This window comes from Desulfosarcina alkanivorans (genome assembly GCF_009688945.1).
Lineage (GTDB): Bacteria > Desulfobacterota > Desulfobacteria > Desulfobacterales > Desulfosarcinaceae > Desulfosarcina > Desulfosarcina alkanivorans.
On sequence record NZ_AP021874.1, the window covers coordinates 6,272,137 to 6,502,822 of the forward strand.

At 57.6% G+C, this 230,686-nt stretch carries 198 protein-coding genes, 1 tRNA gene, 1 other RNA gene and 1 pseudogene (1 of these 201 cut by a window edge); 109 read left to right on the forward strand and 92 right to left on the reverse strand.

The features are described 5' to 3' along the window. Nucleotides 1-385: 385 nt before the first annotated feature. Together DSCA_RS27220 and DSCA_RS27225 are read left to right on the forward strand one after the other, a co-directional pair. Complete coding sequence (locus tag DSCA_RS27220) at nt 386-772, forward strand: NifB/NifX family molybdenum-iron cluster-binding protein (protein ID WP_155319437.1); 387 nt, start codon at nt 386-388, stop codon at nt 770-772. Between the two features lie 41 nt (nt 773-813). Next, nucleotides 814-1,062, forward strand: a complete 249-nt coding sequence (locus DSCA_RS27225) for an FmdB family zinc ribbon protein (RefSeq protein ID WP_155319438.1) — start codon at nt 814-816, stop codon at nt 1,060-1,062. A gap of 44 nt (nt 1,063-1,106) precedes the next feature. On the opposite strand, the gene DSCA_RS27230 is transcribed toward DSCA_RS27225, so the two are convergent. From DSCA_RS27230 to DSCA_RS27245, 4 genes are all read right to left on the reverse strand, one after another. After that, on the reverse strand, nt 1,107-2,840 hold the full coding sequence (locus tag DSCA_RS27230) for a B12-binding domain-containing radical SAM protein (RefSeq protein ID WP_155319439.1): 1,734 nt from the start codon (nt 2,838-2,840) through the stop codon (nt 1,107-1,109). 28 nt (nt 2,841-2,868) lie between these two features. Further along, nucleotides 2,869-3,315 (reverse strand): universal stress protein, encoded by a 447-nt coding sequence (locus DSCA_RS27235; RefSeq protein WP_155319440.1) that lies wholly within the window; start codon nt 3,313-3,315, stop codon nt 2,869-2,871. 18 nt (nt 3,316-3,333) lie between these two features. Then, nucleotides 3,334-3,789 (reverse strand): CBS domain-containing protein, encoded by a 456-nt coding sequence (locus DSCA_RS27240; protein WP_155319441.1) that lies wholly within the window; start codon nt 3,787-3,789, stop codon nt 3,334-3,336. A gap of 338 nt (nt 3,790-4,127) precedes the next feature. Further along, the gene (locus DSCA_RS27245; RefSeq protein ID WP_155319442.1) at nt 4,128-5,411 is read right to left on the reverse strand and encodes a citrate synthase; all 1,284 of its coding nucleotides are present in this window, start codon (nt 5,409-5,411) and stop codon (nt 4,128-4,130) included. 419 nt (nt 5,412-5,830) lie between these two features. Here DSCA_RS27245 and DSCA_RS27250 point away from each other — a divergent pair, with 419 nt between their 5' ends. Then, the gene (locus DSCA_RS27250; RefSeq protein WP_155319443.1) at nt 5,831-6,619 is read left to right on the forward strand and encodes a hypothetical protein; all 789 of its coding nucleotides are present in this window, start codon (nt 5,831-5,833) and stop codon (nt 6,617-6,619) included. A gap of 149 nt (nt 6,620-6,768) precedes the next feature. On the opposite strand, the gene DSCA_RS27255 is transcribed toward DSCA_RS27250, so the two are convergent. From DSCA_RS27255 to DSCA_RS27280, 6 genes are read right to left on the reverse strand one after another with little or no spacing between them, the layout of a single operon-like run. Then, nucleotides 6,769-7,197 carry a response regulator gene (locus DSCA_RS27255; protein WP_155319444.1) on the reverse strand — a complete coding sequence of 143 codons (429 nt, stop codon included), beginning with the start codon at nt 7,195-7,197 and terminating at the stop codon, nt 6,769-6,771. A gap of 31 nt (nt 7,198-7,228) precedes the next feature. Beyond that, nucleotides 7,229-7,912 carry a sensor histidine kinase gene (locus DSCA_RS27260; protein WP_155319445.1) on the reverse strand — a complete coding sequence of 228 codons (684 nt, stop codon included), beginning with the start codon at nt 7,910-7,912 and terminating at the stop codon, nt 7,229-7,231. Then, nucleotides 7,909-9,711, reverse strand: a complete 1,803-nt coding sequence (locus tag DSCA_RS27265) for a sensor histidine kinase (protein WP_155319446.1) — start codon at nt 9,709-9,711, stop codon at nt 7,909-7,911. The genes DSCA_RS27260 and DSCA_RS27265 overlap by 4 nt, the downstream gene beginning before the upstream one ends. A gap of 30 nt (nt 9,712-9,741) precedes the next feature. Beyond that, nucleotides 9,742-10,959: a response regulator gene (locus DSCA_RS27270; protein ID WP_155319447.1), complete on the reverse strand. Its 1,218-nt coding sequence runs from the start codon at nt 10,957-10,959 to the stop codon at nt 9,742-9,744. 2 nt (nt 10,960-10,961) lie between these two features. Beyond that, nucleotides 10,962-13,148 (reverse strand): SulP family inorganic anion transporter, encoded by a 2,187-nt coding sequence (locus DSCA_RS27275; protein ID WP_155319448.1) that lies wholly within the window; start codon nt 13,146-13,148, stop codon nt 10,962-10,964. 6 nt (nt 13,149-13,154) lie between these two features. Beyond that, nucleotides 13,155-13,739, reverse strand: coding sequence for a TetR/AcrR family transcriptional regulator (locus DSCA_RS27280; RefSeq protein ID WP_155319449.1), 585 nt, complete (start codon nt 13,737-13,739; stop codon nt 13,155-13,157). A 146-nt stretch (nt 13,740-13,885) separates the two neighbouring features. On the opposite strand from DSCA_RS27280, the gene DSCA_RS27285 reads away from it, so the two are divergent. Beyond that, on the forward strand, nt 13,886-15,124 hold the full coding sequence (locus DSCA_RS27285; RefSeq protein WP_155319450.1) for a hypothetical protein: 1,239 nt from the start codon (nt 13,886-13,888) through the stop codon (nt 15,122-15,124). Between the two features lie 41 nt (nt 15,125-15,165). On the opposite strand, the gene DSCA_RS27290 is transcribed toward DSCA_RS27285, so the two are convergent. Both DSCA_RS27290 and DSCA_RS27295 read right to left on the reverse strand, forming a co-directional pair. Beyond that, entirely contained in the window at nt 15,166-16,029 is an 864-nt protein-coding gene (locus DSCA_RS27290) for a PAC2 family protein (protein ID WP_155319451.1), read from the reverse strand. A 201-nt stretch (nt 16,030-16,230) separates the two neighbouring features. Next, the gene (locus DSCA_RS27295) at nt 16,231-16,845 is read right to left on the reverse strand and encodes a response regulator (RefSeq protein WP_155319452.1); all 615 of its coding nucleotides are present in this window, start codon (nt 16,843-16,845) and stop codon (nt 16,231-16,233) included. 556 nt (nt 16,846-17,401) lie between these two features. Here DSCA_RS27295 and DSCA_RS27300 point away from each other — a divergent pair. The 7 genes from DSCA_RS27300 (at nt 17,402) to nfo (ending at nt 23,496) form a co-directional block, all read left to right on the forward strand. After that, entirely contained in the window at nt 17,402-18,910 is a 1,509-nt protein-coding gene (locus DSCA_RS27300) for an anthranilate synthase component I family protein (protein WP_155319453.1), read from the forward strand. Beyond that, nucleotides 18,907-19,479 carry an anthranilate synthase component II gene (locus tag DSCA_RS27305; protein WP_155319454.1) on the forward strand — a complete coding sequence of 191 codons (573 nt, stop codon included), beginning with the start codon at nt 18,907-18,909 and terminating at the stop codon, nt 19,477-19,479. The genes DSCA_RS27300 and DSCA_RS27305 overlap by 4 nt, the downstream gene beginning before the upstream one ends. 180 nt (nt 19,480-19,659) lie before the next feature. Beyond that, nucleotides 19,660-20,676 (forward strand): anthranilate phosphoribosyltransferase, encoded by a 1,017-nt coding sequence (gene trpD / locus DSCA_RS27310; protein ID WP_155319455.1) that lies wholly within the window; start codon nt 19,660-19,662, stop codon nt 20,674-20,676. Between the two features lie 10 nt (nt 20,677-20,686). Continuing rightward, nucleotides 20,687-21,493: an indole-3-glycerol phosphate synthase TrpC gene (gene trpC, locus DSCA_RS27315; protein WP_155319456.1), complete on the forward strand. Its 807-nt coding sequence runs from the start codon at nt 20,687-20,689 to the stop codon at nt 21,491-21,493. Nucleotides 21,494-21,571: 78 nt separating this feature from the next. Further along, the gene (locus DSCA_RS27320; protein WP_231716298.1) at nt 21,572-22,312 is read left to right on the forward strand and encodes a phosphoribosylanthranilate isomerase; all 741 of its coding nucleotides are present in this window, start codon (nt 21,572-21,574) and stop codon (nt 22,310-22,312) included. Next, a complete protein-coding gene (locus DSCA_RS27325; RefSeq protein ID WP_197904678.1) occupies nt 22,305-22,553 on the forward strand; it encodes a YheU family protein in 249 nt (82 codons plus the stop codon). The genes DSCA_RS27320 and DSCA_RS27325 overlap by 8 nt, the downstream gene beginning before the upstream one ends. A gap of 97 nt (nt 22,554-22,650) precedes the next feature. After that, on the forward strand, nt 22,651-23,496 hold the full coding sequence (gene nfo / locus DSCA_RS27330; RefSeq protein WP_155319457.1) for a deoxyribonuclease IV: 846 nt from the start codon (nt 22,651-22,653) through the stop codon (nt 23,494-23,496). A 92-nt stretch (nt 23,497-23,588) separates the two neighbouring features. On the opposite strand, the gene DSCA_RS27335 is transcribed toward nfo, so the two are convergent. Genes DSCA_RS27335 through DSCA_RS27345 form a run of 3 tightly spaced genes read right to left on the reverse strand, consistent with a single transcriptional unit; the run spans nt 23,589 to nt 25,474 of the window. Beyond that, a complete protein-coding gene (locus DSCA_RS27335) occupies nt 23,589-24,065 on the reverse strand; it encodes a neutral zinc metallopeptidase (protein ID WP_155319458.1) in 477 nt (158 codons plus the stop codon). 26 nt (nt 24,066-24,091) lie between these two features. Beyond that, entirely contained in the window at nt 24,092-24,745 is a 654-nt protein-coding gene (locus DSCA_RS27340; RefSeq protein ID WP_155319459.1) for a LysM peptidoglycan-binding domain-containing protein, read from the reverse strand. Nucleotides 24,746-24,778: 33 nt separating this feature from the next. Beyond that, complete coding sequence (locus DSCA_RS27345; protein WP_155319460.1) at nt 24,779-25,474, reverse strand: hypothetical protein; 696 nt, start codon at nt 25,472-25,474, stop codon at nt 24,779-24,781. A 513-nt stretch (nt 25,475-25,987) separates the two neighbouring features. On the opposite strand from DSCA_RS27345, the gene DSCA_RS27350 reads away from it, so the two are divergent. Genes DSCA_RS27350 through DSCA_RS27360 form a run of 3 tightly spaced genes read left to right on the forward strand, consistent with a single transcriptional unit; the run spans nt 25,988 to nt 29,865 of the window. Then, nucleotides 25,988-26,911, forward strand: a complete 924-nt coding sequence (locus tag DSCA_RS27350; protein WP_197904679.1) for an AAA family ATPase — start codon at nt 25,988-25,990, stop codon at nt 26,909-26,911. Then, on the forward strand, nt 26,908-27,852 hold the full coding sequence (locus tag DSCA_RS27355) for a DUF58 domain-containing protein (protein WP_155319461.1): 945 nt from the start codon (nt 26,908-26,910) through the stop codon (nt 27,850-27,852). The genes DSCA_RS27350 and DSCA_RS27355 overlap by 4 nt, the downstream gene beginning before the upstream one ends. A 3-nt stretch (nt 27,853-27,855) precedes the next feature. Next, entirely contained in the window at nt 27,856-29,865 is a 2,010-nt protein-coding gene (locus DSCA_RS27360) for a transglutaminase TgpA family protein (RefSeq protein ID WP_155319462.1), read from the forward strand. A 152-nt stretch (nt 29,866-30,017) separates the two neighbouring features. On the opposite strand, the gene DSCA_RS27365 is transcribed toward DSCA_RS27360, so the two are convergent. The 16 genes from DSCA_RS27365 to dinB form a co-directional block, all read right to left on the reverse strand. Further along, nucleotides 30,018-30,815 carry a methyltetrahydrofolate cobalamin methyltransferase gene (locus tag DSCA_RS27365; protein ID WP_155319463.1) on the reverse strand — a complete coding sequence of 266 codons (798 nt, stop codon included), beginning with the start codon at nt 30,813-30,815 and terminating at the stop codon, nt 30,018-30,020. Nucleotides 30,816-30,884: 69 nt separating this feature from the next. Continuing rightward, complete coding sequence (locus tag DSCA_RS27370) at nt 30,885-31,511, reverse strand: corrinoid protein (RefSeq protein WP_155319464.1); 627 nt, start codon at nt 31,509-31,511, stop codon at nt 30,885-30,887. Between the two features lie 121 nt (nt 31,512-31,632). Then, nucleotides 31,633-32,343: an ABC transporter ATP-binding protein gene (locus DSCA_RS27375; RefSeq protein WP_155319465.1), complete on the reverse strand. Its 711-nt coding sequence runs from the start codon at nt 32,341-32,343 to the stop codon at nt 31,633-31,635. A gap of 45 nt (nt 32,344-32,388) precedes the next feature. Continuing rightward, nucleotides 32,389-33,114: an ABC transporter ATP-binding protein gene (locus DSCA_RS27380; protein ID WP_155319466.1), complete on the reverse strand. Its 726-nt coding sequence runs from the start codon at nt 33,112-33,114 to the stop codon at nt 32,389-32,391. Nucleotides 33,115-33,221: 107 nt separating this feature from the next. Continuing rightward, nucleotides 33,222-34,517, reverse strand: a complete 1,296-nt coding sequence (locus DSCA_RS27385) for an ABC transporter substrate-binding protein (protein ID WP_155319467.1) — start codon at nt 34,515-34,517, stop codon at nt 33,222-33,224. A 160-nt stretch (nt 34,518-34,677) separates the two neighbouring features. Then, on the reverse strand, nt 34,678-35,712 hold the full coding sequence (locus DSCA_RS27390) for a branched-chain amino acid ABC transporter permease (protein WP_155319468.1): 1,035 nt from the start codon (nt 35,710-35,712) through the stop codon (nt 34,678-34,680). A 21-nt stretch (nt 35,713-35,733) separates the two neighbouring features. Then, nucleotides 35,734-36,636, reverse strand: coding sequence for a branched-chain amino acid ABC transporter permease (locus DSCA_RS27395; RefSeq protein ID WP_155319469.1), 903 nt, complete (start codon nt 36,634-36,636; stop codon nt 35,734-35,736). Between the two features lie 64 nt (nt 36,637-36,700). Continuing rightward, nucleotides 36,701-37,486: an aspartate/glutamate racemase family protein gene (locus DSCA_RS27400; RefSeq protein ID WP_155319470.1), complete on the reverse strand. Its 786-nt coding sequence runs from the start codon at nt 37,484-37,486 to the stop codon at nt 36,701-36,703. Between the two features lie 48 nt (nt 37,487-37,534). Then, nucleotides 37,535-38,959 (reverse strand): trimethylamine methyltransferase family protein, encoded by a 1,425-nt coding sequence (locus DSCA_RS27405; RefSeq protein WP_155319471.1) that lies wholly within the window; start codon nt 38,957-38,959, stop codon nt 37,535-37,537. Nucleotides 38,960-39,020: 61 nt separating this feature from the next. Continuing rightward, a complete protein-coding gene (locus tag DSCA_RS27410; protein WP_167527976.1) occupies nt 39,021-40,457 on the reverse strand; it encodes a trimethylamine methyltransferase family protein in 1,437 nt (478 codons plus the stop codon). Nucleotides 40,458-40,478: 21 nt separating this feature from the next. Continuing rightward, nucleotides 40,479-41,906, reverse strand: a complete 1,428-nt coding sequence (locus DSCA_RS27415) for a trimethylamine methyltransferase family protein (RefSeq protein ID WP_155319473.1) — start codon at nt 41,904-41,906, stop codon at nt 40,479-40,481. A gap of 64 nt (nt 41,907-41,970) precedes the next feature. Next, nucleotides 41,971-43,197, reverse strand: coding sequence for an NAD/NADP octopine/nopaline dehydrogenase family protein (locus tag DSCA_RS27420; RefSeq protein ID WP_155319474.1), 1,227 nt, complete (start codon nt 43,195-43,197; stop codon nt 41,971-41,973). A 27-nt stretch (nt 43,198-43,224) separates the two neighbouring features. After that, a complete protein-coding gene (gene panB, locus DSCA_RS27425; RefSeq protein ID WP_155319475.1) occupies nt 43,225-44,070 on the reverse strand; it encodes a 3-methyl-2-oxobutanoate hydroxymethyltransferase in 846 nt (281 codons plus the stop codon). Continuing rightward, nucleotides 44,067-44,498 (reverse strand): response regulator, encoded by a 432-nt coding sequence (locus DSCA_RS27430; RefSeq protein WP_155319476.1) that lies wholly within the window; start codon nt 44,496-44,498, stop codon nt 44,067-44,069. Before DSCA_RS27430 ends, panB begins: the two co-directional genes overlap by 4 nt. Before the next feature lie 269 nt (nt 44,499-44,767). After that, the gene (locus DSCA_RS27435) at nt 44,768-46,669 is read right to left on the reverse strand and encodes a sigma 54-interacting transcriptional regulator (protein ID WP_155319477.1); all 1,902 of its coding nucleotides are present in this window, start codon (nt 46,667-46,669) and stop codon (nt 44,768-44,770) included. A 216-nt stretch (nt 46,670-46,885) separates the two neighbouring features. After that, complete coding sequence (gene dinB, locus DSCA_RS27440; RefSeq protein WP_197904680.1) at nt 46,886-48,070, reverse strand: DNA polymerase IV; 1,185 nt, start codon at nt 48,068-48,070, stop codon at nt 46,886-46,888. 201 nt (nt 48,071-48,271) lie between these two features. Here dinB and nifA point away from each other — a divergent pair, with 201 nt between their 5' ends. After that, the gene (gene nifA / locus DSCA_RS27445; protein ID WP_155319478.1) at nt 48,272-49,795 is read left to right on the forward strand and encodes a nif-specific transcriptional activator NifA; all 1,524 of its coding nucleotides are present in this window, start codon (nt 48,272-48,274) and stop codon (nt 49,793-49,795) included. A 30-nt stretch (nt 49,796-49,825) separates the two neighbouring features. Here nifA and DSCA_RS27450 read toward each other — a convergent pair whose 3' ends face one another. Further along, nucleotides 49,826-50,410: a hypothetical protein gene (locus tag DSCA_RS27450; protein WP_155319479.1), complete on the reverse strand. Its 585-nt coding sequence runs from the start codon at nt 50,408-50,410 to the stop codon at nt 49,826-49,828. Nucleotides 50,411-50,661: 251 nt separating this feature from the next. Here DSCA_RS27450 and thiD point away from each other — a divergent pair, with 251 nt between their 5' ends. Next, nucleotides 50,662-51,474, forward strand: a complete 813-nt coding sequence (gene thiD / locus DSCA_RS27455) for a bifunctional hydroxymethylpyrimidine kinase/phosphomethylpyrimidine kinase (protein ID WP_155319480.1) — start codon at nt 50,662-50,664, stop codon at nt 51,472-51,474. A 63-nt stretch (nt 51,475-51,537) separates the two neighbouring features. Here thiD and DSCA_RS27460 read toward each other — a convergent pair whose 3' ends face one another. The 4 genes from DSCA_RS27460 to DSCA_RS27475 all read right to left on the reverse strand — a co-directional run bounded on the left by DSCA_RS27460 (nt 51,538) and on the right by DSCA_RS27475 (nt 57,229). Next, on the reverse strand, nt 51,538-51,732 hold the full coding sequence (locus tag DSCA_RS27460) for a hypothetical protein (protein WP_155319481.1): 195 nt from the start codon (nt 51,730-51,732) through the stop codon (nt 51,538-51,540). Nucleotides 51,733-51,767: 35 nt separating this feature from the next. Further along, complete coding sequence (locus DSCA_RS27465) at nt 51,768-53,864, reverse strand: fibronectin type III domain-containing protein (RefSeq protein ID WP_155319482.1); 2,097 nt, start codon at nt 53,862-53,864, stop codon at nt 51,768-51,770. A 439-nt stretch (nt 53,865-54,303) separates the two neighbouring features. Next, nucleotides 54,304-54,999: an anaerobic ribonucleoside-triphosphate reductase activating protein gene (locus DSCA_RS27470; protein ID WP_167527977.1), complete on the reverse strand. Its 696-nt coding sequence runs from the start codon at nt 54,997-54,999 to the stop codon at nt 54,304-54,306. A gap of 7 nt (nt 55,000-55,006) precedes the next feature. After that, nucleotides 55,007-57,229 carry a ribonucleoside triphosphate reductase gene (locus DSCA_RS27475; RefSeq protein ID WP_155319484.1) on the reverse strand — a complete coding sequence of 741 codons (2,223 nt, stop codon included), beginning with the start codon at nt 57,227-57,229 and terminating at the stop codon, nt 55,007-55,009. A gap of 662 nt (nt 57,230-57,891) precedes the next feature. Here DSCA_RS27475 and DSCA_RS27480 point away from each other — a divergent pair. Further along, on the forward strand, nt 57,892-60,375 hold the full coding sequence (locus DSCA_RS27480; protein ID WP_155319485.1) for a vitamin B12-dependent ribonucleotide reductase: 2,484 nt from the start codon (nt 57,892-57,894) through the stop codon (nt 60,373-60,375). An 83-nt stretch (nt 60,376-60,458) separates the two neighbouring features. Here DSCA_RS27480 and DSCA_RS27485 read toward each other — a convergent pair whose 3' ends face one another. Next, the gene (locus DSCA_RS27485) at nt 60,459-61,430 is read right to left on the reverse strand and encodes a ChaN family lipoprotein (protein ID WP_167527978.1); all 972 of its coding nucleotides are present in this window, start codon (nt 61,428-61,430) and stop codon (nt 60,459-60,461) included. 25 nt (nt 61,431-61,455) lie between these two features. Between DSCA_RS27485 and DSCA_RS32055 the strand changes: the two genes are divergently transcribed. Continuing rightward, nucleotides 61,456-61,716, forward strand: coding sequence for a hypothetical protein (locus DSCA_RS32055; RefSeq protein WP_167527979.1), 261 nt, complete (start codon nt 61,456-61,458; stop codon nt 61,714-61,716). A gap of 183 nt (nt 61,717-61,899) precedes the next feature. Here the strand turns inward: DSCA_RS32055 and DSCA_RS27490 are convergent, their stop codons facing one another. From DSCA_RS27490 to proC, 4 genes are all read right to left on the reverse strand, one after another. Then, nucleotides 61,900-62,376, reverse strand: coding sequence for a thioredoxin family protein (locus DSCA_RS27490; protein WP_155319487.1), 477 nt, complete (start codon nt 62,374-62,376; stop codon nt 61,900-61,902). 13 nt (nt 62,377-62,389) lie between these two features. Then, nucleotides 62,390-63,088, reverse strand: coding sequence for a cytochrome c biogenesis CcdA family protein (locus tag DSCA_RS27495; RefSeq protein ID WP_155319488.1), 699 nt, complete (start codon nt 63,086-63,088; stop codon nt 62,390-62,392). Between the two features lie 101 nt (nt 63,089-63,189). Continuing rightward, on the reverse strand, nt 63,190-63,642 hold the full coding sequence (locus DSCA_RS27500; RefSeq protein ID WP_167527980.1) for a MauE/DoxX family redox-associated membrane protein: 453 nt from the start codon (nt 63,640-63,642) through the stop codon (nt 63,190-63,192). A 99-nt stretch (nt 63,643-63,741) separates the two neighbouring features. Continuing rightward, nucleotides 63,742-64,626 carry a pyrroline-5-carboxylate reductase gene (proC, locus tag DSCA_RS27505; protein ID WP_231716299.1) on the reverse strand — a complete coding sequence of 295 codons (885 nt, stop codon included), beginning with the start codon at nt 64,624-64,626 and terminating at the stop codon, nt 63,742-63,744. 292 nt (nt 64,627-64,918) lie between these two features. Between proC and DSCA_RS27510 the strand changes: the two genes are divergently transcribed. From DSCA_RS27510 to DSCA_RS27565, 12 genes are all read left to right on the forward strand, one after another. After that, nucleotides 64,919-65,632: a FadR/GntR family transcriptional regulator gene (locus DSCA_RS27510; RefSeq protein ID WP_155319490.1), complete on the forward strand. Its 714-nt coding sequence runs from the start codon at nt 64,919-64,921 to the stop codon at nt 65,630-65,632. Between the two features lie 5 nt (nt 65,633-65,637). Further along, nucleotides 65,638-67,728: an FAD-dependent oxidoreductase gene (locus tag DSCA_RS27515; RefSeq protein ID WP_155319491.1), complete on the forward strand. Its 2,091-nt coding sequence runs from the start codon at nt 65,638-65,640 to the stop codon at nt 67,726-67,728. Further along, the gene (locus DSCA_RS27520) at nt 67,721-68,875 is read left to right on the forward strand and encodes an NAD(P)/FAD-dependent oxidoreductase (protein ID WP_155319492.1); all 1,155 of its coding nucleotides are present in this window, start codon (nt 67,721-67,723) and stop codon (nt 68,873-68,875) included. The genes DSCA_RS27515 and DSCA_RS27520 overlap by 8 nt, the downstream gene beginning before the upstream one ends. 36 nt (nt 68,876-68,911) lie before the next feature. After that, entirely contained in the window at nt 68,912-71,050 is a 2,139-nt protein-coding gene (locus DSCA_RS27525; RefSeq protein WP_155319493.1) for an aldehyde ferredoxin oxidoreductase family protein, read from the forward strand. Continuing rightward, a complete protein-coding gene (locus DSCA_RS27530) occupies nt 71,047-71,244 on the forward strand; it encodes a MoaD/ThiS family protein (protein WP_155319494.1) in 198 nt (65 codons plus the stop codon). The genes DSCA_RS27525 and DSCA_RS27530 overlap by 4 nt, the downstream gene beginning before the upstream one ends. 237 nt (nt 71,245-71,481) lie before the next feature. Next, a complete protein-coding gene (locus DSCA_RS27535) occupies nt 71,482-71,781 on the forward strand; it encodes a YggT family protein (protein ID WP_155319495.1) in 300 nt (99 codons plus the stop codon). A 25-nt stretch (nt 71,782-71,806) separates the two neighbouring features. Further along, complete coding sequence (locus DSCA_RS27540; RefSeq protein ID WP_155319496.1) at nt 71,807-72,304, forward strand: DivIVA domain-containing protein; 498 nt, start codon at nt 71,807-71,809, stop codon at nt 72,302-72,304. A 101-nt stretch (nt 72,305-72,405) separates the two neighbouring features. Continuing rightward, nucleotides 72,406-73,488, forward strand: a complete 1,083-nt coding sequence (locus tag DSCA_RS27545) for a type IV pilus twitching motility protein PilT (RefSeq protein WP_155319497.1) — start codon at nt 72,406-72,408, stop codon at nt 73,486-73,488. Between the two features lie 46 nt (nt 73,489-73,534). Continuing rightward, entirely contained in the window at nt 73,535-74,698 is a 1,164-nt protein-coding gene (locus DSCA_RS27550) for a type IV pilus twitching motility protein PilT (protein ID WP_155319498.1), read from the forward strand. Between the two features lie 49 nt (nt 74,699-74,747). Next, nucleotides 74,748-75,404 carry a zinc-ribbon domain-containing protein gene (locus DSCA_RS27555; RefSeq protein ID WP_155319499.1) on the forward strand — a complete coding sequence of 219 codons (657 nt, stop codon included), beginning with the start codon at nt 74,748-74,750 and terminating at the stop codon, nt 75,402-75,404. 44 nt (nt 75,405-75,448) lie between these two features. Beyond that, complete coding sequence (locus DSCA_RS27560) at nt 75,449-75,607, forward strand: hypothetical protein (protein WP_155319500.1); 159 nt, start codon at nt 75,449-75,451, stop codon at nt 75,605-75,607. A 2-nt stretch (nt 75,608-75,609) separates the two neighbouring features. Then, nucleotides 75,610-76,551, forward strand: a complete 942-nt coding sequence (locus DSCA_RS27565; protein ID WP_155319501.1) for an MBL fold metallo-hydrolase — start codon at nt 75,610-75,612, stop codon at nt 76,549-76,551. A gap of 64 nt (nt 76,552-76,615) precedes the next feature. On the opposite strand, the gene DSCA_RS27570 is transcribed toward DSCA_RS27565, so the two are convergent. The 6 genes from DSCA_RS27570 to DSCA_RS27595 form a co-directional block, all read right to left on the reverse strand. After that, nucleotides 76,616-77,383: a type III pantothenate kinase gene (locus tag DSCA_RS27570; RefSeq protein ID WP_155319502.1), complete on the reverse strand. Its 768-nt coding sequence runs from the start codon at nt 77,381-77,383 to the stop codon at nt 76,616-76,618. A gap of 13 nt (nt 77,384-77,396) precedes the next feature. Beyond that, nucleotides 77,397-78,326 (reverse strand): CdaR family protein, encoded by a 930-nt coding sequence (locus DSCA_RS27575; protein WP_155319503.1) that lies wholly within the window; start codon nt 78,324-78,326, stop codon nt 77,397-77,399. Between the two features lie 5 nt (nt 78,327-78,331). After that, nucleotides 78,332-79,198, reverse strand: coding sequence for a dihydropteroate synthase (gene folP / locus DSCA_RS27580; protein WP_155319504.1), 867 nt, complete (start codon nt 79,196-79,198; stop codon nt 78,332-78,334). 104 nt (nt 79,199-79,302) lie between these two features. Further along, nucleotides 79,303-81,240 carry an ATP-dependent zinc metalloprotease FtsH gene (gene ftsH, locus DSCA_RS27585; RefSeq protein WP_155319505.1) on the reverse strand — a complete coding sequence of 646 codons (1,938 nt, stop codon included), beginning with the start codon at nt 81,238-81,240 and terminating at the stop codon, nt 79,303-79,305. A 73-nt stretch (nt 81,241-81,313) separates the two neighbouring features. Then, nucleotides 81,314-82,786: a tRNA lysidine(34) synthetase TilS gene (tilS, locus tag DSCA_RS27590; protein ID WP_155319506.1), complete on the reverse strand. Its 1,473-nt coding sequence runs from the start codon at nt 82,784-82,786 to the stop codon at nt 81,314-81,316. Continuing rightward, nucleotides 82,761-83,150, reverse strand: coding sequence for a DUF3568 family protein (locus tag DSCA_RS27595; protein WP_155319507.1), 390 nt, complete (start codon nt 83,148-83,150; stop codon nt 82,761-82,763). The genes tilS and DSCA_RS27595 overlap by 26 nt, the downstream gene beginning before the upstream one ends. A gap of 324 nt (nt 83,151-83,474) precedes the next feature. On the opposite strand from DSCA_RS27595, the gene ffs reads away from it, so the two are divergent. The 3 genes from ffs to dnaK all read left to right on the forward strand — a co-directional run bounded on the left by ffs (nt 83,475) and on the right by dnaK (nt 86,558). Beyond that, nucleotides 83,475-83,719, forward strand: an RNA gene (ffs, locus tag DSCA_RS27600) — signal recognition particle sRNA large type. A 235-nt stretch (nt 83,720-83,954) separates the two neighbouring features. Further along, nucleotides 83,955-84,587 carry a nucleotide exchange factor GrpE gene (gene grpE / locus DSCA_RS27605; RefSeq protein ID WP_155319508.1) on the forward strand — a complete coding sequence of 211 codons (633 nt, stop codon included), beginning with the start codon at nt 83,955-83,957 and terminating at the stop codon, nt 84,585-84,587. An 18-nt stretch (nt 84,588-84,605) separates the two neighbouring features. Further along, a complete protein-coding gene (dnaK, locus tag DSCA_RS27610; protein ID WP_269434692.1) occupies nt 84,606-86,558 on the forward strand; it encodes a molecular chaperone DnaK in 1,953 nt (650 codons plus the stop codon). Between the two features lie 163 nt (nt 86,559-86,721). Here dnaK and DSCA_RS27615 read toward each other — a convergent pair whose 3' ends face one another. Beyond that, entirely contained in the window at nt 86,722-88,296 is a 1,575-nt protein-coding gene (locus DSCA_RS27615) for a class I adenylate-forming enzyme family protein (RefSeq protein WP_155319510.1), read from the reverse strand. Nucleotides 88,297-88,604: 308 nt separating this feature from the next. Between DSCA_RS27615 and DSCA_RS27620 the strand changes: the two genes are divergently transcribed. The 11 genes from DSCA_RS27620 (at nt 88,605) to DSCA_RS27670 (ending at nt 98,415) form a co-directional block, all read left to right on the forward strand. Next, on the forward strand, nt 88,605-88,970 hold the full coding sequence (locus DSCA_RS27620; protein WP_155319511.1) for a hypothetical protein: 366 nt from the start codon (nt 88,605-88,607) through the stop codon (nt 88,968-88,970). 310 nt (nt 88,971-89,280) lie between these two features. Further along, complete coding sequence (serA, locus tag DSCA_RS27625; RefSeq protein ID WP_155320571.1) at nt 89,281-90,861, forward strand: phosphoglycerate dehydrogenase; 1,581 nt, start codon at nt 89,281-89,283, stop codon at nt 90,859-90,861. Between the two features lie 67 nt (nt 90,862-90,928). Next, the gene (locus tag DSCA_RS27630) at nt 90,929-91,249 is read left to right on the forward strand and encodes a DUF1844 domain-containing protein (RefSeq protein ID WP_155319512.1); all 321 of its coding nucleotides are present in this window, start codon (nt 90,929-90,931) and stop codon (nt 91,247-91,249) included. A 24-nt stretch (nt 91,250-91,273) separates the two neighbouring features. Next, nucleotides 91,274-92,164, forward strand: a complete 891-nt coding sequence (ispE, locus tag DSCA_RS27635; RefSeq protein WP_155319513.1) for a 4-(cytidine 5'-diphospho)-2-C-methyl-D-erythritol kinase — start codon at nt 91,274-91,276, stop codon at nt 92,162-92,164. A 31-nt stretch (nt 92,165-92,195) separates the two neighbouring features. Further along, a tRNA-Gln gene (locus tag DSCA_RS27640) sits at nt 92,196-92,270 on the forward strand. Nucleotides 92,271-92,300: 30 nt separating this feature from the next. Beyond that, a complete protein-coding gene (locus tag DSCA_RS27645) occupies nt 92,301-93,254 on the forward strand; it encodes a ribose-phosphate diphosphokinase (protein ID WP_155319514.1) in 954 nt (317 codons plus the stop codon). A gap of 23 nt (nt 93,255-93,277) precedes the next feature. Beyond that, entirely contained in the window at nt 93,278-93,925 is a 648-nt protein-coding gene (locus tag DSCA_RS27650; RefSeq protein ID WP_167527982.1) for a 50S ribosomal protein L25/general stress protein Ctc, read from the forward strand. A 51-nt stretch (nt 93,926-93,976) separates the two neighbouring features. Beyond that, entirely contained in the window at nt 93,977-94,558 is a 582-nt protein-coding gene (gene pth, locus DSCA_RS27655) for an aminoacyl-tRNA hydrolase (RefSeq protein WP_155319516.1), read from the forward strand. 29 nt (nt 94,559-94,587) lie between these two features. Beyond that, the gene (locus DSCA_RS27660) at nt 94,588-96,594 is read left to right on the forward strand and encodes a sodium-translocating pyrophosphatase (protein WP_155319517.1); all 2,007 of its coding nucleotides are present in this window, start codon (nt 94,588-94,590) and stop codon (nt 96,592-96,594) included. A gap of 270 nt (nt 96,595-96,864) precedes the next feature. Beyond that, entirely contained in the window at nt 96,865-97,410 is a 546-nt protein-coding gene (locus DSCA_RS27665) for a CarD family transcriptional regulator (RefSeq protein ID WP_155319518.1), read from the forward strand. A 12-nt stretch (nt 97,411-97,422) separates the two neighbouring features. Continuing rightward, nucleotides 97,423-98,415 (forward strand): RluA family pseudouridine synthase, encoded by a 993-nt coding sequence (locus tag DSCA_RS27670; protein ID WP_155319519.1) that lies wholly within the window; start codon nt 97,423-97,425, stop codon nt 98,413-98,415. A gap of 77 nt (nt 98,416-98,492) precedes the next feature. Here the strand turns inward: DSCA_RS27670 and DSCA_RS27675 are convergent, their stop codons facing one another. From DSCA_RS27675 to DSCA_RS27740, 14 genes are all read right to left on the reverse strand, one after another. Next, the gene (locus DSCA_RS27675) at nt 98,493-100,577 is read right to left on the reverse strand and encodes an FAD-dependent oxidoreductase (protein ID WP_174784001.1); all 2,085 of its coding nucleotides are present in this window, start codon (nt 100,575-100,577) and stop codon (nt 98,493-98,495) included. A 209-nt stretch (nt 100,578-100,786) separates the two neighbouring features. Continuing rightward, complete coding sequence (locus DSCA_RS27680; RefSeq protein ID WP_155319520.1) at nt 100,787-101,359, reverse strand: electron transport complex protein RnfA; 573 nt, start codon at nt 101,357-101,359, stop codon at nt 100,787-100,789. Between the two features lie 19 nt (nt 101,360-101,378). Next, nucleotides 101,379-102,002, reverse strand: coding sequence for an electron transport complex subunit RsxE (rsxE, locus tag DSCA_RS27685; protein ID WP_155319521.1), 624 nt, complete (start codon nt 102,000-102,002; stop codon nt 101,379-101,381). A 13-nt stretch (nt 102,003-102,015) separates the two neighbouring features. Then, nucleotides 102,016-102,609 carry an RnfABCDGE type electron transport complex subunit G gene (gene rnfG, locus DSCA_RS27690; protein ID WP_155319522.1) on the reverse strand — a complete coding sequence of 198 codons (594 nt, stop codon included), beginning with the start codon at nt 102,607-102,609 and terminating at the stop codon, nt 102,016-102,018. 1 nt (nt 102,610) lies between these two features. Then, nucleotides 102,611-103,573 (reverse strand): RnfABCDGE type electron transport complex subunit D, encoded by a 963-nt coding sequence (locus DSCA_RS27695; protein ID WP_155319523.1) that lies wholly within the window; start codon nt 103,571-103,573, stop codon nt 102,611-102,613. Further along, nucleotides 103,563-104,846, reverse strand: coding sequence for a 4Fe-4S dicluster domain-containing protein (locus DSCA_RS27700; RefSeq protein ID WP_155319524.1), 1,284 nt, complete (start codon nt 104,844-104,846; stop codon nt 103,563-103,565). The genes DSCA_RS27695 and DSCA_RS27700 overlap by 11 nt, the downstream gene beginning before the upstream one ends. Nucleotides 104,847-104,920: 74 nt before the next feature. Beyond that, nucleotides 104,921-105,370 (reverse strand): cytochrome c3 family protein, encoded by a 450-nt coding sequence (locus DSCA_RS27705; RefSeq protein ID WP_155319525.1) that lies wholly within the window; start codon nt 105,368-105,370, stop codon nt 104,921-104,923. A 311-nt stretch (nt 105,371-105,681) separates the two neighbouring features. After that, nucleotides 105,682-107,253, reverse strand: coding sequence for an ASKHA domain-containing protein (locus DSCA_RS27710; RefSeq protein WP_155319526.1), 1,572 nt, complete (start codon nt 107,251-107,253; stop codon nt 105,682-105,684). A gap of 41 nt (nt 107,254-107,294) precedes the next feature. Continuing rightward, nucleotides 107,295-108,059: an NAD-dependent deacylase gene (locus DSCA_RS27715; RefSeq protein ID WP_155319527.1), complete on the reverse strand. Its 765-nt coding sequence runs from the start codon at nt 108,057-108,059 to the stop codon at nt 107,295-107,297. A gap of 159 nt (nt 108,060-108,218) precedes the next feature. Beyond that, entirely contained in the window at nt 108,219-109,058 is an 840-nt protein-coding gene (locus tag DSCA_RS27720; RefSeq protein ID WP_155319528.1) for an MBL fold metallo-hydrolase, read from the reverse strand. 21 nt (nt 109,059-109,079) lie between these two features. Next, complete coding sequence (locus DSCA_RS27725) at nt 109,080-109,913, reverse strand: 50S ribosomal protein L11 methyltransferase (protein WP_231716562.1); 834 nt, start codon at nt 109,911-109,913, stop codon at nt 109,080-109,082. Between the two features lie 13 nt (nt 109,914-109,926). After that, the gene (locus DSCA_RS27730) at nt 109,927-110,604 is read right to left on the reverse strand and encodes a CBS domain-containing protein (protein WP_155319530.1); all 678 of its coding nucleotides are present in this window, start codon (nt 110,602-110,604) and stop codon (nt 109,927-109,929) included. A gap of 62 nt (nt 110,605-110,666) precedes the next feature. Then, nucleotides 110,667-111,617, reverse strand: a complete 951-nt coding sequence (locus DSCA_RS27735; RefSeq protein WP_155319531.1) for a histone deacetylase family protein — start codon at nt 111,615-111,617, stop codon at nt 110,667-110,669. Between the two features lie 89 nt (nt 111,618-111,706). After that, nucleotides 111,707-112,456 carry an ATP-binding protein gene (locus DSCA_RS27740; protein WP_155319532.1) on the reverse strand — a complete coding sequence of 250 codons (750 nt, stop codon included), beginning with the start codon at nt 112,454-112,456 and terminating at the stop codon, nt 111,707-111,709. Between the two features lie 565 nt (nt 112,457-113,021). Between DSCA_RS27740 and DSCA_RS27745 the strand changes: the two genes are divergently transcribed. The 7 genes from DSCA_RS27745 to DSCA_RS27775 all read left to right on the forward strand — a co-directional run bounded on the left by DSCA_RS27745 (nt 113,022) and on the right by DSCA_RS27775 (nt 127,856). Continuing rightward, nucleotides 113,022-113,339: a phasin family protein gene (locus tag DSCA_RS27745; protein WP_155319533.1), complete on the forward strand. Its 318-nt coding sequence runs from the start codon at nt 113,022-113,024 to the stop codon at nt 113,337-113,339. Nucleotides 113,340-113,349: 10 nt separating this feature from the next. Continuing rightward, on the forward strand, nt 113,350-115,047 hold the full coding sequence (locus DSCA_RS27750) for an ABC1 kinase family protein (RefSeq protein ID WP_155319534.1): 1,698 nt from the start codon (nt 113,350-113,352) through the stop codon (nt 115,045-115,047). 671 nt (nt 115,048-115,718) lie between these two features. Further along, nucleotides 115,719-123,167 carry an Ig-like domain-containing protein gene (locus DSCA_RS27755; RefSeq protein WP_167527983.1) on the forward strand — a complete coding sequence of 2,483 codons (7,449 nt, stop codon included), beginning with the start codon at nt 115,719-115,721 and terminating at the stop codon, nt 123,165-123,167. Between the two features lie 23 nt (nt 123,168-123,190). Further along, entirely contained in the window at nt 123,191-123,778 is a 588-nt protein-coding gene (locus tag DSCA_RS27760) for a carboxypeptidase-like regulatory domain-containing protein (RefSeq protein WP_155319536.1), read from the forward strand. Between the two features lie 121 nt (nt 123,779-123,899). After that, entirely contained in the window at nt 123,900-125,099 is a 1,200-nt protein-coding gene (locus DSCA_RS27765) for an IS4 family transposase (protein ID WP_155319537.1), read from the forward strand. 82 nt (nt 125,100-125,181) lie between these two features. Next, complete coding sequence (locus DSCA_RS27770; protein WP_155315350.1) at nt 125,182-126,585, forward strand: IS1380 family transposase; 1,404 nt, start codon at nt 125,182-125,184, stop codon at nt 126,583-126,585. A 680-nt stretch (nt 126,586-127,265) separates the two neighbouring features. Beyond that, nucleotides 127,266-127,856, forward strand: a complete 591-nt coding sequence (locus DSCA_RS27775; protein ID WP_155319538.1) for a peptidase associated/transthyretin-like domain-containing protein — start codon at nt 127,266-127,268, stop codon at nt 127,854-127,856. A gap of 40 nt (nt 127,857-127,896) precedes the next feature. On the opposite strand, the gene tnpC (DSCA_RS27780) is transcribed toward DSCA_RS27775, so the two are convergent. Further along, nucleotides 127,897-129,288: an IS66 family transposase gene (gene tnpC / locus DSCA_RS27780; RefSeq protein ID WP_155314961.1), complete on the reverse strand. Its 1,392-nt coding sequence runs from the start codon at nt 129,286-129,288 to the stop codon at nt 127,897-127,899. A 130-nt stretch (nt 129,289-129,418) separates the two neighbouring features. On the opposite strand from tnpC (DSCA_RS27780), the gene DSCA_RS27785 reads away from it, so the two are divergent. The 4 genes from DSCA_RS27785 (at nt 129,419) to DSCA_RS27800 (ending at nt 134,849) form a co-directional block, all read left to right on the forward strand. Continuing rightward, on the forward strand, nt 129,419-131,593 hold the full coding sequence (locus DSCA_RS27785) for a hypothetical protein (RefSeq protein ID WP_155319539.1): 2,175 nt from the start codon (nt 129,419-129,421) through the stop codon (nt 131,591-131,593). 231 nt (nt 131,594-131,824) lie between these two features. Further along, nucleotides 131,825-132,730, forward strand: coding sequence for a hypothetical protein (locus DSCA_RS27790; RefSeq protein WP_155319540.1), 906 nt, complete (start codon nt 131,825-131,827; stop codon nt 132,728-132,730). Nucleotides 132,731-132,753: 23 nt separating this feature from the next. Continuing rightward, entirely contained in the window at nt 132,754-133,344 is a 591-nt protein-coding gene (locus tag DSCA_RS27795) for a carboxypeptidase-like regulatory domain-containing protein (RefSeq protein ID WP_155319541.1), read from the forward strand. Beyond that, nucleotides 133,341-134,849, forward strand: coding sequence for a hypothetical protein (locus DSCA_RS27800; protein WP_155319542.1), 1,509 nt, complete (start codon nt 133,341-133,343; stop codon nt 134,847-134,849). The genes DSCA_RS27795 and DSCA_RS27800 overlap by 4 nt, the downstream gene beginning before the upstream one ends. On the opposite strand, the gene tnpC (DSCA_RS27805) is transcribed toward DSCA_RS27800, so the two are convergent. After that, entirely contained in the window at nt 134,763-136,154 is a 1,392-nt protein-coding gene (gene tnpC, locus DSCA_RS27805; protein WP_155316279.1) for an IS66 family transposase, read from the reverse strand. The two genes, DSCA_RS27800 and tnpC (DSCA_RS27805), sit on opposite strands and share 87 nt — an antisense overlap. 84 nt (nt 136,155-136,238) lie before the next feature. Between tnpC (DSCA_RS27805) and DSCA_RS27810 the strand changes: the two genes are divergently transcribed. The 3 genes from DSCA_RS27810 (at nt 136,239) to DSCA_RS27820 (ending at nt 138,895) form a co-directional block, all read left to right on the forward strand. Further along, nucleotides 136,239-137,087, forward strand: a complete 849-nt coding sequence (locus DSCA_RS27810; protein ID WP_155319543.1) for a hypothetical protein — start codon at nt 136,239-136,241, stop codon at nt 137,085-137,087. Nucleotides 137,088-137,318: 231 nt separating this feature from the next. Then, a complete protein-coding gene (locus DSCA_RS27815; protein ID WP_155319544.1) occupies nt 137,319-138,236 on the forward strand; it encodes a hypothetical protein in 918 nt (305 codons plus the stop codon). A 32-nt stretch (nt 138,237-138,268) separates the two neighbouring features. After that, nucleotides 138,269-138,895, forward strand: a complete 627-nt coding sequence (locus DSCA_RS27820) for a carboxypeptidase-like regulatory domain-containing protein (RefSeq protein ID WP_155319545.1) — start codon at nt 138,269-138,271, stop codon at nt 138,893-138,895. A gap of 159 nt (nt 138,896-139,054) precedes the next feature. On the opposite strand, the gene DSCA_RS27825 is transcribed toward DSCA_RS27820, so the two are convergent. Beyond that, complete coding sequence (locus DSCA_RS27825) at nt 139,055-140,344, reverse strand: IS701 family transposase (RefSeq protein ID WP_155319546.1); 1,290 nt, start codon at nt 140,342-140,344, stop codon at nt 139,055-139,057. Between the two features lie 271 nt (nt 140,345-140,615). Here DSCA_RS27825 and DSCA_RS27830 point away from each other — a divergent pair, with 271 nt between their 5' ends. Continuing rightward, nucleotides 140,616-141,737: a PQQ-dependent sugar dehydrogenase gene (locus tag DSCA_RS27830; RefSeq protein WP_155319547.1), complete on the forward strand. Its 1,122-nt coding sequence runs from the start codon at nt 140,616-140,618 to the stop codon at nt 141,735-141,737. 120 nt (nt 141,738-141,857) lie between these two features. Here the strand turns inward: DSCA_RS27830 and DSCA_RS27835 are convergent, their stop codons facing one another. The 3 genes from DSCA_RS27835 to DSCA_RS27845 all read right to left on the reverse strand — a co-directional run bounded on the left by DSCA_RS27835 (nt 141,858) and on the right by DSCA_RS27845 (nt 146,433). After that, nucleotides 141,858-143,375, reverse strand: coding sequence for an AAA family ATPase (locus tag DSCA_RS27835; RefSeq protein WP_167527984.1), 1,518 nt, complete (start codon nt 143,373-143,375; stop codon nt 141,858-141,860). Nucleotides 143,376-143,612: 237 nt separating this feature from the next. Then, a complete protein-coding gene (locus DSCA_RS27840) occupies nt 143,613-144,599 on the reverse strand; it encodes a TAXI family TRAP transporter solute-binding subunit (RefSeq protein WP_155319549.1) in 987 nt (328 codons plus the stop codon). A 1,435-nt stretch (nt 144,600-146,034) separates the two neighbouring features. Next, the gene (locus tag DSCA_RS27845; protein WP_167527985.1) at nt 146,035-146,433 is read right to left on the reverse strand and encodes a thermonuclease family protein; all 399 of its coding nucleotides are present in this window, start codon (nt 146,431-146,433) and stop codon (nt 146,035-146,037) included. A 413-nt stretch (nt 146,434-146,846) separates the two neighbouring features. Between DSCA_RS27845 and DSCA_RS27850 the strand changes: the two genes are divergently transcribed. The 5 genes from DSCA_RS27850 to fliB all read left to right on the forward strand — a co-directional run bounded on the left by DSCA_RS27850 (nt 146,847) and on the right by fliB (nt 151,333). Beyond that, complete coding sequence (locus DSCA_RS27850; protein WP_155319551.1) at nt 146,847-147,080, forward strand: hypothetical protein; 234 nt, start codon at nt 146,847-146,849, stop codon at nt 147,078-147,080. 151 nt (nt 147,081-147,231) lie between these two features. Continuing rightward, on the forward strand, nt 147,232-149,352 hold the full coding sequence (locus tag DSCA_RS27855) for an HDOD domain-containing protein (protein ID WP_155319552.1): 2,121 nt from the start codon (nt 147,232-147,234) through the stop codon (nt 149,350-149,352). Between the two features lie 142 nt (nt 149,353-149,494). Continuing rightward, on the forward strand, nt 149,495-149,845 hold the full coding sequence (locus tag DSCA_RS27860; RefSeq protein WP_155319553.1) for a hypothetical protein: 351 nt from the start codon (nt 149,495-149,497) through the stop codon (nt 149,843-149,845). A 9-nt stretch (nt 149,846-149,854) separates the two neighbouring features. Continuing rightward, nucleotides 149,855-150,094 (forward strand): 4Fe-4S binding protein, encoded by a 240-nt coding sequence (locus DSCA_RS33390; RefSeq protein WP_155319554.1) that lies wholly within the window; start codon nt 149,855-149,857, stop codon nt 150,092-150,094. Nucleotides 150,095-150,103: 9 nt separating this feature from the next. Continuing rightward, nucleotides 150,104-151,333 (forward strand): flagellin lysine-N-methylase, encoded by a 1,230-nt coding sequence (gene fliB, locus DSCA_RS27870; RefSeq protein ID WP_155319555.1) that lies wholly within the window; start codon nt 150,104-150,106, stop codon nt 151,331-151,333. 85 nt (nt 151,334-151,418) lie between these two features. On the opposite strand, the gene DSCA_RS27875 is transcribed toward fliB, so the two are convergent. Genes DSCA_RS27875 through DSCA_RS27915 form a run of 9 tightly spaced genes read right to left on the reverse strand, consistent with a single transcriptional unit; the run spans nt 151,419 to nt 160,478 of the window. Continuing rightward, nucleotides 151,419-151,841 carry an iron-sulfur cluster assembly scaffold protein gene (locus DSCA_RS27875; protein ID WP_155319556.1) on the reverse strand — a complete coding sequence of 141 codons (423 nt, stop codon included), beginning with the start codon at nt 151,839-151,841 and terminating at the stop codon, nt 151,419-151,421. Nucleotides 151,842-151,895: 54 nt separating this feature from the next. After that, nucleotides 151,896-152,786: an RnfABCDGE type electron transport complex subunit B gene (rnfB, locus tag DSCA_RS27880; protein ID WP_407924219.1), complete on the reverse strand. Its 891-nt coding sequence runs from the start codon at nt 152,784-152,786 to the stop codon at nt 151,896-151,898. Between the two features lie 12 nt (nt 152,787-152,798). Beyond that, the gene (locus DSCA_RS27885; RefSeq protein ID WP_155319557.1) at nt 152,799-153,752 is read right to left on the reverse strand and encodes an Rnf-Nqr domain containing protein; all 954 of its coding nucleotides are present in this window, start codon (nt 153,750-153,752) and stop codon (nt 152,799-152,801) included. A 10-nt stretch (nt 153,753-153,762) separates the two neighbouring features. Continuing rightward, complete coding sequence (rsxE, locus tag DSCA_RS27890; RefSeq protein ID WP_231716300.1) at nt 153,763-154,377, reverse strand: electron transport complex subunit RsxE; 615 nt, start codon at nt 154,375-154,377, stop codon at nt 153,763-153,765. Between the two features lie 20 nt (nt 154,378-154,397). Next, on the reverse strand, nt 154,398-155,312 hold the full coding sequence (locus DSCA_RS27895) for an FMN-binding protein (protein WP_155319558.1): 915 nt from the start codon (nt 155,310-155,312) through the stop codon (nt 154,398-154,400). After that, on the reverse strand, nt 155,309-156,367 hold the full coding sequence (locus DSCA_RS27900) for an RnfABCDGE type electron transport complex subunit D (RefSeq protein WP_155319559.1): 1,059 nt from the start codon (nt 156,365-156,367) through the stop codon (nt 155,309-155,311). The genes DSCA_RS27895 and DSCA_RS27900 overlap by 4 nt, the downstream gene beginning before the upstream one ends. Further along, nucleotides 156,367-157,830, reverse strand: a complete 1,464-nt coding sequence (gene rsxC / locus DSCA_RS27905; RefSeq protein WP_167527986.1) for an electron transport complex subunit RsxC — start codon at nt 157,828-157,830, stop codon at nt 156,367-156,369. The genes DSCA_RS27900 and rsxC overlap by 1 nt, the downstream gene beginning before the upstream one ends. Nucleotides 157,831-157,832: 2 nt before the next feature. Continuing rightward, nucleotides 157,833-158,357, reverse strand: coding sequence for a 4Fe-4S dicluster domain-containing protein (locus DSCA_RS27910; RefSeq protein WP_155319560.1), 525 nt, complete (start codon nt 158,355-158,357; stop codon nt 157,833-157,835). Nucleotides 158,358-158,390: 33 nt separating this feature from the next. Beyond that, nucleotides 158,391-160,478, reverse strand: coding sequence for a molybdopterin-dependent oxidoreductase (locus DSCA_RS27915; protein ID WP_155319561.1), 2,088 nt, complete (start codon nt 160,476-160,478; stop codon nt 158,391-158,393). A 667-nt stretch (nt 160,479-161,145) separates the two neighbouring features. Here DSCA_RS27915 and DSCA_RS27920 point away from each other — a divergent pair. The 12 genes and pseudogenes from DSCA_RS27920 (at nt 161,146) to DSCA_RS27975 (ending at nt 174,990) form a co-directional block, all read left to right on the forward strand. After that, a complete protein-coding gene (locus tag DSCA_RS27920; protein ID WP_231716301.1) occupies nt 161,146-161,943 on the forward strand; it encodes a cytidylate kinase-like family protein in 798 nt (265 codons plus the stop codon). Beyond that, nucleotides 161,906-162,412: a hypothetical protein gene (locus DSCA_RS27925; protein WP_155319562.1), complete on the forward strand. Its 507-nt coding sequence runs from the start codon at nt 161,906-161,908 to the stop codon at nt 162,410-162,412. Before DSCA_RS27920 ends, DSCA_RS27925 begins: the two co-directional genes overlap by 38 nt. Nucleotides 162,413-162,783: 371 nt before the next feature. Further along, complete coding sequence (locus DSCA_RS27930; protein ID WP_155319563.1) at nt 162,784-164,211, forward strand: sigma-54-dependent transcriptional regulator; 1,428 nt, start codon at nt 162,784-162,786, stop codon at nt 164,209-164,211. A 330-nt stretch (nt 164,212-164,541) separates the two neighbouring features. After that, the gene (locus DSCA_RS27935; protein ID WP_231716302.1) at nt 164,542-165,234 is read left to right on the forward strand and encodes a response regulator; all 693 of its coding nucleotides are present in this window, start codon (nt 164,542-164,544) and stop codon (nt 165,232-165,234) included. 117 nt (nt 165,235-165,351) lie between these two features. Next, entirely contained in the window at nt 165,352-166,590 is a 1,239-nt protein-coding gene (locus DSCA_RS27940) for a sensor histidine kinase (protein ID WP_155319564.1), read from the forward strand. Next, complete coding sequence (locus tag DSCA_RS27945) at nt 166,587-166,955, forward strand: response regulator (RefSeq protein WP_155319565.1); 369 nt, start codon at nt 166,587-166,589, stop codon at nt 166,953-166,955. Before DSCA_RS27940 ends, DSCA_RS27945 begins: the two co-directional genes overlap by 4 nt. A gap of 124 nt (nt 166,956-167,079) precedes the next feature. Then, a complete protein-coding gene (locus DSCA_RS27950) occupies nt 167,080-170,142 on the forward strand; it encodes an FAD-dependent oxidoreductase (protein ID WP_155319566.1) in 3,063 nt (1,020 codons plus the stop codon). A 23-nt stretch (nt 170,143-170,165) separates the two neighbouring features. Further along, nucleotides 170,166-170,570 (forward strand): annotated as a pseudogene (locus DSCA_RS27955) (hydrogenase iron-sulfur subunit); the annotation flags it as partial. A 124-nt stretch (nt 170,571-170,694) separates the two neighbouring features. Further along, nucleotides 170,695-171,513: a 4Fe-4S binding protein gene (locus DSCA_RS27960; RefSeq protein ID WP_155319567.1), complete on the forward strand. Its 819-nt coding sequence runs from the start codon at nt 170,695-170,697 to the stop codon at nt 171,511-171,513. Between the two features lie 81 nt (nt 171,514-171,594). Continuing rightward, nucleotides 171,595-173,640: a formate dehydrogenase subunit alpha gene (gene fdhF, locus DSCA_RS27965; RefSeq protein WP_155319568.1), complete on the forward strand. Its 2,046-nt coding sequence runs from the start codon at nt 171,595-171,597 to the stop codon at nt 173,638-173,640. 303 nt (nt 173,641-173,943) lie between these two features. Next, nucleotides 173,944-174,402 (forward strand): universal stress protein, encoded by a 459-nt coding sequence (locus DSCA_RS27970; RefSeq protein WP_155319569.1) that lies wholly within the window; start codon nt 173,944-173,946, stop codon nt 174,400-174,402. A gap of 12 nt (nt 174,403-174,414) precedes the next feature. Continuing rightward, entirely contained in the window at nt 174,415-174,990 is a 576-nt protein-coding gene (locus tag DSCA_RS27975; protein ID WP_155319570.1) for a GAF domain-containing protein, read from the forward strand. A 154-nt stretch (nt 174,991-175,144) separates the two neighbouring features. Here the strand turns inward: DSCA_RS27975 and DSCA_RS27980 are convergent, their stop codons facing one another. The 3 genes from DSCA_RS27980 to DSCA_RS27990 are packed head-to-tail and all read right to left on the reverse strand — an operon-like array spanning nt 175,145 to nt 178,827. Further along, nucleotides 175,145-177,415 carry a xanthine dehydrogenase family protein molybdopterin-binding subunit gene (locus DSCA_RS27980; RefSeq protein WP_155319571.1) on the reverse strand — a complete coding sequence of 757 codons (2,271 nt, stop codon included), beginning with the start codon at nt 177,413-177,415 and terminating at the stop codon, nt 175,145-175,147. Between the two features lie 36 nt (nt 177,416-177,451). Beyond that, entirely contained in the window at nt 177,452-178,330 is an 879-nt protein-coding gene (locus DSCA_RS27985; RefSeq protein WP_155319572.1) for an FAD binding domain-containing protein, read from the reverse strand. Nucleotides 178,331-178,335: 5 nt separating this feature from the next. Then, complete coding sequence (locus DSCA_RS27990) at nt 178,336-178,827, reverse strand: (2Fe-2S)-binding protein (protein ID WP_155319573.1); 492 nt, start codon at nt 178,825-178,827, stop codon at nt 178,336-178,338. Between the two features lie 321 nt (nt 178,828-179,148). Between DSCA_RS27990 and DSCA_RS27995 the strand changes: the two genes are divergently transcribed. Continuing rightward, nucleotides 179,149-180,141 (forward strand): DUF814 domain-containing protein, encoded by a 993-nt coding sequence (locus tag DSCA_RS27995; protein ID WP_155319574.1) that lies wholly within the window; start codon nt 179,149-179,151, stop codon nt 180,139-180,141. Between the two features lie 109 nt (nt 180,142-180,250). Here DSCA_RS27995 and rlmN read toward each other — a convergent pair whose 3' ends face one another. Beyond that, nucleotides 180,251-181,330 (reverse strand): 23S rRNA (adenine(2503)-C(2))-methyltransferase RlmN, encoded by a 1,080-nt coding sequence (gene rlmN, locus DSCA_RS28000; protein WP_155319575.1) that lies wholly within the window; start codon nt 181,328-181,330, stop codon nt 180,251-180,253. Between the two features lie 197 nt (nt 181,331-181,527). On the opposite strand from rlmN, the gene ffh reads away from it, so the two are divergent. From ffh to DSCA_RS28055, 11 genes are all read left to right on the forward strand, one after another. Then, complete coding sequence (ffh, locus tag DSCA_RS28005) at nt 181,528-182,859, forward strand: signal recognition particle protein (RefSeq protein WP_155319576.1); 1,332 nt, start codon at nt 181,528-181,530, stop codon at nt 182,857-182,859. Between the two features lie 12 nt (nt 182,860-182,871). After that, a complete protein-coding gene (rpsP, locus tag DSCA_RS28010; RefSeq protein WP_155319577.1) occupies nt 182,872-183,126 on the forward strand; it encodes a 30S ribosomal protein S16 in 255 nt (84 codons plus the stop codon). A 48-nt stretch (nt 183,127-183,174) separates the two neighbouring features. Next, nucleotides 183,175-183,405 (forward strand): KH domain-containing protein, encoded by a 231-nt coding sequence (locus DSCA_RS28015; protein ID WP_155319578.1) that lies wholly within the window; start codon nt 183,175-183,177, stop codon nt 183,403-183,405. 4 nt (nt 183,406-183,409) lie between these two features. Further along, nucleotides 183,410-183,943, forward strand: coding sequence for a ribosome maturation factor RimM (rimM, locus tag DSCA_RS28020; RefSeq protein ID WP_155319579.1), 534 nt, complete (start codon nt 183,410-183,412; stop codon nt 183,941-183,943). Nucleotides 183,944-183,950: 7 nt separating this feature from the next. Further along, nucleotides 183,951-184,697: a tRNA (guanosine(37)-N1)-methyltransferase TrmD gene (trmD, locus tag DSCA_RS28025; RefSeq protein ID WP_155319580.1), complete on the forward strand. Its 747-nt coding sequence runs from the start codon at nt 183,951-183,953 to the stop codon at nt 184,695-184,697. Continuing rightward, nucleotides 184,678-185,253, forward strand: a complete 576-nt coding sequence (locus DSCA_RS28030) for an RNA methyltransferase (protein WP_155319581.1) — start codon at nt 184,678-184,680, stop codon at nt 185,251-185,253. Before trmD ends, DSCA_RS28030 begins: the two co-directional genes overlap by 20 nt. A gap of 184 nt (nt 185,254-185,437) precedes the next feature. Beyond that, nucleotides 185,438-185,785 (forward strand): 50S ribosomal protein L19, encoded by a 348-nt coding sequence (rplS, locus tag DSCA_RS28035; RefSeq protein WP_155319582.1) that lies wholly within the window; start codon nt 185,438-185,440, stop codon nt 185,783-185,785. Between the two features lie 75 nt (nt 185,786-185,860). After that, nucleotides 185,861-186,469: a ribonuclease HII gene (locus tag DSCA_RS28040; protein WP_197904683.1), complete on the forward strand. Its 609-nt coding sequence runs from the start codon at nt 185,861-185,863 to the stop codon at nt 186,467-186,469. Between the two features lie 8 nt (nt 186,470-186,477). Further along, entirely contained in the window at nt 186,478-186,849 is a 372-nt protein-coding gene (locus DSCA_RS28045; protein WP_155319584.1) for a YraN family protein, read from the forward strand. Then, a complete protein-coding gene (rsmI, locus tag DSCA_RS28050) occupies nt 186,824-187,717 on the forward strand; it encodes a 16S rRNA (cytidine(1402)-2'-O)-methyltransferase (RefSeq protein WP_155319585.1) in 894 nt (297 codons plus the stop codon). The genes DSCA_RS28045 and rsmI overlap by 26 nt, the downstream gene beginning before the upstream one ends. Next, nucleotides 187,714-188,328 (forward strand): 4'-phosphopantetheinyl transferase family protein, encoded by a 615-nt coding sequence (locus DSCA_RS28055; protein ID WP_155319586.1) that lies wholly within the window; start codon nt 187,714-187,716, stop codon nt 188,326-188,328. Before rsmI ends, DSCA_RS28055 begins: the two co-directional genes overlap by 4 nt. Here the strand turns inward: DSCA_RS28055 and DSCA_RS28060 are convergent. The 11 genes from DSCA_RS28060 to DSCA_RS28110 form a co-directional block, all read right to left on the reverse strand. Further along, entirely contained in the window at nt 188,318-190,051 is a 1,734-nt protein-coding gene (locus tag DSCA_RS28060) for an acyl-CoA carboxylase subunit beta (protein WP_155319587.1), read from the reverse strand. The two genes, DSCA_RS28055 and DSCA_RS28060, sit on opposite strands and share 11 nt — an antisense overlap. A gap of 389 nt (nt 190,052-190,440) precedes the next feature. Beyond that, nucleotides 190,441-190,806, reverse strand: coding sequence for a hypothetical protein (locus DSCA_RS28065; protein ID WP_155319588.1), 366 nt, complete (start codon nt 190,804-190,806; stop codon nt 190,441-190,443). A gap of 86 nt (nt 190,807-190,892) precedes the next feature. Then, entirely contained in the window at nt 190,893-191,651 is a 759-nt protein-coding gene (locus DSCA_RS28070) for a 3'-5' exonuclease (RefSeq protein WP_155319589.1), read from the reverse strand. A 16-nt stretch (nt 191,652-191,667) separates the two neighbouring features. Beyond that, complete coding sequence (locus DSCA_RS28075; protein ID WP_155319590.1) at nt 191,668-193,563, reverse strand: putative nucleotidyltransferase substrate binding domain-containing protein; 1,896 nt, start codon at nt 193,561-193,563, stop codon at nt 191,668-191,670. 24 nt (nt 193,564-193,587) lie between these two features. After that, a complete protein-coding gene (locus DSCA_RS28080; RefSeq protein WP_155319591.1) occupies nt 193,588-194,544 on the reverse strand; it encodes an electron transfer flavoprotein subunit alpha/FixB family protein in 957 nt (318 codons plus the stop codon). 2 nt (nt 194,545-194,546) lie between these two features. Beyond that, nucleotides 194,547-195,314, reverse strand: coding sequence for an electron transfer flavoprotein subunit beta/FixA family protein (locus DSCA_RS28085; RefSeq protein ID WP_155319592.1), 768 nt, complete (start codon nt 195,312-195,314; stop codon nt 194,547-194,549). A gap of 298 nt (nt 195,315-195,612) precedes the next feature. Beyond that, nucleotides 195,613-196,950: an NAD(P)/FAD-dependent oxidoreductase gene (locus DSCA_RS28090; protein WP_155319593.1), complete on the reverse strand. Its 1,338-nt coding sequence runs from the start codon at nt 196,948-196,950 to the stop codon at nt 195,613-195,615. Nucleotides 196,951-197,341: 391 nt separating this feature from the next. Further along, nucleotides 197,342-197,983 carry an aminomethyltransferase family protein gene (locus tag DSCA_RS28095; RefSeq protein WP_155319594.1) on the reverse strand — a complete coding sequence of 214 codons (642 nt, stop codon included), beginning with the start codon at nt 197,981-197,983 and terminating at the stop codon, nt 197,342-197,344. 181 nt (nt 197,984-198,164) lie between these two features. Beyond that, complete coding sequence (locus tag DSCA_RS28100) at nt 198,165-201,080, reverse strand: 2Fe-2S iron-sulfur cluster-binding protein (RefSeq protein WP_155319595.1); 2,916 nt, start codon at nt 201,078-201,080, stop codon at nt 198,165-198,167. Then, nucleotides 201,077-201,337: a sarcosine oxidase subunit delta gene (locus DSCA_RS28105; RefSeq protein ID WP_155319596.1), complete on the reverse strand. Its 261-nt coding sequence runs from the start codon at nt 201,335-201,337 to the stop codon at nt 201,077-201,079. The genes DSCA_RS28100 and DSCA_RS28105 overlap by 4 nt, the downstream gene beginning before the upstream one ends. Nucleotides 201,338-201,350: 13 nt before the next feature. Next, nucleotides 201,351-202,574 (reverse strand): FAD-dependent oxidoreductase, encoded by a 1,224-nt coding sequence (locus tag DSCA_RS28110; RefSeq protein ID WP_155319597.1) that lies wholly within the window; start codon nt 202,572-202,574, stop codon nt 201,351-201,353. A 249-nt stretch (nt 202,575-202,823) separates the two neighbouring features. Here DSCA_RS28110 and DSCA_RS28115 point away from each other — a divergent pair, with 249 nt between their 5' ends. From DSCA_RS28115 to DSCA_RS28215, 21 genes are all read left to right on the forward strand, one after another. Next, nucleotides 202,824-203,705 (forward strand): MurR/RpiR family transcriptional regulator, encoded by an 882-nt coding sequence (locus DSCA_RS28115; RefSeq protein WP_231716303.1) that lies wholly within the window; start codon nt 202,824-202,826, stop codon nt 203,703-203,705. 206 nt (nt 203,706-203,911) lie between these two features. Beyond that, nucleotides 203,912-205,441, forward strand: a complete 1,530-nt coding sequence (locus DSCA_RS28120; RefSeq protein WP_167527989.1) for a sigma-54 interaction domain-containing protein — start codon at nt 203,912-203,914, stop codon at nt 205,439-205,441. Continuing rightward, nucleotides 205,438-207,180, forward strand: a complete 1,743-nt coding sequence (locus DSCA_RS28125) for a sigma 54-interacting transcriptional regulator (protein ID WP_155319599.1) — start codon at nt 205,438-205,440, stop codon at nt 207,178-207,180. The genes DSCA_RS28120 and DSCA_RS28125 overlap by 4 nt, the downstream gene beginning before the upstream one ends. A 423-nt stretch (nt 207,181-207,603) precedes the next feature. Beyond that, the gene (locus tag DSCA_RS28130; protein ID WP_155319600.1) at nt 207,604-209,217 is read left to right on the forward strand and encodes a BCCT family transporter; all 1,614 of its coding nucleotides are present in this window, start codon (nt 207,604-207,606) and stop codon (nt 209,215-209,217) included. 268 nt (nt 209,218-209,485) lie between these two features. Further along, on the forward strand, nt 209,486-210,193 hold the full coding sequence (locus DSCA_RS28135; RefSeq protein ID WP_155319601.1) for a GntR family transcriptional regulator: 708 nt from the start codon (nt 209,486-209,488) through the stop codon (nt 210,191-210,193). Nucleotides 210,194-210,253: 60 nt separating this feature from the next. Further along, entirely contained in the window at nt 210,254-210,658 is a 405-nt protein-coding gene (locus DSCA_RS28140; protein ID WP_155319602.1) for a 4Fe-4S dicluster domain-containing protein, read from the forward strand. A 2-nt stretch (nt 210,659-210,660) separates the two neighbouring features. Further along, nucleotides 210,661-212,574 (forward strand): aldehyde ferredoxin oxidoreductase family protein, encoded by a 1,914-nt coding sequence (locus DSCA_RS28145; protein ID WP_155319603.1) that lies wholly within the window; start codon nt 210,661-210,663, stop codon nt 212,572-212,574. Between the two features lie 112 nt (nt 212,575-212,686). Then, complete coding sequence (locus DSCA_RS28150) at nt 212,687-213,898, forward strand: NAD(P)/FAD-dependent oxidoreductase (protein ID WP_155319604.1); 1,212 nt, start codon at nt 212,687-212,689, stop codon at nt 213,896-213,898. A gap of 457 nt (nt 213,899-214,355) precedes the next feature. Beyond that, entirely contained in the window at nt 214,356-215,777 is a 1,422-nt protein-coding gene (locus tag DSCA_RS28155; protein WP_155319605.1) for a trimethylamine methyltransferase family protein, read from the forward strand. Nucleotides 215,778-215,801: 24 nt separating this feature from the next. Continuing rightward, nucleotides 215,802-216,425 carry a cobalamin B12-binding domain-containing protein gene (locus tag DSCA_RS28160; protein WP_155319606.1) on the forward strand — a complete coding sequence of 208 codons (624 nt, stop codon included), beginning with the start codon at nt 215,802-215,804 and terminating at the stop codon, nt 216,423-216,425. Nucleotides 216,426-216,826: 401 nt separating this feature from the next. After that, nucleotides 216,827-218,083 carry an ABC transporter substrate-binding protein gene (locus tag DSCA_RS28165; protein ID WP_155319607.1) on the forward strand — a complete coding sequence of 419 codons (1,257 nt, stop codon included), beginning with the start codon at nt 216,827-216,829 and terminating at the stop codon, nt 218,081-218,083. An 85-nt stretch (nt 218,084-218,168) separates the two neighbouring features. Then, the gene (locus DSCA_RS28170) at nt 218,169-218,924 is read left to right on the forward strand and encodes an ABC transporter ATP-binding protein (protein WP_155319608.1); all 756 of its coding nucleotides are present in this window, start codon (nt 218,169-218,171) and stop codon (nt 218,922-218,924) included. A gap of 14 nt (nt 218,925-218,938) precedes the next feature. Beyond that, nucleotides 218,939-219,646: an ABC transporter ATP-binding protein gene (locus DSCA_RS28175; protein ID WP_155319609.1), complete on the forward strand. Its 708-nt coding sequence runs from the start codon at nt 218,939-218,941 to the stop codon at nt 219,644-219,646. Between the two features lie 18 nt (nt 219,647-219,664). Further along, on the forward strand, nt 219,665-220,705 hold the full coding sequence (locus tag DSCA_RS28180) for a branched-chain amino acid ABC transporter permease (protein WP_155319610.1): 1,041 nt from the start codon (nt 219,665-219,667) through the stop codon (nt 220,703-220,705). A gap of 10 nt (nt 220,706-220,715) precedes the next feature. Next, nucleotides 220,716-221,747, forward strand: coding sequence for a branched-chain amino acid ABC transporter permease (locus DSCA_RS28185; protein WP_155319611.1), 1,032 nt, complete (start codon nt 220,716-220,718; stop codon nt 221,745-221,747). Between the two features lie 96 nt (nt 221,748-221,843). Beyond that, a complete protein-coding gene (locus DSCA_RS28190) occupies nt 221,844-224,261 on the forward strand; it encodes a GcvT family protein (RefSeq protein ID WP_155319612.1) in 2,418 nt (805 codons plus the stop codon). A 239-nt stretch (nt 224,262-224,500) separates the two neighbouring features. Next, nucleotides 224,501-225,271, forward strand: coding sequence for an electron transfer flavoprotein subunit beta/FixA family protein (locus DSCA_RS28195; protein WP_155319613.1), 771 nt, complete (start codon nt 224,501-224,503; stop codon nt 225,269-225,271). Nucleotides 225,272-225,452: 181 nt separating this feature from the next. Then, on the forward strand, nt 225,453-226,409 hold the full coding sequence (locus DSCA_RS28200; RefSeq protein ID WP_155319614.1) for an electron transfer flavoprotein subunit alpha/FixB family protein: 957 nt from the start codon (nt 225,453-225,455) through the stop codon (nt 226,407-226,409). A 490-nt stretch (nt 226,410-226,899) separates the two neighbouring features. Further along, complete coding sequence (locus DSCA_RS28205) at nt 226,900-228,903, forward strand: (Fe-S)-binding protein (RefSeq protein WP_155319615.1); 2,004 nt, start codon at nt 226,900-226,902, stop codon at nt 228,901-228,903. 288 nt (nt 228,904-229,191) lie between these two features. Then, nucleotides 229,192-229,644 carry an aminoacyl-tRNA deacylase gene (locus tag DSCA_RS28210; RefSeq protein WP_155319616.1) on the forward strand — a complete coding sequence of 151 codons (453 nt, stop codon included), beginning with the start codon at nt 229,192-229,194 and terminating at the stop codon, nt 229,642-229,644. A 219-nt stretch (nt 229,645-229,863) separates the two neighbouring features. Further along, nucleotides 229,864-230,686, forward strand: the 5' portion of a protein-coding gene (locus tag DSCA_RS28215) for a hypothetical protein (protein ID WP_155319617.1). It continues 347 nt past the right edge of the window; 823 of the gene's 1,170 nt are visible here — the first part of the coding sequence; the start codon lies at nt 229,864-229,866; its stop codon lies beyond the right edge, outside the window.

The following is a 230,686-nucleotide window of genomic DNA, read 5'->3' on the forward strand; positions in this document are numbered from 1 at the left end:
AGGCGCCAGGCAGTGTTGCGGGGATGGCGCCGCAGGTAAGGGGCGTAAGGTGGATAGGGCGGTCCGAAGCATTCGACCTTGTTCAGGTTTAAGATCCATTATCATTGATTGCCTCAATATATAGCATACAGGGGGTGCAGAGGCAACAACATCTTCCATTTTATGCCCACGGGGCCCGTTGCCTGAAACCACCGCCGGTCCTGCCATCTAAGCCTTGAAGCGGCCTTGATTTTGAGCTATATAACTAAATCCGTCGACAAAGTAGTGGCGGTCGGGGGGGCGGTTGACCGGTGATCGGTTCCGCCCGGAAGCCCGGTCTCTTATCCAACTGAAGTCAACCAAGTGCCATGCAATGGTTAACCTTTTATGAGGGAGATGCACCAAAATGAAAATCGCTTTTCCGGTAGCAGAAAACAAAGGCCTCGACAGTGACGTTCACGGCCATTTCGGGTCCGCGCCCTTTTTTGTATTTGTCGATCTGGATACGGACTCTATAGAAGCTTTCGAAAATCCGGATCAGGATCACGATCACGGCGCCTGCAATCCCCTGTCCGCCCTGGGGGGGCGTCAGGTGGATGGCGTTGTGGTGGGCGGTATCGGCGGCGGTGCCTTGAAAAAGCTCAACAATGACGGTATTACCGTCTATCGGGCCGCTGAAGGAACCGTTGAGGAAAATGCCCGCCTGATCAAAGCCGGCAATCTGCCGGTATTCGACCCGGGAAAGGTCTGCGGCCACCACCACGGGGTTCAGATCGGGGGGTGTGCACACTGATGCGTGGCCCTGCCATGCGTTGATGGAACAGGAGGGGAAACATGCCACTTTTTGATTTTTTGTGTGCCGATTGCGGCCATGTTGCCGAGATGCTGGTTTTTTCCGACGAGACAACCGTCCATTGCGAGCGGTGCGGCAGCGGCAACGTCAAAAAGTTGATGGCCGCCCATTCATCCCTGTCCGGAACGCCGTCCAGCGCCATGCCCGGGCCCGGGGATACCGCCTGCTGCGGTTCCTCTCCGGGTCACGCCGGCTGTGCCGGGCCGGGAAGCTGTTGCGGGAAAGCCTGACGGCTGAGGGCTGAAGACCGGATTCCGGTTTCAGGCCGGACGGGTCAGCGCTGCTGGAGACGTTTCAGTCGGGACCGCCACGTCTGTTCCCCTTCCCGGTCACCCATAAACCGGCAGCAGCGGACCAGCAGTTCGACCGCCTGGGGATGATCCGGAAAGCGATCAAGGCATAGGCGTGCCTCCGGGTGGCGGTTCAGCCGCATCAGGCTGTTGGCCAGGGCCAGGTGCAGGTCCACACTGTCCTTGTGATGGCCGATGCCCTGCTGCAGGATCGCCACAGAGTCCTCAAACCGGCGAAGGTGCTGGTAAACCAGACCCAGCCCCCAGAAGGCGCGGTGGTCCGGATGGTAGGCCAGCGATCGTTCAAACAGCATGACGGCGGTTGCCAGGCAGTCTTTGACCAGCGGATTCATGGCAAAATCGCCGTGGCTGAATGTCAGGGCCAGCCGGGATAGAAAATCGGCATGCAGCGGGTACAGGTCCGGCTGGTCCACCAACTCGATCCGGGCGGCAAAATCAGGAAGCGAGGCAAAATAACCTTCTCTGAGCCGTTTCCCGAACGCAAGCACCGCTTCGCGGCTCATTGCGTCATCCGTTTCAAAGTAAAGCATGTCCTCGACCCGTTCCAGCCAGATGTCATCGGTGGCGCCGGAGCGCTGCTTGAAATCGTCGTACAGTGCCGTGCCGGGGAACAGATCCAGGATGTAGAAAATGGCCGACAGGGGGCGGATGCGACGAACCAGGGCCAGGCTTTCATCGATGGTCTGATCGGTTTCGCCGGGTGCGCCGTAAATAAAATAGGCCCTGGCCATGATGCCGAAGCGAACCGTCATGTCAAAGGCGCGGCAGATGGCTGCGTCACTGATGCGTTTGCGGTAAAGATCCCTGATTTTCCGGCTGCCGCTTTCCACCCCGTAGCTGATCTGGGTGCATCCGGCCCGGCGCATCCAGCCGAGCATTTCCTCGTCCACACAGTCCACCCGTGAGATGGCCACCCAGACGATATCGAGATGGGCCGCGATGATCCGGCGGCAGATGGCGATCACCAGTTCCCGTTTGAGGGTGAACGTATCGTCGGATACGAAGAAAAAGGTGATCCCTTTTTTCCGGAGCCTCGCCATCTGGGTCACGAAGTAGTCGGCGCTGTGGAATCGCACCCGTCGTTTCCAGAAAGCAGGAGAACCGCAGAAGGTGCACCCCGCCGGACACCCGCGTGTGAGCGACAGGTGCTGAAAAGAGAAATGGTCGGCAGGCATGGGCAAACTGTCCAGGTCCGCCACCGGTTCCCGGTCCCTTGTTTTGAAAGGCGTTCCCGCTTTTCGAAAGGCAATGCCGTCGATGTGTGTGGGGGGGGCGGTTTTTTTTTGTTCCAGGTGGCGGATCAGCTCCAGAAAACTGACCTCGCCTTCGCCTCGAACCACATAGTCGACCTGCGGGAAATGGGTCAGAAAATGTTTCCAGAGGAAAGTGGCCCCCACGCCGCCGAATACCACGCAGGCCTTCGGGTTGACCTTTTTGACCATGCGGGCGATGTCGATGCCGCCCCACCGGTTGGCGTGCAGGATGGAAAACCCGACCACATCCGGCCGCTTGTCTCCCAACACCTGGTAGATGCGGTGGGGCGCGCGGCCCAGGTTGTAGCCGTTGAGAAGGTCTACCCCATAGCCGTTGGCCCGAAGCATGGCGCCTATGTAGTACAGGCCCATGGGGACGGCACTGACGTCCTCTTCGTTGATGCGGTTGTCTAAAAAATAAGGGTAGACCAGCAGTATTTTCATGGTACGGATGCTGTCGCCATCAGCAGGGTCAGGCTTTTTTATGGCGGACGATCATGACCGAGCAGGGCGCCTTGTGGGAAATGCGCTTGGCCACGCTGCCGAACAACACCAGTCCCATACCGCTGAGGCCGAAAGCGCCCACCACGGCCAGGTCCGCATCGGTTTCCTCGATAAAGCGGATGATCTCCGTGGAAACGTGTCCGTGCCGGACCACCAGTTCGACGTCCACCGTATCGGGGATGCGGTTGCCATAAACATCCTGCATCCGCTCGTTGAGGCTGACCACCAGGTTTTCGTCGGGATGCTCGGGCAGTATCAATTCCGTGTCGGTGAGCATGGGGTTGACCACCGGCGGCAATACATGGATCACGAAAAGCTTGGCATGATATCGCTGCGCCAGGTCGAGGGCCGTTTCAAAAGCGATCTCAGCGTGATCGGAAAAATCCGTACAGCATACAATCTGACTGACTGCCATGAGGGCCTCCTTTCATCATCAATGAACCACGGGCATCAGGGTCCGCAGGATATCCTCCTTGCCGACCACACCCATCAGCACGCCTTTTTCCACCACCGGGACGGTATGGAAATTATGATCGACCATGAGTGCTGCCACGGTTTCGATGCTCGAATCCGGACCCACGGTGACCGGGTTGGGTGTCATGGCATCCGAGACGGCAGTGGCGGCGATTTTGCGGACCTCCTTCTCCAGCCCCTTCATTGAATTGAGGCTGATATAACCGTCCAGAAATGAGAACAGCGATGGCAGCGGAAGCTTTTTCTGCTGGGCGATGATGTCGCTCTGGCAAAGGATTCCCACCAGTTTTCCGGTGTCGTCCACCACCGGAACGCCGTTGATACGGTTGTCCAGGAGGATTTTGGCGGCCTTAAAGATCTCCATGTCCGGAGTGACAGTAATCGGTTTTTCGGTCATGATCTCTTTTGCCAGCATGGCGATACCTCCGGTTAACGGGTGGCTGTCCATCAAAGCAATGTTGGTGGTCGAAAAAATCGCGGCGACTCAAGCCGGCCTGACGCCAGGCGCCCTATTTCAGTCTAAGTGATGGCCGGCCGGCCTGTCAAAACAATTCGGCGGCAAAGCAGGACGCCTTCATGGTGACCCCCGGGCGCACCATGATCGACCCGAGGGTCATGCTGTCCGCGGGGCGGCCCGCCAGGCGATGGATTCCTTCTTTGCGGCCATATCATTGCCCGTACCGGCGAACCAAGAAGGGCCGCAGGCGGCATTGGCCCGACACGGCGATGGCCAGCGGCCCCGAAGCGTCGTGCCTACACCCTTGCATGGATGGGCACAAAATTGTATTCCGTGGCCCCCGTGTAGATCTGACGGGGCCGGCAGATTTTCCACTTGGGATCGTCCACACTTTCCTTCCACTGGGCGATCCAACCGGGAAGCCGGCCGATGGCGAACATCACGGTAAACATGTTGGTGGGGATGCCGATGGCACGCAGGACGATTCCGCTGTAAAAATCGATGTTGGGGTAGAGGTGGTGGTCGATGAAGTAAGGATCCTTTACCGCCGCTTCCTCGAGTTCCGTGGCAATATCCAGGAGCGGGTCACTGATGTTCAGGGATTCCAGAAGCTCATCGCATACTTTTTTCATGATTTTGGCACGGGGATCATAGGTCTTGTACACCCGGTGCCCGAAACCCATCAGGCGGAACGGGTCGTTCCTGTCCTTGGCCCGTTCAATGGCTTTGAGGTAGTTCCCGCTGTCGGCCTGGATCGCGGTGAGCATTTCGATGACCGCCTGGTTGGCGCCGCCATGGAGGGGGCCCCACAGCGCGGCAATCCCCGAGGAGATGGCGGCGTAGAGGTTGACCCGGGCGCTTCCCACCACGCGCACGGCCGATGTGGAGCAGTTCTGCTCGTGATCGGCGTGGAGGATCCAGAACACCCGCAGGGCATTGACCGCTGCCCGGTTGAGCTCGTAGGGCTTCACCGGCGTGTCGAACATCATGTTGAGAAAGTTTTCGCAATAGGTCAGATCCGGACGGGGGTAGACCACGCGATGGCCTCGGGAAATTTTGTAGGACATGGCGGCCATGGTGCGTACCTTGGCCAGCAGCCGGGTCATGGTAATCGTGATCTCTTCCTCCAGGGTGCCCAGTTCGGGATAAAAGCTCCTCAGGGCGTTGACCATGGAGGAGAGGATGCCCATGGGGTGGGAGGCCCGGGGATAATTCTGGTAAAACGCCTTGAGATCTTCATGAACCAGGCTGTTGTCGTTGAGCATCACCGAAAAGCGGGTCAGTTGTTCCCGGTTGGGCAACTTGCCGTTGATCAGCAGGTAGGCGGTCTCCTTGAAGGTGGATTTCTCGGCCAGCTGCTCCACGGGAATCCCGCGATAGCGCAGAATGCCTTTTTCGCCGTCCATATAAGTAATGGCGCTCAGGCAGCTTCCCGTATTGGCATAGCCGGGATCCAGGGTGATGAAGCCGGTGTCCGCGCGCAGCCTGGAAATGTCGACGGCCTTTTCCCCTTCGGTGCCGATGACCACCGGGAGTTCTATCTCCCGGCCGTTGTAGGTGAGGGTTACGAATTCTTCCATGGTGGCTCCTTTCTCTCAGGAAATCCCCGCTGCTGTCTCGTTTGAGAATGATCGCCGATTCAACGCGGATGTTCCGTTGTCGTCCATGTGCATCAACAATTGTCTTGCTTGACGGCCTGTTTTCGACGTAATAAAAAAGCAAGCCGGTCCCGATGCCGAAAAGTGGCCGGCGGCCCCGTCCTTATTTTCCCGATAGTCCGAAAACGGCCTGTTTCACATCTCAGGCATGGCAGCGCATGGCCGGCTTTCACAGCGTCGGCGTGGCAGCTTTCCAAATGGATATTCATAACGAAAAAGGGGGCAGGGCCTAAAGCGTAACAGCCGATATACATATGAATATTCCGGCCGGATGTCAAATGCCAAATCAGGATTGCCCCAGTCGGGCCGCAACCCTCAGGCCGCTGAAAAGGAGGAATCCGATGTCATACAAGGACAATCTGCTGAAGAAAATTGAGATCGACCGGCTGGTCCGGACCATCACCGGCGCCATCGGACCGGTGGAGAGCGGCAAGCGCATCGATAAAGCGCTGTTGGGGCAGCTGGTGGCTTTTTTCCCCTGGACCCGCAGGCAGGAACGGGATCTGCAGCTATTCCTGGAATCCGATGGCCCGGGAAAAACGCGCATCCTGGTGCTGGACAACGACCTGACCATTTACCATACCACCGTGGACGACGTGGCCCTGAGAAAGAGTCCCACCGTGAAAGAGATGGTGAACATCCGCAATGCCATTAAAATCCTCAACGACAAGGATGTGGTGGTCAGCAAAAAGGAAGCGTCCCTGAAGACCATTCAGGACATCTGCATCGCTGACCTGGACCTTGACTTCACCGCCGCCGATATCGAGGGCATCGCCGGGGAGGGGGCCGCGTCCCTGGAAAACGGATACGCCCAGGGGGTTCAGGAAAGCCTGATGCTGCTGGCCGAACTGCTGGGGCTGAGCCCGGCGCCCAAGGCCTTTTCACTGAACCACCACGACATGTATGGCCAGGTGGGCCGGAAGCCCGGCGGGGAGACCACCTTCGGTCCCCTGGTGATGTTCAGCCGGGTCCACAACACCCTGACCTGCCTGGAACTGTCGTTGAGCAGCAGGGACAAGGGGCGGTTCGATACCCTCAAGGCCGCTGCCGCGGGCCAGACCGAGACGGCTGCCTCGGGGCCGGCGGTCTTCGAGCTGATGAAATCCAAGGTGCTGGCAGCCGGTTCGTAATCGTTCACGGTCATCGGTTCACAGTGGACGGTTTTTCCAGACCTCTACATCCGCAAAAGCAGACCCCCAAAATTATCCACGGCCTTCTGTTTATTTAACCGTGAACCGATAACTGTAAACCGTGAACGTTTACGCCGGTCCTCAACCCCTTACATGCCGAACTTGCGCAGCATCTCGATGACCTTGTCCTGACTCTGTTTCTGGACGATCACCGCTTTCTTGTGGTGGGCCTTTTTGATCTTTTCCGACAGGGCATCCAGGTCCGCCGGCTTTTCCACAAAATCCATGGCGCCGGCCTTCATGGCCTCTACACCCTTTTCAACCGTTGCATGGCCCGTGAGCAGGATGATCTGCATCTCCGGCCTTTTCTCCTTGATGGCCTTCAGGGCCTCGATGCCGTCCATTTCCGGCATCATGAAATCCATGATGACCGCGTCATAGGACTCGGCGGCGATCATGGACAGCGCCTCGGTGGCCGATGTGGATGTGGTCACGTCCATGTCCCGGGCGCGCATGCGTTCGGCCATGATTTCCAGAAATTCAACTTCGTCGTCAACCAGCAATACTTTTTCCTTCATGGTGTACTCCTTTCTCTTTACCCTTGAAATGTCACCGGTCCATGGACCGGGTTTTTTTTGGGGCAGGTGTTATAACAAGACTTATTTCTCCCTTTTTCCCGTCCGCGGTCAGCCGGGCACCGAGGAGACGGGCCACCACGGATTCCCGGGGCGAGGGCTCGGCCGCTTTCCCGGCAAGCGCCTTTTCTGAAAGGCCGCAAAAGCGGACCCGGGCGCCGGGGCCGATTTTTTCCGCCACCACGGATAGGGGTTGGTCCGGGGCGCCGGCGTCCATGGCCCGGCACAGGCAGGTCCACACGAGGTTTTCCAGGAAAAACCGGTTGGTGTCGACGGTCACCGGCGAATCCGGCATCCCGAACTGCACGGTCTTTCCCTTCATGGCGATGATCCGGCCGGCCAGGTCCGACATAAAATGAACCACCGCACCCACATCAACGGTCTCCATGGGCACATCGGCACTGTGGGCAAACCGGTTCATGCCCTTGACGATCCGGTCGCCCCTGGCCACCTGTCCGGCGATGGCCTGGGCCAGTTTCGACAGGCGTTCCGGGGGCAGGGGGATCCCCTTTTCATTCATCATGATCATGTCCTGGAGCAGTCCGGCATTTTCGTTGATGATGGCCAATACGTTCTTGATCTCGTGGGTAACGGATGCGGAGATCTCTCCGAAGAAGCGGATACCCTCAATGGCCAGGGCCCGGGAATTGTCGGTCATGTCGTCTCCCTTTGAATCGACCGGCCGTCGGCGCCGGCGTGGCCGGCCGGGTGGATGGCACATGCGGCTGCAGGCGTCTCCCGCGGCGGGTTGAGGGGCAGGGTGACCGTAAAGCAGGTGCCCTGATTCACTCGGCTGATGACCGTGATATGGCCGCCCATTTCGGACACCATGCCATAGGTGACGGAGAGCCCCAGCCCCGCCCCCCCGTGGTCGTGCCGGGTGGAGAAAAACGGCTCGAAGATGTGCTTCAGATCACCTTCCGGAATGCCCCTTCCGGTGTCGGCCACGGTCACACGGACGTGCGCCGTCCCATGGCGGCCGATGGTGATGTCCAGCCGCCCCCCGTCTCCCATGAAGGCAAAGGCGTTGTTGACCAGGTTCAGGAAGATCTGCTGGAGGTTTCCCCGGTCGCTTTTCATGCCCGGGATGGTATCTGTTACCGATACGGATACGGCGATGCACCGCCGTTCGGCCTCCTTTTCCATAAACGCCAGTACCTGGCGGACGATGGCTTCGATGTCGACCGCTTCGATGGATGATTCCATGTGCCGGGAAAAGTCCAGCAGGCGCCGGGTAATGGTCCCGCAGCGGCGGACCGAATCAAGGACGTCGTCCACCAGTCCCAGAAGTTTTTCGTTGCCGGCATAGTCCCGGTTGATGGTGAACAGGTCCTTGATGAGTCCGGTTTTCTGGTTGATGATGGCCAGCGGGTTGTTGACCTCGTGGGCCACCCCCGAGGCCAGGCGGCCGATGGATGCCAGTTTGTTGGCATACGCGGCCTGGTGCAGGGCCTGCACCCGGCGCTGGTCGGCCACGTGGATGCGGTTGACCAGGTAGGTGGCCACACCGAGGATGGATGCCAGGATCAGGGCGATGCTGAAGAGCAGAAAGCCGATCAGGCGCAGGCGGGGCTTGAACCACAGGTCCATGATACCCGATTCCGGCCGGACCATCATGAGCGAAAAAGGGCTGTCGGGTATGAGGGCAACGCCCAAGAGCACGGATCGCCCGTCCCGGTCCCGGGTTTTCAGTACCCGGGTGCCGGCGAGGGGTTCCGGGACCTCCAGGGAAATCTTTTCGAAGCGGTTGCCGTAATGGCGGCTGGATGTCTGCAAAATCCCATCGGCGTTGACGATAAAGGCGTCAATCTCGGGGGGCAGGTCCAGCCGGGCGATGGGCTCGTCCAGCAGGCCGGCGTCCAGGGTTGCCCGCAGGACAAAGAAGCTGCCGGGCGCCTGGTCGTGCCGGATTGCCACCACCAGCTGGTGCTGCTGTCCACGGGGCAACGTCACCTCGCTGATGAAAAAACCATTGGCCACGGCGCCATCGTAGCAGACGGCGGTTTTTTCGGGAAATTTTTCAAGGGCATGGGGTCCGGCATGCGCTCTCAGGGTGCATTGGGCATCCATGACATCGAGATCCACGAATCCACCCAGGCCGCCCTGAAGGTTTTCAAGGACGGCCGCCAGCCTTCCCGGTGCCAGCAGGTCCGACAGGCGGTTGTCCCGGGCCACGAATTGCAGGGCCGCCCGGCGTTGGGACAGCAGAAAGGATGTGCTGCGCCAGGTGTTGGAAACCATGCTGGAGATGCCCATCGTCGCTTCGGATTCAAAGGCCTGCCGGGTGAGCCGGTAGTCCACCAGCGTCATGACCAGCAACGGCGCCAGCGTCACCATCGTGGTGAAGGCGACGATCATCAGCCATTTGCGCCGGAAGCTGAAATGGGCGCTTCCCGGTCCGGCCGCCGCGTCCTGATAATCCCAGAAACGCGGTTTCAGTCTGGACAGGTTCAGCATGACCGGTCCCCGCGGGTCCGTCGACCTGATTCAGGCATGGAATGTGCGGATTTTTTCATGGGCTTTTTTCAGGATGTCGCTTAATTCATCGATGTCCACGGGCTTTTGCATATAGGCGAAGGCCCCCAGTTGCATGCACTGCTTCCGATCGGCTTCGGAGCCATGGCCGGTGAGCACGATCACCTCGATTTGCGGCCGGGTGGCTTTGACCTGCTTGAGGATCTCCATGCCGTCGATGCCCGGCATTTTCAGGTCGATGATCATGACCTCCGGTTCGTCTTCGGCCACCAGGGCCAGTGCCGATTCGCCATCATAGGCCACGGCCGATCCCATATCCCGCAGCTGAAGCCGTTCCGACAGGGTCTGGACAAATTCTCTCTCGTCATCCACCAGCAGCACCCGGGATGGCATTTCGAAGCTGTGCTTGCGGTAGATATGCGCCTGGTGAAAATCCTTGCCCACCTGGGTTTCTACCGAGTGGACACCGGGGATGGCTCCGGCGATGGATTTGAGCTCTTCTTCCAGGCGGGTGAGCATCAGCACCTGCTTGTTGATGGTCAGCGCCACCTCACCGCCGCGGGCCGCCACGGAGACATCGTGTCCTTCCCGGGACAAGGCCATCTCCACGGTGGCGGCCAGCAGGAAATCCTTCTGGGCCAGCATGGAGGCGTTGGTGCGGCGGACGGCGTCCTTGATGAGGTTTTCCTCGATCAGGGCGCCGGCCTTGGCCACATTCACCCGGTTCATGGGGAGCACCATGTCGTACAGGGCTTTATCCCATGGATCTTTGGCCGAAAAGAGGGTTTCGGCCCAGCTGCTGCTGTCTGCATCCCGGGCGTGGATCTGTTTCAATGCCTCCTTTTCCGCCAGCCCCTGAACGACGCCGGCCTGTTCGAGGCGATAGGGTATGGCCGCGATGATGCAGACGCGGAGCACATGGCTGATGGCCGCGGGGATCAGCAGCCCGGAAAAGCCATGGACCACGGCAGGGCCCTTTTCCAGCTCGGTTGCCAGGGCCAGGCGCAGGCAGGCAACGGAGCACTCTTTTTCATGGGTGAACGGGTTGAAGACCGAGGTCTTGGCGGAAAAGGCGCGCCGGACCTTGCTCTCCGGCATGCCTGACGTCTTTCCCGCCATGCGGACGAGCTGTTCGTCGGTGACCAGCCGGTACCCGGTGCTGTCCATCACGTCCCGGACGACCGCGTCCGCACTGCAGAAAATGCCGCTGAAGATGGAAATGACAGACATCGTTAAACTCCTTTGGATTGGCTGTTGATCCCTGAGCTTCGAACCGAGGTCAACGGACAGTTTTTTTCACTGCCGCCCGAATGGGTCTGTTTGTGGATGGCGCGAATCGCCTGCTTCAGGGTCGGATAAATATGATCTTCGCCGATTTTGTAGAGCAGGTGCGTGCGTCGCAGTACCTGCATCACCGGATCGTGGACACTGCTCAGGGAGATGTCGATGCCTGCGCTTCTGACGCGATCCACGGTCAGGGAGAGGGATTCCTGGCCCGACGCGTCCATGTCGTGGATGGACTCGGCGGCGATGATAATGTGTTTGAGCTCTTTTTTGATTTTGCGCCGGTGGCGGATCTGGTCCTCCAGATAACTGGCGTTGGCATAGAAAAGGGGGCCGTCGAACCGCACCACGTCGATGTAGCGGCACTCCTTCAGCCCGTGGGTCACGGCGTCGTGGAGCGCCTTGTCCAGCCCCAGGGAAAGGTCCACCACGTGGGGCCGCATGCTCCGGTAGAGAAATACGCACAGCGAAAGCCCCGCCCCCACCATGATGCCCCGGTCCAGGTGGGGGGCAAAGACCAGGGTGCACACGAAGGTGGCCACGGAAATGGCCCCGTCGTACCATTGGGCGCGCCAGGCGTGGAAAAATCCCCGGGTGTTGATCAGTCCGGCCACCGCCACCATGATGATGGCCGCCAGTACGCTCTGGGGCAGGTGATAGAGCAGGGGGGTGAAGAAAAACAGGGTCGCCACGACCGCCAGGCAGGTGATCACGCTGGACAGGCCGGATACGGCCCCGGCTTGGAGATTGACCGCCGAACGGGAAAAGGACCCGGCCACGGGGTAACTCTGGGCCATCGAGCCGATGATATTGGCCAGCCCCTGTCCCATGAGTTCCTGGTTCGGGTCGATGCGCTGGCCGGTTTTGGCGGCCATGGCCTTGGCAATGGAGATGGCCTCCATAAATCCCAGCAGGGCGATGATGACGGCCGTTGGCAGCAGTGTCATGGCGATGTGGCCATCGATTTGGGGAACAGAGAAGTCGGGAAGCCCCCTGGGGACGGCACCGACCACCTCGCCACCACCGCTGAAGACCAGTGACGACGCATCCAGGGGGGTGTTGGCGACCTTCAGCCGCCACGTGCCGCCGATTTTTTCCATGTCGGCCGGGCGGTGGCCCCTGGCATAAAACCGGAGGGCTCCCTCCCTGCCCCGGCCGGCTTCAAAGAGCAGGCGGCGGATCTGGTGCCGATAGTCGGCGGCCTGCCTGGCCTTGAGGTCCATCCGGTAGTTCAGGACCTCCAGATCCCGGCGGGCGTCGATGCCGATCATCCGGTGGCCCTCAATTCTGGCCTGCTTGAGGATGGCGTTGATGCGGGCCCGTTCGGCGCCCATTCCGCCGAGTTGGGTGGTGGCTGCGTTGAAATGGACGATCAATGCCCGGGTGTCAGGATCGACCACCGATTCCAGCGGCATGGTGGCCCGCTGTTCGAACCCGGTGGCCCAGCTGACCAGGGTGGTGGCCGCCACCGCCACGAGCACATTGGGAATCCGCAGGCTGATCTTTTTCAGGGCCAGCATCACTGCGAAGGCAAAACCACCCATCATGAGCGTGGGCCAGTGGGAGTAGTGCAGGGCCGCCTGGATCACCCGGATGATCGTGTGGTAGTGATAATCGCTGCTGTCCACCGCCACGCCGAACAGTTTGGAGATCTGGCCGGTGGCGATGATGATGGCGGCCGCATTGGTGAAGCCATTGACTACCGGGTGCGAGAGGAAATTGACCACCAGGCCCAGTCGAAACAGGCCGATGCCCAGCTGAAACAGCCCCACCATCAGCGCCAGCAATACCGCATACCCGACATACGCCTGGCTGCCGGCCGCGGCCAGCGGTTGCAGGGCCACGGCGGCCATCAGGGAAACCACGGCAACGGGACCGGTGGCCAGCTGGCGGCTGGACCCGAACAGGGCGGCCACCGCCGGCGGCAGGAAGGCCGCGTAGAGTCCGAAATAGGCAGGCAGGCCGGCCAGCTGGGCATAGGCCATGGATTGGGGCACCAGCACCAGCGCAACGGTCAGGCCGGCAAACAGATCGGCTTTCAGATGGGGTGCGCGGTAGCCGGGCAGCCATTCCAGAAAAGGCAGCAGCCGGTCCGGCCTGACGTTTAGAAATGTGGATGACAATCTGCTGGCCATGGCGGTTTAGCGGCCTCCTGTCAGCAGCCGGCGGCAGGCAACGGTCAAACTCTCGAAAAGCGCGCCCGCATCGTAGACCCGATACGTGTTGAGCCGGACGATGCCGTCGACCATGGCAAAAAGAACCATGGCCGTCTTTCGCGGGGCGGCGACCGCCACCGACCCGTCCTGAATGCCTTTCTGGATCCCCTCTTCGAAGATGTCCAGCAGGCAGGTGTAAATGGATTCCAGGTGGCTGCGGCACACGAGACTGGTTTCCGCCATCTGGTAGGGATAGTGGCGGTGAAGAATCAGGAACTGGTCTTCCATGGTGCCGGCCAGGTGCAGGTAAAAAGCGACCACCCCCTCGACCGTTTCGATGCCGTTCAGGTCCCCGCGATTCTGCTGATGCCGGTTGAACTGGTCCAGGATGCTCTCCTTGACGTCTTTCAATACGTGCAGGAACAGATCCTCCTTGTTCCTGAAGTGGTGAAAGATGGTGCCGGTCGCCGCGCCGGTGAGGGTGGACAGCTCTGACATAGAGGTCCCCTTGAATCCGTTTCGGGAAAAGAGCCGGGTGGCGGCGGCAAGGATTGCATTCCGTTTGGACATGTGTTACCTGTTTCAAAAATAACCAACCGAATGATCGGTCGGTTTTTAATTAAAGACTTTTCGCCAGAATGTCAATATCAAAAGATGGCATTCGCTGACCTGCACCCTTGTCTTCTGTCGACGGACGGGCACGAAGGAGGAGTACCATGTCCCACCCTGTTCCTGAAAAAGCGGAATTGCTGGAAAAACTCAAGCAGGGCGGTTTTGATGTCCCCGATTTTATCTATGTCCCCGCGCAGCATTTCGAGACGGAAGATTTTACCGCCCTCGAATCGTTTCTGGAGCGGCACCGCAAGAGTTTCAAGGTGATCGCCCGCAGCGCCCACCTTGCGGAGCGTTTTTTCAAAGGGGGGACGTTTGACTCACTGGAGACCTATGCCGACGTGGCGGGCATCCGGTATGCCCGCAACAAGATGATCAAGCTGGCCAGAACCAGCAGGCACCTGACCATTGCCCGCCAGCAGCGGTTCAATCATGCGCCGGAACTGGATGTGGACCAGATGGGCGTCATCGTGATGCCCTTTGTTGACGGTTCCAGCGTCATGGCCAAGAGGATCCACGGCCACTGGGAATTCGGATATTGCCGGGACCGTATCCGCAAGGTCCAGCACGGGCCCTATATCACGCGGACGCCCCATGACCGGCGGCTGGTCCAGTTGTCCAAGGACATTCAGGCCCATCTGGGATTCCGGTGCGAAATCGAGTATATCATTTCCGCCGACGGCGGCATCCACGTGGTGCAGGCCAAGGATATCTCCCGCATCGATATTCTCGAAGAAAAGGAGAGCCGGCGGTCCATCACCCTGGACGGCATCCGGCGGATCCGAAAGCGTCGAAACTATCGGGAGCGGCCGCTGTATGTCATGGACAACAAGGCTTTTTACATCAATATCATCTCCCGGTGCGAGGAAATGGTCACGGACGGCGACCCGGCCGGGGAGGCGACGATCGACGGGATCATCGATTTCATCAAGGCCTATGAAGCGGATCTGGAGGCCTTTGCCCTGCGCCACCAGCGATATGCCGTGCTGGGACTGGCCATTCAGGATCCGGTTGACCTTTACCAGATCGCCAACCATTACCTGGACGACACGCCCGAACTGCAGGCGAAGCTGTCCAAGGCCCTGCACAACAATCTCTACGAGATCGATATTTTCCTGTCCGAAGCCGACACCCTGATCGCCAGGGACAAGTTCCGCATGAATCTTTGCAGCCACGATGCCTATGGTATCGACACGGTGCGGAATCCCCTGTGGACCGTATACTGGTCCATGGAGCGCCATGACGATGTGGTCCCGGACTTCAAGCGGGTCGGCTTCAAAACCGGAGATACGGTCGGTATCGATATCGACGTGGACGACAGACCCACGATCTATCGCCTGTGACGGTCCATGTTCAGGCCGGGGGCGTTTTCAGGGACCTTCCTTCAGGGATCGCGAAAATCTTTCAGGTTGATCACATTGCCATGCTCGCTGCCGACTGATCCCGGATCCTGCCAGGCGCCGTCGCGTTTTTTACGGCGGATCTGATCCATGACGGCCTCGATTTTGGGATTTTCGGCGATCAACGCCTGAATCTGGATTTCCAGGGCCTCCCAACGGGCTTCCAGCGCGTCCGTGGTCAAGGAGAACGCGGCCATTTCGCACAGCAATCGGGCCAGCGAGCGCATGATGCCGTGGTGGGTGATGCCCTGCAGGTAAGCCGGGCAGTGGCACCAGAGGCTGGCACCGGTCAGCGCCCGCTTCCGGCAGGCGTCCAGAATGAGGGTGTGGATGGCGCTGGGTCCGTGGTAGGTAATGGGCGTCACCCGGTGCCGGTTGAACACGTCTGTAAAATCACCCCCGGTGCTCACCGCCGAAATCATGCGGTCCGTGTGCAGCACATGGTCGAACATGCTGCCCAGTGTCATCACCGCCGGTGCCCCCAGCCGCTGCGCCCAGTCCGCCAGCTCACGGGAAAACCGGTACCAGTTCAGGCTGGGTTCGTCGGCGACGACCACCAGCAGGTCGTTCTCCCCGGTGGGGGTTTCGATCGCGTAAATGCGCCCCTCGGGGGGCTGGATCGATATCAGCCGGCCGGCATCGATTTTCACCAGGGGCCGGTTCTCGTCGTATCGATAGCAGCGGTCGGGATCCACATGGCCGACGGGCACACCCTTCAGGGTCTCTACCAGGTAGGCGGCCATGCCGGCTGACACCTCCAGGGCATTGCCCCACCCCCGAAAACCGATGATCAGCATCGGCGATGTCAGCGCGGGCATTGCCTCCAGGTGTAAGGTTTCGTATGCCATGTGACTGCCTGCCCTTTCTGATCATTGTATTGAACCAATACAATCATTTTCAGCTGGAATGCGCCGACTGTCAACAGGCAAGCCACCGGCCCGAACCAACGGGTCCCGGACGATCGTGCGATCAGGCTGCGACAGCCGCGGACCGTTGCGGATGCGGGAAAAAGAGATGGGCCCGGGATTCCGGATGGGCCGGCGGGCCGCCTACTCCCTGTTCCGATAGATCTCCGGGTAGAGGCGACGGGCGCACTCGGGGCAGATGCCGTGGGTAAAATCAACGTCGGTGTGGCCGGCGAGGTAGTCCTCGATCTGCTGCCAGGTGTTTTCGTCATCGTTGCGGATTTTTTTACAGGCGGCGCAGATCGGCAGCAGGCCGTCCAGGGTTTTGACCTCCTCGAGCGCCTTGCGCAGCTGGCTGATCCGTCGTTCCCGCTCCCGTGCCGCGGCATGCTTTACCATGGCGATCCTGATGGCCGACCGCAGTGCATTGATGTCGTATGGCTTGATGATATAGCCATAGGGATTGGTCCGGATGGCGCGCTCGAATATCTTCTGGTCGGAAAGGCAGGTCATGTAGATGACGGGAACATCCGAACCCTCAGAGATTTTCTCGGTCGCTTCGATCCCCGTCATCTCCCCCTTGAGCAGGATATCCATGGTGACCAGGTCGGGGTGGTAGCGGTATACGCCGCTGACGGCTTCCAATCCCGTTTCGGCCGTTGCGCAGATCCGGTACCCCAGGCTTTCCAGGCGCGCGGAGAGCACGGTGGAGACGTTGGGATCGTCCTCCACCACCAGGATGTTGATCGGTGGCTGCATGATGACCTCCCTTTTGGCTGTGGATGCCCGGTCAGGCAATTCTTGCTCACGGGGTTACCTTTTGTGCACTGTCGGGACCGGTCCGGGGCCGGATGATGAGGCGCCGGGAAACGATGCCGCCCCCTTCGACCGGGTGTTTCCGGCCCGGCAGATGAATTCATGGCCGCGATAATTCTGACACGGCGATCCATACCCTCGTGAATTAGCAATATCTTTGCCATTGCGTCATTCTGGCCAGGTCTTCGGGGATGAAATGTTTCTATCGATAAGAACAGAAAATCCTTGACACCCATTTTAAAAGCCCCTAAAGGTATGGGAAAGATCACAACGGGAGAAACAATCATGGATCGTCGGCCGGTTTTCACGATGTCTTGCTCAGCGCTGTCCGCGTCACGGTGGTGGTGGCCGTGGCGCTGTTCCGGAGCCTGCCGGGTCTGATCTGTGTAAACCAAGCTGAACGAAACGGACCGCGGGCGGACCCACCGATGCCCGTGATCGCGCATCCAGGGTCGTGAAGACAATCGCGGCCTTTTTTATTGGAAAAAAAGGAAAACCGATGAAATTAAGGGAGTTCCCCAGCCGGGATGAATTTGATCACCTGGCCCGGACCTGCAATGTAATTCCCGTTTGCCGGGAAATCCTGGCCGACATGGAGACGCCGGTGTCCCTGCTGAAAAAAAGCTATGATGATGGCGGGCAGGGGCCCCATACACCGATCTTCCTGCTGGAGAGTGTGGAGGGGGGTGAGAAATGGGGGCGCTACAGCTTTCTGGGCACTTCGGCGCGGACCCACGTCAGGGTTTTTGCCGACGGGGTAACCATTTCCGGGGGCGATGGCGAAACGACCATCCCGCACGGCGGCGATCCCCTGGCCACCCTGCGGTCTTTCATGGACCGCTTCCAGCCGGCTGAAATGCCCGAACTGCCGCGGTTCTGGGGAGGCCTGGTCGGGTATCTCACCTATGAAATGGTCTCCTTTTTCGAGCGCATTCCCAGCCGGCTGCCGGCCGATACGCCCCTGGCCCACTTCATCGTCTGCGACGAACTGCTGATTTTTGATAATGTCCGCAATACCATGATTTGCGTGGCCATTGCCTTTACCGACGGCAGTCCGTCTGCGGGCTCGGCCTACGACGATGCCGTGATGCGCCTGAACGCCATGGAGCAGCGCATGGCCGGGCCGGTCGGCACGGACACGGTGGCCGATGACGACGACGGGTTGACCATGGCCCCGCTGCTCGATGCGGAAACGTTCAGGGCACGGGTGGCCGCGGTAAAAGACCACATCCGGCAGGGGGATGTGATCCAGGCCGTTATCTCGCAGCCCTTTCAATGCCGTGCCCCCCGCGACATCGTCTCGGTCTATCGCGCCCAGCGGTATGTGAACCCGTCTCCGTACCTCTACTTTTTTCATTTTGACGAGATGGCCCTGGTGGGATCTTCGCCGGAAACCATGGTGCGCCTGGAAAACCGGGTGGCGACCCTGCGGCCCATTGCCGGAACCCGGCCCCGGGGAGCCAGCGAGCAGGCCGACCGGGAGCTGGCGTCGGAACTGCTGGCCGACGAGAAGGAGCGGGCCGAGCATCTGATGCTGGTGGACCTGGGGCGCAACGATCTGGGCCGGGTCGCCCGGACCGGCACGGTGCAGGTGACGGACCTGATGGTGGTGGAGCGTTATTCCCACGTCATGCACCTGGTTTCCAACATCAACTGCGACCTGCGGGACCGCTACGACGCCTGGGACCTCCTGCGGGCGTCGTTTCCCGCCGGCACCCTTTCCGGTGCCCCCAAGGTCAGGGCCATGGAAATTATCGACGAATTGGAGCAGGGCCCGCGCGGTCCGTACGGCGGGGCTGTCGGCTACGTCTCTTTCAGCGGCAACATGGACCTGGCCATTACCATCCGGACCGCCTGCGTCGAAGGCCGGATGCTGACGGTCAGGGCCGGAGCGGGTATCGTGGCCGATTCGGATCCGGAAAACGAGCGGAGGGAAACCGTCAACAAGGCCATGGCCATTCAACGGGCCCTTGAACTGACCCGGCGGGGAGGGAAGGCGACACCATGATACTGATGATCGACAATTACGACTCCTTTACCTACAATCTGGTCCAGTACTTCAAGCAGATCGGCCAGGATGTCGCGGTGAAAAGAAATGATGACATCACCGTCGATGACATCGCTGCCATGGGGCCGCAAGCCATCGTGATTTCTCCGGGACCGGGCCGGCCCTCGTCCGCCGGCGTTTCCCTGGATGCGATCCGGCGGTTTTCCGGAACGATCCCCCTTCTCGGCGTCTGCCTGGGCCATCAGTCCATCGCCCGTGCCTTCGGCGGCAAGGTGGTTGCCGCCAGGCGGTTGATGCACGGCAAAACCTCGGCGATCACCGGTGACGGCAAAGGGGTTTTTTCCGGCATCAAACAGCATTTCCAGGCCATGCGCTACCACAGCCTGGCAGTGGAAAAAGAAAGCCTGCCCGACTGCCTGTCGGTGACCGCCACGGCGGAAGATGGCGAGATCATGGGGCTGAGGCACCGGTCGCACGCCACCGAAGGGATCCAGTTTCATCCCGAATCCATCATGACGCCGGTGGGGAAGCGGCTGCTGCGCAATTTTATTAAATTGGCGGTTCCGTAGGAAGTCCGATATCTGCGTTACGCTTCATCCCCCGTCACTGCGGCGTATCAGAAATACGCATCGTTTCCCGGGACTCGCAAGCCTTGACCCCGGACTTCCCATGAAACCGCCTGCGACGGGGCCTTGTTGATGCGTCAGTGATTGAAATTGTAAAGACTAAATTAAAGGAGGCCCGCAATCATGTTCAAAGATCACCTGGCGACCATTATCAGCCGAACCGATTTGAGCGAATCCCAGATGACGGAGATGATGTCCGAAATATTCGACGGAAGGACCAGCGATGCCCAGGTGGGAGCCATGATGGCGGCCCTGGCCACCAAGGGGGAAACCGTCGAGGAACTGGCCGGGGCGGCCCGTGCCATGCGCACGAAGGCCCACCGTATCCAGGTGGCCGCCACGCCGGTGGTGGACACCTGCGGTACCGGCGGCGACGGTCTCAAGACCTTCAACATCTCCACCACGACGGCCTTTGTCGTGGCCGGCTGCGGGGTGACCGTGGCCAAGCACGGCAATCGCAGCGTCTCGTCCAAATGCGGCAGCGCCGATGTCCTGGAAACCCTGGGCATCAGGCTGGACACGGATCCGGAAATCGTCGAAGAGGCCGTCCGCGAAATCGGCATCGGTTTTCTCTTCGCGCCGCTCTACCACAGTGCCATGCGCCACGCAGCCAAAGCACGCACGGAGGTGGGCCTGAGAAGCATCTTCAACATGCTGGGGCCATTGACCAATCCGGCCGGCGCCAACTGCCAGCTGCTGGGCGTGTTTGCCCCCCAGCTGACCGAAATGTTTGCCGAAGCCCTTCGCCTGCTGGGCGCCAAAAGTGCCTTCGTCGTTCACGGCCATGACGGACTGGACGAAATTTCCGTGTGCGCCCCCACGCGTGTTTCCCAACTGGAGGACGGCATGGTTCGAACCTATGACATTTACCCGGAGCAGTATTTCGGCCGGTTGGCGCCACCGGAAGCGATGACCGGTGGCGACCCCGGAGAGAATGCGGCCATTACCCGGCGGATCCTGGAGGGAGAGAAGGGCCCCAGGCGGGACGTGGTACTGCTCAATACCGCTGCCGCACTGGTGGCCTGCCGGAAGGCGGCAGACCTGAAGGCGGGCATCGCCCAGGCGGAACAGGCGATCGACAGCGGGGCCGCCATGGGTAAACTGGAGGAACTGGTTGCATACACCCGCGACAACGGATAAGTAGGAAATTATGTCAACCGATTTTCTTTCCCGGATTGTCCAGCAGAAGGGGCGCGAGATTTCCAAGGGCCGAAAGGTGATCTCCGAAAGCCGGCTGGCGGAGGCGGCCCGGCAGCGATCGGATTTCCGACCTTTTTTTGACCCCCTTGCCCGGCCGGGTGCCGCCGGGGTGAACATCATCGCCGAGGTCAAGCGGGCCTCCCCTTCCAAAGGAGATATCCGTGCCGACCTGGATGCTGCGAAAACGGCCGCCCAATATGAACGGGGGGGGGCGGCGGCCGTGTCGGTGCTCACCGACGCCACCTATTTCAAGGGCCATCTCGATGACCTGAAGGCGGCAAGATCCGCCTGCCGCCTGCCCGTATTGAGAAAAGAATTCATCATCAGCCGCTACCAGGTATACGAAGCGGCGGCGGCGGGCGCCGATGCGATTCTGCTCATCGCCCGAATTCTGAGCCCGGAAAAGCTGGCCCAGCTGTACAACCTGTGCCGTACGCTGGGCATGGACGCCCTGGTGGAAATCCATACGCCGGAGGACGCCCGCATGGTCGCCGCCTGCGGCGCCCGCCTCGTGGGCATCAACAATCGCAACCTGAGCACTTTTGAAACCGACATTGCCGTTGCCATGGACCTGGTGTCCCGGCTGGGCCCCGGCCAGGTGCCCGTGGCCGCATCGGGCATCGCCGGGCCGGAGGACATCCGCCGCAATCTGTCAGCCGGTATTTTCAATTTTCTGGTGGGGGAAAGCATCGTCCGCTCCGATGCCCCCTCCCGTTTTATCCGCCTACTGACCGGTGCGTCATCCGTCGATCCGTGACGGCCTGCGGCATCGCCGCCCCGGCACGGGATGGGTTTCGGCACAGAACCCGACGACTGTCCGGTTATGCAGGAAGGATTGGAACCATCCAAAAAAACGTTGTCCATGTCTGAACCCGCCATGACCTGCCCATATCCCCAAGTGAAGATCTGCGGGTTGACCCGTCCCCATGAGGCTGCCCGATGTGCCGGCCTGGGTGCCGATGCGATCGGTCTGGTTTTCTTCCCCCAAAGCCCCCGCAACGTCACCCCGGAACAGGCCGGCGCCGTGGTGGCTGCCCTGCCGGAATCGGTGGCTGCCGTGGGCGTGTTCGTGGAGGCCGGTTTTTCCTTTATCATGTCCCGGGTCGAGCGTTGCGGGCTTTCCATGGTCCAGCTCCACGGCCGGGAATCACCACGTCTGGCGGCGCGGTTGACCGCCGAAGGGGTGGGTGTGATTAAAGCGCTGTTCGTTGGCGGCCGGCCGGGGCTGACGGCGGTGCAGGTGTTCGATGCCGATGCCTACCTGGTGGAGTGTGCCCGGGGCCCGCTTCCCGGCGGAAATGCCATGGCCTGGGACTGGGGAGCGGCACGTGATTTCGGCGCCCACCACCCCCTGGTGCTCGCCGGCGGCCTGTCTCCGGACAATGTGGGCGATGCCATCCGCGCCGGTTTGCCGGCGGCGGTGGACGTCAGTTCCGGCGTTGAGGCCTCGCCGGGCCGCAAGGATACGGACAAGGTGGCCCGGCTGATCGCCGCCGTTCACGGCAGCGCCCGACACTATGCCGCCAGGACGCTTCAGCCGGTTTTTCGGCCCAAAGGGGGGGCCCTCCATGCCTGATCGACAGGAGATGCTCGTTATTCCACACGACCAATTGAGCCCCGAGGCGCTTTCCGGCCTTATCGGTGAGTTCGTGACCCGCGATGGCACCGATTCGGGATACACCCGTGGTTCGCTGGCGGAAAACATGGCCAGGGTGCGTCGCCAGCTCGATGCGGGGCAGGCCGTGGTCGTCTTCGACAATCGTACCCGGACCTGCAACATCATCCCCGCGGAAACGCTGCGGCAGGCCGCCGACTGATCAAAATGCCAATCTCGCCAATCCTCAAAATGGAAGATGGTGGCTCCGGTCAGGGCCGCAGGATGCCATTTTGGGGAATGATCCGGAGAATGAAAACATGAAGTATATCGGTGCCCACGTCAGTGCGGCCGGCGGCGTTCAGAACGCGCCCCTGAACGCCCAAAAAATTGGTGCCACGGCCTTTGCCCTGTTCACCAGGAATCAACGGCAGTGGGCGTCCAGACCGCTGACCGATGAATCGATCCGGCAATTCAAAAAGAACTGCGCGGATACCGGCTACACCCCGGACCAGATCCTGCCCCACGACAGCTACCTGATCAACCTGGGCCACCCCGAACCGGCTGCTCTTGAAAAATCCCGAAGGGCGTTCATCGACGAAATGCACCGCTGCCAGCAGCTGGGGTTGAAATATCTGAATTTTCATCCGGGCAGCCACCTCAGGAAAATATCCGAAGCGGAGTGCCTGGCGCGGATTGCCGAATCCATCAACCTGGCCCTGGATCGCACGACGGGCGTGACCGCCGTCATCGAAAATACGGCCGGCCAGGGCACCAACATGGGCCACCGCTTCGAACACCTGGCCGCTATTGTTGCCGCCGTGGGGGACAGGACCCGGGTGGGGGTCTGCCTGGACACCTGCCACACCTTCTCGGCGGGCTACGACCTGACCACCCCGGACGGCTACGAGAAGACGATGGCCCTGTTCAATGAGGTGGTCGGTGTGACGTATCTCAGGGGGCTTCACCTGAATGACGGCAAGAAAACCATGGGCAGTCGCGTCGACCGTCATGCCAGCCTGGGGCAGGGAACTTTAGGGCTCGAGACCTTCCGCAGGATCGTGAACGACCCCCGTTTCGACGGCATTCCCATGATCCTGGAAACCCCCGATGACGGCCTCTGGGCCGAAGAAATCCGCATGCTGAAAGCGATGATGGCGGATTGAGGCATCGGGCGGTTCAGGACGCCTGTGTTTCCTGACGGGCCACCTGCGCCTGTCCGGCCGCCGCTCCCAACGCGGACGGTCCTCGCGGCCTCCTATAGATTGTTGAAGGTGTCACAACTGTCCATGTCGCCGCTGGCCAGACCGGTTTTAAACCATTTCACCCGTTGCGCCGAACTGCCATGGGTAAATGCGTCCGGGCGCACATATCCTTGGGACTGCTTCTGCAGCGTGTCATCACCAATGGCGCTGGCTGCCGTCAGCCCCTCCTCTATATCCCCCGCTTCGAGCAGCTGGCGGGCGCTGTCGGCATGATGGGCCCAGACGCCAGCAAGGCAATCCGCCTGCAGTTCCTGTCGAACGGACAGTTTGTTGCCTTCCGCCCGGCCCAGTTTTCGGCGGGTCGCATGTACCTGGCTGGAGATGCCCGACAGGGTCTGGATATGGTGGCCAACCTCGTGGGCAATGACATACGCCTGGGCAAAGTCTCCCGTCTTATTCCGGCGCCGGGCATCGCCACCCGTTTTCTGGTGTTCTGGTACCGTCCCTGACGGCACCCTTTTGCTGTCCATTTCCTGAGCACCCGCTGCGCCGCGGTTCAGCCCCGGGGGGGCAGCCGCAACTCCTGGCCGGGATAAATCAGGTCCGGATTCGCCACCTGCGGATTCCGATCGATGAGATGTTGTATTCCAACGCCGGTGCGTTCGGAGATGACACTCAAACTCTCACAGGCGGCCACGACATACCGGGTCCCCAGATCCCGTCCTCTGGGAGGAACGCCGATACACAGGCCGGCGGCCTTTTCAGCCGTCGACGCACCGGCATCAAGGGGTGTGGCCGGGTGAACGGGAAGCGGGTCGGGGCGGGCCGCACCGGCCTCGGCGGGCTCGACTGCATTCAGGCTTGGCAACGGCCGGTGGGCCCGGTCGGTGCCGGTATCGCGGGCCGGCCCGGCCAGTCGGTCCGCTTTTTCAGTCAGCCGGGATGAGCGGGCCGATCCCCTGTCGCGGCCGTAGACCGTCGTATCGCCACGATTGCCTTCGATCGGGCCTGCCGCGGCCGTCAGGATCTCACCCGCTTGCCGGTACGCGGTAACCGCTGATGACGCCGCTTCGTCCGCTTCGGCGTGCCGGCCGTCGGATGGACGCTGGCCCTTTGAATAACTGGCGAATCCCACAGCACCGGCAGTCAGGAGGATGAGAAAGATCAATTTGAATATTCTATACTTTTTCAGGGCCTGGTTTTTTTCCATGGACTTTCTCCTTTCGGGATAACAGCACCCATTTTACTTTCCCCTGATGGAGCATGATCCGGGCAGTGGGGCCTTTTTATTGACCATGCCGACCAGTTCCCGCAGGGCGCAGTACCCCCTGTTCAGCAGGCGTCCGGGCCAGGAAAGGTGACGTCCCCGGCCAAATTGCATTTTAACGGATGACACGCCACCGCTGAATTGCTCGGCGGCCCGGGCGATTGGAGAGGCGGCGGTTGCGGCTAACGACCGCGTATAGGCCACCGGCCGCCGACTGGAACGGCGAATGCGGTCTTGCCACGATGCGGTATCCCAGACCCGCCGCCGCATGGATGTTTCAACCCATTGATTCACCGTTTCGAGGGTATCACCCAGATGATCGCGTTCGGCCCTCAGTTCGGTGATCTGCCGGTTGAGCCGGCCGATGCGCTGCCGGGATGCCTTCAGCTCGGATGAAAGCTTTTCGGAGATCCTTTCCAGATGGTTCTGCTTGTCAATCTGATCTATCAGGTCATATTGGCATTTTCGGCATTCGTCCTCTTTTTCAAGGTGTTGAGCCACCATGGCCTGGGCCTCAACCGCTTTTTTCTGGGACGCCCGGACATTCAAACGGCAGGTGTCCAGCTGGGCCGCAAGGCTTCTGTTGCGGCGCCCCCAGAACCACCAATCGAACAAAAATTCCAACACCCAGCCTGAAGCCAATCCGATGAAAAACACGGCGATCACATTCATGACGGTCCTCCTTTCGACAACCCCGACACACGGATCGATTCGTCGTTTATACGTTTACCGATCACTGTCTGAGCAATATCAGGGCCATGTTCGGTATGATGACCGTTGAAATGAATAACGTTCATTATTTATTATAAAATTTTATGGGTATGGCCGCTTCCTCATTTCGGCCAGGCCCGTTTGGCGTGCCAAATTGCTCATGATTGCGCCATATGGCGCACGCCGGGGGACTCGGCCGCGGCCGCATGATGGCGGCGGCGGTGATCGATGGGCCTTCTTCCGGCATGCTGAAATAGGTTTGCAACGACATGAAAATAAGAGCGATAATTTTTTTCCAGCCGGGACGCCATCCCAATTTTCTGCCCGTCGGCTTCAGGTTGACCGAAAAAGACCGTTATAAGGGTTGGATTTTATGCGCAGGGCACTTATCTTGACCCCAACGCGTCAACCCCTTTACCGGGGAACGGCGGGCCATGCCGGCCGTTGGTCCCCACTCTTTGAGGTGATGCCATCATGGATATGCAGCCGCAGTTTGGACGGATCGCACGACAGATCGGACAAGTGGTGCTGGGCAAAGAACACCAGGTCAAAATGGCCCTGACCTGCCTGTTTGCCGGAGGGCATCTGCTCATCGAGGATATTCCCGGTATCGGCAAAACCACCCTGGCCAAAGTTCTCTCACGATGCATGGGGCTGAAATTCAGGCGGGTGCAGTTCACCAGTGATATGCTGCCCGGAGATATTCTGGGCAGTTCCATCTTCGACCAGAACACCGGTGCGTTTGCCTTTCATCCCGGTCCGGTTTTCACCCAGGTGCTGCTGGCCGATGAGATCAACCGGGCCACGCCCAAAACCCAGAGTGCCCTGCTGGAGGCCATGGAGGAGGGGCAGGTCACCAGCGACGGCAAGACCCGCCGGCTGGGCGCCCCTTTCTTCGTCATCGCCACACAAAATCCCCTGGAATTGTCCGGCACCTTCCCGCTGCCCGAGTCCCAGCTGGATCGATTTCTCATGCGCATCGAACTGGGCTACCCGGATCGTGAGGCGGAGCGTCGTCTGCTGGGCGGTGACCGGACCCAGCGGCAGGCCCTGGACCGCATGAAACGGAGCCTGTCCCCAGAAGATGTGCTGGCCCTGCAAAAACAGGTGGATCGGGTGCACGTATCCGATGCTTTCCTGAACTACCTGCAGGACCTGCTGGGGTTTACCCGTACCGCTCCGCATTTCCACATGGGACTGTCACCGCGGGCGGGCCTGGCGCTGATGCATGCCGCCCGGTCCTGGGCCTTCATCAGCGGGCGTGATTATGCCCTGCCCGAAGACATCCAGGCCGTATTGATCAGCGTGGTGGGGCACCGCCTCAGGTCCCGCGACGACCTGTCCGAGATCCCGGCGCCGCGGATGAGCACCCTGTTTCAGGAGGTGCCCGTCCCGTGACCGCCGCCATTGCCCGAACCTTTTACCGCTTTGTGGGCGGCAACACGACCGTCCCTGTCACCCTGGGCCTTCGCAACATCTATATCCTTCCCACCGGATATGGCCTGCTGTACCTGACGGTGGTGGCGGCCATGCTCGTCGGGTCCATCAATTACAACAACAACCTGGGGTTCCTGCTCACGTTTCTGCTGGGCAGCCTGGGGCTGACGGCCATGATGTACACCTACGCCATGCTATACGGCCTTCGCCTCACAGCGGCTGCGGCCATGCCGGTGTTTGCCGGAGCGCCCGTGGAAATCGATATCACGGTTGCCGGCATCGAGCGGCCGAGAACCCGCCTTCGCTGGTTTTTCAGCGCCGCCGATCAGGTGGTGGCAAATATAGGGCACGGGGAAGGGGCGCGAATCCTGGTCAGGGCCGCCACCGACCAACGGGGCCTTTTGGACCCCGGATGGCTGCGCATCACCTGCGAGTATCCCCTGGGATTGTTTAAGGCCTGGGCGCGGATCGACACCGGTTTGAAGTGCCTGGTCTATCCACGGCCCGTTGCCGGACCGGCACCCGTGGCAGCGGCATCGAGGGATTCCGGGGGCGGCGACAATGCCCGGGAGTCCGGTGTCGACGACTTCAAGGGACTGAGCGCCTACCAGCCCGGTGATCCGCCGGCGCGCATTCACTGGCAGGCCTTTTCCCGGGGGCGGGGGCTGCACACCAAGACCTTTGCCGGCCAGGCCGATGCCGGCCTGTTGCTGGACATCGCGGATATCAGGGAGGGCGACACGGAAAGAAAGCTCTCCGTTCTCTGTTTTCATGTGCTTCAGGCCCACCACCGCCGGGGAAGCTATGCGCTTCGGCTGGGCGGGCCGGCTATTCCGGCCGGCAACGGCCGGGGCCATCGGGACCGATGCCTTCGGGCGCTGGCCCTTTATGGAAAGTCCTGAATCATGAAGTCCCAGCCGGTGCGTCCCCTGATTTTTGCCCTCATTGTGGCCATGGCACCGCTGGTGTTCCAGCTGCCCTGGTGGGCCGTGGGCTGGTGCGCGGCATGCTGGGGGTACGGGGGCGTTCGGGACTGGCGCAGATGGCCTTTGCCGTCCCGGGGATTCCTTCTGGCCGGTTTTGTCGTCGGCATGGCGGCAGTGCTGCTGTCCGCCGGTCTGCGTTTTGACGGCGGGGATTTTATCACTCTGCTGGCTGTCATGGCCGGTGTCAAACCGCTGGAGATCACGAGCCGGCGCGACAGTATGGTGACGGTTTTTCTGGCCTATTTCCTGACCATCACCAGCCTGTTCGTTTTTGAAAACCTGTCCATGACCCTATACCTGTTCGTGTCGGTCTGGACCGCCACCGGCGTCTTGATCCATGTCAACGACCCCGACGGTGCGATCCGCCGGCAGATGCGGCTGGCGGCCGGCCTGGTAATGGGGGCGGTTCCGCTCATGGTGCTCCTTTTTCTTTTTTTCCCCCGGCTTTCCGGCAGTTTCTGGGGCTCCCCGTGGGCCGGGCACAGCCGTTCGGGTTTTTCCGATACCATGCGGATCGGCGATGTGTCCCGGCTGGTGCTGGTGGACGAACCCGCTTTTTCGGTTTCCTTCGATTCGCCCCTGCCGGATGCCGACCAGCGCTACTGGCGGGGCATCGTTTTCCAGCGCTTCGACGGTGTCACCTGGCACCCCGACCGACAGCCGCTCCCCCGGCGGGAGGCTGTGGGCGGCGACGCGCTGTCCCGGTATACGGTGATGCTCGAACCCCATGGCCACCGGCACCTGTTTGCGTTGGACCTGCCGGCCACGGCCAACCCCGTCGCCACCATTCTGGACGACCACACCCTTGTGGTCCGCCGCCCCGTCCGGCAGCGCTTCCGATACGGCGCCGCCTCATTTCTGGACTACACCCAGAATTCTTCAGATCCACCCGGTGGCGCCGCCCTGCAACTGCCCGCGAACCGCAATCCGCGGGCCATTGCCCTGGGGGGGCGGTTGGCGCGGGACCATGGGGCACCCGAAGCCGTGGTGGCGGCGGCCCTGGATTTTTTCAGGAAGAACGGTTTCGCCTACACCCTTCAGCCCGGCCGGCTGGGCATCGACGCGGTGGATGCGTTTCTCTTTGCCGGCCGGAAAGGCTTTTGCGAGCATTTTGCGTCCGCTTTTACCGTGCTCATGCGGGCTGCCGGCGTGCCGACACGGATGGTGGGCGGGTACCAGGGCGGCACATGGAATGCGTTGGGTAATTTTTTGACCATTCGCCATTCCGATGCCCACGTCTGGTGCGAAGTGTGGCTGGCGGGCCGGGGGTGGGTCCGTGTGGATCCGACCGTCGCGGTGGCGCCGGAGCGAATTGACGCCGGCATCGGCGGTGCCCTGGGCGCAGAGGGCCTTCTCGGTTTCCTGAACCGCAACCGGGGCAACCGGCTGACCCGCTGGACCGAGGTGCTGCGCCAGACCTGGGAAGCCGTCAACATCCGATGGAACATGTGGTTCATGGGGTTTTCAGCCGAAGACCAGATCGCCCTGCTGAAGGCTCTGGGCCTTTCCATGGGGCGCCGGGGCGGGTGGCTGCCCGTTATGGTCCTGCCGTCGTCGTTTCTTGCCCTGGTGATCCTGGTGGTCCGTATGCGGCGGCAATCGTCCCGGAGGGAGCCGGCGGACGAGGCATGGCGGCTTTACGGCCGGTTTCTGGAAAAAATGGCACGCATCGGCATGCCCAAGGCACCCCACCAGGGGCCGGCGGACTATGTTCGGCTGGTTGCGGCCAGATGCCCGGCCCTGAAGCGGGAGGTGGCTGACATTACCGGCTGCTACATCGGTCTGCGCTACGGGCGCGGAAACCAGGGCCATTCGCTGAAGGTGTTTCGGCAGCATGTCCGGCGGTTCAGGCCGGAGAAGCGCATAGGCCGGGGCCAGAGGGCCGGGTGCCGGGGTGGGTCGCCGGGAGAGAAAAAAGGGAAGGATTGAGAACGTCGGGTTGGTTGCAGACGAATTCGTGACCGTGGCAGGGATATGGCAAGAGCTATCTGCGGCTTAATGCCGGCAGATAGCTCTATGGTTTCAGGCCGATCCTGAAGCGAAACCGTCAGAAGGGGTTGCTTTCCTAAAAACAGACCCATTTACGCTATCGCCCCGGCTCTGAATGCCTTGAGGTAGCTCATGCAGAAATTGTCCCGGCCGGACAGGGCCTCGGCGATGGTGATGGCCGCGATCATGCCCTTGTCCAGGGGATTGACGATGGCGCCGTCGAGGCCCTTGGCGATGGCCATGGTCATGAAGGCCCGGTTGATTTGCTTGCGTCCCGGCAGCCCGTAGCTGATGTTGGACAGACCGCAGGCGCTGTGGATGCCGGGCCAATTGTTGTGGATGGCCTCTATCGAGTCGATGAACTGCACGCCGAAATCCTTGTTCACCGACAGGGGCTGCACCAGGGGGTCAACGTAAATGTTCTCGACGCTGACACCGTTTTCGGTCAGCCCGCCGACGAGTTTTTCGGCAATCTTCATGCGGTCATCGACCGTTTCGGGCATACCTGCATCGCTCATGCACAGGGCGATCACCTTCATGTCGGTGTTGGCCACGATGGGCATCAGGTTGTCGTAGCGCTCGGCTTCCAGGCTGATGCTGTTGATCATGGGGGGGGCGCCCTTGTGGGCTTCCAGCGCGGCCTGGATGGCCTTGGGGTCCGGGCTGTCGATGGCGCAGGGCTTGTCGGTGACCTGCTGTACGGTCTCGACCAGCCAGCGGAGGTATTCGGGCTCCTTGCCCACGAAGATGCCGGCGTTGACGTCGATATAGTCGGCCCCGGCGTCGGCCTGGTCCGTGGCCACCTGCTGGATGGCCGCGGCATCCTGGGTTTCGATGGCCGCCTTGATCGCCTTGCGGCTGGCGTTGATCAGTTCTCCGATGATGATCATGGTATTCATTCCTGGTAAATGGGTTTTGAGTTTCCGGTTTCCGGTTCACCGTTCACGGCTCACCGGCGGTTAGGCCACCAGCAGCTCTTTCACCAGCTTGACCGCTCCGGGGGCGTCGGCGCTGTATCCGTCGGCGCCGATCTGGTCGGCGAAGGCCTGGGTCACCGGGGCGCCCCCGATGATGGTCCGGGTCGCCATGCCGGCCTCTTTCACCGCCTTGACCGTGCTCTCCATGGACGGCATGGTGGTGGTCAGCAGGGCCGACAGGGCGATCACGTCGGCCTTCTTTTCCGCCGCCGTCCTGACGAAGGCCTCGCTGTCCACGTCCACCCCCAGGTCCACCACCTCGAACCCGGCGCCTTCCATCATCATGGCCACCAGGTTCTTGCCGATGTCGTGCAGGTCGCCCTTGACCGTACCGATGACCACGACCCCCTTGCTCTGGCCCTGGCCCTCGGCCAGGTGGGGCTTGAGCAGCTCCAGGCCGGCCTTCATGGCCTGGGCCGCCATGAGCATTTCGGGCACGAACAGTTCGCCGGCGGAAAAGCGCTCGCCCACCTCGTCCATGGCGCTGATCAGCCCGTCGTTGAGAATGCTGTCGATGGCCGTGCCGGCGTCGATTTCCGCCTGGGTTTTGGCCGTTACCGTGGCCTCGTCAAAGGCCAGTACTGCACTGAAAATATCCTGGGTACTCATACGTTTTCTCCTTTGATGCGAAGGGGGGGTCAGATCCCGATATAAAAGACAATCTCAGTCACCGGCGAAACTGCTTTTTCACCTTTTCCTTCCGGGATATTCCCGGTCGGAAGCCGTGCAATCAGTCGCCGATGCCAAGGTACATTTTGCGGACGTGATCGTTTGACAGAATGTTTTCACTCGTATCTTCCATTGCCACCCGTCCCTGTTCCATCACATAGGCACGATTCGCGAATTTCAGCGTGGTGTCCACGTTCTGTTCGACAATGACAACGGTCACTTTCTCTTCCCGGAGTTTTTCAATGGTTTCGAATACGGCAACCACATTTTCCGGTGACAGGCCCATGGAGGGCTCATCCAAAATGATCAGTTTGGGGTTGGACATCAGGCCCCTGGCGATGGCCAGCATCTGCCGCTCCCCGCCACTCATGGTGCCTGCCAGTTGAACGTCGCGTTCTTCCAGGCGCGGGAAGAGGTCATAGACATAGCGGAGGTTTTTTTTGATCTGTGCCTTGTCCTTGATGGTAAACGCACCCATGAGGAGGTTGTCTTCCACCGACATGGCCGAAAAGAGGTTCCGTTCTTCGGGGATGAAAGCGAGTCCCAGATGGGGCAGCTGATGGGTCGGCGTACCGGTGATATCCTGTCCCAGGAATTGGACGGAACCGTCCATGGGGGCCAGCAGGCCGGTGATGCTTTTCAGCGTGGTTGTCTTTCCGGCGCCGTTGGGACCCAAAATGGCCACCATTTCGCCTTCACCGACTTCAAGCGAAACATTCCAAACCACCTGAAGGTAACCGTAGCTGACGTTTAGGTTGTTGACTTTCAGCAATGTGAGTTCTCCTTGTTTCCTGCGTCCTTTATGGCCTGCAGCGGTTCAGTGCAGCAGGGCATCCGCCCCTAAATAGGCCTTGGCCACACCTTCATCCCGGGTAATCTCGGCCGGGGTTCCGTCGGCAATTTTTTCACCGAAGTTCAGGACGGCGATCTGATCGCAGACGCTCATAATCAGTTTCATCAGGTGCTCGACGATCAGGATGGTGACGCCGCTGTCGCGAATACGCAGGATCAGTGCGGTGATGTCGTCGAGTTCGGCGGGCGTCAAACCGGCGGCAACCTCATCCAGAAGAAGGAATTCGCAATTGCTGGCCAGTGCCCGGGCCAGTTCCAGCCGTTTCAGCTGCATGGTATTGAGGTTCTGCGCCTGAAGGTCGTGGGCCATGGGGAATTCGACGTAGTCCAGCATCTCCGAGGCCTTGCCCTCCGGAGTTTCGCCTTTGCGGTGGTTGCCGAAAACGGCCCCGACCATCACGTTTTCCAGAACCGACATCTGTGGAAACGATCGTACAATCTGATAGGTGCGCGCCATGCCCTGGTGGCAGCAGCGATGCGCCTTGTAGCCGGTGATGTCGCGGCCTTTGAATCGAACGGAGCCCTGGGTCGGGGGAAAGGTGCCGGCAATGCAGTTCTGAAACGTGGTTTTGCCGGCCCCGTTGGGGCCGATCAGACCGAAAATCTGGCCTTCACGGATGGTCAGGGAAACGTCGTTGACCGCCTTCAGGCCGCCGAAAAACTTACTCACGCCTTGGGTTTCTAAAATCACGGTTCTCACCACCTTTAAAAGCTATGAAGAAGGGCGACACCGTTTCGGCGTCGCATGCGGACGGTGCCGCCTGCCACGGCAGCCGGCACCGTCCCACAGCGGTTTGGTTATTTCATGTTTTCCGGGATGGTCATGTCCGACATTTTCCACTCTTCGGGCCAGATGATCTTGCCCTTGCCGTCGATGTACTGAATGACCGGAAAGATGTAGTATCCCTTGCCGACGACCGGGTCCGGGAAGGTTTCCGTCGTGTATTTGTACTCTTCCATAAAAAGACCTTCGGTGTAGGTCAGCTTGCCCGGAATGACCTGCTCGACGGCGCACTTGACGAAGTTTTCGCGGTTGAGCGCGCCATAATCCTTCAACGTCGTCTGAAGCACCTTGATGAAGAACCCGGCGGTGTCATGGCACAGTCCGGCCGAGGACGCACCGGGCTCGAACCCGTAGCGGGCGGTGAAGTCATCGCGGAATTTGCGGGCTTCGGGGGTGGTCCACTGGGGAATCTGGTCGAGCACATAGTTGGAGGCGTCGCCGGTGAGCTTGTACCACTCGCCGACCCAGCCGAGACCATCGGACAGGATCATGCTTTTGAGGCCCACCTCGCGGGCTTGTTTGATAAAGGCCGATACCGATGGCGGATCCGACATGGAGCCGACAGCGACCGACACCTTTTTGCGTTTGATCTTGGACAGCAGCGGATAAAACTCGGTCTCGCCGAGCTGGACATACTCTTCGGTGACGACTTCCCAACCGGCATCCTGAAACTGTTTTTTGACCGCCGAGCCGAAGGCCCGGCCCCAGTCGTTGTCCACTCCGTAAACGGCGACTTTCCGGCTTCGGGGTTTCCAGAGTCCCTTGTTGATGGCTTCCTGCAGGGTTTCGATATAGCCGATGCTGAGTTTTTCAGGCAGCGGCCAGGTCTTGCCGACCCAGTACTTGTATTTTTCCGGATTGGAATTGTACTTGTCGATCATGATCTTGCCGGCACCGAAACTGAAAAAGTGCGGGATCTTGTACTTGGCGGCAACCTCCATGCACGAGGCGGAAACCCAGCTGTGCCAGGTGTTGAAGCCCACGTCGATCTTATCGCGGACGATGGCGCGCTCGTAGGCCTTGGCCGCTTTCTCGGCATCGGATTCCGAATCGATCCACACGAATTCGATTTTGTAGTCGCCGATTTTCCAGTCTATTTCATCGAACGCCATTTCGATGGAATTCTTGAATTCCTGGCCCACACGGGCGGCGGGTCCGGTAAACGGGCCGATCGAGCCGACCTTGATGACTTTTTCCGCGGCAGCACTGGCGGCATCCGGGGCGCCGATGCCGGTCATTACCAGGCAAACGGCTGCAAGCAGGGTGACCGTCAGTTTCCCGAAGCCACCTGCCGTGAATCGATTTTTCATCTGTGTTCTCCTTTCAAAACGTTGTTAAGGGTGTAAGCCTCTTCCTCAGAGGCGGGTAATCGGTTGCCTTGAACCATTCGGCAGGCATTTGTATGCATCCAGTTCCAAGTTCCCGTCGGGCGGCATGTCGCCGTCCCGGGCAGCACGTAACCCGGTTTTCTCAGGACGGGGATACGGGTGCGGCGTGGCCCGACAGATTTCGTTTGTCCTTGCGGAGCTTGCCAATGTAGCCGACGATATTTTCCCAGATGCCGACCATTCCTCTGGGATAGTAGGTCATGACGAAAACCATCAGTGCTCCGTAAAGAATCAGCCGGTACTCCATCAGGTCTTTCATGAATTCCATGACCGGCACCATGATCATGGCCGAAACCAGAGGGCCCCAGATGGTTCCCCGGCCGCCGATATAGGCCATGGCCAGGACTTCGACGGTGTGGCTGGTGTGCATGACGGTGGGGGTCAGAATGCCGATGAAATGGGCATAAAAGCCGCCGATCAGGCCTGCCAGAAGACAGGAAATGGTAAAGTTCATGACTTTGTATCGAACGGCGTCGATGCCCGAGGATGCCGCTGCTTCGGTGTCCTGTCCGATGGCCCTGAAAGCCATTCCCACGTTGGATTTGATGATGACCGTGACCAGGATGTAGACGGCGAGCATAATGGCGAGGATCAGGTAAAAATAGGGCCAGTTCTGAACGGTTTCGAACAGCAGCGGCACGGTCATCCCGGCGTGGCCCTGGGTCAGGTCCACCATGTTGCCGGCGGCGGAGAGCATGGCCAGCGCCACGAACCAGGTCATGCACGATGCGAAGATGCCTCCCAGTCGAATCGTGAGAAGCCCCAGGATAACGCCCAACACGCCGGAAGCCAGCGCGCCGGCCGGTATGGCCATCCAGGGAGACCATCCCAGTTTGACCACCAGGAGCCCGGATGTATAGGCCCCCATTCCCCAGAACGCGGCAAACCCGAAGTTGACGATATTGATGAAGCCGGCCGTAAAATCGAAGGCGACGGCCAGGGCGCCGAACATCATGGCGGAGATCAGCAGGCGCAGGAGAAATTCATCCTTGACGAAAAGCGGGACCAGGGCGAGTCCGATCAACAGCGCCGCTCCGATCGGGTTGAGACCGATGCCGGTCAGGCGCGACCGCCAGCCGCCAAGTTTGTTTTCAATAGTATCATTCGCGATTTTCATTTGTACCTCGCTCCCCTTGTTTTATTCCAGTGCGGTTTTGACACCTTTGACTCCGAACAGACCGTTGGGTTTGAACAACAGAATCATGATGATCACCGACAGGCTGATGACGTCCTGCCATCCGCCGCCGATGTATGAATAGGTCACGGTTTCCAGCAGGCCGACGATGAGGCCGCCGGCGATGCTGGCGCCGATGTTGCCCATGCCCACCAGAATGGCAACGAACCAGGATTTGTAGAGCGGGTTGAGGCCCATGGTGGGGTATGCCGGGTTGATGGACAGCAGGCAGGCGCCGGCAATGCCGGCCAGCATGGCGCTGAGGGCGAATGTGAGCGTCTGGATGCGGTCCAGGTTGATTCCCACGATCTGGGAACCGGTCTCATCCTGGGAAACGGCCCGGATGGCCCTGCCGGTTTGGGTCTTGTTTAAAAAAAAGACGAAGGCGGTGATGACCATGACGGCAATCAGGAACCCGACGACCCGGTCCATGGCGATGGACATGCTGGAGATCCAGGTAATCCGTCCGGCCCAGAACTGGGTAATTCCATGGTATGTGGATCCAAAACTCAGCTTGGCGCTGTTCTGGAGAATAATGGAGATTCCCAGGGTGACCAGAAACGAGTTCATGACCCACTGTTTCTGGGTTCGCATCCGCAACGGGTAAAAAAAGACTTTTTCGAGAACGATGCCTGCCAAGAAGGTGATTGCCCCCGCCGCCAGTATGCTCGAAACCGGTCCCAGGTGAAAAACGGTGAAGGCGAAGTAGGCGGCGTAGGCGCCGATCATGTAGAGTTCGCCGTGGGCGAAATTGGCTACGTTCATGACCCCGAAGACAAGAGAAAGACCCACGGCCATCAGGGCGTAAAGTCCTCCGCGTAAGGTCCCGGCGACCAGTATATCCCACCATTCCATTAAAAGTTCCATAAACGATCTCCTATCCGTTACTCATATATCCGTTGCAACCGAAGCATTCGGCTGCATTCATGAACTATACATGGCCGTAGTAATCCCGATGGGCGACCACCGAGAAGGCGTAGTCCAGCAGGGTGCCCCAGCTGAAAACCGGCAGGTCCACCGCCCGCTGGATGGCACGGGCGTATGGCTGCATGCCCGTGCATTCGAGCATGATGGCGCCGATGGCGGGGAATTTCTGGCGGAATTCGGTGCAGATGCGCACCATGTCCGCTTCGGAGCGGTCATAATAGCTCTCCGGCACCTCCGGCCGCTTTTCATGATCCCAGAGCGTGTCGAACTGCGGGCAGCCGTATTCGTCCTGGGCACCGGCGATTTCAAACCGGCTGGACAGATCGATGCCCACATTGGTCAGGTGGGCGTCGCTCAGGAAACGCTTCTGGGCGCAGACGATGCCCACCGCGCGGTCGGGGCCGATCACCTGCTGGATGAAGGGGACCTGGAGCAGGCTGGACATGAAAACCGGCACGTCAACGGCGCCGGCCACATCTTTCTGGAAGTAGGCGAAATACCCGCATTCGGCCGCAATGGCACGGCAGCCCATGCGTTCGAGCTTTTTGGCCGCCCGCAGGATGGGCGCTCTGCAGGGGGTCTTGTCCGGCTCCCAGACCAGGGTGTAGTTGTCCACCCCTTCGGCAATTTCATACTGGATGGGATAGGGAAAGGCACTGGCGTTGCGCACGTCGCCGGGAAAACCGGGATAGGCGTCGTCCAGAACCATGATGCCGATTCCCATGCCGTAGCAGGTATGGTTCTTCCTGGTTTTGATATAGTTGATGCCGAAGTCTCTGTTGCCGGTCATGCTGTTCTCTCCTTGGGGCTATGGGTAGTGGCGGCTGCGTTGCCGCCGTTAGGGATGTCCGTCTCCGCCCAGCCGGCTCGGGTCGATGCCGAGGCGTTCCAGGCTGCGGTCCAGGCGTTGCTGACAATCCGGTGGCAGGGCCGGTTTCCGGTATGCATCCAGCATTCGATTCATTTCGCGGGCGATATTGTCCTGGAAACGGTCGTTGGCGCGGGTCCCGGGTTGATGCTGGGCGACGCCGATGGTTCCCGCCCATGGGGTCGTGCGGCAGTGGGCCATGGTATGCCGCTGGGTCAGATATTCACCTCCGGCGCCCACGGCGCGGATGGTATCGAGCGCCAGGGTGTCGTCATCAATGACCACTCCCTTGAGGTAGTGGTCGACCATGTCGATGATTTCCAGGTCCATTATGAATTGTTCATAGGACATGGCGGCGTAACTGTTCAGGATGCCGGCGGCATGAAGCACCAGGTTGGCCCCGTTCTGGCGTGTGGCCATCATGGCCAGCATGCTTTCGTAGGCGCTTTGGGCACCGATTGCCGGCGCATCGGTGCTGGACCCGCCACTGCGGCAGGGAAGGCCGTAGGCCTTCGCCAGGCGGGTGGCATACACGGTCTGGAGGGCAAAGCCCGGTGACCCGATGCTGGCCGATCCGGTTCGCATGTCGGTGACCGTTGCCTGGAGGCCATAGACCACCGGTGTTCCCTGCCGGAGCATCTGGCAGATGGCGATGGCGGCCAGCGCTTCGGCATTGCCCAGGGCGATATTGCCGGCCGGGGTGATCGGCCCGGTGGCCCCCGCCATGGGACCCGGGGAAATGATCACCGGCTGGCCGTGCCGGACACAGACCGTCATCGTCTCCAGGGCGTTGGCATCGATCTGCATCGGGCTGAGGGTGTTGACCAGGGTCAGGATGCGCGGCCTGGCGCAAAGCGCCTCCCCACCGCCGAAAACGATGCTGACCAGGTCCATGATCTGTTCGACTTCGGCCGCCGTGCCGGGAATGCCCAGAAGGGCTTTGTCGGAGTGGCACAGCGCCGCATAGATCATGGCCGCGTGGGAGTGGGCCGACGGCAGATCCTCCGGCTGGACGAGGATGCCGCCGTTGATGCGGAAACGGGGGTGTTGCTGCACCAGTTTGAGAAAACGGCAGTAATCCGAGAAACGCGCGTTGCGGAACGCTCCGTCGGGGGTTACGATCTGGGGGCAGCCGTAGCCTGCGGCATATTGGACCGCATCGCCGCCGATGACGGCGTCGTGGGCCGGATTGCGCGCAAAAACAGTGAACTGCCGCGGTGCCCGGGAGACCCAGGCCATCACCTCGTCGCCGTTGAAATAGGCCCGGTCGCCCACGACTCTGGCACCATGCCGGTCCACCAGTGCGAGAATATCCGGATGAAAGAGGCGGATCCCCACCTCTTCGAGAATCGTCATGGATGCATCATGGATGCGTTTTAGTTGATCGTCCACCATATGGCTCCGTCAGTTCAACCGGTATCCGGAAAAATTACAGCGTTGTTAAAAGGTTTCCTTTTCAGGCCGCGATGCCGGTTTTGACCGCCGACAGGGTCTCCGGGGCGACCCCGGCCTGACCGGTCAGAAACCGGTCGATTTCCCGTAAGGCGTCATCGGGCAGCGGCGGCTGCTGATACGTCTCGAGGGTGTCATTCATCCGACGGCGGATTTCTCCCAGGACCTGATCTCCGGGAGGTTTTTTCTCTCCGGACGGGTTGCCGGAGAAGGCGGGCACCCAGGAGTGGGTACGGCATTTTTTCATCGTGTCCATCTGGGTCAGGAACTGCCCTCCCGGCCCGACCTTCCCGATCAGGTCGACGGCCAGATCGGCGTCGGATTCGATGACGATGCCCCGGCGGTAAAACCGCACCATGCGGATGAGTTCCAGGTCCACCATGAACTGTTCGTAGGACATCCCGGCGAATCGATCCAGGATGCCGGCACTGTGGACCATCAGGTTGATGCGGTTTTCAAACGCAGTCGAAATGGCCAGCATGCTTTCATAACCACTTTGGACGTTCACAGACCGCGCATCGGTGGTTGCCCCTCCGGCGCGGCTGGGAAGCCCGTAATGCCTTGCCAGACGGGCGCAACAGCCTGCCTGCAGGGCGTACGCCGGAGAACCGATGGAAATGTCGCCGGTGCGCAGATCGGCACCATAGGACTGCAGCCCGAAGACCACCGGAACCCCCTCCCGGACCATCTGGGCCACAGTGATGCAGGCCAGCGCCTCGGCGGTGGCCAGGGCGACGTTGCCGGCCAGGTCGATGGGACCGGTGGTGCCGGCCGCCGGGGCCGGGGAGATAATCATCGGCTGGTTGTGGCGGGCACAGGCCAGGACCGAGTCCAGGGCCATTTCATCGATCAGCAGCGGGCTGATCGTGCTGATCATGGTCAGGACGCGGGGTCTGGCGGTGAACGCATCCATGCCGCCGTAAAGCAGGGCCAGCATCTCCATGGTGGCGTTGATCTGCGCCGCGTGGCCCGGGACGCCCATCAGGCATTTGTCCGAGGCCAGGACGGCCGCGTAAAGCATGACCAGGTGGCTGGTGGCGGGGTCGACGTCATTGGGCTGCACCAGGATGCCGCCGTTGATCTTAAATTCCGGCGACTGGTGAACCAGCTTGGCAAAGGTGAGATAATCCTTTACCAGCGCCTCACGGCGCGACCCGTCCGCCCCGATGATGGTGGGACAGCCGTAACCGGACGCACACTCCGCATGATCCCCGCCGATGACCATGTCGTGGCGGGGATTGCGGGCGTAGAGGGTGAATTCGGCGGGAGCCTTTTGGACCCAGTCCATGATCTGCGTTTCTTCGAAAAAGACCCGGTCGCCGGATATGCGCATTCCCTGCTGCCGGAGGATCTCAAGGACCTCCGGGTGGGGCAGGCGAATGCCGACCTCCTTCAGGATCCGGACGGCGGCGGCATGGATTTTTCGTATGGAATGATTCATAGAGGGCTCCCCTTCCGTCATTTAGCGGGACTCCAGTTTGGCGGTCCAGGCGTCCAGTTCCGCGAGAACCGCATCGTTCAGGGGCGGAACGCGATGGTTTGCCATAATATCCTCGATACGGGCCTGAATCGCGCCGTCCACTTCGGACGCGTCCGGGTTGTTCATCTTGCGGCTGAACAGCGTCGGGTAGAACACGCTGCGGAAGTTTTTCATGGTATGGGGGGCGCTGAGATAGGCGCCCGCCGGGCCGACTTTTTCGATCATGTCCAGGCAGAGGCTGTCGTCGTCCACGTCGACCCCCTGGGTGTAGTGCTTGAGCATCTCGATAATTTCATCGCACAGGACCACCAGCTTCGGATTGACGCTGTTGCAGTGGTCCGAGACGCCCACGTCGTGAATCAGGTTGGCCTGACTCAACAGGGTGGAGAAAATCTCCATGGTCGATTCGGCGACGGCCTGGTGGTCCAGGGTCTTGGCATCGGTGCAGCCGGCCGTGCCGTAAAACGGCAGGCCGTAGTGCGCCACCAGCTGGGACGCCGCTGCCACCAGAAGGTGAAATTCCACGGCGCCGTAGCTGCCGATGGTGGTTTTCATGTCCATGACCGAGGGCATGGCCCCATAGATAAACGGAGCGCCCTCGCTGGCCAGCTGGTGCAGAACCAGGCCGGACAGCGCCTCGGCGTTGCATTGGGCCAGGGTTGCGGCAAAACTCATGGGGGCGGTGCCGCCCATCATGCAGTAGGGCATGTAGACCACGGGAATGCGGTTTTCGGCGCTGATGATCAGTTTTTCCGTGCTCTCCTCAGGGTGGGTCAGCGGTGGAATCGGTTCGCAGTAGTTGAAGATGAACGGTTTTTCCTGAAGCTGTTTGTGGCCGCCGGCGACGACGGCGGCGATATCGATCACTTCCTGAAGCGATTCGATGTCGTTGGTAGAAAAGTTGACGGTTTTGCTGAAGTGTTTCAGGGTTTCGATGAAAGAGATCTGGGTCTGTATCTCCGGGCGCACATCCTTGGACATGCCCACCGAGAGGACGAAGTGGATGTTCGGCAGGGCATCCGCCAGCTTGCACATGGTCGCCGTGTCGGATTTGAGAAAATCGCGAACCTTCCCGGTGGTCGGGTCCACGAACTCCAGCTGGTCGGCATGGGTCCCGAAATAGACCGGGTTGTCCGCCGTGATGGTCATGGCCGGTTCGCCGGAACGGTTGTAAAGGGTCAGCGCTTTCGGGGCGGTCTTTAGCGCCCAATCCAGCAGCGAACGGGGAATCTTGACCAGATTCTCGCTGGTGACCTCGCAGCCGGCCTTCTTAAACAACTCCAGGCCCCGCGTACCGCCCACGCGCAGGCCCACCTTCTCCATCAAGTATACACTGGCGTCGTGAATGCGTTCGATTTTAGCCGGATTCAGAATTCCGAAATCGATATTCCGTTTTGCAGCAATCCCCATTGAAAGCCCTCCACCGGTCCGGCCCGGCCACGGGGAGTGTGGCCGGGCAACCGGTCTGTCGATGTTATTTTTTTTCGGTGTAGACGCCTTCTTGCAGGTACCGAAGCATCTCTTCCTTGGTCATGTGGTCGATCCCCAGGTATTCCAGGGTATAGCCCTTTTCGTAGAAGTCCTGCTCGGCCATGACGCTGGCCAGATTGATCAGGGAGTCCACGATCGGGGTTTTGACACCGAATTTCTTGCCCAGTTCGTGGTACACGTGGCAGCCCACCGGGATATCTTCGGTGATGTAACGGTTGTGGATGGTGAAGGGGCCCGTGCCGTACTGGATGTAATCGTGCTCTTCGAAGGGGATCTCATAATCCGGGCCCATGTACTCCGCGCCCAGGATGTTTTCCCGTGAGAAAAACTGTTTTTTGTCGAATTCCTGGATTCCCACGCCCATGGCTTCCGCCAGATTACACTGCTCCTGGTAGAGGCCGTACTGAACCCGGGAAATGGAGGGGCAGTATGCATGGGAGTAAATGGAGAAGTCGTTGCGTTCTTCACCGTAAATGACGCCCCAGTTTTCCATCACGCCCACGCCCAGGATGACGCCGGGGCAGTGGAGCACCGGGTTGACATTGGAAAAGCCGGTGTCCATGACGGTCTGGCCGGCGATCACCCCATCGCCCTGATTGATGCAGTCGAAGGCGCCGATATAGCGGGTGGAGGCGAGAAAATCCTCGTTGTCCGTCATGGGCAGCGATGCACCGCGCAGGTTGATGGCGCGGTAGTAGGCACGGATGCGGGGCAAAACAACGCCGCCCTTGATGTCCACCCGGCTGCCGTAGGGGGAACTGGACCAGCCGCCGATGATGACCTTTTTGTCGCATCCGGCCTCGCGCATCATTTTTCTCAGGACCATGGAGCCGTAATTGTCCGGGATGATGTGGATGACCATGCCGTCTTCCAGGGCCGGGATCAGCTTTTCGAAAAAGACGTTGTGCCCGATGGACGGGGTGGTGAGGATGACGATGCCCGCACCCTTGACGGCCTCGGCAACATCCGTGGTCACCTTGTCGAAGATGGCCTGGCCGGAGCGTTCGAAACCGTAAAGATTGAGTTGGTCGCCGTAGAAGGTCAGACCGCGCTCCTCCATGCCGAAAAGGGTCTGGTCCGAAAAAGGCGGCAGGTCGCAGATGCGCACGGTGTTGCCGGCCAGGGCGCAATCCCCGGCCACGGCCTTGCCCACGGCCCCGGCACCCAGCACTGCAACGGGTTTGTCCTTCAGGTAATCGATGTTGCCCATTTTTCATTCTCCTCTGGTGTTTTGAATTTATCGGTTCAACTGCTCTTCAAGTTTGGAAAGTTCGCCATCGACCATCTTGTAGGTATGCTCGTCAGCGGGGAAACGGCGGCTGCGCACGTCAGCCGCATATTCCCTGAACACCTTTTCGATTTCGCTGCCCAGTTCGGCGTAACGTTTGACGAATTTGGGCGTGAACGCCTGGAAAATACCCAGGACGTCGCTGCAGATCATGAGCTGGCCGTCGGCATCCACACCTGCGCCGATGCTGTAGACCGGTATGCTCAGTTCATCCCGGATGATTTTGCAGACTTCCGGCGGCACCGCCTCCACCAACAGGGCGAAGGCTCCGGCGGCTTCGATGGCCTTGGCGTCGCTGATCAGTTCCATGGCGGTGCCGGCGGTTCTGCCCTGGGCTTTGAAGCCCCCCAACTGGCCGGAGCTCTGGGGGGTCAACCCGATATGTCCCATGACCAGCATGCCGCCGTCGGCAATGGCCTTGATCTGCGGACAGACCCGGACCCCGCCTTCCAGCTTGATGGCGTCCACCCCGGCCTCCTTGTGGAAGCGCCCGGCATTGCGCACGGCCTCTTCGATGCTGACCTGGTAGGACAAAAAGGGCATGTCGCCGATAATGAATGTATGCGGGGCGGCCCGGCGGACAGCCTCGCAGTGACAGATGCACTGATCCATGGTCACCGGCACCGTACCGTCGTACCCGTAGACGCACATCCCCAGTGAGTCCCCCACCAGGATCATGTCCATACCTGCTTTTTCAGCAAACTGTGCGGTTGAAAAATCATACGCCGTGATCCAGACAACGCTTTCACCGGCAGTCTTTTTGTTCTGAAGATCGAATCTCGTCAGTTTTTTCACCTTAACCTCCGTGTTGAATGAGTGGCATTTTCGCCGCCTTGATTTCGGCCCGCAGCCCCGACCCTTCTATCGATCTGCCTGGCCATATGTTTCAGCAGACTTTTCAATGTTTCGGATCTAAAAGGCTTGGACATGTAATAGGTCACGCCGAGTGCCCGGCTGTTGGTTTCGATCTCTCTGGTGTTGTAGGTGGTGGTGCTGATGATTCTGACGTCCGGATTTTTCTTTCTGAAATCGGGTATCAGTTCATAACCCATGCAATCCGGCAGAAACATGTCCAGCAGGATCAGGTCGAAATCAGCTTCGCCGAACAGTTTGAGGGCCGCTTTACCGGTCCGCGCAATCGAGACCCGGAATCCGCAGCTCTCGATCATCTTCACGGTCGCTTTTTCAGGTTTTTCTGAATCGACAACGATGATTTTCAGCACCTGTATATTCCCCGGAAAAATAGGTTCCAATCGTTCGTCCAGATCGCTTCACCGGCTGGCCTGCTGCTAAAGACGTGCCACGTCGGAGAGATTGGTTCAATTATTCATATTCAATAGGAAACTTAACGGTTAGAGCCGGTAGGGGGGTGCGGGGCGGATAGAAAAAACACGTCAATAATGACGCACTGTCTGTGGGAATGTGGGACTTTTACCAAAAAATCTGCGAATTTGCCGAGTACGCCAAAAATAGCGCACCCGCCATCAGTGACCTATCCGCCGATGTGGTATTCATTGATCTTTCGCTGCAGGGTCCGGATGCCAATACCCAGCATTTTTGCCGTATGCGTCCGGTTGCCGTTATTTTCGGCCAGCATGGTCGTGATGTATTTTTTTTCGAAATTCCGGACTGCGGCCTTCATGGAGGTGTCTCGATGGTTTTTCAACCCGCTGGGCAAGGAAAGGCCGCTGCGCGATTGGGCGTCGTCCAGTCCGGGAAGGACTTGGGAATCCAGAACATCTTCTTTCTGGCCGGAGAGGTATCGCTGGACCATGTTCTGAAGTTCCCGGACATTACCGGGCCAGTCGTGGGACCGCATGGTTTGAATCATATCCTCCGGCATGGTGGCAATATTGTTTTCATCGCTGAACATCTGGAGAAAATGATAGATCAGCAGGGGGATGTCGCTGGGCCGTTCCCGCAGCGGAGGAATCCATATGGGAAGGATGTGGATGCGGTAAAAAAAATCCTGGCGCATGGCCCCCTGGCGGACCAGCTCCTTCAGGTCCCGGTTGGTCGCTGCAATGATCCGGACGTCGGGCTGCTTGATTCGGCGGTCACCGATGGGCATGTAGCCGCCCCCTTCGATGGCCCGGAGAAGCTTGACCTGCATGTTCGGGTTGATCTCTCCGATTTCGTCCAGAAACAGTGTGCCGCCGTCTGCGATATCCAGGTGGCCCAGCTTGTCGATGTTGGCGCCGGTAAAGGCGCCTTTTTTGTAGCCGAAAAACTCGCTTTCCAGCAGGTTGTCCGGGATCGCGCCGCAGTTGACGGCCACAAATTCCTTGCGGTTCCTCTCGCTCATTTCATGGATGGCATGGGCCACCAGTTCCTTGCCGGTGCCCGACTCGCCGTAAATGATCACATTGGCCGAAGACGATGCGGCCTGCAGGATCAACTCGTACACTTTCTGCATGGCCGCACTTTTTCCGATAATCTTGCCGAACCGCTGACTCCCGGTTTTCATCATGTTCATCAGGCGGATATTTTCTTTTTGGAGCGAATGCTCCACCTTTTTGTAGGCGGTCACATCTGCTGTGAAACCTTCGATGGCCAGCAATTGCCCCTCTTGGTCGAAAACGCCGGTGCCCTTTTCCCAGACCCACCGGTCTGTGCCGGCGGCCGTTTTGATCCGGTAGAACATTTCATAGGGCTGCTTTTCAGCGATGGCGCTTTCCACCTGGCGCCAGACATCGATTCTGTCCTGCGGATGGATGAGGTTTGCGTACAGGTCCCGGCTCCCGGTCAATTCCTCGGGAGAAAAGCCGGTGAGTTCAATGCAGCCCTGGCTGGCAAATTCCATCTTCCATCGATCCGAATGGATGCAGCGATAGGCCATGCCGGGCAGGCTGTCCATCAGGGTTGAAAGCCTGCGCTCGCTTTCCTGTAGGATGGTTTCCCAGTTTTTTCTGTCTGAAATATTGATGACCATGCCCACCATCCGGGTCGGTATGCCGTGCCGATCCTTTTCGACGGCGCTTCCGCGGCAGAGCATCTGGAAGTAGTCACCGGATTTCCTTCTGACCCGGAATTCGAACTCAACCTGCTTTTCACCGTGATCGACAGCCTCTGAAAATTTACGTCGGATCTCATCATCATCTTCAGGGTGGATGTAATCGATCCATTCATCGGAATTTTTCGGCCTTTCAAACGGAGCGTATCCCAAAATGGTATAGTAACTGGCACTGAAAAATATCCTGTCACCACCCACCTTCCAGTCCCAAAGCCCGGCATCCGAAGATGCCAGGGAAGCTGTCAGGAGTTCTTCGTTCTGACGAAGCACCTTGCTGAAATGCTGGTGCTCCATACTCCAGTAGAAGAGGTATTGCGACAGTGTCCGTTCAAGGTCGGAAATTTTCCGGGCGGCTGGGTATGCGGTGGAAGATGGATACATGGTGCTTGCTCGGCCAATGGTGTTGATGAAATCTGATCAATGCAACCACTGACCAGGTATGACGGTTCCAATGAAGCCTGCCCATAACACAATTCGGAACCGGTGCTCAACATCCTACTTAACCTGATCGGACAACCGCCTTTGAAACCCCGGATGGACATTCATTTTCGCAGGCCCGTTGCCGGCTGATGCAAGCCGGGCCTCCGGCCCAGACCCTCAATCGTCTCTTTTTCCTTTTCCTTCGTTCCCCAGCGCCAGTGTGCCCCGGCAAACCGCCGAGCGGCCGAAGCGTTCGGCGATGCGGTCCACGGCCCGGTCCACCTTCTCCCACCCGCTGCCCGCCGGGTCCATGTCGGGAAACAGGCAGGCCTGCCGGGGCGTGGTGTCGGCAATCAATGCGGATGCTCCCACGCCGATCAGCCGGACCGCCTTGTCCAGGGGCTGGCTGGCCAGCAGGAGGGCGGCCGTTCGGTAAACCGTTTCCGAACTCTGGCTGGGGTGGTCCAGCGTGAGGCTGCGGGTTGTCTGCCTGAAATTCGCGTCCTTGAGCTTCAAGGTAATCGTGCGGGCAAGGAATCCCTGGCGGCGCAGCTGGCGGCCCACCTCCTGGCTCTGCGCCAGCAGATGCTGGTTCAATTGGTCGTGGTCGCGGGTATCGGCGGGAAGGGTGCGTTCCGTGGATATGGATTTGGTGGGGGAATGGGGGGTGACAGCGGACGGGTCCCGTCCGTGGGCCAGATCGACCAGCCGGTGGCCGAATCTGCCCAGGCGGTGCGCCAGAACCGACCGGTTGATCGTCCGGACGTCTCCCAGTGTGGCGATGCCCATTTGCCTGAGCCGCTCGCGGGCATGTGCGCCGACACCGGGGACTTTTTCCACGGGCAATCGGGCGATGAACCCGGGAACGCGTTCAGGGTCCACGATGGTCAGGCCGTCCGGCTTTTGCATGTCCGAGGCAATTTTGGCCAGGAACTTCAAGGGGGCCACGCCGATGGAACAGGTCAGGGCAACCGAGGCGCGGATATCGGCCTTGATGGTTTTTGCCATCGCTTCGGGAGGACCATACAGCCGGCCGCATCCGGCCGCATCCAGGTAGGCTTCGTCGATGGAGACCTGCTCCACGACCGGAGAATAGCGGCGCAGGGTGGCCATGACCGATCGGGAGACCTCGCCGTAGCGGCCCTTGCGTGAGGAGACGATGACCAGACCGGGGCATCGCTGTTTGGCCATGAACATGGGCATGGCGCTGTGGATGCCGTATCGGCGGGCCTCGTAGCTGGCGGCCGCCACGACCCCGCGGCCCGAATCGCCGCCCACGACCAGGGGCTTGCCCTTTAATTCCGGGCGATCCCGTTGCTCCACCGAAGCAAAAAAGGCGTCCATGTCGATGTGCATTATCATGGGGCCACTTTAGCGGTTGCCGGTCTTCCTTTCAAGATGTGCTGTCGTATGGCGGGGTCTTCAGACCCGTGAAAACCGTTCGACAGAAATAAAATGGGCGTCATGGCTTTCGGGACTTGCCAGAGGTTACAAAAATGTTGTAATGAATGTCCGATTTTACAAATTTAGATTTTTTTTCGAGGAATTCCAAAGGAAAATGCGATGAAAGCCATTGAACAGGTTACCCTTTTTTACGAGATATCCAATGCCCTCAACGAGCATCTGGACCTTAAAAAATCCATGTACAAGGTGCTGGACATTCTTTCCAATTCCATGCAGATGGAGCGCGGCACCATCTCCATTCTCAATCCCCTGAGAAACGAAATCAACATCGAGGTGGCCCACAGCCTCTCCAAAAGCGCCATGGAGCGGGTGAAATACAAGCTGGGAGAGGGGATCATCGGGCGGGTGATCGAAACCGGTGAGGCGGTGGCCATTCCCAAGATCAGCGAAGAGCCCCTCTTTCTCAACCGGACCGCATCGCGCCGGATCAAGGGCATGGGTGAGGTATCCTTTATCTGCGTCCCGGTGCAGAAAGGCAAGCGGGTGGTGGGGGCCTTGAGCGTGGACAGGGCCTTTGACCCGGACTACCCGCTGGAGGAAGGTACCAAACTGCTTTCCGTGGTGGCGACCATGCTGGCCCGCCATGCCATCAACCTGGAGACCATCCATCTGGAAAAAGAGGCCCTGCGGGCGGAAAACAACCGTCTGCGGGACGAACTGGAAAACAAGTACCGCATCAACAACATTATCGGCAACAGCAACAAGATGCGCGAGGTGTTCCAGATGATCAGCCAGGTATCGCGCAGCAACGCCACCGTGCTGATCCGCGGAGAGAGCGGGACCGGCAAGGAACTGGTGGCCAACTCCATTCATTACAACTCCACCCGGTCCAAGGGCCCCTTCGTCAAGGTCAACTGTGCGGCCATCCCCAACAACCTGATCGAGAGCGAGCTGTTCGGCCACGAGAAGGGGGCCTTCACCGGGGCGGTCAAACAGAAGCCGGGGCGTTTCGAACTGGCCCACAAGGGGACCATTTTTCTCGACGAAATCGGCAGTATCGAACCCGATGTTCAAGTTCGACTGCTGCGCGTTTTACAGGAGCGGGAGTTCGAGCGGGTGGGGGGGCACAAGACCCTCAAGGTGGATGTGCGCATCATCGCGGCCACCAACAAAAATCTGGAAATGGCCGTCGAAGAGGATTCATTCCGGGGGGACCTCTACTATCGCCTCAATGTGTTTCCCATTTACATGCCCCCCCTGCGGGAGCGCAAAACGGATATCCTGCTGCTGGCGGACTTTTTTCTGGAAAGATACGCCGAAGAAAATGGACGTGAGGTCAAACGGCTCTCCACGCCGGCCATCGACATGCTCATGGCTTACCACTGGCCCGGCAATGTCCGTGAACTGGAAAACTGCATCGAGCGGGCCGTGCTGCTGTGCGAAGAAGGTGCCATCCACAGTTACCACCTGCCGCCGACCCTTCAAACGGGCAAGGAGAGCGGCACCCTGCCGGATCTCTCCCTGGAGGATGCCGTGGCGGCACTGGAAAAGGAGATGATCATCGATGCGCTCAAGAATACACGGGGAAACATCACCCTGGCATCGGAGATCCTCAAGACCACGGTGCGCAAGTTTGCCTACAAGGCCAAGAAGTTCGGGGTGGATTATCGCAATTACCGATAATGCTCTGGGGGCTGCGTCTGAGATGCCGTTTCAAGACGCCGCGTCGGGATTGGTGCGGATGCGGCTGACGATCGCGGACTCGCCGCGAATGGCATCGGCCAGCTGGCGGGTCAGGGTTCCTTTCCGGGACCGGATCTGCCCCGTCCCTTCGGACCGGTCGACCAGCCAGGTGACGTAGATTTTTTCAACCTTTGCCGTCACCCCGGCCATCACCTCCGACAGCCGGTCACGGGCCAGGGTGAGTTCTTCGGTCTGAGTGGCAACGATCTTTTTCTGATTGGGGAATTTTTTTCCGATTCGCTGCAGCCGCTTCAGTTCCCTGTCCATCATCGCCACGATGTCGTCCAGCACCAGCAGGTTGTGGTAGAGTGCGGTCGAAACGTGGTCATGGGTAAAGCGGATCAACTCCTCTTTTACCTTCAGGGTCGCCAGCTTTGTCTTGAGCGGCGTTTTTTTCAAATATTTGTTGTAGGCCAGGTAGCCGCCCCCGCCGGCCAGGGACAGCACCAGCACCAGGGCAATGGCAAGGCCGACGGCCCCGCCCCGGGCATTGGCGAACGGATGGGTTAACCGGTGCGGTTCGGGTTTCCTGCTTCGTTTCGACGATACCTGCATGGTTCCTCATTCCGGGGGCATCCGGAGCGCCTGATGGCCGATTTTCAACTTCGGTCGCGTTTCCGGATCGGTTTTCACTACCATTATCGGTCGCTGACTGAAAACCTGTATGTTTTTCGGAAAAAATTTTCCGGCGTCCGGCCGGCCCTGTTTTAAGTTGACGGCATTACTTTATTTTTATAAATTCCAGTCGTTTTTCCCATTGATAGTGTTCCCTCGGCTATCAAAACCGTTTCTCCAAGGAGCAGGATATGCGTGTGGCATTGACGATCGCCGGTTCCGATTCATCCGGCGGCGCAGGTATTCAGGCGGATTTAAAGACCTTTCAGGCGCTGGGCGTTTTCGGCATGAGTGCCGTGACGGCGGTGACGGTGCAAAATACACGAAAGGTATACGATATCCAGGAGATGCGGCCCCGGATAATCCATGATCAGATTACCTGCCTGTTTGACGACATCCCTATCCACGCCGTCAAAATCGGCATGGTGGCAAGCATTCCGCTGATCGAGGCCATCGCCGGCGCCCTGGGCACCATTGACCGGCTCCCTCCGGTGATCCTGGACCCGGTCATGGTTTCCAAAAGCGGCTACGCCCTGCTGCAGCCCGATGCGCAGGCCGCGCTGGTTCGGCATCTGTTCCCGCTGGCCCGGGTGGTGACCCCCAACCTGCCCGAGGCCGAGACCCTGCTGGGCAGGAAAATTGCCGATCTCGAAGACATGAAAGCCGCCGCCCGGGAAATTTCAGCGCTGGGGGCGAAAATGGTGGTGGTCAAGGGGGGGCACCTGAAGCAGGGCAGCGCAACGGATGTGCTTTTTGACGGAGAGGTATTCAGGATGCTGGAGAGCCGTCGCATCGACACGGAAAACACCCATGGCACCGGGTGCACGTTTTCATCGGCCATTGCGGCTCACATGGCCCGGGGCGAGACGTTTTTCGACGCGGTCGGCCACGCCAAGGACTATATTACCGGAGCGATTGAAAACGCCTTGTCGCTGGGACGGGGATGCGGTCCCACCCATCACTTTTTTGATCTGTACCGCCGGGCGGGAATGGGTGTCGGCTGAAGGGGAGGGCGGGGGGCGCCCTCCCCTCCGGCACTGCGCCAAGAGCGCACCCAATGATCCGGCTCAGGCATATTGCCTCATGTCGGTCCATGCGCCATGGCTGCTGCCTGCGCATGGTTGTTGTTTCTGCCGCCGGTCCGCGGTGGTCCGGCGTTCGGGAATGTACCAGTCGTAGGTCAGCACCCGTCGGTCAAAGCCGCTGCGCCGTTCATCCTCGATCGGCTCGTTTATCGGCAGGGTTATCTTCGCTGTGATCATCGCCGCCATCCTTTCTGACTGGTCCGGCTGTTCATTTATGGACGGGCGATTGCCCCCGCCAGGCGGTTAATGCCGCCCTTGATCCACTGCCAGGGACCATTGCCGGCAAGGGACCCCTTTTTGGGGGTGCGGATCGTCGATATAAAGCAACCGCCGCCCCCGCCGCCGCCTCCGTCTCCGCTGGTGGTGGTCGGTGGCGCACTGACCGCCGCGGTGGAAAGTCCGGCCGGGTCTACGATGATGCCGTTGGCGATGCCGTCGGCATCGCCATGGCCGCCATCCTTGACCTCAACGGTCACCGACTGACAGTCGGCGGAAAATACCGCGTGTTCGGAATAATCCTGCCATCCATCCACCGCATCGTACTTGAACCACGTGGACCCGTCGGGTGCCGCGTCGGAGAGGTGGATGGTCACCAGGGCGCGCTGACCGGGCTGATCGAGCACCAGCTTGTAGGCCAGCATGGCGGCGGGCAGACGGTCCGGCGTCGTCTCGTCAATTTCAAATTCTGCCGGATCCAGCAGGACCACCTGTTCGATTTCCGATATGGTGTCTTCGGATGCCACGGCGATTCCCGTGGGCTCACAGTTTCCGGCTGGCGATGAAACGGACCGGGTTACATCGGCCTGAACGTCTCCCCCCTCCTGATCGTCGGGGATACCGTTGCCGTCAAGATCATCATCGGCAGCATCGGTGACCAGATAGCTGGCGGCCGACCATTGGGATGCCCGTCCGCCACTGTCGAAAAACCGTACGCGCCAGTGATAGGTCCGGTCGCCATTGAGCAGCAGAAAGGGGATCCGCAGCTGGTCGAGCCGGCGATCGCTCACCACGTCCAGCAGGCAATCCTCCGAACTGGTCTCGTATACCTGCCACTGGGTGGCGATATGGGCATCGCCGTCAGCGTCCGAATAGGCTTCAAGCTTCAGCACCGGGTTGCGCGCCACTTGCGCATGGGAAGCCGGTGAGGCCACTGTCGGCTGCCGTGGCGCCGTTCCTGCACCCGGGTCGTCGGGCTCCAGCCCGGCGCGATATTCATCACGGTTGTTGATACCGTCCCCGTCCGGGTCGTCGCCGGCATCGTCGCCGGTGGGATTCAGCCCGAACAGGACCTCCCAGTGGTCGGGCATGCCGTCGTCGTCATCGTCATCATCCTCGACGTCCGGGGTGCCGTCGTTATCGCTGTCCGGATCGGTCGGCGGCGGCGTGGTGTCTTCGGTGTCTCCGGTGACGGTCACCCGGCAGGTATCGCTGCCGCTCGCCCCGTCGCTGTCTCGGACGGTCAGCCGGAATTCCAGGGTGGCCGTGTCCGTATCGATCCCGGGGGCCGTAACGGCCGGCCGGATGCTGTTGGCCGAAGAGAGAGCGGCCGGCGGTCCGTCGATCTGCTCCCAGAGGAATGAAAGGGTGCTGTCGTCCGGATCGGTCGAGCCGGATCCGTCCAGGGTAACGGCCAGGTTTTCCCCAACGGACTGATCGTCGCCGGCGTGGGCGGTCGGGGCGTCATTTACCGGGGTGATGCTGACTGCCGCCTGGGCTGAAGCCGTGTTGCCCCGGCCATCGGAGAGCGTATAGGTGAACGTGTCGGAGACGGTCTCTGCGGAATCGTGGACGTAGGTAAAGCTGCCGTCCGCGTTCAGGGTGAGCGTGCCGCTGGCAGGGCCGCTGGCCAGTGAAACCGCGAGCGCGTCACCATCGGGGTCGCTGTCGTTGACCAGCACACCGCCGGCGGCGGCAACGCTCAGGGTGCCGCCTTCGCTGACCGTGTAGCTGTCATCGATGGCGACCGGGGGCTGGCTGGTGGGATCGGCCGGCGTATAATGGACCTCTTGCGAGTCCGCACTTTCCAGGCTGCCGTCGTAGGCCCGGACCACGAAAAAATAGTCTGTCTGATCGTCGAGATTGCCGATGGTGCAGCCGGTCGCGTTGCCTTCCCAGTCCGGCTGGCTGTAATCATACAGCTGGTCACTTCTGCGGGCGAAGACGCGATACCCCTCGGGTGCGGGATCATTGGGGTCCCACTGAAGGCTTACGCTGGCCGCCAGGGCTGAAACGGCGGTTGTGAGAATTAAAAAAGAAAGGATGACGCTACTGATTCGGGCAGGGGTCAGGTGCCGTTGAATGTTGTGCATGCGAATACAATTCTCCTGGAATATTTTCGGTGTGTGCGCACGGACTGCACACGTCCATCGGGGGCATTTCCCAATCCACAGCAATAGGTCTGCCAGGTATTCTTCCGATGTGTTGGACTGTGGCTATGCAACCGATTTTATAAGTATAATATTTTTCAGGAGAGAGCTGCTGGACGGGTGCCCGGAATCGGGCCAACGGTGTCCGGGAACAGGTGGTAACATCGCTGCGCAAAATACGTAATCGACCGAGTTCATTTTAAAAGGCACTCTTTGACCAATAAGGGCGGCGATCCGGGGCAATCACCCCTGGCGCAGGTATGCGCCAGGCATCGGGGCGGGAAGGTGACCGGTACCCGGACCGGCAATTTGGGGGCGTCACTGAAATGACGGCCTGCCTCAGCCGGTCGAGTCCGACCGGATAAAGGGAGGGGGCACGGCTTCAGCGGATCATGCAGTGCCCGACAAAGGGGGCGGCCAGCTGCTTTAATCGCTGCATTTCGTCGGGGAAAATGGTCGGATCCTGGTGTCGGTTGAACGCAGGATCGAGGCACTCGGCCCGTCGATTGAACGGCTGGAGCACATAGCGGGCGGCCCCCTCGATCGTTTTGGCGATGCGTTCCACACATACCTGGTCCACAAAGGGTTTGGCGCAGGTGGTTCGAAACTCGTAGTCGGGGGCGGATTCCATGATGAGGCGGATGGTCGCGGTCAGCCGCTCCCGGATTTTCGGGTCAGGGCAAAAGGGGCCGTAGCTGTCCAGCGGCGCCTTGATGTCCATGGCCACGAAATCCACCAATTGCTGATCGAGCAATTTTCGGAGTACCCCGGGACGGCTGCCGTTGGTGTCCAGTTTGACCGGGTATCCCAGGGATTTGACGGCCCGGCAAAGATCGACAATGCCATCGGCCAGCGTGGGTTCGCCACCGGTAATGGCCACGCCGTCGAGCATGCCCCGGCGGGATTTCAGAAACGCGATCACTTCCGTCGACTGGAACCGTGCCGGGTACTCGCCCCGTGCCAGGTCGGCGTTGTGGCAATAGGGACAGACAAAATTGCAGCCGGTGGTGAACAGGACGCAGCTGATTTTGCCGGGAAAATCGATGAACGAGTTTTTCTGGAGGCCTGCGATGATCATACGTGGGTCACACCGTTCCCATCTGTCGCAGGGCATCGTCGGTGCAAACCGGATCCATCACGTCGTCGGTGCTGTCGGCCGTCCGCTCGCAGGGCCCATCCTCCTTCATGGCCACAGCCGCAGCGACCCCGGGTTCTTCGAGGTTGACCTTGAAGGTTTTACGCCGGCAGTACTCCGCCTGCTTGCCGTCGTTCCATTGCTTCACGGGTCTCAGGTATCCCACCACCCGGGAGTAGACCTCCGTCTCACGGTCGCAGTGGGAACAGCGGGGCTGTTCGCCATTGAGATAACCATGGGACGGGCAGACGGAAAAGGTGGGGGTCAGGGTGAAATAGGGCAGATGGTAATTGTCCGACACTTTGCGGATCAGCGATTTCACCGTCTCGATATCACTCACCTGCTCCCCCAGAAACAGGTGCAGCACCGTGCCGCCGGTGTATTTGGTCTGCAGGTTGTCCTGAAGCATCAGCGTTTCGAAGATATCGTCGGTGTGGTTCACCGGCAGCTGGGTGGAGTTGGTATAGTAGGGCACGGCGCCCTTGCTGACATCTTCCTCGTTGGCGCAAAGGATATCGGGATAGCGCCGCTTGTCGATCATGGCCAGGCGATAGGAGGTGCCCTCGGCCGGAGTGGCTTCCAGATTGAAGATGTCCCCCGTGCGATCCTGGATCTCGGAGATCATGGCCCGCAGCGTGTCCATTACCTTGACGGCAAATGCCTGCCCTTTGGCGGTGGTGATATCCGATCCCAGAAAATTCAGACAGGCTTCGTTCATGCCTACGATGCCGACGGTGGAAAAGTGGTTTTTCCAGTAAACGTCGGAGCGGTTCTTGATGGCCCGAAGGTAGAATTTGGAATAGGGGTAAAGGTTTTTGTCGGTAAACTGTTCCAGCACCTTGCGCTTGATCGCCAGGCTTTCGATGGCCAGATCCACTTTGGTTTTCAGGCTCTCGAAAAATTCCTTCTCGTCCTTGGCCACATGGCCGATGCGCGGCAGGTTGATCGTCACCACCCCGATGGAGCCGGTCAGCGGATTGGCGCCGAAGAGACCGCCGCCGCGCTTGAGCAGTTCCCGATTGTCCAGCCTCAGGCGGCAGCACATGGAGCGGGCGTCTTCCGGCGACATGTCCGAGTTGACGAAGTTGGAGAAGTAGGGGATGCCGTATTTGCCGGTCATCTGCCAGACCGTCTCCAGATTGGGGTTGTCCCAGTCGAAATCCTTGGTGATGTTGTAGGTGGGAATGGGAAAGGTGAAAACACGGCCCTTGGCGTCGCCTTCGATCATCACTTCGGCAAACGCCCGGTTGAAGGTGTCCATTTCCGTCTGGAACTCGCCGTAAGTGGCGTTTCGGTCCTTGCCGCCGACGACCACCGGCTGGTCCTTCAATGTGCCCGGCACGTAAAGATCCATGGTGATGTTGGTAAAGGGCGTCTGGAACCCCACCCGGGTGGGGATGTTGATGTTGAAGACGAATTCCTGAAGGGCCTGCTTGACCCTGTCGTAGCTCAGCTTATCGTATCGGATAAAGGGTGCCAGCAGGGTGTCGAAGTTTGACAGGGCCTGGGCGCCGGCCGCCTCTCCCTGAAGGGTGTAGAAGAAATTGACGATCTGGCCCAGGGCCGATCGCAGGTGCTTGGGCGGCCCGCTTTCGACCTTGCCTTCGACCCCCTTGAATCCGTTGCGCAACAGGTCCGTGAGATCCCATCCCACGCAATAGACCGACAAAAGGCTCAGGTCGTGAATGTGCAGATCCCCTTCGGCATGGGCCCGGCGGATTTCCGGCGGATAGATTTTGTTGAGCCAGTATTCCGAAGTGACATCCGAAGAGATGTAATTGTTGAGCCCCTGGAGCGAATAGCACATGTTGCTGTTCTCTTTGATCTTCCAGTCCAGCTTGCGGATGTAGTGCTCCACCAGGTCCACCTGGGCCTCGGTGGCGATGCGTCGGATCTGGGCGTGCTGTTCGCGGTAAATGATGTAGGCCTTGGCCGTTTTATAGAAAGGAGAGTCCAGCAGCACCCGTTCGACGATATCCTGGATTTCCTCCACTTCCGGGGTGGGCCCCAGGCGAAGCTCATGGGCCAGGGTGAGGACCCGCAGGGTCATTTTCTTGGCTTCCCGTTTCCCGAATTCTCCCGAGGCATTACCGGCCTTGGCGATGGCTGCAGTGATCTTGGATGGGTCAAACTCAACAATTCGGCTGTCACGCTTTTTGATCTGTTCAATCACGGGGGGTCTCCTCGGGTGCAATTTTCTGGTTGTGGTGGTTTGAAACGACGAAAAAATGCCTCGACCGGCATTTTTTCTATGGCGTGCAACATATCGGACAACTTCAGATATGGTGTAATTCCGGCCCCATGGATGTCGAGGCCATGAAAGGGCGTATATAACAAGATGTTGTTGTCTGTCAAGGAGCTTTTTCCATATGTAGTGGCCTTGGCGGACCGGGCGTGAGCTTCTCAACTCCTTGTGTTTGCTTAAAATACGGTGCGGTGGCGGCCGCGTCTCCATCCTTGTGCAGCAAAATTTCCATCGCTGGCGGCATATTTTTTTACCTGCAGATGTTGTGTTGAAAAGCCGCTTGACATACAATATGTTGTATGAGAAGGGTGGGTGTACACGCCGGAGCGGCAGGGGCGCGGCATTGACAGGCTCCTCCATGTTGACCCTGTATGGCAGGTCCCCCTTCCCCGCGCGCCGTTTCGGCATCGCCCGATTCAATGATACTTTCACAACAGAGAAATACCGGGGCGGCAGTCCCCGGTTTTCCCGCTGGTTGCGGATCCGGATGGTATCCGCCGCACGCTGGCAGCCTTTTTGGGGAACCCTCCGGCCGGCCCCCGGCCGGAGCTTGACCCGCCACTCATAAATCAACGGAGTTGCAATACCCGATGACACAAAAAGAGAAAATTCTCATCATGGACGACGGGAACGTGGATCTGGCCACCCATGTCTGGGACGACCAGGTATTCTGCAAACGTCTCATCGGCGCCAATGCCGTCAATAAACGTCAGGCCGAAGAGATCGCCCGGTTTATTCGATCGACCATTGACCGGATGGACCTTCGGACCATCACCCCGTCCATGGTGGACGAGATGGTCAAGGCCAAACTGTCCGAATACGGTCTGGATACCGCGGCGCCGATGCGGTTGACGCGGGATATGTTCGTGAGAAACGGCCTCGACCTTTGCGCCAATGCCAAAACCGTCCTGGAGCGGCGCTATCTGAAAAAAGATTCGGACGGCAAGCTCCGGGAAACGCCGGCCCAGATGTTCCATCGGGTGGCCCGGCACATCGCCCGGGCAGAGACGGCTTACGATGAGAACGCCGACGTTCGCAAGGTTGCCGAACAATTTTACACCCTCTTGGCGGACTTCAGGTTTTTGCCCAACTCGCCCACCCTGATGAATGCCGGCAGGCGCCTGGGACAGCTGGCTGCCTGTTTTGTCCTGCCCATCGAAGACAGCATGGAAGGGATATTCGACTCGCTGAAAAATGCGGCCATTATTCATAAATCGGGCGGCGGAACAGGTTTTTCCTTTTCCCGCCTGCGGCCGAAAAACTCCATGGTGGGCACCACCGGCGGCATCGCCTCCGGCCCCATTTCTTTCATGAAGATCTTCAACACGGCCACCGAGCAGGTCAAGCAGGGGGGCACCCGGCGGGGTGCCAATATGGCGATACTGCGGGTGGACCACCCGGATATCATGGAGTTTATCCACTGCAAAGCCGCCAATGCCGAGTTGAACAACTTCAACATCAGCGTGGGCATTACCGAGGCGTTCATGGAGGCCGTCAGGGATGACCGCACCTATGACCTGACCGACCCCCGCGACCGGCGGCCCGTGGGAACCCTCAATGCCCGTGAGGTATATGCGGCACTGGTGGAGCAGGCCTGGAAAAACGGCGATCCGGGCATCGTTTTTTTAGACCGCATCAACCGCGACAACCCCACGCCCGGGCTGGGCGAGATGGAAAGCACCAACCCGTGCGGCGAACAGCCCCTGCTGCCCATGGAGGCCTGCAACCTGGGGTCCATCAACCTCGCCAAGTTCGTGGCAGCCGATCCGGGTTCGCCAGGGATCGATTTCGACGCCCTGAAGGAGACCGTGTGGACGGCGGTGCGATTTCTGGACAACACCATCGACATGTCCCGCTACCCGCTCGAGGCCATCGACCGGATGGTCAAGGGCAATCGAAAGATCGGCCTGGGGATCATGGGCTTCGCCGATCTGCTGTTCCAGCTGAATGTTCCCTACAACAGCGACAAGGCCCTTTCGGTGGCCGAGGAGATCATGGGATTTGTCCAGGACGAGTCCCACAAGGCCTCCCTGGCACTGGCCGAGCAGCGGGGGGTGTTTCCCAACTACGAGAAGAGCCGGTTTGCCGGTGACAGCCGGCGGGCCTATCGCAACGCCACCACCACCACCATCGCTCCCACAGGAACCCTGAGTATCATCAGCAACTGCTCGTCGGGCATCGAACCGCTTTTTGCGTTAAGCTTTGTGCGCACGGTCATGGACAACGACAAGCTTGCGGAAGTCAATCCCCATTTCGAGGCGGTGGCCAAACGGGAGGGGTTTTACTCCGAAGCGCTCATGGAGGCCATCGCCGGGGCCGGAACCATCGCCCACATGGACGATATCCCGGAGGCCGTGAAACAGGTGTTTGTTACCGCCCACGACATTTCACCCGAATGGCACCTGCGCATGCAGGCCGCTTTCCAAAAACATACGGATAACGCCGTTTCCAAAACGGTAAACCTGGCCCGGGATGCCACCGTGGAAGATGTGCGCAAAATTTACGACCTGGCCTGGGAGTTGGGCTGCAAGGGGGTTACCATTTATCGGGACGGCAGCAAGGAAAACCAGGTGCTCTCCTTTTCAACGGCCAAAAAGGAAGAGGACGCCTTCATGATCGCCGTCCGCAAGCGTCCCGATACGCTGGATGGCTTTACCACCCGGGTAAAGACCGGGCTGGGTCAGCTTTATGTGACGGTGACCGACTATCACGGCAAGCCCTTCGAGGTGTTCGCCACCATCGGCAAGTCGGGCCGGTCCACCACCGCAAAAACAGAGGCCATCGGCAGGCTGGTCTCCCTGGCCTTCCGTTCCGGGGTTACCGTGGACAAGGTGGTGGAGCAACTCAAGGGGATCGGCGGCGAGCACCCCATTTTCCAAAATGGCGGGCTGGTGCTCTCCATCCCCGATGCCATCGCCCGGGTATTGGAAAACCGGTATCTGAAAGATGGGAAAATGAAAAGGAAGGGCGGCAGTCGCCTGATGGGTGAAGTCTGCCCCGAATGCGGCCAGACCATCAGTTTCGAAGAGGGCTGTATGACGTGTCACTTCTGCGGGTTCACCAAATGCGGCTAACTACTGCCCGTATCTACCATTTCTGAACGGGCAATAGACAATACATGCACACAATAAGGGATCAAAAGAAGAGCCCGGTGTGTTTATTTCTTTTTCTTTACCCCGCCCATCATCCGGCCGTGGGGCATGCGCTGGTCCGGGGTGACCCACAGGTAGTCGGCCCAGGACAACTCGGCTTCATCGCCCACTGATGCCAGGTAGACCGTTTTAAAGGGGGCATTTACCCGGGCAAATGCCCGGTTGGGGATGCCGAATTTGCGGATGATGTGGCCGTTGCCCGCCAGGACCACCATCGTCCCCGGTCCCGGGTGGTCGGCCACCGCTTCGGCCATGGCATCCTCCCAGGTGCACTGGGCTTCGTAGAAAAAATCGAAGGTATCCCTGCCGCGGAAGGCGTGCAGATTGAAAATTTCCTGCAGATAGGCCCGGTGGCCGGCATCGGTGGTGTTGATCACCGCCGGCAGGTGCCGGCGGTCCGCTTCCGAGAGGCTGGCGATGCCGCCCACCCTGATACGGGGTGGAATGTGAAAGGGGACGTTCAGGGCAATGATCCGGATCCCTTTTTCCTTTGCATATTCCAGAATATCGCGGTACAGCCCAAAATTGAAGCGCCAGTTGGCGTACCAGTGGGTCTGCTGCAAAAACGCGGTTTCGTCCAGCTCTCCGGCGACCCATCGGTCCAGTACCGCCTGGTAGGTGTGATCGAACATTTCCATGCCGATGACCAGATTCGATGTGTTCTGCGCGAGCGCCCGGATGACTTCCAGCTGAATCGCGTGATGAGACGGGTTGGTGTGGCTTTCGCCCACATAGACAACACGGTGCCGGGCCAGGTCGGCGATCATCTGCTGCCGGGTTACCACCGAGGCGGTATCGGTCTTCAGGATGGTATTTTCCATCAGTCGTGTCGGCTGGCCCTTGATGGAGAGGGTTTTCGGGGCCACAGCGCATCCGGCGGCAGCTGCCATCACGAGCGCGATGAACGCCCAGAGTTTATGCCGGAAGGATTTCCGGCCCTTGAGCGGCGGCGCCTGTGTATCGCAAGGTGGTGTCATCGGCCAATCGGTCCCGGAGGTGTGGGTGAGAATAAAATTTAAAAACGAACTGCTTTTCCGCAAGGCATTTATCCCGTGGTACGACTCGGAACCCGCCATGTTTCTGACCCTGGCCTTTGCCCTGGCGGTGCTTCTGTTCAGCATCGTCGGTGTGGCCGCCGCCCTGGACACGCCGCGATACCACGCCATCCTCTGGGTGCCCTGTCTGCTGGGGCTTCTTTCCCTGTCCATCACCATCTCGACGCTCATTCGCCTGATCAGAAGAGATTCCAACGGCCCGGTCTGATGGTTCCCGGCTGGTTGCCAGGCGGTTGTTCGTTTACCTGGTGCCCATCCATAAATGGCAAATTGGTCCGATATCTGCGTTGCGCTCAAAATTTTATCCACGGAATATCAGCCATATGCCTGCGGTAAAATTTTCGCGCGCCTCGATCTCGACCCAATTTGCCTATTTCCGGATAAACACTACCTATTTCCCTTTTTTCATGAAGGCACTGAAACTCATGCTCTGATAGCTGTCCGATCCGATGAATTTCAATATTTTCAGCATTTCATCGGGCGCAATGTAGCCGGGACGGTTCGCAATCGGATCGCCTGCCTCGGAGATGAAAAAGGTGTTCGGCAGCCCCCGTACGCTGTATTTGGCAGCAATCTCCTGCTGGCGGTCCGAATTGACGCTGATGGGCACAAAGTTGCGGTTGACGTAGGCAATGACCGTTGGATCCTGAAATGTCTCCTTTTCCATTTGAAGACAATAGCGGCACCAGTCGGCATTGAAAACGAGAAACACCTTTTTGTTTTCGGTCTCCCCCCGCTGCCGGCCTTCTTCGTAGGAAACCCACTGGATGCCGCCGCCGGCACCCTGGTCTGCAACCGCGGGAACCGACCCGATATAAAGGGAAAACACCAGTGCCACGGCCGTTATGAGGGTCCATCGTTTTTTCATCACGTCTCGTTTCCTATACGCTGATCAGGTTCATTTTGTTCGTGACCAGCAGCAGGCCGAGGATCAGCAGCAGCACGCCCGCAGTCACGTTGATATACCTTATCGACCAGGATGCCTTTTTGATAAAGGTCAGCAGTGAGTCGACAAATACGGAAAGCACCAAAAAGGGAACGGCCAGTCCCGCCGCATAGACGGTGAGCAGCGCCATGCCATTGGCCACGGTCTCCTGGCTGCCCGCCACGATAAGTATGGAGCCTAACAGCGGGCCGATGCAAGGGCTCCATCCTGCCCCGAAGGCCATTCCCACCAGAAAAGTTCCCAGGAAATGGAGCGGCTTTTTCCGGACCTGAAGCCGTCTTTCGAATTCCAGGGTTTTGAACCGGATCAGGCCGGTCATGTGAATGCCAAAAAGGATGATCAGAACCCCGCCGACAATCCGTATCCAGTCCCGGTATTTGAAAATGGCGCCCCCGATGAGGGACGCCGATGCGCCCATCAGGATGAAAACCAGGGAAAAGCCGAGCACGTAACTCAAGGTGGCCCGAACGACCCGGCCCCGGATTCGGCGGGTCGGGGCACCGGTCAGTTCATCCAGGGACAAACCGGTGATAAAGGTGAAATAAGCCGGTATGAGCGGCAGGATACACGGAGAGAAAAAAGAAAGCAGGCCTGCGAGCAGTGCAGCGGGATACGAGATCGATTCTGTGAACATGGGTCTGATCCATCCTTCGGCGTTGATGTCGTCACGAAATGGTGGCGGCCTCTACTGGTGAGCCCACGAAGCGGCAACGGGTTACAAGAAATGATCACCGTTCAACGGGCAGATCTTACCGGTCGCCGACCCGAAAAGAAAAACACCCAGGTCCCGCCCGCCAGGATGAAAAGGTTGCGAAGGGTGTTCAGGGCAATGTTCGACGGCGCTTTGGCCGTCAATGAAAAACAACCGCAGGCAATGTTCAGGCCCCGATACCCGTTATAAAAGATGATGGCGATAAAAACGACCATCATCAGGCTTATCAGCAGGGCCGCCCCTTTTTCGAACCGGCCGAAAACCAGCGCCACGCCGCATGCTGCCTCGACCCAGGGAAAAACCACGGCCGTCGCCGTTACCAGCAGGGGCGGCAGCAGCTGATAATTGGTCACAATGGCCGCAAAGGCGGTCGGATCGGCGATTTTTCCGGCGCTGGAAAACAGAAACACCGCCCCCAGCCCGATTCTGACAATGATCGTGACGGCATCGACAACGGCTGGCTGAATCGATTTCACAAATATGCTCCGGTCTCCCATCGAAATTGACGAACCCATACTATAATCATGAGCCATGAGTCCGACAAGGCCTGTCCCCCGTCAGGGCATTGGCCTGCATCAGGGCTGGGTCTGGCCGTTGGCGAAGTTCTTGATCATGGCATCACCCAGTTCCCTGGAACGGTTGGTGGCGGCTTCCACGGCGTTGATCAGCGTGGTGCGAAGCCCGCCTTTTTCAAGGGTGTGCAGGCCGGCGATGGCCGTACCGCCCGGAGAGGTGACCGAATCCTTGAGCTGGCCGGGATGGTCGCCGGTTTCCAGAAGCAGTTTGGCGGCACCCAGGATGGTCTGGGAGGCGAGGACCAGGGCATCGTTACGGGAAAGGCCCACTTTTACCCCTGCGTCGGCCAGGGCATCCACGATCATGAAAATATACGCCGGCCCACTGCCGCTGAGTCCCGTGATGGCGTCCATCAGGTAGTTTTCCTTGATAAAAATGGACTTGCCCACCGAATCGAAAATCGCCATGGTCAGTTTGACGTCATCCTGGTCCGCATGGCCCCCGGCAGCGATTGCCGTGGCGCCTTCCCGCACGGCCACGGCCACGTTGGGCATGACCCGTATCAGGCGAAGGTCTTTCTCGAGCAGGGATTCGATGGCGGCCAGAGGGACGCCGGCGGCAATGGAAATGATCAGCTTGCTCATGTCCAGATAATCGGCGGTTTCCTTGAGCACGCTTGCCATAATCTGGGGTTTGATGGCGTAAATGATTATGTCTGCCGCCTTGACCACCTCGATGTTGTTCGTGGTGGTCGCCACCTGGTATTTTTCCTTTATCGGCTCCAGCTGGCGTTCGCTGGCATCGGAACAGATGATGTTTTCAGGCTGGGCCGCGCCGGACCGGATCAATCCGTCAATGAGGGCGTTGCCCATGTTTCCGGTTCCGATCATACCGATTTTCTTGTTGTTCAGCATGGATTGATTCTCCCTTTGGGTTGGCGTCATGGAACAGATAGTCACCTACGTTTTAGGCCTTTGCCGTGTCAAGTGAAATCCTTCGGCCGGGGTCGCTTTTGTGGCGTGCGGCAGAAACGATCCGGTTCCCGCCCTGAATCCGGCCAGCCTGGCCGGGTTATCCTTGACATCGGGCATTGACCATTGTAATGGTTTAACCATTACAGTATATGGTTTAACCATTACAAGTTTCGCTATCCTGAGCTTTCCCACCGACGCCGGCACGGGATGCATGCCGGTGGCAGTCACCGATAGCCAAGGGCGGCGCACGGGAATTGATGCCATGTTTAAAGCAGCCAAACAGAATCGTATTTTCCAGGATGTGGTGGAGCAGATTCAGGAGACCATCCTGTCGGGCAAGCTCAAGCCCGGCGAAATGCTTCCATCGGAGCGGGAACTCAAGGCGATGCTCGAGGTCAGCCGGGGGACACTGAGGGAAGCCCTTCGGGTGCTGGAGCAAAAGGGGCTTATCGAAATCAAGCTGGGGGTGGGCGGGGGTGCCGTCGTTCAGGACATGAGCTACGACCAGATGAACGAAAGCCTGGCCCTGCTCATCCGTTACCAGAAGGTATCCTTACAGCACCTCTCGGAATTTCGGGTGGGCGTGGAGGGGCGCGTGACGGCATTGGCCGCCGCCCGGGCCACGCCGGCGGACGTGATACGGCTCAAATCCATGCTGGAACAGGCCCGTCAGTTTGTTGAAAAGGGCAGTGATTTCCAAAAGGAGTTTGTGGAGGTGGACAAGCAAATTCATCTGGCCCTGGCGGAAATCACCGGCAACCCCGTCTACATCTCCCTGCATCACACGGTCCATGACAACATCGATCAGTACTATGAAGCCTTTTTATCCATGGAGCAGAGGGAACTGGAAGAAAATTTCAGCGATCTGGGCAGCATCATCGATGCCGTTGAGAAAAAGGACGTGGACCAGGCCCGGCAGCTGGCCGAGGCGCACGTGCTGCGATTCAACCACTATATGGAAAACCGGGAGGCCTAGCGGCGATGGCGAACAAACGGATTCAATCCCATCCCATTCTTGAGGTGCCGCCGGAGGATGCGGTCGCCTTTACCTGGAATGGCACGGCTATGACCGGCAGAAACGGGGAGATGATCTCGTCCGCCCTGTTTGCCAATGACGTCCATGTGTTTGGCCACCACCACAAGGACGGCAGCCCCCAGGGGCTGTTCTGTGCAAACGGCCAGTGCGCCCAGTGCATGGTGGTGGCTGACGGCAGCCCCGTCAAATCGTGCATGACCCCGCTCAGAGAGGGGATGACGCTGCAGTCCCTGGAGGGGCTTCCCAGGCTTCCGGAAACCGGTGGCAAGCCGGTTTGCGTACCGGCGGCGGAAACGGCGGTGGCGGTGCTGATCATCGGCGGCGGACCCGCGGGACTCAGCGCGGCCATTGAACTGGGCAAACTGGGCATCGAAACCCTGATCATCGACGACAAGGATCGCCTGGGGGGCAAACTGGTCCTGCAGACCCACAAATTTTTCGGTTCCGTGGAAGACTCCCATGCCGGCACCCGCGGTTTTGAGATCGGGGCGATTCTGGAGAGGCAGCTGCACGACCTGCCATCGGTAACCGTCTGGCTGGCGGCCACCGCCGTGGGGGTTTTTTCAGACGGCGTCGTCGGGGTGGTAAAAGAGAAGGTGTACCGCAGGATCCGTCCCCAAAAACTGCTGGTGGCCACCGGCGCCCGGGAGAAAATGCTTTCTTTTCCGGGCAATACCCTGCCCGGCGTATACGGTGCCGGCGCCTTCCAGACCCTGGTGAACCGGGACCTGGTCAAGTCTTCGGAACGTGTCCTGATCGTGGGCGGCGGCAATGTGGGCCTGATTGCCGGGTACCATGCCATCCAGGCGGGCATCGAGGTGGCGGCCCTCATCGAGGCCCTGCCCCGGGTGGGCGGCTACAAGGTCCATGCCGACAAATTGCGGCGGCTGGGCGTCCCCGTTCTTACCGGGCACACGGTGGTGGCCGCCCACGGGAACGGGCATGTGGAAGGGGTTACCATTGCCGAACTGGACGACCGTTGGCACACCGTTGCGGGGACCCTAAAAACCTATGCCGTGGACACGGTGCTGGTCGCCGTGGGGCTGGCCGAAGTGGACGAATTTTATCTGAAAGCCCGGCAGTGGGGGATGGATGTATACGCCGCCGGGGATGCCCAGGAAATTGCCGAGGCGTCCGCGGCCATGTTCACCGGCAAAATCGAAGGGCTGAAAGTCGCCAAAGCACTGGGCCGCTATCCGGGTGAAATCCCTTCCGAATGGGACGAGAAGGCCGTCATTCTGAAATCGCGGCCGGGTGAACCGGTTCACCGGGAGCCGCCGGCCGGGGAAAAAGGGGTGATGCCCGTTTTTCACTGCCAGCAGGAAGTGCCCTGCAACCCCTGCACCTCGGTTTGCCCGGAAGGGGCCATCCGCACCGAGAACGACCGGATCACCGGGCTTCCCTATCTGGTGGAAGGCGCAACGTGTAAAGGCTGCATGGCCTGCGTGGCCATCTGCCCGGGGCTGGCGATCACCCTGGTGGATTACCGCAAGGACCCATCACATCCCACCGTCACCCTGCCATACGAAATCTGGCGGGAGCGTGTGGAAAAGGGGCAGCGGGTCCCGGTCACCGATCAGGAGGGTGCCATCCTCGGCCATTACCCGGTGCAGCGGGTGGTGGCCAACCGCAGGAAGTATCCGGGGACGCTGCTGGTCCAGGTGAAAATGGCGCGTCGGCTGGCCAAACGGGCCGCCGGCATCCGGGTCCAGGAGGCCCGGGTGGATCCGTCAGCCGTATACGAAAAGGCCCCCCTGCCCGACGAGGCGGTCGTCTGCCGCTGCGAGCGCATCACCGCCGGGGAGATCCGGTCCGCCGTTCGAAGCGGGGTGCGGGACATGAACCAGATGAAGGCGCTGAACCGGGCGGGGATGGGCGCATGCGGGTCCAAGACCTGCCGGCCCATGATCTGGCGGATTTTTCAGGAGGAAGGCGTGGATCTGAAGGCGGTGACCGACCGGGTGGATCGGCCGCTTTTCGTGGAAGTGGCCCTGGGGACCCTGGCCGGGGAAAGGAGCGGTGAACAAGATGCCTGATGTGGATGTCATTATTGCCGGGGCCGGTTCGGTGGGTGTCCCCACGGCCATGGCGCTGGGCGCCATGGGGGTGAAGACGCTGGTTCTGGACGCCAAACCGTCACCGGGCCAGGGGGACAACAAACGGGCCATCGGCGGGGTCCGGGCCACCCACTCGGACCCGGGGAAGATCCTGGTCAGCCTCCGGTCCCTGGAGATTTTTTCCACATGGAAAGAACGGTACGGGGATGATATCGAGTGGCTCAAGGGCGGCTATCTCTTCCCGGTATACCGGGAACAGGAAGAGCAGTCGCTTAAAAAGTTGCTGCCCCTGCAGCGGCAATTCGGCCTGAATATCGACTTCATCGACCCGGGGGCGCTGCAGGCAATCGTACCGGGCATCGATCCCGATGGGCTCGTCGGCGGCACCTTCTCTCCTGACGATGGTTCGGCCTCACCGCTTCTGGCTTGCAACGCCTTTGCACGAAAAGCCCTTGAAAATGGCGCCCGGTTCCAATTTAATGAACCGATCAGGACCCTGCTGGTGGAAAACGGCAGGATCGTGGGGGTTCAAACTGAAAAGGGCCGATACCGGGCGCCGGTTGTGGTCGATGCGGCGGGCGCCTGTTCCGGGCCGCTGTGCCGGACGGCCGGGGTGGTGCTTCCCGTGACGCCTGATTCCCACGAAGGCGCCATCACCGAGCCGGTGGCCCGCATGTTCGCCTGCATGGTGGTGGATCTGCGGCCGGGGCCGGGGTCGAAGAACTACTACTTTTACCAGAATGTCCATGGCCAGGTGGTGTTCTGTATCACCCCGGACCCGCCTGTTGTCGGCACCGACACCCGGGAGACATCCGTGTTCCTGCCCCAGGTGGCCGCACGCATGGTGGCCCTGATTCCCCGTTTGAAAACCTTGCGGGTGCGTCGGGTGTGGCGGGGCCGCTACCCGATGAGCCCCGACGGGTCCCCCATCGTCGGTTGGAGCCCGGCGGTCGAGGGCCTGTTTCACGCGACCGGTATGTGCGGTCAGGGTTTCATGCTGGGGCCGGGAACGGGCGAACTGGTCGCCCGGATGATCACCGGCAGCACGTCCCGTCAGGACGAGGACGCCATCACCATATTTTCACCGCGCCGGCAATTTTCCGACGACCACGAGGCATTGAAATAACCTAATTTTTAACCATACCAATAGAGGAGCATGAACATGACACCATTGAAAGCCACCACGTTGAAGGCCTTATCTTACCAGCGGTGCGATGTCGACAAAGGGTATACCAATCATTACCTGGATGTGGATCTGTCCGCGGGCTCGATCTCTATCGGTATGTTCGAGGATCGGATCAAGAAAACGTTCATCGGCGGAAAGGGGTTTGACCTGTGGCTGCTGTGGCACGCCGTCAGCGGCCAGCACAAGTGGAACGACCCGCAAAATGCCATCTGCATCTCCTCGGGCCCCATGGGGGGGACGCCCGGTTATCCCGGTTCAGGGAAAAGTATCGTCACATCGATCTCTCCGACCACCGGATCGGTGATGGACTCCAATGTGGGTGGCTATTTCGGCCCCTACCTGAAGTTCTCCGGTTTCGATGCGCTGCGGATCACCGGACGATCAGAGGGCGATGCGGTCTTGTTCATCGACGGCATCGAAGAGAAAGTTGAAATCCTCCGGATCCCCGATCTGCCGGGGGATGCCTATGCCATGTCCGACGTGCTGACCGACCATTTCTCCAAGGGCAAGAAGGTTGGCATCTCGGTGGTCTCCGCCGGGCCGGGCGCTGCCAACACCCTCATCGGGTGCCTCAATTTTTCCTGGTACGACAACGCCCGCAAACTGGTGCGCTACAAGCAGGCGGGCCGCGGCGGGATCGGGACGGTATTCGCCGACAAGGGCATCAGGGCGGTGGTGGCCCGCTGGGAAAAGGTGTCTCAGAAAACCAACAACCCCGCCGACCCGGAGGCTGTCAAGACCGTGGCCAGATGCCACTCCAAAGAAATTGTGGAACTGGACCCCAAACAAAATGAGATGGCCCGCATCGGCACCACCCACCTGGTGCCGATCATGAACGATTTTGACCTGCTGCCCACCAACAACTTCCAGTACGGATCCGATCCGAGGGCGTCGCTGATCGGCCGGGACGCCTTTGAAAAGCTGTTCGATCCGGGGTTCGACGGCTGCTGGAAGGGCTGCACCGTGGCCTGCGCCCACGGGGTCAGGGATTTTGTGCCCTGCACCGGTGCATACAAGGGCGAAAAGGTGTTCGTGGACGGCCCCGAATACGAAACCATCGCCGGGTGCGGTTCCAACCTGGGCATTTTCGACCCCTTCACCATCCTGGAAATCAACTTTTACTGTGACGCCTACGGACTGGACACCATCAGCGTGGGAACGGGCATTGCCTTTGTCATGGAGTGCTTCGAGCGCGGATTGATCAGCCTGGAGCACACCGGCGGCATGGACCTGTCTTTCGGCAACCGGCTCAATGCCCTGGAACTGGTCCATCAGATGGCTGCCGGCAAGGGCTTTGGCGCCATTGCGGGCCAGGGGATCCGCAGGATGAAAAAAGTTTTTGCCGACCAGTTCGGTGCCGATCCGGTCATGCTCCGGGATATCGGCATGGAGTCCAAGGGCCTGGAATTTTCCGAATACATGACCAAGGAATCCCTGGCCCAGCAGGGGGGGTACGGATTGGCGCTCAAGGGGCCCCAGCATGACGAAGCCTGGCTGATTTTTCTGGACATGGTCCACAACTTCATGCCCACCTTCGAGCAGAAGGCCGAGGCCCTGCACTGGTTTCCCATGTTCAGAACCTGGTTCGGTCTGTGCGGTCTGTGCAAGCTGCCCTGGAACGACATCGTCCCCGAGGACAACAAGGATACACTCGAACCGGCCAAGGTGATGAAGCATGTGAACTGGTATGCCGACTATTACACGGCGGTCACCGGCAATACCGCCACCCCAGAGGACCTCATCACCATGAGCGAAGCGGTCTATAATTTTCAGCGCATTTTCAATCTGAAGATGGGGTACGGCACCCGTGATCATGATTCGCTGCCCTATCGCGCCATGGGGCCGGTCACCGTGGAGGAGTACGATTCACGTCAGGAGCGCTATGACACCGAGCTCGGTGAAAAGCACCATGTAGACATAACGGGGAAAGATACGCCCTGGAAGTTGGCTGAACTCAGAAAACGGCGGGAAGCCCAGTACGAAACCCTGAAGGACGCCGTCTACCAGCGCCGTGGGTGGACCGCCGACGGAATACCCACCGTTGAAACCGTCAAGCGGCTGGGGATCGATTTCCCGGAAGTATTGGACGTGTTGGCGGCTAACGGGGTCAAATGATTTATCTCGACGACAGGGAAATCCCCTGGCAGGAAGGGCTGACCGTGGCCGCCATGCTCGCCGGGCTGGCGGACGGCCACCTTTACGCCGTGGTGAAGCTGGATGGCCGGCTGGTGTCCCGGCCCCATTTCAGCACCACGCCGATCCCGGACGGTGCCCGGGTAAGGCTTATCCCCATGATCGCCGGTGGTTAGCCCGAAACGGGGTGTCCCATGCCGATGCGGTGTGCAGAACCTGCCGCCAGCGGTCCCGTCGACTGCTGGCGGTTTAGGTTTACCCCTCCCCGAATTCATCCCCGATCTTTCCCGCATTTCTTCCAACCCCTGAAAAACATTGACTTATCCGAGGAAAAGGTCGTATTTTTCCTGTGTCATGCGCCCTGTGCGTGTTTTCTTGCGGGGCCAACTTTTAACGATGAGGATACCTTTTCAATGTATATTGTGGGCTACTTTCTGATGGCAGCGGCCAAAGTCATGGATGTGGTGCTGCTTTTTTTCATGTGGGTGGTGATCGCCCGGGCCGTATTGTCCTGGGTCAATCCGGATCCTTACAATGCCATTGTGCGCTTTATCAACAATGTCACCGAGCCGGTGCTCTACCCGATTCGCTCGAAACTGCCGATTCACTATGGAGGGATCGATTTCTCTCCCATCATCGTTTTCCTCATCGTCATTTTTTTGCGAACCTTCGTGGTGAACAGCCTGGTCCGAATGGCTGCTTCACTGATTTAACCCCATCCAATACAGGAACGCTGTCATGAAACTAACCCCGCTGGACATTCAGCAGCAGCAATTCAAGGTCCGCTTCCGGGGCTTCGACGTGCGTGAGGTCGACCGGTTTCTGGAACAGACCGCCGACGCCTTTTCTGCCATCCAGGAGACTACGAAACGGCAGGAGGAGGAGATTCGCCGCCTGAAGCTCGAAAAACAGGGCTATAAAGAAAGGGAAGAGACCTTCAAGCGGGCCATGCTCAACTCCCAGAAAGTGCTTGAGCAGATGAAGGACAATGCCCGCAAATCAGCGGAAATCATTATTGCCGATGCCGAAGTCAAGGCGGAAAAGATTCTCAACCGGGCTCACAGCCGCCTTTCCCAGCTCCACGAGGACATCGCCGAACTCAAGCGCCAGCGCGTCCAGATCGAGGTACAGATCCGTGCCATCATCGACGCCCACACCAAACTGCTGGAGATCGGCAAGGAAGGCATGGATGTGCTCGATGCGGAAGACACCAAAATCAAGGTGCTCAACCAGTAGTCCGGGAATACAGAGGACGCCGGCATCTGCCCGATGTGTCAGTGCTTAAACTGCCGGGTGAGCTTCGGGTCCTGACCTTAACCAACAACCGGGAGAAGTGAATGGCCAAGATTGATGCTTTTTTCAAGCTCATGCACGAACAAAATGCCTCCGACCTCCACCTGCTGTCCGGTCAGCCGCCCGCGCTGCGCATCCATGGCGACATCGAGCGGGTGAAATACAAGGTGCTGGACAACGATGATCTTCGCAAGATGCTCTACGAGATCACTCCGGAAGACAAGGTCAAGAGCTTCGAGGAGACCGGCGATGTGGACTTCGGCTACGAGATCCCCGGCCTGGCCCGCTACCGGGCCAACTACTTCATGCAGAAGAACGGTATCGGGGCGGTATTCCGGGAAATTCCCAGCAGCATCATGACCGCCGAACAGCTCGGCCTGCCTCCGGTGATCTCCAAGCTGGCCTCGCTGCCCCGGGGACTGGTTATCGTCACCGGCCCCACCGGTTCGGGTAAATCCACCACCCTGGCGGCCATTATCGATGTGGCCAACCGCACCCGCAGCGATCACATCATCACCGTAGAAGACCCGATCGAATTTGTGCATAAAAGCCGGAGTTGCCTGGTGAACCACCGGGAGGTGGGCCTGCATACCAAATCCTTCAGTGCGGCCCTGCGCGGCGCCCTTCGCGAGGATCCGGACATCATCCTGGTCGGTGAAATGCGGGACCTGGAAACCATCTCCCTGGCCATCGAGGCCAGTGCCACGGGGCACCTGGTATTCGGCACCCTGCACACCACCAGTGCACCCAAAACGGTGGACCGTATCGTTGAGGTCTTCCCCGCCCAGGAGCAGGCCCAGATCCGCTCCACCCTGTCCGACGGTATCCGGGCCATCATTTCCCAGACACTGTTCAAGCGCATCGACAAGAAGGGTCGTGTGCCGGCCATGGAAATTCTCATCGCCACACCGGCCGTGCGCAACCTGATTCGTGAATCCAAATCCCACCAGCTGCCCTCCATGATGCAGACGGGCAAAAAATACGGCATGCAGCTTCTTGACGACGCCATCATGGACCTTTACAACAAGGGGCGGATCAGTGCCGACGATGCCTACACCAAAGCCAACGACAAGGGGCGCTTCCGGCCGCTGCTTAAATCGCCGCCAACCGATTTTACCGAAGCGTGATGCCATTGCCTTTTCGACACCCATGGCTGCAAGATAGAGGGAAACAATGAAAAAACAGGAAGTCGACCATATCCTGACGCGGATGCTGGATTCCCACAGCAATGTGTCCGACCTGAACATCACCGTGGGAAAACCGCTTCAGGTGGAAAGCGCCGGGGAACTGGTGCCGGTGGAGATCAAGCCGGAGATCAAGGAACTGACTCCCTTTCAGACGGAGACGTTTGCCCTGAACCTGATCAACCGGGACCGGCGTCTCACCGAGACCCTGATCAACACCGGGTCCTGCGATCTCTCCTACTCGCTGCCCGGCAAGGCCCGGTTCCGCGTGAACATTTTCGCGCAAACGGGCAACTACTCTATCGTTCTGCGGAAGCTGGAATCCAAAATCCCCACGATCCGGGACCTGAACCTTCCGGACACCTTTTACAAGATCGCCAAAGACCTCAACGGCATTGTCTTCGTCACCGGCGCCACCGGGTCGGGTAAAACGACCTCCCTGGCGGCGATTCTGGAAGAGATCAACGAGGCCCGATCCGTTCACGTGGTGACCCTGGAGGATCCCATCGAATACCAGCACCCGCACAAGAAGGCCACCTTCAACCAGCGGGAACTGGGTACCGATTATGACAGCTTTGCCAATGGCCTCAGGGCGGCCTTGCGACAGGCGCCCAAGGTCATCCTGGTGGGCGAAATGCGTGACCGTGAGACGGTGGAAATCGGCCTGAATGCCGCCGAAACCGGCCACCTGGTGCTGACCACCCTGCACACCGTGGATGCCGGGCAGACCATCAACCGTATTCTGGGCATGTTCCCCAACGAAGAGGAGAAGCAGATTCGCATTCGGCTGGCCGACACGGTGCGCTGGATCGTCGGCCAGCGGCTGCTGCCCAAAATCGGCGGAGGCCGGGTGGCCGCCTTCGAGATCCTGGGCACCAACCTGCGGGTCAAGGACGCCATTCTCAACGGGGAATCCGAAGGAAAGACGTTTTATGAAATCATGGAGGCGGGGCGGCCCTTCGGCATGACCACCTTCGACGACCATATCGTCGGGCTGTACGAGCAGGGGCTGATCACCCAGGAAACCGCCATGGCATATGCGTCTCACAAGGGGGTGGCCGGTCGCGGTATTGACAAGGTGAAGAGCGCCCGGGGCGAATCCACCACGGATATCGATAATCTCGAGATAGACCGCCATTATGATAAGGCCTGAAAGCCCCCCGTCTATGGCCTGAGAAGCGGAAAGGATCGGTTGGGAACCCATGGAAATTGTCTGTGAAAGCTGCCAGAGCAAGTTCAGAATTGCCGATGAAAAGCTACCCAAGGATAAGACGGCATTTCTGAAGTGCCCCAAATGCCAGAATCGTATCAGTGTCCCGCCGCCGGCCAAGGACCCGGATGAATCCGACCCGCCGGGGTTCGAAGAGGACTTTTTTTCATTCGACGAGGATGAAAGCGACGGCTACGACTCCTCGGACAAGCCCTTTGACTTTGTGGAGGAAGAAGGAAAAACCGCATTGTTATGCGAATCTGATCCGATGATTAAAAAGACGATCAAACCGGTTCTGGACGTTCTCGAGTATCACATCACGGAGGTCAAAAACAGCCGTGAAGCCTTAAAAACAATGCGTTACCACAGTTATGACCTCATCGTTGTCAATGAGTACTTTGATGCCAAGAACCCCGATGCCAACGGGGTGCTGATTTACCTGGAACGCCTCAATATGAGCGTCCGCCGGAACATTTTTGTGGCCATGATCACCCGCCGGTTCAGAACCATGGACAACATGGTGGCGTTCCAGAAGAGTGTGAACATGGTTGTGAATGTGGACAATGTCGCCGATTTCGATAAGATTCTGAGACGGGGCATGGCCGATTCGGGCCTTTTTTATCAGGCGTACAAGGACTGTCTGGATTGACAGGAGACGCAACCGGTTGGCCGCCTCACCAGGAAGACGATCGCATGAAACCCGTCGGGAACTATACTTGTACTGAATATCGCCAGGAGATGATGCTGCTGGGTTTGAAGCGTCAACTGGAAGATCCGAAGCTGCCGGAACCGGATCGGATGCGTATTGCCGAACGCGTCCGTGAATTGGAGCAGCAGATGGGGATGGACTGACCATGGCCGCCGCCAGGGTTCGGCAGCTTGCCCCCCACCTTTACCTGATCGTCCTGGCTCCGCCCATCAACGGGTTCCAGGATTTTGTCGGCGCCTGGCTGGTCGACGGACCGGATGCCGTCTATCTGGTCGACGTGGGACCGGCGGCGACGGCGGACCAACTCGTCGATGCGCTTGCCGCACTGAACGTGGGTCGCCTGGATTTCATCTGCCTGACCCACATCCATCTCGACCATGCCGGCGCCATTGGCCACCTGGTGAAACAGTACCCCACGGCACCGGTGGTTTGCCATCCCAAGGGCGTTCCCCACATTGTCGACCCCGAACGCCTGTGGCAGGGTACGGTCAAGACACTGGGCGCCACCGGCCGGGCATACGGGCGGATGCTGCCGGTGGACCCCGCTCGTATCGCCACCGAACGGCAGCTGGCCTCGGCACCCTTTCAACTGCTGGACACCCCCGGCCATTCACCGCACCATTTCGCCATTGCCGCTGCCCGCTGTTTGTTTGCCGGAGAAGCCGGCGGGGTATGCCTGCCCCTGCCTTCGGGAGATCTTTACCTGCGCCCGGCCACCCCGCCCCGTTTTTTTCTGGAAACGTCGCTGTCCAGCATCGACCGGCTCCTGGCAGCCAGTCCCGATGCCCTGTGCTATGGGCATTTCGGCATGCAGCCGGACGGTGCAAGCATGCTGGCCAAACATCGCGAACAGCTGCTTTTCTGGAAAGCGACCCTGGCCGCAGAAGCCGACGGAGGGGGAATGAATTCACCCGATTTTGCAGCGCGGTGGATGGACCTTCTGCTGGCGGCAGATCCCCTGCTTTACGGGTTTTCACAACTGGCGCCAGAGATACAGGCGCGGGAGCGGGGCTTTCTGCTGAACAGCGTCAAGGGTTTTGCCGGCTATCTGGCCAGGCGGGACAGGTCCGATAGCGAGACAACTTAATAATTCTTAAATTATTGGATTTTGGATCAAAGCCGTCAACGATGAATCCGGAAGGAACCGACGGCTACTCGAAGCTGTCGCTGATGATCCTGAGTCCCTCCAGGGTTAGGGAAGACTCCACTTTTTCGATGCTTCGGGCCACATTGGCCATCAGGGGTGCCAGACCGCCCGTGGCCAGCACCATGGGCACGGTGTCCATCTGCTCCTTCATCCGGCCCACAATTCCGTCCACCAGGCCGGCATAGCCGAAAATGATACCGGATTTGATACCACCGATGGTATCTTTGCCCACTACGTTTTCCGGCCGCTCGAAGATCTCCACCCGCGGGAGCTTGGACGCTTCACGGAACAGGGCTTCGGAGGCAATCATGATTCCCGGGCTGATGGCCCCACCCAGATACTCTCCTTTTTCCGATATCACGTCGAAAGTGGTGGCGGTACCGAAATCAATAATGATGAGACTTTTGCCGTATTTGTGGTAGGCTGCCACCGCATTGACGATGCGGTCCGCCCCCACCTCCGATGGGTTGTGCATGAGAATCGGCATACGGGTATAGGAGCGCGCATCCACCCACTGGGGGATGTGACCCAAATATTTACGACAGAAAGAATCCAAAATGGTGACCATGGGCGGAACAACACATGAAATAACAGTTTTCCGGATGGCGCCGGAATCGATGCCGCCGATGGCGAACAGGCTGGTGACAATGACATTGTACTCGTCTTCGGTCGTTTTTCGTTCGGTTCGGATCCGCCAGTCCTTGACCAGCGATTCCCCCCGATAGATCCCCATGACCGTATTGGTATTGCCCACATCGATGACAAGCAGCATGATCGACTCCAGCCTATTTGCTGATGGTTACGGAAAAGCGTTCCGGACTGACACTGAGCAAAGCGGTTCGCACCGGCAGATTGATTGCGGCCTTGAGTAAATGACTGCCCGGAGACAATCCGCTGAGATCAACGGCGACGGCGAAGGCCGGGTCGGTCTCAATGGTATTGACAATCGCCTCGGGGCCGCTGACGGTTAGGGTGATGGCCGGGGGGGTGATCCGAAAGTCACCGGATGCCTCCTTGGCCGAGACAGGGATGTTTTCCAGAACCCGCGTGATGATGCGTTCTTTGACTTCGACATGGGCCACCACGATCCGAAGTGGCGGGTCCACGGCAATGATATCCGGAAGGTTCAGGGCCACTTCTTTTTTAAATGATTCCGAGGCGGCTTCCAGGTTGATGGGCCGTGTTTTTACCGTGTCGATCCCGGCCAGCATGGCCGCTGTCCCTTTCAGCACAATGTGGTCCGGTTTCAGGGTAACGGCCGCCACGGCGAATCCCGTCGCCGGATTTCCCTCGAGCACTGCGACAACTCCCACCGTTTTGAGGGACACCGTTTCCAGGCGCACCGTCAACGACGGGGTCAACAGCTTCTGGAGGGCCACACCTTTGGGAAGCTCCACATCTGCCTGATGTACTCTGATCGTGTGTGTGCCCTCGCGCATGCCGGACAGATCCAGCCGGCAGGCAATCGCCTGGGGATCGATCGTTTCGAGAACGGACGGAATGCCGGCTACCAGAAGCCGGACCGCCGGCAGCGGGTTGTCCATCAGCAGGAGGTCGTCGGAAAGGTGGCTGACCGTCGCGTTGATGGCGATTTCGACCTCTTTTTTCTCGGTCCTGGCAATCAGCATCACGGTTGCCGCACCCAACAGCAGGGGGAGGACCAGCCACCGGATCCATTTTCCGTAGGCCTGTTTATTCGCAGGGGATGCCGTCATGGAGATCACACCGATGCGATGGCGTTGATAACGGATAAGGTGTCCCGTGTAAGGGCCACATCGTGAACCCGAACCACGTGAGCACCTTGCATGGCGATTGCCGCCACGGCCGCCTGGGTGCCTCGCGCCACTTCCGGGCAGAGGGGATCCATGTCCTTTTCAGACGGGTCTTTGAGCAACTGGCGAATAAACATTTTTCGCGACGGGCCGACCAGCAGCGGGGCGCCCAGTTCATGGAAACGATTCAGGTCGCGGATGATCTGAAGGTTGTGGCGGATGGTCTTGCCAAAGCCGATTCCCGGATCGAGGATAACGGCCCCGCGATCGACGCCGGCGGCCACGGCCCGGTCCCTGGCTTCGGAAAGAAATGCCATGATGTCGGGTATCAGGTCACTGTAGACCGGCGCCACCTGCATGTCCTTGGGGGATCCTTTCATGTGCATGAGAATGAGGGGGACCCCGCAGCGCGCCGCTGTGGACGCCATTTCCGGATCCATCCGAAGCGCACTGATATCATTGATCATGGTTGCACCGGCGGCCACGGCCTGCCGGGCCACGGAGGCTTTGGTCGTGTCGATGGAAATGGGAACCGATACACGGTTGGCCAGGCCCTCAATCACGGGCAGGACGCGATCGAGTTCTTCCGATTCGCCCACCGGGTCCGAAAAGGGGCGCGTGGATTCTCCGCCAACGTCAAGGATGTCCGCGCCTTCTTCCATCAGCTGCAGGGCCTGGGCCATGGCCCGGTCGGGGGAAAAGAACCGGCCGCCGTCTGAAAAAGAATCCGGCGTGATGTTGACGATACCCATGATCAGGGTACGGGATCCCAACTCCAACGTCCGTGATCCGCAGGTAACGGTGTAGGTCTGCATTGACGCACTCATAGGGGTTGCTGGGTGGCGGTTGTCTGGTTCCGGATCTACAGTGATCGGAGATTCCCCGCGGCAAGCGCCGCGGGGAGGCGTCATGACCAAATTTATTCCCCGGCGTCCGTTTCCTGGGGCGGGTCGCCATGGGGGGGGGGGTCCGGTCCATCCGCGGCTGCATCCGCAGGCGGTGCCGACGATGCCGCATCCTTAGCGGCCGCCGCTTCCCTCTCTCCGGGTTTTTCCGGAAGCTGAATGCCCGGCCGGACCTGACGGATGAGGTCATCCATTTCAGCGCCCAAAACCGTTTCTTTTTCCAGAAGCTGTTCGGCCAGTTTATGCAGCACATCGATGTGCTCGGTCAATACGGATTGGGCCCGTTCGTATGCGCTCATGACCAGCCTGTTGACCTCAGAATCGATTTTTCTGGCTGTCTCTTCCGAGTAGTCGCGGTGCTGGGCGATCTCCCTGCCCAAAAAGACCTGTTCTTCATTCTTGGCAAACGACAGCGGTCCCAGCGTCTCGCTCATGCCCCAGCTTCGGATCATCTGCTGGGCCAGTTCCGTGGCCTGTTTGATGTCATTGGAGGCGCCGGTGCTGATGCGCTTGAAAATGAGTTCCTCGGCCACCCGGCCGCCAAAAGCGATGGCCAGCTCGGCTTCCAGCTGGTCCTTGTAGCGGAAATCCCGTTCTTCGGGCAGGAACCAGGTCACGCCGGCGGCCCGCCCCCGCGGGATGATGGTGATCTTGTTGACCACATCGGTGCCGGGGATGAAGCGGGCCACCAGGGCATGCCCGCCCTCGTGGTAAGCCGTGGTCAGTCGGTCCTCTTCCTTGATGACCTTGGATTTTCTTTCGAGCCCCATGTAAACTTTGTCCTTGGAGTCTTCGAAATCGACCATGTCCAGCCGTTCCTTGTCTCGTTTGGCAGCCAGCAGAGCGGCCTCGTTGACCAGGTTTTCCAGGTCGGCGCCTGAAAATCCGGGGGTGCCTTTGGCCAGCACCACCGGATCCACATCAGAAGCGATGGGGGTGCGCTTCATGTGCACCCGCAGGATTTTTTCGCGCCCCTTGATGTCCGGCAGCGATACCATTACCTGGCGGTCGAAACGCCCGGGGCGCAGCAGCGCCGGGTCGAGCACATCGGGCCGGTTCGTGGCCGAGATGAGAATGACGCCTTCATTGGACTCGAAGCCGTCCATCTCCACGAGCAGCTGGTTCAGGGTCTGTTCCCGCTCGTCGTGACCGCCGCCCAGTCCGGCCCCGCGGTGGCGGCCCACGGCATCGATTTCATCGATGAAAATAATGCAGGGTGCGTTTTTTTTCCCCTGCACGAAAAGATCCCGCACCCGGGAGGCGCCGACGCCGACAAACATTTCCACGAAATCGGATCCGCTGATACTGAAAAAAGGCACGCCGGCCTCACCGGCGATGGCGCGGGCCAGAAGGGTCTTGCCGGTCCCCGGAGGGCCCATGAGCAGAACCCCCTTCGGGATTCGCCCGCCCAGACGGGTAAATTTTTTCGGATCTCTCAGGAAATCGACGATTTCTCCGAGCTCCTCCTTGGCTTCGTCGATGCCGGCAACATCTTCGAAGGTCACTTTTTCCTGCTGGTCGGAGAGCAGACGGGCCCTGCTTTTGCCGAAGGACATGGCCTTGCCGCCGCCGCTCTGCATCTGGCGCATGAAAAAAATCCACACACCGATGAGTACGATCATGGGGAACCAGGATACCAGCACAGACATGTACCAGGGAGATTCGGCCGGGGGCTTGGCAATGATGGTGACGCCTTTGTCTTTCAGCCGCTGAATCAAAGCGGGGTCCTGGGGTGCATAAATCTTGAAGTGGCTGCGGTTGAGGTCTGTCACCCGGATTTCCTGACCCTGGATGGTGACCTCAGAGACCCGGTCCGCTTCGACCATGGCCAGAAATTCTGAGTAGCTGATGTCGTTTTGTGCAAGCTGCTGCTGGTTGAACAGATTGTAGAGCATGACCATCATCAACGTGATGACCAGCCACAGGGCCAGGTTCTTGTAGAATGGATTCAAGAGCGGTTTCCTCCTCGAGATTTTTCAGGCCAGGGAAGCGATTTCCTGATTTTGTTTAGGATCATATTAACCATCATCGGGTGTCAAGCAAGAAAAATTCAACCACCAGGACCTTGGACGTCGATGCCGTCACTTTGACGTGATCGTCCATTCGTTGCCCCACCAGCCAGATGATGCGCTGCTGGTCTGCCAGCACCGGGGTCCCGGACCGTTCCTGTCGGGGGATGCGGTGGTCGATGAAGAATTTTTTTAGTTTCTGGGAGCCGCCGGCGCCGAGGGGCGTGAACCGGTCACCGGGGACCGCGGGGCGTACCGTCAAGGGAAGGGATAACCGGGCCAGGTCAAAATGGGCCCGGTTCCGGTCGACATCCCCCCACGGGGGCAGCTGATCCGGCAGGCATGAGAAAAACCGAAACCCGATACCCATGGCCTGAATCTCAACCCTTTCGGGAAGGGGGGCGGGGATTCGTGTTGCCGGGACCCTTTCTTCTTCAACCCTCCGTTCGGCGGCCCCCCGTCGACCTTCAGCTGCAACCTGCAGCACGATATGGTCACCGGTCCGGCGGGTGCGGATGCCGCCGGGCAGATGACATTCTTTCCCGTCGCAGCCGTCCGCCAGCAGACGCAGCGCGGCTTGGACATGGGCGAAGGTGATCCGCCGCAAGGTGCCGGTGAGATCCTGAAGGGCATCGCGCACCAGGCGGCGGGCCAGGGCTGGATGCATCGTCTTCAGGGCGCCTGCCGATATCGTGATCACGCCTGCACTGCGGGCAACCATGGCCCGTTGGTATTCGGCGGCCACCAGTCCGTCCGTCCATGCCGCTTCCTCGCGCATCACCTCTGCCATCCGGTTCAGGTGGTCTGCGATACGCGGGTTGTATTCGGCTGCCAGCAGTGGCAGAAGGCGGTGCCGGATGCGGTTGCGAACAAACCGGAGATCCTCGTTGGAGGCGTCCCGGACGCAGGCAATGCCCGCTTTTCGAACGAAGTCTTCGATTTGCGAGCGGCGGACATGGATCATCGGTCGAATGATGCGATCGCGGCGCACCGGGGCAATTCCCGAGAGCCCCCGTGGTCCCGTGCCGCGCAGAATGGCCATGAGTATCTGTTCCGCATTGTCGTCCGAATGATGGCCGAGTGCCAGTTTGTTATACCCGGCGTCGGCCATGGTCTTGCTGAAAAACGCATATCGGACCCGGCGTCCGGCCTCTTCCAGGGAGAGCCTCAGCTTCCGTTTTACCTTTATTACCTGGGCACGTCCCGTGTGGCAGGCAATGTTCAGTGTCGCCGCAGCCTGTCTGACGAAGCGGGCATCCCTGTCTGCGGATGCCCCCCTCAGGCAGTGGTTCAGGTGGGCGATGCCCAGCCCGATGTCAAGCCCGGGAGCCAGCCGGAGCAGCAGATGCAGTAGCGCCATGGAATCCGGCCCGCCGGAAACACCAACCAGCACGCGGTCTCCGGGGGCCAGCATGCGATGGGCGGCCAGTGTCTGTCGAACCGTGGCCAGGAGGCCATCCGGGTCAGATGGCGTTGAGGATGGTGGCATGGATCAGTTCGGCGGTTTTACGATCCCAGTAGCCGACATATCCGCATCGAACGGCCACTTCGGTCATGCCATCGCCGAGGGTCCTGATTTTCACCGTCACCGGAGACCCGTTGCTCTGGTGAGCCTTGAGGGCGGTTTCGTGGCCGGTCCGGTTTTTCTCATCGATGGTTATTTTCAGGTAATTCAGACTCTGGATGGCTGTTTTTTCGGTATGGTCAAAACTTTCCGTGTAAGTTCGGATCAGTTCTCCCTTTACCCACGTGTAAACGCCGGCGCCGGCGCCGGCGCCGACAACGATGGCCGCACAGCCGGCCGTGAGCAGGAATGCCGATAACAAGGTGATGATCGTCGTGGTTCGCGCCATGGTCGGTTTCTCCAACGCATTGGTGGGCTGTTGAAAGCAGGCTACCGCTTTTTGCTTTATTGCATGCCCGGAGGGAAGTCAATACCGCAGACCCGGCGGTCCCCCGGTCGGGATGCGGTTCCCGGCCCCGGACCGGCCGATTGGATTGAACGGCTCCGGTCGGCAACCGAATGCCGGTTGCCGGATGCGTTGCGGGCATGGGTTGACTTTTTCCATGGGATGCTGCCGTTTCCGGCTCACAGGCGGGTGCCGGTTTGGCCGTCATCCAAAGTTGTTCACTTATCTCTTGAAAAACCGGCATTGACTATACTATATGATCCCCGGTTGTGCTAGGCGGGGAGCCAGCGGTGCCCTTTACCCGAAATCCGCTTTATGCGGGGCTGAATTCCCCCCTTAGGGTTGATCCCGAGAAAATCGGGTCATTTTGACCGGCCGCCGCGCAACAGACGGTCTCGAACCTCGTCAGGTCCGGAAGGAAGCAGCGATAAGGGATGCGGTCTGTGTCGTGGATCGATCCCGGTCAGACGGTGGCTCCGGTTTTTCGGATCAGTTCGACGGGGGGTGCACAACCATCTCACCGATTGGCCTTCCGTTTTGCCGTCAACCCACCAGATTTTCAATTAATTATTAATGGTTGCGTAAGGCCGGACTTGTCCTTGACAAGCCATCATCTGGTCTTATTTTCTATCAACTTTGCGGACCCGCCCGCAGCCAACGGCTTAAATTTCAAGCGGTTCGGTCCGGTCGGGAGCCCGCCGGCCGCGAAGATGAGAACATAAAGACAATCAGGAGATTCAGCAGCTGATGGCACACAAGAAGAAAATTGTGATTGAGGATGAGAACGATCAACCGAAGCAGGACACCCCGCCTACACCGTCGGATTCAGACGTCGCCGCCGATGAACCGGCGGATTCGCCCGACCCCATGAAGGAGATTGAGGAACAGCTGGCTGCGGCCAAGGCGGAGGCCGATGATCATCGTAACCGCATGCTCCGTATGGCCGCCGAGTTGGAAAACTTCAAAAAACGGTCTGCCCGCGAACAGGACGATCTCAAAAAATACGCCACCGAGAACCTGATCCGTCAGTTGCTGACTGTCGTGGACAATCTGGAGCGGGCCATCGCATCAGCCGCTCCGGACCATGCAAATGGCCAGAGCGTGGTTGATGGCGTCGCCCTGACCCTGGCCGAGGTCAATAAAATTCTGGAAAAACATTACGTCCGTCCCATTGAGGCGCTGGGCGAACCGTTTGATCCGACCTTCCACCAGGCCATGTGCCAGGAGGAAAGCGCCGATCAGCCGCCCAACACGGTTGTCCAGGAGTTTCAAAAAGGTTATCTGATTCATGACCGGTTGCTTCGCCCAGCCATGGTGGTGGTTTCAAAGGCCCCACAGAACGGGCAGTCCGAAGAAAAAACGGTTGATACCAACGCATAAGTTAACAATATTCAAAGGATCGTCGAAGGTAAGGAGGAACATCAGATGGGCAAGATTATCGGAATTGATCTCGGGACCACCAACTCCTGTGTGGCCATTATGGAAGGCGGCGACGCCAAAGTGATTACGAACCCGGAAGGCGGCCGGACCACGCCCTCCATCGTTGCGGTGAGCGAAAGCGGTGAACGCATGGTGGGGCAGATCGCCAAGCGGCAGGCCATCACCAACCCGGAAAATACGGTTTTTGCCGTGAAGCGGCTGATCGGTAGAAAATTTTCGTCTTCCGAGGTTCAAAAAGACGCCAAAATTCTTCCTTATCACATCAAAGAGGCGGAGAACGGCGATGTCCGCATTGACCTGAGGGGAAAACTCCACAGCCCGGCGGAAATTTCATCATTTATCCTGGCGCACATCAAAAAATACGCCGAGGATTACCTGGGAGAAACGGTCACCGACGCGGTTATCACCGTGCCGGCGTATTTCAACGACAGCCAGCGACAGGCCACCAAGGATGCCGGGAAAATTGCCGGTCTCAACGTGCTGCGGATCATCAACGAGCCGACGGCCGCCTCACTGGCCTATGGCCTCGATAAGCGCAGCGAAGAGAAGATCGCCGTCTTCGATCTGGGCGGCGGCACCTTCGACATTTCCATTCTGGAAATCGGTGAAGGGGTTTTTGAAGTCAAGGCCACCAACGGTGACACCCACCTGGGCGGCGAGGATTTCGATCTGAGGCTCATTGATTTTCTGGCCGATGAATTCAAAAAAGACCAGGGCATTGACCTGAGAAGCGACAAGATGGCGCTTCAGCGGCTCAAAGAGGCGGCGGAAAAGGCCAAGATGGAACTGTCCTCCTCCATGGAAACCGATGTGAATCTGCCGTTCATTACCGCTGACGCAAGTGGTCCCAAGCATTTGAACGTCAAGATTACCCGGGCCAAACTGGAAGGCCTGGTTGCCGACCTGCTGGACAAGCTGGAACTGCCCTGCCGGACCGCTCTGAAAGATGCGGCCCTGTCTACCGGGGAGATCAATGAAGTTATCCTGGTCGGTGGCATGACCCGGATGCCGGCCGTTCAGGAACGCGTGAAAAAGATTTTCGGAAAAGAGCCCCACAAGGGGGTGAATCCCGATGAGGTGGTGGCGCTGGGCGCAGGCATTCAGGGAGGCGTGCTCAAGGGCGACGTGAAGGATGTTCTCCTGCTGGATGTCACGCCGCTCTCACTGGGGATTGAAACCCTGGGCGGCATCATGACCCGGCTCATCGAAAAAAATACCACCATCCCCACCCGCAAGAGCCAGGTGTTCTCAACGGCGGCCGACAATCAGCCGGCGGTTTCCATCCACGTGCTTCAGGGGGAGCGGGAGATGGCCAACAGCAACAAGACCCTGGGACGGTTTGAACTGGTTGGTATTCCGCCCGCCCCCCGTGGAATTCCCCAGATCGAAGTGACCTTTGACATCGATGCCAACGGCATCGTCAATGTCTCCGCCAAGGATACGGCTACCGGCAAAGAGCAGTCCATTCAGATTACGGCATCCAGCGGTCTTTCCAAAGAGGAGATCGACAATCTGGTCAAGGATGCAGAAATGCATGCGGACGAGGACAAGAAGAAAAAGGAGTTGGTTGAGGCGCGAAACCACGCCGATACGCTTATCTATACGACTGAAAAGTCATTGAAGGATCTTGGCGAGAAGGTGGATGCCGAAACGCGCGGCAACATCGAAACGGCTTCAGCGGCTCTGAAGAAGGCCATGGAGGGCGATGATGTCCAGGAAATTCAACGCCTGAGCGAAGAACTCACCCAGGCCTCCCACAAGGTGGCCGAAGCCATGTACAAACAGGCTTCCGAGGCGGGGGCCGGCGAGGCGGCCGGTCCGGGGCCTGACGCCGGTGCGGATGCGGGCGGTGCCAATGCCGACGACGATGTGGTGGATGCTGATTTCGAAGAGGTCAAAGACAAAAAATAAACCAACGTGAACCGTTGGCGGTAAATATGGGGTCGCGGGTTGCTGATAACCCGCGGCCTTTCTTTATCCGCTTTGCCTGGCCCCGGACCCGACTGCCCGTGCCCAGAAATATCGCCACCGGATGATGTTATCCGAATGGCCGGGCCGGGCACCGTGGTATCGGTCAGATTTTAAAGCTCTCCGCCTGCCCCGTGTATTGTTTGCGCAGTACCGGTTTTTCAATTTTTCCGGTGGGGTTGCGGGGAACGTCGCCGAAAATGATTTTCCGGGGGCGCTTATAGCGCGCAAGCGCACTGCAGAATTCTTCCACCTCCGCTTTGGTCAGGTGGTGGCCGTGCTTTACCTTGATGATGGCCGTGGCGATTTCTCCGAGCCGCATGCTGGGCAAGCCTATCACGGCCGCATCCTGAACCTTGGGGTGGCCCATGAGAAAATCCTCTATTTCTACCGGGTAGATGTTTTCGCCCCCGGTAATAATGACGTCTTTTTTCCGATCGACCAGCCAGATGAATCCCGCATCGTCCTGCCGGGCCACATCGCCGGTGAGCAGCCAGCCGTTATGGATGGCTTCAGCGGTGGCTTCGGGATTTTTGTAATACTCTTTCATAACGCCGGGCCCCTTGAGGATCAGCTCGCCCGGGCTCCCCTGGTCGACCGGCTCCATCCGGTCGTCGACAATCTGAAATTCCCAGTCAAAACCGGGTACGCCGATGGCGCCCACCTTGTGCATGTTGGCCATTCCCAGGTGAATGCAACCGGGACCGGTGCTTTCCGTGAGGCCGTAGTTGGTGTCGTACTGGTGGTCGGGAAAAATTTTCTGCCATTCCCTGATCAGGCTCGATGGAACCGGCTGGGCGCCGATATGCATGAGCCGCCACTGGTCCAGTCGGTAGTTTTTCAATTTCAATTCACCGCTTTCAATGGCAAACAGCAGATCCATGGCCCATGGCACCAGCAGCCAGACGATGGTTACCCGCTCCTCGGAAATGGCTTCCAGAATCCACCGGGGGTCGATTCCCTTGAGAATGACCGCCCTGGCCCCGACGATGAAATTTCCGAACCAGTGCATCTTGGCGCCCGTATGATACAGGGGAGGGATGCACAGGAAATTGTCCGTGTGGGTCTGGTTGTGATGTCGGTTTTCCACATAGCAGGCGTGTTCCAGATTGCGGTGGGTCAGCCGGGTTGCCTTGGGTGTTCCCGTCGTGCCGGAGGTGAAGTAAAGCGCCGCATCATCACAGATGTCTATGGGGACGTCCGGGGCCTTGGCCCGGTGCCCGGCGATCAACCCGTCCAATGATTCCGCCCAGGAGGGGCGTTTGTCTTCAGGGCCGGCAAAAATGAATGTTTGGACACTGCTTTCAATTTCGGTGCGGATTTCCGATACCCGTTCGATGAACTCCTCTCCAAAAATGAAGGCCTTGGCCTCGGCGGTACGGGTGCAATTGGCGATCGTTTTGGCGACGAACCGAAAATTCAACGGAACCGCCCAGGCACCGGTTCTCAGGATGCCGAAATAGGCGGGCAGCCACTGGATGCAGTTCATCATCAGGTGGACGACACGATCACCTTTTCTGACACCCCTGGCCATCAGCCCCCGGGCGATGGCATTGGCCTGGTCGTCGAAGGTTTTCCAGGTGATTTCCACCCGGCGATGTTTTTCCGGCTCCCTTTCGATGAGGGCCGTTTCCTGACCATACATTCTGGCGTTTCTGGACAGGATTTCGGTAATGAGCATGATGGTTGTCCTTGTTTGTCGACGTTGCAAAAACGCCCCGATGAATTACGTTAAACCAAGGTTGGGGCATTAACAGAATGCCGACCGATGGTCAAGGCTGCTGCCGTATGACCGGCAACTGTGATCACCCGATTAACTGCAGCCCCGGTTTTGACTGCGCCTGGAGGATCACCGGGATTCCCTTCACACCCTTTAGGGCACTTGAGGCGGTAGCCTGTCGTCTACCGCCAGTGTGCTGATTCCATAGACGGATGACTGACCCTTATCGGGAAAAAGAGGCGGCGATGCTTGTCTTTGATGGAAATTATATGCTGGAAAGAAAGGGGGACCCCGGCGCGAATCCGGCCCATGCCTGTGCCTGGCGATTGAAAATTATCGATTTCTCATCCGGCGGCGCCCGTCATGCCTACATCCGTCCGTATGCTGTTCTGGCGTTTCGCAAGGAAGGGGGCATTTTTAAATCCAGTTGCGCAGAAAGCCTGGGCAATCGGATCTGCAAGGATTTTGGCCTGAATGTGGATGACATCCTCTGGGTCGAAGCATTCCCCGACCTTCCCGGTGCCCTTTACGTGGCTGTTTTTACGCCCCGCTACCAGGAAATGATGATCGACTACACCGTCAGCTGGCGGCCCATTCTGGAAAACGAGCAGGCAGCCGTGGCCCCCTGGTGCTGATCGGTGCCGGTTCAGAACCCCTTTCGCGTACCTTAAAAGAGAGGGCGATGACCCGAAAGGGGGCTCGTCAGCGATCATGCGCTGCCGTTCCAAAATATGGGTTGAATGTTCCAGCGGTTTTAACTAATATGCGCCTCCAGACAGAACACTCCGGGTTCTTGTTTTTTCGTGTCCATCGCGGCAATTGGCAAACAGCGCTGAAAAAGAGATCTGTTTTCTCAGTATGGGTTTCTGTCCGACAGGGAGCCCATTGTCGATGGTGATGCGCTGTGTGGACGATTCATCAACCATTCAACCAAGGACGCACATGATGAAGGTGCTGGTCAGTGACAATCTGGGTGAAGATGGCATTCGTATGTTTCAGGAGGCTTCCGGTATCGAGGTGGATGTAAAGACCGGTCTGGAAGCGGACGCGCTCAAGGCGATCATTGCCGATTACGATGCCCTGGTGATTCGAAGTGCCACCAAGGTGACCGAAGAGCTGCTGCAGGCGGCCACGCGACTCAAGGTGGTGGGCCGGGCCGGCATCGGCCTGGACAATGTGGACATTCCGGCGGCAACCCGGCGCGGGGTCGTGGTCATGAATACCCCTACGGGCAATGTCGTCACCACTGCCGAGCATGCCATCGCCATGATGCTGGCCCTGACCCGCAATATCCCCACGGGGACCGCCTCCCTGAGGGACGGCCGGTGGGAGAAGAAAAAGCTTCAGGGGCGTGAGATCTTCAACAAGGTCCTGGGGGTCATTGGATATGGAAAGATAGGTGCGATCGTCGCGGACCGGGCCCGTGGACTGAAAATGAACGTGATCATCCACGATCCGTTTGTCACTCCGGAGCAGATCGAAAAGGCGGGGTTCGAGAGCGTGGACCTGGAGGCCCTGTACGCGCGGGCCGATTACATCACCGTGCATGTGCCCAAACTGAAAAATACCGTCGGGATGGTGGACAGGGCGGCTTTCGACAAGATGAAAGACGGGGTGATGGTCGTCAACTGCGCCCGTGGCGGCATCGTCAATGAAAGCGATCTCTATGATGCCATTGTTGCCGGAAAGGTCGCCGGTGCGGCCCTGGATGTGTTCGAAACCGAACCGCCGGGGCAGGCGCCCCTCATCTCCCATGAGCGGGTGATCTGTACACCCCATTTAGGGGCCTCCACCCGGGAGGCACAGACCAATGTCGCCGTGGCGATCGCCAGGCAGATTATTGATTTCCTGGCCGCGGGGACGGTGGTCAACGCGGTGAACATGCCCTCGGTGACCGGTGAGGTACTGGAAAAGATCGGCCCCTATCTCACGCTGGCCGACCGCATGGGGTGCCTCCAGGCCCAGCTGGTCCAAGGCCCCATCAAGGAAGTGGTCGTTGAATTTTGCGGCGATTTCAGAGAGTTGGATCTTTCTCCCGTGTCGACGGCGGTCCTCAAGGGCATCCTGACCCCGGTGGTCAAAGATGACGTCAATTTTGTCAACGCCCATGTCATGGCCCAGCAGCGGGGCATCAAGGTGACCGAGACCAGCACGGCCGAGTCGGACTACTATGTGAACCAGATAATCGTTCGGGCGATCACCACCGAGATGGAAAGTGTGGTCTCCGGAACGATTTTCGGGAAAAAAGACCCGCGGATTGTCAAGATTGACAAATTCCGATTGGAGATGATTCCCCATGGCCACATGGCATTGATCCAGAACATCGACAAGCCCGGCTCCATCGGTGAAATCGGTACCACCCTGGGCCGATACAACATCAATATCGGAAGGATGCAGGTGGGCCAGGAGGAGGAAGGGGACCGCAACATCATTTTCCTGACGACCGATACCCCCATCCCCGAGGAAGTGGTCGCGGAAATGCGGCAGCTCTCTCTTGTTAAAACGGTCACGCCGCTTGAGTTTTAGATTGTCCGGATAGGCGTATGCCTCGTCGGTAAAGAAGGTTTTTTCAATCTTTTCAAGGAGTATTGCCATGACAGACGAAAAGCGGGAGAGCGCCGGCACTGAGGGGCCGGGCGGCCATCAGGAATCCGAGGCAAGATCGCCCCTGCCGACTATCAATTTTGCCACCTTTATCTTTTCGCTCAATTCATCGGCACTGGTTCAACTGGGAATGATGGAAGACCCGACGTCCGGTGAACAGGCCAAGAACCTGCCACTGGCCAAGCAGACCATCGACCTCCTTTCCATGCTTGAAGAGAAGACGCGCGGGAACCTGGATGCCGATGAGGCCGCAATGCTCAAAAATATCCTCTATGACCTCCGGATTCACTACGTGAAAGAGACCGGGTAGGCACACGCATCCGGGGAATCGGCAATGGGTACGGTTACCATCAAGGCGCCGGCGAAGATCAACCTGTTTCTTCGTATCACCGGCAAGCGTCCCGACGGTTATCATGATCTTTATTCGCTCATGTGCCCGCTGGCCCTTTACGACACCTTGTCCCTGGTCTTCTGTGGTTCGGGAATATCCGTGTTCTGCGACCATCCGGGGATTCCAGAAGATTCTTCCAACCTGGCCTTCTGTTCGGCGGAACGCTTTTTTGATGCCGCATTCGATGGAAACATCCCGCCCGGGGGTGGTCTGGCCATTCACATTGAAAAAAATATTCCTGTGGGAGCGGGGCTGGGTGGCGGCAGCAGCGATGCCGCTGCCGTACTGACGGCCCTGAACCGCCATTTTGGCCAACCGCTTTCTCCTCCGGCACTCATGGCTCTGGGGGCGCGAATAGGGGCCGACATTCCTTTTTTCATCCTCGGCGTGCCGGCGCTGGCATCCGGAACTGGTGACCGGCTCTCCCCCTTTCCCCACCTGACCCCATGGACGGCATTGCTGGTGTATCCGAACGAGGCGGTATCCACCGCCTGGGTCTACAAAAATCTGAATTTAAGATTGACAAAAGACGAAAAAAAACTTAGTAAATTTCACTTTGATGGCCGATTTTTCAACGTTGATGAGCATCTGGTCAATGATTTGGAATGCGTGACCGAAAAGGCGATTCCGGTCATCAAAGGGATAAAGCGTTTGCTGCTGGCACATGGAGCGGCCGGGGCCATGATGTCCGGCAGTGGCTCGACGGTGTTCGGATTGTTTGCGGACCCCGAACGGGCCAATTCAGCATATACTGCCTTGTGTAACAATCAGCAAAGTCAAAACTGGACGCTTTATGTCGCGGATCTTTTGATCCAGGGGCCGGTTGCTACCTGAGTTCGGACTTGGATCACGGGCGTTTATCTGCTGGGGCGTCGTCAAGTGGCAAGACACAGGATTTTGGTTCCTGCATTCGGAGGTTCGAATCCTCCCGCCCCAGCCAAAATCATCGAACAGGAGCAGTCTTCAGAAAGTGACAACGAAAAAGCATAATTTCTGTATCTTTGCAGGTAATTCCAATCCGGACCTGGCGGACAAGATTGGCGAGTATCTGGATATGCCCCTGTGCGGTGCCGTCGTCAAACGCTTCAGCGATGGTGAAATTCAGATTGAAATCAATGAGAACGTTCGCACCAAAGACGTTTTTATCCTTCAATCCACCTGCGACCCGGTCAACGACAACCTGGTCGAACTGCTCCTGATGGTGGATGCGCTGAAAAGGGCCTCGGCCCGGCGAATTACTGCGGTCATCCCTTACTATGGCTATGCCCGACAGGACAAAAAAGTGGCGCCACGGGTGCCTATCAGCGCCAAGTTGATCGCCGATCTGCTGACGACCGCCGGTGCCACCCGCGTGATCACCATGGATCTGCACGCCGGTCAGATCCAGGGCTTTTTTAACATTCCCGTGGACAACCTTTATGCGGCGCCGGTGCTGTTGGATTACATCAAAGCCAACTTCAGTAATGAAGACCTGGTCATCGTCTCACCGGATGCCGGCGGTGTGGAGCGGGCCCGTGCGTTTGCCAAGCGCCTCAATGCCGGACTGGCCATCGTCGACAAGCGGCGGTCGGCGCCCAACAAGGCGCAGGCCATGGCGGTTATCGGGGATGTGAAGGACAAGACCGTCATCATACAGGACGATATGATCGATACCGCCGGTACGCTCACCGAGGCCGTGAATGCGATCATGGAGCGGGGGGCGCGGGAAGTCCATGCCTGCTGTGCCCACCCGGTACTCTCCGGCCCTGCCGTGGCCCGGATCAAAGATTCGCCGATTACCAGCATTGTGTGTACGGATTCCATTCCGCTTAACGTCAAGGCGGCGACCTGCAATAAAATCAAGGTGCTTTCCATCTCCAGTCTGGTGGGGGAAGCCATTATCAGAAGCTACACCGGGGACTCGGTAACGTCCCTGTTTGTGTAATATTCTTAAGGAGGAAAAGATCTTTGGAAATATTGAGCCTGAAAGCAATTCAACGGGAGGCTGTGGGAAACGGTCCTTCCAGAGTCCTGCGGCGGGAAGGGAAAGTTCCTGCCATTTTGTATGGTCCCAAGACCGAAGCGATGAAACTGACCATCGATAAACTCGATCTGGAACCCATTTTCAAGTCCGGTTCGGTCGCCCAGAAGGTATTGAAACTGGAAATAGAAGGGCTTAACGATAAACGCAACGTGATGGTCAAAGAGATGCAGCGGCATCCCGTTTCTCAGCAACTGCTCCATATGGACCTCTATGAAGTGTCGATGGGCACGAAGCTTAAAGTCATGGTACCGGTCGTGGTCACCGGCAAGTGCGTCGGTGTGGAAATGGGCGGCATGCTGCAGATCATTCGCCGCGAACTGGAAGTGCTCAGTCTGCCCGATCAGATTCCCGACAACATCACCATCGATATCACCGACCTGGATATCGGTGACTCGTTTCATGTCCAGGACCTCCAGCTGGAGGGAGATGTCGAAATTCCTGCCGACGTCAACTTTACCATCCTGACCATCCTCGCCACCAAGGCTGAAGAAGAGGCCGTGGAAGGCGAAGAAGATGAAGAAATGGCTGAGGGCGCAGAGGCTGAAGCGACTGAAGAGCCGGCTGCAGAGTAGCTGTGCTGACGGGTGGACCACCTGCGGCCGATCCGGCCAGGCATCTCTGCGATGGATGAAATCAAACCGCACCTGATCGTCGGGCTCGGCAACCCGGGCCCGGCGTATGCATTCACCCGCCACAACATCGGATTCATGGTCGTTGACCGGCTGGTGAGAAAATGCGAGTTGGCGTCCTGCGGCCAGCGGGACGATGCAGTGCTGCACAGCGGGCGGATCGCCGATATTCCGGTTGTTGCGGCCAGACCCATGACCTACATGAACCGGTCCGGCGGCCCGGTCGGCGATATCGTTCGAACCCACGGTATTCAATTCGAGGACATGGTCGTCATCCACGATGACATTGACCTTGCATATGAAAGACTGAAAATCAAAGAGAAAGGGGGGGATGGAGGACACAATGGTTTGAGGTCCCTGATTGACGCCCTGGGGACTGACGATTTCGTGAGGGTGCGAATGGGCGTCGGGCGGCCCGAAGCCGACATTGGGGTGGTGGATTACGTTCTGGGGGAATTCGATGCCAGTCAGCGAAGCACGCTGGAACCCTTTCTATCACGGGCCATCGAGGCTGCTCGAGCAATCCTTTGTGAAGGAGCAAAGGAAGCTATGAATCGGTTTAACAGGAAACCTTGATTTCACGCTAAAACTGAATGGAGGAAAGAATGGAAGTTGTAATGAACAACATACCGCTCGTGTGTACGTTGGTCGGCGTTGTTGGTGTTCTTTTTGCGATTATCCTCGCAGGTATCGTCAAAGGCGCACCCGCCGGAGACGAGAAGATGCAGGCCATCGCCGGTGCCATTCAGGAAGGTGCCATTGCCTACCTGAACCGCCAGCTGAAAAGCATGGGCATCGCCGGTATCATCATTTTTGCCGTTATTTTCGCTACCATGGGCGCCAAAACCGCCTTCGGATTCATGCTCGGCGCCGTGGCCTCGTTTATGGCCGGCTACATCGGTATGCGCGTTTCCGTACTGGCCAACGTGCGTACGGCCGAAGCCGCCAAAAAAGGCATGGCAGCAGGACTCTCCATGGCCTTCAAAGGCGGCAGCGTGACCGGTATGATCGTCGCCGGGCTGGCCCTGACCTCCGTGGCCGGCTACTACACCGCCACCCATGACGTCATCGCCCTAGTCGCTCTCGGTTTCGGTGGCAGCCTGATCTCCATCTTCGCCCGTCTGGGCGGGGGTATCTTCACCAAGGGCGCCGACGTGGGCGCCGACCTGGTGGGCAAGGTCGAAGCCGGGATTCCCGAGGACGACCCCAGAAACCCCGCCACCATCGCCGACAACGTGGGCGACAATGTGGGTGACTGTGCCGGTATGGCTGCCGACCTGTTCGAGACCTATGCCGTCACCGCCGTGGCCGCCATGCTGATCGGCCACCTGCTTTTCCCCAAGGTCCCCATGGCAACGGAGTTCCCGCTGATCCTTGGCGCCATCTCCATCATCGCCTCCATGATCGCCGTTTTCTTTGTCCGTCTGGGCAGCGGCGGTTACATCATGGGCGCCCTGTACAAGGGCATGTTCGGTTCCGCCATTCTGGCCGCCATCGCCTTTTACTATGCCTGTGCCAAGTTCATGGGCGGCCTGGGTGACATTTCCTCCCTGGATATCTACTACTGTGCCCTGATCGGCCTGGTACTGACCGTGGTCATCGTTATCATCACCGAGTATTACACCGGCATCTACGGCCCGGTGAAGAGCATTGCCGAGGCCTCCACCACCGGGCACGGCACCAACATCATTTCCGGTCTGGCCGTCTCCATGCAGGCGACCGCACTGCCGGTCCTGGCAATCTGCCTGGCTATCCTGCTGGCTTACAATTTCGCCGGACTTTACGGCATTGCCATGGCCGCCATGTCCATGCTCTCCATGACCGGTATGGTCATCGCCATCGACGCCTACGGCCCCATCACCGACAACGCCGGTGGTATTGCCGAAATGGCTGAAATGGACGAAAGCGTCCGTGCCGTCACCGATCCCCTGGACGCTGTCGGAAACACCACCAAGGCCGTCACCAAGGGCTACGCCATCGGCTCCGCCGGTCTGGCCGCCCTCGTGCTTTTCGCTGCCTACGTCATGGAATTCCAGATGAAGGGCGGTGGCGAAATGTCTTTTGACCTGTCCGACGTGAACGTCATCATCGGCCTGTTCATCGGTGGCCTGCTGCCCTACCTGTTCGCCTCCATCGCCATGAAGGCTGTGGGCAACGCCGGTGGCGCGGTCGTCGAAGAAGTTCGCCGTCAGTTCCGCGAAATTCCGGGGATCATGGAAGGTACCGCCAAGCCGGATTACGGTGCTTGCGTGGATATCGTCACCAAGTTCGCCCTCAAAGAGATGCTGGTTCCCGCACTGCTGCCCGTGGCCGCGCCCCTGCTGGTCGGCTTCCTGCTGGGCAAGATCGCCCTCGGCGGCCTGCTCATCGGCTCCATCGTGACGGGTGTGTTTGTGGCCCTGTCCATGACCACCGGTGGTGCTGCCTGGGACAATGCCAAGAAATACATCGAAGACGGCCACCTGGGCGGAAAAGGCTCCGATGCCCATAAGGCCGCCGTTACCGGCGACACCGTCGGCGACCCCTACAAGGATACCGCCGGCCCCGCCGTTAACCCGATGATCAAGATCCTCAACGTTGTGGCCCTGTTGATGGTTCCGTTCCTGCTGTAGTCATTGCAGCGGCGGACCCGATCCGCACATAGGGTTGGAAATAAAAGGATTGGCGCCCCAGCCGGCGCCAATCCTTTTTTTATTGATTATTGAGGGCCTCAGTGGTATATTCTGCTATTCCATATGGTTATTATTTGCTTTCCCCAACCGCCGGTGGAGGGCGCGCCTTACGGATGTCACTATTAAACCGGATGCCGGTCACCACCGGTTTCCGTCTTGGGAGCGTATCCTTCTCAAGCTGGTTTAAACCTCCAGATCGCTGGTACCCACATGTCAGAAAAATCGGACAAGGACAGCTCGAAAAGCACCGCCTCCCAAAAACGATTCAAGGTTGGTGATCTTGCGGTATACCCTGCCCACGGCGTGGGGCGCATTGAAGCCATTGAAACCAAAGTTGTGAACGGCGAAGAGCATGACTTTTACATCATGAAGGTCATCGAAAATGCCATGGTGATCATGATTCCCACCTGGAATGTGGAATCGGTCGGTTTGCGGGACGTGATCCAGAAAAAGGATATCCCCAAAATTTATGATGTCATGCGATCCCGCCAGGAACAGCCGATGGACAATCAGACCTGGAACCGTCGCTACCGTGAGTATATGGAAAAGATCAAAACCGGCTCTCTGTTCGAGGTGGCCGAAGTGTTCCGGGACCTGTCCCTGCTCAAACTGACCAAAGACCTCTCTTTCGGGGAACGGAAACTGTACGACACGGCACAGAACCTTCTCGTCAAAGAGTTGTCCACGGCCAAGAATAAAAACGAAAAGGCCATCATCAAGGAGATAGACGCCCTGTTCAAATCTGAAGAGGCCTGACCCTTTCCCTTCATGTCCAACCCGCCTTCGTCCTTTTCTTTTTGCGTCCGGCCCGCACAGGCCGGGGTTCGCCTCGACGTCCTGGTCGCTGCCGAGGTCAACCAGTGTTCCCGCTCATTTGCTGCCGCGCTGATCCGAAAGGGTTGCATTGCCGTCGATGGGGCGGTCAAAAAACCACGCTACCCGTTAAGGGCGGGAGAGACCGTTTCCGGGACGATCCCCGCGCCTGAGCACATCGATTCTCTGCCAGAGGATATCCCCCTTCAAATCCTTTATGAGGACGCTGAACTGCTGGTGCTGAACAAGGCGGCGGGAATGGTGGTGCACCCGGCCCCGGGGCATCCCGGCGGGACGCTGGTCAATGCGTTGATGCACCACTGCTCCGATCTGGCGGGTATTTCCGGTACGGTTCGGCCCGGAATCGTCCACCGGCTCGACAAAGATACGTCCGGGGCACTGGTGGTGGCCAAGAACAGCCGGTCCATGCACCATCTGGCCGGTCAGTTCAAATCACGGCGTGTTCGCAAAAATTACCTTGCCCTGGTGTACGGAATCCCGAAAAGCAATTCAGGAAGCATAGACCAACCCATCGGCCGTCATCCTGTGGAACGGAAAAAAATGTCGGTCACCACACATACACCCCGTTCGGCCTTGACCCATTGGCAGGTGCGCGAGACCTTTTCCGGGGCATCCCTGCTCGACCTGGATATCCGCACGGGGCGAACCCACCAGATCCGGGTTCATTGTAAATTCATGGGACACCCGTTAATCGGGGACCCGATTTACGGACGCCGGGGAGAGCGAAAACGGCTGGCCGACACATCCATCGGAATGCGTCGGGCCGTCATCGATATCCATCGCCAGATGCTTCATGCCTGGCGCATTTCTTTCGACCACCCGACAACCGGCAGGCGCATGAAGCTGGAAGCAGCCTTACCGGAAGACATGGCGCAACTGATCGATCGATTCAGGATCCTGTCGGCAAGCGAAAAGGCTCAAGAATAGAGACGGACGCCGGGGGATGAAAAAAAGGAGCAACCATGAAATGGCTGCTCCCTTGATGGCGTGTCTTGCCTGAATGGTCAGGCCGCGTTCTGGTCCTGCCGGTCCGGGTCATAGCAGATCCGGCAGCAGTTGAGGCACCGTTTGGACTCATGTCTGGCGTCGGACTCGGTGATCACCTGGTCCACCTCGATCATTGAATCGATGCGTTCGGCCACGGGAAGTTCGGGCATGGGTGTCCTCGGTGAGGGGACCACCCCCGCAACGGTGTCGAACAGCGATTCGGGAATGTGGCGCTTACGCAGGGATCGGGGAGACCCCTTGATCTCCTCCCCGGTCATGTACTGGTGAATGGAGCGGGCTGCCCGTCGTCCGCCGCCGATGGCGTCGACCACCAATGAGGGGCCCGTGGCCACATCACCTCCGGTAAACAGATAAGGGACGGTGCACTGCAGGGTTTCCGGGTCGTTGTCGAAGGTATTCCAGCGGGTGATGGCGATGTTCTCTTTGTCCGGTTCGCCTTCCATGAAACGGATGTCGGGCTGCTGGCTGATGGCGGAGATGACCATATCCACGTCGAGGATCGTTTCCGACCCTTCGATGGGTACCGGCCGCCGTCGACCGCTGGCGTCGGGTTCTCCCAATTCCATCTGCAGGTATTCCAGTCCCTTGACATTTCCCTGCCCATCGTCGAGAACACGGGTTGGAGCGGCCAGGAACTGAAATTTGATGCCTTCGTGTTCGGCGGCCACAATTTCCACTTCGTTGGCCGGCATTTCTTTGCGTGTACGTCGATAGACGATGTAGACTTCTTCGCAACCCAGGCGCAGCAGGGTGCGCACACAGTCGATGGCGGAATTGCCGCCGCCGACAACGGCCGCCCGCTTGCCAATGGGAACCTTTTTGTCCGGGGAATCGGCCACGGAAGAAAGAAAGTTGATTCCCTGGGAAACGCCCTTCAACTCTTCCCCCTTGATGCCAAGGGTGTAGTCTTTCCATGCGCCGATACCCATGAAGATGGCATCATACCCCTCGTCACGCAGACTCTGGATAGTGAAGTCCTGGCCTAACACCGTATTGTAGTGCACATCGACGCCCAGGTTGAGGATGCCTTCGATTTCCCAGTCAAGCACCTTGTCCGGCAGCCGGTATTCAGGGATGCCGTAGCGGGTGATGCCGCCGAGTTTGGACATGGCCTCGTAGATGGTGGGATGGTGGCCCAGCCGCCTCAGGAAATAGGCGCAGCTGACGCCGGCGGGGCCGCCGCCGATGACGGCGACGCGTTTGCCGGTATCCGGTGCGCAGGAGATGGGAAACCGACGGCCGCTGTTCATTTCGTAGTCGGCCACGAAACGCTTGAGCTGGTTGATGGATACGGCCTCATCCTCGATGCCCCGGCGGCAGTAATTCTCGCAGGGGTGCGGGCAGACGCGTCCGCAGGAGAGCAACAGCGGGTTGCGTTCACGGATGGTGTTGACGGCCCCTTCATAATCGCCTTCCTTGATCAGGCGGATGTATTTGGGAATATCGATTTCCGCCGGACAGGTCTGCTGGCAGGGGGCCAGGGCATGGTCCTCCTGGTTGAAGACCAGCAGGCGCTGGGACATGGTTTTAACGGACAGCAGGTCTTTGGGGCAGGCGGTGGCACAGGCCCCGCAACCCACGCATTTGAATTCGTCGATGACCGGGAAGCCTTCGGGGCCCATATAGATGGCGTCGAACATACACGACCGGATGCAGTCTCCCATGCCCAGGCAGCCGATGGAGCAGACCCGTTTGCCCCCGTACAGGGCCGTCATGGCGGCGCAGGTCATGGCGCCATTGTAGATGAACTTGTCGTCTGCCCGGTCGCCGCCGCTGCAGGGGTTGAGCGATTTGAGCGGTTCGGCTGTACCCGGGTCCACACCCATGACACCGGCGATATTGACGGCCGCCTCTGAATCGGCGGCCACACAGATACCGGGGCCGGCCTTGCCTTCGACAATGGCCACGGCAGCGGCGCTGCATCCTGCATACCCGCATCCACCGCAGTTGGCGCCGGCCAGGAAATACTCCACCTGGCCGATGCGGGGGTCTTCATAAACATAAAAGACTTTTGAGGCAACACTGAGGATGATGCCGCAGGTTGCGCCAATGCCCAGCATGACGAGAATAGCGATGGTCACGAAAACCTCCTTGAATCGAGATCAATGGTTCGCTTGAAAAGCGGGTGTCAATCCATCAAACTTTTTTCTATTAACCGGGCCTGTATGAATGCATGTGCGCTGCAGTCGAACAGAATCGGTACAAAAAAACCGTTTGGACCCCAGGCACTCCAAACGGTTTTAGCCAATCATTCTTATGTATCGCTCCCGTTAAGCGCAGGTACCACCACCTACACCATACCGCGAAAGGCATAGAAACTCAGGGAAATAACACCGGCGGTGATCAGGGCAATGGAGGTGTCCTGCAAGGGCCTGGGAACCCGGGCCAGCAGGATGCGCTCACGCAACCCGGCGAAGATGATCAGTGCCAGGCCGAAGCCGGCGGCATATCCGAAGGACGTGACCAGGGCCGGTAAAAAACCAAGCTCCTTGTCGATGTTGAGCACGCAGACACCGAATACGGCGCAGTTGGTCGTGATCAGCGGAAGAAAAATGCCCAGACCGGCGTAAAGCGCGGGGATGCTTTTTTTCAGGAACATTTCAACGAACTGCACCAGGGACGCAATCACCAGAATAAAGGCGATGGTTCGCAGGAATACGAGGTTGTTGGGCAACAGCAGGTAATTAAAGATCAGCCAGGTCATAACGCCCGCCATGACCAGGACGAAAATGACGGCCATGGCCATGCCCATGGCGGTTTCCATCTTCTTGGAGGTCCCCAGAAACGGGCAGTTGCCAAGGAACTGCGCCAGCAGGATATTGTTGACGAAGATGGTGGCAATGATGATTTCAATATATTCCATGGTAGCTTAATTCCTCCCGCTATTTGCTGGGGATCAGGTTCATCGCGCAGAGCAATAATCCCAGGATCACAAACGCCCCCGGGGCCTGGACGGCAAAACCGAACGGTTCGAAAGAGGCGCCGAAGATGTTGGTTACGTCCCAATGGATCAGTCCGAACACGTCTCCTTTAAGGGAGCCGGTTCCGATCAGTTCACGCACGGCACCCAGCAGGCCCAGTGCCCAGGTGAATCCGAGCCCGATGCCCAGCCCGTCGGCCGTCGATTTGACCACGCCGTTTTTGGAGGCAAATGCCTCGGCGCGGCCGAGAACGACGCAGTTGACCACGATCAGGGGGATAAACACGCCCAGGTCGAGAAAAAGGTTGTAGGCAAAGGCCTGCATCATCTGTTCGACCACGATGACGAAGGTGGCGATGATGATGATGAAGCAGGCGATGCGCACCTTGGGCGGAATCACCTTTCTCAGCAGGCTGACCAGGATGTTGGAGCAAAGCAGCACGAAAGTGGTGGCCAGTCCCATGCCGATCCCGTTTTTCATGGACGTGGTCACGCCCAGCACCGGACAGAGACCGAGGACCAGCCGGAACGGCGGAACCTCTTTCCAGAGGCCTTTGGTAAATTCAGAAGCGATCGATTTGGCCATTGAGTAAACTCCTTTATTTGCCCATGCCTTTGATTTTTTCTTCCAGCTGCGGTTTCAACCTGTTGTATGCCTCGACAGCCTGATTGACCCCGCTGCAAACGGCCCGCGAGGTGATCGTCGCGCCGCTCAGGGCGCTGATCTGGCCGCCGTCGGTGGTGACGCCAAAGGCGTCGCTGATGCTTTGGCCCACAAACTGCGCCGCAAACTTGGGGTCGTCCTTGGCCATGGCGCCCAGTCCAGGGGTCTCCTTGTGGGTCGTCACCGCCAGGCCGCGCAGGGTGTTCTCCGCCATGTTGATCGCCACGACCATCCCGACCTTGTCCCCATAGCCGTTGGCGGCGGCTTCAACGACGACCGTGTCGGCCGTGCCGCCGAATACGCCCACGAAAATATTGCGATCCTGGTCCCCGTCTTTGATTTTGAACCGGTCTTCCACCGGGTCGTTGTCGGCAGCTTCGAGGATCGCGCGAATGGCGGGCCCTTTGACCAGGTTCATCACATTGTTTTCAATCTTGGGTTTGGCCCATTCCTCCAGCCCTTTCAAGCCGCCGCCTGAAATGACACTGAGAATGGTCAAAACCACAACCATTTTGATCATTTCACCCATGTTACGCCACCTTTCCGATTGCCTTGGGTCTGATCTTGTCGACCAGCGGATTTATCAGATTGATCAGGAGAATTGCGAAGATCACGCCGTCCACATAAACACCGATGTTTCGGATCAGAACCGTCATGAACCCGCCAAGTGCGCCATAGACAAGCATGGGAATAAAGTTGACCGGTGATGATGAGCTTTCGGTGGCCAGGAAGAAGGCCCCGATCAGGGTGTAGCCGGTTAGCAGGTGGAACACCGGCGGGGCGTAGCGTGCCGGGTCGACCATGTTGAACAGCATGGCGCTGATGAATACACCGGCGATGAAGGCAATGCTGATTTCCCACCGGATGATTCCCCGCAGCATCAGGTAGATCCCCCCGAGGGCAAGGGCCAGGCCACAGGAACTGCCCAGGCCGCCCACCTGTCGTCCCATGAACAGGTCGATGGGATTGAGGTGCTCCACCGCTGCAGGACCGAAGGCCTTCAGGGCGGCCAGTGGATCCGTGGCCGATGGAAAGTCGAGTGAGAAGTTGACCAGGGCGGCGTCGAAGTCCATATGGGATTTGTAGGAAACCATCAGGATGGCGATCGCCAGAACGACCGGATTGAAGGGATTGGCGCCGATGCCGCCGAAGATCTGCATACCGATGACGATGGCCAGAAAGGTGGCGATGATGACGAACCACCAGGGGGCCGACGCGGGCAGCACCATGGCGATCAGCAGCCCGATCAGGGCGGCATTCCCGTTGCCGACAGTAATCGGTCGTTTGCCGGCATAGTTGAGCAGCAGTTCCCACAGGATCGCGGATGAAATGGCCAGGCAGATAACGCCCAGCGCCGGGGCGCCGTAATAGGCGATTCCCACCATGGCTGCAGGAAGGGCGGCGATGATGGTGTGGTAGCTTCGCTCGGGAATCCCGCTGCCGTCATGCCAGAACGGTGCGTGAGATACAATTAGCGTCTTCTTACTGTTCATTCATCTCCTCCGCAGATGTGATCCGGGCTAATTCGTATTTTGCCAGTTTGATATACTGATAGATGGGAATGCGTGACACACAGACGTAGCTGCACAGGCCGCATTCGATGCACGAGTAAAGGTCGTACAGGTCGGCGCCCTCAGCGTATTGTCCGGCTTCCAGAAAGCGAACCAGCAGGTTCACCGGCACGTTGGCCGGGCAGATGCGCACGCAGTCGCCACAGTTGATGCACGGATAATCACTGTAAAGGGGGATAACGGTTTTGTCCTGAACGAGGATGGCGTCGGTATCCGGCCCGACGGGCAGTGCTTCACTGTAAATGGCATTGCCGGTCATGGGGCCGCCAAATATTATCTTGTCCTGGTCGTTGACGGAGATGCCGAAAGCCCCGAGCAGATTACCCACCGGTGTGCCCACACGTGCCCGGGCCAGGTGTTTGCCTCCCTGCTTGTCGATTACGGTGACCATCTTGTCCACCGGCAGGACACCGGAGGAAAAGGCCTGGCCGATGGCGGCCACGGCTTCAGCACGGATCAAATAGATGCCCATGGACGCCATGCCCTTTTCGTCGGGCAGTCGCCCGGTCAGGTGGTAGAGGACCATGAGCGGCTGGGCAAAGGGATATTCGGATGAAACCGGCTCGATCCGGGCGTCCAGGTGCCCGGAGTAGTTCTGAACGCTCTCTTCAGGGACCACGATGACGATGTCTTCGATTCCCGTGGCTTTTCTCAGGACTTCGATACCGGCGTTGACCGCCTCGGCATTCTGCTTGAAGACGTGCAGGCTGGTATCGATGAGAAGGTCGGCGTTGCCGGCATAGATTACGATGGTGTGCACCGGGTTGCGCTCGTCCATCAACGGCGCGATGTCCGGTTCACCCGGGCAGGCGGACAGATAACGGTTGAGTGTCTCCAGCGAGGGGGTCTGGCTGGCTTCCGCGAACTCGGCGTCCGCCGTGTCTTTGCCATCGGTTTTCACGGTGACGGCGGTCCACGACCGTCCGAAATCGGCCAGGAAGGGTTCGATCCTGCTGATGGTGCCGGTTACCGAGGAAATGGCGCAGATCGTATCGCCGTCGTTGAGTACCAGCCGCTGGCCGGTTTTTACCGCCGTGCCGACTTTAAGGTCGCAGCTGGTCCGCTTTAGTTCCTGTTTGATGTAGAGAGTCACCGTGTCCGGCGTCGGGATGGTCACTGATCCGTCAGCGGCATCGGTGGCCAGTTCGTATTGGAAACAAGGTTTGGACAAACCGAAGAATGATCGCTTTCGCATAGCTCAACCTTTTTTTAGGGCCGCGGTGAAAAATGAAAACGTCGAAACAGCGTCATAAAGGCTTTCTGCCTGGATCAAAGCACATGACATGCAGAGCAGTTTTCCGAACCGGCCTGAGGGCCTTTTTCAAACTGCTCGTGGCATTCAATGCACTGCTGGTGAAAGGCATCTGCCCGTGCCGGCACTTCAGACCCCTCGATCTCTTCTTCATCGTGGCAGTCCAGGCAGCTTTCCGGCATTGATCCGTCCTCCGATGGGGCCTGGTGGCACTCCCCACAGGCAATCAGGGAACTTTCATCCTCATCTCCGGGATGATGGTGGCAATCGAAACAGGATGCCCCGTAGCCGGACGCGGCGGTGTGGGTGTGGTGGTCAAAAAGGACTTTCCCGGCATTGGTCTGGTACATGATCCGAATCGGTTCATCGGGCGCTTTGACCGGGAAGGCGGCATAACAGATAATGCCGACAAGCAACAGGTGGATTGCCAGACCGTAAGCAAACAGCAACTGTTTCTTCGACGTCATGTGGTCTCGATCCTCTTTGGAGTTGGGTTGTGAAACAACGCGGGCAGAAAAATCAGAACATCGACTATCATAATGCACAAAACCTTTCAAGGCTTTATTTAGAAGTCGTCCAACCTGTTGAAACCTATTTGTAAAGGCTGTTTTCCGAAGAAGTAAAAGTCGCTGGATATGAGCCTGTAAACGGTCGACGAGGAGGCCTGGCAGTTTCTGCCGCGACACTTGAGAAGTAATGAGAAGTGAAAAGGGCGCAGGGGCGGGGCGCCGGCCGGGCGCCGCTTTCTGCGTTGCATGGCCTCCGCGACGAAGACGGGTCAGATCGATTGACAGTCGCCGGCGGGCACCGCCACCGACGGGAACCGTGCGGTGTCCGTGTGGGGAAGGAACTTGGCGGCGGAGAAGCGGTTCATGAAATCCTGGTTCACGTTCAGCTCCATGTAGGTGATGCCGTCTCGGATCCGGTTGACGCGGTCAAAGCACCGGCTGTCCTCCAGCACCCGCGACGCGCCGCCCAGCGAACTGTTTCCCAGGCTGTGGTAGCGATCCCGCGGCAGGTCCGGAATCATGCCGATGGTGATGGCCGACTGGGGGTCGATGTAGGCGCCGAAGGTGCCGGCCACGAAAAAAGTTCCCAACTCATGCTGCTGCATGCCCACGCTGCCGGTGATGGTTTCAAGGATCGTGTACATGGCGGCTTTGGAGCGAATCAGGCTGTCCAGGTCGGCCTGAGTAATGCCGAGGTTTTTCCCGGTGGCGGACTGGCTGGCCGGCACGATGGTCAGGTGGGCCAGACCGTTTTGGGTTGCCAGGCGATCCCCGCACCGCTCGGGAACGAATTTCCCGCGAATATCGATCATGGACGACCGGAACAGGGCGGCGGCCAGGTCGATGACCCCCGAGCCACAGATGCCCCGGGGCGGCTGATCCCCGATGGTATGGATGTCAATGGCCATTGAACACGGGTCAATTCCGATACGGTCGATCACGCCGGGACCCGCCGTGGTGCCCATGCGGGTGACACCCCCCTCCAGCGCCGGACCGGCCGCGCCGGCGCAGGCAACCATCCAGTTCCGGTTTCCCAGCACCACTTCCGCATTGGTGCCCACATCCACCAGAATAGCGGTTTCCTCCCGCAGGTCCATGTCGCAGTAAAGAATTCCTGCGATCAGATCGCCGCCGAAATAACTGCCCGCATTGGGGAAGATCAGCGCGCGGGCGGCAGGGTGAGCGCCGATGCCCAGTTCGGCCGTCTTGACCACCCCGGGACGATTCACCACCGGGATATAGGGGTCACGGATCATCCAGCGGGGATTGAGGCCCATCAGCAGGTGGGTCATGGCCGTGTTGCCGGCAATGGATACCAGGTGGATCGTTTCGGCTGAAATGCCGCAACGGCTGCACAATTTTTGCGTATGGTTGTTGATTCCTTCCACAATCAAGCGGTTGAGCTGATCCATCCCGCCGGGTGTCTCCACGTGGTGGATGCGGGTCAGCACGTCCGGCCCCACGGCCGTCTGGGGATTGTCGAACACTGCTTCGCCAAGGTGTTCGCCGCTTAACAGGTCGATGATGCGCAGCACCACCCGGGTGGTGCCCAGATCCACGGCCAGGCCGCACAGGGTATCGGTGGCGTCGGCAGCGGTAAGGTGGACCAGGATGCCGGCGCCACCGGAGTCTTTGAACAGCACGGCGGTGACCCGGTAGTTCCATGCGCGCAGCCGCTCGGGCAGCTGCTTCAACAGCTCGGGATCCATGTGGACGCTTCGGGTTCCCAGGGCCTTGTTCAATGCCGCCTCCAAACGGTCGGCATCGGCCGTGTTATCCCCCAGCGAGGGCGGCGAAAGGGTGACGGAAGTCACCCAGCGGTTGTCATGGGTTGGTGTCATGGGCTGTCCTGCATTTCGTTGGTCGGGTCATGGGGATGATACTATCGGTTGTCGGGAAGGGGCATCCGCTGCCGGATTGCCGCCGCCAGCCGGGGCATGATGCTGCAGGCGTTTCCCAGCAGGGGCAGGTTGCTGATGCGAGAGGTGAGCGGCGTGGGTTCCGGATTGATTTCGATGATGACGGCGCCGTTGTCCTTGGCGATGAAGGGCATGGTGGCGGCCGGCTGGACCATGGCCGAGGTGCCGATCACCAGCATGACATCGCAGGCCGCCGATAATTTCTGGGAGCGGATCAACGCCTCGTGGGGAATCATCTCACCAAAAAAGACACAGTCCGGCCGAAGGATACCGCCGCAGCGGCATCTCGGTGGTATCTGTGCGAGGTCCACCCGGGAGGTTTCAATGCTTCGGTTGCAGTCCAGGCAGCGCTGCCAGGCAAAATTCCCGTGAAATTCGATGACGTCGCTGTTCCCTGCCATCTGATGCAGGCCATCCACATTCTGGGTGATAACGGTCTTCAGGATGCCCAGTCGCTCCAGGTCGGCCAGGACGGTGTGCCCGGAATTGGGCCGGGCCTTGTCCAGAACCGTCTTCATATCCTTGATCAATAAATTCCATACCCCTTCCGGATCTTCCAGAAATGCGTCGATATGGGCGACTTTCATGGGGTCCATCTTTTCCCACAAGCCGCCTTTGCCCCGAAAGGGCGGGATGCCGCTTTCCACGGAGATGCCGGCGCCGGTGAGGGCCACGGCCGACGTGGCCCTGGCCAGAATGTCTGCGGAGCGTTCGATCAGGTCAGGCATGGCATGGGGGGCTGGTCGAAGCCAGGTATCGGTTGGTGTCTGCTTTTCTGATCATCATCATGGTCGGTCCGGTTAAAAAATGACAAATGGAAAAAGCCTAATGGTGGATGAAAATCGATTTTATACCTTTCCCTCGAATCCTCGACGCCGAGTTCAGTGTTACAACGTAAACGTCATGTCCCGTCCCACGGCAAAGCACTCCAGGGTCTGGTTCTCATCGGCAATGATCTGCCGGCAGTGGTCCACGATGTCATCCACCTGGTCGTCGGTGCGCTCCTGGTTCAGGTGGAACAGGCCCAGACGCCTGACGCCTGCCGCAAATGCCAGTTTGAGGGCGTCGGTGTATGAGGAGTGCCCCCACTCACGTAGTTTGCGATACTCGGCATTGGTGTACTCGCCGTCGTGGATCAGCAGGTCCGCCCCGGTGCAGAAATCCACATAGTCCTGGAAGGGAAGCCCGCCGGGATGAACGAACCCCAGTTCGTTGTCGGTAATGAAGACGAACGTTTTTCCGTTTTCGACGAATTTGTAGCCTTTGCCGGTATTGGGATGGCTGATGGGGATGGGCACCACGGTGGTCGACCCGATCTGAAATTCGGCCGGATGCCCCTCCTCCCAGACGACCTTGGCTTTGAGGTCCGAGTAGCGCACCGGGAAATTGGGCGGTGCCATCACCTTTGAGAACATGCTTTGCATGAATTTTTTGTGGAACGGGGCGCGGTGCATATGGATTTCGGAGCGGCTGAGAAACAGGGGCTTGAAGAAGGGGAACCCCATGAGGTGGTCCCAGTGGCCGTGGGTGAGCAGGAAATTGTAGCGGTAGCGGCCCTGGTCGATGAGCTGGTTGCCCAGCCGCCGGATGCCGGTGCCCGCATCGACGATGATGATATCGTCGCTGTCGGTGCGGATATCCATGCAGGTGGTATCACCGCCGTACTTGATGTACTCCTTTCCGGAGACGGGTATGGAACCTCTGGAGCCCCAGCACGTGATGTCCATGGTCAGTTCTACCCCCGCAGATCAATATGATTCACCGTAGAAGGTGTGCCAGATGCCATCCCGGCTCCATCGGCGAACAATCTTCACCGGAAGATCGGCCAGCACCGATTCGATACGTGCGGCCTCACTGCGCATCAGCCCGGACAGGATGAAGCGCTTTTTTCCCAGAAAACCCCTGGTCCGAATCAGGTTTTTCATGACGTCGTAATGGATATTCGATACCACAAGGTCGCTCGTAAAGTCCATAAATTTCTCGGCATCCCCCTGTGCCACGAGTATCCGGTCCGTCAGTCCGTTCAGTTCCACATTTCTCCATGCGGTCCGGGCGGCCAGCAGGGTCAGGTCCGTTGCCAGGACTTTCTGGCAGCCCATCCGGGCCGCCGCCAGTGCCAGCAGGCCGGTCCCCGTACCCAGGTCCAGGGCGGTGCGGATGGTCCGGTCCTCAACGGCCAGTTGGAGCGCCTCCAGACAATCCCGGGTGGTCGGGTGGGTGCCGGTACCGAAAACGACGCCCGGGTCAAGAATGATCGTGGTGTCTGCGGATTTCTCATCCACGGCGAACCACGGCGGAGAAATGGTAAAATGACCGATGCGGCAGGGCACGATTTCTTCCCCCTGCCACTGGTCATAGGTCATGTGGTAGTGGTCCAAAAGCTTCAGCCCGGCCAGGCGGCTGACGGTCGTTTCCACCAGGGGCTTGTTTGGCCGGGTGAAAAAGAGAAACGAGAACTCCCCTTCCTCCCAGCTGCCGATATAGTGCTCCGGTTTAAAATCCCGACCCGGCCGGAATCGTCCTGACAGGTAGTAGATGTAAAGGTCCCGGTAGGGATTGGCGGCAACGGGTGCGGGCATCATCGTCACGGTCGGTTCAGGGCTTTTCAGGCAGCTTGTCCAGGTACCAGTCCATGGGGTCGATCATTTTGTATCCCATGCCGGTGAGCTTTTTTTTCACTTTGGACACATTGTTGGTGAGCAGATAGGGAAACACCGCCCGGTGGCCCGCTTCCCAGGTCCGGGCCACCAGGACACTGCCGAAGGAGATATTTTCTTCGGTGATGGCGTCCACGATCTTCTTCAGCTGCCCGATTTTCTCTTCCACCTCGATGCCCACCAGCGTCCCCGGCTGGCCGATGCCCAGGACATTGACGAAGGCCCGCAGCAGGTCCCGGACGGAAAGGATTCCCTTGAGCTTGCCGTCGTCGTCCACCACGGGAAAGGCGCCCACTTTGGCTTTCTGGATCATCAGCAGGGCGTCCTGAATGGTATACATGGGGGAGATGGTCTTGGGGTCGCGGGTCATGATATCTTCGACTTTAAGATGCGCCAGCCGTTCCCGCTCCTCCGCGATACCCTTCTCCTTGATCAGGCTGTAGGGCATGGCGCTGCGAATGTCCCGGTCGGTGACGATTCCGATCAGGCGGTTGTCGGCATCCACGATGGGCAGGTGCCGGATGCCGTTGGCCGCCATTTTTTCCTGAGCCTCGAAAACGGACGCATCCTTTTCAATGGTAATGACTTTTGAAACCATGGATCGGCTGACAAACATGTTGTTATCCTCCAGGCAATCAGTGGTGAATGTTCATTCTTAGTAAATTCTGCCAACCGCTTTCAACTGTCGAGCAGAATCCTGACGTGATTGGCGGCCAGTTCCCCCAGTCGCTCCAGGCAATAGCCGCCTTCGAGAACCGAAATCACCCGGCCGGCGGCATGTTGGTTGCCCAGTTTCATGATCGTTTCCATGATCCAGGTATACCCCTCGGTGGAGAGGCTGACGTCAGACATGTCGTCGTCCCGATGACCGTCGAAGCCGGTGGAAACGATAATCACTTCCGGTTTGAACTGGTCGAAGGCCGGCAGCAGGTCCTCCCGGATCGTTTTTTCGTAGACGTCGTCCCCCTGGCCGGGCAGCACCGGTGAGTTTTTCGTGAACCCCTGGCCGTTCTCGGCGCCCTCCTCGAACTCGCGGCCGGTGCCCGGAAACGCGAAGGAAGGGTGCTGGTGGATGGAGTAATAGAATACGGTGGGGTCATCCTCGAAGATGTGCTGGGTCCCATTGCCGTGGTGGACGTCGAAATCAATGATTCCCACCCGCCCGATGCCGTGTTCCTTCTGCAGGTAGCGGGCGGCGATGGCGACGTTGTTGAAATAGCAGAAACCCATGGCCTGGTCCCGCTCTGCATGGTGCCCGGGCGGCCGGACGGCACAAAAGGCGTTGTCCAGCTCCCCCGCCATGATCCGCCTGGCGACATCCAGAATGCCGCCCACCGCCAGGAATGCCGTTTCGTAAGTGTCCACGCACATCTGGTTGTCGGGGTAATCGAAAGTCCGGTTGCCGGACAGGCAGACCTCTTCAAAGCGGCGGATATAACCGGGGTCATGGACCGTTTCGATCCACTTGAGTTCGGCACGCGCTGCCGGGACGAGGGTCAGCCGGTCCAGCAGCCCGGCATCCTTGATGCCGTTGTACACCGCGGTAAGGCGATCGGCCGTCTCCGGGTGATAAGGGCCCGTGTCGTGAAGCAGGTACCTGTTGTCATGCAAATAGCCGGTTCTTTTCATAGGCGTCCTCGTCCGGATTTAGGGTTTGCAAGCGGTTGTCACTGCCGTAATGGGTCCATACGGGTGCCGGGTGGGACTGCCGTACCCGTTCAGGGAATGATTTTGTCGAAGATGGAATACGCCGCCTTCAGGGCCGGGTTGTTCTCGTCGATCTCGACGGTCGGGCGCCCGTTCAGGTCGAATTCGTAAACCTGTTCATCATCCGGGATCACCCCGGCCAGTTCCAGGCCGTCGTTGTCGATCATCTGCAAGACTTCATCGGAGGGTTCGCTTTTGGCCTGATTGATGATGATGTAGGATTTTCCCATGCCGATGTTCAGATCCTTGGCCAGTTTATGGATTCTCAGGCCGGCCTGAAGCCCCCGGCGGGAGGTGTCGGTGACGATCAGCAGCACGTCCATGTTTTTGGTGGTGAGCCGGCTCAGGTGTTCCATGCCCGCCTCGTTGTCCATCACCAGGTAGGGGTAGTTCCCGGACAGCCGTTCCAGGAAGCCGGTCAGCAGGGTGTTGGCGGCGCAGTAGCAGCCGGCTCCCTCGGGCTGGCCCATGACCACCAGATCGAAGTTCTTCTGTTCCATGATGGCCTGCTCCAGCTTCATGGAGATGAACACATCCTTGGTCATGCCGCTGGGCACGATTCCCTTTTTCATCTCTTCCCGCGCGTTGCCCAGTGTTTCGGTCACCTCCAGGCCCAGGATTTCATTCAGATTGGCGTTGGCATCGGCGTCGACAGCCAGTACGGGGGACTTTCCCCGGCTGACAAGGTATTTGATCAGCATGCCGGAGACGGTGGTCTTTCCGGTCCCTCCTTTTCCGGCCATGGCAATGGATACGGGCATAATCGTGCGCTCCTTTTCAGTATCCGCCCCGAAATGCCGTCCTGCGGCCCGGCCCGGTGTTCTCGCGATTCGGGAATCCCCGACGCAGCGCTGCCGAGTCTGCGGTTCACCAATCGCTTCGGCCTCGATCCGGACCGCCCCCCGGTCATTGTCGGGCGGATGCTCGATTGAATATGGACTGTATTGGCCGGACGGCCCATCGCCGCCGGACAATCTTCGAATGATTAAGACAGTTGGGAAAAACAGTCAAGCAGATTGTCCCGCCTCTTTTTTCCTGCGGCGGGGCCGTTCGGGCATTGGTTGGCCGATGTCGTCAAATCTCCCGGAGGACGCTTTCCATCCGCGAAATGCCTATATCTGGTGTAAAGCAAATACCTTGCTATGGCCGGGGCCTTGTGGTAATTTATGCCCACCGTTTCCCCGGTCGGATGTGGGCCCGACGGACGGGATTCACCATCGCTTTAAACCCGTCACGATGCAGCATCCTGCAGCCGGCGGACCTGGCCCCTTCGCAGGCCGGTTTGACAATCAATTTTTCCGATATCAATAAAACAAGGAGACACCGATGTTTGATCTGGTCAGAAAGAGCATGCTTGCCGGCGTGGGCCTGGCCCTCAAAGCCTGGGACGAGGTGGAGGACCTGGCCAAGGAGGTGGCCGAGCAGAGCAAGATGACGGAAAAAGAAGGCCGCAAATTTATCGACGAGATCCAGGACCGCTACGAGGACGCCCAGAAGAAACTGGAAGAGCGCGTGGAGAAGAGTGTCAAGGATCTTCTCAAGAAGGCCGACGTGGTGACCCAGGATGATCTCAAGGGGTTGAAAAAAGAGATCCGGGATCTCAAGAAACTGATCAGCAGCCAGGGCGGCGAGGAAAAGCCCTGAAACGGCCCGGATGATCAGCATACGCAAAATTGGTGTCATCGGCCGCACCTATCGAAACCTGAACCGCTACCGGCAGATTCTGGCGGTGCTCTTCAAATATGGTTTCGATGATATCGTTGAGTTGTTGAAGATCGATCAGTACATCGAGATCGGCCTTCAGGTCATTTCGCGCAAGCGCGGTGAACGCGTGGAGCGCCTTTCCCGGGCGGTCCGGGTGCGGCTGGCCATCGAGGAACTGGGGCCCACCTACATCAAGATGGGCCAGATCCTTTCCACCCGTCCGGACCTGGTGCCCGTGGATTTTATCCGGGAACTGGCCCGGCTCCAGGACAAGGTGCCCGCCTTTCCCTTTTCCGATGTCCGTCGAATTATCCGTGACGAGACCGGCCACAGCGCCGATGACCTGCTCGACAGGCTGGATCCCGAGCCCCTGGCATCGGCCTCCATCGGCCAGGTTCACCGGGCCCGGCTCAAGGACGGTGACGAGGTGGCGGTCAAGGTCCAGCGGCCGGGGATTCGAAAACTCGTGGAGGTGGACCTGGAGATCATGCTCCACCTGGCCACCCTGGCCGAGCGCCACATCGAGGAGCTGGCCCACCACCGGCCGATGAAAATCGTCGAGGAGTTCGCGCGGTCCATCGAAAAGGAGATGGACTACACCCTGGAAGCCACCAGCATGGAGCGGGTGGCGGCTGCCTTTCTCCACGACGAGTCGGTCTACATCCCCAAGGTGTACCGGGAACTCACCACCGAACGGGTGCTGGCCACCGAATTCGTGGACGGCATCAAGGTTTCCCTGCTGGACCGGCTGGATGAAAACGGATACGACCGCCGGTTGATCACCCGGCGCGGCGCCGACATCCTGCTGACCCAGGTCTTCGAGCACGGCTTTTTCCACGCCGACCCCCATCCCGGCAATCTTTTCGTCCTGCCCAACAACGTGGTCTGCCTTCTGGATTTCGGCATGATGGGCACCGTGGACCGCAAAACCCGCGAGGCCTTCGTGGAACTGGTGGATGCCGTGGTGCGCCGCGACGAAGCGCGCACCACCCAGGTGCTGCTCAAGCTGACCCTGTGGGACGAGGAACCCGACATGCGCCGGCTGGGAAAGGACGTGGCCGATTTCATGGGGGAGCATCTCTACAAGCCGCTCAAGGACATCCGGATCGGCCGGCTCCTGCAAAACATGCTCGAACTGGCCGCCGGTCACCGGCTGCGGATCCCGCCCGAGATCTTCCTGATGATGAAGGCCATCAGCACCGTCGAAGGGGTGGGCCTGGCGCTCGATCCCGATTTCGACATGATCGTCCACGCCGAACCGTTCATCAAGCAGGTGAAACTCTCGCGTTTTTCTCCCAAACGGCTGGGCAGCGACGCCCTGAGTATTTTTGGCCAGTACATGGACTTCGTCCAGGAGTTCCCCAAGGACCTGCTGGAGATCACCCGCACCATCCGGCAGAAGAAGTTCACCTTCATGCTGGAGCTCAAAAGCATGGAGAGCATGCTTCACACCCACGACCAGATCAGCAACCGCATCTCCTTTTCCATCATCATCGCCGCCCTGATCATCGGCTCGGCCCTGATCGTCATCTCCAAGACCCCGCCGCTGTTTTACGGTATTTCCATGATCGGCATCATCGGATTCCTGGCCGCGGCTGTCATGGGCATCTGGCTGCTGGTGGCGATTATCAAGAAGGGGCGGTTGTAGGTTCGTGACAAATTTTGTCAATTCTTTTAGCACCAAATGTCAAACAAGGCCCCCAACAGCGGGAATCATTTTTTTTAACCGGTTGTAACCTTTTTATATCCCCTTCTTTTTTACATTCGGTACAATCCCTGCAGAAGACACACCTACTGAATCGAATTACTCCTCATCACCGTTGACCCAGGAAGATTTCTGCCTCGAACCCGATTTTCATGATCCCGTGACACAGGTATGTCGGCTTTTCCCTGACCTTCCCGCCTCAAAAAGATGGGTTGCAGGGCTCATGCGGCACAGAAACTGTTTCGGGTTGGCGTCTTTTCGCCATCTTCTGTCTCGCATTGGAATATGTATCTAATGTTGAAGGGGGACTGATAATGTGGAAGAGGTGTTTTTTTCTTCTTGCTGTTCTGGTGGTTTGGTGCGGTGTTTCGGACCCCACATACGCCGGAGACCAGATCGATTTTAAGCCCGCCGATTATACAATCAGCAAATGGCACGTGCATCTTTCCCACAAAACCGTAAAAGCGAATGATCCGGGAGAGCGTTTTATCGTCATCAGAAAAAACACCCCTCACAGACTGATACGAGGCGGCTTTCTTGTGTTTAACCGGAAAGTTATCTCTTTGCGTGAGTTTCTCAGGGGGGATGGGACCATTCTCTCCAGGAAAGTGAAAATGAAATCCCGCAACAGACTGGTGGTTTTTCTCAGAGGCACACCCGGCGCCTCGGTAACTATTGAGATCAGAAAAACTGGCAGCCCGGGTCCTCCGCCGCAGGTTGTTTTCTCGGCTGAGCCCGTGGCCATTCATTCCGGAGAGTCGTCTGTGCTGACATGGACGAGCACCAATGCCGATTCTTTGTCCATCGATCAGGGCGTTGGCCCGGTCGACCCTGTCGGATCAATTTTTGTCTCACCTTCCCAGACCACCACCTACACCCTCACAGCCGTCCATTCAGGAGGAACCACGACCGCCAAGGCAACGATTGCTTATGAAAATAGCGCTCCGGAGGCCGTTGATGATGCCGTGACAACAGATGAAAATACACCCGTGACCACGACCAACGTGATTGCCAACGATATGGATATCGACGGGGACGATCTCACGCTTTCGGGATTCACCCAGGCGGCCAACGGCACGGTCACCAGCCTTGGGGATGGCACGTTCACCTATACGCCCGACTATGGATTCAGCGGTGAGGACCATTTTTCCTATACCGTCGGTGATGGTCATGGGGGGTGGGGCACAGCCGCGGTCGCCGTTCAGGTTGTTCCAGGTATGCTGTCGGTGGAAATCGCCAGCCCGGCCGCAGGGCAGGCGTTTTCCGAAGACAGCATCACCGTAACCGGCAGGGTGAACCGGACAGGCGCATCCATCTTCGTCAACGGGATTGCCGCAACACTCACCGGCAACGGCTTCGTGGCAATAAACGTTCCTCTCGTACCGGGGATCAACACCATCAGCGTCCTGGCCGAAGACGGTGGTGACACGGCCGTGGCCAGCACATCCGTAATGTCGCTGGCGACAATTGATCTCAATCCGGTTCTGATAGAAGTCGCACCCGGTACTGAGAATGACGGCTCACCCAAAGTATCCGGCCAGGCCATGATCACGGTGGCCAATAAAGGCAGCCGCGCCGTTATCAGTCCCTTTCATATCGTCCTGTTTGAAGACACCAACCTGAGCCGCGGTTATGAAGAAGCGGAAGATAACCGATTGGGCGAAGCCCACGTCTCAAACGGACTCGGTGCCGGTGAGGCCTCCAATGTTTCTATCGATTTTGCCGGTCAATTGTTGTTTCGTGACAACCGGATATATGTCTTTGTCGACAGCGCCGGCGATGTTCAGGAATCGGACGAGGATAACAATATCATCGCCACCGGGACCGGCGCTATGGACCTCAGCGCGTCTCTGTTGCAATCGGACGAAGCCGGTTGCCCCGACGGGGTTGGTTTGACCGTGCGTATCGGCAATTCCGGTGAAACGTCCATTCACAGTGGTATACCGGTCGCCTTCTATGATGGTGAACCGGGAGGCTCCGGCATGCTGATCGGAACGGTCAGGACGACCCAGGCCCTTGATTCCGGCCAGTATGAGGATGTAACCCTTCAGTGGCCAGATCCGCCGGTCGGGGAGACAGTCATTTGTGCCCGGGCTGACGACGACGGCACCGGAACCGGCAGCCTGGGTGAAACCGATGTGGCAAACAACCAGGTCTGCGCCCAAATGGCCGTCTGCACATCTCCGCCGTCCTGCATGGACGGGATATCGGGGCGGGTTGTCGATGCATTGACAGGCGATTTTCTTCCCGGCGTCACGGTTTTTCTCCATGGGGAGGAAAACGGAAACCGGGGCGCGGCCATCAACCAAACCGACTCGGACGAATATGGCGGATTTGTTTTTACGGGGGTCAATCCCGGCGTTTATGTCCTGGTGGCCGATCAACAGGGATATATCGAGGGGCAGCGCAGGGTTGTTCTGGCTCCCGATGAAATCCTCGTTCATCGCGATGTGGTGTTGTCGCCAGTTTTGAATCCGGGTGAGTTTCGCGTTGTCCTGACATGGGGAGAACACCCGATGGATCTCGAGGCCCACCTGACGGCACCGAATGCCGACGGCTGCAGGCACCACTGTTTTTACTGGAACCGCTCGATCTCCGGGGCCAGCCTCGACGTCGACGACAGGGAGTCCTTCGGTCCCGAGACCATCACCATTTCCCAGATGGATCCGGGAACCTACCGTTTTTACGTCCATGATTTCACTAACCGCAATTCTGCCGCCAGTACTGCTTTGGCCAATTCGGATGCAACCGTATCGGTTTTTTCCGGTTCCGGTGATGCACCATTGGTCTTTAGCCCCCCGGCCGAAGCCGGAAATGTCTGGCATGTCTTCAACCTGGATGGAAGCAATGGGACGATCATACCGATCGACAAAATGACCCATCAGACCCAGCCGGGCCAGATCGATTTCCCAAAAATTACCTCCTTTCCTCCTACCATCGCCACCACTGGAGAACCCTATGTATACCAGATCGAGGCCGTGGACCCGGACCAGGATACGCTCGTGTATACCCTTGTGGAAGGACCGGAAGGAATGGCCCTGGACCCGTTCAGCGGACTGATCGAATGGACACCCGGTGCTGGGCAGGGTGGATGGTTTGATGTGGCCGTCCGGGCAGATGACGGTCGTTGCGGGCAAAGCTCGCAAACCTTTCGTGTCTATGTGGCCTATCTTCCCGTGGTTCAGTTCGCGGTAGAGCCCTGTTCCGGTGTGAATCCAGGCGGCGAGATCACGCTGTCCTGGCAGGTTGAAAGAGCCGATACGGTCATGATCGACCCGGGCATAGGAGAGGTGTCGACCGAAGGCAGTCTCAACATTCAATCGCCTGACCAGCCGATTCGTTTCACGCTCACGGCGGTGAATGATGCCGGGCAGGTCCAACGATCCACTCCCCGATCACCGGCAATCACTAATTTCTCTGCAGAATGTGTCGAATTGCCTGGAGGTTCCGGTACATTGACCTGGGCCAGCGATTGTGCCGTCAGCTGCGTGATCGACCAGGGGGTCGGGACGGTATCCACCAGCGGTTCGTTGATGGTAACCCCCGCCGAGTTGCCTTCCACATATACGCTAACCTGCTCTAATGGCGCGGCAATGGCATCCGGAAGGATCTCGGTTGCCGGCTGCACCTCAAGTGCTGATATCAGCGTTTTTCCCGATTGCGGCTGGTCTCCCGGTGACCCGGTCACCTTGAGCTGGTCGGCCAGCGGCGTCGACGATTGTTCGATCGACTACGGAATCGGCAGCGTGCCTATCGCCGGCACGATGGAAGTCTTTCCGGACGAAGATCCGACAAAATACACACTTACCTGCAGCGGGGCTTCGGATTCCGTTGAGATTAAAAATCCACGAAGGGTTGAATTGGCTGCAAGCACAACTGCCTTGCTTCCCGGTGAAAGCACCGCCCTATACTGGAAGACGAATTGCATTGATACCTGCAGCTTCGATCAGGGGATCGGTGCGGTTCCGACAAGCGGCAGCCTTGTGGTGACGCCTGAACAGCTGCCGATCACATATACACTGACGGCCATCTATGACCAGTATACGCACACCATTCCCGTAACGATCAGTCTGCCCATGCCGGTTGCCACCTTTGCCGCCAGCCCGGCACAGATCAAAGCGGGTGAGTCCGCCACCCTGACATGGTCCACGGACCTGGCGGCATCGTGCACCATCGAACCGTATATCGGGGAAGTGCCTTTAAGCGGCAGCATCCCCGTTGCGCCGGATCAGACCACCACCTATACGCTGGTCGCTACCGGCCCGGGTGGTACCTCTCGGACAAACGCCACCGTCGCCTATGTCAAACCAACGGCTGCCATCTATGCCGATCCCGTGCATCTTGATGTGGTCGGCCAAACCACGACGCTTTCATGGGTGTTCAGCAATGCCGATACCTGCATGGTTGACCAGGGCATTGGTACGGTGCAACTGGGCGGAAGTCTGGTTGTCACTCCGGAAAAAAATACCACCTACACCATTACCGCCACGGGGCCCGGCGGCATGGCAAAAGACAGGGTTGCCGTTGTCTATCCCTCGCCCACGGTCGAGATTCATGCCGATCGGGAAATTCTCGATGAAGGCGAGACCGCCACGTTGACATGGACCTTCGGCAATGCCGATACCTGCAGCATTGATCCGGCCATCGGGGACGTGCAATCCGGGGGCAGTGTTGTGGTCGATCCGGAGCGGACCACCACCTATACCATCACGGCAGCGGGTCCCGGCGGTATCGCCAGGGACAGCGTCACCGTGACATGCCGGGCGCCCGCAGCGGCCATTCAGGCCAGTCCCGTAACAATCATCGAAGGACAGCCGGCCACCTTGAGCTGGCAGGCGGACCATGCAGCTACCTATGTAATCGCACCGGACCTGGGTCCGGTCGATTCGGTTGGGCTGGAAGAGGTTACGCCTGCCATTACAACATCTTATACCCTGACTGCATCGGGACGTGGCGGGACCATATCGGATCAGGCCGTGGTTACTGTGATCAATCCGCCATCGATCAGTGTGAAAGAACCGGATGGCCGCGACGATTCTGCCCATACCAACTATATTATCCGATGGACGGACACGGATCACGACAGCGACGCTGTGATTTCCCTGTACTATGACATCAACAGCAGCGGAGCTGACGGAACATTGATCGCCGGCGGGATCAGCGAAGATCTTGAGGGGCAAGCCGATACCTATGTATGGGAGACAACCGACGTCCCCCCGGGGGCCTATTATGTGTATGCGCGCATTGAAGACGGTGTCAACGATGCGGTGATCGCCTACAGTCGAGGGCCGGTTACGATAGACCATCAGGTCGCCAGTGAAATCAAACTGACCGCAAACGATGGCTTGGCCGATGACCATTTCGGCAGCACGGTGGCGATCGACGGCGATTATGCCGTTGTGGGTGCTCCCAACAGCGGTGATACGGGTGCCGTGTATGTTTTCCGGAAACAAGGCGCAACATGGGTCGAACAATGTAAGCTGACCGCTGGCGATGGCGCGCGGTATGACCATTTCGGGACAGCCGTATCCATTAGCGGTGATATGGTTGTTGTGGGCGCTCCCGGTGAAAATGATAACCACGGCGCCGTATATGTATTCAGGCATGACGGCTCGACCTGGGCCCATCAGGCCAAACTGATCGCAGGTGATGGGGGGGCATACGACCATTTTGGCACTTGTTTAAGCCTCGACGGCGATACATTAGTCGTCGGCGCACCGGATCATAATGGCGGCTCGGGGGCGGCCTATGTTTATACCATACAAGGAAACACCTGGTCTGAAACCATCAAGCTGGCTGCGGGCGAAGATGTGTTGGAAGGTCATTTCGGTACATCGGTGTCCACTATCGGTGACCTTCTGGCTGTGGGATCACCCTCTGTTGACAACCTGAAAGGCGCCGTTTTCATATTTCGGCGGGTTGGTTCCGCCTGGGAAGAGGATGCCCGATTGGCTTCCGGCAGCGCCACGAGATGGGAGCGTTTCGGTACATCCGTATCCATAGATGGTAAATATGCTATTGTTGGCAACAGCGGGCTCTGGGAGGCAATGGTTGACGGCGCGGCCTATATTTTTATGCATGACGGCACCGCCTGGGTTGAGCAGACCAAAATCAGCAGCTCAAGTGTCGGTGCCGGAGAAAGTTTCGGACAAAGCGTATACCTAAAAGGCGACATGGCCGCTGTGGGGCAACCGAAAGTGTGGAACGATGCCTGTGCAGTATATCTCTTCCAGCGATCGGGCTCCCAATGGGTTGCTCAGGACATACCGGATACTGGTGAAGGGGAGGGCGAAGAAGAAGCCCTTCCCGTTGAGGAAGAATCGTTTCCACCGAGTGAAGGGGGGGCTGACAGTGAGAGTGAAGGGGATACGGCAGCACCTTATGCCATACTGACCCCCAGCGACGGTACAGCCGATGATTGGTTCGGAAACTCTGTGGCCATGGACGATGACCATGTCATCGTTGGTGCTATGTTTGACGACGACAAGGGGGGCGATTCGGGTTCAGCCTATATCTTTCCGCTGTTATCTGTCAGCATAGAAACCAACCCTGTAAGCATTGATCTCGCTGACCCGTTTTCCACAACCACTGCCTTGTCATGGACATCGAGAGGTGCGGACACCATTACGATCGATCCGGATATCGGGGTCGTTTCGGCAAGCGGTTCGCTGACCATTGCTCCCCGGCAGTCAACCACCTATACGATAACCGGGGCCAGGGACGGGGTTACAGCCACCGACAGCGTCACCGTCACGGTGATTGATCCTTCCGTGTTGCCCACGGTGACCATCGGGGCGACACAAGAAACTGTTGCCCGGGGAGACTCGGCCATCTTGACCTGGTCGGCTACCAACGTTGCATCCGTAACCTTGGATAATGAAATCGGACCGGCGCCAATGACAGGCAATTTATTGGTTTTTCCAGAAGTAACGACAACTTACACCGTGACGGCCGTCAACGCAGCCGGAACCGCCACGGCCAACGTTACCGTAACGGTCACCGATCCGCTGCCCACGGTAGAACTGAGCGTTCAACCATTAGAAATAACGGCTGGAGAACCGGCTACGCTTGTCTGGGATTCGACCCATGTCGATGCGGTGACCATCGAACCGGGTATCGGGATGGCTGGTCCCAACGGTACGCTATCGGTTGCGCCCATGCAAACCACCACTTACACGATCACGGCCATTGGAACAGGAGGTACGGTCAGCCAATCTGCGACGGTTAGGGTCGATTCTCCCATCAGCATCAATATCGTTTCCCCAACAGACGGTGCATTCATCGAGGGCCCGGATGTGATGGTTCGGGGCTCCTTTGCCAGCACCGGCGGCAGCGAGCCCGGTATTCGTGTCAACGGCGTGGTGGCTATGGTTTATGGTAACGAGTTTGTCGTCAACAACGTTCCCCTTGAGCCGGGAACCAATACGATCATAGCAACAGCGATGGATATCAACGGCCATTCCCAGTCGGCCGATGTATCGGTAAGTGCTGCTGTCCCGGAGCATTATATTGAGCTTCATGCCAACATAACTTCGGGCAGCGCACCGTTGGATTTCTCGCTGCATATACGGGGAACATTTTCGATTCAGGATGCAATCATTACCTATACCGGTATCGCTCCTGTTGAACTGATGGAGGTCGAACCGGATGAATTCCAGGTCAGTATGATCGATGAGGGCATTGCCTGGTATACCGCCAAAGTGGTGCACGAAGGCGTGACCTACACGGATACGATTGCGGTTATGGTTGTTGATGTCGCCGAGATCGATGCCTTGCTGCAGCAGAAATGGGCGGATATGAAAAAGCGGCTCGGCAATGGTGACATTCCGGGCGCTTTGGAATATTTTTCTGAAGCCACCCGCCCAACGTTCGAATATAATTTCAATTTGCTCAATGCCCATTTGGATGAAATCATCGCTGGTATGCGGAGCATTACTTTGGTTAAAATCGAAGAGGATATGGCCGAGTACAATCTGGTAGGAGAGCAGGCTGGCCAACCTTTCTCTTTTTACCTGCTGTTTCAGAAAACGGGCGATGGTACATGGCGAATTGTAAATTTCTAATCTATTTGCTTTGGAGAACGACCATGAAAACCTACAAAGGCAATAGCTTGTTTTTCCTTAAATTGAAGATGGCCCTAACTCTGATGGTTATGGTTCCACTGTTTGCATCCTGTGGGATGCACTATAACATCAAGGGCAGCGTGGTTGATGCCCGGACCGGAGAACCGGTGGAAGGTGCTGTGGTGGCTATAAATTGGATCCGGTATAAGCTCGCTCCTCCAGGATATCCAACGCCAAAGGAGCGCTACGGCACCACCGAGGATGTCACCGATTCTCAAGGAATTTTTACCATCCCCTACTACCCCATCGGCACCCATTTTATGGGGATTTATAAAAAAGGATATGTCTGCTGGAGCAGTGATACTGTTTTCAATCCGCAAGGAAAAGACGAGGATGAGATGTTTGTTCGTCGTAGGGAAAAAGTTAGAAATGGTATGGCTGTTACCCTAAAACCTAAAACCCGTGAGTTCCCAACATACAAGCATGCGGCATTTGTTTATTTGCATGTTGATACTCAATTGTCAGCACCAAAACCTTTATTTGATAAAGTGACAGCAGAAGAGAGAGAAATATATATAAAGCATCACTGCTGTCCGGTTAAAAATTTTTAAACATGACTTAGGCTATTGAAAAAACTTTAAATATTAACAAAATTCAAAGGGATCGATTTGAATTTGCCGTTAGCTCCGTTTCGTGGTTTTTTGGCAGGAAAGTCGCGAAAGGAGCGTTATCATGAATCAAGGACAAACTATTTTTTCTCAGGTAATTGATTTCCTGCCAAAGAAGAAATTTCGCCAGTGTGTCAACCGGTACAACGGCAACCTCCGTACTCGCTCTTTTACCTGCTATGACCAACTTCTCTGCATGGCTTTCGCACAGCTGACCTATCGCGAAAGCCTTCGTGATATCGAATGCTGTCTGAGGGCCATGCGCGAGAAGCTTTACCATATCGGAATCCGGGGCAAAGTATCTCGCAGCACCCTGGCCGATGCAAATGAAAGCAGGGACTGGCGTATCTACAGCGACTTCGCTCAAATCTTGATCCATGAGGCGCGCCGGCTATATGTCGATGATGATTTCGGCCTTGAACTGAAAGAAACGGTCTATGCTTTGGATTCATCGACAATTGATCTGTGCCTTTCGACTTTTCCGTGGGCGCGATTTCGAAAAACCAAGGCGGCTGTGAAGTTGCACACCTTATTGGATCTACGTGGTGATATTCCAACATTCATTTGGATCACCGATGGCAAAGTTCACGACGTCAATGTGCTTGATCATCTGATTCCAGAGCCAGGCGCAATTTACATCATGGATCGTGCCTATCTTGATTTTCAGAGGCTGTACCATATGCACCAGAACTCAGCCGTATTTGTCACGCGTTCTAAAATCAATACGGGCCTTCGCCGGATCTATTCACACAAGGTTGATAAAACAACCGGTGTCAGATGTGATCAGACAGTTGCACCAACCGGCTATTACAGCAAAAAAGATTATCCAGAAAAATTGCGTCGCATAAAATACTATGATGCCGAAAAGGGCAGATCATTCGTTTTTCTCACTAATCAATTCTTGCTGCCGGCATTGACGATCGCTGAGTTGTATCGCTACCGGTGGCGAGTAGAAATATTTTTCAAATGGATCAAACAGCATCTGAGAATCAAAAAGTTTTTTGGCACATCTGAAAACGCTGTCAAAACCCAAATCTGGATCGCCATCTCAGCTTATGTTCTGGTAGCGATTATGAAGAAACGGCTGAAAATCGAATTAACTTTATACACAATTTTACAGATTCTGAGCATATCTCTTTTTGAGAAAAAAATGATTTATCAGGTACTTACAGAAACCGACTACAGAAACGAAATCACTAGTTCGCATATCCAACTGAAATTATTTCCTAAAATACGCGATTTTCATAAAAAAAGAGTCCTTTAAAATTGGATAACGTGTTATAATGCTTGTTAAAAACCGCCAAGTTTACAACAAGCGTAAACACACCCAATAGGTAAAGGACTCTATGAGCAAGCATAGCAAAAACTACCGACAAAATGAACTCAAAATTCGACGCATCGAAACGACTTCCGACCGGTTGACCGGAAGAGCCGGGCTGGCCCTGTTCGTGGCGTATATGCACGGCATTCAAGTTTTTGGCTGGTTCGACCGCTGGTTCGGATCCATCCGAAAAAACCGAAAAGGAATTGAGATTACAGAGCTTTTCAAACAAGTTCTCTGCTTTTTTGCCGATGGAACCAGTCGGCGCCTGGCATACTTCGACCAGATTTCCCGTGATGAAGGCTATGCCGGCAGCATTGAGACGCCAATCGAAGACATGGCCTCTTCTCATCAAATCAAACGCTTTTTCAAAGCATTCGCCTGGACGCGCGTCTTTTTGTTCCGCCGCCTTTTGCAGACCCTTTTCATCTGGCGTCTGCGGATTACGCAACCCGATGTGATCGAATTGGGTATCGATACGATGGTCATGGACAATGACGATGCAAAATGCCGGCACGGCGTGAAGCCCACATACAAGAAGAAAAAGGGCTTTCAGCCCCTGCAGATGAATTGGGGGCGCTTCATTGTCGATGCGGTGTTTCGTAGTGGGGACAAACATTCCAATCACGGCGATACGGTCCTGAATATGATCCGGCACATGGTTCTTAAAATCAGATGCGAATACCGTGGGGATGTGCCGATTATCATCCGCATGGACAGCGGGTTTTTCGACCAGAAAATCTTCGAGATTTGCGAAACGCTTCATGTCGGTTATGCCTGCGGCGGCAAGGTGTATAAAGACATCAAGCATATGGCGGACAACTGGGATTCGTCCAAGTGGAAACGGTTCGAATCCGGCAAGAAGAAAGCCTGGCAATATGCCGAGTTCGGTTGCCGGCAAGGCAACTGGAAACGGTTCCGCCGCGCGATTTTTTGTCGGTTGATGCACGATGACAGCAAACAGCTTTACCTTCCCGGCTTTCGCCCTGATACCGTCATTATCACCAACATCGGTCAAGGCCAGGCGATCGACGGTATGCTGGAAAAAGCTGGGGCGGTGGAATATCTGACCACCAATGGGCTCGTCGCCTGCTATCATGAACGCGGCAGCGACGAATTGGCCAACCGGGCGTTGAAGGATTTCGGTCACGAACAACTGCCTTTCAAACGATTCGCTCCCAATGCAGCCTGGTACTATATGATGCTGGTCGGTCATTTTCTGCTCGAATCGTTTAAACAAGATGTCAGTGCGCCGGTATTATCGATCGGTTCCTATGCCTCCACGGTGCGCAGACGGCTGATCGATATCGCCGGCAAGATTGTATCCCACAGTGGAGAAACGATTTTGAAGGTATCCAAGGCCTGTGCGGCAAGCCTCCGCTTGCCGGACCTGTTCGAACGGTGCCGCACAGCGCCGGTTATCGCATAACCGGCAGGAAAACAAAATTCGGAGTAAAACCGGCGGAGGGGTGCGCGTAAAAGCAGAGAAATGTGAACATATGCCTGAAATAAACTCGGTCAGGACGGCTTGTCCGGAGAAATAGTCTCAAATTCTCAGCCGATTCCGCTTTTTCTACCGTGTTTTACCAGGATACTTCTGTTCAAAACCAAAATCGCCTCGTTTAGGTATTTGAAAGTTAACCGGACACCACTGATAAAGCATATTGATGAAAAAAGGCGAAAGGGTAAAAAATGATTCGTTTTTGTATGTCCTTATATATATTAATCTTATTAACTGTATCTGTAGCATATGCGTATAACAATAAAATTACTCATCCTGAATTATCTAAGATTGCTTTTTTAAATACGAACAAGGCCGAGTACAATCTGGTAGGAGAACGGGCTGGCCAATTTTTTCCTTTCTACCTGCAGTTTCATAAAACGGGCGATGGTACATGGCGAATTGTTAACTTCTCAACTTTCGGGTTTCATTTTAAGTATCATAATTACAATAAGTTGTGGGTCAGCATCTCCAGGTTATTTGACCTTCTGAGTCTCTACTTTTAGCCGTAATTTTATATTAACTGTCTGTAATTGTATAATTTATTTGGTAAACGTGAATCCCGAAAGTTGAGTTAACTTCTAATCTATTTGCTTTGGAGAACGATCATGAAAACATACAAAAACAATAGTTTATTTATCCATAAATTTAAATTGTCCCTAACCCTGATGCTTATGGTTCCACTGTTTGCATCCTGTGGGGTGCACTATAACATCAAGGGCAGCGTAGTTGATGCCCGGACCGGAGAACCGGTGGAAGGTGCAGTGGTGGCTATCAAATGGATCAGGTACAAGCTCGCTCCTCCAGGATATCCTACGCCAAAGGAACGTTACGGTACTACCGAGGATGTCACCGATGCCGAAGGCAGCTTTACCATCCCTAAATACACCGTCGGTACTCATTTTATGGGGGTATACAAAACCGGGTATGTCTGCTGGAGCAGTGATACCATTTTTAACCCGAATGGGAAAAATGAGGATGAGATGTTCATTCACAGGTGGGAAAACGTGAAAAATGGGATGATGGTCGAGTTAGAACCGAAGGCTGAGGCTTTCCCATGGATTAAACACGCAAGCTTTAGTCTAAGCGTAGGGACAAAATTATCCTCACCAAAACCCAAGTTTAATGAAGCTGTTTTAGAAGAACACAAGATATATAAAAAATTTATTTTTGACAGAAAAAGAAAGGGTAAAAAATGATTCGTTTTTTGTACGCGTTCACGGGATATTCCCGTATGAATCAAATCCAGGAAAGGTCAGGCATTATATTACGAAAGTAGGAAGCAATACATTCCACGAGAAATGGGAACGTGGGCTTTTCATTTAAACGGCAGGTCTCTTTCAGTGACAAGATCCGCTCGACCCACCGATTACCCTTTTCGCTTTGGGTTCCCAGACTGCGTTTTCGCCACAGCACACCAAAACGTAAGGCCCGCTCAGCGCGATTATTTGTAGGTTCGACGCCATGGTGATCGAGAAAGGTCCACAGACTGTCCATTTCCCGTACGATCTGACGGGCAAGTCTACCAGCATCGGTCTTGTCCTCCTCCCAAAGGGAGACGGTGAACAAGAAGAACGTATAAAAATCCGACCACTGTTTTGAGTCGGGAGGTTCTTTGGCAAACGATACCAGTTGCCTCAGCCAGGCGGCGACGATTTCTCCGAAGCGGCGAAGGTCGGGTTTCTTTCTTTCCGTCAGGGCATCGGCCTTGCGGATCAGGTGAGCCAGGCAGGTTTGGCGGTGCACCCATTTTTGGTATAGGCCGTATCCATCACTGACCAGAATGCCGTTCCAATCCTGGATTAAGTTTTCGAAGGCCTCCTTAGACCGGTGTGGGTCGATACGATAAAATGCCACCCGTTCATTTACCATGGCCCACAGCCAGTGCAGATCATTTTGCTTAAACCAGGATGTTTCGTCGATGTAGTTACACCAAAAGCGTCGGGCGATCTGGCCGATGCGTTCGTAGACTGGCAATAGCGCATTTGAGGTGCGGTCGACAATTTTCTGGATGGTTCCGGTGGCAATGGGAATGTCTAATACAGATTCGCACAACTTTTTGACATCGTTTCGGCTCATGCCCTTGATGCCGCTCAGTTCACCGATAAAGGCGGTAAAACGAGGACCGTAACCGGTGGACATCTCAGGTGGCAGCATGGCTTTGACCACGTTACCGCAGTTAGGGCAATCGCATTGCTGGAGAAGATAGTGATTGACTTGCATTTCGATTTCGGGAAGCTCAATATGTTGATGTACGTAAAACGTTTTCATCTTTTCCTGATCGAAAGCCGAATGCCCGCATGAGCAACGTTGCGGGGTCAACCAATAGCTCTCGGTCGGGTCCAGCACTTGCTGCTGGTGCGGCTTATGGCCTTTCTGACCGCCTTTAGCCTTTTTGCTCTTTTTTTGCTTTCTCTTCTTCCTCGCAAAAGGTGGATCGGAAGACGGTGGCTTGCTGGAGTTGTGAGAATTTTTCCGGGTCCGAACCTCGAGCTTCTCGAGCCGTTTTTCGTGGAGTGCAATCCGCTGTTCCATATCGAAAAGCGTCCGTTCCAGAGCCATGATGTAATGACGCACCGGCTCTGGCGTCAGTTGCCAATCGAGTTCCGAAAAAGGTCTTTTGAGTGCCATGAAAAGCACCCTATCATAGCCAAAAAGAAAAATCTAGATTTATTTTGAATTATTCCAGATGGTTAGGAACCTTGCTTTTGTGTATTGATTTCGGGGACTTGCGAAGCCAATCGGACCATCAAAGTACCCCGTGAATGCTTACCGTTTTTTTATATCCTTTTACCTAATACTGACATTTTCTGCATCTGTAACATTTGCATACAACGATGAAATTACGCATCCTGTAATTTCGGAAAAAGCTCTGCTTGATTCGAATACTATAGAGAATAACTATTTATCAGAACAATTAGTGTTAAAAAACGGAGAAGATTATTCGATTAAAGGTAAAAAGCTTATCGAATGGCTCCAATACGGCGCAGAAATGGAAGACGACCCCATGTGCCGAGCATCCAATCACTTCCACAACCCTTACCTGGATTGGACCACATCCGGTCTTTCAGACACCCTAAAAATAGTAGACTGGTGGTGCTGGGGTACCAGCCCCTATCCACCGAACCAGATCTATTCCAATGTCACCTGGGCTACCGGCTTCATCGACAGAGGGTATATCGATCCCTATTCCGATGTTCAAGACTTCAACGCGTGGGACTGGGAAAGCGCTAGAAAGTATTACCTGGCTTATTTGACCGGATCGGATCTCGAAGTCGGCAATAACGTGGTCGTAGCAGATGAACAGAGAAGAAACCAATTTCTGACATATACGTTCCGGGCATTGGGCCAACTCATGCATCTGATACAGGATACCGCGGTACCGGCCCATGTCAGAAACGATTTTTCGCAAGGCCATACCCGGTATTTGGCGGAACGCGAATCAACCTGGAATATTTTAAAATGGTTCGGTAACCCTTTTGAGGACTACGTAAGGCGAAGAAATAAAACGAGTTGGTTTGATAAAGAGCCGGATAACGGGGATTTTCTGGATTTCAGGATTACCGATCTGTGGGATGCCAATATCCTTCGGGCCGACACGACACCAGACCAGTTGAGTCAAATAAACATGTCCTGTTTAGGCTTGGCCGAGTACACAAGCATCAATTTTTTAAGTATGTTTACCATGTTTAAAACAGATGGCGATGATGGTCCTCTTGTCTTCCCATACCCGAAGCCCGAGCATTGCGTTGTTTTCATGGAGAAGCCTCAAGATGTTCTAACGAACCTTGAACGGCAATATCTGGCCAATTGGAACGGCCATCCCGGAGAAACCATCTACAAACTAGCAGCTGTGGGTTATTTAAAATATTTCCGTGACGCTTATTTTCCCAATATATCCAATGAAAAACTGCCTGTAGCGTTAGATGACAACTGTTATGAAGAATATGCACAAAAACTTATCCCCCGAGCCATCGGCTACTCTGCAGATTTGCTGGATTATTTTTTCCGCGGCCAGCTATCGGTAACGACCATCCCCCGTTTTAACAACAATACGTTTAAAGATATCAAGTTGAATATCCAGAATACCACCGAAACACAGGAGTCCATGTTGGATGGCAATTTCTTTTTGCTAATCCATTATAAAAAAGAAAATGCAGATGTTTTCGTCCGCGCCGATCACACCCCTTATATCGGCGAACTTGCTTATCAGGACTCCATAGCGCTTTCATTCAAATTCACCACTGTTGAGCCCATTTTTGTTGAAGAATGGAAAGACGTTACCTTCACATTGGCATTTCAGGGCACAATGGGCAATGAAATAGATGCAGTTGTGGGAAAAGTATTCAAGCCGGAAGTAAAGGATCTTTTCATCGAAAATTGGGAAAATGGAATAGATAAAGATAAATGGCAGAATACAGGCGATGATGACGACGATTCCACCCAGACAGCAATCGATGGCCACTTGATCATGGAAAGCAATCAATCATCAAACCACGATGGCGTTAGTCGCATCAATTCTTTGGTCAAGGATTTTACCTCCGATGGCAGCGATGGCATACTTATTACGCAAACCACATATTTTCAGTTCAGTATTCCGAAAATGGAGTCTTATTTTGGAGACCACCCGGAATGGGCCAACCATGCTCTTTTGCTAAACTTCAATGACGATACTGTAATCGAATACTCTGGTGACGGCCGTTTACACAACTGGACCTCCTCGGATCTTCTGATTCCTCATGTATTTGACCCTGCGGAAAGAATTACCGACAATATTCACGAGCGGTTTGAAATCGGTGGTCACCCGATACCCGACCCGCTCTACCTGAAATCCATCCAGTTCATGCAATTGGCCTCTTTTGATACATTGAACGATTATTATTTCTACATGGATGTCGATGATATCCGTTTGTTTGATACGCAATGGGAAGAGTGATGAACTGTCATTCATATTAATTCCGATAAAAAGGTGCGAAGTGATGTTTTAGCGCTATCCTTAAATTTCAATATGTTATTTATGTCAAATCAATATCGGAATGAGGTTTGGTCATTTTTTAGAATTCATCAAATGTTTAAAAGATGAGAATGTCCCCTTTTTCCCCATATGGTGAGTATCGAACCGGATATCGGCATCGTCGATTCGGACGGTACGCTATCGGTTGCGCCCATGCAAACCACCACTTACACGATCACGGCCATTGGAACAGGAGGTACGGTCAGCCAGTCTGCGACGGTTAGGGTCGATTCTCCCATCAGCATCAATATCGTTTCTCCGGCAGACGGTGCATCCATTGATCGTCCGGATGTGATGGTTCGGGGCACCTTTGCCAACACCGGCGGCAGTGAGACGGGTATTACCGTCAACGGTGTATTGGCCATGGTTTATGGTAACGAGTTTGTCGTCAACAACGTTCCCCTTGAGCCGGGAACCAATACGATCATAGCAACAGCGATGGATATCAACGGCCATTCCCAGTCGGCCGATGTATCGGTAAGTGCTGCTGTCCCGGAGCATTATATTGAGCTTCATGCCAACATAACTTCGGGCAGCGCACCGTTGGATTTCTCGCTGCATATACGGGGAACATTTTCGATTCAGGATGCAATCATTACCTATACCGGTATCGCTCCTGTTGAACTGATGGAGGTCGAACCGGATGAATTCCAGGTCAGTATGATCGATGAGGGCATTGCCTGGTATACCGCCAAAGTGGTGCACGAAGGCGTGACCTACACGGATACGATTGCGGTTATGGTTGTTGATGTCGCCGAGATCGATGCCTTGCTGCAGCAGAAATGGACGGATATGAAAAAGCGGCTCGGCAATGGTGACATTCCGGGCGCTTTGGAATATTTTTCTGAAGCCACCCGCCCAACGTTCGAATATAATTTCAATTTGCTCAATGCCCATTTGGATGAAATCATCGCTGGTATGCGGAGCATTACTTTGGTTAAAATCGAAGAGGATATGGCCGAGTACAATCTGGTAGGAGAGCAGGCTGGCCAACCTTTCTCTTTTTACCTGCTGTTTCAGAAAACGGGCGATGGTACATGGCGAATTGTTAACTTCTAATCTATTTGCTTTGGAGAACGACCATGAAAACCTACAAAGGCAATAGCTTGTTTTTCCTTAAATTGAAGATGGCCCTAACTCTGATGGTTATGGTTCCACTGTTTGCATCCTGTGGGATGCACTATAACATCAAGGGCAGCGTGGTTGATGCCCGGACCGGAGAACCGGTGGAAGGTGCTGTGGTGGCTATAAATTGGATCCGGTATAAGCTCGCTCCTCCAGGATATCCAACGCCAAAGGAGCGCTACGGCACCACCGAGGATGTCACCGATTCTCAAGGAATTTTTACCATCCCCTACTACCCCATCGGCACCCATTTTATGGGGATTTATAAAAAAGGATATGTCTGCTGGAGCAGTGATACTGTTTTCAATCCGCAAGGAAAAGACGAGGATGAGATGTTTGTTCGTCGGTGGAAAAAATTGAAAAATGGGATGATGGTCGAGTTGGAACCGAAAAGTAATGACTTTCCTGAGTTGAAGCATGCGAGTTTTGTTCAAACCGTTGGAATAAAGGTGAAATGGCCAACGCCAATGTTCCATGAGGCTACAACAGAAGAAAGAAAGACATACAGAAACCAAATTAAGTCTCGTATGAGGAAAAACAAGAAATGAGACATATTGTATCTACATGCATAATAGTGTCTTCAATAACATTTAATTTTCTCATAGCGTTTGCTTTTAATGATGAAATTATCCATCCAAAGATGTCAAAAGAGGCGTTGGAAGCCTCGCTAACTGTTTCCAATTCATACTTTAAAGATAATTTAATACTACAGTATGGTATTGACACATCAGTTAATGGGAAGTTTCTTTATCAATGGATTCAATACGGCGCAGAAATGGAAGACGATCCCATGTGCCGCGCATCCAACCACTTCCACAACCCTTACCTGGATTGGACCACATCCGGTCTTTCTGACACTCTAAAAATAGTGGATTGGTGGTGCTGGGGTACCAGTTCTTATCCGCCGGACCAAATTAAATCTAATATTACCTGGGCTACCGGTTTCATCGACAGAGGGTATATTGATCCCTATTCCGATGTTCAAGACTTCAACGCGTGGGACTGGGAAAGCGCTAGAAAGTATTACCTGGCTTATTTGACCGGATCGGATCTCGAAGTCGGCAATAACGTGGTCGTAGCAGATGAACAGAGAAGAAACCAATTTCTGACTTATACATTCCGTGCATTGGGCCAACTCATGCATCTGATACAGGATACCGCGGTACCGGCCCATGTCAGAAACGATTTTTCGCAAGGCCATACCCGGTATTTGGCGGAACACGAATCAACCTGGAATATTTTAAAATGGTTCGGTAACCCTTTTGAGGACTACGTAAGGCGAAGAAATAAAACGAGTTGGTTTGATAAAGAGCCGGATAACGGGGATTTTCTGGATTTCAGGATTACCGATCTGTGGGATGCCAATATCCTTCGGGCCGACACGACACCAGACCAGTTGAGTCAAATAAACATGTCCTGTTTAGGCTTGGCCGAGTACACAAGCATCAATTTTTTAAGTATGTTTACCATGTTTAAAACAGATGGCGATGATGGTCCTCTTGTCTTCCCATACCCGAAGCCCGAGCATTGCGTTGTTTTCATGGAGAAGCCTCAAGATGTTCTAACGAACCTTGAACGGCAATATCTGGCCAATTGGAACGGCCATCCCGGAGAAACCATCTACAAACTAGCAGCTGTGGGTTATTTAAAATATTTCCGTGACGCTTATTTTCCCAATATATCCAATGAAAAACTGCCTGTAGCGTTAGATGACAACTGTTATGAAGAATATGCACAAAAACTTATCCCCCGAGCCATCGGCTACTCTGCAGATTTGCTGGATTATTTTTTCCGCGGCCAGCTATCGGTAACGACCATCCCCCGTTTTAACAACAATACGTTTAAAGATATCAAGTTGAATATCCAGAATACCACCGAAACACAGGAGTCCATGTTGGATGGCAACTTCTTTTTGCTAATCCATTATAAAAAAGAAGTACGCGTTCACGGGATATTCCCGTATGAATCAAATCCAGGAAAGGTCAGGCATTATATTACGAAAGTAGGAAGCAATACATTCCACGAGAAATGGGAACGTGGGCTTTTCATTTAAACGGCAGGTCTCTTTCAGTGACAAGATCCGCTCGACCCACCGATTACCCTTTTCGCTTTGGGTTCCCAGACTGCGTTTTCGCCACAGCACACCAAAACGTAAGGCCCGCTCAGCGCGATTATTTGTAGGTTCGACGCCATGGTGATCGAGAAAGGTCCACAGACTGTCCATTTCCCGTACGATCTGACGGGCAAGTCTACCAGCATCGGTCTTGTCCTCCTCCCAAAGGGAGACGGTGAACAAGAAGAACGTATAAAAATCCGACCACTGTTTTGAGTCGGGAGGTTCTTTGGCAAACGATACCAGTTGCCTCAGCCAGGCGGCGACGATTTCTCCGAAGCGGCGAAGGTCGGGTTTCTTTCTTTCCGTCAGGGCATCGGCCTTGCGGATCAGGTGAGCCAGGCAGGTTTGGCGGTGCACCCATTTTTGGTATAGGCCGTATCCATCACTGACCAGAATGCCGTTCCAATCCTGGATTAAGTTTTCGAAGGCCGCCTTAGACCGGTGTGGGTCGATACGATAAAATGCCACCCGTTCATTTACCATGGCCCACAGCCAGTGCAGATCATTTTGCTTAAACCAGGATGTTTCGTCGATGTAGTTACACCAAAAGCGTCGGGCGATCTGGCCGATGCGTTCGTAGACTGGCAATAGCGCATTTGAGGTGCGGTCGACAATTTTCTGGATGGTTCCGGTGGCAATGGGAATGTCTAATACAGATTCGCACAACTTTTTGACATCGTTTCGGCTCATGCCCTTGATGCCGCTCAGTTCACCGATAAAGGCGGTAAAACGAGGACCGTAACCGGTGGACATCTCAGGTGGCAGCATGGCTTTGACCACGTTACCGCAGTTAGGGCAATCGCATTGCTGGAGAAGATAGTGATTGACTTGCATTTCGATTTCGGGAAGCTCAATATGTTGATGTACGTAAAACGTTTTCATCTTTTCCTGATCGAAAGCCGAATGCCCGCATGAGCAACGTTGCGGGGTCAACCAATAGCTCTCGGTCGGGTCCAGCACTTGCTGCTGGTGCGGCTTATGGCCTTTCTGACCGCCTTTAGCCTTTTTGCTCTTTTTTTGCTTTCTCTTCTTCCTCGCAAAAGGTGGATCGGAAGACGGTGGCTTGCTGGAGTTGTGAGAATTTTTCCGGGTCCGAACCTCGAGCTTCTCGAGCCGTTTTTCGTGGAGTGCAATCCGCTGTTCCATATCGAAAAGCGTCCGTTCCAGAGCCATGATGTAATGACGCACCGGCTCTGGCGTCAGTTGCCAATCGAGTTCCGAAAAAGGTCTTTTGAGTGCCATGAAAAGCACCCTATCATAGCCAAAAAGAAAAATCTAGATTTATTTTGAATTATTCCAGATGGTTAGGAACCTTACCTTTGTGTATTGATTTCGGGGACTTGCGAAGCCAATCGGACCATCAAAGTACCCCGTGAATGCTTACAAAAAGAAAATGCAGATGTTTTCGTCCGCGCCGATCACACCCCTTATATCGGCGAACTTGCTTATCAGGACTCCATAGCGCTTTCATTCAAATTCACCACTGTTGAGCCCATTTTTGTTGAAGAATGGAAAGACGTTACCTTCACATTGGCATTTCAGGGCACAATGGGCAATGAAATAGATGCAGTTGTGGGAAAAGTATTCAAGCCGGAAGTAAAGGATCTTTTTATCGAAAATTGGGACAATGGAATAGATAAAGATAAATGGCAGAATACAGGCGATGATGACGACGATTCCACCCAGACAGCAATCGATGGCCACTTGATCATGGAAAGCACTCAATCATCAAACCACGATGGCGTTAGTCGCATCAATTCTTTGGTCAAGGATTTTACCTCCGATGGCAGCGATGGCATACTTATTACGCAAACCACATATTTTCAGTTCAATATTCCCATAATGGAATCTTTTTTTGGAGACCACCCGGAATGGGCCAACCATGCACTTTTGCTGCACTTCAATGACGATACTGTAATCGAATACTCTGGTGACGGCCGTTTACACAACTGGACCTCCTCGGACCTTCTGATTCCTCATGTATTTGACCCTGCGGAAAGAATTACCGACAATATTCACGAGCGGTTTGAAATCGGTGGCCACCCGATACCTGACCCGCTCTACCTGAAATCCATCCAGTTCATGCAATTGGCCTCTTTTGATACATTGAACGATTATTATTTCTACATGGATGTCGATGATATCCGTTTGTTTGATACGCAATGGGAAGAGTGATGAACTGTCATTCATATTAATTCCGATAAAAAGGTGCGAAGTGATGTTTTAGCGCTATCCTTAAATTTCAATATGTTATTTATGTCAAATCAATATCGGAATGAGGTTTGGTCATTTTTTAGAATTCATCAAATGTTTAAAAGATGAGAATGTCCCCTTTTTCCCCATATGGTGAGTATCGAACCGGATATCGGCATCGTCGATTCGGACGGTACGCTATCGGTTGCGCCCATGCAAACCACCACTTACACGATCACGGCCATTGGAACAGGAGGTACGGTCAGCCAGTCTGCGACGGTTAGGGTCGATTCTCCCATCAGCATTAATATCGTTTCTCCGGCAGACGGTGCATCCATTGATCGTCCGGATGTGATGGTTCGGGGCACCTTTGCCAACACCGGCGGCAGTGAGACGGGTATTACCGTCAACGGTGTATTGGCCATGGTTTATGGTAACGAGTTTGTCGTCAACAACGTTCCCCTTGAGCCGGGAACCAATACGATCATAGCAACAGCGATGGATATCAACGGCCATTCCCAGTCGGCCGATGTATCGGTAAGTGCTGCTGTCCCGGAGCATTATATTGAGCTTCATGCCAACATAACTTCGGGCAGCGCACCGTTGGATTTCTCGCTGCATATACGGGGAACATTTTCGATTCAGGATGCAATCATTACCTATACCGGTATCGCTCCTGTTGAACTGATGGAGGTCGAACCGGATGAATTCCAGGTCAGTATGATCGATGAGGGCATTGCCTGGTATACCGCCAAAGTGGTGCACGAAGGCGTGACCTACACGGATACGATTGCGGTTATGGTTGTGGATAAGGAAGAGATAGATTCCTTGCTGCAACAGAAATGGACGGATATGAAAACCGCGCTTTTTGCCAGGAATATTGAAAAGGCAATTGACTATTTTGATGATAATAAGAAAAACTTGTATGAGGAAATATATACAGCATTGGGGGATCATCTCCCCCAAATTGCGGGCGATATGCAGGCAATCTCGATGATTTCAATCGATGATAAAACGGCTAAATTTCGGATCCGCAGGATCGAAACACACAATACCGGAACATACGAGATAACCCATTACATTTACTTTATAGTGGACGATAATGGAATCTGGAAGATTTATCGTTTCTAACCAAATCGCTATCCCAACGAAAGGTACATCCCATGAAGATAACGTTTCAGATGGTTAAACATAATGAAAATGGTGGTATTCCAACCCTGACAGGTGTCTACCGACATGCTTCTGATCGTCTTGAAAGTGCTTCCTTGGTAAAGCGGATTCTCCTGTTGTTTTGTATGTTGTCGGTGCTCAGCAGTTGCATGAGCATTGTATACTACGAGGGCAGTTACCATGGGAAAGTAATCGATTCCAAAACCATGCAACCTATTGCGGGGGCTGTCGTTCTCGGTGTTTGGTATAAAGTATATCATACGGCCGGTGGTGAAGTTACTGAGTTTTATGATTCTCGGGAAACTCTCACGGATAATAATGGTGAGTTCACAATCGAGGGGATGGGGCCCAGAGCTATGACCCACCTTGGGAAAATGGATATCGTAATTTTCAAAGTGGGGTATGAAGACGTCAGTCTAACAAGCTGGGAGTCCTTAAAGATATCTATCTATTACAGAGATCGCGTTAAATGGGAGGGGCGAAAGGCGGTTATTCCGTTGGACAAATGGAGCATTGAACAACGACGAGAAAGATTTAGTGTTCGTGTTGCTGGCCTTTCTGATGAAAAACAATCAATGCTTTTAGATGAAATCAAAAAGGAAAAGTATGATATCAAATAACCCTACAACGTAACTTAGTGTTCTTTGAAAATTTCACGCATGCGTCTTTTTCGATGTGACAAGTAGGCCTGATGGTTCCGGGCCTGTATCCAAGCAACCTGTTCGAGTAGGCTTTCAAGCGTGTGCCGTTTCATTGGCAAAATGAGTTTGATAAGGATCTTAAGCTGCGACAGCGTAATAGATGGCGCTTTTTTTTCCCATCCTGATTTTCAGGTGCCAGAGGAAAAAATGGGCCAGCATGCACGTTAGCATGTGGTGCTGCCATCCAGGAAACTTGCGCACCTCGTAGTGATCCATGCCCAACTCGGTTTTGGCCTCCTCAAAACACTGCTCGATTGCCCAACGCAGGCCGCTGAGCCATACGAGTGTTTTCAGCCTCGTGCTCGATGACGCATTGCTGATGAAATAACTGTATTGCGGATCATCGCCAAGGCTACGTCGGTTTAGCAGCCATACGGTTTTCTGAGGAAGCCCTTCAGCGGACAGGATGACCCGGCGACGGGTAAACTCATAAACGATGGGTCCTTTGGTGCCTTCGGACACCTGCCGACGATACCAAAAATAATCGTTGATGTTCCGGGCCAGTTCTTCCACGGTCAACGGTTTGCTATCAGGATCGACCAAAAGCGTCTTGGTCCTGGTTTTCCCACCCCAGCGATACGATCGGGTAATGGTCATCGGTCGTTTCAGCCAGCATCGTGTATCTTTGGGAACCGATACGAGGTAGGTTTTGTCCGGCAAGGACTCAACCGCGGCGATAAAATCAGGGCTGATCCCGTATATGGAATCGCCAAGCACATACTTGAAAGGCAGGACGTTTTCTTGATTGACAGCGCTGAGCATCTCAACAGCCAGTTGGGGTTTAGTCAGGAAAACCGTATCTTCAGGCAGATTGCACTTTTTCCGGCGCTCGATGTAATCGTCGGTGAACCATTTTTCGGGGAGAAATAGCCGCTTGTCGACCATTGCATATCCGTTTTCCGATACGTAGGCGGCGAAGACGCCAACCTGGCAGTTTTCGACTTTTCCGATGGTTCCGCAGTATTGTTTGGCCACGCCGATAGAGTCCTGGCCCTTTTTAACAAAGCTGCTTTCGTCGAAGATCAAGGCACCGTCAGGACTACCAAGGTCATCGTTAACAAAACTACGATACTTGGTTAATATTTTATCGTCGGCCCATGGCGCATCGCTGACAAAACGTTGCATCGCCCTGACATTGCCATCTTTCACGGCCAGCGCGATAGGCTCGATGGATTTACGCTCAAGCGGGCTGAATTGTCCGGCCATAAATTTTAGAAAGTGCTCTCTGGATTCGCTGCGTTGAAAACAATCGTAGAACTGTTCGTGAAATCCTTTGAGTTCATTCATAAAATCTTTAACATCGCCTTTCCCAAGATCGAATTTTGGAACCGGGTAAAGGTGTTCGTCGCACCGCGTGACTGGTAGCATGGTCTGCCTCCTTTATTAAAGGGTTGTTGCGTAGTATGGCAGACCTTGGGAGAAATTACAAATTAAAAATTAATAAGTAACGTTGTAGGGTTAAAATATGCCCCCATCCCAACAACAATGAACATTTTTCCAGCAAGTTGACATCCCAATTAATAATTGGTAGGTGCGTAAAGACCCACCCGTTTTAGAAACAGATCCATTTTTTTTCGTATCGTTCGATCGCCATTGAGATGCCGGTAAACATTAAAGATGGGCCTATGGATAAACACTTATGCGCTTGATTATCCACTTGCTGATTATCATTTCAATCGCTGTACCGGCTACGGCCGGGGCTTTTCTAATTGAGGGCACGAAGGGCACCAAAATTGTGGCCGTGCAGGTCGCTGTTTTCCATGAGCCCTGGGCCATGACGTTCCTGCCCGATAGCACTCTTTTAGTGACCGAGAAGAGGGGGGTGCTGTGGCATGTTGCCAGCGACGGTTCGAAAACAGAAGTCCGGGGCTTGTGGGAAGTTGCCTATGGCGGTCAGGGTGGATTGGGCGATGTGGTGCTGCATCCTGATTTTGAGCGCAATTCCTGGGTCTATTTGTCATATGCCGAACGAGGGGATGATAACGCCACAATCGGTGCGGTGGTGGTCCGCGCCAAGCTCGATCTAAAAAGCAGCCCGCTCAAACTCACGTCAGTGGAAAAGCTGTGGGTTCAGAAGCCAAAAGTTACTGGAAAAGGTCATTACAGCCATCGCATCGCGTTCGGCCCCGATGGTAAAATGTTCATCACATCCGGAGACCGCCAGAAACTTAAACCGGCCCAGAATTTTGACGGCCATCTTGGTAAGGTGCTGCGCTTAAACGACGACGGAACGTTGCCCGATGATAATCCGTGGCAGAATCGGGGTGAACTGGCCAAGCAATTCTGGACCATGGGTCACCGCAACATGCTGGGCATCGATTTTGATGCCGACAGACGTTTGTGGGTCCATGAGATGGGGCCGCGCCACGGCGATGAGTTGAATCTGATCATTGCTGGTAAAAATTATGGCTGGCCGATCGTGTCGAACGGCGACCACTACTCGGGAATACCGATCCCCGATCATGACACCCGTCCTGACTTCGAACCTCCGCGAACGTTTTGGGTGCCTTCCATTGCACCGTCCGGTCTCGTTATCTATGACGGTGACCTGTTTGCCGATTGGAAAGGCAATGCGATTATCGGTGGACTTGTATCAAGAGCCCTCATTCGTGTTGATTTGAAAGGGGACATTGCCAAAGAATCCGAACGGTTTAAATGGGGAAAACGTATACGCGAGGTCGAACAGGGACCCGAAGGGGCGTTGTATGTGCTCGAGGACAAAACCGGTGGTCGTCTTCTAAAATTGACACCCCGCCGTTAAAAACCATTACGACGAGCCGGGGCAAAACTTTAGCATTGAATTGAGGCTGGGGAACTGCCCTCCTAAAAAATGATCTGAAGAAACCCTATCCGCGGATTCATAGCCCTGTTAACACAAAATTTATTCCGACCGCTTCTTTATAACCCAATCAATAATGTCATTCGGATTGGGCGGGTCATACTGAGTTTCGATCATTTCGTTAGCTTTTTCAGATGCCTCTTTATTATCATTGACGTCAGGTAAATTTTGTTGTTCATTAATTTTTAATTTCAAATTAGCTAATTGGTTTTTTAATTTTTTAATATCGATTTTGTTTTGGTCCATTGCCGTTTCGTACCTGATTATAATATCCCGAAGTTTATATACCCTTTCCTCTAAGTCGGCGATCGAAAAATTCTTTTTTGAAAGTTCGAATTGAAGTCTTTCATTTGTCTTTTTTTCATTCTGTAGCTCATCTTTAAGACTTGTAAGTGTTTGATTATTGTTAACTATAATATGTTGCTGCTCAGCCGATGCGGATTGAAGTTCACCGACACGCGCATTTGCATGCTTCAGTTCAGAAACAAGGGTATCTAATTGTTTGCCATTAGTGTCCAGTTTTACAGGTTTGTCCAGTTGCGTGTGGACCTGGCCATCTGAATCATGACTTTCAATTTTTGTACTGGCTTTATTGTGGCCCTGTATTCCAATCCCTTTAATTGCTGGCAGAAGTGTATCTGGTGATCTTCCTGTAAAGATTCTCAATGTGTTTGCAAAAATATTGTTATTTTTTGGTGAAGCGTCTTTGAGGTTGTATGAATAATTAAAAATGACGAAAATGAAACATATTAAGGCCAACAAAGATGATGCTATATATCTAAACTTGTAAGTTATAAAACCTGATTTGATGAATTTGAACAATTTGTGTGACCTGTTGGATTTTGTTGAGCTGTTTTTATACGAGAAATTGTAGCTTTTTACACATTCTTTAATGAGCCTTGAATTAATATGTTTAATATTTTTTTTGTATCCTTTTAATAGAGCGAAATCGCAGATATTGTTTATCATGCGGGGAATGCCTTGAGAAAATTCGTATATCTCCCGAAAAGCATTAGAACTGAATATATTATTATTGGTTCCTGCAACCTTTAGTCGATGTTTGATATAATATGCTAATTCAAATTCCTCCAATGGATCCAAGGTGAAAATAAAGGTAAACCTTTTCCTGATAGCATCGTTACCTAACAACGTGCGGTTGGCATCTTTCTGTCCGATAAAGATTATGGCAACTATTGGTTTGGAAAATTTACCAATCTTGGAAAGCATATCGATTTGATTTAAAATATTTGGTTTCAGCCTTTGAAACTCTTCAATGACAATAATTACCTTGATATCCTTTTCAGATGCAATTTTAAGAAATATTTCAAAATGCATCATGAATTCATTTTTGTTTTTAAATCTTTCTTTGATGCCTAATAATGACCCAACCATATTAAAAAAATCTTGTTCTCCCAGAGAAGGATCCGATATCCGTGCATAAATGATCTTTTTGTTCAGTATGTGTAATAAGGCATTTACTATTGTCGTTTTGCCCGTACCCGGTTCGCCAATTAGGGCCACCTGTTTGTTGTCGTTTAAAATGCCATATTTTAAAGACAAAAGCGCCTTCTTGTGCTTTTCACCAAGCCACAGAAACCGATGATCGGGAGATACATCGAAAGGTTTGAAATTCAGATTGTAATAATTAAGATACATGGCCGGGAACATTTAGACACGAACGGGAAAAAGAAGTTTTGGATTAAGGGTCATTTTGATATGGCTCATAGCCATAAACGACTCAAAGTCGTCATGGCTTTTAAAAAACAGGCTCGTCCTATAAACAAAAGTTTTCCGTAATTATTCACTCAATATATTCTTAACCGCTTCCAGAATGGGGTTTATCTCAGTCGGACTATTCTCCGGAGACCGCTTGGTTCTTGCGAGATATTTTTTAACACAATCATATTGCTCCCAGCCACGCAAAGGATAATCCAGGTCAACGGATTTCCACTTCGGATGCCCGTTTTTCATAAGCCAATCCATATTCGAATTAACGACCTCTGCAAACTGACCCACAAACTGGCAATTGGCTCTTCTGAAATTAAACGATACCAGCACTGCTTTGACAGCAACCGTATTAATTGTCTCCGGTTGCCACGGGTATGTGTTATCAGGGATTTCAGCTATCGGATAAAATTCGGTAATGCTTTTGTTCAAGATTGGAATTAAAGCAAGATTATCGTCCATCGTTACATCTTCCTTGAATAATTTAACAGGGTACCCTGCCACATAGAACATCGCGTCTATTGCGCCATTTTTCAATTGTGAAAGCGCCTCGTCTGTACCAATCGCAATCAACTCCCTGGGCCTGACATCGGAAACTTCAAACAATAACTTTGCGGTAAGGTAGGTACCGCTGCCTTCTTTTCCGATTGCAACGCTTTTCTCAGTCAAGTCGTCAAAATCTTTAATATCCGGTTTCCCAAGCAAATGAATTTCTTCATTATACAATGGAAATATCATTTTTGTTTTCTTGGCAATCCGCTTCAAGACCGGATCATTTTGAACCCGGGATACAAAGGCCAAAACATCCGATTGCACAATTCCCATTTGCGTCCGAGGTCTCTTGTATACCGCGTAAAGGTTTTCGATAGACCCTGTGGAATTATAAACCTTGAGTCGGATGCCTTTTTCTTTAACAAGCTCCTGTAAATTGAGTCCAAATTGGTAGTATGTGCCTTTTTCCCCTCCCGTGATAACACCCAGGTCCACTGCCAAAGACGAAGTCGCCAGGAATACGATTAACTGCAATACCCCACAAAACACCACCAATCCCTTTTTCATGCCATAATCTCCCCGGTTTCTGGTTAACCAACAAGAGGATTCTACATTGTCACCGTATTTACGAGTATATAAAGCTTTCAATTTAAACTTCATGAGGGGTTTATCAGAAACCTGCCAGACAGAATGTAATCAGCTCAGATTAAACGCTATCTGGTTTACTGCCTTTTTTTAATTCACGAGAATGTCGTTTTTCGCGGACCTGCCCGATCAACAGGTCGAATCGATGCGGCAGGCCGGGTGTTTTATCCCAATGGAAAGGGGGCGCCCAGGGCGGCATTACTTTCGCCCGGGGCTGCAATCGGCAATTTCAGGGGCATTTTTCCCCAGAATGTTTTCGTGGCTGGCACCGGCTTTGACAGAGAATTCAAAGTTCTTGTGGCGGCCAAGTTTTTCAGGATGTGGCTACAGCTTCAATTGCAGTGAAAGACATGTGGTTCATCGTCAGGTGGGAAAGCCACGAACGATCAGGCACTAAATAATAAAACTTATAATTTATTCTTGTCAATACACAGATTTTTCAGCAAGTCCTGCCATAACCGGCCTGATGGCACGCCCTGGGGAGATAGCCAGGCCGGCTGGAAACAACGTGTTCCCCCGGTTCGGAGAACGGGTTTGGTCCACCGGGGGTGGCATGGCGATGTCCCGGCTTACCGTCTGCCTGCAGGTACGCGTCTGCTGCCCTGTAACCGGTTCGAAACAAACGCCGCTAGAAAATTAAGGACGTCGCCTATGCCTTTGGCCAGGTTTTAATGATCTGCAGGACCTCTCTGATGTATGCGCACTCGCATTCCGCCAGACAGGGTTCTAAATCTTCTTTCCGGAGGCAATGCTCCGGGCAGTGGTCACTGCCTGTTGCACGCTTTTGAAATACGGGCCCGTGATAAAGGTCAACGAAATAAGAGGCAGGGATAGCCAATGTGCTGCCGCAAGAATGGTTGAAGTAGAACAACCCGGTTGTAAACTTTTTAAAATTCGGCTGGTACCCGATGACGTGTAATTCCGGGTCATCCATAAAACGATTCCGTGATTCCCACGAAGAACCGCAATTATTGCATTTTTTGAAGGCTGCATGGCTTTCTGGCTGTCTGACGGTCGGCTTCATTTCTTTCATTCCCTGTCAAGGGCAGACGGTCGCAGATACATAAACGTTCAATGTGTCATCGTCCTGCACCATTGTAATGATCCGTCTGCTCTGCCTTTGGCCCTGCTTTGAACTCGGGGGCGGGGCCAACCATAATGTTTACGTTGAGCGGGAACGCATGGAAGCATGGGGGCTAAAGGGCTTCCAACGGTCCCTTCCGACACCTGGAAGCAGATCCGACGCAGTGTTCTCACCCATGGCATGCGCTGACCCTTCTTCCGCCAGGCCGGCTTTCCGGTAAGATGATGACTTTTCAGGCAACGGTCGGAAGGACGGGCAACAAGGAACCAACGTTTACTGCCCCCCCTGAAGTTTGAATTCCCAGGGAGGCACCAGATCAAAACCCGACCAGATGCCCAGCTTATACTTTCTGGCGTGAGATTCTAATTTTTTCCAGGACGCACACGCCTCGACCCTGCACCTGCCCGGGTTCACCCACGAGTAGCCGTTTGCCACCATCGCCGCGTTCACGCTGGTGTCTTTGCCCCTGCGAGTCACAATGGCATGGGATCGGCCAATCCGATCGATTTCCACCACCTTGATTTCCAGGGGATGCTCCCAAATCAGGCGCTTTAAAAAACGCGTGGCGGAGACATTGCCGTCCTGTCCACTCTCCGGGGCATCGATTCCATAGAGCCGGACACTGACCCTTTCCCCCTGCACGCTGACACTGAGTGTGTCTCCGTCATACACTCTGAATACCTTCGCCGCGGCGGCATATGTGAAATCAAGGCCGGTCGTCAGAGGGATGGAGACCGATGCGCATAGGAGCACCAACATCCTGATTCGTTGCATTCGCGTTACCCTGCCTTCCGTTCGTTTTCGATTCCATCAATGGTGTCTGCTTCACCTGCGGTTTAAATATCCTAACCATTCGTCGATTCAACAGCAACCTTTTGGTCAGCCGGTCTCGATGAAACCGAACGACCTGCCGCCGACACGGTCCGTGGACGCCCATCTGAATCGTCAAAAAAAAGCAGGCGGGCCCATCTTGCTGACAAAATGATATATAAAATGATGGATGACTGATATTTCATCTTGGCCGATCGGTTTACAGTCCTTATTTTAATTCTCAAACGGATTCTCTTTGAAGGGAGGTGAGGCGCATGAACGATGATATCGAACAAGGCATTCTTTCCCTGCTGGCCAGGGAGTGGGATTTCAAAGGGCCTCCGGGAATTCTGGACATCAGTGATATCACGGCGGTTCTCCCGTTGGCGCCCAGCGATGTGGTTGCCGGCCTCAAGGCGCTGTTTGAACGTGGTCTGGTCGACATGAACCGCCTGAAGACAAGCGCCTTTCTGACGCCGGAAGGCTATGACGCCGCCAACCGATCCTGACCCGGAGCGGCCATCCATTCGCGGATGCGCCCGGGCTGCTGGCTTTTCTCGCCCCTGCATGGCCTGACGCTTTTTTTATCTTTTTTCTCATTCAAGTTTAAAGGAGAAGGGCCGAACTAATATCAGACCCCTTCACCTTGCGAGGAAAGAGATGATTTTCAATGGAGAGCTGAGTAAATACCATCCTGCCGACGCCATCATGTTCCTTTCCCAACTGAACTTGAACGGCGTTCTTTCCATCAACGCGCATCGGCGCCTGATCACGCTCAGTTTCGACAACGGGTTTATCGTCGATGCCTGTTCCGTGAAAGGGGACGCCAAAATTATGCAGGGGCTGATCTTCAACCGACGGGTAACGGCCGATCAGGTCAGGCACATCCGGCGCATACAGGTGGAAACCGGGCTGCCGATTCGTGCGATTTTATCCCAGATCGACCTGTTTCCCCTCGCGACGGTCGAAGACATCCTGCTCACCGGAATGAAAGAGGTGCTGCTGGAGATGTTTTTACTCGACGAGGGCGCCTTCCATTTCACGGATACACCGGTGGCCGTGGACGCCCTGGAAACGAAACTGGATGCCCGCATGCTGGCCATCTCCGTGGCCGCCCAATCCGATGAGCACCGCGATTTCGTCAAGGGAATCATCTCGCTCGACCGTGAAATTCTGGTCTGCACCCACGATCAGGGGGCATCGGCCATGTCGACCGAGGTGCAGGTGGTCATGCGGCTGGCCGCTTCCTGCGGGACCGTTGGGCAGGTTCTGGAAAAAGCACCCTTTGACAGCGCCACGGTGGTGGCGATCATCAAGACGCAAATGGAAAAGGGGGCCATCACCCTGCGTCCCGGCGATGCGGCCGAACCTCCGGCCTTGCCCGAATCCGGTGGAGACCCCCTGTTCGGGGCTTTCCGCCAGGCGCTGAAAAAACTGGTGTTGAGTGACGATCCCTTGAAGCGCATCGAGGCGCTGGTCACCTTTTGCCAGGGCTTTTACGACAGCATCCTGATCCTCTCCGCCAAAGCGGGGCAGGTGGTGCACTGCAAACAGCTGCGCAGGGTGGGAGATGGCCACGGGATGGATCAACAGTCAACTGCCGGATGCCTGGGCGTACTGGCTGAAGAGCCTGTTCTGGATGCGGTCCACCGCTCAGGTGTCGGTTTTTTCGGCGACCGGTTCCGTTCCCGGCTGCTGGACCGGCTGTCCGGCGCCTGCGAACCAGGCGAATGTGCACTGATTCCCGTGGTCAGCAAGGGGAAGGTGGCCGTGTTTATTTATGTATTCAGTGAAAACGGTTTTGCGGGCCTTTCCCCTCAGCACTACCTCGAACTGCTTTCGTGGATGGTGGCGCCACGCAAAGCGGCCGCCGCCGGCCATCCGTCGCCTTCCACGCCGGCCGATCCGCCGGATGCCGGTCAGCCCGATGCGCCGACCGGCTCCTTCAGCCCGGACCGCCTGGTGTCCGGGATAAATGAACTGCCCCCCCTGCCGACGCTGGTGACCCGTGCACTCGACATGCTTTCCGATCCGGACGTTGACGTTGACGCCCTTGAGCGGGTGATCGGCAAAGATCAGTCGCTGGTGACGAAACTGATCAAGATCAGCAATTCGGCACTCTACGGCGGGCTCCAACGTGTCGAATCCCTGCACCAGGCGCTGGCACGGCTGGGCGCCCGAACAACCAGGAGCCTTGTCCTGTCTGCATCCATGCAGGCCTACTTTTTCAAAAGCAACCCCGGCATGCGCACCTGGGGGCAGTTTTTATGGCAGCATGCGGCCGAATGCGGCATGGCCGCCCGCCGGATTGCCGCCGCCACCGGATACGAAGACCCGGAACAGGCCTTCGTCGGCGGGGTGCTGCACGATATCGGAAAACTGGTGCTCCTGCTGGTGGGTGCAGATTCATACCGCCAGATACAGAATCTGAGAAAGCGCGAAGGGCTCTCCGACCACGAGGCAGAAAAAAAGATCATCGGCACCGATCACATGGAGGTCGGTGAACTGTTGATGAAAAAATGGAAAATGCCCGAATCGGCGATGATTTGTGTGAAGTATCATCATCACGTCCCCAATGCGGAACCCGGCAGGCACCTGGCCGCCATCACCGCATATGCCAACCACCTGAGCCACCTGCACGGCAGCCAGCTGCAGTGGTTCGTCCAGGACCCCGAAGGCGTCGCCGGCCGAATGGCCGGTGATCTGGGGCTGTCCGCGGCCGTCAATGCGGCGCTGGTCGAATCGGTGCTCAGCGACTTTCAGCAGGCAGACCTGCTCTGACTGCATGCGCTGCGGTTTCAGACAGCAGTGGTGACGGCTATTATTATATGATCCATGGCCGTTTCCAGTCGCTTTCCCGATTAATTCGACTCGGGCTAAATGGTATGGATCCAGTTCAACCATCTGTATTGTGCCTGGTCCAATGGGTTTTTCCAACCACCCGCACGCCCAGCGATCGCGTTTATTGAGAATTGCCGGGCTTTGCACCCCTGCCTTGATTAATCCCGGTTGTGATGGTAATTTCCCCGCTTTCGTGCCATGGGTTCGCCATGATGCCGTGTTCGCCCCTGCGGCGAATGAAATTCCTGTGAAAAACCGGATCGGACCGAATTGGCCAAGAAAGGCCACCGTGGTCGTCGAGGAGGAGCTTGTGGGGATCGACGCCTTACAGGCCATGGCCATCCTTCATGAAGACAGGGTTACGGGCAAGCCGCCATCAACATCGAGGCGGTATGAAAGAGGATTGGGAAGGGGCCGATATTCAAAAGATTGAGGGATTCATATGAGCCTGCAGTCCAAAAAATCATTTGCCGCAATAGACTACCAGCGTTGCGATATAAAAACATGTGCCCCTGAAAAGGGCCTTTGTCCGGCCGTGCCGGCGTGTGCCCACAAAGTGATCAAACAACTGGACGGTGTTTTTGAATCACCGATAATTTTTCAGGATATGTGCATGGGATGCTGGGACTGTATCGATGCATGCCCGTTGGATGCCATTGGAATGACGCATATCGGCGCATGAGGTTTTGCCATGCAAGGTAATCAGGCGGTTTTAAAAATGCCGGCGTATCTGGCGGATTTCAGGTGCCTCGGTCCGAAATGCGAAGACCACTGCTGTTATGGGTGGGATGTCATCGTCGATAAACGATCCTACCAGCGGTATCGAAAACCGAGCTCCACGGATCTCGGCCAGCGGCTTCGAGCGGGGGTGCGGCGCAATCGCAAGGATTCCTCCGTTGCACGCTATGCTCGAATTGTGCGTTCCGGCGATGCGTGCCCCTTTCTAACAGCGGACCGGTACTGCCGGATTCATGCCGAACTGGGTGAGAACTGGCTTCCGGATACCTGCGCCGTTTTTCCCCGGCACCTGCGGGCCAGGCACGGATGGATCGACCTCTCCGCCTCTCTGGCCTGCCCGGAGATTGCGCGCCGGGCGCTGGGCAATCCCCACGGGATCACTGTCGTCGAAGCGTGCCTGGACCCTGAAGCGGCTGAAAACCTGCGTGCGGTCGAGCCGAAGATGCCCATCGAGGAGGAAACCGCCGGCCTGTCGTTGAGGGCATGCGCCTTGTCCCTTTTGCGAGACCGGCGGCATGCGTTGTGGCGGCGTCTTATGGCGCTCGGCTATTTCCTGGAGATGGTCGGACGCGCTGAGGCCGCGCCGGGGACAACAAATGTGCCGGCGATCGTGGACGCGTTTACCCGTCGCCTGGATTCCGGCGATTGGATGGCCCGGACTGAAGAAGCACCTGCGCTGACCGGGATGCAACTGCAACTCACCCGACGGCTGCATGACGAAATGATTCCTTCCGTCTGCGTTGAAGCCTTCAAGCGTTGCGCCGGGGAATGCCTTGCCGGACTTTACTACTCCGGTCCGCAACCGTTCACCGAGACCATCGGCCGCCGTTACGATTCCGCCTTCGAGCAGTTCTACCGTCCGTTTTTCCGGCAATACGGTTTCATGCTGGAAAACTTCCTGGTCAGCTATCTGCTGCACCACGACATCGGCTTTCATCGCGGCCAACGGCTGTATACCGATTACGTCATGATGGTGCTGAATTTCGCCATGCTCAAGACCTATCTGGTCGGCATGGCCGCATGGCATCGGGAAAACTTCCATCCGGACATGGTCACCCGGTTGATCTATTCCTTCACCAAAGTGATCGAACCGGATACCCGCTTCAGGGAGTATTCGCTGGGTCTGCTGGCCCAAAGCGGTTGCACGGACATGATGCACCTGGCGGTTTTGATCAAGAATTGACGAGACGGCTGCATTTCAGGGGTGATGGTTCCGGCCGCATTCACTGTCCGATGACGGACGTCGGAGGGGTAACCAGGTCCGTGAATCAAGGGGCCGTGGATTTTTTAAGGCCGGCCTGCATGTAATTGTCGATAGCTGCATGCAGGGTATCGACCGCCAGGGTCGAGCAGTGCCAGTGGTCCCTCGGGAGCCCACCGACAGCGTGGCGAATCATGGCCGAATCGATGTCCAGAATTTGTTCGGGCGTTTTGCCCTTGGCAAGATCCACCGCCGCGCAGATACAGTTGAAGCTGTGGGCACACCCGTTGGTCCACGGAGAACCCTCGATCATTCGGTCTTGCTGAAACCGGAGACGGACCTCCATGGTGTCGCCGCAGCTGCCGACTACCCGCGCCTTGCCGTCGGGGCTCGATACATGGGGGTTGAGCCAGTAATAAGCGGCAAACCATGCCAGCGCGACGGCCAGGAGAATTCCGGTGCCCAAAAGGATGCTGGCGCCGTTCGTCATGATAATGCCCCCGGTCGGTTGTGCGGTTCGATCCTGCGACCGGCCTCCGCCCGTTTACAGGGCAAGCGCTTCCTGTTCGGTCGGTTCGTGGCTGTCATCCTTCTGGAACAGCGGGCGCGCACTGTGGGTTTGAATCGCATGGGCCATGAAGCAGGCCTTGATGCAGGCCTCCTCGCATTGAGGTCCATATTCCAGGCACTTGTGATGATCGATGCGGATGACCCCGTCGACCAGGGCCACTGCCTCGGCCGGGCAGGCCCGTATGCAGGACATGCAGTGAATGCAGCCCGCCTCGCAGATCTGGTGGGTCACCTTGCCGTTGTCCAGGCTGCTGCAACGCATGACCGCGCGCGCTTTTTTGGGCACCAGGGTGATCAGGTGCTTCGGGCAGGTCTTGACGCAGGTGCCGCAACCCACGCAGAGGTCTTCATCGATTACCGGGAAATGGTTTTCCATGGTGATGGCGTCAAAGGGGCAGGCACCGGCACATTCGCCGAAACCGACGCACCCGTATTGACAGTCCGTCGGGCCGGCAAAGGCCAGATTGGCCCCCGAGCAGCGCCCGTATCCGATGTAATCGTATTTCTGGTAGTCCTTGCGGATGGAGCGGGCGCAGTGTACGACCGCCACCAGATCCTCCATGGCTCCCATCTGCTTGCCTGTGATTTTGGCCACGGCCTCTGCGACCGACGCTTTGCCGGGGAAGCACAAATTGGGGGCGACGTCCGGGTCGGTGACCACGGCCTCGGCATACGCTTCGCATCCTGCGAAGCCGCAGCCGCCTCACTGGGCCCCGGCCAGAACTTCCTTGACCGCCTCCACTTTGGGATTGACTTCGACGGCGAACTTATGGGCCGCCATTGCCAATCCGATGCCGAAAAAAAGCCCGATGCTGCCCAGCAGCACCAGTCCTCCGATTGCCAGTTTGATGTATAAGGGATCCATTAGAAACGTTCCTTAGAAGATCGACATGCCGGAGAATCCCATGAACGAGAGGGCAAAAAGACCGGCCACGATGAACGCGATCGGCAACCCCCGGTAGGATGGTGGAATCTCGGCGAGTTCAAGTCTCTCACGCACGGAAGACATCAGGAAAAGGGCCAATAGAAACCCGAGCCCGGCTCCCAGGGCCAGCATGAGGCTTTCAAACATATTGTATTCGTTGTCGGCCAGGATCAACGGCACGGCGATGACGATGCAGTTGGCGATCACCAGCACGAGATAAACGCCGAACGCCTTGAACAGGGCCGGGTTGATTTTGCGCAGGATCGTGTCCACGGCCTGAACGGTGAGCGACACCAGTCCGATGAAAACGATAATCTGCAAGTAGTCCAGGCGGTAGGGCTTGAGCACGAACTGGTAAAGGAACCACGACATCAGGGATGCGAAGACGATCACGAAGGTGAAGGTGATCCCCATGCCTACGGCGGTGCTTTTCTTCTGGGACGTGCCGAAAAAGACGCAGAGCCCTAAATATTTGGAAAAGACGAAGTTCTGAATGAGCAGGGCGCCCAGCAGAATGCCGAACAGATGCCCGAAGTAGGGCTTGGATACGATGACCCCCTGTGTGCCCAGCGGCCGGCCCTGGGAAACGATCTCCTTGGCGACCACCTGGTGGGATTGGTCCTGGTTGATGGGGTCGGCCAGCGTGAGGGTCAACCGGGTCTGATCCGGGTTCAGATCGACGCTCCGGAGGTTCAGGAGAATGTCGGGGTCCGGCTTCTCGTTGACCGTGAAATGGTCGCGGTCTGCGGCCCAGTCCGGATCCACCGGGCCGGCGAAGGTCAGCACGATCTGGTCCGTTTTTTCGAACCGGGCTGTTTTGATGAAATTGGGCGCTTTGCACCCGCCGATCAGAAGCGTGGCGATCAGCAGAACGAACGTCCCGATTGCTGTTGCGTTTTTTTTCATTTCACGATCCTCATCGCGCCCGCCGTTGGTAGAGCGTCTCCACATAATTAAAAACCGCCATCATGAATCCGACCAGGAAGAAGCCGGCTGCAGGCAGTACGAAAAAGAGCATGGGCCTGAATCCCAGCACGTCGTAACCGAGAAAGGTGCCCATCCCCATCACCTCGCGTACCCCCCCCAGCACCACCATGCCGAACATGAATCCGAATCCCATTCCGATTCCGTCCCAGAACGAGGCGACCACGGTGTTGCGACAGGCAAATACCTCCAACCGCATGGTGATGATGGCAAATGCGACGATCAGGCGCACGAAAATGCCCATGGCCTTGTAGGCCACCGGCAAATAGGCCGCCAGCACCAGGTCGATCACGGTCACCCAGGTGGCGATCGTCAGGGTGTAGGTCGGGATGCGAATGCGCGGATGAATGTGGTCCTTGATCAGCGCGATGGTGCAGCTCGAAAAGACCTGCACAAAAAGCACGGCCACACCGAGCAGCAGCCCGTTGGCGACCGTGGTGCTGATTCCCACGGCCGGGCACATGCTAAGGGCCAGCCGGAAAATGGGGTTTTCGTTGAGCAGGCCGTTGACGACCAGTTGCATATTGGTTTTGGTGGTTGCTGCCACGGGGTGTTCCTTTCTCCGGCCTAAAAAAGAACCTTGACTTCGCCATCCGCTATGGCCTGGTCCAGTATCTGAATGCGATAAGCGAACTTTTTCACCATGCCCTTGACGCCGTTGGTCACTGCGGCGCTGGATATGGTGGCGCCGGTCAGCGCATGGATATCCTGATCCTTGTAGCGTCGCCGAATGTCGTCCGCCTCACTGTCCGAAAGCCCGTTGTCCCGCAATCCCATGGATTTGAGATAGCGCTCGTAGTCCGCAGGCAGCGGTTCCTTGATGACGGTAAGGTGTTTGAGTTTTTCGAAGGATTTGCCGATGAACTGGTTCTTAAAATATTCCTGGGTGATTTCACCGCCCAGGCCGGGATCTTCCTCGTGCTCGATGACTTCCAGCCCCAACAGCTGAAAGTCGGCGTCCAGGGCCACCATGGCCTTGATGAACGTCTTGAAACCGGGAAACTGACCCGGCAACAGATACGCCGTCCGTTCATCTCCCAGGCTTGCGATGATCATGGTGTCGGCGAAATTGAACGCCGCCTCGGGGGGCAGAATTTTCGCAAGGGACTTCTTGCGGTCTTCGGCGGACAAGGCCGCTTCGACCGTCAATGTCAAATCTCGACGTTCGAGGAATCGACCCTTCAAGTCGAGTACGACCAGCGTGTACCCCTCGTCGCCGCCGTTCATGGTCGGGACCATGTACCCCATATACAGTGTTTCCGCCTTGCGGATGATGTAGCGGTGAACCTGGTACAGCTTGAGTTCGGGTGCTGCGGGTCGTTCCGGACCGTATCCCAGCAGGCCGAGCATGGTCTGTTGCACATTGAGATGCTCGTTGTGCTGTTTGGCCTTGGCCGTGAAGATGAAGGTTGTGCCGATTACGAGACCGGCCACCAGACAGGAAATGGTCAGGGCAACGGTAATCTTGATAATCTCTTTCATTGGACCGCCCCCTGGGAAAATCGTTTCGGTTTGAGCCATTGATCCAGTGCCGGCGTTAGGGGATTCATCAGCAAAATCGCGTAGCAGACCCCTTCCGGGTAGCCGCCTTTGAGCCGGATCAGGACGGTCAGGGCGCCAATGCCGATGCCAAAAACGATTTGACCGCTGCGCTGCGTCGGTGAGGTCACGTAATCGGTGGCCATGAAAAACGCCCCGAGAATCACGCCCCCGGAGAGCACCGCCAGCAGCGGATCACCGGTGAACAGCCGTTCGCCGCCGAACATCCATGTCAGCAGGCCTACCGTGACGATGGTCGAGACCGGGATTTGCCAGTTGATGTACCGCTTGTAGATCAAATAGGCCCCACCCACCAGCAGGAGCAGGGCTGACGTTTCGCCGATGCACCCGGGCCTGAAACCGAAGAAAAAATCGGTGTACACCGATGCCCGGGACCCGAACTGCTCCAGCATGGCCGCCATGCCGTAATGCTTCAAAACGTAAAGCGGCGTGGCCGAGCTGACGGCATCCACACCGGCGCCCATGTACCTGAATACGTCCGCATTGCGGATCGGCTCCAGCCAGGCGGTGGTCATGGCCACGGGGTAGGTGGCAACCAGGAAGGCGCGGCCGATCAGGGCCGGGTTGAAGATGTTGAAACCGAGGCCGCCCATGATGATCTTGGTGACGAATATGGCCATCACCGCACCGCAGACCGGCATCCATAACGGGACGCCGGGCGGAATGACATAGGCCAGCAAAAGACCGGTAATCACGGCGCTGCCATCCCTGATGGTCACCGGATGGCCCAGAAGCTTTTGCGAGATCGCCTCGGTGGCCAGGCAACTGGCCACGCTGACAGCGGTGATGGCCAGGGTCTGTAGACCGAAGACGAAGACCGACAAGAACAGCGGCGGCATCAGACAGGCAACCACGGTCCACATGATCCGGGATACGGTGACATCGGTTTTCAGATGGGGCGACACCGATACCAGCAGATGGTGCCCGTCAACGCCATCGCACGACTGATGGGAGATGGGGGAGAGTTTTATTGCCATTATCCTGCTTTTCTTTTCTGTTCCCTGGCTTCTTTGAGCTTACGGGCTTGGTTGATTTCCTGCCGGGCCAGGCGGATGAACTGCACCAGGGGGCGTTTGGACGGACAGACGTAGGCACAACTGCCGCACTCGAAACAATCGTCCATCAGGCCAAAGGGTTCGGTTTCCGCACCCCTGCCGGCTTCGACGTAGATGCCGATATTGTTCGGCTCCAGCCCCATGGGGCAGGCATCCAGGCAAAACCCGCACCGGATGCAGGGGCCGTAAGCCTGCGCATCGACTTCGGCATGGTTCAGAAACAGGATCCCCGGGGTCGTTTTTGTGATCGGGATGTCCAGGGTAGACACGGCAAATCCCATCATCGGCCCGCCGACCACCACCTTGCACAGGTCTGCCGTGGTGCCGCCGAGGTAATTCACGATATCCGAAATATGGGTGCCGATTTTTACGCGCAGATTCGCCGGCCGTGCGATTCCGCTGCCGGTGACCGTAATGATGCGATCGGTCAGGGGTTTGCCCAGTGCCACGGCATCGTAGACCGTCTTGGTTGTGTATACGTTTTGTACAATGATCCCGATACTCGAAGACCGCTGGCCCGATGGCCTGACGCGGCCGGTGACACTCTGCATGATCTGATCGGCCGACCCCTGGGGATATTTGACCGCCAACGGTTTGACCTCGATCTTGAAACCGTCGGTCGAATCCGTCTGGTCGATGGCTTTGTTCAGGGCCGCGATGGCGTCCGGTTTGTTGTTCTCCACGCCAATGGCGCAATAGGTAATTCCCAGCACCGTCAGCAGGATTTTGGCGCCTTCGACGATCTCACGGGCGTTTTCCACCATGACGCGATGATCACAGGTGATATAAGGCTCACATTCGGCCCCATTGAGGATCAGGGTATCAATCTTGACGCCCGGTTTGACGTTGAGCTTGACCTCGGTGGGGAATCCGGCACCCCCCAGGCCGACGATCCCGGCGGCGGCGATGCGCTCCTGGATCTGCTCCCGGGAAAAGCCCCGCCAGTCCACCGGCGTGCGGGTCGGTGCGACGGCCTCGGGATCGGTTCGGAGGACGATGGCCGGGGCCGAACCCACCTGGTGGTGAAGAATGTTTTCCACCCCCAGAACCGTTCCGCCGACGCTGGCATGAAGCTCAGCGCCGAGCCGGGTGCCGATTTCGCCGATTTGATCGCCTTCCCTGACCTTGTCCTTTTTGTCCACCAGCAGCCTGAATAGCGCTCCGGGGTGCTGGCTTGAAAAAAGAAGATTCTCGCTGACCGATTGCTCACATCTGGAATCGTTCCGATGCGGCACGGCCACTTCGCAGGGTGCGCCGACATGTTGTTTGAGAAAAAGCGACACCGCCGGCGGATCGGGCATGGTTTCGATTGGCAACGCGTTGGTCAGGTGCTTGTTCTCTTGGGGATGGACCCCTCCCTTGGGGAAAGTCGCCAGTGGGGTCATTATCAACGCACCTTTGCCGGCATCAATTGTTTTTCGAGCAGTCCCTGGCCGAAGGATTCCCGGGTATTGTTGGAAAGTTCTGCCGGTTTGCTGAACTGCAGCGCGTTGGTGGGACAGACCGATACGCACACCGGCTTTTCGCCGGCGTCGATGTGATCCATACACAGGTCGCACTTGACGGCCTTGCCGGCCTCCCTGTCCCACTGGGGAATATGCCATGGGCAGGCCGAGATGCAGGCCTTGCAGCCTACGCACAGACTGTCGACGATATAAACCAGGCCGTCCTCTTCTCTTCGCCGTATGGCTTCCGTGGGGCAGGCCTCTATGCACCATGCCTGTTCACAATGAAAACAAGGAACGAAGACGGAGTTCATTTTGGGTTTGCCGTTTACCATTTTGGGTCCCAGGACGACAATCTTGCCCAGGGTCACATCCAGCGGGAGCTTTTTCTCGGATTTGCATGCAATTTCACAGGCATGACAGACAATGCAGCGTTGCGGGTTGGTGGAAATGATGTAATCGCCCATATCTTCAAATACCTCCAAGAAACGGATGGGGTTTCAGATTTTATTAACCGTGATCCAGCTATGGTCCAAGGCGGGACTGCCGCCGATTTTGTCGTGGAGGCGTTCCTGAAAGAGCGCATCGGGCAATCCTTTTCCGAAACTGCGCTTGCTGTCGACCTCCTTGTGGCCAAACCCGTGGAGCATGAACGCCGCTTCGGGGTGGATCATGTCGGTGACATAGGCGCGCATTTCACCTTTGCCGGCCTTGGATTCGACAAGAATGCGGTCGTTATCGGCAATTCCCAATGCCATGGCCCGCCGGTCGTTGATCCAGAGCCGGTTTTCGGGAACCAGATTGTTAAGATAGGCGTTGTTCTGGGTCATTACGTTCGTGTGGGCCACGCAGCGGCCGCACATCAGTCTGAAGGCCTCCGGCTTCGAATCGAGTGCTTCATAAGGCGGCAGCGAGGGAATCCCATGGCTTTCCATCATACTGGAAACAACTTCGATCTTGGCGGAGGGGGTCTTGAATTTGATCCCGTCGTTGCGGTCCCACCAGATGGCCTTGTCGCTCAGGGATACGAAACCGGTTTCGTCAAAATCCTCGATCTTGATGTCCAGGTCCGCCAGCTGGTAATTCCAGATATCTTCCACGGTTTCATAGGGGAAATACTGACCCGCGCCCAGACGCTCGGCCAGCTGCTTGACGATCCACCACATCGGCTTGGTATCGAAGAGCGGTTCGACGCAGGCGATCCGGCGGTTGATGGCCGGTTTCAAACTGGACCCCATCTGCAGCGGATCGGAGCGCTCCAGAAAGAACGATTCGGGCAAAATCACATCCGCCAAAGCGGTCGTGCCGCCGAAGTTGACATCGCTGGCCACGATCAGATCCAGTTTTTTGAGCGCCTTGAGATTGGTGTTATAGTCCGGATTTGACAGCAGCGGGTCGTAGCGGAAAGCAAACAGGGCCTTGATCGGATAGGGGTCCTCGTTCAGGATGGCATGGGGCAGCATATAGCCTACGCCATGGGACGGATCGGCAATGGGGAACTTGTCCTGGCCGCACCCGTCGAAGCGGCGCGTGTCCTCCATCTCGGGAAACTTCTGAGAAGAGAAGGTCTTCAGCCCGTTTTGGTAGCCGGCGTCCTTGAGACCTTTTTTTATGAAGATGCCCCCCTTGCTTTCAATGCTGCCCATCAGGGCATTCAGGATCAGGATGGAGCGGCGGAAGTATGTTTCCTTGGTGTGGTGGGAGCCGCGATAGCCGTAATGGAAAACCGCCGCCGGCTTGACCTTGCTGACTTCCCGGGCCAGACTCACGATCTCCCCGGCCGGTATCCCCGTTTCCTTTTCGGCCCATTGGGGCGTATAGGGGATAACAAAATTACACAACTCTTCGAATCCTTCTACCCAGCGTTTCACGTAGTCCGCATCGTAGAGATTTTCCTCGATGATGACATGCATCAGGGCGTAATTGAGAGCCAGGTCACTGCCGGGACGAATCATTTTGTAATCGGTGGCCTTGGCTGCCGTAAGCGTTACCCGTGGATCGATGTAGGTCAGCTTCGTTCCCTTTTCCAGGGCCGAGATAAAGCTGTTCATGGCCTTGATCTCAATGGATTCGAAAACATTGCGCCCATATAGGACCACGTGTTTGGCATTGGACCAGTCCGCGTTGATCTGGCCGTCGGTGTATCCGATGGTCGTTCGGCAGGCCGTGTTGATGGCCCCCTTGCAGACCGTGTCGTGGGTAAAATGGTTCGGTGAGCCGATGGCCTTTTGAAAGGATTTGGAAATGTCGGATATCAGGTTGGCCCGCTCACAGTAAATTGAGCTCCTGGCCCCGTGCTTGTCGAAAATATCCTTGCATCGGTCGGCCGTATAATCCAGCGCCTCCGTCCAGCTCACCCGTTTCCACCGGCCCGAACCGCGCTCGCCGTCACGAATCACGGGATAGCGCACCCGCTGGGGGTCATTCAGGCTGGCAATTGCTGCGGCTGCTTTGGGGCAGATGCCGCCGTTCATGGCCGGCACGTGCGGGTTGCCCCGTATGCTGATCACCTGCTCATTTTCCACCACGACCTGAATCGGGCAGCGTACGGAACACATGAAGCAGAGCGTATTAACAATTTTTTTCATTACCAATTCCCTCCAATATGCCGAGCATGATAAAAGTAATTTGGGACCTTACAGCCTGGAAAATACCTGCATTTCTTTAATGAACATATGCACAATAGCGAGTCGCCGGAGGTATAATGAACATATGGTCCCTTTGTCAACCTCAAAGTTACAGTTGAAAAGGGTAACCGCATTTTTATAATGAACATATGCGCAACCTAAATCGCTCGGAGGTATAATGAACATATGGTCTCTTTGTCAACCCCAAAGTTACAGTTGAACAGGGCAACTGTATTTTATGGTTTCACGCTTAATTCGAGGCAAGGATAAATAACTTAAAAAACAATTAGTTATAACATTTCAATATTATCCCCATTGAAATCTGGCATCACTTTTGTGTTGCAGACGGATTTAACATATTTGCGAATTGGGTCAGGCAGAGTGTGAAGGGTTTAAGAAATTCCCGGCGCTTTCACTCGCAATTCCGTATGCGGATACATTCGCCTTTGAGAACGGTTGAATTGGAAAAATTCAGGCCCGTCGGAATAAAAAGAAATCCAGGCTGGAAAAATGTTTCGCATATTGATAGCCTTCAATTCAGTTGGCAAGGCGGGGTAGGCCTGTGGGAGGCGAGTGGTTCCAAATCAGGAGACCATTTTACGAAAAGGTTTCCAATGATCGGGAGGGGATGATGTCGATTATTACGATCTCAAGAGGCAGTTATGGTTATGGATCGGAAATCGCCGAGAAACTGGCCGACAAGCTTGGATATGAATGTGTCTCCCGAAAAGTGTTGCTGGATGCATCGGAACAATTCAACATACCTGAAATCAAGCTTGTCAAGGCCATTGAGAACCCACCATCATTTATTGAGCGTCTTTCTCTCGGAAAAGAGAAGTATATTGCTTATATCCGCGCTGCTTTTATGAAAAGCATAGCAACGGACAATGTCGTCTACCATGGGTTTGCAGGCCATTTCTTTGTTAGGGATATTCCCAATGTATGCAAGATCAGAATCAATGCCGATATGAATTATCGGATACAAAAAGTGGTGAAAAATGAAAACGTCTCTGCTGAAAATGCTGAAAGAATAATCGGGAAGATCGATGAAGCCCGTCGCAAATGGAGCCTTCACCTTTACGGCATGGATACATCGGATGCCGATCTTTATGACATGGTTTTTAAAATCGATAATATGAACGAAGATAATGTGGTGGATATTATCGCCAGCACCGTTCAACTGCCGTGTTTTCAAATTTCGCCGGAAGCAAGGGAAGCTCTTGATAATAAATCCCTCGAATATGAAATCAAAGCAAATCTGGTGGAAAAATTTCCGATGACCAGACATGTCTCTGCCAAAGCCGGAACGGTCACTGTTGTAATGGAAACCGCACTGAAGAATAAAGAAAAAGTGGAAGCTGAGTTGCAAAAAAACCTCCGGGGTGTCGATGGGCTCAAATCAATCGATGTCTGCTTCAAACACTGACCCTGAACAGCACCTTTTTTTTTCTGTCGGTCTGCGTGTTGTCTGCCCGTTCAGCCGGATGCTGTCTGGCCGTATCGGTAAAGGTGCCGATGTCCGTGATAGGAACCTGTTCTTTGAGGGGCAGGGAGCGTCGACTGTTTGGTTGGCAGCCAGCAGGAAAAGCATCACCATTCAGGATATCGCAGCTCACCAAGCCACGTGCGTGCGTAACAGCTCTCAGGGCAGGATCCCAAAGCCATACCCCCGACAGGCCAAAGCGAAATGTATTCATCGTTCCTCAGTGGAAGGAGGGGGTGGAAAACTGCCTTCTGAACCGTTTTTTGTCCCTTCAGTGCAGATTTTTTCTTCAACGCTTTCTCGCCATCACAAAATGGCTGAGTTTGGTTTGGTAACGCATATCCCACAAGAACAAGCGGCTGCAAAAGATGACATATCTCCTCAACTCATTACTAAACGACATCATCTGTGATATTAACTGGTGCCCATCCATAAATGCCCAATTTGCACGATATCCGGGTTGCGTTCAAAATTTTATCCTCGGAATATCAATCCTATGCCTGTCGAAAAATTTTTCGCGCGCCCGGATCTCAGCCAAATTTGCCTATTCGATACGGTTGACATCTGCGTTATGTTTATGAAAAACAAAAAGGTTTTGCAGGCATGGCCCGGTTAGTGAACCGGTCTTGGTGCGGCGGTTCGTTTGCACGCCGTCCAAGAATGCTGCGCCGGACGGAGACGTGTCCCAAAATGGCACCGCAGCCCGGCGGTCAGAAACCAACAACCCGGTGACGGCGGGATCAGAATCCCTTGCATGGACACCGAATCGCGGATAGAGACCCGATGATGGAAACAGAAGATCGCCGTATTCTGATTATTGATGACGAACCCTCCATTTGCGCCGGCTGCCGGATGACGCTCGCGGACAACGGATACGTGTCAGACGCGTGCAGCACCGGCAGGTCCGGGCTGAAGGCACTGCTCAGCGGCAGGTACCAGCTCGTCCTGCTGGACATGAAACTTCCCGATATGGACGGGATGGACATTTTGCAAAAGGTCAAGGACTCCGGAATCGACCTCTGCGTCATTGTCATGACCGGTTATGCCAGCGTCAAAAATGCCGTGGACGCCATGAAGTTGGGCACCTTCGATTATTTATCCAAGCCTTTCTCGGACGACGAGTTGCTCAACGCGGTGGCGCTGGCCGTTGAAAACCGGCGGTTTAAAGAAGCCCATATGGCCGTCCGCCGTCAGCCGGCCACGCGGCGGGATTTCGGCAACATCATTGGTGAGAATCCACGAATCCTCCAGATTTTTGATGATATCCGAAAAGTCGCGCCCACCGACACCACCGTGCTGTTGTGCGGTGAGAGCGGCACCGGAAAAGAGCTGTTTGCCCGGGAGCTCTATGCCCACAGCCACCGGTCGGATCGTCCGTTCATGGCGGTGGACTGCAGCACCTTCTCTTCTTCCCTGCTGGAAAGTGAATTGTTCGGGCACACCAAAGGGGCCTTTACCGGTGCGGTTCAGGATAAAGAGGGCATTTTCAGCGCCGCCGGCAACGGCACCCTTTTTCTGGACGAAGTGGCCAACCTGAACATGGACATTCAGGCGAAACTGCTGCGCGCCCTGGAAACCCATGAGTTCAAACCGGTGGGGGCCAGCCGCCTGAAGAAAGCGGATGTGCGCTTTATCGCCGCAACCAATCGCGATTTAAAGACCATGGTGCGCGAAGGCCGTTTTCGCGAAGATCTGTTTTACCGCCTGAATGTCTTTCCCATCATCATTCCCCCGTTGCGCGAACGTCGCGATGACATCCCCCGGCTGCTGTACCACTTTCTAAGACAAACCTGCCGCCAGACCGGAAAGCGTGTCGACGGCTTCTCGGACGAATCCCTTGAAATACTGGTCAACGATGACTGGCCCGGAAATGTGCGCCAACTCAAGAACGTGGTCGCCCGCCTCGTCATCATTGCCGACAGCCCTGTTCTGGAGTGCCAGCATCTCTCGGACCATTGGGAAGCCGGACCCGAGCCGGTGCGGGATGAGGTCCCTGACAGCCTGGATGCGTTGAAAGCGGCCAAACAGAACCTGCTGGACGTCCAGTTCGGAGAAATCGAGAAAGCCTTTCTCAAAAAAGCCCTCTCCGAGGCGGGCGGCAATATTACCCGGGCGGCCCGCCGGGTCGGCATGCAGCGGTCGAATTTTTCCACCCTGATGAAAAAACACGGACTGAACTCAGCCGCCGGGCCGTCGTCCGACAGGATTTAATGCATCCGGGGCTGACCGTATGACCGCCCATACCCCCGTATAACCCTTTATACGCCGATAACACTCTGCGATTAATGGATAAAGCTTTTTTTCCACCTGTTTCCACCATATAAAAACCTATACGCTTTTCACCTTTTCTCCTATCCCTTCCGATCCATCCGCTTGTAACTAACCTGTAGAATATAATAGTAAAAACGACTTTTTTGCCTGTTGCTTCTTCCCTTGGGGGCAAGTGGCACGGCCTATGCTTTTTATCCAACTGAAGGCGGCTCGATGGTTGAGAAGTTGATAACCCACTCAGAAGCAAAACCGGAAGAAGGAGGTATCATCATGATGACCCAATTGGAGAATGCGGCCATGAAGTATGAGGTGCCCCCTCATATCCTGGTGATGGAAGACGATCTCAGCGTGGCCCAGGGGCTGGAAATGGTGTTGCGTGAAGACGGATTTGACGTGAACCTGGCCGGTACCGGTGAACTCGCCATGGAGGCCTTCCGGCAGAAACGGTTTGACCTGCTGGTGGCTGACCTGCGGCTGCCGGACATCGACGGCATGGACGTCATCCGGCGGATCAAGGCGGAAACCCCGGACACCGAAGTCATCGTGATCACGGGATACGGCACGACGGCAACGGCGGTGGAAGCCATGAAGCTGGGCGTCGCCGATTTTCTGCCCAAACCGTTTACCGAAGAACAGATCAAGACGGCGATCGCCGGTGCCCTCAAGTCTCAGGAGGAGAAGGCTGCCGATGAACCGGCCGTCGCAGAAGCGGTAACCGAGGAGGAGCGGATTATCCAGAAACGGCAGGTCATCCAGGTGATGAATCGGACCTGGGAAGACCAGACCTTCTGGGCGGATCTCATGGAGAAGGGGTCCTCCGCACTGGCTGAATACCAGCTCTCCAGCCAGGCCAAGGCGGCGATCACCTCCGGGGACCTGAAATGGATCAACGAAAACGTGGGCGAGCTGACCCAGAAGCAGTTGATGTTCATCTATAAACGACTGGAACGGGAAGCGTGGTAGCCGCGACGGCATCACTCGCGTTGGCCCTCGAGCCCGTGTCAATGGTCGGGAAGACGCGACCGGGCCGGCGGATAGCCGGTCCAGGGCTGAGGCAGGACCATAACGGGCAGGCAAACCATGATATCTTCGACACCCTATGAAAGTTATTTCCATGTCTTCCGGGACATCATCCGCTCCATGCACTCGAGCAACAGTCTCCAGGAGGTGCTGGATGTGGTGGTTACCAAATCAGCGGGGGTGCTGAACGCCAAGGGCGCCCTGCTGAGAATTTTAAACGAGGATACGGATCGGTTCGAGGTCCGGGCCGCCTGCGGCCTGGGCGAAAACTATCTCTCCAAGGGGCCCGTCACCACTGAAAAGGTACTCTCCGATCCGTCGGAACTGCATCGGGTTAAAATTATTTCCGACCTCTGGCATGCGCCCCGGGTGGAGTACCCCCAGGAAGCCTGGGACGAGGGAATCCGCATGATGGTCGATGTTCCCCTGGCCGTCAAAGACCGGATGCTGGGCCTGATCCGTATCTACCTGGACCACAGCCGTGATTTTTCAGAGGATGAACTGGATTTCATGCTGACCATTGCCGAGCAATGCGCCTGCATTATCGAGCGGGTCCAGTTGATGGAAAACCAGAAGAAGCATTTCAACCACCTGGCCACCCGGATGGACAAGATGTCCTCCCTGGGCCGCATGGCGGCGGGAATCGCCCATGAAATCAACAACCCCCTGGCCGGCATCCTGCTATACAGCTCCAACATGCGCAAGAAAGTACCTCCCCGGGGGGGACTGGTGGAAGGGTTCGACATCATTATCAAGGAGACCCAGCGCTGCAAAGTGATCATCCAGGGACTCCTGGATTTTGCCCGTGACACCGAACCCCAGCGGGTGCCGGCCAATGTCAACCACATCGTGGAGTCCGCGCTGGGCATTGTGGAAAACGAGTATCACCTGCAGCATGTGGATATCGGGCTGGCCCTGGCCAAAGACATGGTCACCACCCTGCTCGATGAAAACCAGATCGAACAGGTGGTGATCAACCTGCTGCTCAATGCGCTCCATGCGGTGGACGAATACGGCAAGGTCGCCGTCAGAACCGGTGTGGACGACGATGCCGGTAAGATTGTCGTCGAGGTTGTCGACAACGGATGCGGCATCACCCCTTCGGACCGGAAGAAGATATTCGAGCCTTTTTTCTCAACCCGGTCAAACGGAACCGGGCTTGGCCTCGCCATCAGCTACGGCATCGTCCAGAACCACCAGGGAGATATTCAGGCTTTCAGCGAACCTGAAAAAGGGACGCGGTTCGTGATCACGTTCCCGATCCGGACGGACACGGCCGCCGGGCGGGTGTTCCCATGAAGCCATTACATGTGCTGGTCATCGACGACGAACAGGTGATCTGCGATGCCTGCCGGCTGGTGCTTTCCGAAAACGGGCACCAGGTGGCGCACTGCATTACCGGCAATCAGGGGCTGCTGGAAATCGAACGCAACCCCTATGACCTGATCCTGTTGGACATGAAACTGCCCGACATCGACGGCACCCGCATCCTGGAGTTTATCCGGGAGCGGTCGTTGTCGTCGGCCGTGATTGTCATGACCGGGTATTCGACCCTGTCCAACGCCGTCGAGGCCATGAAACTGGGGGCCGCGGACTATCTGTCCAAACCCTTCAGCGAGGATGAGCTGCTGGCGACCATCGATGGGGTGTTCGACGGCCGGTAGCGAACAGGATGCAGGCGGAAACCCGGGTGCGATGCCGTCGCCGTCAGCGGATCGATCTTGAGAATTTAAGCTGCGGGGGATGCAGCCGTCAATAACCACTATCAACCGAGCAGGGAGCAGGTGTATGGAAGACAAGCAGACGAAAAAAGCGGTCCTCGGATCCGTCATGGTCGTCGGCGGCGGTATCGCCGGCATGCAGGCGGCCCTCGATATGGCCAATTCCGGTTATTACGTATACATGGTGGAGCGGTCACCGGCCATTGGCGGGGCCATGGCCCAGCTGGACAAGACCTTTCCGACCAATGACTGCTCGATGTGAATTATCTCACCTAAACTGGTCGAGGTCGGCCGGCACATCAACATCGAACTGCTCACGTTGTCCGAAGTGACCGCCATCACTGGCGAGGCGGGCAACTTTACGGTTTCCGTTCTTCAGCATCCGCGATACGTGGACATGGACAAGTGCATTGCCTGCGGCCTGTGCGCCCAGAAGTGCCCCAAGCGCGTGGATGACCGCTACAATGAACGCCTGATCAAGCGCAAGGCGATCTATGTTCCATACTCCCAGGCCGTTCCCCTGAAGTATGCCATCGATGCGGAAAACTGCATCTATCTCAAAAACGGCAAGTGCGGTGCCTGTGAGAAGTACTGCCCCTCGGGAGCCATCAATTTCAAGGATACGGAGAAGACCATCGACGTCCGGGTGGGATCGGTGGTCATGGCGTCGGGGTTCGAATCCTTCGATCCGTCCGGTCTGGACACATACGGCTACGCCAGCCAGCCGGACGTGGTGACCGCGCTGGAATTCGAGCGTATCCTGTCGGCCACCGGCCCCTATGGCGGCCACCTGGTGCGTCCGTCGAGCAAACGCGGCAAGAAAGCCACGGGCAAACCGCCCAGACGGATTGCCTGGCTGCAGTGTGTGGGCAGCCGGGAGATGAACCGCTGCGACAACGGCTTCTGCTCATCGGTGTGCTGCATGTATGCCGTCAAGCAGGCGGTGATGGCCAAAGACCACAGCGACACCCCCCTGGAATGCACCATTTTTTACATGGACCTGCGCACCCAGGGCAAGGATTTCGACCGCTATTGCGATAATGCCCGCAACAGCGGTGTCCGGTTCGTTCCGGCCCGCATTCACACGGTGGATCAGGTTCCCGAATCCGACGACCTGATGCTGCGCTATGCGGACGACGGCGGCGAGATCCATACGGACGCCTTTGACATGGTGGTGCTGTCGACAGGCCTCGAAGTGAGCAAAGCGGCCGTGGAATTGTCGCACACCCTGGGGGTCGAACTGGACACGGACCGGTTCATCCGTTCGAGCTGTTTTCATCCGGTGGCCACCTCGGTGCCGGGAATTTATGCCTGCGGGGTCTCCACCGGTCCCAAGGATATCCCCCAGTCGGTGATGGAGGCCAGCGCCGCCGCCTGCGCCGCCACCGAAAACCTTTCCGACGGGCGCAACACCCTGACCCGGACCGTGGAGATCCCGGCCCAGCGGGATGTCAGCCGTGAAGCGCCGCGCATCGGCGTCTTCGTTTGCAACTGCGGCATCAATATCGGCGGCATCGTGCGCGTACCCGAGGTGGCCGACTACGCCCGGACCCTGCCCGGGGTCGAGTATGTGGAGGAGAACCTGTTCACCTGCAGCCAGGACACCCAGGACAAGATGACGGCGGTGATCCGGGACAAACATCTCAACCGGGTGGTCGTGGCGGCCTGCACGCCGCGGACCCACGAGGAGTTGTTCCAGGAGACCCTGGTGAATGCGGGCCTGAACAAGTATCTGATCGAGATGGCCAATATCCGCAATCAGGATTCATGGGTGCATGCCGACGATCCCGATGCCGCCACCGAAAAGGCCTGCGACCTGGTGCGCATGGCCGTGGCCAAAGCGTTTCTGGCCGGCCCGCTGCAACAGACCGACCTGCCGGTGACGCCTGCCGCCATGGTGGTGGGCGGCGGCGTGGCCGGCCTTACCGCGGCCCTGTCCCTGGCCCGCCAGGGCTATCCCGTTCATCTGGTGGAAAAGGCCGCGGTCCTGGGCGGCAATGCCCGCCGCCTGGTCAGGAGCTTCCAGGGGGAAGATGTGGCCGGCTTTCTGATTGACCTGATCGATGAGGTGGAATCCGAGCCCCGGATCACCGTCCATTTGGAAACGTCGGTGAGCGATGTGGACGGGTTTGTGGGCAATTTCAACAGCACCCTGTCCGACGGCAAGACGGAAACGACCATTCGCCACGGCGTGGCGGTTCTGGCCACGGGTGCCAGGGAGAGCCAGCCGTCGGAATACCTGTACGGCCAGCACCCGGCGGTGGTCACCCACCTGGAGATGGATGACCTGTTCAGGCAGAACGACCTGCGCATCAAGCGGGCCGGGGACGTGGTCTTCATCCAGTGCGTCGGGTCACGGAACGAGGCGCGCCCCTACTGCTCCAAGGTGTGCTGCACCCATTCCATCCAGAACGCCCTGGAATTGAAGAAACGCAACCCCGATACGAACGTCTATATCCTCTACCGGGATATCCGTACCTACGGCAAAAGGGAATACCTGTACAAGGAGGCGCGGCGGCAGGGCGTTCTCTTTTTCCGTTACGACCCGGATCATCCGCCGGTTGTCACCCCCGCCGACAAACGCGTCGCCGTGAGCTTTACCGACCCCGTTCTCGGCCGCCCGGTGCGCGTGGACGCCGATCTGCTCTGCCTGGCCACCGCCATCGAAGCCCGGGACAATACCGGGCTTGCCCAGTCCTTCAAGGTATCGGCGGATGCCGACGGATGGCTGATGGAAGCCCACCAGAAACTGCGGCCGGTGGAATTTGCCACCGAAGGGGTGTTCCTCTGCGGCATGGGGCATTATCCCAAACCCCTGGAAGAGAGCATTGCCCAGGCCCAGGCCGCCGCGGCCAAGGCGCTGACCGTGCTGTCCAGGGATCATATCATGGTGGGCGGCATCGTCAGCCACATCGACCCCGAGCTGTGCTCCGGCTGTCTGGGCTGCATCAATGTCTGCCCCTATAACGCCATCACCTACAATGCTGAAAAAGGGGTTGCGGAAGTCAACCAGGCCCTGTGCAAGGGGTGCGGGGCCTGTGCCGCGGCCTGTCCATCCGAGGCCCCGGTGCTGCTGGGCTTCAGCAACCGGCAGCTGTATGCCCAGATTAAAAGTGCCATGTGCGCCTAATTCATATTATCCAAGGAGTGATTGTGGAACAGAAACCGTTCGAACCCAAAATTCTGGCATTCATATGCAACTGGTGCGCATACGGGGCCGCCGATCTGGCCGGCGTCAGCCGCATGCAGTACCCGCCCAACGTGCGCGCCATCCGGGTCATGTGCTCGGCCACCGTATCGCCCCACCATATTCTGCGGGCGCTGCAGGACGGGGCCGACGGGATCCTGGTGGGCGGTTGACACATCGGCGACTGCCATTACCTGTACGGTAATCACATGACGGTTAAACGGATCACCTTTCTCCAGGAACTGCTCACTTTCATGGGCCTTGACGGCCGTGTGCATCTGGAATGGATTTCCTCGGCCGAAGCCCAGAAATTCGTCCAGGTGGTGTCTGCCTTTACGGAGAAAATCCGATCCCTGGGCCCCAATCCGCTTGCGGGGGCGAATGCGGCGATGGCGGGCCTTTTGCCTGCCGCGTCACTGGCGAAAAACGCCGATTTAGCCAACAACACGCCATTGGCGCGGCCGGACGGCGCCGGAATGACCAAGGAGGCAATCAATGAAAGCCAAAGTCAAACGGTGGCTTGAAGAGGGCATCGTCGACCTCTTTCTGGGTTACAAAATGGTCATGGGCCATCCGCTGCCCTGCAGCTTCACCAAAGACGATCTTGACGCAGTGGATGACCTGGTCGACGGGCCGGCGCGTTATTCCCTGGAAAAGATGGCCACCCACATCGCCGCCATCGATCCAGACATCAAAATCGGAATGCTGGCCCGGGACTGCAACCAGCGGGCCCTGAACGTTCTTTATGTCTGGAATCAGCTCAAACCGGACCATATCAAGACGGTCAATGTCAACTGCTGCCCGTCGAACCTCAAGCCCCACGGGGACTGCTCCTACCTGGAGCCCGAGAAACCGGCGCCGCTGAAACAGAAGACCGGTGTGGACAACACCTTGTGCCCCGGGGATCTGGAACAGATGGATCCGCCGGAGCGTCTGTCCCGGTGGATGAATGAATTCCAGAAATGCATCAAGTGTTATGGCTGCCGGAACATCTGTCCGGTCTGTTTCTGCAAAGAGTGCAGCCTGGAGCATGGCGACCTGATCGGCAAAGGCGCCCTGCCGCCGGAGGTGCCGATATTTCATCTGGTGCGGGCCGTGCATATGGCCGGGCGCTGCATCGACTGCGGGCTGTGCGAGGATGCCTGCCCCGTGGACATCCCCTTGCGCCTGCTCTACCGCAAGGTCAACGAGATCGTCAAAACCGTTTTTGACTACGAAACCGGATCCACCGCCGACCAGTCGCCCTTCAGCATCCTGGGAGAGACGGTCACGCTGGAACCGAAACCGATGAAAAACGCCGATTTAGCGAACTAGTGGCGGCGAGGGTGTAACACGCGCCCATCAGTCGGCGGTTCAGTCTTTTTATATATCGGACATTAACCAAAGGAGTGCACCATGCAGTGCAAGTTCGTCCCCTCCGTCTGTTCATATTGCGGCACCGGATGCGGTGTCCTGTTTGAAGTCATCGATGGCCAGATCGTCAGCACCCTGCCCATGAAAACCCATCCGGTCAACCAGGGCAAACTGTGCATCAAAGGCTGGAACCTGCACGAGCATGTGAACAGCGTCCTGCGTTTGAAACAGCCGCTGGTGAAGACTTTCGGCCGATTCATCAAGGCCGGCTGGGATGAAGCCATCGGCGTGGCCGCCGACCGCTTCCGTGCCATCATCGACGAGCACGGACCGGATTCCGTGGGGGTACTGGTGTCGGCCAAGGTGACCAACGAGGAAAATTATCTGGCCCAGAAGTTTGCCCGGGCCGTGCTGGGCACCAACAACGTCGATCACTGCGCCCGTCTCTGACATGCCTCCACGGTGGCCGGGCTGGCCGCCGCCTTCGGAAGCGGAGCCATGACGAACTCCATTGCCGAGATTGAATCGTCGGGGTGCATTTTTGTGATCGGGTCCAACACCACCGCCTGCCATCCGTTGATCGCCCGGCGTATTTTCAGGGCCAGAGAACGCGGCGCCAAGCTCATCGTGGCGGATCCGCGGAACATTCAGCTGTCCCGTTTCGCCGACGTGGCCGTCAACCACCGGCTGGGCAGCGACGTGGCCCTGTTGAACGGCATGATGCACATCATCATCGAAAACGGCTGGCAGGCCGACACCTACATCGCCCAGCGCACCGAAGACTATGAGGCCATGGCATCCGTGATCAAGACGTACACGCCGGCCAGGGTCGCGGAGATCACCGGGGTGGACACCCGGGATCTGGAACGCATGGCCGAGCTTTACGCCACCCGCAGCCCGTCCACCCTGCTCTATGCCATGGGCATCACCCAGCACACCACCGGCGTGGACAACGTCAAATCCTGCTGCAACCTGGCCATGCTCTGCGGCAACGTTGGCGTGCACGGCGGCGGGGTGAACCCGTTGCGCGGGCAGAACAATGTCCAGGGCGCCTGCGACATGGGCGGGCTGCCCAACGTGATGACCGGCTACCAGCCGGTGGCCGATCCCCAGGTGCGTGAGAAATTCTCAACGGCATGGGGCGTACCGCTTTCCGACAGTCCGGGACTGACGATTACGGATATGATTCCGGCCATTCTCGACGGCCGGCTGAAAGGGCTTTTCGTGATCGGCGAAAACCCCAAACTGAGCGACCCGGACTGGAACCACCTCAACGAGGCCCTTAAAAAACTGGACTTCCTCGTGGTTCAGGACCTGTTCCTGTCGGAAACCGCCCAGGTGGCCGATGTGGTTTTTTCGGCCGCCGCCGTGGCTGAAAAGGAAGGTACCTTCACCAACACGGAACGCCGCTGCATGCGCATCCAAAAAGCCGTCGAGCCCCTCGGCGACACCCTGCCCGACTGGGAGATCATCAGCCGCCTGTCGACGGCCATGGGTTATGAGATGCGCTATGACAACCCGCAGGCCATCTTCGACGAGATGGCCTCCCTGACGCCCAAGAGCTATGCCGGCATGACATACGACCGCATGGGCCTGGACGGACTGCAGTGGCCCTGCCCGGACCGCGACCACCCGGGAACCCCCTACCTGCACAAGGACCAGTTCGCCCGGGGCAAGGGAAAATTTCACGCCGTTGACTACCTGGCCCCGGCGGAAATGCCCGATGCGGAGTACCCCTTTTTCCTGACCACCGGCCGCATGTTTGCCCATTTTCATACCGGCACCATGACCCGTATTTCTCCCCATCTGGATGTGGAACAGACCACCGGTTACGTCTCCATCAGCCCGGCAGACGCCGAGGCGCTGAGCGTGGCGGAGGGGGATGTGCTGGTGCTCGCGTCGCGGCGGGGCCGCATGGAAGCGCCGGCCAGGATCAGCGCCTCCCTGAAACCCGGGACCCTGTTTCTGCCCATCCATTTCGGGGAAAATCCGACCAACGTGCTGACCAGTTCGGAGGCCTTCGATCCCCTGGCGAAAATTCCGGAGTTCAAGGTCAGCGCCGTGAAGGTAGAGAAACTGTCCGCTTAAGAGAAATGGTCCCCGCCTGTCGGGTACCTCCGGAAAAGGATGCCGTCGGGGCATCCTTTTTTGTTTGACAGCGCCCCGGGACCATTTTAGCATTGATGGTAAAGCCGATATGAATCGTCCCGTCCAACCGCCGCTGTCGATGCGGATGTTCAGCGTTCCTTCCCGGACCTGACGTTCCTGCCCATTTTCAGAAGTCGTCCGATCTGCACCCTGTCATTCGGCCTGCGCCAGCAGCATGTGCCCGCTACCGCTTTCGGTTACGCGGCCGACCAACAACCCTTTTCAACAGGAAAGGAGGGCGCCATGGCAACGTTTCGGATACTGCTGCCCTACAATTATTCACCCAACGATCAAAAGGCCATCCGTTTTGCCATCGATGCATTTGCCGGGCACGGGGACACCAGTGTTACCCTTTTTCACGCATACACCCCGCTCCCGGAGATCGATGTGACCGCCAGTCCGGAGAATGTGAAGATGAGAAGCGGCATGACCTACCTGGTGACGGAACTCAAAGAGAAGGAGGCGGCCCTGAAGGCCGTGGGGGATCTGCTGGTGGAGAACGGTTTTGACCCCGACGCCGTTACCTGCGTGTTCAAAAAAAGGGTCAAGAGCGCGGCCGAGGAGATCGTGGAGAGGGTGGCCGGCGCCAACGTGCTGGTGCTGAGCCGGGGCGCGGGCAAGGTGACCCACTTTTTCACCCGAAGCATCTATGCCCGCGTGGTGACGGCACTGCGCGGCGTCACCATCTGCGTTGCCACCTGAAAGGAGGAGGATATGGCATCTGAAAACAGGATCAATATCGACATCTTCAAGGCCGTGACGCGGTCCGTTGCCCACAGCGAAGACCTGGATGTGATGACCAACCACCTGGCGCAACTGCTCACCGCCGGCCTCGACATCAAGGGCTGCGCCATTTTCGTGCTCAATGCCGTTACCGAGGAACTGGAGATTCTGGCCAGCTTCGGCCTTTCCGCCAAGTACCTGACCAAAGGGCCGCTGAACACGCCCAAAAGCATCAACGAAACCTTTCAGGGCAACCCGGTGGTGATCGCGGACATCAGTAAAAAGAACAAGAGCCTGCAATATCCGGACGAGGCCCGCAAAGAGGGGATCGCCGCCATCGTGTCCCTGCCCATCGACCACCTCGGCGAGGTGGTCGGCGTGCTTCGCCTCTACCACTTCGAGCCCTGGAAAGTGTCGGATCAGGACCTGGAGTCGCTGCAGATCCTGGCGGGCATCATCGGCCTGGCGATGACCTATGCACGGTTTCACAACAGCATTTATGCCATCGCCGAGGTGCTGGGGCACACCTTTCAGGTGGAACTGACGCCCAAGTGGGGGAAAAGATAAGGGGCAGAGGCTGTAGCGGTTTAGGCTGTAGGAAAACAGATGGCCATCATCCGGAGAACTGAGGACTGAGGTCGGTAGGCGGATGACCGACATCCGACGTCGGTGGCCGTCCTACAGCCTACAGCCTACAGCCTACAGGCTATCCACCTCCGTCCTATAGTTTCCCTATGCCCTTGAGCACCTTCTCCGGGGTGATGGGCAGGTCCCTGCACCGGTAGCCGGTGGCATGGAAAACGGCTTCGGCGATGGCCGGTGCCGTGGGGGAAACCAGCCCTTCACCGGCTTCCTTGGCGCCCATGGGGCCTTCGGGTTCGAAGGTCTCGATGCACACCGACTCGCCCGGCGGCATGTCCGCGGCGTTGGGGATCTTGTAGTCCAGAAAGTTCGCATTCAATGTTTTGCCGCCCTCCATGACGAACTGCTCGGAGAGGGCGTACCCCAGTCCCATGTGCACGGAGCCTTCCAGCTGGCCTTCCACGGACATGGGGTTGAGCACGGTGCCGCAGTCGTGGGCGGTCCACATCTTCTCCACCTGGATCTGGCCGGTATCGGTGTCCACCGCAACCTCGGCCACCTGGGCGCCGAAGCTGAAGGCCGGGCTGACCAGCCCCTTGCCCCGGGGGGTATAGGAGCCCCGGGCCACCAGCGGTTCGCCCCGCTGGGTCTTCTGGACAAAGGCCACCGCCTCGCCAAACGTCATCCCCCGGTCCGGCTTGCCTGCCGCAAACACCCGCCCGTCGGCAAATTCGATATCGAAGATCACGTTGAGGTCGAAGCGCGCCGAAACGGCGCCGGCCAGCCGTTCCTTTATTTTTTGGGCGGCATCCAGCACGGCGTTGCCGGCCATGAGGGTCACCCGGCTACCCCAGGTGCCCAGGTCCGCCTGGGGGGTCATGGCCGTGTCGGCGGCCGTCAGGCGGATGTCCGCCATCGTCAGGCCCAGGGTTTCGGCCAGGATCTGTTTGAGCACCGTGTCCGATCCCTGGCCGATGTCCGAGGCCATGGTGAGCAGGTGCACGGTGCCGTCGTCGAAGGCACGCACCTCGGCGGCAGAAAACGGATACTGGGTGTTGAACCAGTTGAAAACGCCCCCGGAGATGAAACTGTAGCAGCCGATGCCCACCCCCCGGCCCGTCTTCAGCCCCTTGCGTTTGCGGGACCAGCCGCTGATGCGCCGCACCTCCTTCAGGGATTCGATGAACCCGCAGGAGCTGATGGTGGCCACGCCGGGCAATTCGTCACCGGAAACCATGGCGTTTTTCAGCCGGATGGCGATGGGGTCGATGCCCAGCTCTTCGGCGGCCATGTTCATCTGGGTCTCGGCGGCAAAGAGGGTCTGGGGCGCACCGAAACCGCGCATGGCGCTGGCCGGCGGCTTGTTGGTGTAAACGTGCTCACCCAGGTAGCGGTAGTTGGGGTAGCGGTAGAGCATGGCCCCGAAGTTGCCCGACAGGAAGGTGGCCGTGGGCCCCATGGCGTTGTAAGCGCCGCCGTCCAGGTAGATGTGCAGGTCCTTGGCCACCAGGGTGCCGTCGCTTTTGAAGCCCACCCTGGAACGGACGGTCATGGGGTGGCGCCGGCGCCCGTAGGCCAGTTCCTCTTCGCGGGTGAGGGTGAATTTAACCGGCCGCCCGGTCCGGCGCGCCATGAAGGCCGCGCAGAACTCCCAGGGCCGCAGTTCCATCTTGCCGCCGAACCCGCCGCCCACCGTGGGCTTGATGACGCGGATGTCGTTTTCGCGCATCTTCAGGGTCGATGCCAGCAGGCATTGCACGATATAGGGGGTCTGGGTGGAGGTCCACAGCGTAATGCGGCCGTCCAGGTCGCTCTGGGCCACGCATGCGCAGGGCTCCATGTAGGCGTGGCTCACCGCGTGAACGGTGAAGGTGTCCTCGCGCACATAGTCCGAGGCGGCAAAGCCGGCCTCGATGTCCCCATAGGCAATCTTGCGGTCGATGCTGATATTGGTGGGCGACGCCTCGTGGATGACCGGCGCGCCGTCGGCCAGTGATGCGGCCACATCGAAGGATCCGGGGAGCTCTTCGTATTCAACCGTGATCGCTTCCAGGGCGGCTTCGGCGGTTTCCCGGTCCACGGCGGCCACGGCGGCCACCTCGTCGCCGATGAAGCGTACTTTGTCCACTGCCAGCGCGTATTCGTCCTGAGTGCCGGGAAACAGGCGCCAGTTGCCGTAAGTGACCCGGGGGATGTCCTGACCGGTAATGACACAATGCACGCCGGGCAGGGCCGCTGCTTTGCGGGTGTCGATGGCCAGGATGCGGGCGTGGGGCAAGGGGCTTCTGAGCAGTTTGCCGTAAAGCATGCCCGGCAATTTGATGTCGTCGGCATAAATGGCCTGGCCGGTGGCCTTGGCCCGGCCGTCGGCCCGGGGGATGTCTTTTCCGATGATGCGATGCGCGTTCATGGGAAATCCTTTGCTTGGATAGGATGGGTTCGGTTCCTACTGCCTGCGCCGGGCCATTTTCCGGGCGTCGGTCAGGGCGCGGATGGTGAGCACGGTCACCATCTTCCAGCGATACGGGGCGCTGGCCCGGACGTCGGTGATGGGCGAGGTTTCTTCCGATGCCGCCCCGGCCGCCTTTCGTATGATGGCATCGGTCATCGGCTGCCCGATCAGCAGCCCTTCGGCACCGTGGGTGCGCATGGGTACCGGGGCGCAGGCGCCGACGACCAGCCGCGCGCCCGTGCAGCGCTGCCCTTCGAGAACCACCATGACGCCCACCCCCACGGCCGAACAGTCCAGCTTGCCCCGCTGGGAGAGGCTGTGGTAGGCCGTGCCGCTTCCGGCCGGGGGGCGGGGGACGCGGATGGCGGTGACGATTTCACCGGGCGCCAGGGCGTTGAGGCCGGGTCCCTGAAAAAATTGATCCAGCGCCATGGTCCGGCTGCCCCCGGGCCCGGCGATGTGCAGCGAGGCCGCCATGGCCATGAGGGTGGGGGCGTTGTCCGCCGACGGGGAGGCATTGCACAGGTTGCCGACCACGGTGCCCATGTTGCGGACCTGCACATTGGCCGTGGACCCGGCGGCCTCGGCAATGGTGGGATAATACCGCCGGACCTTCGGGTGGGCGGCCACATCGGCCAGCAGGGCCGTGGCGCCGATGGTCAGCCCGCGGTTTTTATCGAAGGTGATCGTATCCAGCCCGGGGATGCGCTTCAGGCTGACGATGCGTTTGGGGAAAAGCATGCGGTGGCGAATCCTGACCAGCAGGTCGGTGCCCCCGGCCATGACCCGGGTGTCCCTGCCGCCCTTGGCGAGCACGGCGACCGCCTGGTCCACCGTTGCGGGGGCGATAAAATCGAATCGGGGTACTGGCATGGCCGTTACCTCCTGACCTTGGCGTGGGGTTTCATCTGCCGGCCGGCCTCGGCGATGGCATCCACGATTTTATTGTATCCCGTGCATCGGCAGAGGTTGCCGGAGATGGCCGATCGGATCTGGGCGTCACTGGGAGACGGGTTGGCTGTCAGCAGATTCAGGGCGGAGATTTCCATGCCGGGGGTGCAGAATCCGCACTGGATGGCCCCCTTCTCGATGAACGCCTCCTGGATGGGGTGAAGCGATTCGCCGGAGGGGGCCAGCCCCTCTACGGTGAGAATCGTTTTACCGTCCATTTCCACGGCCAGGGTCAGGCAGGAGCTGATACTCCTGCCGTCCACCATGACCGTGCAGGCACCGCAGTCTCCCGAACCGCAGCCCAGTTTGGTCCCCGTCAGGTTCAGGTCCTCGCGCAGCACCTCGTTGAGGGTGCGCCAGGGCTCCACGGCCAGGGTGTAAGTGTCGCCGTTGACCGTCAGGCGGATGTCATGTTTCATATGTCGCTCCCGGGGAAAATCAGGTTGTCAGGCCGAAGACCAAGGTCCGGTTCCGATTTCTGCTTCCGGGCCTCATTCTCTTGGAAAAAGCTATATCATAGCTGTTATGTATTTCGTCAAGGCCTAAACCGTATTCAGGGTGCCGCAAGCTTGCTTTTTGGGTTTTCTTCGTACAGAACCGATGGCCCGTCAGGTGGCGGCGACGCCTGTTGTGCGCCTGACCCGGAAACGACAGCGACGCTGCTTGACAGGCGCGGAATGCATCTTTACCCTGATGAAACAGGCGGGTGCCGCTGTATCGATAACCATAGAAAGGTGAATATGTCTGAAGCCAGGATCGTTCGTGCCCTCGGTCTGTGTTCCGGGGGACTGGACAGTATTTTGAGTGCCCTGGTGCTCCGGCAACAGGGGGTCCAGGTGCACTGGGTGTCGTTTGAGACGCCCTTTTTTTCATCGGCCAAGGCCAGAAAAGCCTCGAAACACACCGGTGTTCCGTTGATGGTGCGAAAGATCACCCCCGTGTATCTGGAAATGATGCGGTCCCCGTCGGTCAAATTCGGCAAGAACATGAACCCGTGCATGGACTGCCATACGCTGATGTTTCGCCTGGCCGGCGAGATCATGACCGAACAGGGGTTCGACTTTCTTTTTTCCGGTGAAGTGCTGGGGCAGCGGCCCATGAGCCAGACCCGCACCTCCCTGCGTTATGTGGAAAAGCACTCCGGATATGACGGATATATCCTCAGGCCGCTCTCGGCCAAAAATATGCCCGAGACGATCCCGGAACGGGAGGGCCTGGTGGACCGGGAGCGGCTGCTGGACATCACCGGCCGGTCCCGAAAACGGCAGCTTCAGCTGGCCGACCAGTTCGGGGTGACCGATTTCCCGGCACCGGCCGGCGGGTGCCTGCTGACCGACAAGATCTTCAGCCGCCGGCTCAGGGATTTGTTCGACCACCAGGAGAGGTATCCGGAAAAGGACCTCAACCTGCTCAACTTCGGCCGGCACATGCGCCTGGACGATCAGACCAAGATCGTTGTGGGCCGTACCCAGTCGGACAACGAAGGGATCAGCCGCTGCATCGATACGAATCGCGACACGGTGCTTAAAGTGGAAAAATTTCCCGGTCCGCTGGTGGTGATGCCCGGCGGCGGCAGCGAAGCGATGACCCTGCTGGCAGCCGGTATCTGTGCCGGCTACAGCAAGGCGCCCAACCATGAACCGGTGGCGGTAAGCGTGCAGACGGGCGGCCGGCGCCGGCAGGTGATGGTGCTGGGTATTCCGACGGCCGAAAACAAACGCTATCTGATTTAAATCGAGACCGATGACTGAGGACGGAAGACGGATGTCCGATGGCTGGCGGCCAGACTGAAATCGGTATTCGGGCTTCTGCCGTCAGGCGCCTGTCTTCGGACCTCTGACTTCAGTTTTCGGACCCCGGACCGCCGGCTTCCCTTTTCAGCTTTGCCCGCAACTGGCCGCAGGCGGCACCGATATCCTGGCCCTTGCTGTGGCGAACGATGGCGGTGTAGTGGTGACCGGCCAGAAACTCCTGGAAACGGATGATCCGGGCCGGGTCCGGACGCATGAAATCGCTGCCGGGGTGTTCGTTGAAGGGAATCAGGTTGACCTTGGCCTTGATGGGCCGAAGCAGTTTCACCAGGCGCCGGGCATCGTCCATGCTGTCGTTGACGCCTTTCATCAGGATGTATTCGAAGGTGATTTTTCGCCGTGGCGGCAGGGGATAACGCCGGCAGGCCGCCATCAGATCGGCGAGGGGGTATTTGCGGTTGATGGGCATCAGCCGGGTTCGGGTGTCGTCATCGGTGGCATTGAGGGAGACGGCGAGGTTGGCCCGGGTGTCACGGCCCAGATCCGCCATCCGGGGAACCAGGCCCGCCGTGGAAACGGTGACGCGGCGGCTGGATATCTTGAGGCCGAAATCGCCGTCGGTGATGACTTCCAGGGCCTGGACCACATTCCGGTAGTTGGCCAGCGGCTCCCCCATGCCCATGAAGACGATGTTGGTCAGATCCAGGCCGCCTTCCGCCCTTACCCGCTGCTGGACATCACGCACCTGGGAGATGATCTCGCCGGCTGACAGGTTGCGCACCAATCCGCCCCTGGCCGTCATGCAGAACCGGCAGCCCTGGCTGCACCCCACCTGACTGGAGATGCACAGGGTGTAATGGCTTTTTTCGGGGATGATCACCGTTTCAATATGGTGGCCATCGGGCAGCCGGAACAGCAGCTTGCGCGAACCGTCCTGTGACGTCGCTTCTTCGTCCACCTGCAGGCGTGGGTTGGCGAAGGCGGCTTCAAGGTCCGCCCGCAGCGGCTTTCCCAGGTTGGTCATGTCGTCAAACCGGTCGGTCTGACGCAGGTAGATCCACCTTCTTATCTGGTCGGCACGAAAGGGGCGCTGGCCACGGTGGGTCAGCCAATCGGTCAACTGCTCCCTGGACAGATCCTTGATGTCGATTTTGCTTGATATTGTGGCCATGATGTGGGATCCACGGGCCGGATTTGTCGGCCGGTCCGCATTGTTTTGGGGTGATTGATGGAATGGTCGGGGATTCACGTGGCCGCGCCATCTGATTCCCCAAAGATCCGGGGCCTTTTGGCCCCCTTTTTATGCCTTGACATACCATTTAAAAAAATCTATTTTCAAGGTTTTAGTTTATATGCCGGTGGAATGTCATGTTTGACACGCTCAGCGACAAGCTAAATTCGGTTTTCAAGCAGCTCAAGGGGCAGGGCAAACTTTCTGAAAAGAATATTGCCGATGGTCTGCGGGCGGTGCGTATGGCCCTTCTGGAGGCCGATGTTCACTATCAGGTGGTCAAACAGCTGGTGGCCGACATCAAGGTGCGTGCACTCGGACAGGAGGTCATGGGCAGCCTGACCCCCGGCCAGCAGGTGGTCAAGATCGTCAACGAATCGCTGACCCGGCTCATGGGGGAGACCCATCAGGAGCTTAACCTGTCCGGAGAAAAACCGGTCGCGGTGATGCTGGTGGGCCTGCAGGGATCGGGTAAAACCACCACGGCAGGCAAATTGTCGGTGATGCTGAGAAAAACCGGCAAGCAGCCTTACCTGGTGCCGGCGGACGTTTACCGGCCTGCGGCCATTGACCAGCTGAAGACGCTGGGCGGCCAGCTGGGGGTGCCGGTTTTCGATTCCACACCGGACATGGACCCGGTGAAAATATGCCAGGATGCCCGGGTGGCGGCCCAGAAGGCGGGCTGCGACACCCTTTTGCTGGATACGGCCGGTCGGCTTCACATCGATGACGAACTGATGGATGAACTGTCCCGCATCCGGTCATCGGTGAAGCCCACGGACATCCTGCTGGTGGCCGATGCCATGACCGGCCAGGATGCGGTCAACATCGCCAAGTCCTTCGATGAGCGGCTGGACGTCGGTGGCGTGGTGCTCACCAAAATGGATGGTGACGCCAGGGGCGGCGCGGCCCTGTCCATCCGATCCATTACCGGCAAGCCCATCAAGTATATCGGTGTGGGTGAAAAACTCAGCGAACTGGAAGCCTTTCATCCGGATCGCATGGCCTCGCGGATTCTCGGCATGGGCGACGTCCTCACCATGATCGAGAAGGCCCAGGAGGTGGTGGACGAAAAACAGGCCGTCGAGCTAGAAAAAAAGCTGCGCAAAAACCAGTTTACCCTGGAGGATTTCCGCGACCAGATGCGTCAGATCCGCAAAATGGGATCCCTGACGGACATTCTGGGCATGATTCCCGGTATGGGAAAGATGAAACAGATGAAAAATCTGCAGGTGGACGAGAAGGAACTGGTCCACATCGAGGCCATCATCAATTCCATGACGCCACGGGAACGACGCCAATACGGGATTATCAACGGGAGCCGGCGCAGGCGAATCGCCGCGGGCAGCGGCACCCGGGTTCAGGACGTTAACCGCCTGCTCAAAAATTATGCGCAGGTGATGAAAATGATGAAAAAAATAAATAAAGGCGGCATGCGCGGATTAGGCCGCGGCATGCTGCCCTTTTAAAGGAGAGCAACCATGGCAGTGAAAATCAGACTGGCCCGGCACGGGGCAAAAAAAAGACCGTTTTACCGGATCGTGGCAGCCGACAATGACAGCCCCAGGGACGGTCGTTTTATCGAAAAACTGGGCACTTACAATCCTCTTCAGGATCCGGTGCAAGTGGTTCTGGACGCAGATCGGGTGAAATACTGGATCGGCCAGGGGGCGACCCCTACCGATACGGTGCGGTCGATCCTGAAGCGTGAAGGTGTTTTTTCCGCTGCGGAATAACGGATGGCGCCGGACCCGATTCTCAGCCGCATCAAAGGAGATGGAGCTATGAAAGAGCTGATCAAATTCATTGCGCAGGAGTTGGTGGACTTTCCCGACCAGGTTTCTGTTGAGGAGATCGAGGGCAACCAGACATCCGTCATTGAATTGAAAGTGGCAAAAGAGGATTTGGGTAAGGTCATCGGCAAGCAGGGACGGACGGCACGGGCCATGCGGACCCTTTTGAGCGCGGCCTCCGCCAAAATCAAGAAACGATCCGTCCTCGAGATCATCGAGTAGATCGATGGCGCCCGAGGATGATCTCGTTCTGGTGGGCCGGGTCACGGGGGCCCACGGTATTCGCGGGGGGGTAAAGGTCCACTCCTACGCTGAATCGACGGCACTCTACCGGATCGGGGAAGGCATCATGCTGACCCTGCCCGACGGAACGGTCGCCACCCTTGCGGTTCAATGGGTCAAACCCCATGGGCGCGCACTGCTCATGGGCCTGGAATCGGTCACCGACCGGAACCAGGCCGAGGACCTCGTGGGAGCTTCGCTTTTCGTAGAAAGGTCACGGCTGCCGGCTCTGGAAGCGGACACCTACTACTGGACCGACCTGGTGGGTCTCGATGTTTACGACCCCGCCGGATCCCGTCTCGGCAGCCTCGACGGGGTGATTCCCACACCGGGCAACGATGTATACGTGGTCAAGGGAGACGTCGACGGGCGGCCCCGGGAGTTGCTGATTCCCGCCGTCGGCGATGTGGTCCTCAGCATCGACATCGCGGGCAAGACCATGGTCGTGGAACTGCCGGAAGGGTTACAGGACTGCTGACAGCGCCATGAAGGTTTGCGTACTGACCCTTTTCCCTGAACTGTTCGCGCCGTTCTGGGACCACGGCATTATCCGGCGGGCGGTTCAGGAACAAAAGATCCGCCCAGACACCATCAATATCCGGGACCATGCCAGTGGACGGCATCGGGTCACCGATGACCGGCCCTACGGCGGCGGTTGTGGCATGGTGATGAAGCCTGAACCGCTGGCCGCAGCCTTGAAACACGCCCGGAAGCGGATGCCGGCCGCCATGACGCTGCTGCTTTCGCCACAGGGGAAGCGGTTTGACCAGGCGCTGGCCGAATCGCTGGCAACCGCCGGGGAACTGATCCTGGTCTGCGGCCGCTACGAAGGCGTGGATGAACGGTTTGTCGACCGGTACGTGGATGCAGAGGTTTCGATCGGTGATTTCGTGCTCACCGGTGGCGAACTGGGGGCCATGGTGGTGATCGATGCGGTGGCCCGACTGATTCCCGGGGTGCTGGGCAACGAGGCCTCTGCAGGAAACGACACATTCAGCGACGGCCTCGTGGAGCACGCGCACTTCACGCGGCCGCCGACTTTCAACGATGAACCGGTGCCCGATGTCCTGCTTTCGGGGAATCACCGGGAGATCGACCGGTGGCGCCGGGAAACCGCCTTGATCCGGACCGTGTTGAAGCGGCCGGATCTTTTGGTGCACAGGGATTTTACCCCTGAGGAACGCGCAATACTGTTGAAATGGCGACAGAACATTGACCGGCTTACCGGCTAAGCGGCTTTACGTCGCCCTGATTCACTATCCGGTGATCGACAAGAACGGGGAGACGATCGCTTCGGCGGTTACCAATTTGGACCTGCACGACATCGCCAGGGTGTGCCGGACCTACGGGGTCAAAGGGTACTACGTGATCACCCCGCTGGAGGACCAGAAGGTGCTGGTCGACCGGATTCTCCACCACTGGACCGCCGGTGTGGGGAGGGCGTACAATCCCAAACGGCAGCAGGCCCTTGAACGTGTAAAGGTCAGCACCACATTCGCCGAGGCGATTGCCGATATCGCTGAGGTGGAAGGGCGCCGGCCCAAAACGGTGGCGACCTCTGCCAGGCGTCACGCGGACAGCCTGTCTTACTCGCGGCTGCGCGGGCTGCTGGCCGATCCGGTGCCTCACATCCTGGCATTCGGCACGGCATGGGGCCTTGCCGGCACATTCATGGCCGAAGCGGATTACCGGCTGGACCCGTTGGTCGGAGCGGGAACTTACAATCATCTGTCCGTCCGGTCGGCGGTGTCCATCATTCTGGATCGGCTGCTGGGCCGACCGGAGTGATCATTTGGAATGGGTATACCGTCACCTTTCAGACGGTTTCGAAAGCAGTTCGAAATCAAGGGGTGCAGGTTCCATCCAACGAGGGATGGTGGCTGTGCGCCACAGACACGGGGCATGACGCGTAACGCAGATATCGACCTGCTTACGAAACTGTCAATTGTTAACATCAATATCGGGAGCTATAATGGAAACCATCAAGAACATTGAAAGAGAGCAGATTCGCATGGATCTGCCCGACTTCACCGCAGGCGACACCGTCACCGTTTACGTGAAGATCCGTGAAGGAAACAAAGAACGTATCCAGGCCTTCCAGGGGGTTGTCATCAGCAAGAAAAAAGGGTTGGCCAATGCCACCTTCACGGTCCGCAAGGTGTCCTACGGCGTGGGTGTGGAAAGGGTCTTCCCCACGAATTCACCGATCATCGACCGTGTGGAAGTGGTTTCCCGCGGCCGGGTCCGGCGGGCCAAGATTTACTATCTGCGCAAACTGCGGGGAAAAGCCGCCAGGATCAGGGAGCGACGATTCAGCTAAATCGTCGGCAACGACTTTACCAGCCCATGGGCAATGCCACCGGTTCGTCGACGAACCGGCAAATGGTCGGATCACATGGTATCAGATCTCTGGGCATTTGAAAAAAAAGCCCGCGACACGGGCCATAAAATTATTGCAGGCATTGATGAGGCCGGCCGGGGTCCCCTGGCCGGTCCCGTCGTTTCGGCCGCAGTGATACTGCCCGACGGGGTCGACCTTCCAGGCATCGACGACTCCAAGAAGCTGACCCCGGCCCGGCGAAACCGCCTTTACGACCGGTTGTATGCCACTGCCGGCGCCATCGGCATCGGTGTGGTGGACCCGGCCGAGATCGACCGCGTCAATATCCTGCAGGCCACCTTGCGGTCCATGGCCATGGCGGTGGCCAACCTGCGGCCCCGGCCCGATCACCTGCTGATCGACGGCATTTTCACCATCGCCTCGGATCTGTCCCAGCAGGCCATCAAAAAAGGGGATTCACTGAGCATTTCCATTGCCGCCGCTTCGATTGTGGCCAAGGTTACCCGGGACCGCATCATGGCGCAGGTGGACGCCCTTTTTCCCGAATTCGGATTTGGCCAGCACAAGGGGTATCCAACCCGGAGCCATCGCGCGGCCATCGCGCGCCTCGGATGCTGCCCCGTCCACCGGCGGACCTTCAAGGGGGTCCGGGAGCACCTGTAGGCTTACCGATGCTTAACCGACACCAACAATTCGGCAAACGGAGCGAACGGCTGGCCGCGGAGTTTCTCAAGCGGACGGGGTATCGTATCCTCGAAACCAATTATCGATCCACCGTCGGTGAGATTGACATCATCGCCAGGGAGAAGGGCACCATCGTTTTCGTTGAGGTCAAGGCGCGCTCTTCCAGCCGGTTCGGCAGCCCCAAAGGGGCCGTCACGCCGGCCAAGCAGCGCAAGATCTCCATGACCGCCCTGGACTACCTGAAACGATCCGGCCAGGTCGATGCCCGGGCCCGCTTTGACGTGGTGGCCATTGACACCGCCACGGGACAAACCGACATCGAGGTCGTGAAAAATGCCTTTTCCCTTGCCTACGGATGACCGGGAACCGTCTCGTTGCCCCAGCGGGCTCTATGTGGTGGCCACCCCCATCGGCAACCTGGAGGATATCACCCTGCGGGCCATCCACACCCTGGACGGCGTGGATCTGATTGCCGCCGAGGATACCCGCCACACCCGTCGGCTGCTGTCGCGCTATCGCATCGACACGCCTCTGATTTCCTGCCATGAGCATAACGAACACCATCGCACCCCGGAATTGATTGCCAAGATACAATCCGGCGCGGCCGTTGCCCTGGTGTCCGATGCCGGTACCCCGTCGGTTTCCGATCCCGGCTACCGGCTGGTGTGTGCGGCAGTGGCGCACCGCCTGGACATATTTCCGATTCCCGGCGTGTCTGCGGTGGTCACGGCCCTGAGTGCATCGGGTCTGCCAACGGATGCCTTCGTATTCCTGGGTTTTGCCCCCAAAAAAAAGGGCAAACGGCGGGAATGGCTGGAATCCCTGGCCGCTGAATCCCGGACCCTTGTTTTTTACGAATCGCCACGGCGTGTGGCCGGGTTCCTTGAAGAACTCCGATCGGTCATGGGGGATCGGCAGGCCGTCCTGGCCCGCGAGATGACCAAAGTGCACGAGGAATTTATGCGCGGCAGCATCGCTCACATCCAGAAGGTGCTGGCGGGCCGTCCCGAGGTGAAAGGCGAGTGCACCCTTCTGGTGGGCGGTGCGCCGGCGGCGGATACCGTCTCGGATGCCGACCTGGGCGATCTGCTGCGCGAGGCGCTCTCCCAGCCCGGCGCGCGCATTTCCAGCATTTCCAAGACCATCGCCCGGCAATACCGCCTGCCCCGGAAAACGGTTTACGAGATGGCCCTGACCATCCAGCGTGAAACCGGCAGGACCCCATGAGTTCGATGATCGAAACCCCAGCGCTTCTCTACCCGGTGATTCTTCCGGTATCCAGAACCGATCGGCATCTGAAGGGCCGCGACAAGGTGCAGGCCCTGAGCCGTCTCGCCAGGTCCGCCCTGACCCTGTCGTGCCGGCGGAGCGGTCTTCGCCTGAACACCCTGCCCAAGGACGAAAGGGGGGTCCCCCTCCCGGTAGACGGGATCCACTGGTCGCTGACCCACAAATCGAACGTCGTCGGTGGCGTGGCCGCCCCGTTCCCCGTGGGGTTGGACCTGGAGACCCTCCGCCCGGTAAGCGACGCCCTGCTGGCCAAGGTGGCCGATGCGGATGAATGGCGGCTGGTCGGCGATGATCGCCAGCGACATTTTTTCCGCTTCTGGACCGCCAAGGAAGCCGTGCTCAAGGCGGTGGGCAGGGGGATGGCCGGCCTGTCCCGCTGCCGGGTGACGGCGGTCGTCGATGACACGCGCATGATGCTCGCTTACGACGACACGCCCTGGCCCGTGAATCACTTCTGGTTCGACGGCCATGTGGCCGCCATTACCCCCCACCGCCTCGATGTTTCCTGGGCACTGATCGACGGCTCCGGCCCGGGGCCTACCCCCTGATGATGCGCGGCAGGATCATCTGGTGCTGCGGACAGATGGATTTGGGATTCTGGTAGGCGCAACCGGCAAACGCCTTGAGATAGTCTCGTACCCGGCTCAGGTCGACGATTTCATCCACCATGCCTTTGCGGGCGCAATACACCGGCCGGGAATTGTCGTGATAGGCCTTGGCCATCTCGTTCATCTTGTCCACGATCGGTTTCAGATCTCGTCCGGCCGCCTTTTCCTTGACCAGTCGGCGGGAATAGGAGGCGGCCGCCGCGGTCTCGCCGTGCATGACGTAGATTTCCGTCGCCGCCGTCCCCAAGGAAAAGGCGTTGTGGCGATTGGCCGTCGGTCCGCCCATCACATAATGGGCGGCGGCGGTGCCCTTGCGCAGCACGATGAGCATCTGCGGGATATCGGTCTGCTGGATCGAGTATATCAGGCTCTGGCCGAGACCCAGCAGTTCGGCTTTTTCAGCGATGTCGCCCACATCGATGCCGCTGGTGTCCTGGAACCAGACGATGGGAATGCGGTCCCGCCCGCAAAGGGTCACGAACTCGTTCATTTTGATCAGCCCCTGGCGGTAGAGCTTGCCGCCGATACCGGGGTAGTCCGCATACTCGGGGTAGTCCGGTTTGAGAAATCCCTGGCGATTGCCGATCACACCGACCAGGTAGCCGTCCATCTTGCACAGGCCCGCATAGATTTCGGGTCCCCTGTCCGGCTGAAATTCGAGGTGCTCGCTGCCGTCAACCAACCGCGCCAGAATCTGATCGAACGAGTATGCCCGTTTCTGGTTGGCGGGCAGCAGGTGGTACAGGTCGTCTGCCGGATAGAGCGGCGCTTTGGGGCTGGCCACGCGGAAGAACTTGGGCGCATACGCCGGCATGTCTTTCATGTAGTCCCGGATTCCGTCAAGCACACCTTCCTCCGTCTCGTAGACGTACCTGAAGAATCCGGTTTCGTCGTGGTGGATAGCCGTTGATCCGGGGGGTTTGACCTTAAATTGCTGCGCTGCCGAGATGAGCTGCTCGGCCCCGTCAACGTCAAAAAAACCTTTGGGGGACATCCCGCTTAAAATACCGCCGCCGCCGACAGCGATGTTGCAGTCTTTGTGGGCAAACAGGATCGAGGGGCTGATTCCCTGGTAACCGCCGCCCGCCGGATTGGTGCCGTAGATGCCCGCCAGCACCGGGATGCCGGTCTGGTTCAGTTCGGCATGACGGAAAAAAGGCGTTCCGCTGCCGCGGCGGTTGGCGTAGAATTTTTCCTGCTCCGGCAGCTTGACGCCGCTGCAGTTGACCAGCCACACCAGGGGAATGTTCAGCCGCTTGGAAAGATCGGTGACCCGAAGGATGTTTTCACTTTGGCCGGCGATCCAGGCGCCGGCCATGGTCTTGTTGTCGAATCCGATGATCACCGCCCATTTGCCGGCAATTTTTCCCAGCCCGTCAAAGACGTTGGTATTGCCCTCGACATTGTCTTCCGGGTTGTACAGGGTGTGAAGGGGGCACCAGGTGCCCGGATCGACGAGATATCGCAATCGCTGCCAGACCGTCAGCTGGCCGCGGGCATTGATCTTCTCTTCCGGAAAGCCGGCCTGCTTGACCTTTTCCACTTCGGCCGCCACGTCCTTTTCGACCTCACGCAGCTGGTCGGCATTGTCACCGGCACTTTTTATCATCCCCTCACTCAGCTGGCTGCCAAATACCGGCATCTTTTCGAAATACGGTTTCATCGGTCATCCTTTTCTTTCGGGTCTTTGTTTGATTATAAATTTGATCAAATTTGCAATTAAATGGTCTTTAATGAACATGCCCGAACCTGTCAATATTTTTCGAAAACTACGGAAAGTTGAGGTGCGGGCAGCCGGGAATCCATTTTTTGCGGCACCGGGGGAGGAAATCCACACCCAATCTGGGGCGAATCGATTATTTCGAAAAGGGGTGCACGCTGACGATGGGGAAACGTGGCATCAGAAGACGCCTCCCGGTCATGATGCCGCCGCATTGAACGGGGAAGGGGCTATAAGAGAACGGCAAAACGGTTCCCGGCCCGCCTTTCAGCGACCGGCTGAGGCCCGGCATGGTTCAGGCGCGGCGCCTGTAGGCCGTGCCCGTCGTTGGGCTAATCGTCTGCCAGCCATTCAAGCGCATGGTCCAGATCGCGAAAGACCTTGTAGATATAAGGCATTCCGGCCAGCTGGGCAAACGCGGCGAAAAGTTTGCCCAGGCCGATATTGATCCTTTTCGAGCCCACCAGGGCGACCTTTCTGGTCGTTCCGGCCGGGGTGATTTTTTTCAGGCTGTCGGCAATGCCTTTCATTTCAACGGTGGAAATCTTCACGCCGGTGGCCTGGGTAAAATCCCACAGGGATGTGTCGGTCTGCTCACCGTTCATGTATTCGGTCGCCTGCACGATGATCTCGTTGGCTGTCACATCACCGGTGACCCGGAAAAAAGTGCAGTTATCGGTGGTTTCTATTGAAATCATGGTTTTCCTGTGTCGCATGGGGTTAAACGGTCATGACCCGAATGCGTTATCTCATTTCAGACGTAGCGTCAATGATCGATCGCCCCTTATCCCCAAAGCGCTGAAACCGGCGTCCGGGGTGAATATTGGTCCTGCAGCTGGGCCAGGAGCAGTTCGGCGGTCGCCAGGGCATCGGTGAGCGCATGGTGGGGATGGTAGGGCGGGAGACCATAGCGGGCCCGGGATGCATCCAGTCTCAGCGAGGGGTTCTGGACGTTGCCGAACCATCGCTGAAACAGGCCGGGGCGCTTTTGGGGGTGCTTTCTTTCTTCAATGGCCATGGTGTCGATTACCGGGAACGCAAGGGATTCGCCGGTGATCATCAGGCTGGCCGCCTCGAGGAAGCGGCGTTCGATGTCCCCGCAGTGCACCACGATTATTTTTCCGGCCATGGCCTGGAGCAGCGGCTCAAAACGATCCGCCAGTCGGGGGGCGGCCTTCAGCACGCTGTTGGTAATGCCGTGAATGGTCACGGCAAATTTTTCAACCGGAAGACTGGGCCGGACGACCCAGTTGTTTGCCCCGCTGCAGTGGATGCGGTGGCCGTCAAGGGGAATAAAACCGATGCTGATAATGGCGTCCCGCCCGGGGTCCAGGCCTGTGGTTTCGAGGTCCAGGGCCATCAGGGGGGCATGGGAAATGGGGGCGCGGGCCGATACCGGAGGCTGCCGGTAGTAGGCCCGCAGCCGTGGATCACGGGTCCGGGCGGCCAGTTCGGCAAAACGGCCGGGCCAGTCGACAACGGAGGCTTCATGGGATTTATCCGGGCCGGCTCGGCCAGGCCGGTCGGCATTGAAAATGGTCATGGCCGGGACGCTGTTTTCATTTGAAGGCCGGGATGCCGTCGGCGGCGGTGTAGCGATAGCGCAGGAAGGCCTGGGCCTTGTCGACAATTTGAAAGGCATTGCGAAGGTGCCGGCGCTCGAATGACGACAGGCGCTTGGGTTCCACGTGGTTGTCCGGTTCGATGCCGGCCTCTATCTGCCTGGCCTGGTGGCGAATGCGGACCATGCCGATAAACTCCAGGGCATCGGTCAGATCGCTGCCCACGCCTTCCGGAAGCAGGTTGGTCTCGTTCACGTCGGCCAGCCTTTCCAGGGTGTTCAACGATGGTGACCCGCAAGCCAGGCCATGGACCCTCACCAGGTCGCTGATGGGGGCGGTGCCGCGTTCCTTGAGGTCGAACGTTTTCACGTGCGCCCCATTGGGTTCGAGGACAAATTTACGGAAAAAGCCCAGCGGCGGGCTGCGCAGGAGTGCATTGCGGGCAATATGGGCAAGGAACCTGCGACTTCCGGGCGCTTTTTGGCGAATCAGCCGCTTGAGCGAATCGGCCAGTTCCAATTCACCGTGAATGCCATCCAGGTCAAAAAAAATGGAGCAGTGCAGCAGCGCCTCCGGGTCGGGATGGTCGATCCAGTCGTTGAACATCGCCTGCCAGGCTTTCAAGGGCTGTCGCCAGCGCGGGGTGGTTCCCATGATGCCGCCCTCACAGTAACTGTAGCCGCACTCTGCCAGGCCGTCGCTGACAAATGCGGCCAGGTCGGCAAAATAGGCGTCGTGCCGCCGGGCGATGAAGTGATCGTCGAGAACGAAGGCGTTGTCCTGATCGGTCACCATCGATTGTTCCTGCCGGGCCATGGATCCCAATACGAGGTAGCAATAAGGGACCGGCGGGCTGCCCAGCCGGGATTCACCCAGTTGCAGCAGGCGCTGGGAGATGCTGCTCCCGATAAAGGACAGCGCACTGCCGATCATGTGCGAGCTGGCGTCCTCGCTGACCATGTGGACAAAAGAACGCCTGACTTTGTCGCTGATCGCCCGGAGTCCGGCCACATCCTGTTGCCTGAAGATCTCACCGACCAGAAAGATGCTGCCGTGGGATTCATACTGGACAATGTCGGATGCGGTGATGACGCCCAAGGCCCTGCCTTTTTCCATTACCGGCAGATGATGAAGGTTGTGGCGCATCATCGTGAGCATGGCCTCAAAGGCGTAGTCGTCACTGCGGCAGCAGGTGATGCGGGTCGACATGACCTCCCGGGCCGGGGTTGACAACGGAAGCCCCCGGGCCATTACCCGGGCCCGCAGGTCGCGGTCGGTAATCAACCCGGCGATCGCGGTCTGACTGCCGGCCGGCTTGGTTGCTTCGACGATCAGCAGAGACGACACCCGTTCCCGGGTCATGAGGGCCGCCGCCGCTTCGACGGTAACGGACGCCGGCGCGGTAACGATTTTCCGACGGATGAGTTTTTTTACCGGTGACGCCAGCAGGGGATTGAACGCATCGTCTCGGGACTTGTTTACCGCCTGGCGAAGCCGGGACCCGTGGTCCTCTTCCATGTGGTCGGCAAAGCTGTCGAACTCTTCGCACAAGTGCTGGAAATGGACGTCGGGAATCAGGTAGATCAGTGTATCCTCGATGGCCTGCACCGGATAGCGCACGCGCCGGTTGCGCATGAGGGCGAACTGGCCGAAGCAGGCGCCCTCGCCATAACGGTTGTAAAGCTCTCCGTTGCTGCGGGTGACTTCCACGGCGCCGCTGCGGATAAAATACAGGAAGTGGTTGACCTGCCCCAATTCGAGAATGGGCTTTCCGGCCCTGAAATAGGTGACGTCGATGTGCGACACGAGATCGTCGAGGACATCCGGCGGCAGATCCCTGAAGGGCCGGTACCGGGACAGGTGATCCCGTATTTCAAACAGCTCTATTTCCATAGCAGGTCTCTGGAGACCCATCCCTTATGGGCGTCTGACCGCCGCCAGCGCCTTTTCCAGTTCGGGAAGAATCTCGAACAGGTCCCCCACGGCAAAATAGTCGCAATTGGCCATGATGGCGGCATTCTCGTCAGTGTTGATGGCGATGATGGTTTTTGCCGTTTTCATGCCGGCAACGTGCTGGATGGAGCCGGAGATGCCCGCGGCCAGGTATACCTTGGGGTTTACCTTGACCCCGGTCTGGCCCACCTGCATGGCATAGGGCACCCAGCCGTTGTCCACGGCCACCCGTGAGGCGCCCACGGAGGCGTTGTTGATGTGCCCGGCGCAGGCAATGAGCAGGTTGAAGTTCTCGGCGTTTTTCAGGCCCCGACCGCCGGAGATGATGACGTCCGATTCGGCCAGGTACTGGGTGCCGCTGCTGTCGGTGCGGGTTTCGATTACCCGGTAGCCGGGATCCGGATTCCCTTCGAAGGCGAAATCGATGATTTCTGCCGTCACCTGACATTGCAGGGGCGCGACGGCATTAACGCCCATGCCGTAGATGAAATGGCTGCCGGTCAGGGCGATGGTGGCCATGGTCTTGCCCGAATACTGGGAGGTCTTGACCCGGCGGCCGTCCAGGTCGAGTTCGATACAGTCCATGACCAGGGCCGCGTCCAGCCGGGCGGCGATCCGCGGCAACAGTTCACGACCCGCAGGGCTGGTGAGGCCCACCAGGCTGGAGATCTCAAATTGCTCCATGGCAGCGACGACCGCGGCGGCCCGGATGGCCGGGTCCCAGCGGCGGCTGCCGGTGGTGATGTTGACGATACGGGTCACCCCAAAGGCTTCCAGCGCCCTTCGGGCGTCGCCGGCCGAAGCATCCACCACCAGGGCGATGAGCTGCCGGTTTTTTCCACGTGCGGCCGTTGCCAGTCCGAAATTGGCTTCTTTGACCCGGCCGTCCTTGAATTCGATGAGCAGTCCGATAGGGTTCATGGTCAGATCACCTTGGCTTCGTTTTTCAAAATGTCCACAATTCTGGCGGCAACCTCGGCAGCGCTGCCCGTGAGTGCCCGGGGCGTGCGCTGTTCCACGGCCGGCACCAGCTCTTCGACCTTTACGCCGGCATCCGGCGGGTCAATGGCCAGATCCGAGAGGGCGATATGCCTGACCGGTTTTTTCCGGGATTTCACAATCTCCGGGAATGTCGGGTAATTGGGTGTGTTCAACCCTTTGCCGGCACCCAGAACACAGGGCATGGTCATGCGGATGACATCAATGGTGCCCGGTTCCCGCTCGCATTCCACCTCCAGATCATTTTCACCTGCCGCCACCTTGACCACGTTGGTGGCCACGGGCATGCCCAGGCGGGCGGCCACCCGGAAATGGGTCTGCATGCCCTCGCTGTCGATGGACTCCTTACCGGTGAAAATAATCCGGGGCCGGCCATCGGTTCGGATGGCGGCAGCCAGGGCACGGGAGGTAAAGATGCTGTCGTGGGGCTGATCGGTTTCGATCAGGATGCCGCGATCCGCGCCCATGGCCATGGCCGAGCGCAGGGTGTTTTCCGCAGCCGGTTTGCCCAGGCATACGGCCACGATCTCGGCATCGGGAAACGATGCCCGGATCGTGGCGGCTTCGGTGAGGGCGTGTTCGTCATAGGGGTTGACGAGGAAGGTGATCTTTTCGTTGATACGGTTCGTGCCCTCGACGGTGATGGTGGCCGCCGAATCGGGAACGTGCTTGACGCAAACATAAATGTTCATGTTATTTCCCGTTCAATCCTGAACGGCATCTTGCGGTCCATATCTGCGTTCCCGGGTGATCGAAATCCTCAACCTAGCGCTGCTGCGCCACCGGTTCCGATAACCCTGCGGCCTTGATCTGAACCACCATCCACCATTAAGGACCGAACCTTCCTTTTTAGATTGATAGAAACCCTTCATTCAAAATTTAAAAATAATAATTCAACTTGCCAGTTGCAAAAAAAACGGGCCTGCACACGCAGGCCCGTTTCCAATTGGCAAGAACCCATCCGTCTTTCAAGCACGGATGCCACCGGCTTTATCCGTTGACCGAAAAGCTGGAGTTATAGTTGATCTCGCGCTTGCGGGAAAAGAAACCCACATCCAGGGTGCGTCCGGTGTATTTCATCTTGAACTGGAAGGGCTCCTTGTCGTGGTCCAGCCCCTTTTCACAGGCATCGATCAGCTCGGCCATCATGGCGCCGACCACCGGAGCGTTCTTGTACTGGTTGCCGCTGGTTCCCACGGCCATGTAGAAGCCGCCCAGGTCGGATTTATCGTAGACCGGGATCCAGTCGTCGGAAATGTCGTAGAGGTCACACACGCCCTTGGGCTGGTTAGGCACTTTCAGTGTGGGAATTCGGCGCGCGAGCCGGTAGCACTGGGCCTTCCACTGTTCTTCGGTGAGTTCGTTGTCGCGGCCGTGACCCCCCTTTCCGGCGTAGAATTCGTCCGGATCCACATGTTCCTTGGGATCGCATTCCGGGTCTTCGGAACCGATCAGGATAAGGTTGCCGGATTCCGGGCGGATGTAGCAGCCGATGTCGCCGTCGCTCTGATGGTAGCCATCGTTCAGGTAATCGTAACCCTCGGGTGAGGGGCAGTACATGACCTCGTGGCGCAGGGCTTTGGTTTTGATGTTGCAGCCTTCCCAGACCCCCGGGGCCATCTGGTTGATCTTGAATGAATGGGGGCCGGCACAGTTGACCACCACGGGAGCGTCGATTTCGGTGCCGTCGGCCAGGGTGATTCCCTGGACCTTGCCTTCGGCGGCACGGATTTTGACCACTTCGGCGTTGAACATGAACTCGGCACCCTTGGCCTCGGCGGCCCGCATGATGTTGTGGGCCGACAGGGCCGGATCGTTGACATAACCGCCTTCGGGGCAGAAGAGCCCCCCTTCCAGCATGTTGGTGGGATCTTCCCAGAAAGCCGGGTCTTCGGGACGCTTCACCGGCCAGAATTCGTGCATGTCCATCACCGGAACCATCTCCAGGATCTCTTCGTTGGTCAGTTCCTTGTACTGGACGCCCACGGCATCATAGTGCTTCTTCACGTTCTGCCACTTATGCCCCTGGGATTTGATCAGCAGGGAGCCGGTGTTCATATACTTGGCCAGGCCTTTTTCGTCATCCACATGATCCAGGTAGTCTTCCCAGTTCAGCCAGTATTTAAAACCCTCGTAGGCAAAGGCCACGCCGTCTTCGGTGGAGTAGTGGGCCCGTACGATGGCGCAGGAACCGGCCGTGGAGCCTTCTCCGGCATCGGGCAGCTTGTCCACGCTCATGGTCTTGTAGCCCATCTTTGAAAGCTCGTAGGCAATGGGGGCGCCAATAACGCCCGCCCCGATGATGATGGCGTCATACTTTTTGGTCATGATTTCCTCCGTCAAGTGCTGTGCGTAAATGTTTGGTCTGAATCCATACAACAATTCGGACAAATGACATAAGCAAAATAAACGCCGGAAATTAGATAAATCCTATTTAATTTAGGATTCTTTTGAAGCGCTGATATCAACAATAAAATCAATTTGTTGCGCTGGTGGCGAGTTCAGCCGGTGGTGACGGGGCCGGCGTGCGGTACCGAGGATGCAAAAAAAAGCATCCGAAAGGCAAGGAATTTTTCTATTTTCAGCAAAAAAATTTTCTTTTTTGCCGGTATGCCCCTGTCGTGTCCGGTTTTGCCAGGCAGGCGGCTGAAACGGAGAACGCCCGTTTCAGCCCCTGTTTCCATCGCATGGTTTCGTCTCTTTTCCGAGTGTCCGGCGGCTATCCCTGAAGGCCCTGAATCCAGGCCGAAAATCGATTTTCACCGGCCGGCCGCAAGCCGAATTCCGCACCGGCTTCCATCACCGCGTGAAGCATGCTGTCGCCGTACCCCCGGCTGCAGGTCAGCAGGATCCCGCCGGCACCGTCAGCCGTTTTCTCCAGGGTGACGATCTGGCAGGGAACATGGCAGAGGGGGCCCTGGAGGAGAAAAGGTGCCTCCATGGCGGGGTCCAGAAAATCCAGGTTGGTCAGTTTTTCGGCGACCAGAAAGGCCTGGCGGCCGAACAGGGCCAGAAAAACCGTGGATTCGCTGACGTCGGTGTAGCCCGGGAAATCGGGCATGGCCGGCGCCGCCGCCCCCAGATGATAGATCGAGGCCTGGGTGCGGTTCATGCGGTTGACCAGTGTATCGTTGGCCAGGGTGCATCTGCCCGGGGTTTCCGGCACGGCCAGGTCGCAGGGCCGCTGCTCGCCGACCCGGCTGTCCTGCAGGTCCCAACGGGTCTTGTGGGCCAGGTCCACCAGCCAGGGACCCTGACCCTCGTCGTCGTATTCCAGTGCCACCGTCCAGTTGTCGCGCACCTCGGCCTTGAGGGGGCTGGCCTTGAACCTGACCGGTGATTCTCTTTTTATATTACTCATTGTCGTTACCTCATTCCTTTGACAGGATTTTCCGGTATTCAATTTGTGTTCATCCGGAAATGGTAGATTGGGGTTCAGGCCAAGGCCGCAGCATTTTTGCAACCACAGGCGCAGCAGCGCTACGTCGAGGATTGCTAAATGGGAGAACGCCGGCCTGGGCCCCAAGATGCCGTTCCGCAGCCTAACTCTTCATGCGTTCGCCGGTCGGATCGTAAAACGGTGTATCGATCACCCTTGCGTACAGCCGCACCCCGTTGCACTCATCTTCAAAGATTTCCAGCCGGGTGCCCTTGTCGGCCAGCTGGGATTCCACCAGGGCCATGCCCACCGCTTCACCGGTGGAGAAGCTCTTGCGCATGGTGGCCACGTAGCCGCGCACCCGGTTGTCGACGATCAGGGCGCCGTCGCGGGCGGGGCGATTGTCGTCTTCCATGCGGATGCCCACCAGCTTGAGCCGGCCGGTATTCTTTTCGGCCTGGCGCAGGGCCACGGCACCGACGGTTTTGGCGTCGCTTTTTTTGCGGTCCCACAGAAAGCCCAGGCCCAGGTCCAGCAGGTTGGTGCGCTGCTCGGATTCGGAGCCGAGAATGACGTGGCACTTCTCCATGCGCAGCACGTTCTGGGCTTCCACGCCGAAGTTTTGGATGCCGAATTCTTCGCCGGCAGCCTTGAGCAGGTCCCAGACCGCCTGCATATAGGAGGACGGCACGTGCAGTTCGTAGGACAGTTCGCCCACGAAGCCCAGGCGCATGGCGCGCACGGGGATGACGTCGTTGATCGAGAACTCCTGGTACCCGGAAAAGGGCAGGGCTTCGTTGGAGACGTCAATGTCGACCACCTTGGCCAATACCTTTCGGGAATTGGGCCCGGAGAGGTTGATCACGCCCATGGCGTCGGTCAGATTGACCAGGTTGAAATCCCAGCCGTCGAAACGGGTGTGGTAGCGGAACCACTCCACGGTCTGCCCGGCCCTGCCGGTGGACGTGGTGAAGTAGTAGTCGTTTTCAGCCAGCTTGACCACCACGCCGTCGTCGATGACGCAGCCGTCGTCGTTGCACATGGCCGAGTATTTGATACGGTCATTTTTGACTTTGCTCATGTCCGACACGTAGACCCGCTGCAGGGCCTTGAGGGCATCGGGCCCGTGGATGCGGAACTTGCCCAGGGTCGACCCGTCCAGCATTCCCACATTGTTGCGCACGTTGAGAATCTCTTCCTTGCAGTCAAAATCCTCGGAAAAGTAGCGCGCCCGCTGCCAGACGCCGATGTTGCGGAAGATGCCGCCGTCGGCGATCTGGTCGTAGTGCATCGGGGTGCGTTTGAACATGTGGTGGTTATAGCCGGCATAGGTGGCCAGGAACGTGGGCACCAATGGCGGCCTTACCGTGGTGGGCACGGGGGTGTTGATGGACGCCGTGTATTTGGCCACGAACAGCGGCAGGTTATGGCCCGGGATGCCGCCCTGGCCCGGCCCCAGTCCCACGCCGGCAAAGCGCTTGACCAGTTCGGGCACGTCGAATCCCTTGTCGATGGCCTGCTTGACCGATTTGACGGTGGCATCCTCGTCGAAACAGATGAAGCTTTTTCTTCCCTTGACCGGGGCGGTGACCAGCTTGCAGCCCCGTTCCGCGCCGGGCAGGCTTGCAGCGGCAGTTTCGGCTTCACTGACGGCCGTGGCCATGTCGGCGCCGGCTGCCGCCGCCGCCCTGAGTCCGGCCAGGCGGCCCGAGGCCTCGATGGCGCCGGGATGGTTGATGCCGGTCAGGCGGCCGGCGGGAAACATTTTTTCCGGCAGTTCGGTGGGCAGGAAGTAGCCGGTGAGGCTGTCGTAACCCATCTTGGCCTGGGCCAGGATGAAGGGGCCGGTCACCGGGGTGAGGCCGGCGGAGGCCACCAGCAGGTCGCAGCTGAATTCCCGTGTCACGGTTCCCTCCACGGTGGAGAGAGAGGCTTTCTCAACGTGTTTGCCGCCGTGGGCCTTGGTCGCCACCCAGCCTTTGAGGACCGGAATCTTGCGCTCGGCCAGGGCCAGCATCAGTTCGGGGTTCTGGCCGTCTTCACGGATGTCGGCCACGCAGTTGATCTTCAGGCCCAGGTCGAACAGGTCGATGGCCGCTTCCAGGCCCAGGTCGTGCCCGACGGAAAAGACCGCTTCGCTGCCCGGCAGCAGGCCGTAGCTGCGGGCCATGCGATGGGCGCAGCCCACCTGCATGACACCGGGGCGTTCGTTGTTGTCGAAGAGCAGCGGCCGTTCGATGCACCCGGTGGCTACGACGACGCTTTCCGAGCGGATTTCGATGTAGCGCTCGGTGAAGGCGTCACCGGCCTTGCCGACCTGGAAGGCGGTAATCAGGTTGTTGTTGTAGGCGCCGACCATAGCGGTGTGGGTGAACACCCGGATGTTGGCGGTCTGTTCCACCCGGCGGGCCAGTTGGCGTGCGCGCTCGTGAAGCGGTGTGCCGTCTTCGGTGGTGGTGACCCGGTAGTCGAAGCAGCCGCCCAGGTGGGGGCGGGCCTCCAGCAGGACCACGCGCTGGCCGGATTCGGCGGCGGCCAGGGCGGCGGCCAGGCCGGCGGCACCACCGCCGATGACGGTGGTCTCCGCTTTCATGTAGCGTTCATCATAGCGCCCCTGCATCTCATAGTCGGCGGAGATGACGCCCAGGCCGGCGGCCTTTCGGATCTGCTTCATGGCCACCGGCCAGATGGCGGCAGGCTTGTGCATGGTTTTGTAATAGAACCCGGCGGGCATCATCCAGTCCAGCTTGTCGATGAATGCCATCCAGTCAAAGTTTGCCGAACCGACCACATTCTGGGCCTTGACGGCCATGCCGTCTTCGAGCAGGGTATTTTCCGTACGCACGTTGGGCACGCCGTTGACGTCCATGCAGGTGTTGCTGCATTCGCCGTCCAGGCTGTAAAGCCCGCGGGGGCGATGATATTTCAAACTGCGTGCAAAGACCCGGACGCCGTTGGCGAAAAGGGCCGTTGCAACCGTATCTCCGGCAACCCCCTGGTAGGTTTTCCCCTGATAGGTCAGGGACAGCTTTTCCGAGGGATCGATGCGGAGCGTGGGCAATTGGTTAAGCCTGTTCATTTGCTCGCCTCCGGTTGTTCCACTTCGAGGTTTTTGGTTGTGTCACGCCAGGTGGTGAACCAGGATCCGCATCCATCGCGGTGGAACCACCATTCTTTCTGGACGCCGGCCGTGCACTTGTTCATATGGACGTAGTCGCACCAGGCAGCAGGGGTCAGTCCCGCTTCGTCCGGGCGCGGTCCCTTGTCTTCTCCCCCATATCGGAATTCGTATCCGTTGCGTTTGCCGCAGACGGGGCAGGTGAGCGTCAAAGCCATGATATCGTCTCCTTTAATTGTCCGGTGTATAACTGACCAGGGCCGCAGTTTCGCCCATCAGTTCGTGGTTTTCGTAGCGGCGAAGGTTGAACGGCTTGAGCATGTCCGGGCAGTTGCCGGTGGCCATGAATGCGGCCATGTGTTTGCCGACGGCGCTGCAGGATTTGAAGCCGAAATAGCCCCAGCCGCAGTCCATGTAGAAACCGTCGACGGGGTCGTTTCCGTCCATGATGGGCGCCATGTCCGGGGTCATGTCGGCCAGGCCGCCCCAGATGCGCATGAAGCGGACGCCGCGCAGGCAGGGCAGCCAGTCGGACAGGGCCTCGGCCTGGTGCTTGATGTAGTGGGCCGTGTTCTGGGTGGTGTAGTTGGGCCACTGGTCCATGTGGGCGCCGGTGGCGATTTCACCTTTGAGGGTCTGGTTGGCGTAGCAGTGGTAGGCGCCGGATGAGACCACGTGGTCGAGCAGCGGCTTCAGCGGCTGGGTGACCATGGCCTGAATGGTCAGCACGCTGATGGGCAGCTTGATGCCCAGCATGTGGTAGATCAGGCCGGCGCTGTAGCCGCCGGCGGAGACCAGCACCCGGTTGGTGTTGATCCGGCCGCGGGAGGTGCCCACGCCGGTGACCTTGCCGCCTTCGGTGTGTATGGCGGTGGCTTCGGTGTGCTGGTGGATGTGCACGCCGTGTTTGGCGCAGCCTTTGGCCAGGCCCCATACCACGGCGTCGTGTCGCACGATGCCGCCGGGGGGATGAAACATGGCCCCGTGGATGGGAAAGGTGATGTCTTCGGAGATGTTCAGGGCCGGCACCAGTTCCTTGGCTTCCTTGGCGTCGATGAGATGGCTCTCGACACCGTGGAACTGGGCCGTGGCGATGGTCATGCGGGCCGCCTTCATGGCCGCTTCGCTGTGCATCAGGTTCAGGTTGCCGCAGTTGTTGAACATCAGGTTGAAATCCAGCTCTTTGGTGAGCACCGGCCACAGGTCCAGCGCTTCCTTGTATAGCGGGACGTTGTACTGCGTGCGCTGGTTGGCGCGAACGATCGCCGTGTTGCGCCCGGCACCGCCGAATCCGATGTAGCGTTTTTCAATGACGGCCACATCCGTGATGCCGTGCTCTTTGGCCAGGTAGTAGGCTGTGGCCAGGCCGTGAAGGCCGCCGCCGATGATCACCGCATCGTAGCTGGACTTCAGTCTGGGTTTGTTGCCCCACAGGGGCTTGGATTTCCAGAACATACGCTCTCCCTACATGGTTATAAGATAAAAAATGCGTGGGTGAAGGTGACTCCATAAATTTTCAGTTGTGACGGATGGTATCTGAATGAAATAAAAGCTGTCAATAAGAAAATCTATTTTTGATAAAAAAACATGCAAACACTGTTGACATTAATTTGAATAGATAATAAAAGTGTATAAAAAAAAATGCTTAAGCTGACTTCAGCTTAATGAAATGAAAATTTCATTTATTGCTTTGCAAAAGGGCTAATGATGAATGACTCCCAGGCACACCCCGTGATCAAGGGGATCGTAAAACAATTGGACTCGCTGACCCCCAAAGGAAAAATCCTGGGCAGCTACATTATCCAGAACCCCCGCAAGGCGGTGTTCATGACGACCAAAGAGCTTTCCGAAGCCTGCGGGGTCAGCGAGGCCACGGTGGTCCGGTTTGTGGGGCAGCTGGGCTATGGGGGGTATGGGGAGTTCCTGCAGGCGCTGCGTGACTTTGTGGATTCGGGGCTGAGCCTGCCGGACCGGGTGGACCTGCCCGGGATGAAAGGGCCCGGCACCGACCTGCTGCACCGGGTGGTCTTCGAGGAGATGAACAACCTGCGACAGTTTTATGAAGCCATCGACATGGATGTGCTGGCACAGATCGTGGCGCAGCTGCAGGAAAGCCCCGCCATTTACCTGATCGGCTCCCGGGTCTCCTATACCTTTGCCTATTACATGGGGTGGTCCCTGACCAAGGTGCGCCGGGGGGTCCATATCCTGAAGGGCAGTGACAGCACGGCGATCGACTGGCTGACCAATGCACCCGACAACAGCCTGGTGACCATCATCACCACCTCACGCTACCCCAACGAACTCATCAAGCTGGGCAAGGCCGCCCGCCGGCTTCAGCATAATCTGCTGGTGATCACCGACAACCGGCTGTGCCCGGTGATTCCCTTCGCCCATCTTTCTCTGGTGGTGCCGTCCCGATCCATCCCGCTGATCGGCTACCCGTCCACCATCTCCTGCATCATCAATTACCTGGTACTGGAGCTGGTGAATCGTCAGGACCCGCGATTGAATGAACATCAGGAACGCCTGGAGCAGATGTACCTGGAAAATGACATCCTGTTCAACATGTACACCGACGACTGAGGCCGGAAGACAGAGGTCAGAGGGGCGGGGGGCATAAGGTCTAGGCTGAAAACTGAAGACGAAATCTGAAAATCGGATGAGCGGCTTCCGGCCGCGGGCGGTTTTCTGACCTCCAGCCCCGGATTGCCGGTTTGCCTGAATCAACAAATTATGGCATCCTTTTCCATGCGGCATGAACCGTCAACTCAATTCTGGAAACGATGGCCATGAAAACATCCACACGCCATTCCATTGCCCGGACCCTCGACATCGGATATGAGGAATTCCTTCCTTTTTTCGACGGCTTCAGCGAAGGTCTGCTCATCGTCGACCGGTTCGCTACGATCATCTATTACAACGCGATCATGGCCGCCATCGACGAACTGGATCCGGCACAGGTGCTCGGGAAAAAAGTGGTGGACGTCTACGAGCTGTCTGAAACCGACAGCGTGATCATGCAGTGCCTGAAGAATCAACAGCCCATCGTCGACCGGTCCCTGCTCTACCGGACGCGGCGGGGCAAGGTGGCCAACACCATCCACACGGTGTTTCCCCTGTTCAAGCACGACCGGCTGGAGGGTGCCATCTGTCTGGTACGCGAGTACAACGTGCTCGAAGAGACCATATCGTCCGTCTCCATTCCCCGTAACAAGCGGGTCCTGCCCAATGACACACGCTTTGATTTCGAAGACATCATCGGCCGCAATATCGATTTTCTCCGGGCGGTCAATACGGCCAAGATGGCTGCCAACACGCCTTCGCCGGTGATGTTGTACGGGGAAACCGGCACCGGGAAAGAATTGTTTGCCCAGGCCATTCACAACCAGAGCGGTCGCATGAAACGCCGCTACACGGCGGTGAATTGTGCCGCCATACCGGAAAACCTGCTCGAAGGACTGCTGTTCGGCACCACCAGCGGGGCCTTTACCGGAGCGCGCAACAAATTGGGACTGTTCGAGCGCGCCAGCGGCGGCACCCTGTTTCTGGATGAACTCAACTCCATGGGTACCGGGCTGCAGGCCAAAATCCTCAGGGTTATCCAGGAGCGCAAGGTTCGCCGCCTGGGATCACTGCGGGAAACGGAAATCGACGTTAAAATCATCAGCAGCGTCAACAAGGAGCCCCATGTGGCCATTGCCGAAAACAATCTGCGGCCCGACCTGTTCTACCGCCTGGGCGTGGTGTTCATTCCCATTCCTCCCCTGCGGGACCGCAAAGAGGATATCGTTCTCCTGGCGCGCCATTTCCTGGCCAAGCACAGCCGGGTGCTGAAACGCCAGGTGGCCGACATTTCCGCCAGCGTGCTGGCCCTGTTCAACGAGTATGACTGGCCGGGCAACGTCCGCGAACTGGAGCATGTCATCGAAGGGGCCATCAACCTGGTGGTTTCCAGTCGAACCATCGAGCGCCGGCACCTGCAGTCCCACCTGACCACCTGGCGGCGGTTGCGGGGACTGCCCAACACGGTTCAGCCGCCCGTGGCCGGTTCATCGTCCGAAGGAACCGGTCTTCATGGCCACCCGCGGCCCCATCCAAGAGGGTATGCCGCGTCCGCCGGTGCCGATCGGCAGCCGGTGAACGGGGGCAAGGGGTTGCTGGCCACCCAGGCTGACCTTGAGAAGGTGGCGGTGACCGACGCACTGGCGGCCCACGGGGGGAACGTCACCCGGGCGGCAGCGAGCATCGGCATTTCACGGCAGCTGTTTACCTACAAGATGAAAAAATACCGGATCGACCGGCGGGACTATCTGAGATGAATGCAGCCGATCACCACCGGTTGTCCTATTTCGAGGCCATTGTCGAAGCGTTTGACGGCATGGTCTATGTCTGTTCACCGGACAACCGGATCGAATTCGTCAACCGGCAGGTGGTGGAGCAACTGGGGCGTAACCCGGTGGGGGAGGCATGCCACAAGGCCCTGTACAATGGTGATCAGGTCTGTCCCTGGTGCCCGGAGCAGAATGTTTTCGAAGGCAGGGCGGTGCGCTGGGAATTCCAGAATCCCACGACCGGACGCTGGTACTACAACATGGCCACCCCCATCCGCCATGCCGATGGGTCCACTTCCAAATTGAGCCTCAGCCTGGACATCACCGAAAAAAAACGCGCTGAAGACGCCCACCTGGAAAGCGAACGCCGGCTGAGCACCCTGATGAACAACCTGCCGGGAATCGTTTATCGCTGCCGGGCCGACGACTCCTTTACCATGGAATTCGCCAGCCGGGGCACCAAGCGCCTGCTGGGATACGATCCCGAGGAACTGCTGGACGAGGGGCCCCACGCGTTCCAGCGGATCGTTCATCCGGACGACCGCAAGAACATGCTGGCCCTGGTGAGGGAGACGGTGGCCATGCGGCGTCCCTTCAGCTTCATCTATCGCATCCGGGCGGCCAATGGTAAGGAAAAGTGGGTCTGGGAGCAGGGCGAGGGGGTTTTCGACGACAGTGACCGGCTGGTGGCCTTGGAGGGTTTTATCAGCGACGTCACCGCCTACAAGGAAGTGGAGCTGGATCTTCGCAAGGAGAATCTGCGCCTGCGTTCGTCCATCAGCGACCGTTATCGTTTCGGGGACATCATCGGCAAAAGTGAACCCATGCAGGCGGTTTACGAGCTGATTCTCAAGGCGGCCGCCAGTGATGCCAGCGTGATTGTCTCCGGAGAATCGGGTTCCGGCAAGGAACTGGTGGCCCGGGCCATCCACCGGCTGAGTGATCGGCGGGAAGGCCGTTTTGTACCGGTCAACTGCGGGGCCATCCCCAAGGATCTGATGGAACGGGAGTTTTTTGGCCACCTGAGAGGCGCCTTCACCGGGGCCGGCGCCGATCGGATCGGGTTCCTGGATTCAGCGGACGGCGGCACGCTCTTTCTGGATGAGATCGGCGAAATCAGTCACGAAATGCAGGTCAAGCTGCTGCGGGTGCTCGACGGCGGGGGATATACGCCATTGGGGGGCGTCAAGCTCAAAAAAAGTGATTTCCGGGTGATCGCCGCCACCAACCGGAACCTGGTAAAGCTGGTGCAGGAAGGACAGATGCGGGAGGATTTTTTTTACCGCATCCGGATTCTGCCCGTCCGGCTGCCCCCGTTGCGTGAGCGGCAGGAGGATATTCCGCTGCTGATCGACCATTTCCTGTCTGCGCTGACCAAAGGCTCGGATCATCCCAAACACCTGCCTGTCCGGGTCCGCGAGGCCATGGAATCCTACGACTGGCCCGGTAATGTCCGTGAGCTGCAAAATGTGCTGCACACCTATGTGACCCTGGGCAAGCTCGACCTGATGGGGCAGATTACCATGGGCGCGGAGGCAGACGTCCCGGGTCCGGAGAATCCTGCCTGGCAGGGAAAAGGGCTTCGCCAGCGGATGGATATTCTTGAGAAACGGATAATTCTGGGGGCCCTGGAACGGACGCGATGGCATCGCGGGAAGGCGGCCCAATTGCTGCAAATCAACTACAAGACCCTTCAGCGTAAAATTAAATCACACGGTATAAAATAGTCTGTAATTAAGACAATTGTGTCCATATTGAAATAATATATATTTATTCCAAAGTGTTGAGTTGTGACCCGCCGGAATTTAGGGACAATCTTGTCCGATCCGCCTGAGCTGACTCCCGCTGAAAAAATGAATCTTTCTTTTTCATTTCAATCTGCTGCAGGTCTGCCGCCCGCCTGGCACAAAAATTGAAAAATTTCTTTCATCCGCTGGACGGTCGGACGTCATGTCACCCCATTTTTCTAAGTATGCCACTAAAAACTGACGTCTCCACGTTGCTTCTTTTTATTACAGAGAATGGCGTAACTCCGGTCAAGCGGAATATATTTTCAATATATCGACGGGAGCTGTGTCGCTGGCATTGCGTTGCTGAAACGGGACACCAATCAATCATCAAAACTGGAGCAATCGCTAAGGAGAATATGCATGGCCAAAAAAGACAGGTTTACCACTTCCTACAAGGTGGGACAGGACAACATCCAGAGATGGGGCATGGATATGCACAACCCGGTATTTTTTATATCGGCCGCCCTCGTCATTCTGTTCGTGGTTTCCACTCTGGTCAACCCCGTGGGTGCCAAGAAGCTCTTTGACGCTTCCAAAGGGTGGACCATTCAGAATTTCGACTGGTTTTTCATGATTTCCGGAAACATTTTCGTCTTGTTCTGTCTGATCATGATCGTGCTGCCGGTCGGGAAAATACGCCTGGGCGGCCCGACTGCCGAACCCGAGTTCAAACGGCTCTCCTGGTTTGCCATGTTATTTGCCGCCGGCATGGGCATCGGGCTCATGTTCTGGAGCGTGGCCGAACCGGTGGCCTATTTTACCGACTGGTGGGGAACGCCGCTCAATGTCGAAGCCCGTACGCCGGAAGCGGCAAGTGCGGCCATGGGCGCCACCATGTTTCACTGGGGGCTGCATCCCTGGGCCATTTATGCCGTCACCGCCCTGGCCCTTGCCTTTTTTGCCTTCAACAAAGGCATGCCCCTGACGATTCGCTCCACTTTTTACCCGGTTCTGGGTGAGAAGACCTGGAAAACCCCCGGCAACATCATCGATGTCGTTGCCGTCCTGGCCACCATTTTCGGTTTGGCCACCTCCCTGGGGTTCGGTGCCCAGCAGGCCAGCGCCGGCCTGAATTTTCTGTTCGGGATTAAAAGCACCATCGGTCTGCAGGTCTTCATTATCGCCGCGGTTACCGGCGTGGCAGTGATTTCCGTGGTTCGGGGGCTCGAGGGCGGGGTCAAAGTGCTCAGCAATTTCAACATGCTGCTGGCCGTGGTCCTGCTGGGCTTCGTTATCGTGGCCGGCTCATTTTCCCACTTCATTGTCGGCTGCTTCAAAACCACCCTGGCCTATATGCAGGACATCATTCCGCTGAGCAACTGGATCGGCCGCACCGATGAAAAATTCTACAAGGGCTGGACGGTCTTCTACTGGGCCTGGTGGATTTCCTGGGCGCCCTTTGTGGGCATGTTCATCGCCCGGATCTCCAAGGGCCGAACCATCCGCGAATTTCTGATTGCCGTTTTGCTGGTGCCCACGATCCTTTCCATCTTCTGGATGCAGGCCTTCGGGGGCAATGCCATCCTGCAGATCCAGAACAATGTGGGCGCATTGGCCAACGGGCTGGGTGAAGTTCCCCTGGCTACCTTCCAGATGCTGGCCAATCTGCCCCTGACCCAGATCACCTCCTTTTTCGGAATTGTCCTGGTGCTGGTCTTTTTCGTCACCTCTTCCGACTCCGGTTCCCTGGTGGTGGATTCCATCACCGCCGGCGGCAAACTGGACGCACCCATCCCCCAGCGGGTCTTCTGGGCCGTCATGGAAGGTGCCATTGCCGCGGCGCTGCTGGTCGGCGGCGGCGCCGACGCCCTGGGCGCCATCCAGGCCGTGGCCGTGACCGTGGGACTGCCGTTTACGATGATCATGCTGGTCATGTGCATCAGCACCTACCTGGGGGTCCGCAGCGAGAACCTCGCGGATTACCGTTCGCCCAGCGCAGGGTTTGCCAAGGCGGCCGACCAGATGGCGGATTAATCCTCGCATGCATCACACCGCAACGGGCGCAGCGGTTCTTAAATGCTGCGTCCGTCTGCGACGCTTGTAAAGACACGGTTGGCAGGCCGGGCGCCCCCCGGTCCCTGGATTCAGGACGGCGGTTTCGCTTTCGGCGAAGCCGACGGCACACGGCGGCCGCCGCGGCGGGATCGAGATGGTTATTTCTGAAGCGGTGCCGCCAATCGATATATTCAAAATATATTGACCGGCCTGCAAGAACCCGTGAGGGAGGAGAAAGACACCGGACATGAAGCGTGGTGAGACGAAGAGCAACGCGGTTCCGCTGAGTGAAATCGCCTATCGGCAGATCAAATCCCAGATTGTGAGCCTGACCCTGGAACCCGGCGCCCAAATCGATGAGACGGCCATGGCGGATTCCCTGGGCATTGGTCGCACCCCCATCCGGGAATCGCTTTTCCGTCTGGCTGCCGAGGGCCTGTTGCGGGTCAGGGCCGGCCGCGGTTTTTTTGTACGTGACATTACCCTGGACGATATCAAGGATCTTTTCGAAACGCTCATGATCATGGAACGGGCTGCCGTGGCCCTGGCGGCCAGGCGCATCGGCCCATCCGGAATCGGCCGGCTGGAACGTCTCAACGACCAGTTCCGGAGGGCCTGGCAGTGTCGGCAATTCCTTGATGTGACCCTGGCCAACAGCCATTTTCATCGAGAGCTTTATGCCGCCACCGGTAATGATTTCATGACATCCTATCTCAATTCGCTGCAAACCCAGAGTCAGCGTATGGCCTACATCTGTTTTACCCGGCCGGCCACTCTCGACCTTGAAGCCCATGCCGAGGAGTCCATCCGGGATCACCATGAACTGATTGCCCGGTTGAAGCGAAAGGACGAATCCGGCGCTGTGGAACTGATTACCGGGCATATCCGGCGCTTCCGGGAACAGGTGGCCGACTATACGGCGCCTGCGCTGCTTGACCTTGGCATTGTTGCCTAACCCGTCAGGAACCGGCCGCTGGCGGCCACCTGCGAAATTTACAAGGAGAGCGTAACTAGAATGGAATTAAGGGCTATCCACACCAACTGCTCCGGATGCGGGGTTTGCCGGCAAGTGTGTACCCTGGAGAACTTCAGGGAAGTCAATCCTTCCAAATCACTGCTGAAAATCCAAGGGCGATTCCCCTCGCCGGGAGATTACCGCATCCACATATGCGACCAGTGCGGTGCCTGTGCCGAGGTCTGTCCGGTGGAGGCGATCCAGGTGGTGGACGGCGCCTACCGGGTCGACGAGGAGGAATGCGTGGGCTGCATGGAATGCGTAGCGGCCTGTCCCCGGGGCGTGATGATGGTCCATCCGGACAGGGAGGCGCCCGTCAAATGCACCTTGTGCGGCCAATGTGCCGAATTGTGCCCGCGCCAGGCCCTGGTGCTGGTGGATGACAAAATCAAAAAGGCGGGGTGATCATGCGATACGGATACCAGGATAAGCTGTTGCGGATCAATTTGAGTGCCGGAAGCATTTCAACCGAGCCGCTCGCCGATGAGATGGTGGACAAGTTCATCGGTGGGCGGGGCTTTGTGGCCAAACTGCTTTTCGATGAACTGCCCCGGGGCATCGATGCCTACGACCCCGAAAATTTGTTCATCGCCGCCACCGGCCCCCTTTCCGGTCACTTTCTGCCGGCCAGCGGCAAGACCCATTTCGGCGCCAAGTCGCCGGCCACCGGCGGCTATGCGGACAGCAACATGGGCGGCCATTTCGGCCCGGCCCTCAAATACGCCGGCTACGACGTGCTCGTGCTTACAGGGAGAGCCGCCGAACCCAGCCTGCTGGTCATCGACGACGACCGGGTGGAGATCCGTCCGGCCGCAGTCTACTGGGGCCAGGGCGCCCTGACCGCCGAGAAAAACCTGAAGGACGACCTGGGCGAGGATTTCCAGATCATGACCATCGGTCCGGCCGGAGAAAAACAGGTGCGCTACGCCTGCCTGTCCCACGACTTCGGCCGACAGGCCGGCCGCAGCGGCGTGGGCGCCGTGCTGGGTTCCAAGAACATCAAGGCCATTGCGATCCGTGGGACGCAGGGGATACCCGTTTACGACATCGACAAGGCCTACGCCAAGGGGGTGGAAGCCTTCAAGAAGGTCGCCGAAAAGCCCGGCTTTACCGAGTGGACCCCCGAAGGCACCGCCGGTATCACCAACTGGTGCAACGAGGTGGGCGCCTTTCCCACACGCAACTTCCAGACCTCTTTTTCGGATCACTACGAGCAGATCAACGGGAAGGCGATTCTCAAGAAGCTCAAGATCACCGACAAGGGCTGCTATTGCTGCCCGACCCCCTGCGGCAAGTACGGCCATGCCACAACCAAGATCGGCGAAGCCTACGTGGAAGGTCCCGAGTACGAAACCATCGCCCTGTTCGGCGGCAACTGCGAGCTCAAGACCATCGAGGAGGTGGCCTACGCCAACTACCTGTGCGACGAGTTGGGCATCGACACCATCTCGGCCGGTGCGGTGATCTCCTGGGCCATCGAGTGCCTCGAAAAAGGGATCCTAAGCGAACAGGAGATTGGTCGGAAGGTGAAATTTTCCGACATCGAGACGGTTGACTACCTGCTGAACCAGATCGTGGCCCGTGAAGGCATCGGCGACCTGCTGGCCGAAGGGGTCAAGAGGGCTGCCGAAAAAGTCGGCCGGGGGTCCGAGACCTTTGCCATCCACGTCAAGGGCCTGGAGTGGACCGGCTACGAGTGCCGCAACGCACCGTCCATGATGCTGGCCTACATGACCGCCGACATCGGCGCGCACCACGCCCGGGCCTGGGTATTGGGCCACGACATGGCCGGGGCCTGGACCAACGTCAACGACCTGGTGCAAGGGGGCGGCACGGTGGAGCGGCAGCCCCCGGCCCAGGTCAGGAAGGAGAGCGCCAGCTACGTGATCGCGTCCCAGCACACCCGGCCCCTGTTCGATGCTTTGGGCACCTGCCGGCTGCAGCTCATGGAGCTGGGCTTCGAGGTGGAGAACTACGCCGAACTCTTTTACTTCATCACCGGTAAAGAACGGACCTGGGAGGAGATGCTGGGCGCCTCCGAACGGATCTGGAACCTGACGCGGAGCATCTCGGCCCGCGAGATCGACGGCTTCGGCCGCAGCTGGGACTACCCGCCCAAGCGGTTTTCCACCGAGCCGGTGGCCACCGGTCCCAATGAGGGATATCTGATCCCCCAGGAGAAGCTGGAGCAACTGCTCGACTGGTATTACGAGGCCCGGGGGTGGGATGCCAACGGGATTCCCACGAAAGAGACCCTGAAGCGATTGGATCTCGGTGATGTGGCCGAGGTTCTGGAAACCGAGGGCGTGCCGATCAGGTAGGTAAAAACGAGATTCCATTGATCCTTCGGGGACATTTTTCCCAATCGTGCGGCCTTTGTGCGAAAAGGGTTCAAGGGGTCCGGGATTCAAGGATTCAAGAGGGGAAAAGACAATGAGAAAAATACTTACACCGGAAACATTCAACCAGGAATCGGCCGATGCCGTCGTCATCGGCGGCGGGATTATCGGCGTGGCCACGGCCTTCTGGCTCTCGCGTGCCGGCATGTCCACCATCCTGGTGGAGATGCGCGACGGCCTTTCCACGCTGACCACCACCGCTTCCATCGAGTCTTTCCGGGCCCAGTTCACCGAGCCGGCCATGGCCGCTCTGGCCAAGGAATCCATCGAGGTGTGGGAGAACTTTGCCGGGATCACCGGGCTGGAAGGTTACGAAATCGACCTGCACCACGGCGGCTACCTTTTCCTGACCACCGAAGCGGAGATGGTACCCGCTGTCAAGGAGACCGTCGACGGGTATCACCGGGTGGGCGTGACCGACTCCGAGTACCTCACCGGCGATGAAATTCTCAAACGCTGGCCCTGGCTGAACCCGGAGATCAAAGCCGGCGCCTACCGGGCCAGGGACGGCTGGTTTTCCGCCCATGAAGTGACCCAGGGCTTTGCCCGCGCCGCCGAGCATGCCCGTTTTTACGTGCGCACCCGCGCCACCGGCATCGAAACCGACGCCTCCGGTGTCTGTGCGGTGACGACCGACCGGGGCCGCATCAACACCCGCGTGGTGGTCAATGCCGCCGGACCGTTCGCCGTCACCGTGGGCCGATGGGTGGGACTGGACCTGCCGATCTACCAGATGCGCCGGCAGCGCGTCTTCGTGGCGCCCCATCCCAAGATCCCCCAGGATGCGCCCCTGATCATGGATGTGGACAACGATTCCTACTGGCGGCCGGAAACCGGCGGCGCCCTGCTCGGCTGGCACGACCCCGAAGAGCAGAAGAGCGACCCCATGGAAGACCCCCAGGGAGATTGGGATTTTCCCGCCTTCAACCTGGAGATGTGCTCGCGCCTGAGCCCCTTCTGGAACGAGGTGGTGGAGGACCTCAAACAGGAGGACCTGTCGGTGTACGCCGGGCAGTATGTGCATTCGCCGGATGACCAGCCGTTGATCGGGCCGGTCGGCGGCATTCCCGGATTTTTTCTCAACTGCTCTTACTGGCCGGGGGTGATGCTGTCGGCGGCGGCCGGCCGCTGGACCTGCGACCTGATCACCGGCCGGATGAAACCCGAAGACAACCCGCTGCGCCTGAGCCGCTTCGAGGAGGGGTTGACGACGACGCCGGGGGCGTTTATGCGCGGACGGCATTAGTGCCCATCCCCAAGCGGCAGGTTGCGGTCCGGATCGGCGTTCTCGTGTTTTGGAAAACCTCGACGTAACGCTGCTATGCCTGCGGTTTCCAAAACCCTGCGGCCTTGATCGGAAGCCCAGCCTGCCCCTTATGAAGGCCGCTGATAAAAGGGGTCATGACGAAACCTTGTACATTTACCCGCAAGGTAGACCCGGGACGCAAATGGCCGATTGTTGCGGGCGCATCGCAGCCGTGGGCAGTGCGGTCGATGAAGGCCGGATTGGCCAGCGGGTCATCGTCCGAAATATGCTGCGCAGCTGCGTCGACTATCGGCCATTCGCGTGCCGGACCCTGGGTTCCGAGAAAAAGGGTTCGTCGGTAAACAGGTTCTGCTGGCCGACGGTTGACCAGCGCACACTTCTTTCAAGAGGCGTTAAATAACGATCAAACACACCATGAGATAGAGGAGGAAAACCCATGCAGCGGTTTGAATATTTCAGTGACCAGGATGTGCAGAAGATCCACGCAGCCACCCTGCAGGTGCTCGAGACGGTGGGGGTCGATTTTGGCTACCAACCGGCGGTCGATGTCTTCAAGAAGGCTGGCTGCAAGGTGGACGGAAAGCGTGTTTTTTTTTCGCCCGAGATGGTCATGGATCAGGTTGCCAAGGCGCCTTCCGAATACACCCTGCAGGCGCGCAACCCGGAAAGGAACGTGACCATCGGCGGCGACCACATCGCCTATATCCCCTGCTACGGCCCTCCTTTTGTGCATGACCTGGACCGCGGTCGGCGCGAATCCACCATGGAAGACTACACCAATTTCGTCAAGCTGGCATTTGCCAGCCGGAGCATGGACATTACCGGGGGGATGATGGCCGAACCCAACGATATCCCCCATGCGCGGCGCAATGCCGAGATGATTTATGCTTCCATGCGCTATTCTGACAAACCCTTCATGGGGGGGGCCATCGGCGCCGAGGCGGCCCGGGAGACCATCGAGATGGCCGCTATCCTGTTCGGCTGTTCCGAGGCGGCGCTGGCCGAAAAAATGCCCATGATCAGCATCCTGTGCACCCTCACTCCCCTGGCCTACGACGACCGCATGCTGGGTGCTATCATGGAATATGCCAGGGCCGGCATGCCCCAGCTGATCTCCTCGCTGTCCATTGCCGGCGCCACCACACCGGTGACCATGGAGGGGACCCTGGTGGTCCAGAATGCGGAAGTGCTGGCCGGCATCGTGCTGACCCAGCTGGTCCGTGAAGGCACGCCGGTGGTTTTTTCCGGATCCTCCTCTGCCGCGGCGATGCGCTACGGCACCCTGAGCGTCGGCGCACCGGAGATGGCGGTGAACACCGCCGCCACGGCCCAGCTGGCCCGGTTCTACGGCATCCCCAGCCGCGGCGGCGGAGCGATTACGGATTCCAAGCTTCCCGATGCCCAGGCCGGTATGGAATCCATGATGAGCCAGCTCATGGCCACCCTTTCCGGAATCCACTTTGTCCTGCATTCCGCCGGCATTCTGGAGGGTTACATGGCGGCCTCTTACGAAAAATTTATTATCGACGATGAAATTTGCGGCATGTGCAAGCGCATCAAACGCGGGGAGACGGCCGATCCCGCGAAGTTGGCGCTGGACGTGATCGCCCAGGTCGGTCCGGGGGGCGAATACCTGACCAACATGCACACGTTCCAGAATTTTCGCCAGGAATTCTACGCGCCCATCATGGAACAGAAAGAGGCCTATGCCGGCTGGAAAGAGAAGGGCGGCGAGTCCATCGAGAAGGCGGCCAATCGAAAATGGAAGGAGATCCTCGACAAATATGAGGAGCCCGCCATGCCCGACGATTCATTGCGTGAACTGGAAAAATACATGGAAAAAAAATACGGTAATTAGAAATACGGACACAGGAGGACCATCATGACGACCCAGGACATTTTCAACGCCGTGCTGGCCTTTGACGAGGCCGCGGTAACGGCCAGAACCCAGGCGGAAATCGACGCCGGCACGGCCATCGACAGCATTCTCAACGACGGGCTGATCAGCGCCATGGACGAGGTGGGCGAGCGCTTTTCCGCCGGCGAACTGTTCGTACCCGAAATGCTCATGGCGGCCCAGGCCATGAAGTCCGGCCTGGGGCTGCTCAAGCCCCACCTGGCCGAGGGCCAGGGCCAGAGCAAGGGGGTCGTGGTCATCGGCACGGTCAAGGGCGACCTGCACGACATCGGCAAGAACCTGGTCTCCATGATGATGGAAGGCGCCGGGTTCGAGGTGGTGGACCTGGGGGTGGACGTGGACAGCGAGGCCTTCGTCCGGACGGCGGCGGAGAAGAAGGCCGACGTGATCGCCCTGTCGGCCCTGCTGACCACCACCATGCCGTCCATGGAGAGCACGGTCAAGGCGGTCAAAGAGGCCGGCATGGCGACCCGGACCATCATCGGGGGCGCCCCGGTGACCCAGGCCTTCGCCGACCAGATCGGCGCCGACGGATACAGCGCCGACGCCCCGGGGGCGGTCAAGCTGGTCAAGCAGCTGGTGGCGTAGATCCGGCGGCGATCATCAGCCCCCGGATCAAGGGTGATGGCTTCGGTCGCCGCCGCGGAGGTCCTGTCTGGCCGGGACAGCTTCTGCATGAAGAGATGTGCCCGGCTCCGGTGAACGGGTGAAAAAAAACTTTCTTTTTGATTGCAAAAAGATTTTCTGTAAAGCAAAAAATTTTTCTTATTGTTTTTCGTCTGAGAACGGAAAATAAAATTGGAATTCGAAAAAGAATCGCCAAATGGCCGTGTTTAGACCGGATTTTAATTTTTCTATGCCTTTTTTAAAACAATGAATGAGGGTCAGTGGCTACGGTATGTTTATTGCGAGGACATTGTTTTTTCAGCTGCGACAGACGCGGTTTGGATCTTTCAACCCAAGCAACACCCAACCCAACGGAGGAACCCATGAGAGGAAAGAAGCTGATCGTGAGTATCGTGATGGCCTGTTTTGTCCTGACCTTTTTCGCCGGACCGGCGATGTCGGCGAAAACGCTTAAGGTCGGCGTTCTTGGCCCCTTTACCGGTCCGTCTGCCAAGAACGGCGCCGAGTTCAAAGCCTCCGTCGAGATGGCCCTGGACAAGATCGACTACACGGTGGGTGATTACAAACTTGAAATCGTATGGATCGACAGCCAGAGCGATCCGGCCAAGGCCGCCAGCGCCTATGCCGAGGCCGTGGAGCGCAAGGGGATCGACTGCGCCATGCAGAACTGGCACAGCAGTGTGGCCGTGGCGGCCATGGACGTGGCCGCCCAGTACAAGATTCCCCACTGGTTCGGTTTCGGTGCCACCGAGGTGGTCAATGAAAAGTGGAAGGCCGACCCTGAAAAGTACAGCTACTGGGGCGGCAAGGGCTGGCCGATTCCGGCCAAGATGGCCCTGGGGTACGTCGAGTGCCTGGAGAACGCCATTGCCGATGGTTCCTATAAACCCAAAAGCAAGAGCGTGGCCATTTACGGCGAGGACACCGACTGGGGCCGCAGCCTGGGCGGGGCCCTGAAGGGCTTTTTCGCCGACAAGGGCTGGGAGATCGTTTCGGAAGATTACTTCGCGCTGACCCAGACCGATTTTTATCCGCTGCTGGGCAAATACAAGAAAAAGAACGTTGCCGTCCTGGCCGGCACCTCCACCGCCGCCCCGACGATGACGGCGTTTGTCAAACAGGCCGGTGAAGTGGGCCTGAGAAGCGTTATTATCGCCGACGGTCTCGGCTGGATGGGCGACTGGTACAAGATGGCCGGTCCGGCATCCAACGGCGTACTGGACATGATCCCCCAGCTGACCACCAAGGAAGCCCAGAAGTGGGCCACCGACATCAAGGCCAAATACGGTTTCTATCCCAGTCCTTCCGCCGGCGGCCTGTGCTACGACGGCACCAACATGTTCATCAAAATCTTGAAACGGACCCTGGAAAAATACGGCAAGCTCGACAAGGTCACCATCCACAAGACCTTTGTCGAGGAGATCCACACGGGCAAGCTGACCTTCGGCAAGGCCGACGGCGCCCTGATCATGAACGAATACCGCTACAACGCCGACTCCGTTCCGGATCCGGTGGTGGCCAAGGACGGCTATTACTTCCCGGTGATCCAGTACACCAACGGCAAGGGCGACATCGTCTTTCCGGATGACTGGAAAGTGAAACCCTTTATGGCCAAATAGTCTGTTTTCGTTGCCTGACGGGCGGAGCCGGAAAGCACTCCGGCTCCGCTGACACCCCCTACCCCCGAGACAGGAAAAGGCGCGTATGATCGTACTTGAGACCAAGGAACTGACCAAGCAGTTCGGCGGGTTGACGGCCGTCAATGCCGTTTCCATGCACATCAACGAAGGTGATATCGTCGGGTTGATCGGTCCCAACGGGGCGGGCAAGACCACCCTGGTCAACGCCATGGCCGGGCTGAACCCGCCCACCTCCGGGCAGGTGTTCATCTTTGGCGAAAATACCACCGGCAAGACTCCTGAGAAGATGTGCCGGCGCGGGTTGTCGCGCACCTTTCAGATTCCCGTCCCCTTTCCCAAAATGACCGTGCTGGAAAACGTGATGACCGCCACCATCTTCGGCAACCGGCCGGGCACCATCAGGGATCCGGCGGCCCACAGCCGCCAGATGCTGGAATTCGTGGACTTCCCCATCGCCGAAGACACCATCAGCGAGCAGCTCAACACCGTTCAGCTAAAGCGCCTGGACCTGGCCCGGGCCCTGGCTTCCGGTCCGAAACTGCTTTTTCTGGACGAACTGGCATCGGGACTGAGCGAAGGGGAACTCAAGGATATGATCACCCTGATATTCAAGATCCGGGACCAGGGAATCACGATCCTGATGATCGAACACATCATGCAGCTGATCATGAACCTGTGCAACCGGCTGGTGTGCATCCAGTTCGGCACCAAGATCGCCGAGGGCACCACCGAGGAAGTGGCCAACGATCCGGCGGTGACCAAGGCCTACCTGGGCGACGCGGCGTTGGACTGTGCGCCCGATGCCCAGCAACCCGCATAGCCAACGGAGACGCGATGCTACTGGAAGTAAAAAGACTCAATGCCGGCTACGGCTTTCTGCAGATTCTGCGCGATGTGTCCCTGACCGTGGACACCGGGGAATACGTCTGTCTGGTGGGACCCAACGGGGCGGGCAAGAGCACCACCCTCAAGACCATCGCCGGCCTGGTGACGCCCATGGGCGGCGAGATCCGGTTCGACGGGGAGAACATCGGCGGCCTGCCGGGCAACCAGGTGGCCCGGCGGGGGATTTCCCTGGTGTCCGAGGCCATGAACCTGTTCGTCAACATGACCGTCCAGGAAAACCTGGCCATGGGGGCCTACACCATCCGCGACAAGAAAGCCCAGAAAGACCGTCTGGACTTTGTCTACGACCTGTTCCCCCGCCTGGTGGAGCGGCGCAACCAGCTGGCCGGCACCATGAGCGGGGGCGAGCGCAAAATGCTGGCCATCGGCCGGGGCCTCATGCCCAACCCCAAGCTGCTGCTGGTGGACGAGCCCTCCTTCGGCCTGGCCCCGCTGCTGACCGAAAACGTGTTCCAGAGCCTGGACACCCTGGTGAGCCAGGGGGTCACCATCATGCTGGTGGAGCAGAACGTGACCAAGACACTGGCGGTGACCGACCGCGGCTACGTCCTGGAAAACGGACGCATCGAGCTGTCGGGCAAGAGCAGCGATCTGGCCTGTGACGCCCACGTGAGAAAGGTTTTTCTGGGGGTATAAACGGAAAGGAAACGGTACATGGTAGAACAGGTAGAAAAACGCATCTGGGAGCGGGTCTTAAAATGGTGCCGGTCCCTGGCCGGTTTAACGGTCATCGCCACGGTGGTGATTGCCCTGCTGGCCACCCTGGACCGGGGGGGCTACGTGCTGGTGAACACCGTCGTCACCGGCGGCATGACGGCCCTGGTGGCCATGGGCCTGGCCCTGACCCTGGGGGTGCTCAACATTCCCATGTTCGCCCACGGGGAATACTTCATGATCGGCACCCTGGTGGCCTACTATGTCTTTACCCCGATCAGCGAATACGTCAGCACGCATCCCGAATCGCTGCTTGCTTTCTGGGGGCCGCTGGTCACCATCGTGGCGGCCATGATCATCGGCGCCCTGGCCGGGGTCGCCTCCGAACTGCTGGTATTCCGCCAGCTTCGCAAGCGCAGCCGCGAGAACTGGGTGATGAATTCGTTTCTGCTCACCGTGGGCCTGTCGGTGGTGCTGATCAACGCCCATCAGCTGTTTTTCGGGGCTGACTTCAAAGGCATCGTCGGCTACTGGAGCGGCATGCCCTTTTCGATCATGGACGTCTACATCTCCAAAGACCGGGGCATCGCCTTCATCCTGGCGGCGGTGGTGGTGGCCGCGTTCTGGTTTTTCATGACCTACACCCGTACGGGGCGGGCCATCCGGGCCGTCTCCCAGGACGAGACCGGGGCCCTGATGGTGGGCATCGGCCTCAACGGGATCCTGCTGCTGACCATGTCCCTGTCCTGCGCCCTGGCGGCCATTGCCGGTGCCGGCCTGCTGTTCATGTACCCCTCCTACCCGTCGGTGGGGCTGGAGCCGTTGTACATGGCCTGGTTCGTGGTGATCCTGGCCGGCCTGGGCAACGTGCTCGGGGCGGTGATGGGCGCCTTCATGGTGGCCCTGCTCAAGGTGCTCACGGTGGAATACATCGGCTCCGGCTGGGACTTCGTGGTGCCGTCGGCCCTGATCATCGTGATTCTGATATTCAAACCCAGCGGCATATTCGGCTCCGAAGTGCGCGGCGTACTGGACAAGTAACGGAGGATTCATGGACAACACGACCCCGAGCGTCAATCCTTTTGACCGGCTGCTGGACCTGCTCTGCTTTACCCCGCTGGGCCTGCTCGCCCTGCTGGTCCTGGTGGTATTGCCCCTGGTTCCGCCCTTCAACCAGGAGTACCTGGTCCGCTGGCTGGTCAGTGCCGCCTTCATTGCCTCCCTGGCCATCGCCTTCGACTTTACCGCCGGGCTGATCAACATTGTCAACTTCGGCTACTGCGCCATCATGGGGCTGGGGGGCTACACCTCGGCCATCCTGGCCGAGCGCATCGGCCTGAGCCCCTGGCTGGGCATGCTGGCCGGGGGGGTGACCGCCGCCGTGCTGGGACTGATCATCGGCATGATCACCCTCAGGCTGCGGGGCATCTTCGCCGCCTGCCTGGCCTGGTTCTTCGGCCTGGCGCTCATGGGTCTGGCCACCAAGATGGTATGGCTGACCCGCGGGCCCCTGGGCATGCGGGTGGACCGGCTGTTCGAGACCCAGTCCAACGTGCCCTACTACTACCTGTGCCTGGCCCTGATGGTCGGCATCTACATCATCTGCAAGTGGGTGACGCGCACGCGCATGGGGGTGGCATTTAAAGCCATCGGCCAGAACATGGAAGCGGCGCGCACCTCGGGGATCAACCCGGTGTTCTACCGGGTGAGCAACTTCGTGCTCTCGTGCGCCCTGGGCGGGGTGCTGGGCGGCTTTTACGCCCATTATTACGGGATCCTCACCCCGGACATGATGCACACCTCCAAAACTGTCGAAGTGCTGGCCGTGGCCTACATCGGCGGCCGGGGCAGCCTGTGGGGCGGGGCGGCCATCGCCTTTCCCTTCATCTTCGCCATGGAGCTGGTGCGCTCGTCCCTGACCAACCTGCCGGGATTGAACCTGCTGCTGTACGGCCTGCTGCTGATCGTGGTGATGATCTACTACCCCGGGGGATTCGCCCAGTTCTTCGACACCTACGTGCGTAAACCCAAAAACCGGATGATGGATTATTTCCTGAATGGGGCCTGCGGAAGTGCCAAGTGAGGCGTATAGGCTTATAACGACCTGTAAACTATAAATTAAATTCGGCCTATGTGATTCGCCGATGCAATTTCTACACGTAAAAGGAGAAGAAACGCTATGAAAACACAGGCAAGAGTGGTCGTCATCGGCGGTGGCGCCATTGGTGTGAGTGTGGCTTACCATCTGGCCAAATATGGCTGGGAAGACGTGGTTCTGATCGAAAAACACGAGCTGACTTCCGGGTCCACCTGGATGGCTGCCGGGAACTGTTCATTTTTCCACGGCAACTACTACTGCACCCAGGTCAATATGAAGAGCATCGAGATTTACCAGGGGCTGGAAGCTGAAACCGGCCAGAGCGTCGGCTGGCACACCACCGGTTCCATCCGTACGGCCGACAATCCGGGCCGCATGGAAGAACTGGGCTACATCTACAGCATGAACCGCTGCCTGGGCCTGGACGTGGACTGGATGTCCCCGGAAAAGATGAAAGAGATGCATCCGTTGATGAACACCGACGGAATTATCGGCGGTCTCTACTGGCCCGACGACGGCGACGTGGACCCCAACGGGATCACCATGGCCATGAGCATCGGTGCCAAGAAGCATGGTGCCGAGATCAACACCCACACCCAGGTGACCGGCATCGACCGCACCGCTTCCGGCGAGTGGCTGGTGCACACCGACAAGGGCGACGTCACCTGTGAATACGTGGTCAACGCAGCCGGCCTGTGGGCGCCGGAGGTGGCCAGGATGGTGGGTCTGGAAATCCCTTCCATTGCCGGCGAGCACACCCATATTCTTTTCGAAGCCATCGATGCGGTGGACAGCCACGACACCTACCTGCCGCTGGTTCGGGACCCCGATCGGTCCATCTATATCCGCCAGGAAATGGACAGCCTGATTCTGGGCCTGTACGAGAGCAAGGTCAAGCAATGGAACCCCAAAGGGGTGCCATGGGACTACGCCCAGACCGAACTGCAGCCGGACATCGACCACATCGCCGATTTCATCGAGCACGGCATCCATCGCTTCCCCATCATGGGCGAGACCGGCTTCAAGCACGTGACCGACGGTCCGATCACCTACACCCCCAACGGCGACCCGCTGGTGGGACCGGCCTACCCGCTGAAGAATTTCTTCCATGCCTGCGGATACAGCTTCGGCATTACCCAGGCCGGCGGCATCGGCCACTATCTGGCCGGCTGGATCATGAACGGTGAGCCCGAAATCGACCTGTGGCCGGTGGACAGCCGCCGCTACGGCAGCTACGCCAACTGGGCCTACAACCATGAGAAGATCGAAGACACCTATCCGCGCCTCTACGCCATCATCTGCCCCAACGACTGGCGCGACGCCGCCCGTCCCAACCGCACCGCGCCCATCTACGAATACCAGAAGCAGGCCGGCGCCGTGTTCGGCGACTACTACGGCTGGGAATGCCCCAACTACTTCACTGACAACACCGCCGACAAACGGGAAACCCCGGGCTGGAAGCGCAACAACACCAATGCATATGTGGATGCCGAATGCAAGCACGTCATGGAACACGCCGGCATTCTGGATCTTTCGCGTTTTGCCAAAACCCGCATCACCGGGCCCGGTGCCGAGGCCTGGCTCAATACCCTGACCTGCCAGAAGGTGCCGGTCCGGGACGGTCGTATCGCCCTGTCCCCCATGCTGGATCACAACGGCAATTTTAAATCGGACATGACCATTACCCGGATCCGGGACAACGATTACTTCTGCGTGACCGCCTCGGTGGGCAAGCGCCACGACCAGCACTGGCTGATGGAGAACCTGCCCGCCGACGGCAGCGTCTGCATGGAAGATGTTACCTACAAGCTGGGCTGCCTGGTAATCGCCGGTCCCAAAAGCCGTGAGGTATTGGCCAAGGCCTGCTACGACGACGTTTCCAACGAGGCATTCGCCTTCGGTACCAGCCGTGAGATCTATGTGGGCCGGGTCAAGTGCCGGGTCAACCGCATGAACTACGTCGGTGAACTCGGCTACGAGATTTTTCATCCCATCGAATCCCAGATTTCCGTTTTTCAGAGCCTGATGGCAGCCGGCGAGGCCCATGATCTCAAGATGTTCGGCATGTACGCCATGGATTCCATGCGTCTTGAAAAAGGCTATCTGGCCTGGAAGAGTGAAATGAACGTCCACCACACCCCCCTGGAAACCAACGTGGCCTGGACGGTGAAGATGGACAAGGATTTCATCGGCAAGGCCGGACTGGAAAAGCAGAAGGCCGAGGGGGTTCCCCGACAGCTGGTCTGCCTGGTTTGCGAGGCGGACGACGCCGACCCGTGGGGGTACAACCCCATTTTCAACGGTGAGGAAATCGTTGGCATGACCTCTTCGGGCGGGTATGGGCACCGGACGGACAAGAGCATTGCACTGGGCTACGTGCCGCCCGCACTGGCCGCACCGGGAACCCGTCTGGACGTGGAGGTGCTGGGCAAGCGCCTGGCTGCTGAAGTCGTGGCCATGCCGCTGTATGACCCGAAAAACGAGCGGATGAAAGCATAGAAAGGGCAATTATTAATTTTGAATGTTGAATTGTAAATTGATGAATTCCGTCGATTGATAAATTTATAATACCTTCATCTGAAATTAAAAATTAGTGATTCAAAATCATAGCTTGCAGGACCTCCTCCTGCTGCCGGGGCGGGTACGACCCGAGGCACCTCCCAAAAAGACGGGGTCGTGCCCGCTTTCTCCGGTAAATGGAGGATGTTGAGTACTTTTAGACCATAGAGGATTCTATTATGCAGATATACGTATGCGTTAAACATGTACCCGACACGGCGGCCAACATCAAGATTGTCGGTGAGAACGGCTTCGATGATGGCGCCTGTAAATTCATCGCCAACCCCTACGACGAATACGCTGTCGAACAGGCCGTGCAGCTGGTGGAGAAGAATGGCGGAGAAGTGATCGTCGTTACCGTGGGCAAGGCGGCGGCAGCCGGAACCATCCGCGCGGCCATGGCCATGGGCGCCCATCGCGGCATCCTGGTGACCCTGGACAGCCAGTTTCTGGACAGCCAGATTACGGCCCGGGCCCTGAAGGCCGCCATCGAACAGGACGGCCAGGCGGACATCATCTTCACCGGCAAGGGGGCCGTGGACACCGAAGGCTTTCAGACCCCGTATCGGCTGGCCGCAGCCATGGGGCTGCCGGTGGTCAATGAAATCAACCAGATGGACCTGGCTGATGGCAAAGCCACGGTCGGACACGAGATCGGTGGCGGTGCAAGGGAGGTGCTCGAGGTCAACCTGCCATGCGTGCTGGGTGCCACCAAGGGGCTCAACGAACCGCGCTACCCCAAATTCCCGGATATCATGAAGGCCAAGAAAAAACCCATCAAGGAGATTGCCCTGGCCGACCTGGGATTGTCCGCCGACAGCGCCGGCAGCGAACTGGTCAAGCTGGAGAAAGTCCCCGAGCGCACCGGCGCCAGGATGATGGATGGTGACGTCCGTCAGGCGGTGGAGGCGCTGGTGAAGATACTCAAAGAAGAAGAAAAAGTGATTTAATGTCGGCCGGAAACGGCATCTTGCGCCCCGGGCCGGCGTTCTCACATTTTCCCCATCCTCGACGCAGCGCTGCTGCGCCTGTGGTGTGAAAAATGCTGCGGCCTTGCCCCGGAACACAATCTACCATTTCCCGATAGACTCGAGCGTCGTCTATTACACGGCGATATAAGGAGAATTAATTATGGCTACCATCGGTGTTTTGATTGAAACCGAAGACGGCAATGTCAAGGATACCAACTTCGGTGTTCTCACCGCCGCCCGTGGACAGGGTGATGGCACGATCGTCGCCCTGATGATGGATGGGTCGGCGGAAGAGGCCAAGGGCTCGCTTGAAAAATACGGTGCCACGAAAGTGGTTCAGGTCTCCGTGGATGGCGCTGATCTGGATGCCAGCCCCGACCTCAAGGCGCGGGCATTGGCCGCCGCCATCGAGAATTTCAATCTGGACGTCCTGCTGGGGCTGGCCAGCGCCCAGGGTCGGGATCTCTTTGCCCGTCTGGCGGCGTCCATGGACCTGCCCCTGGCCTCGGACTGCGTGGCCCTCGACCTCGCTGCCAAAACCGTGAAGAAATCCCATTTTTCCGGAAAGACCTTTGCTACCGTCAAAATGTCCGGCAGCGTGATGCTGTGCGCCGTTCGCCCCAACGCCGTCGAGGCGCAGGAAGCACCGGCAGAGGCTGCCGTCGAGTCCTTTGCGGCCGCCGTGCAGGATCCCGGGCTGGTCAGGGTGGTGGACGTTAAAAAAGAAACCATCGACAACGTCGATCTGACCGAAGCCGCCGTCATCGTGACCGGCGGGCGGCCCATTGCTTCGGCGGACAACTATAAAATCCTGGATGAATGTGCCCGCCTGCTGGGCGGCGCCACCGGCGCCTCCCGCGCTGCCGTGGATGCGGGGTTTGCCCCCCACCCCATGCAGGTGGGACAGACCGGAAAAACGGTCAGCCCGCGACTGTACATCGGCTGCGGCCTGTCCGGTTCGGTTCAGCACTTTGCCGGCATGAAAACCTCCAAGGTGATCGTGGCCATCAACACCGACAAGGATGCACCCATTTTCGAAAAGTGCGATTATGGGATTATCGGTGACCTGTTCGAGGTCGTGCCGGTGCTGACCGAAGTGCTTAAAGAAAAACTGTAATGACCATTTGAAAACGGCATCTTGAGGGCCATATCGGCGTTCTCGGAGGATTGCAAGCCTCGACGTAGCGCTGCTACGTCTGTGGTTTCAATCCTCCTGCGGTCTTGATCTGGACCCCAACCTGCCGCTTCCAAACGGCCATTTTTAAACCAGGATAGTTGCTTAACCGAAATCTACCGGATGTGAACCGGCACCCGCAGGAAAACAATGGCTGGAACGGATCCCGATCACCCCTCTCCCCTCGATGGGAGAGGGAGGCTTGGGATGCGGCTTCAACCGATGAATGGCCAATCGCCACTCAAGCGTTTCTTCGCCCCCTATGGGGCAGAGGGACAGGGTGAGGGGGATTCGTAAAATAGCCGAGCGAAGCGAATCCAATCAACTGCTGGATTCCGGCTTCTGAATTCTGACCTCGGAGCAATCCGAATGCTTGAATTCATAACCATCTAAGGTCAATCCAACAAAGCAGCAAACATTTGCGGAGTAGGTAATGGAACAATATACCATCATCAAATCCTTTGTCATGCTCATGGCCCTGGTCGGGGCATTCTCCTTTTTTTCCATTCGGGTCAGGCGGCTTTACCGCCTGATGATGGCCGTAGAGGGCGCCGCCGAATTCAAGCTGGACCAGATCGGCAAACGGATCGGCGTATTGTTCAAGGACGTGCTGGGGCAGGCCAACGTGCGCCGCAAGAAACTTCCCGGCATCGCCCATACCCTGATCTTTTTCGGTTTTCTGGCCGTGCAGCCCCACAGTCTGGAGTTGATGATCAAGGGCGTCTGTCCGGCTTTCGAAGTCGGGCACTGGATCCCCGGGCTTTACGGGGGGTACCTGTTTGCGGCCGATATCCTGGCTTCCTTCGTCCTGGTGGGTTTTGCCTATGCCATCTACCGGCGGACCATGGTGCGCCCTGCCTACCTGACCATGGGTACCGACGCCAACCTGATCATCCTGTTTACTTGCCTGATCATCATCACTTTTCAGTTTATCAATGCCTTTCAGACCCTGCTGCCAGCAGAACCCGGTGCCTTCGATTACCGGGGGGTGTTTCCCCTGTCCAGCCTGTTGGTCGGATTCTTCGGCCTTGATCAGATGGGCCCGCAGCAGATTTTTGCCGGCTACGAGATTGCCTACTGGATCCACATGGCCACGATCATGGGATTCCTGGTCTATATCCCCGGGTCCAAGCACCTGCACCTGCTGGCAGCCGCCCCCAATGTCTTCTTGAAACCGCTGGCGCGTGAAAAGGCCATCGTCAAAACCGACATCGAAAACGAGGACCTGGAGACATTTGGCCTGGGCAAGGTCAGTGAACTGAACTGGAAGAATGTCCTCAACCTTTACGCCTGCACCGAGTGCGGCCGCTGCGAGGAGCAGTGCCCGGCAGCCAATACGGACAAGCCGCTTTCACCGAAGCAGATCGTCCATGACCTCAAGGTGGACCTTCTGGGCCAATCCGATGCCATTCTGGGCGGCAACTTCGACCAGGTGCAGCCCATCGTCCGGGAGGACTCGCCGGTGACCGGTGATGTGCTCTGGTCCTGTACCACCTGCCGGGCCTGCGAAGACATCTGCCCCGTGAACATCGAACACCTGGACTTCATCGTCGAAGCGCGCAAACACCAGGTGCTCATGGAGGCCAGCTTTCCCCCGGAGGTTCAGGAAACCTTCACCAACCTGGAAAACCAGGCCAACCCCTGGGGGTTCGGCGCCGACAGCCGTGCCGACTGGTGCAAGGGTATGGACGTGCCCCTGATGGGCGACAACCCCGACGCCGACCTGCTCTGGTTCGTGGGCTGCGCCGGCTCCTTTGACGACCGTGGCAAGAAAATCTCCCAGGCCATGGCCCGCGTGCTCCAGCGTGCCGGGGTGAACTTCGCCATCCTGGGGCCGGAGGAGGCCTGCAATGGCGACATGGCGCGTCGCGCCGGCAACGAGTACCTGGCCCAGATGCTGATCCAGCAGAACGTGGAGACACTCAACGGGTATAAACCGAGGCAAATACTCACCGGCTGCCCTCACTGCTTCAACATCATCAAGAACGAATACCCCCAGTTCGGCGCCAGTTATCCGGTGGTCAGCCACGCCGAGCTGCTCTTCGACCTGCACAAGCAGGGGCGGTTGAAGCCCAACGGAAACAGCCTGGGAACACTGACCTTCCATGATTCATGCTACCTGAGCCGATGGAACGGCATCGTCCAGCCGCCCCGCGACCTGCTGCGCTCCATGAACAGGGGGCAGTTGACCGAGATGACGCGCATCGGGCAAAAGGGATTCTGTTGCGGGGCCGGCGGCGGCCGCATGTTCATGGAGGAGAATCTGGGGCGTCGCATCAACGTGGATCGGGCCGAAGAGGTGATCGGTACCGGCGCGGCCACCGTGGCCGCCGCCTGCCCGTTTTGTGCCACCATGCTTTCCGACGGGCTGATGGACAAGGAGGCGGCGGTCGTGGTCAAGGACATTGCCGAACTGGTTGATGAAGCCACGTCCTGATACGCGATGGTTACGGCACGGTTGCATACACTGAAATTGGTACTTTCTGTGTCGGATGTTGGAAATCAAATTACAATAGTCAAAAACAAAATCACAACTAAATCGCAATGACCCAAATCCAAAATTCCAAACCTTTAGATCTTGAAGGAAGGACATTCCAATACAGGAGAAATCAAAGTAACGATCAGCTGTCGGCCTTCGCTCCCGTTTGAACTTTCGATATTGTGGTTTGGAATTTATTTGAAGTTTGGGTATTGAGATCAGGAACGTGTTTATTGGGAGGTGTATATGCCCGTAGAAGCCAACATCGTCGATATCCTCAAGAAGAACAAGATTGCCTACGAGGTGGTCGAGCACGAGCCGGTGTACACCAACCCGGCCATGGCCGAGGCCCTGGGGGTCAGCGAGGCCGAAACCGTAAAGTCCCTGGTGCTGCTCACCAAGGAGAAGCAGATGGTGGTGCTGGTGCTGCCCGGCGACAAGAAGGTGGACTGGAAAAAGGCCGCGGCAGGCATCGGGACCAAAAAGGTCTCCTTTGCCAAGCCCGAGGCGGTGCTGGAAAAGGTGGGCTGCGAGGTGGGCTGCGTGCCGCCCTTCGGCCAGCTGGCGTCCCTGCCGATTTTTATGGATCCGGATCTGGCCAAAAAGGATGTCGTCTATTTCAATCCGGGCCGGCACGACAAATCGTTTAAAATCAAAGCCTGGGACCTCAAGAAGGTCAGCAAGCCGAAATTCATCTGACCCCACGGTGCGGTGATGGGCGCCGGCAATATTGGCCGGCGCCTTCCTGGCATCCGGTTGCCGCCGGCACCATTCCTCCATCGTGACATTTCTTTTACTGGCCTTTCCCCTCGATATCCATTAAATTACCCGCTGGCATAATCCCGGGCACCGTTTTGGAACCAATGCGTCAGTTGGGCCTTTTTGCGGCGCCATTCGAACAGCTAAATCGAGTGTTTCATGAAGCCTGTTGCTTTTTTCTGTCGGACGTTCTTATCCTTTACCGCCGGTTGTCTGTTATTTCTGATGGCCGGCAGTGCCATTGCATCGGAGGCGCCCGAAACGTTGCCGCCGGGCGCCATTTCGACGCTTCATTACCTTCTGGATCTGGCCCGAACGGAGGATGGTGCTGCCTGTGATGCGCAGCGCATCGCGCCGTTGATGGCGTTTCTTCTGTCACCCAAGCCGGACGGCGCCCTTTACCGGGCAGATGATTCCTTCGACGCACCGTCCGCATACAATGAATTTACCGTCCATTCCGGTGTCCAGCGCATCACCGATTATATCCTGGATGCCGACATCCCGTCATTTTTCTTTTGGCCGTCATCCCTGCGGCTCTCCCGGTGGACCCGGGTGGAAGGCGGAGACCAGCAGTTTGCCCGGCTGAAATCGGCCTCCACCGATTGGAATTCAACATTCATCCTCAAAGGGACCGAACACATCACCATCACACCGGATCAGCACACCGGCGCCTACTACAGCTACGACGTCGACCGGATGGTTATCCTCGGCCCCTACCAGAAGGGGAAGGTGCTGATAAATATCTATCGGCAGCAGAAACCATCGGCGGTGGGCCGAAAAGGGTGGGTGCTGGGCAAAGACGATGAATGGAACTACCTGTACACCCGGGATAAGGGGTTGAACGTCAAGGGGCTGGGGTGGGCCGATACCTATATGTACGATTCATTCGGGATAACCGTTTATTATCAGGCGGATCCTGGAAGTCCGGCCGTCACCTGCGGAACCGTCAGCTGGGTGAAGGCCGGCTGGGCGGGTATCAACA

What these genes read in the sequence shown, in the direction of transcription:
- DSCA_RS27220 (WP_155319437.1), top strand. Translation starts at nt 386, where the DNA reads ATGAAAATCGCTTTTCCGGTAGCAGAAAACAAAGGCCTCGACAGTGAC.
- DSCA_RS27225 (WP_155319438.1), top strand. Translation starts at nt 814, where the DNA reads ATGCCACTTTTTGATTTTTTGTGTGCCGATTGCGGCCATGTTGCCGAG.
- DSCA_RS27230 (WP_155319439.1), bottom strand. Translation starts at nt 2,840, where the DNA reads ATGAAAATACTGCTGGTCTACCCTTATTTTTTAGACAACCGCATCAAC.
- DSCA_RS27235 (WP_155319440.1), bottom strand. Translation starts at nt 3,315, where the DNA reads ATGGCAGTCAGTCAGATTGTATGCTGTACGGATTTTTCCGATCACGCT.
- DSCA_RS27240 (WP_155319441.1), bottom strand. Translation starts at nt 3,789, where the DNA reads ATGCTGGCAAAAGAGATCATGACCGAAAAACCGATTACTGTCACTCCG.
- DSCA_RS27245 (WP_155319442.1), bottom strand. Translation starts at nt 5,411, where the DNA reads ATGGAAGAATTCGTAACCCTCACCTACAACGGCCGGGAGATAGAACTC.
- DSCA_RS27250 (WP_155319443.1), top strand. Translation starts at nt 5,831, where the DNA reads ATGTCATACAAGGACAATCTGCTGAAGAAAATTGAGATCGACCGGCTG.
- DSCA_RS27255 (WP_155319444.1), bottom strand. Translation starts at nt 7,197, where the DNA reads ATGAAGGAAAAAGTATTGCTGGTTGACGACGAAGTTGAATTTCTGGAA.
- DSCA_RS27260 (WP_155319445.1), bottom strand. Translation starts at nt 7,912, where the DNA reads ATGACCGACAATTCCCGGGCCCTGGCCATTGAGGGTATCCGCTTCTTC.
- DSCA_RS27265 (WP_155319446.1), bottom strand. Translation starts at nt 9,711, where the DNA reads ATGCTGAACCTGTCCAGACTGAAACCGCGTTTCTGGGATTATCAGGAC.
- DSCA_RS27270 (WP_155319447.1), bottom strand. Translation starts at nt 10,959, where the DNA reads ATGTCTGTCATTTCCATCTTCAGCGGCATTTTCTGCAGTGCGGACGCG.
- DSCA_RS27275 (WP_155319448.1), bottom strand. Translation starts at nt 13,148, where the DNA reads ATGGCCAGCAGATTGTCATCCACATTTCTAAACGTCAGGCCGGACCGG.
- DSCA_RS27280 (WP_155319449.1), bottom strand. Translation starts at nt 13,739, where the DNA reads ATGTCCAAACGGAATGCAATCCTTGCCGCCGCCACCCGGCTCTTTTCC.
- DSCA_RS27285 (WP_155319450.1), top strand. Translation starts at nt 13,886, where the DNA reads ATGTCCCACCCTGTTCCTGAAAAAGCGGAATTGCTGGAAAAACTCAAG.
- DSCA_RS27290 (WP_155319451.1), bottom strand. Translation starts at nt 16,029, where the DNA reads ATGGCATACGAAACCTTACACCTGGAGGCAATGCCCGCGCTGACATCG.
- DSCA_RS27295 (WP_155319452.1), bottom strand. Translation starts at nt 16,845, where the DNA reads ATGCAGCCACCGATCAACATCCTGGTGGTGGAGGACGATCCCAACGTC.
- DSCA_RS27300 (WP_155319453.1), top strand. Translation starts at nt 17,402, where the DNA reads ATGAAATTAAGGGAGTTCCCCAGCCGGGATGAATTTGATCACCTGGCC.
- DSCA_RS27305 (WP_155319454.1), top strand. Translation starts at nt 18,907, where the DNA reads ATGATACTGATGATCGACAATTACGACTCCTTTACCTACAATCTGGTC.
- trpD (WP_155319455.1), top strand. Translation starts at nt 19,660, where the DNA reads ATGTTCAAAGATCACCTGGCGACCATTATCAGCCGAACCGATTTGAGC.
- trpC (WP_155319456.1), top strand. Translation starts at nt 20,687, where the DNA reads ATGTCAACCGATTTTCTTTCCCGGATTGTCCAGCAGAAGGGGCGCGAG.
- DSCA_RS27325 (WP_197904678.1), top strand. Translation starts at nt 22,305, where the DNA reads ATGCCTGATCGACAGGAGATGCTCGTTATTCCACACGACCAATTGAGC.
- nfo (WP_155319457.1), top strand. Translation starts at nt 22,651, where the DNA reads ATGAAGTATATCGGTGCCCACGTCAGTGCGGCCGGCGGCGTTCAGAAC.
- DSCA_RS27335 (WP_155319458.1), bottom strand. Translation starts at nt 24,065, where the DNA reads ATGGACAGCAAAAGGGTGCCGTCAGGGACGGTACCAGAACACCAGAAA.
- DSCA_RS27340 (WP_155319459.1), bottom strand. Translation starts at nt 24,745, where the DNA reads ATGGAAAAAAACCAGGCCCTGAAAAAGTATAGAATATTCAAATTGATC.
- DSCA_RS27345 (WP_155319460.1), bottom strand. Translation starts at nt 25,474, where the DNA reads ATGAATGTGATCGCCGTGTTTTTCATCGGATTGGCTTCAGGCTGGGTG.
- DSCA_RS27350 (WP_197904679.1), top strand. Translation starts at nt 25,988, where the DNA reads ATGGATATGCAGCCGCAGTTTGGACGGATCGCACGACAGATCGGACAA.
- DSCA_RS27360 (WP_155319462.1), top strand. Translation starts at nt 27,856, where the DNA reads ATGAAGTCCCAGCCGGTGCGTCCCCTGATTTTTGCCCTCATTGTGGCC.
- DSCA_RS27365 (WP_155319463.1), bottom strand. Translation starts at nt 30,815, where the DNA reads ATGATCATCATCGGAGAACTGATCAACGCCAGCCGCAAGGCGATCAAG.
- DSCA_RS27370 (WP_155319464.1), bottom strand. Translation starts at nt 31,511, where the DNA reads ATGAGTACCCAGGATATTTTCAGTGCAGTACTGGCCTTTGACGAGGCC.
- DSCA_RS27385 (WP_155319467.1), bottom strand. Translation starts at nt 34,517, where the DNA reads ATGAAAAATCGATTCACGGCAGGTGGCTTCGGGAAACTGACGGTCACC.
- DSCA_RS27390 (WP_155319468.1), bottom strand. Translation starts at nt 35,712, where the DNA reads ATGAAAATCGCGAATGATACTATTGAAAACAAACTTGGCGGCTGGCGG.
- DSCA_RS27395 (WP_155319469.1), bottom strand. Translation starts at nt 36,636, where the DNA reads ATGGAACTTTTAATGGAATGGTGGGATATACTGGTCGCCGGGACCTTA.
- DSCA_RS27400 (WP_155319470.1), bottom strand. Translation starts at nt 37,486, where the DNA reads ATGACCGGCAACAGAGACTTCGGCATCAACTATATCAAAACCAGGAAG.
- DSCA_RS27405 (WP_155319471.1), bottom strand. Translation starts at nt 38,959, where the DNA reads ATGGTGGACGATCAACTAAAACGCATCCATGATGCATCCATGACGATT.
- DSCA_RS27410 (WP_167527976.1), bottom strand. Translation starts at nt 40,457, where the DNA reads ATGAATCATTCCATACGAAAAATCCATGCCGCCGCCGTCCGGATCCTG.
- DSCA_RS27415 (WP_155319473.1), bottom strand. Translation starts at nt 41,906, where the DNA reads ATGGGGATTGCTGCAAAACGGAATATCGATTTCGGAATTCTGAATCCG.
- DSCA_RS27420 (WP_155319474.1), bottom strand. Translation starts at nt 43,197, where the DNA reads ATGGGCAACATCGATTACCTGAAGGACAAACCCGTTGCAGTGCTGGGT.
- DSCA_RS27435 (WP_155319477.1), bottom strand. Translation starts at nt 46,669, where the DNA reads ATGTATCCATCTTCCACCGCATACCCAGCCGCCCGGAAAATTTCCGAC.
- dinB (WP_197904680.1), bottom strand. Translation starts at nt 48,070, where the DNA reads ATGATAATGCACATCGACATGGACGCCTTTTTTGCTTCGGTGGAGCAA.
- nifA (WP_155319478.1), top strand. Translation starts at nt 48,272, where the DNA reads ATGAAAGCCATTGAACAGGTTACCCTTTTTTACGAGATATCCAATGCC.
- DSCA_RS27450 (WP_155319479.1), bottom strand. Translation starts at nt 50,410, where the DNA reads ATGCAGGTATCGTCGAAACGAAGCAGGAAACCCGAACCGCACCGGTTA.
- thiD (WP_155319480.1), top strand. Translation starts at nt 50,662, where the DNA reads ATGCGTGTGGCATTGACGATCGCCGGTTCCGATTCATCCGGCGGCGCA.
- DSCA_RS27460 (WP_155319481.1), bottom strand. Translation starts at nt 51,732, where the DNA reads ATGATCACAGCGAAGATAACCCTGCCGATAAACGAGCCGATCGAGGAT.
- DSCA_RS27465 (WP_155319482.1), bottom strand. Translation starts at nt 53,864, where the DNA reads ATGCACAACATTCAACGGCACCTGACCCCTGCCCGAATCAGTAGCGTC.
- DSCA_RS27470 (WP_167527977.1), bottom strand. Translation starts at nt 54,999, where the DNA reads ATGATCATCGCAGGCCTCCAGAAAAACTCGTTCATCGATTTTCCCGGC.
- DSCA_RS27480 (WP_155319485.1), top strand. Translation starts at nt 57,892, where the DNA reads ATGACACAAAAAGAGAAAATTCTCATCATGGACGACGGGAACGTGGAT.
- DSCA_RS27485 (WP_167527978.1), bottom strand. Translation starts at nt 61,430, where the DNA reads ATGACACCACCTTGCGATACACAGGCGCCGCCGCTCAAGGGCCGGAAA.
- DSCA_RS27490 (WP_155319487.1), bottom strand. Translation starts at nt 62,376, where the DNA reads ATGAAAAAACGATGGACCCTCATAACGGCCGTGGCACTGGTGTTTTCC.
- DSCA_RS27495 (WP_155319488.1), bottom strand. Translation starts at nt 63,088, where the DNA reads ATGTTCACAGAATCGATCTCGTATCCCGCTGCACTGCTCGCAGGCCTG.
- proC (WP_231716299.1), bottom strand. Translation starts at nt 64,626, where the DNA reads ATGACGCCAACCCAAAGGGAGAATCAATCCATGCTGAACAACAAGAAA.
- DSCA_RS27510 (WP_155319490.1), top strand. Translation starts at nt 64,919, where the DNA reads ATGTTTAAAGCAGCCAAACAGAATCGTATTTTCCAGGATGTGGTGGAG.
- DSCA_RS27515 (WP_155319491.1), top strand. Translation starts at nt 65,638, where the DNA reads ATGGCGAACAAACGGATTCAATCCCATCCCATTCTTGAGGTGCCGCCG.
- DSCA_RS27520 (WP_155319492.1), top strand. Translation starts at nt 67,721, where the DNA reads ATGCCTGATGTGGATGTCATTATTGCCGGGGCCGGTTCGGTGGGTGTC.
- DSCA_RS27525 (WP_155319493.1), top strand. Translation starts at nt 68,912, where the DNA reads ATGACACCATTGAAAGCCACCACGTTGAAGGCCTTATCTTACCAGCGG.
- DSCA_RS27530 (WP_155319494.1), top strand. Translation starts at nt 71,047, where the DNA reads ATGATTTATCTCGACGACAGGGAAATCCCCTGGCAGGAAGGGCTGACC.
- DSCA_RS27535 (WP_155319495.1), top strand. Translation starts at nt 71,482, where the DNA reads ATGTATATTGTGGGCTACTTTCTGATGGCAGCGGCCAAAGTCATGGAT.
- DSCA_RS27540 (WP_155319496.1), top strand. Translation starts at nt 71,807, where the DNA reads ATGAAACTAACCCCGCTGGACATTCAGCAGCAGCAATTCAAGGTCCGC.
- DSCA_RS27545 (WP_155319497.1), top strand. Translation starts at nt 72,406, where the DNA reads ATGGCCAAGATTGATGCTTTTTTCAAGCTCATGCACGAACAAAATGCC.
- DSCA_RS27550 (WP_155319498.1), top strand. Translation starts at nt 73,535, where the DNA reads ATGAAAAAACAGGAAGTCGACCATATCCTGACGCGGATGCTGGATTCC.
- DSCA_RS27555 (WP_155319499.1), top strand. Translation starts at nt 74,748, where the DNA reads ATGGAAATTGTCTGTGAAAGCTGCCAGAGCAAGTTCAGAATTGCCGAT.
- DSCA_RS27560 (WP_155319500.1), top strand. Translation starts at nt 75,449, where the DNA reads ATGAAACCCGTCGGGAACTATACTTGTACTGAATATCGCCAGGAGATG.
- DSCA_RS27565 (WP_155319501.1), top strand. Translation starts at nt 75,610, where the DNA reads ATGGCCGCCGCCAGGGTTCGGCAGCTTGCCCCCCACCTTTACCTGATC.
- DSCA_RS27570 (WP_155319502.1), bottom strand. Translation starts at nt 77,383, where the DNA reads ATGCTGCTTGTCATCGATGTGGGCAATACCAATACGGTCATGGGGATC.
- DSCA_RS27575 (WP_155319503.1), bottom strand. Translation starts at nt 78,326, where the DNA reads ATGACGGCATCCCCTGCGAATAAACAGGCCTACGGAAAATGGATCCGG.
- folP (WP_155319504.1), bottom strand. Translation starts at nt 79,198, where the DNA reads ATGCAGACCTACACCGTTACCTGCGGATCACGGACGTTGGAGTTGGGA.
- tilS (WP_155319506.1), bottom strand. Translation starts at nt 82,786, where the DNA reads ATGCCACCATCCTCAACGCCATCTGACCCGGATGGCCTCCTGGCCACG.
- DSCA_RS27595 (WP_155319507.1), bottom strand. Translation starts at nt 83,150, where the DNA reads ATGGCGCGAACCACGACGATCATCACCTTGTTATCGGCATTCCTGCTC.
- grpE (WP_155319508.1), top strand. Translation starts at nt 83,955, where the DNA reads ATGGCACACAAGAAGAAAATTGTGATTGAGGATGAGAACGATCAACCG.
- DSCA_RS27615 (WP_155319510.1), bottom strand. Translation starts at nt 88,296, where the DNA reads ATGCTCATTACCGAAATCCTGTCCAGAAACGCCAGAATGTATGGTCAG.
- DSCA_RS27620 (WP_155319511.1), top strand. Translation starts at nt 88,605, where the DNA reads ATGCTGGAAAGAAAGGGGGACCCCGGCGCGAATCCGGCCCATGCCTGT.
- serA (WP_155320571.1), top strand. Translation starts at nt 89,281, where the DNA reads ATGAAGGTGCTGGTCAGTGACAATCTGGGTGAAGATGGCATTCGTATG.
- DSCA_RS27630 (WP_155319512.1), top strand. Translation starts at nt 90,929, where the DNA reads ATGACAGACGAAAAGCGGGAGAGCGCCGGCACTGAGGGGCCGGGCGGC.
- ispE (WP_155319513.1), top strand. Translation starts at nt 91,274, where the DNA reads ATGGGTACGGTTACCATCAAGGCGCCGGCGAAGATCAACCTGTTTCTT.
- pth (WP_155319516.1), top strand. Translation starts at nt 93,977, where the DNA reads ATGGATGAAATCAAACCGCACCTGATCGTCGGGCTCGGCAACCCGGGC.
- DSCA_RS27660 (WP_155319517.1), top strand. Translation starts at nt 94,588, where the DNA reads ATGGAAGTTGTAATGAACAACATACCGCTCGTGTGTACGTTGGTCGGC.
- DSCA_RS27665 (WP_155319518.1), top strand. Translation starts at nt 96,865, where the DNA reads ATGTCAGAAAAATCGGACAAGGACAGCTCGAAAAGCACCGCCTCCCAA.
- DSCA_RS27670 (WP_155319519.1), top strand. Translation starts at nt 97,423, where the DNA reads ATGTCCAACCCGCCTTCGTCCTTTTCTTTTTGCGTCCGGCCCGCACAG.
- DSCA_RS27680 (WP_155319520.1), bottom strand. Translation starts at nt 101,359, where the DNA reads ATGGAATATATTGAAATCATCATTGCCACCATCTTCGTCAACAATATC.
- rsxE (WP_155319521.1), bottom strand. Translation starts at nt 102,002, where the DNA reads ATGGCCAAATCGATCGCTTCTGAATTTACCAAAGGCCTCTGGAAAGAG.
- rnfG (WP_155319522.1), bottom strand. Translation starts at nt 102,609, where the DNA reads ATGGGTGAAATGATCAAAATGGTTGTGGTTTTGACCATTCTCAGTGTC.
- DSCA_RS27695 (WP_155319523.1), bottom strand. Translation starts at nt 103,573, where the DNA reads ATGAACAGTAAGAAGACGCTAATTGTATCTCACGCACCGTTCTGGCAT.
- DSCA_RS27700 (WP_155319524.1), bottom strand. Translation starts at nt 104,846, where the DNA reads ATGCGAAAGCGATCATTCTTCGGTTTGTCCAAACCTTGTTTCCAATAC.
- DSCA_RS27705 (WP_155319525.1), bottom strand. Translation starts at nt 105,370, where the DNA reads ATGACGTCGAAGAAACAGTTGCTGTTTGCTTACGGTCTGGCAATCCAC.
- DSCA_RS27710 (WP_155319526.1), bottom strand. Translation starts at nt 107,253, where the DNA reads ATGACACCAACCCATGACAACCGCTGGGTGACTTCCGTCACCCTTTCG.
- DSCA_RS27715 (WP_155319527.1), bottom strand. Translation starts at nt 108,059, where the DNA reads ATGCCTGACCTGATCGAACGCTCCGCAGACATTCTGGCCAGGGCCACG.
- DSCA_RS27720 (WP_155319528.1), bottom strand. Translation starts at nt 109,058, where the DNA reads ATGGACATCACGTGCTGGGGCTCCAGAGGTTCCATACCCGTCTCCGGA.
- DSCA_RS27725 (WP_231716562.1), bottom strand. Translation starts at nt 109,913, where the DNA reads ATGATGCCCGCACCCGTTGCCGCCAATCCCTACCGGGACCTTTACATC.
- DSCA_RS27730 (WP_155319530.1), bottom strand. Translation starts at nt 110,604, where the DNA reads ATGTTTGTCAGCCGATCCATGGTTTCAAAAGTCATTACCATTGAAAAG.
- DSCA_RS27735 (WP_155319531.1), bottom strand. Translation starts at nt 111,617, where the DNA reads ATGAAAAGAACCGGCTATTTGCATGACAACAGGTACCTGCTTCACGAC.
- DSCA_RS27740 (WP_155319532.1), bottom strand. Translation starts at nt 112,456, where the DNA reads ATGCCCGTATCCATTGCCATGGCCGGAAAAGGAGGGACCGGAAAGACC.
- DSCA_RS27745 (WP_155319533.1), top strand. Translation starts at nt 113,022, where the DNA reads ATGTTTGATCTGGTCAGAAAGAGCATGCTTGCCGGCGTGGGCCTGGCC.
- DSCA_RS27750 (WP_155319534.1), top strand. Translation starts at nt 113,350, where the DNA reads ATGATCAGCATACGCAAAATTGGTGTCATCGGCCGCACCTATCGAAAC.
- DSCA_RS27755 (WP_167527983.1), top strand. Translation starts at nt 115,719, where the DNA reads ATGAAATCCCGCAACAGACTGGTGGTTTTTCTCAGAGGCACACCCGGC.
- DSCA_RS27760 (WP_155319536.1), top strand. Translation starts at nt 123,191, where the DNA reads ATGAAAACCTACAAAGGCAATAGCTTGTTTTTCCTTAAATTGAAGATG.
- DSCA_RS27765 (WP_155319537.1), top strand. Translation starts at nt 123,900, where the DNA reads ATGAATCAAGGACAAACTATTTTTTCTCAGGTAATTGATTTCCTGCCA.
- DSCA_RS27770 (WP_155315350.1), top strand. Translation starts at nt 125,182, where the DNA reads ATGAGCAAGCATAGCAAAAACTACCGACAAAATGAACTCAAAATTCGA.
- DSCA_RS27775 (WP_155319538.1), top strand. Translation starts at nt 127,266, where the DNA reads ATGAAAACATACAAAAACAATAGTTTATTTATCCATAAATTTAAATTG.
- tnpC (WP_155314961.1), bottom strand. Translation starts at nt 129,288, where the DNA reads ATGGCACTCAAAAGACCTTTTTCGGAACTCGATTGGCAACTGACGCCA.
- DSCA_RS27790 (WP_155319540.1), top strand. Translation starts at nt 131,825, where the DNA reads ATGCAAACCACCACTTACACGATCACGGCCATTGGAACAGGAGGTACG.
- DSCA_RS27795 (WP_155319541.1), top strand. Translation starts at nt 132,754, where the DNA reads ATGAAAACCTACAAAGGCAATAGCTTGTTTTTCCTTAAATTGAAGATG.
- DSCA_RS27800 (WP_155319542.1), top strand. Translation starts at nt 133,341, where the DNA reads ATGAGACATATTGTATCTACATGCATAATAGTGTCTTCAATAACATTT.
- tnpC (WP_155316279.1), bottom strand. Translation starts at nt 136,154, where the DNA reads ATGGCACTCAAAAGACCTTTTTCGGAACTCGATTGGCAACTGACGCCA.
- DSCA_RS27815 (WP_155319544.1), top strand. Translation starts at nt 137,319, where the DNA reads ATGCAAACCACCACTTACACGATCACGGCCATTGGAACAGGAGGTACG.
- DSCA_RS27820 (WP_155319545.1), top strand. Translation starts at nt 138,269, where the DNA reads ATGAAGATAACGTTTCAGATGGTTAAACATAATGAAAATGGTGGTATT.
- DSCA_RS27825 (WP_155319546.1), bottom strand. Translation starts at nt 140,344, where the DNA reads ATGCTACCAGTCACGCGGTGCGACGAACACCTTTACCCGGTTCCAAAA.
- DSCA_RS27830 (WP_155319547.1), top strand. Translation starts at nt 140,616, where the DNA reads ATGCGCTTGATTATCCACTTGCTGATTATCATTTCAATCGCTGTACCG.
- DSCA_RS27840 (WP_155319549.1), bottom strand. Translation starts at nt 144,599, where the DNA reads ATGAAAAAGGGATTGGTGGTGTTTTGTGGGGTATTGCAGTTAATCGTA.
- DSCA_RS27850 (WP_155319551.1), top strand. Translation starts at nt 146,847, where the DNA reads ATGAACGATGATATCGAACAAGGCATTCTTTCCCTGCTGGCCAGGGAG.
- DSCA_RS27855 (WP_155319552.1), top strand. Translation starts at nt 147,232, where the DNA reads ATGATTTTCAATGGAGAGCTGAGTAAATACCATCCTGCCGACGCCATC.
- DSCA_RS27860 (WP_155319553.1), top strand. Translation starts at nt 149,495, where the DNA reads ATGGGTTTTTCCAACCACCCGCACGCCCAGCGATCGCGTTTATTGAGA.
- DSCA_RS33390 (WP_155319554.1), top strand. Translation starts at nt 149,855, where the DNA reads ATGAGCCTGCAGTCCAAAAAATCATTTGCCGCAATAGACTACCAGCGT.
- fliB (WP_155319555.1), top strand. Translation starts at nt 150,104, where the DNA reads ATGCAAGGTAATCAGGCGGTTTTAAAAATGCCGGCGTATCTGGCGGAT.
- DSCA_RS27875 (WP_155319556.1), bottom strand. Translation starts at nt 151,841, where the DNA reads ATGACGAACGGCGCCAGCATCCTTTTGGGCACCGGAATTCTCCTGGCC.
- DSCA_RS27885 (WP_155319557.1), bottom strand. Translation starts at nt 153,752, where the DNA reads ATGAAAAAAAACGCAACAGCAATCGGGACGTTCGTTCTGCTGATCGCC.
- DSCA_RS27895 (WP_155319558.1), bottom strand. Translation starts at nt 155,312, where the DNA reads ATGAAAGAGATTATCAAGATTACCGTTGCCCTGACCATTTCCTGTCTG.
- DSCA_RS27900 (WP_155319559.1), bottom strand. Translation starts at nt 156,367, where the DNA reads ATGGCAATAAAACTCTCCCCCATCTCCCATCAGTCGTGCGATGGCGTT.
- rsxC (WP_167527986.1), bottom strand. Translation starts at nt 157,830, where the DNA reads ATGACCCCACTGGCGACTTTCCCCAAGGGAGGGGTCCATCCCCAAGAG.
- DSCA_RS27910 (WP_155319560.1), bottom strand. Translation starts at nt 158,357, where the DNA reads ATGGGCGATTACATCATTTCCACCAACCCGCAACGCTGCATTGTCTGT.
- DSCA_RS27915 (WP_155319561.1), bottom strand. Translation starts at nt 160,478, where the DNA reads ATGAAAAAAATTGTTAATACGCTCTGCTTCATGTGTTCCGTACGCTGC.
- DSCA_RS27920 (WP_231716301.1), top strand. Translation starts at nt 161,146, where the DNA reads ATGATGTCGATTATTACGATCTCAAGAGGCAGTTATGGTTATGGATCG.
- DSCA_RS27925 (WP_155319562.1), top strand. Translation starts at nt 161,906, where the DNA reads ATGGGCTCAAATCAATCGATGTCTGCTTCAAACACTGACCCTGAACAG.
- DSCA_RS27930 (WP_155319563.1), top strand. Translation starts at nt 162,784, where the DNA reads ATGATGGAAACAGAAGATCGCCGTATTCTGATTATTGATGACGAACCC.
- DSCA_RS27935 (WP_231716302.1), top strand. Translation starts at nt 164,542, where the DNA reads ATGATGACCCAATTGGAGAATGCGGCCATGAAGTATGAGGTGCCCCCT.
- DSCA_RS27940 (WP_155319564.1), top strand. Translation starts at nt 165,352, where the DNA reads ATGATATCTTCGACACCCTATGAAAGTTATTTCCATGTCTTCCGGGAC.
- DSCA_RS27945 (WP_155319565.1), top strand. Translation starts at nt 166,587, where the DNA reads ATGAAGCCATTACATGTGCTGGTCATCGACGACGAACAGGTGATCTGC.
- DSCA_RS27960 (WP_155319567.1), top strand. Translation starts at nt 170,695, where the DNA reads ATGAAAGCCAAAGTCAAACGGTGGCTTGAAGAGGGCATCGTCGACCTC.
- DSCA_RS27970 (WP_155319569.1), top strand. Translation starts at nt 173,944, where the DNA reads ATGGCAACGTTTCGGATACTGCTGCCCTACAATTATTCACCCAACGAT.
- DSCA_RS27975 (WP_155319570.1), top strand. Translation starts at nt 174,415, where the DNA reads ATGGCATCTGAAAACAGGATCAATATCGACATCTTCAAGGCCGTGACG.
- DSCA_RS27980 (WP_155319571.1), bottom strand. Translation starts at nt 177,415, where the DNA reads ATGAACGCGCATCGCATCATCGGAAAAGACATCCCCCGGGCCGACGGC.
- DSCA_RS27985 (WP_155319572.1), bottom strand. Translation starts at nt 178,330, where the DNA reads ATGCCAGTACCCCGATTCGATTTTATCGCCCCCGCAACGGTGGACCAG.
- DSCA_RS27990 (WP_155319573.1), bottom strand. Translation starts at nt 178,827, where the DNA reads ATGAAACATGACATCCGCCTGACGGTCAACGGCGACACTTACACCCTG.
- DSCA_RS27995 (WP_155319574.1), top strand. Translation starts at nt 179,149, where the DNA reads ATGTCTGAAGCCAGGATCGTTCGTGCCCTCGGTCTGTGTTCCGGGGGA.
- rlmN (WP_155319575.1), bottom strand. Translation starts at nt 181,330, where the DNA reads ATGGCCACAATATCAAGCAAAATCGACATCAAGGATCTGTCCAGGGAG.
- ffh (WP_155319576.1), top strand. Translation starts at nt 181,528, where the DNA reads ATGTTTGACACGCTCAGCGACAAGCTAAATTCGGTTTTCAAGCAGCTC.
- rpsP (WP_155319577.1), top strand. Translation starts at nt 182,872, where the DNA reads ATGGCAGTGAAAATCAGACTGGCCCGGCACGGGGCAAAAAAAAGACCG.
- DSCA_RS28015 (WP_155319578.1), top strand. Translation starts at nt 183,175, where the DNA reads ATGAAAGAGCTGATCAAATTCATTGCGCAGGAGTTGGTGGACTTTCCC.
- rimM (WP_155319579.1), top strand. Translation starts at nt 183,410, where the DNA reads ATGGCGCCCGAGGATGATCTCGTTCTGGTGGGCCGGGTCACGGGGGCC.
- trmD (WP_155319580.1), top strand. Translation starts at nt 183,951, where the DNA reads ATGAAGGTTTGCGTACTGACCCTTTTCCCTGAACTGTTCGCGCCGTTC.
- rplS (WP_155319582.1), top strand. Translation starts at nt 185,438, where the DNA reads ATGGAAACCATCAAGAACATTGAAAGAGAGCAGATTCGCATGGATCTG.
- DSCA_RS28040 (WP_197904683.1), top strand. Translation starts at nt 185,861, where the DNA reads ATGGTATCAGATCTCTGGGCATTTGAAAAAAAAGCCCGCGACACGGGC.
- DSCA_RS28045 (WP_155319584.1), top strand. Translation starts at nt 186,478, where the DNA reads ATGCTTAACCGACACCAACAATTCGGCAAACGGAGCGAACGGCTGGCC.
- rsmI (WP_155319585.1), top strand. Translation starts at nt 186,824, where the DNA reads ATGCCTTTTCCCTTGCCTACGGATGACCGGGAACCGTCTCGTTGCCCC.
- DSCA_RS28055 (WP_155319586.1), top strand. Translation starts at nt 187,714, where the DNA reads ATGAGTTCGATGATCGAAACCCCAGCGCTTCTCTACCCGGTGATTCTT.
- DSCA_RS28060 (WP_155319587.1), bottom strand. Translation starts at nt 190,051, where the DNA reads ATGAAACCGTATTTCGAAAAGATGCCGGTATTTGGCAGCCAGCTGAGT.
- DSCA_RS28065 (WP_155319588.1), bottom strand. Translation starts at nt 190,806, where the DNA reads ATGATTTCAATAGAAACCACCGATAACTGCACTTTTTTCCGGGTCACC.
- DSCA_RS28070 (WP_155319589.1), bottom strand. Translation starts at nt 191,651, where the DNA reads ATGACCATTTTCAATGCCGACCGGCCTGGCCGAGCCGGCCCGGATAAA.
- DSCA_RS28075 (WP_155319590.1), bottom strand. Translation starts at nt 193,563, where the DNA reads ATGGAAATAGAGCTGTTTGAAATACGGGATCACCTGTCCCGGTACCGG.
- DSCA_RS28080 (WP_155319591.1), bottom strand. Translation starts at nt 194,544, where the DNA reads ATGAACCCTATCGGACTGCTCATCGAATTCAAGGACGGCCGGGTCAAA.
- DSCA_RS28085 (WP_155319592.1), bottom strand. Translation starts at nt 195,314, where the DNA reads ATGAACATTTATGTTTGCGTCAAGCACGTTCCCGATTCGGCGGCCACC.
- DSCA_RS28090 (WP_155319593.1), bottom strand. Translation starts at nt 196,950, where the DNA reads ATGACCAAAAAGTATGACGCCATCATCATCGGGGCGGGCGTTATTGGC.
- DSCA_RS28095 (WP_155319594.1), bottom strand. Translation starts at nt 197,983, where the DNA reads ATGAGTAATATAAAAAGAGAATCACCGGTCAGGTTCAAGGCCAGCCCC.
- DSCA_RS28100 (WP_155319595.1), bottom strand. Translation starts at nt 201,080, where the DNA reads ATGAACAGGCTTAACCAATTGCCCACGCTCCGCATCGATCCCTCGGAA.
- DSCA_RS28105 (WP_155319596.1), bottom strand. Translation starts at nt 201,337, where the DNA reads ATGGCTTTGACGCTCACCTGCCCCGTCTGCGGCAAACGCAACGGATAC.
- DSCA_RS28110 (WP_155319597.1), bottom strand. Translation starts at nt 202,574, where the DNA reads ATGTTCTGGAAATCCAAGCCCCTGTGGGGCAACAAACCCAGACTGAAG.
- DSCA_RS28115 (WP_231716303.1), top strand. Translation starts at nt 202,824, where the DNA reads ATGATGAATGACTCCCAGGCACACCCCGTGATCAAGGGGATCGTAAAA.
- DSCA_RS28120 (WP_167527989.1), top strand. Translation starts at nt 203,912, where the DNA reads ATGAAAACATCCACACGCCATTCCATTGCCCGGACCCTCGACATCGGA.
- DSCA_RS28125 (WP_155319599.1), top strand. Translation starts at nt 205,438, where the DNA reads ATGAATGCAGCCGATCACCACCGGTTGTCCTATTTCGAGGCCATTGTC.
- DSCA_RS28130 (WP_155319600.1), top strand. Translation starts at nt 207,604, where the DNA reads ATGGCCAAAAAAGACAGGTTTACCACTTCCTACAAGGTGGGACAGGAC.
- DSCA_RS28135 (WP_155319601.1), top strand. Translation starts at nt 209,486, where the DNA reads ATGAAGCGTGGTGAGACGAAGAGCAACGCGGTTCCGCTGAGTGAAATC.
- DSCA_RS28140 (WP_155319602.1), top strand. Translation starts at nt 210,254, where the DNA reads ATGGAATTAAGGGCTATCCACACCAACTGCTCCGGATGCGGGGTTTGC.
- DSCA_RS28145 (WP_155319603.1), top strand. Translation starts at nt 210,661, where the DNA reads ATGCGATACGGATACCAGGATAAGCTGTTGCGGATCAATTTGAGTGCC.
- DSCA_RS28150 (WP_155319604.1), top strand. Translation starts at nt 212,687, where the DNA reads ATGAGAAAAATACTTACACCGGAAACATTCAACCAGGAATCGGCCGAT.
- DSCA_RS28155 (WP_155319605.1), top strand. Translation starts at nt 214,356, where the DNA reads ATGCAGCGGTTTGAATATTTCAGTGACCAGGATGTGCAGAAGATCCAC.
- DSCA_RS28160 (WP_155319606.1), top strand. Translation starts at nt 215,802, where the DNA reads ATGACGACCCAGGACATTTTCAACGCCGTGCTGGCCTTTGACGAGGCC.
- DSCA_RS28165 (WP_155319607.1), top strand. Translation starts at nt 216,827, where the DNA reads ATGAGAGGAAAGAAGCTGATCGTGAGTATCGTGATGGCCTGTTTTGTC.
- DSCA_RS28170 (WP_155319608.1), top strand. Translation starts at nt 218,169, where the DNA reads ATGATCGTACTTGAGACCAAGGAACTGACCAAGCAGTTCGGCGGGTTG.
- DSCA_RS28175 (WP_155319609.1), top strand. Translation starts at nt 218,939, where the DNA reads ATGCTACTGGAAGTAAAAAGACTCAATGCCGGCTACGGCTTTCTGCAG.
- DSCA_RS28180 (WP_155319610.1), top strand. Translation starts at nt 219,665, where the DNA reads ATGGTAGAACAGGTAGAAAAACGCATCTGGGAGCGGGTCTTAAAATGG.
- DSCA_RS28185 (WP_155319611.1), top strand. Translation starts at nt 220,716, where the DNA reads ATGGACAACACGACCCCGAGCGTCAATCCTTTTGACCGGCTGCTGGAC.
- DSCA_RS28190 (WP_155319612.1), top strand. Translation starts at nt 221,844, where the DNA reads ATGAAAACACAGGCAAGAGTGGTCGTCATCGGCGGTGGCGCCATTGGT.
- DSCA_RS28195 (WP_155319613.1), top strand. Translation starts at nt 224,501, where the DNA reads ATGCAGATATACGTATGCGTTAAACATGTACCCGACACGGCGGCCAAC.
- DSCA_RS28200 (WP_155319614.1), top strand. Translation starts at nt 225,453, where the DNA reads ATGGCTACCATCGGTGTTTTGATTGAAACCGAAGACGGCAATGTCAAG.
- DSCA_RS28205 (WP_155319615.1), top strand. Translation starts at nt 226,900, where the DNA reads ATGGAACAATATACCATCATCAAATCCTTTGTCATGCTCATGGCCCTG.
- DSCA_RS28210 (WP_155319616.1), top strand. Translation starts at nt 229,192, where the DNA reads ATGCCCGTAGAAGCCAACATCGTCGATATCCTCAAGAAGAACAAGATT.